This window comes from Aquimarina rhabdastrellae, assembly GCA_947387485.1.
Lineage (GTDB): Bacteria > Bacteroidota > Bacteroidia > Flavobacteriales > Flavobacteriaceae > Aquimarina.
The window spans coordinates 115,344-346,029 of the sequence record CANDNT010000001.1; the positions used below are offsets into that span (position 1 = coordinate 115,344).

Here is a 230,686-nt window from a genome sequence, read left to right on the forward strand (position 1 = left end):
GTAACTTATCTCAATTCTGGAAATTGAGTAGGATTTACTTCATTCATAATTTCATAAATTTTCTCAAAAATATCTTCGGCAGATGGTTTACTAAAATAATCTCCATCTGTTCCAAATGCAGGTCTATGTGCTTGTGCAGTTAATGTTTGTGGCTTACTGTCTAAATATTTATATACATTTTGTTCATCCATCAATTTATGCATAATATAAGCAGTCGCTCCACCAGGAACATCTTCATCTACAACTAATAAACGATTTGTTTTAGCAACACTCTTAACTGTATCATGATTAATATCAAAAGGTAATAATGATTGTGCATCAATAACTTCAACATTAATTCCTACAGTCAATAATTCTTTTGCTGCTTGCTCAACTAGTCTTAAAGTTGATCCATAAGAAACTACAGTGATATCTGTACCTTCTTTAATCGTTTCCACTACACCAATAGGAGTTCTAATTTCTTCAAGGTTAGCTGGCATTTTTTCTTTTAAGCGGTAACCATTTAAACATTCAACCACTACAGCTGGTTCATCACTATCTAGTAAAGTGTTATAAAAACCTGCTGCTTTTGTCATATTACGTGGTACTAAGAAGTGAATTCCTCTTAATAAGTGAATTAAACCTCCCATTTGAGAGCCAGAATGCCAAATTCCTTCTAGACGATGTCCTCTAGTTCTTACTATTAATGGTGCTTTTTGCCTTGCAAATGTTCTATATCTCAACGTGGCAAGATCATCACTTAATCCTTGAACACAATACAAGATATAATCTAGGTATTGAATCTCTGCAATAGGGCGTAGTCCTCTCATTGCCATCCCTATACCTTGACCAATTATAGTAGCTTCACGAATACCTGCGTCAGATATTCTAATCTCACCATACTTATCTTGTAATCCTTCTAGTCCCTGATTAACATCTCCAATTTTACCACTATCTTCACCAAAGATTAATGCTTCAGGTACTCTATCAAAAATCATATCAAAATTATCTCTAATAATGATTCTTGCATCAACCATTTCAGTATCATCATTATATTCAGGTAAAACCTCTGCTACATTGATTGCTTTTGAATCATATTCACTATGAAGGTGAGTACTATATTTAGGCTTTATTTTAGCCATATAATTTGTAACCCATTGTTGTAAAGATTTCTTTTCGGCAGAAGTTTCTTTAGTTAAGAATCTTAATGTTTTACGAGTTGCTTCTAAAATATCTTTTCTTATAGGCTCTTCTTTACTTTCTAAAGCATCAATTAATGGCGCTATAAAGTTTTTGTTAGAACTTGAATCTGCAACTGTCTTTAATAAAGTAACAGCTTCTTTTTGCTCTGCTTTAATTTCAGAAATATAAGCATTCCATGATGCAGTTTTTCCTTTTCTTACTTCCTTTTTTGCTTCTTTTTCTAACGCAATTACCTCTTCTTCTGTAGCAATATTATGATCAATAATCCATGTTCTGAATTTTTTATTACAATCAAATTCGCTTTCCCACTTTAAACGTTCTTCACTCTTATAACGTTCGTGAGATCCAGAAGTAGAATGACCTTGAGGTTGTGTTAATTCTTTTACGTGAATAATTACAGGAACATGTTCGTCTCTTGCTATAGTTTCTGCTCTCTCATAAGCATCTACTAAGGCAGGATAATCCCATCCATTAACTTTTATAATCTCATACCCAGGTGTATTTTCATCTCTTCTAAATCCTTCAAGAACCAAAGAAATATCTTCTTTTGTCGTCTGGTGTTTAGCGTGAACAGAAATACCATATTCATCATCCCAAACGCTTATCACCATAGGTACTTGAAGCACACCAGCAGCATTGATTGTTTCCCAGAAAAGACCTTCACTAGTACTAGCATTACCAATAGTACCCCATGCAACTTCATTACCTTCTATAGAAAAATTTGAAAATCCTTCCTTTACACTTTTTTCATTACGAAATACTTTTGAAGCTTGTGCCAATCCTAATAATCTTGGCATTTGCCCAGCAGTAGGAGAGATGTCAGAACTCGAATTCTTTTGATCTGTAAGCTTTTTCCATGTTCCATCTGCATGTAAACTGTGTGTAGCAAAATGTCCCCCCATTTGTCTACCTGCTGCAAAAGGTTCTTTTTCTATATCTGTATGTGCATATAATCCTGCAAAAAATTGTTCTATAGAATATTGTCCTATAGCCATCATAAAAGTTTGATCTCTATAGTAACCGGATCTAAAATCTCCGTTCTTGAAAACTCTTGCCATCGCAAGCTGTGGTAATTCTTTTCCTCCTCCAAAAATTCCAAACTTAGACTTACCTGTAAGCACTTCACGTCGACCTAATAGACTACATTCTCTACTTATAAGAGCTATTTTATAATCTTTAAGAATTTGATTTTTATAATCATCAAAAGAAATATTAGGACTTGTTATCGTTTCAGATTGCATATTTTTAAGTTTTAACGGTGAACAAATTTAATGAAAACCATGATTAAATGCAATTCAATAAATATTAAAAATTTTAGCAATATGATATTAAAAAGGCATTTTAAAAGAAAAAAAATAAATTTTATACAGAAATAACGAATTCTCTTAATAATTTATTAATTAGAAAAACCTCAAAATTGCGGTCTAATACCACCTTCTAGTAAAGAGTCCTATTAGTGTTTGTGGGTTAAGAGTAATGATAAAACGAATTTTTTCATCATAATTAGGCTGTGATATTTCCCATCCATTATTTGAAACTACAGGGAAAAATAATTCAAAATAATCAGCTACTAAACTCAATCGTACACCTGCATCATAAACAAACTTAGGATTGATTCCTTTATTTTTAACAAAACCTACGTCACCATATGCATAAATCCAATTCCATATATTAGTTTCTGCATTTAATGTAGTAATCCATCTATTAGCAAATGGGTATTCTAATTGTGATTTAAATCCTCCTTCGGCCAAAATAATTTGCTGACTCACTAAACCTGCTTCTTCACTGCGTCCTAAATAACTATAGTCAAAAAGATAATCTGTAGGTCTATCAAGTGCAAAACTGAAGAAATCCCCATCTCTTTGTGTATCATTAAACAAAAATGTCCCTGCAAAAAACCTCAAATTTACTTGTCGGTTATTTAAGAATAACTTTCTGTAATGTAATGTAGTCGAAAGTTTACTAAAATTCTGAGATAGCTGATAATCGATATTGTATGAAAATAAATTAATCAAATTAGGATTAGTGTATCGATATCTAACGTTAAACACATCATAATCTGGAGTAGATACTGGATTAATCTCATCACGCTCTCTAGAAACGCCTACAGTACGTATTGTAAGCCTAGAGTTTTCGTTATTGCGTAAATCTTTATTTCTAAAGTAAAATAAAACATATGGCGAGTATCTTCTAAAAAGTAAATCTGGAGCATAACTAAACATACTACCACTTATACCATATTTAATACTGTATAAACCATCATCTGCTACTTGCTGTGTATATGTGGTAGCTACAGATCCTAAAAGTTTTTTTGATAAAAACCCATAACTAGGTACTATACGGTAATCTAGATTCTTCTTTATTACCGATTTGTTATAAAACTTATTACCAATAGTCAATCCATCATAAACATTAAACTCAAATTCTGGTGTAAAAAATATCTGACTGTAATCAGGGTCTTCCACATCTTGTAAAAGTCTAAACTGAAAAGGTTTATTAAATAAGCTATTTATTTTTTTATGATTATTTCTACGATTTACCTCTGGGACTTTTTTATCTGCATCAAGCATTAATTTTTTAATACCATCATTAGGTATTGTATATTTTTTTGTCCCTTTGGTCGTTGGGAGCCAAGCTTTATATGCTAAACCTTTATCTTTTCTAAATCCATATAAAGAAATAGGCATGGCATTCTCTTTTTTATTTTTGATTATAACTTCTAGTGAATCGCCTTTTTTCTTTACTTTCTTTATTTTAAAATCTAGTGTTTTATTACTTCGTATAAAATCATCAAAAAACCATGAAATATCCTTTGAGGTCTTCTTTTCTAATAATTGTTCATAAGCTTCAGACTTTGTTGGTTTTAAAACCACTTGTTTATAAAAGTCCTGAATGCTTTCTGTAAGTATATTATCATCGCCTAAATAATCTTCTAGATACCTTAAACCTACACCTGCTTTATAAGGATTAGCTATATTTTTATTGAATTTGACCAAAGAATCTTGAGGCGTAGTCAATGGTTGATCTAGAAAACGTCTAGCCATATTTTTATACCCTAAATAATATTGATCATTAAATTTTAAATCTGCCGCATGAAACCACCTAATACCTATAATCTTACTTAAATTCCCTATTAACTTGGTATCATAATAATACTTATTGGTGTATTCCATCATCAAAAAAACATGAATAGCATCTCTTATCCACGCATCTTTTCTAGGATTTACAATCAATGTATTTCTTAAATAAGCATCAGTAATAGCTTTAAGTTGTTTTATTTCATATTGAAATCCATCTGGAAAAGGTCTTACTATATCAGGTAACTGATTTAATCCATATACTGGATTAATTTGATAATCCGTATCAGAACTTACTAATTTATCAAAAGGATATTTACCCAAACGTTCTTCCAAGAATTCAAATATTCTTTTATTGGCAATAGATTTCATCTTAGGCATAAGATCATTATCATCAATATTACTTACTAAGGTAAGTTCATCATTTATAGGAAAAGATAAAAACGTATTTTTCTTTTCTATAAACAACTTTGCATGATTACGCTGTTTACCAGATAATCTAACCTCGTATAACTCTTGATCATCTGCTAATTCATCTTGATTTTGCTGAAGCTCAGATGTTATTTTGTACGCTGTAGGAATAGTAAAGGAAATCTCATAATCGGTTAACGGTACATACTGATCATTTAAATTTTTATGACTGTATATTTGCCAAGAAGAATCGTATACAACAGGAGTAAGATACCAATACCTTAAATCATAATCTCCATCTCTTTTATAACCAAACCTTGTGAATTTACTACTAGGAAGTTTTACTGTGTATTGAAAAGTAAATTCTTGAATTTCATTAGATGCAATAGGAGAGGGGAGTTCTAACTTTAAAACATCTGGATGATCATCTATTCTATTCCAGTTAATGTCATTATTCTCGTTACTAATTTTATGAATTGTTGTTGCTCCTCGTTCTTCATCTTTTGCAAAATAGAATCTTCTGCTGTAATCCTCTGCAAAACGCTCACCTAGTGGTGTTCTTTTATTAGAAAATGCATTGGCCCAATCTTGAATAAAGATTTCGCTCAATGCATTTTTTGATGTATTGTGATATGTAATACGTTGTTCTACTTCAATAGTGTGTTCTGTAACATTTAATACCGCTTTTATCGAAGTTTTATGTTGAGCAACCGTTGTTAAAAGGCCCAATAAAAGGTAAATAAAGCTACAAAAAACTATTTTTTTCAATGTTGTACTACAAATTTTAATGCGTTAATATTCAAATTAGATTTTAAATAATATAATCCATTAGGTAAGTCATATACTGGAACATCTGTTATAGAAGCAGCTTCACTATCAAAACTTATAAGTTCTTGTCCTAATGTATTATAAACTTTGAACAAAATAGGAATATTTTTTGAAGTATCATTATGTACTCGTAAGAAATCGTCAACAACAGTTTTTGATAGATAAACTGCTTGTTCTTGAGCAAAAAACTCTTCGTTACTTAACGTTTCATCTGCTTCAAATTCCATAACTACAGGCAAATGATCACTCATCATATACAAAGCATCTCGTATTTCTTGACTAAATTCTCCTGTACAATTAACATCATCAATTCTTCTATTATAGCAATTTTTATTATTACCATAAGACACATAAGAATCTGGTATATACGATAAACGATTACCTCCTCTAAAGTTTTCTGACATAAAGATGAAATCAAAACGATCATCAAGTCCACCACCGCTTCCAAAGTCATCAAAATCATCATTACTTATCCTCGTACTTTGTGTATGGATATCATCAAAAGAGCTATCATTATGCCAATCTCCTAGAGCGTCTATAGGGTCAACCATTATAATAGAATTGTTATCATGAACCAAAGCTCGATATGCTTCTTCATTTGAAGTATATAAATTAAAATCCCCTGCAAAAAGTACATAGGCATCAGGATCTAAATTTACTTGGTTATCCAGAAATACATCAACCATTTCTAGACGCCTGTTTTCATTACTAGTTCCTTGGCTGGCTTTTAAATGACAAACAAAAACTTCTATTTGTATTGGGTTTTCTGTATTTAACCTTAAAGTATACCAGTTAATATCTCTTAAAGAGTTTAAGAGTCTTTGTGAATTAACTAGGGTAAACTTTTTCTTATTGTAATATAATAATTGTTGTATTTCAACAGCAGAATTGGATGCGTTACTCAAAAAAGGAGCACTAGCATACACTTCTGCTGTTGCATTTAAAGATGCATTTAAAATTTCTTCCCCACCTGCTGCCGTTTCCAATTCACAAACCATGAAAAGGTCAGGTTGATAATCATCTATAATTGTTTTTAAGTGTACCTCTCTATTTTCAGGCGGAGCTGAAGGATAGTTCAGCACGTTGTAAAACATCGTTTTTACAACTTGTTGAGCGATTGTTGTTTGCGCAATTAACAACAATCCAATTAAAATTTTCTTTTTCATTTTTTAGCAATAGTGGGGTTATTTTAAATTAGAAATTAGGACTCAAGTTATATTCTGCATAGAATTTATCAAGAATCGTAATAATTTCGTCTGGAGTATCCACAAGATGGATTAAATCCAAATCTCCAGCACTAATATTGTTAAATTTGCTTAATAAAGTTGATTTTACCCAATCCATTAAACCTCCCCAGAATTCTGTTCCTACAAGAATAATTGGGAATTTATCTATCTTTTTAGTTTGTATTAATGTAATTGCTTCAAATAACTCATCAAGTGTACCAAAACCTCCTGGCATAACTACAAATCCTTGAGAGTATTTTACAAACATTACTTTACGTACAAAGAAATAATCAAAATCTAAGTTTTTATCACTATCAATATATGGATTATCGTGTTGCTCAAATGGCAATTCGATATTTAATCCTACAGAAGTACCTCCACCTAAGTGAGCACCTTTGTTACCAGCTTCCATAATTCCAGGTCCACCACCTGTAATTACACCATATCCATGCTCAACGATTTTATGTGCAACATCAACAGCCAATTGATAATACTTATCATCAGTTTTTGTTCTAGCAGATCCAAAAATAGATACACAAGGACCAATCTTACTCATTTTTTCGAATCCGTTAACGAATTCTCCCATGATCTTGAAGATTGCCCAAGAATCATTAGTTTTTATTTCATTCCAACCTTTATGTCTTTGTTCTTTTTTCATCAGTTTTTGTTTTTCAAAAAATTATTGTAATTCCTTTTTTAAGAACCTTGCTGTGTGACTTTTTTTATGCTTAGCAACTTCTTCGGGTGTTCCTGTAGCAATTACTTCACCGCCATTTTTCCCTCCTTCATAACCTATATCGATAATGTAGTCAGCCATTTTTACTACATCTAGATTATGTTCTATGATCAATACGGTGTTTCCTTTGTCGACCAATTCATTAAGTACATTCATCAATACTCTTATGTCTTCAAAATGTAATCCCGTAGTAGGTTCATCAAGAATATAAAAAGTATTTCCTGTATCTCTCTTGGACAATTCTGTAGCAAGCTTAATGCGTTGTGCTTCTCCTCCAGATAGTGTTGTAGATTGTTGCCCTAAGGTAATATACCCTAAACCAACATCTTTAATTGTTTTAAGTTTTCGATGTATTTTCGGAATATTTTCAAAAAAGTCTGTAGCTTCATTGATTGTCATCTCTAATACATCTGATATAGATTTACCCTTATATCTAATTTCTAAGGTTTCTCTATTAAATCGTTTCCCTTGACAGGTTTCGCAATCGACATAAACATCTGGTAAAAAGTTCATTTCGATTACTCGCAGTCCGCCACCTTTACATGTTTCACATCTTCCCCCCCTAACATTAAAACTAAAACGTCCAGGTTTATACCCCCTGATCATAGCTTCAGGAGTTTTGGCAAATAAGGATCTAATCTCAGAAAATACTCCTGTATAGGTTGCTGGATTAGATCTCGGTGTACGACCTATAGGTGTTTGATTAATATCAATAACCTTATCTGCATGTTCTAGTCCCTTAATACTTTTATACGGCATTGGTTTTTTAACTCCGTTAAAATAATGCGCATTAAGAATAGGGTAGAGGGTTTCATTAATCAAGGTAGATTTACCACTACCTGATACACCGGTTACCGCTATCATTTTTCCTAAAGGAAAATCAACTGAAACATTTTTAAGATTATTTCCTGTAGCTCCCTTTAATTGGATTTTCTTTCCATTCCCTTTTCTTCTTTTCTTAGGAATTTCAATTGCTTTTTTTCCAGAAATATAATCTGCTGTAAGGGTTTCAAATTTATGTAAATCTGCAGGCGCTCCAGTACTTATGATTTCTCCTCCATACTTACCAGCTTTTGGGCCTATATCAATTACATAATCTGCTCGTTCAATCATATCCTTATCATGCTCAACTACAATAACAGAGTTTCCTATGTCTCGTAATTGCACCAAAGAATTGATTAATTTTTCATTATCACGTTGATGTAACCCTATACTTGGTTCGTCTAAGATATATAAGACTCCTACTAATTGTGAGCCTATTTGTGTGGCTAAACGAATACGTTGTGCTTCACCTCCTGATAATGATTTACTACTTCTATTTAAAGATAAATAGGTAAGTCCTACATCATGTAAAAATTGTAATCGTGTTTTTATTTCTTTTACAATTTCACTTCCTATTTTTTGTTGTTTTTCTGTAAGATGGTTTGGTAAATCCAAAAACCATGTTGTCAATTCGCTAATATCCATATTAGCCAATTCTGCTATATTTTTTTGATTAACTTTAAAATATAGCGATTCTTTACGTAATCTAGATCCTTCGCAAGTAGGGCAGATAACATCATCCATATATTCTTTTGCCCATCTACGTAAAGATGTCGAATCGTTATTATTATAGGTATTTTCAATAAATGTTAATACCCCTTCAAAGTCTATTTTGTATTCTCGTTTTACACCTAGTGTTTTACTATCTACTGTAAATTTCTCATTTCCTCCATGAAGAATGATATCCATAGCTTCTTGCGGAATCTTCTTTATAGGATCACTAAGCTTGAAATTATAGCGCGTTGCTATAATCTCTAATTGTTTAAAAATCCACGTTTTCTTTTGAGGTCCATGAGGTTCTATTCCTCCAGCTTTGATAGACTTGGTATCATCTGGAATTACTTTCTTTAAATTAATCTCATGTATACGTCCTATACCATTACATTTAGGACAAGCTCCTTTAGGTGAATTAAAAGAAAAGTTATTAGGCTCTGGATTAGGATAGGAGATACCCGAACTAGGGCACATCAAGTTTCTACTAAAAAAGCGAGCTTCTTGTGTTTCTTGTTCGATAATCATCAATACATCATCTCCATGATACATTGCTGTATTTATCGTTTCACTTAAGCGTTTATCAATATCCTCAGAAACTTTAAGTCTATCAATTACGATTTCTATATCATGTGTTTTATATCGATCTAATTTTAATCCTTTAACGATATCAATAATCTCACCATCTGCACGAACTTTTACAAATCCTTGCTTGGCTATTTGTTCAAAAAGTTCGCGATAATGTCCTTTTCTTGATCTAATGATTGGTGCTAGTACATTGATTCTCTTTCCTTCGTATTCTTTAAGAATTAACTCTTTTATTTGCGCATCACTATAGCTCACCATTTTTTCATTGGTTTCATAACTATATGCATCACTACTACGAGCAAATAAAAGACGTAAAAAGTCATATATCTCTGTAATAGTTCCTACGGTACTACGTGGACTTTTACTCGTGGTTTTTTGTTCTATAGCTATAACAGGTGATAATCCATCTATTTTATCAACATCTGGACGCTCTAATCCACCTAGAAACTGACGGGCGTAGGCAGAAAACGTTTCTATATAACGACGCTGTCCTTCGGCATAGATTGTATCAAAAGCAAGTGATGATTTTCCGGATCCAGACAATCCTGTGATAACCACCAATTGATCTCTAGGAATAGAGATATCTATATTTTTGAGATTGTGTGCCCGAGCACCCAAAACTTCTATATATTCTTCACTTTTTGTCATAGTATTCAAAAACCAAGATTGCAAATGTAACTAATTGAAACCTTTTTTTGAAAAATGAATGCAAAGTGATGTGTTAAAGACGTGTTATATTTTAATAAAATATCATTTCGCAAATTCATTTTCCCCAGTAAACAACTGATTTAATGCGTGTTTAGATAGTTCAATTCGTAAAAAAAGGTTGCCATCTAAGAGGCAACCTTTTTTAAATCAAAATTAAACAACTTCCTAGTTTTATGCCTCAGGATAGGCTTTTCCTCTTATAAAGGAATTAAAAGTAATATCCGTTTTCTGCAGCAACTTTATCAGCAATCTTTGTGCGTAAAGCAACTACATTAGGTTGGTTTGCATATTTTGTAAAACGCTTAAGTCCCATTAACATCATACGTTGCTCATCACCTTCGGCAAAAGAAACGATACCTTCTTTTCCTTTTTTAGTAATAATATCTACTGCATTGTATAAGTATAATTGAGCCATTGCGATTTGTGCTTCTTGACTTTCTTCTCCAAAACGCTTAGCATTTTTCTCTGTACGTAGGATAGTAGATTCTGCCATATAGATCTCAATTAAGATATCAGATGCAGCCATTAATAACTGTTGATGCTCTTCTAATTGAGGTCCAAATTTTTGAACTGCAGCTCCTGCTACCATTAAGAATACTTTTTTAAGTTTCTTAATCATTTCTTTTTCTTCAGAGAATAACTCAGAGTAATCTGGAGTTTCAAAAGAAGGGATACCTGTTAACTCATCAGCTACAGCCATTGCTGGCCCTAATAAATCTACATGTCCTTTCATTGCTTTTTTAACAAGCATTCCTACAGCCAACATACGGTTGATCTCGTTAGTTCCTTCATAAATACGAGAAATACGAGCATCTCTCCATGCAGATTCCATAGGTGTATCAGCAGAGAATCCCATACCTCCAAAGATTTGGATTCCTTCATCTGTACAGTTTTGAACATCTTCAGATACTGCAACTTTTAAGATAGAACACTCAATTGCGTATTCTTCTACACCTTTAAGTTCTGCTTCTTGATGACTATTTCCTTCCGCTTGACGGATAGCAATACGATCTTCTATATTTTTTGCAGCTCTATACGAAGCAGACTCATCTGCATAAGTACTTGTTGCCATTTCTGCAACTTTTGCTTTAATAGCACCAAAATTCATAATTGGTGTTTTAAACTGTATACGCTCATTTGCATATTTTACAGCTTCACCAATTACTCTACGCTGTGCATCAAGACATCCTGCTGCTAATTTAATACGACCAACATTAAGTGCGTTCATCGCTATTTTAAATCCATTTCCTCTTTCAGAAAGCATATTCTCTACAGGAACTTTAGTATCACTAAAGAATACCTGACGAGTAGAAGAGGAGTGGATTCCTAATTTGTGTTCTTCTTCTCCTAAAGTGATTCCGTTTGGATTCTCTTTATCATATTCTACTATAAATCCCGTAATGTTTTTATCGTCCTCGATACGAGCGAATACAATCATTACATTACAGAATCCAGCATTTGATATCCACATTTTTTGACCTGAGATCAAATAGTGTGTTCCATCTTCTGAAAGTACTGCTTTTGTTTTACCAGAGTTTGCATCTGATCCCGCTCCTGGTTCTGTTAAACAGTAAGAACCAAACCATTCTCCAGAAGCTAACTTAGGTACATATTTTTTCTTTTGTTCTTCTGTACCGTATAATGTGATTGGCATAGTACCAATTCCTGTATGTGCTCCAAAAGCTGTAGCTAAAGAACCTGTTGCTCCCGAGATATAATCACAAGTAAGCATTGTCGCTACAAATCCCATTCCTAATCCATTATATTCTTCTGGAACAGAAATACCTAAAAATCCAAGCTCACCAGCTTTACGCATTAATTCTTCTGTAAGTGCGTAATCTTTCTTTTCAAAACGCTCTTTAAGAGGCCATACTTCACGATCAATAAATTCTTTGATCGAATCACGCATCATGCGTTGTTCTTCGGTAAAATCTTCTGGTGTAAAAATATCTTCACATACAGTTTCTTTTACCAAAAACTGACCACCTCTTAATATATCTTTATTTTCCATTTTTTTTGTTTAGTTTTAGTGATAAGTACACGTATGCAGTGAAAACTACACACGTTGTACTACTTATCTTAATACCTGATTATTGTAAAAATTCAAAAATTCCAGCTGCTCCTTGACCTGTTCCTACACACATAGTCACCATTCCGTATTTCCCTTTCATATCACGCTTACGCATTTCGTCAAACAACTGCACAGAAAGTTTAGCTCCGGTACATCCTAGAGGGTGTCCTAAAGCAATTGCTCCACCATTTACATTGATGATATCTGGATTAAGTCCTAATTCACGTATTACAGCTAAAGATTGAGATGCAAAAGCTTCGTTTAACTCGATAAGATCGATATCATTTTGCTGTAATCCTGCTTGTTTTAATACTTTAGGAATTGCTTTTACTGGTCCAATTCCCATGATACGTGGTTCTACACCTGCAGCTGCATAATTTACTAAACGTGCGATAGGTTCAACATTTAATTCTTTGACCATATCTTCACTCATAATCATTACAAATGCAGCACCATCACTCATTTGAGAAGAGTTTCCAGCTGTTACGCTACCGCCAGCAGCAAATACTGGTTTTAATTTACCTAAAACACCAACATTTGTTCCTGCTCTTGGTCCTTCGTCTTTACTTACAGTATAAGATTTTGTGGCTTTTTTACCATTTTTGTCAAGATAAACTTGCTCTATATTAATAGGTACAATTTGATCTTTAAAACGATCTTCTGCTTGTGCCTTTAATGCTTTCATATGAGAGTTATATGCAAACTCATCTTGATCTTCACGAGAAACATTAAACTGATTTGCTACAGCTTCTGCAGTTAATCCCATTCCCCAGTAATAATCTTCTTTACCTTCGGCAGCTAATTGATAATCTGGAGTAGGTTTATATCCACCCATAGGAATATAAGACATGCTTTCTGCACCACCAGCGATGATACAATCTGCCATTCCTGCTTGAATTTTTGCAGTAGCCATTCCTATAGTCTCTAATCCAGATGCACAGTAACGGTTTACTGTTACTCCTGGTACATCTTCAACTTTTAATCCCATTAACGAGATTAAACGTGCCATGTTTAGTCCTTGTTCTGCCTCAGGCATTGCGTTACCAACAATTACATCGTCAATACGAGTTTTATCAAAATCAGGTAACTCGTTCATCATATGTTGTATAGTCTCGGCAGCAAGCTCGTCTGGTCTTTTAAATCTGAACACTCCGCGAGGTGCTTTTCCTACGGCTGTTCTATATGCTTTTACTATGTATGCTGTTTTCATTTTTCTTCTTTTTTGAACTCTAGTTTCTTAACGGTTTTCCTTTTTTCAACATGTGCTCAAGTCTTTCTAGTGTCTTACGTTCTGTTGTAAGTGATAAGAAAGCTTCGCGCTCTAAGTCTAATAGATACTGTTCTGATACTAGCGTAGGTTCAGATAAATCTCCTCCAGCCATTACATAAGCTAGTTTATTAGCAATTTTCTTGTCATGCTCAGAGATAAACTTACCAGCTTCCATAGAGTCTGTTCCTACTAAGAACATCCCTAAAGCTTGTTTACCTAATACTTTTACGTCTTTTCTTCTGATAGGTTGTGTATATCCTGATTCTGCCATTAATTTTGCATGTGCTTTTGCTGTTGCAATCTGGCGATCTCTGTTTACTACAACTATATCTTTACCGTGTTGAAGGATATTTGTATCATAAGCTTCATAAGCAGATGTTGATACTTTTGCCATACCGATCGTTAAGAAATGTTCTTGTAAACGGTTTAACTCTACATCGTTCTTTTGGAAGGTATCTGCTGCTCTAAGTGCCATCTCTTTGGAACCACCTCCACCAGGGATTACACCAACACCAAATTCTACTAATCCAATATAACTTTCGGCAGCAGCCACAACTTTATCTGCATGAAGTGTCATTTCACATCCTCCACCTAGAGTCATTCCGTGTGGTGCTACAACAGTAGGGATAGCAGAGTAGCGTAAACGCATACATGAGTCTTGGAAATATTTAATTGCCATGTTTAACTCATCATATTCTTGCTCTACTGCCATCATAAACATCATCGCAATATTAGCTCCTACAGAGAAGTTTGCTCCTTGGTTACCGATAACTAATCCTTGGAAATCCTTCTCGGCTATATCAATTGCTTTGTTTAATCCTGCTAATACATCTCCACCTATAGAATTCATCTTACTTTGGAATTCTACATTTAAGATTCCATCACCAAGATCTTCTACTACAACACCGCTATTTTTATAAACCGCAGATGATTCTCTAATATTATCTAAAATAATAAAGGCATCTTGTCCTGGTTTTTTCTGCTGTGATTTACTTTCTATATCATATACATATGTAGCTCCTTCTTTTACTGTGTAGAAAGAAGAATTACCTGCAGCAAGCATATCTGTTACCCATACAGCTGGCTCATAACCTTCGGCTTTCATGATTTCGATAGCTTTTTCTACACCTATAGCATCCCAGATTTGGAATGGTCCATGTTCCCATCCAAAACCAGCTTTCATAGCATCATCGATTTTATAAAGCTCATCTGTAATTTCAGGAATACGGTTAGATACATAAGCGAATAGAGCTGCTAAATTTTTGCGATAAAATTCTCCAGCTTTATCTTTTCCTGCTACCAATACTTTAAAACGGTCGATTACTTTATCAATCGTTTTCGTCATTTCTAATGTAGCAAAAGATGCACGCTTTTTAGAACGGTATTCTAAAGTATCTAAATCTAAAGAAAGGATTTCTTTTTTACCTTCTGGGCTAACAGTCTTCTTATAGAATCCTTGTTTTGTTTTACTTCCTAACCATTTATTATCCAACATTTTTTGGATAAAATCCGGTAATTTAAACAATTCGTGACGTTCATCATTAGGACAGTTATCATACAATCCATTAGCTACGTGCACTAAGGTATCTAAACCTACTACATCTACTGTACGGAATGTAGCTGATTTAGGACGACCAATTACTGGTCCAGTTAATTTATCAACTTCTTCTATAGTTAATCCCATATCTTTTACCATATGGAATAAACTCATAATACTGAAGATACCAATACGGTTTCCGATAAATGCAGGAGTATCTTTGGCAACAACAGATGTTTTTCCTAGATATTTTTCTCCATATTCGTTTAAGAAATCAAGTACTTCTTTAGACGTATTAGGCCCAGGAATGATTTCGAATAATTTTAAGTAACGAGCAGGATTAAAGAAGTGTGTTCCACAGAAATGCTTCTGGAAATCTTCACTTCGTCCTTCGTTCATAAATTTAATAGGTATACCTGAAGTATTAGAAGTAATTAATGTTCCAGGTTTACGGTATTTTTCTAAGTTTTCAAAAACTTGTTTTTTGATATCTAGTCTTTCGACAACTACTTCAATAATCCAATCTACATCTGCTATTTTTGCAATATCATCTTCAAGGTTTCCTGTAGTGATTCTGTTTGCAAACTTTTGATTGTAGATAGGAGAGGGCTTAGATTTTAAAGCTGCTTTAAGAGAATCGTTTACGATACGATTACGTACAACTTTATCTTCTAGAGATAATCCTTTGCTTTGTTCCTTGTCATTAAGTTCTCTAGGAACGATGTCTAATAATAAGACTTCGACTCCTATATTGGCAAAATGACAAGCAATGCCAGATCCCATTATTCCAGAGCCAATGACAGCAACCTTTTTAATGATTCTTTTCATTTAATACTAGATGTTTTTAAGGTGTTATCGATTCTTGTTTTGTGTATATTTTCTTTGAAGAAATCAAATCATTAATAATCTGAAATACTTCTAGAAAGGTATCTAATTTTTCTTGTGATACGTTTTGTTTTACTGCGTTGTCAAATTTGAAGACCACGTCTTTTGAAAACTCGCGCATTTCTATTCCAAAATCTGTAAGATGTATTAAGACTCCTCGTCCGTCTTGAGGATTCTTTTTTCTATAGATCAACCCTTTTTCTTCCATAGTTTTAAGGGTGCGAGATAGGCTAGTGGCCTCCATTCCCATTTTTGGTCCTAATGATGTAGATGGTGTTCCGCTTTCTGGATCTATATTTATTAATGTAAAACCGGTTGCCATAGTGCTTCCCATTTTACCAGCTTCTTCATTATACATTTTGGCAACCGACATCCATGTCGCTCTCAAAATGTAATCTATCGTTTTTTCTCTCATAGAAATTGAATATAGCGTAAAGGTAAGAAAATTTTATTATGCATGCATAATAAAAACACTTAAAATTGAGAGAAATTTAAAACAATGTATGAAATAAAATTGATTTCATAAAAAAACTCCTCTTATACAGAGGAGTTTTTATTTATAAGTGTTAAAATATTAAACTGTAAAAATTAACAGTTATATATTTTTGCATAAAGATCTTTGTATCTTTCTTTGATCACTCGTCTTTTTAGTTTCATGGTTGGCGTAAGTTGTCCACTATCAATACTCCATTCTTCTGGGGTAAGTTCAAATTTCTTAATACGTTCCCATTTTCCGAATTTCTGGTTGTATTCGTCTAATTCTTCTTGGTAACGATCAATAACGATTTGATTATTTACCATTTCATCAAAAGAGTTACCAATGTTAAGGTTTTTACGCTTAGCCCAATCTTGTAAGAATTCAAAGTTAGGTTGGATAAATGCTGCTGGCATTTTTTCTCCTTCACCAATCACCATAATCTGTTCGATAAAACGTGATTGTTTTAATGTATTTTCAATTACTTGTGGAGCAACGTATTTACCTCCAGAAGTTTTAAACATTTCTTTTTTACGATCGGTAATTTTTAAGAATCCTTCACTATCAACTTCTCCTATATCTCCTGTATGGAAATATCCGTCTTTAAGAACTTGTTTGGTTTTTTCTTCGTCTTTGTAATAACCAATCATTACGTTAGGTCCTTTGGCTAAAATCTCCCCATCTTCTGCAATTTTAACAATAGATTCTGGAATCAATCGTCCTACTGTACCGATTTTAAATCCGTTATCACGCATATCATTAACAGAAATTACTGGAGAGGTTTCTGTAAGTCCATACCCTTCCATAACGCTAATTCCAGCTGCGTTAAATACTCTTGCTAGACGCGCTTGTAAAGCAGCACTTCCTGATGCTATTACTTTTAATTCTCCACCTAGTGCTTCTTGCCATTTACTGAAGATTAACTTACGTGCTATTTTTAGCTTAAATTCATACCAAGCACCATTTGCTCCATAAGGTTCGTATTGTAATCCTAAATCTACAGCCCAAAAGAAAAGTTTTTTCTTTAATCCTGTTAGATCTGTTCCTTTTGCAATAATCTTGTCATAAACTTTTTCTAAAAGACGAGGTACCGCAGTCATTACATGTGGCTTTACTTCTTTTAGGTTATCACTAATAGCTTCAATAGACTCGGCAAAATAAATTGAGATCCCTCTATATTGATACAAATACATCAACATTCTTTCAAAAATGTGACATACTGGTAAAAAACTTAAGGCTTTTAATTGTTCGTCATCACCAAAAGGGAATCGAGTAGAGCTGTTAATAGCATTACTCACAACGTTTTTATGACTTAACATTACTCCTTTAGGTCTTCCTGTAGTACCAGAAGTATAGATTATAGTAGCTAAATCGTTTTCGTTAACAGCATCTTTAAGTTTTTCCACCTCATCTTGATTGCTATCATCTTTTCCTAGCTCTAATACTTCGTTCCAATTGCAGCAGCTATCAATAGCATCAAAAGAATAAACCTCTTTAAGCGATGGTACCTGATCTTTTATGCTCTGTACTTTTTCTAATACCTCTGTATCTGATACAAAACAGTACATAGATTCTGAATGGTTCAAAACATACTGATAATCTTCTTTAGAGATAGTAGGGTAGACCGGCACATTTTGTGCTCCTAACTGCAAAATACCTATATCAACAATATTCCATTCAGTACGGTTTGTAGACGATATGATCGCTACTTTATCATTAGGTTTTACTCCTAACCTTAGTAATCCTCTACTGATTTGGTTTGCTTTGTTTATATATTCTTGAGTTGATGTAGAAATCCATTTTCCGTCATATTTGGTCACAAGAGCAGCATCTAAATTATACTTCTCTAATTGATAATAAGGAAAATCAAATAATCTTTTAATGTTTATCATAAGCTACTTTGGTATGGTATGTTATGCTTGCATAGCATTGCAAATTATAAAAATATGTAGAATCTCCAACTCTAATATATAAAAAAAGACAAGATTATTTACTAACTCTCTAATTATTTAATAGTTATATTATTGATATTTTAATTATGATTTATGTTAGTTTTCATGTTTTTGATCAAAATAACTTTTTTTACCATTATTTTAACTTAATTTTCTTGAAAATGATTTTTCCTTTTAAGCATCATTACCAATTTTGACATTGTTAGTTTAAAGTTACTTTATTTTATTTCTAGAAAAGGATATTGAATTATAGCATATCGAATTAAGAATAATTATTGTTGGCTTTGTTACTAATAATTCTTTACTGATAAAGTATAGCCTTCGTCAGGCTCAGGCTACAGCTATTAGAATCATTTGACTTACGGTTGCCGAAATTCTATGGTTGCTGAATTTACCGAAGTGACACCTCAACTATCAAACTCAAAAACCAATCAACTATAACATTTTACATTTAGCGTTTTACATTTTTTATTGATTAGGTCTCGATACAATTTTATTTCGTTTCTCTTCATAAAAATCACTCGACCCGACATGAGTTGTTCTATTTAATTTTTTCTTTTTTCCATCGCCGAAAAAAGAACCAAAAAAGTCTAGGCTTACGAAACCATAGCTAAATTTATTATTCGGAAGCTAAACTTAAGACAAACTCGCTTACGCTCAAACAGTCCAAAGTTTTTTACGCTTCTCTTATTGCAAATTTCACACTATATTTTCGATAGGCCGTTAAATGAATATCGAATACTAAATTAAGAATATCGATTTTAGATTTTCATACTTAAAAACTAACCAACTTATTGACTAACTAACTAACTAACTAACTAACTAACTCATCTCTAATCACTCTTTACTTAAAAACATTTTAGATTGATTAGGTCTCGGTACAATTTTATTTCGATTTCCTTTATAAAATCACTCGGTCTAGTATGAATTATTCTTTTTTGCATCACCTAAAAAAGAACAAAAGAAAACACCTATAACTTGTTAGTCCATAGGTGTTACTATTATATCTTTTGATCAGAGTATTTCTTAATAATTCAATTGAATGTCTTTTATAGTATCATTGGTAATTGTTATTATAAATAGTTTTCCGTAATCTTTTTCGTCAATTCCCTGATATTTCGGTGTTCCTAATATTTTATTTACGAAATTAGGAGTGGAGTTACTATGTCCTACTACTAATACCGTTTTATTATGTGTATCTTTTTGAAATTGTTCTGAAAATAGTTCTCTTGGATTATATTGTTCGACTTTTAAATTAAATTGTTTTGCTGTTGGCGCAGCTGTTTGCATTGTACGTTTATAGTTTGTACTATATACCTTATCGATATTCATATCTTTTAAAACGTATGCTAATTGTGTTGCTCGTTGTTGCCCTTGAGTAGTTAGATCAGGATCTCTATCTGATGGATTTGAAAGCATTTTTTCTGCATGTCTTACAAAAATATAAGTAGTAGCTGTAGCAGTACTATTTTCTTGAGCTATAGCCGAAAAACTAAATACAGCTATACATAAAGCGAAAAGAAATTGTTTCATTTTAATTACGTTTTTTAAGTTCCAATAATATAAATTGATTAATCTGTTTTGTTTTAGGATTAAAATTATTGTCTGATACTAGGATTAAGCTATCATGACCATTCTTTAATTTTGGTCCTAAAGTTAGTCCTTCTATATTATCTACTATTTGACGTGTCAACGCTGGTCTTGCATCTTCAAAATCATAGATTAATGTTTTCTGCGCTACTTTATATGTCTTATCTTTTATAGTATCCCATGTCAACGTATTGGTTGCTTCTCTAATATCGACTTGATAAATCCTTACTGTATTTCCTTGTGTTCCATAGCCGCTCGAATAACCTCTTTCTAAACACAGAAATGTAGTAGCATCTAATTGTAATAAAGCTGTTACTCCGTTTACCCCAAATCTACCTTTGGGATCTTTCGTTAATTTATCGAGTGGATATAAAAACTGAAAGTCAGCTTTACTTTTTTCTTTATCAAAATGTGTAATTCGCACAGGTGCTCCAGGACTTTCTATGGTTGGTTCTTCACCATCATTAACCAGAGGCAATTCCATTGCTGTCCAAAAACCATTTTGTTGTTCGTCTTTGCACAAACCTTCAAAAACTCCGTTATGTCTTGGTTGGTTTTTTCCGTCTAATAAAAAGTAGGAGGGAAGGGTATACGATTTCTTAAAATTACCCTCTTCATCAACTATAAAAATCTCAGGATTTACATTTTTATGTATAGATCCTTCACTTGATACAATGATTTCTTGACCAGAAAAAACTCTCAAGGCTTCTAAATCTGGGTGTGTATTTTCTATAAAAGCAGTAGAAGGGAAGTTCACTACTTTATCAAAGTTAACTGTTTTTATTTCTTGATCTTCTATTGTTATAGCTGCTTTATAAAATCGCGGAGCTCTTGCATCATCACAAACTAAGTAGTACTCGTTATTATAATATTCTATTGCTGATAATCCTCCAATCTTTGATCCTTTAAAAAAGTTATCATTGTCAAAAACAAACTCATCTAAATATTTTATCTCGTATGAAGTTTTGTTTTTTTCTTGTGCTATTGCTGTTATGGTTAAAAAGAAACCAAGGCAATAACAAAAACACATCTTAAATATTCTAAGCATATCTTTAGTATAAATTAAAAACAGTATTAATGACGAAGCTAAAAATACATTAAACTTTCTTAATCATTAATACTGTTCCTATGTCTTTAACTAGGTTTTATAAGACTCCCATTTGCCAAGCTGCTATGGTCATGCATATTAGCGCAATCATTAAGAATCCCAAAAAAACATAGATTGTTCTCTTTTTGGTGGGAGAGTAATTGTTTTTTGAAGGTCTCATATCAAAGATTAGGTTTTAAGATGGACTGAAGATCTTTAATATATGACGACTCAAATTTTACAATGTTACACTTTTTGTGGTTTTAATTGTAAAATTCTTTCTTCAAAGCTTTTTGATGATACTGAATTGACAACATTTTCAAATAATTGCATAAAATCTTCACTGTGATTTGTTCGTTTTTGTTTTAGTAAATCAAAGTGTACAAAAGTACTCCACAATACTGCTTTAAGCTCACTTTTTGCTTCATTCCACATTTTGATTTCTACCGTTAAACTATTTTGATCATAACGTATAAGTTGTGAGTCTATAGTTACTGTTTCCATTACCAATGCTGGTTTTAAATAAGCGATTTGATTGCTTCCTACAACCCAAGCTTTTCCTTGTGTTTTTACCAATTTAAAAATATCCAATTGATAATTTTCTTCAATTTGATCTTCTCTAGCATTAATCATATAATTAATATAGTTGGCATTGTTTAAGTGATTAAAAGGATCACAATCTTGAAATCTTATTTTGGCTTTGCTCTCTAATACTTTTGCTAATGTTTTCATCTATTCTAATTAAAATACCAATCGGTATATTTTTATTCAAAAAATTTTAATTGCTCAATTCTTTTTTTATTAATGTATCTATATGATCCATTGTTCTTGTCAAATATTGTTCGTCTTGCATAGTAAATGTCATAAAAACAGCTCCTTCTATCATTGAAAAGAATAGGGATGCATAATGACTTGCATCTACTTCTTTTTTAATCTCATTGGTTGTTTTTCCTGCTTCTATAAAATTTGCTATGGCTTGTTGTAATTTATTAATTACATATTGTATACGTTGGTGCAATTGTATCATTTGATGATTTGCATCAACCCCTATATTTAAAATCGGGCAACCTCCATAAGTATCGCTATAGTTATAATAGGTACGATAAAAATCGATAAGTAAATACAGTTTTTCAAGTGGAGATTTTCCTTTTGATTGATGTTTTTCTATTGCTGTTACGATTCTCTTAATCGAATAATTAAATGCTGCTAAGGCTAGTTCTTCTTTGTTTTTAAAATTACCATAAATAGCCCCTTTGGTAAGTTTTGTTGCCTTAGTAATATCACTCATAGATGTTGCCGCATAGCCGTATTTATTAAAAATAGGCGCTACTGTAGCTACTATAAATTCGGTTGTTTGTGCTGCTTTACTAGGCATTATAATTCTTTGTACAATGCAAATATAGCCAAAATATACCGATTAGTATATTTTGGCTATATCATTTTTTTTAGAAGAATACAGCTCTTAATTGACTGCTGTATTTTTATATTTTCTCACAGGTTCTAATACTGGATAATCTTTCCATACATTATTATGATAAGTAGTAAGCGTTTCTATTGGTGCTTTAATCACTTCTTTAACGGCAGTATATTCTGTTGAATCCAACTGCTCTTGTGACAAAAAGAACACCTCATTGCTTTGTATGATATCAAACTGTACTTTGAAATTAAATTTCAATTTCTTGCTTACTTCATTTGCTATCAATTTCATAGGTCTGCTCACATACATTTCTTTTACCGTTTCTTGCTTTACATGCTGTAGTCCATAATATCCAGTACTGTCTTTTTTATAACTCACTGTTACTTTTCGTTTAGTATCTCTAAATTTTACACCTAATACTAATTTTAAATTTAGACCACGCCCATGTTTTCCTTTCGCGTAAGCATATTCTGTTTTTAATACCGCATAATCTTCTTCATTTACATATAAGAAACCACCATATTTACCATCACTTTTTCTTGGTTTAAATGCTACTTTATATACCAAACTTCCTTCGTAAAACAAAATATCTTCGAGTGTGTATCTATATAGGTTTTGTTCTGTTACAAAATTAAGATCAGAATAATTTACTTTAAATCCGTTATCCAATAAAATACTGTTTACATCTTCTTTTGTAGAGGCTACATTCACACTAGGAGGTACAGTATCCTTACTCTTTTTCATAATACTTTTTAAAGATAATGAGTCTTCTATTTTAAACCATCCTGTTTTTACTTTATAGGTAATATCTTCTTCAAAATTTCTAATGATTTTAGTCAGCATATCTTTTTGTAAACTTTCTGGAGTACTCAAATTATCGAAGCCGTTTAGGCTTATCGCTTTTTCAACTACCATTTTTAAATTCGCCTTATCTGTTTTGTAGAAATCAAGAAGCATATCTGCATAATATCCCGAGGCATTGATCGATTTTTTTAATTCTTTTTTTAAAGCATCTAATTCTTCGTTTAACTGTTTAATTGCGGTTCTTTTAAATCCAGTGTTTTTAGTTACATTGACATCTAGCTTATCAAAATGCATTTTATTGGTATTGCGATAAAACAGTTTGTATTTTTTGTCTTTAAACTTATAGTTTGTCGCTAGTCTATCATATACTCTTTTCATGATCGTATCTACATGAGGACGCGCTTGATCTAGATGTACAGTTTCTAGAGACTCTACAGATGGAATTAATTTTATTGTAGCATTTTTTTCTTGCTTAAGCACCTCTGGTTTAAAGCTTTTACTTTGGTAACCTATACAAGATATCGCTACAACCGCATTAGGATTTAGTTTATCCATATTTAACCTAAAAACACCTTCTTGGTTTGTGATACTTCCCTGATTACCATTAAATAATATCGTAGCATAGGGGATAGGGGAGTTGTTTTTTGCATCTACTAGGGTAAAGGTCTTAGATTGCGCTAGTGTAATTTGTGTAGCTATAAACAAAAATAGTATCGCCAAAAAATGATTATTTTTCATCTGAAAAGTTTTTTGATTTGTTAATTGATGTCATTTATGAAACGACTGAGAGACCTATTCGTTACAGTAAAAACTAAAAAATATTACGCTAAGTGTGATTTTTTTGATCTTATGAATACTAATACTATGTAATTCAATCATAATGCAAAGCGAAAAAGAATTTATAATTATTATAAAATCACATCAAGGTATCTTGTATAAGGTTGCTAAGATGTATACTGAAGCTCCCGAAGATCAAAAAGATTTATACCAAGAAATTGTGTATCAATTATGGAAATCTTTTGGCAGTTTTAAAAACGAATCCAAAATAGGTACCTGGATTTATAGAGTTGCTTTAAATACGGCTATATCTCAATTAAAAAAAGATCAAAAACGCAAAAGTAAGATCTCTTTTAATGAAGAGTTTATCGATAGAATTGATCAGGTAGATCATCTTGTCGAAGAACGTATACATCTGTTATATAAGCATATTAAAGCTTTAAGTCTTGTCGAAAAAGGAATTATGTTCTTATATCTTGAAGGTAAAAGTCATAGTGAGATTGCGCAAATCACTGGTTTTAGTACAAGTAATGTAGGAACACGAATCGGTAGGATTAAAAAGAAATTACAAAAACAACTAAAAAATTAGTTCAATGGAATTAGAAGAAATGCAACGTCTTTGGGGCGAAATGTCTAAAGACATTGAGCAGCAGAAAATAGTAACTGATAAAATTATTTTAGAAATGACTACACAAAAATATAAACATAAATTAAACGCAATATCCATACCTGAAACTATAGGTGCTGTAATTTGCTTTGCAGCTTTGATCTATCTTATTTTTCAATTTGACAAACTCGATAATTGGTATTCACAATTGGCCGGAATCTTAAGCTGTGTATATTTAATCGTCATGCCGATATTATCGCTGCGCAGTATTTATAAAATGAAAAAAATAAATCTTGTAGCGATGCCACATAAAGAAGCTTTAAAGCAATATGCACAAAACAAACAAGAATTTATACAGACACAAAAAATTGGATTTTACTTTGGTTTTCTTTTTATGTGTATGGTATTGATCGTATCTACAAAAATTTTAAGCAATAGAGATTTGGTTGATTTTATCACAACAAGATTAATCATAACAACAGTATTGGGATTTGTTTTCTTTTTCTTTTTTGCCAAATGGGTCTTTAAAAAGTATAAAAAAGCAACGCATTCTGCTGAGCGTATTTTAAAAGAACTCGAACAAGAAACCGTATAAGCGATTCTCAGCGCTTTAAAAAAACCTCATATTTTAATAAGTATGAGGTTTTTCTTTTTTATATAAAACTGAGTGTAGTATAGGCTCTAAAATATTCTATTTTACATAATATTAATTATAGTACAAATGTCTCGTTTTGTATTTTAAGTGGTTTCGTCATTTGATAGCTATAATTCCATATTATTTAAAATATCCCAGAAAGTTCTGTACTCACAAATAAACTGTAGAACTTGGGTCATTAAACATTCGTACTTTTAAATTGAATATTCTGTACAATGGTTCAACATTTTTCAAATATGCGATTCTCGAGGATTTGGAAATTTAGATTTATAAGGAAAACATTTGTAGCTATAATTAGACGTTATGTAAAATTGCCGCGCCCAACCGCTATATTGTTTTTAAAAAATTAAATGCTTATGGCATTTATTTTTAAACTCAATTTGCCAACGTTTGGCCACACCAAAAAAAGCAAAACCTTTTAACTTCTAATTAAATGTAGAAATTATATTGAAGTTATCGTTGTAAAAAAATCTCATTAACATTTGTACAAACCTCACGCAACAGTATAAAATTTTCCAACCGCACAAATCCTTTCTTAAAAATTTCTATACACTTGCTCTAATTCGTATTCCAATTAAACATTTTTTAGTTTTTGCATTATCTTTTGTCTTGAAACAAAAGAAACAAAAATTCAAGGCTGCATATAATTTTGGAAACAATGTACGGCTCGTTTCGCTATATTTTAGGAAACATTTTAACATACCAAGATTGTAAAGAACTTGAATTAATATTTTGAGAATCCAAAAGTATTAGTAACTAAACCCCTAAAATATGGTCGCTCTACTCACTTATTGTTTTAACCAAAATTTTATGAGGCCAAATAAAAATGTGTAGATTAATTGACTGAATTTCTATATTTCACAGGTGTCAATCCTGTCTTCTTTTTAAACAATTTGCTAAAGTATTGAGAGCTTTCAAAACCTAAATCGTAGGCAATTTCGGTAACGGTGTTTTTAGTAGAAACTAACATTGTTTTTGCTTTCTCAATCAAGAAATAATCAATGTACTCTTTAGTAGTTTTACCAGTTTCTTTTTTTAGTAAATCGCTTAAATAATTGGGTGATATATTTATTTGTTCTGCACAGTAGGAAACCGTTGGAATACCAAGCTGTAGCCTACTATTGTCGTTTACATAATCAAGTAACAAGGTTTCGAGTTGAGCGACTATACTTTTGTTTTTATGTGTTCTTGTATAGAATTGTCTATCGTAAAATCGCAAACAATAATTGAGCAACAATTCTAAATTGGTCACAATCAACGTCTGACTGTGTTGGTCTAGGTTTTGACTGTATTCGTGTTCTATTTTGGCGACAATTTCAAGAATGGTTTTTTCTTCAACTTCAGAAAGATGTAAGGCTTCGTTGGCTTCGTAATTAAAAAACGAATATTGATGAATTTTCTGTCCTAATTCGGTATTTCTAATTAAATCTGGATGAAATAATAATCCCCAAGCTTTTTCGTCTATTTCGGTTGGTGCTTCCCCTGTAGAAATCACTTGATTGGGTGCTGTAAATATTAAAGAACCTTCTTCAAAATCGTAGTTTTGACGCCCATAATGTAATTCTGCATTATGATACTTTAGTGTAATTTGATAAAAATTCCAAATCAGATTTTTGTGCGTTATGTGTGTCCAATCTACATCTTTATGTCGCACTAACGTGATTAAAGGATGTTTAGGTTTTGGAATGCCCAACAGTCTATTATTTTTACTAATAGATTTTATATTTAAAAATTCTGCCATATATCAAAGTTAAAAAAAGCGATTAGAATATTTAAAATGCTCCAATCGCTTTGCTATTAATCAGTCTCGAATTATTTCATATGCCCATCAAACCATTCCAACATCATTTCTGGATGGTCTGAAAAATATTTATAGGCATCAAAACGATACGGTGTATCTTCAATCCAAAACATTTTTTTGTCTTCTACTTTTAATGCATCATACACATCTTGTACTACTTGAACATCTGTCATAAAATCGTTACGCACTTGTACTACAAAGGTTGGCATTTTAATGGCATCTACGTATTTTGTCATATCGTGGTCGTCAATATCGAAGCCTGTTTTTTCGGTATAACGTTTTTCAAATTCAGGCATTAAAGTTTTAGCATCTGCTCCCATTAATCCAAAACCCTTATCAACCATTACACGCATATTAAAAGGTTGCAATAACATTTGCGCTTTCACATCTTCAAACAAATCTGGTCTTTTTTCCATTGCTACCATTGCACAGTTGGCTCCCATACACACATTAAACATTCCCACTTTTTTACCTGCCATTCTCTCGTCCGTTTTTGCCAATTCGAGTGAAGCCACAACTTCTTGCCATTCTTTTTGTCCGAGCCCAATAGTTCCGTCTTTATCATCTGGACTTTCTCCGTGTCCTCTATTGTCATACGTTAATACGCTATAACCAGCATCGTGTAGTGCTTTGTAACGTGGTATCGCATTTATTTCGCCGGCTGGATTTTCAAATTCTTTTATATGCCCTGGATAACCATACTTGTTTCCTGGCGAAAAATGGTTAGAAATAATCAACCTATCAGAATCTGCTGGGATAAACCATCCAGCCAATTCGACACCGTCTTCGGTTGAAAAAGTAATTTCTTCATATTCCAAACCATAATCGGCTGGTGTTTTTAAAATTGGTGCGTGAGGCGGATAAGATGTTCCAGCCATTAGTGCTTCCATTGCTTGTTCGTTTATTTTAGTTTGTGCCATATCGTTTGTATTTATTTGTTTTTCAGTTGGTGTGTTTGCTTTTTTTTCGTTTTTGCATCCTTGTAGTGCAAATACAAAGAGCATCATTATTATTGCTGTTATTATTGTTTTCATCGGTATAAGTTTTAGATGCGATAAATTATTTATATTGTTTGTTACAACTGATAACTACTCACTTTTCCTGTTTTTTCGTATTTATCGAACACCAATACTTTTTTAAAACGTGGCAAATAATCATCGACAAATCTTTTATGAATAGGATGTTGGGTGTATGTATGGTAATCAGTTTTCGATTTGAAATGACAGAGCCAAACCACATCAAATTGTTCTTCTTTGGGCAAACCTTCCTTTGGAAAACCAAACGAAACCTTATACACTTCTGGAAGTTCAGCCAGTTTTTTAAAATCTTCGAAGAATTGTTTTCGTTCAGCTTCCGAAGCATTGTCTCCTAACCAAATAAAAGCATTATGAGAAAAACCGCTTTCGTCTTTACTGCCAATTTGATGGCTAATAAGTTTTTGTTGCTCGCCTATTTTTTTAAATTCTTCTTCCATTTTTTCAAGATTGTTACAGCTAAATAATGAAATAATTGATGTAATTATAAATAGTGAATGGTTCATTTTTACTGTTTTATAATGCAAATTTAAGAGCTAAACAAAGATGTCTTGTGTCCAAATTACAGATTGTAGAAAATAACCATTCCACACACATTATGCTTCCCTCCTACGTCGTCGCATAAAAAGTGTTCCATTACATTGTAGAAGAAACTTTTAGAAAAGATTTTTTTGAGAAAATTATTGCAATATAACTTTGCTTTACCCAAGCAAAGTTACATAACGCAGAACATTATGACACAAACTGTAATTTATAATTTGCATTATATAAAATTGCTATATAAACCCGTAGTGCATTTAAGATAAATTGATTTTAATATTGTTCAAATTTCTATTGAGTACAAAATAGTTTAAATATTGAATAACAGTTAAGGCTGTAATTTTAGAGAGAATTCTGGTTTTGAATCCATCAAAAGATTTAGCATAATTACGTCTTATCATAAACTGATCACATAGTTGAGAGAATAAGGTTTCTATTCTTTTTCTGGATTTTCTAAACACATAAGCTTGTTTCTTGTACTGTTTTTGGTTGTTTCTCATTGGAGTATCCAATGTAATATTACAGCTATTGAAAAGATCAAGCTGCCATTTAGTAGATAGATACCCTTTGTCAGCAATTAATGTACAGTTTTTCATCTGAGCTTTAATATCTTTCAAATAATGAATATCATGTACTGATGCAGGGCTAATATCTAAACTCTTAAATACTCCTTTGACAGAACACACTGCATGTAATTTGTAGCCATAATATGTTGATTTTTGTGAGGCACAATAACCTTTATTAGGAGAACTATAGTTATTTTGTTTACAGATCTTTGAACGAGAACTTCTAGAGAGCTTACATATTTCTAAGGGCATACTATCAACGATATAATAATCTTCATAAGCGTTGAATTTTTCGGATAGTTGTTCCCTAATCTGATTGATAAAAGAAAATAACTTGCGTTTTCTTCGATTATAGACGCTACGCTCTATTAAGGATAAAATAGATTTAGGTAATACTCTAAAGAGTTGATATTCGCTATCAATACCCATATATTCTGCTGTAAGATTTATTGCTGTTAGTTCTTTATCTGAAAGCTTGGGTATACGTATTTGTTTCAAAAAACTGGATTGTATCCCTATTTGGTTTAATACTTCTAAAATTATCTCGTAATTTGTAGTAAAGTTGTGCATCTTTAATTGTTTTGTCGTTATTACAATTTACTGCAACTTTGCAGTTTGCACAACTTTTTATAAATGCACTACGGGTTATATAAACATTACATTTTCTAGTTTTATCGTATAAAACTATATTTCTGAAAAAGATTTAGATTTGTTTTCTTGATATCCAATTATGACATTTTATCATTATCTTCTATTTATCGCTACACTTGCAGTTTTAAGACCTTTCACTGTTTTTTTACACGAAATGGGACACGCAATCCCAACATTATTATATACTAAAGAAGGAGTTACTATTTATATTGGTTCTTATGGAGATCCAAAGAAAAGTTTGCATTTTAGATTAGGAAGATTAGAAGTTTTCTTTAAATACAACCCTTTACTTTGGGATTCTGGTTTATGTGTTCGTGAACAAATTGATATTCCAATTAATAGAGGAATTATAATTATACTAATGGGACCATTGAATTCTTTAATTATTGGTGCTTTTTGTCTTTATATAGGTTTATTCGGAAGTAATTCAGATAGTATCACATTTATTACAATGATGATTGCTATATCTTCATTACTAGATTTCTATCACAATATTGTCCCTAATCATGAACCTATTACGTTATATAGTGGTCAACAAGTTCATAATGACGGTCAACAACTAAAGTTATTGTTTAAGTATCGTAATTTACCTGAGGAATATGATAAATGTGTTGAATATTATAACAACAAGGAGTTTGAAAAATCAGGAAATCTTTTTGAGAAAATTATTAAATCAGGAATTAAACGGGACTTTGTATACAGACTGGCTATTTCATCATATTTGCAAATCAAAGAATATGATAAGGCAAATGAAATTAATAAAGAGTTTATAAAAAAGTACAAAAAAAGATTTTCTTCTATTGATTTCTTTAATAATGGATTAATAAAATCACATAAAGGAAATATTGATGGATCAATATTGGATTATACGGAATCACTAAAACTCGATGCAAATAATATTTATTCCTTAAATAATCGAGGATATGCTTATAATCTTTTAGGTAGATATGAAGAGGCCATAAAAGATTTTAATAATGCGATTGAGCTTGAAAAAAAATTTGCGTATGCTTTAAATAATAGAGGTTTATCTAAAATTAAACTTGGGGATATGGAAAAAGGTCTTGTAGATATTAAAAAATCTTTAGAATTAGATGATAAGAATTCTTATTGCTATATGAATTTAGGTATTTATTATTTTGATATTGGAGAATATAATAAGGCTTTAGAGAACTTCAATATAGCTTTTAAATTAGACAAGGATACTTATTTACTTCTAGATCATATAAAAAAAACAAAGCAAAAATTAAATATTTAGATAACTACCCATTCCACAAACATTACACTTCCCTCCTCTCGTCGGCTCGTATAATAAGTGTTCTATTACTTTTTTTTAAAAAGCATTTCGTTAGAAAACTTTTAAAGAAAATGTAGAAGTAATAAACTTTGTTTTTGGTTAAAGCAAAGTGACATAACGCAAGTACATTATAATACACATAATACTATCCAGAAAGCTCATTGGAAATACCTATTATGAGCTTTATATAAATCGATTATTCCGTACAACTGTTCAAAAATCATTTTTTACGCGATTCTCAGCGATTACTATTTTTAGTAGCATTAATATTTAATCTATCATTTAATAATACAACCTAAAATCAAGGAGTTTACACAATTTATAATGTTTTTGATGTAATTCTTCTACAACGTCCAACATATTATCATCTTCATTAAATAAATTAAAGAACGCCTTATCCAGATCTGAGCTCGCTATACCATTAAATTTATTGCCATATCCAGAAATTCCTTTTGCGCCAGTAACATCCAAAAAATATTGTGCTTCCTCTTCGTCTAAATCAAGAACTTTCGCATTTGAAAAATGTAATAGTTTACCATTTAATCTTCCTTCAAAAATCTCTGCTATTTCCTGTAAACTATAGTAGTAATCGTTTAAGCAAATACTATTTGCTTCGCCTGTCATCACCAAATAGATTATTTCATAATTTTTAAAATTATGATCACCTAACACCAATGTATTTAAGCTATCTTCTAAACCTTCGATAGAATCACATGTTTTATAAATACTGGCTATACCAAAATCCTTAGTCAGTTCTTCTAATTTTTGCTGTGTTGGTGTAACACTTTCTATTTCTATATCATGAACAGCTTCTAAACAGAATATAAAATAATCTGTATCCATAAATTGTTCTTGTGGTAATTGGCGTCTTTTTTCTAACAAACTTCAGTATTTATAAAAAACAAAAGTAAGATAGTTATCTTACTTTTTCACCAATCCTATATAAAAGACATTTTATTTAATCTTAACAGCTGTTCGTATTCGTGATGGATTTGTACTTAGTTCATTAGTAAAACTAATCACCTCTCCTTTTTTATTGTGGTTAAACTTAAAATCAAGATACCTTCCTAAAATTGAAAATTCAGTATCATTAATTGCTTGAATGCTTGCTCCTTCACCTTCTTTTGGTCTCACTAAGGTTAATACTCCATCTTTAATAATGATCTCACGTACATAACTACCATCTTTATATGTTCCACAATATGCTTTTAGTTTTTCTATGGATAAACTATTCGTCGGTCGTCTATATACAAAACTCATTCCTTGATTAATAGCTGCTGCTTCTCCACCCAAATGTCCCATATTATCTACCACTCGAAAATCTAATATCATATTCGTATAGCTATGATTCTTTATTTGTTTATACATTTTAGTAGCAGTAGGCGTATCATTAAATTCACTATTTATAAATATCACTTTGGCAGCTAGGTTCTTATTGTTTTGGTAAAATGTTTTTTCTTGAGCAAAAAGATATTCGTCATCCCACCACAACGTAGGATTATGAATGATATAATTTGCAAATAAAGAAGGTTCTGTAAAGAGTACATATTGCGTAAACATTCCTGCAAACGAAGTTCCAAATAATGTTCTATTGGTTTTGTCTGTATTATAAAGACGATCTGTTAATGGAATTATTTCATCTTTTAAAACGTTTAAGAATGTTGATGCGCCACCTGAGGTGCTTAAACGTTCTATCGCTGTAGGGGTTAAATCCCTTGTTCTATGTAATGTTGGTTTTTCTTTTGAACCACTATTAGTAATGCCTACAATGATTATTTCTGGTGCAAACCCATCATCCCAAATTCCGTTATACACATGTGTTGTCGTACCAAATATTCGGTAACCATCTAAGGCATAAAAAACAGGATATGTTTTTGTAGTGTCTTTGCCATAGCTTTCTGGTAAATTGATATGTAAAGTATATTCACTATCATTAATTTTTGATTGAAAGTGAATGGATTCACTACCTACCACAAACAAATCCTTTGGATCTTTTGAAACAGTCTGAGTACTTCCTAACTGCGAATAAAGAACTACTATAAAAAAGAATAGATAGCATACTTTGGGTTGTTTAATTGTCTTTATTATCATACTCGATTAGGTATAAAACCTATGTTATTTATTATGGTTTATACTCTCTAGAATTTCTTTTTTTAACTTAATAAAATCCACCCAATAGGTCTTTGATTCCCAATAAGTGCTTCCATTTTCTCTTAGCTTTTTTTCGCCTCTCGCGAAAAATAAATATTTCCCATCAGGAGATACCGTAGCAGTACTTTCACTTAATCTAGTGTTTATTTTAGGACCTAAACTATAAGATTTTGTCCAGGTACCATCGATATTAAAGCTAATGAATATATCTCCATTATCTGGTTCTGATTCCTTTTCAGAATCATATAATATATAACTTTCATCAGGCGCTATATAGGGATGCGCAATCCACTTCCCGTTAGCATTGATTACATTACCCATTCTTTTAACAGACGTATAATGACCGTTCTGATTAATGGCATAATAAATACCCTCATCTTGAGCTCCAGGTCCTTTACCCGAAGTGAAATATAGATTACCATTTTTCGAAGGTGTGGTACACATGATATATCTATCCAAAAATGGGGTTTTCATCAAAATAGGTTCGCTCCAACTCCCTTTTTCATCTTTTTCGATATACCATTGATGCAATCTTCTTTTGGGATTTGATGTTTTAATGGTATCATTAATAGGTCTTGTGCTTCCAAAATAAAGTCGGTTTCCTTCAGGACTAAAGCGGGAATGAAAATCCAGATATTCCTTATTTGTAGAAAAAAAAGCTGGTGCTGGTACAGACCATTCTCCATTTATCAATTTCATAGTATAGAGATTATGACTTTCATCTGATTTTCTACGGTTGAAAAATAGTTCATCCATATCAGGGCTAAAAGTGATTGAGCCTGAGACGTGATCATCAATGGATATGATGCCTGGAGCAAAAATCTTTGGAGTTAAACCTGGCGGTTTCTGTCCTAAAAAAAGAGGCTGTAATTCTGCTAACCACTGCATACCACGTACTCCTGTCATAGGAAAAGCTGTTTGATGAGTTCCCTCGATCACTAGCTTTTCAAACGATAAACTATTATCCTTTTTGTTTTTTAACAAGGTGATAAATTCTTCTGCATATTTACTTAATTTTTCCTCTTCTGAACCATATGAAATAAAAACATTAGCATTCATTTTAGTATTAGACTCAAGTGTAGAGAGTACAGGAATATCACCATCAAGTGCAGGACTACCTAAAATATAATTCTTAAAGGTATTTGGTTGCGTCATCAATGTATATGCACCAAACACACCACCGAGTGAATATCCAAAATACGTACGATTATCTGGATCAGCTCGGTAATGCTTCTCTATAAATTTAATTACATCTTTACGTATAAAATCTAAATGATTATTAGCTTGTCCAAATTGATATTTAGCTTGACGTTTGGGGTTATTTGATTTAGTAATAGAATAATCTCTAAATCTACTCATATGAAACTTTCCTTCTTTCTTAAATTCTTCTTTTATATCCTTCTGCCAGGAAATTCCAACTAAAATTGCATCTTCCATAATATACTCAGCAGCACCAGACAATAGCTCAACATGCCATAAGGCGTCTGTATAGTAAATCACTGGATATTGCTTGTCTTTATTCTTTGTATATCCTTCGGGTAATTCTACATAAAGTTCATATTGTCTATTCGTTTTAGTCTCTTTGATAGGAATTACCTCTGTATGAGGGAATTTTAAATAAGACTTTGGGAGCGTATGAGCATCATTGTTTTTAATAAATTCCTGTGCAAATACAACGTTTAGTGATATAGCATATATCAACAGTATTATTTTTGTTGTTTTCATGATATAATACAATTGTGTTATTGTTGTGATCTTGATTAATTACGCTTTCGCGAAAGCGTATATAGCTACATTATTTATATAATAATCGTTAACGGCTATCGAGAAAAGCATAGTGCATTAGTACTATTTACTCTTTTGTAATTCCTTGATTTTTTCTTTGGCGCTATTATATTGAGGATTTAACTCAAGTGCTTTATTGTAATTCAAAATGGCCAAATCAATTTTCCCAGTTCGTTCACAATACTTTGCATACCTATCGTATACTTCGAAACGATCTGGATAAAGTTTAGTATTTAGTTTGAAAGCGTTTAATGCTATTTCTATTCTATGCTGATTAAAGAAAAGTTCTCCTAAATCATCTATGTATTCTTCATCAACGGTAGGATGTGTAGGGTCTTGTTTTATTAATGCTTTGTATGCTTGAAGTGTTTTTTCAAAATCACCTTCCACAAGAAATGCTACAGGTTCTTTCTTACTAGTGTTTGTCTTGGTTAAAGTAGTGCTAACAGTAGTATCATTTCTATTGATGTATACTAAATCGATAGTTCCATCTTTTGTATTTGGTTTAAATTGTATCAATCTACTAGAATTTCTAGTCACATAAAGACTGTCTGAGATTCTAACTAATGCTTGAGCATCTGTATAGAGTATATTTTTAGCAAACAATTGATTCCCTTTTTTAAAAACAGTCACTACCCTATTCGTATTTTGATATCTACCGATAATATTATTAGCTAAAGCTGGTTCAATTACTATTTTCTTATGTATAGGGAGATAATTGTCCCAATTGTAAGTCAAAGCTACAGCGCGAATCACTTCGGCATTAAATTCAGGAAAAGTAGAATTGGTCATCACAACCACGCCATAACCTTTGTCTCTATGCGCCATTACCTCTGCATAAAAACCTGTATTCCATCCATGATGTCTTAAGTAAATATCATTGGATTTATTAAAAAGTTGAAATCCTAATCCGCATGTAAATGACCAACTAGAATTATTCACTCCATATGGTTTCCCCATTAATTCTGTCAGCTCTTTTGATAGTCCTTTAGTACTCTCACCTTTTAGCGTTTGCTGTATGTTGGCTATAAATTTTGCATAGTCTTGAGCTGTTGTCCATAATCCATAAGAAGCCATTGATGGATAGATTTTCTTTCTACCTTCTACCATAATACCATCTTGTAAATAACCTGTTGCGGCCTTGGTTAACTGCTTTGCGGTAAGCGTTTGATTAAACGTACTGTGATTCATTTCTAAAGGCTGTAACACGAGTTCATCCATGATCTCTGGAAATGTTTTCTCCTTAACATCTATCATCATTTGTTGAACAGGTACATAATTAGCATATGCAAAACGAACACTTTCATCAGGCACTTTATTTACTGTTACGGGTTCATTTTTGGCAGGAGGAACTCCGTTTAATATTTCTACAAGTGTTGGAATTTTTTCATTGACACCATAGTTTCCCGTTCCGCGAGGATATATTCCAGCAGAATGATTCAAAAGATTCTTTATCGTTACTTTCTTTTCTTTGGTAAACTCATTTTCTGGTACTTTCCAAGACTTTAAATACTTGTTCACATTTACATCTAGATCTAATTTATGTTGTTCTACTGTTCTTAATGCACCGTAAGCTGTTACAGGAATGCTTAGTGCTGATGCCTGAAAAAGTGTTTGTTTGGTTACAGGAGCCTTACTTTCTTTATCCACTATACCATAACCTTTTGTCCATACTATTTTACTATCATATATAACTGCTATACTAACCCCTGGAATTCCATAGTGCTTCATACGTTCTTCTATAGATGATGTAGCATCTCCATCTATGTATACTAAATTTGATGTAAGCCCATTTTCTACCTTTTTAATTAGATTTTCAGTAGTATTTGATTGCGCAATACACCATTGACCAATCATGATACTTATGAGTAATACGATGATATTTTTCATATTGATTTTTTATTGAATTTTTCTTTTAACTAACATTCGTATAGTTATTCTTTAAGATTAAGGTGCTGAATAATCTTAGTATCTACCCAATGCTTTTTGTTTTCTAATAGCTACTACTGTCTGCTTATTATTGTAAAGGTTTGAATCCAGCAGGTTGCCAACCATTCGCTACTAATTTTCTCACAGAAGAACCGTCTTTATTCATGATATATAACCCATTATCGTCTTTTCCGTCCTTTTTCCTTTCCGAATGAAATATAATTTGAGTACCATCAGGAGACCAACAAGGTCCTCCATCTGAACCTGGATTAGTAGTTAATCGCTTTTTATTAGCACCATCGATGTCCATCACATAAATTTCACGATTCCCTTCACTTTTGGACATATAGGCGATTAGCTTACCATCTGGCGAGATTTTAGGATCCCATTCTTCAGTTTCGTTATCAGTTAGATGAGTGATATTCTTACCATCAACATCTGCTATACTAATCTCACTTTCTTTGTCTTTATATTCTGAATGAAAAAGCAGTCTACCATCATTGGTAAAGGATGGCCCGCCACCGCATAGTGATTTAATTTGTCTTTGATTACTACCATCTGCATCCATAATCCAAATTTCATACTGCCAGACATTTTCTGAATCTTTATATTCTCTTCCAAAAACAATTTGTTTTCCATCTGGAGACCAGCTAGGCATACTATCCCATTTATTTTTAGCATTCGTTAATCGCTTCTTATTGCTACCATCACTATTCATAATATGAATAGACCATGTTTTTTTATTGTCATACTTACCATAAAAAGCAATTTGTTTTCCGTCTGGTGACCATGCAGGATATCCATGAGCTCCACTAGAAAGCCTTACTTTTGATGTTCCTTCTATGTTGGTAAGGAAAATTCCGTTTGATCCATACGCAATAGGATATGATGTAGAAGCTATATTGAGAAGATTTGGATCTGGTCTTAGTGTTTCTATAATCTTACTATCAACCCAATATCTTTTTCCTATAAAATTACGACTTCCGTCTTCGTTTACTTTCCATTCTCCCCTAGTAAAAAACAGGTACTTTCCATCGTGTGTCACATGTGGAGAGCTCTCTTGAAGTTCGGTATTTATTAGTGAACCCATATTTATTGGTGTCGACCAAGAGCCATCTTTGTGTTTAAAACTGATATAGATGTCTGATTGTCCATGACCGTCTTCTCGTTCTACATCCCACATTAAATAGGATTCATCTGGCGCGATATAGGGATGAGCTATATATTCTCCTGTATTAATCTCGGCATTCAGTTTTACAGGGTTTTCATATTTACCATTTGCGATACGTGAATATCCAAGGTTACCATGTCCGTTATCTTCCTTCTTAAAAAAAGGAAAATAATATGTTCCGTTAGATGAAACCGATATACCATGTCCCTGCTCTTTTAAGAATGCTCCTCGACTTTTGGATTCCGACCAACCAGTGCTCATTCGTTCTTTATATTCTTTTCCAAGATACATCGTATTGCCATCAGCAGAGAATTGCGGCCACCTTATATCAGTCTCAGATTCCTTGCCCCAGGTATTGTTTTCGTATCGAATGACAAAAAATGTACGCTTTTTATATTTTCCATTTTTCCTAGTGAAATAAAACTCCTTCATATCTGGTGAAAACGTTCCTCCTTCAAAGCTTCCTTCTGGAGATACTATTTTGGGGTCAAAAAGTTTAGGAGTTAAACCTGGCGGTTTTTCACCAAAATAACGATCTTCCATGCTTGGAATATCAGCAGTTTTTGTTTTTTGACTATTAGTATGGCAAGCATTAAGAAACATAGCTACTACAAGCAGCATTGTAAAATAGAATTCTTTTATCATTCCCAATTATTTTAATTGTTATCCTTCTTACAAAGGATGTTTTTTTATCCCATTTTTCTTATCAATATTATACCAACTGCTCTATGCACTAATGAACGGCTCTAAGAAGAATTATTATATGGTTATCTTGCATCTGTAAACCTATAGTAAAATGAACTTGAGATCTTTGTCAAACTTCCTTTTAGTTTGCCTTATGTTATTGGTAGTTTCTTGTACCGAAGTTCCTGTTTTTAAGGAATATCAGACCTATTCTCGAATAGGTGATCAACCAGAATGGGCTGCAAAAGATTGGAACGATAAAGATTGGGATAAAAGGAAGCCTAAAATAACCTCTGGCGAAGTCTATTGGTCTAGAACTCGTATTGATATTTTAAAAGCACCAAAATCGTTACATCCCTATGCTATTCGTCCTCATATTTATGGAGAATACGAAGTCTTTTGGGATGGAGTAATGATTGGAAAAAATGGAAATCCTGGGCAAGAAGCTGTACTTGGACCTGATGGTGAAATGCTAGCTACATTTATCATTCCTTCTCACTTGACTCAAGAAGGCGAACATATGCTGGCTATACGATCTAGTCTTTATTATTTCCCAGATCATGTGGGGATGAGAGTAGATATTGCCAATTATGATGATTTATTGACAGCTCGTCTTATCGAGACTTCTTATATGCATATTTTTGCAGGTGCTTTTCTCATCGCTTCTATTTATTTTTTCTTTTTATTTCTAGGCGACAAAAAAGAGTATACCATGTTAATTTTTAGTATTAGTTGTTTTCTCTTTTTTATCTTAAATCTAGCTGAATTTATTACCACTTATGTACCTATACATTATGCCTATCATCATATTCGATTAGAGATCAAAGGTGTTTTGATATTTGGTATATCATTTTTAATTCCGCTTTATTTTTCTAAAGAATTCCCATTTCCTAAACGAAAAATCTTCCTGAGTATTTACGCAGCAATTCTAGTGATTATTTTCTTTATTAAACATAGTTACATTGATTTTACTACTCGTAATATGGCGTTAAGCATGTGGGTATTTTCTTTTGGTATTATTTCTTTTGGTATCTATAAAAAAAGGAAAGGTGCACGTCTTGTAATGTTAACATTATTCCTATCGCTACTTATTCATTTTATCATTTCATTTGAAGTTGGTATTTTTATAGGTTTTAGCATTATTCTTCTAGGGATGTTTTATTTGCTTTCGCTTAGAATCAAAGAACAACGATTGGCTTATGAAACTTCTTTGGTTCAATCAACACGGCTACGTTTAGAATTACTTAAAAAGAATATTCAACCTCATTTTTTAATGAATACCTTAACTTCTTTAATTGATTGGATAGAAGAATCTCCTAAAAAAGGAGTACTATTCATAGAAGCCTTGGCCAAAGAGTTTGATCTTTTTAATCAGATTGAAAATAAAACCTTGATTCCTATTACTCAAGAAATAGAACTTTGTCGGAGGCATCTTGAGATTATGGAATATCGAAAAGAAATTAACTACCTATGGGAAGAAAAAGGTATTGATACTAATCAGAAAATACCTCCAGGAATTCTGCTTACTTTATTAGAAAACGGAATTACACATAATCTACCGCTAGAGGATAATATTATCAAGTTTAAGCTTATTTATACAGTAACTAATGATTATAAATCTTATATGTTTTTAACATTTGCCACTCGCATAAAACAAGAAACAAACCCTACAAAAGAAGGTACTGGATTAAAATATATCAAAGCACGACTCACAGAGAGTTACCATAAGCAATGGGATTTTAGCTCAGAGGCTGTAGATCACGGATGGAAAAACATTATAAAAATATATGCTTAACCTATGAATATTTTAATTGTTGAAGACGAATCAAGAATTGCCAAAAGGATTGAACGAATGACACGTGATATTCTAGGAGACACCTTACAATCAATACAGTATAGTAATACACTTCAAGAAGCAGTAAAGATTGTCGAAAATAACACCTTAGATCTCATTCTTTTGGACTTAAATCTTAATGGTACTAGTGGCTTTGATTTGCTTACTACGGCTGTTTCTTCATCATTTCACACGATTATTATTTCTGCTTATAAAGAGCACGCTATTACTGCTTTTGAATATGGTGTACTCGATTTTGTTCCAAAGCCTTTTAATCAAGAACGGTTAGCAAAAGCTTTTCATCGCATTCATACAAAAGATGTAGCAAAAACAAACGCTGTCAAATTTTTGGCAGTAAAAAAACGACATAAAGTGCAGCTAATTCCTATTGAAAATGTTGTCTATATAAAAGGCGCTGGAGTTTATACCGAACTTTATCTCACCGATGGTAACAAAGAATTACATGATAAATCACTTGAAAAACTCGAGCAATTATTAGCTCCTTCTTTTGAACGTATTCATAAATCTTACTTAGTAAAAATGACCGAAATTGCAAAAATCAGCGTAGCCTCTGGAAGTAAATATATGGCCGAACTTAAAAATGGAGAACGTATCCCTATCGGACGAACTAAATACAAAGATTTAAAAGCGAAGTGGGGATAAATATTTCTAATATTTAAAAAGTTTTTAGTTTTACTGTCATCATGGATAAACACAGCGAATATCATAAATTAATTGACTTTATTTCTAATTGGGTTGAATTATCAAAAACTGATATTGATCAATTACAATCAAAACTTATAATAGAACACTATACAAAAGGCGATATTATCGTAAAGCCAGAACAAAATTGTAAATTTTTAAAGTTTGTTGTTTCTGGTGTGTATAGAGTTTATCAAATAAGAAATGGTAAAGAAATCACGAGTTATTTTAATTATGAATCTCGAAATCCTATTGTTGCCTCATTTGCTAGTTTATTAAAAGAACAACCAAGTAATGAAATTGTAGAATGTATTATTCCAGGGAAATTGATTTCTATTAATTATACTTATTGGAAATCACTCTATACTATAAGTCATTCATTTAATACTTTTGGAAGATTAATGGCTGAGTTTAATTATATCCTTGCCTTAGAAAGAATAGAATCATTGCAATATCAAAGTGCAACAGATCATTATGAAATGTTCATCAAATTATATCCTGATCTTCTTAACATGATTCCTCATCATTATATTGCTTCATATTTAGGTGTCACTCCAGAATCATTAAGTAGGATTAGAAAAACTGCATTAAAAAAGTAAATCTTACCATACATCAATGCATTCTTTTTCTGTTTTCCTGAGTTTTGACTCTTAGAAAAACAATCCTTTTATATGTATACATCTTATAAAATAAATGATTTACTTGTCGTTGAAATTGAGAATTTCTTGTCCAACGAAGAATTAAATGAAATTTTAATTCCTAGAAAATTACAGTTTGAAAAAGCAATTAGCCATTATCCTAAATATTATAGAAATAATGATCGTCTTGTAGAAGATAATAAGGACTTATCGCATGAATTCTTTCAAAAACTAAAAAACATACAAATCTTAAATACAGAAGACAAAATTGTGGGTTTAAACGAACGATTTAGGTTTTGTAGGTATCAAAAAAATCAATCTTTCTCCAAACATCAAGACGGTATTTATTATCCTAATGCAAAAGAAGAATCAAAATATACTTTTCTTCTATACCTTAATGATCATAAAGACTTTAATGGCGGAACAACTGAATTTTACACTTCAAAAACTGATACATTACCCATAAAATCTATAATACCTAAAAAAGGAAAACTAGTTATTTTTGATCATCAATTATGGCATAAAGGCGCTAAAGTTACCCATGGTAATAAATATATATTGAGATCTGATATTCTGATTAAAAGCAATCCTCATAACACCCATCATCAAGGTTATATATGGAATCTATTAAAATTGAACGATGAACAATTCTTAAGCTGTGGTAGAGATAGAAAAATTAAACGATGGAATACTTCTCTATCGCTTCAACATACCATAGAAGTACATTCAAATTCTGTACTTAAAATGGTGTCACTTAATCAAAACGAATACATCTCATGTTCAAGAGATTTTACCATAAAAAAGTGGAATTTGTCAGGTGATGTACACACTACTATCCATCTTAATGAAATGATTTTAAATTTGGCTTGCACATCAAATAACCTAATCATCGCAACTGGAACTAGCGGAAAAATTTATGTTCTAAATTCAACTTTAGATATTCTTAAAATTATAAAAGTACATGACAGTTGGATTTGGGGCCTTTCATTACTATCAGATACTAAAATTCTTAGTTGTTGTGAAAAAGGCAAAGTATATTTAACTAATATACTATCAGAGGAAACCACATGTATTTATAAACATAATTATGCGCTATTTTGTTTATGTACAAAAAAGAAGAATACTATATTTCTTGGGTCTAAAGATGGTACATTAATCGAATTATGTATGATTACTCAAAAAGTCTTAAAAACAAAACTTCATACTGATATTATTCGATCCATTATTTATCATAATGAACATATTATTAGCTGTGGAGAAGACAATAAAGTGATTTCAATTCATGAAAAACATCGACAATCAAAAACCTTATTTGTTTCTAATAATTTTTTGCAAAATATTCTTGTTATAAAAAATATTTTATATGCTGCTGGATATGACGGAAGTATTTCAAAAATTAGGATAGCATAAGTTTCATATTATCTAAATTAATGAGCATTTAATAAATTATGTTAAGGGATAATTTATAAACGTCCATCTACTTTCATACGCTCTTCAACTTCTTTCATAATATCTGGTACTGATTTATCACTAATACCACTATCCATCCCTTCAGTTATAGCCGCTTTTAATGCAAAAAATTGCTCTTTTTGAGCTTGGTCTCGTCTTACTAAATCACGAAGGTATTCGCTATCGTTTGTAAATTTTCCCGCACTAATTTGAGATTTGATCCATTTGTCTTGCTTCTCAGTAAATGTGATTGTTTTTCTTATTATGGTAGGCATATCAAATTGTTTAAATAATCATACTATTGATGTAATTTACAATAATTATAATTCTTATGTAAACACATAATACAAACTAAAACTAAGTATTCTATAACAAAACCAAGAATCCTATTTAATTGAATTCTTGGTTTTTTGAACACTATTAAAAGTTATGCACTTCGATTATTTAACAGTGGGATTTTAAACTAAATAATGTAGTTAACTTATATAAAGCATATGCTGGTAATAACACACGGAATACATTTAACACTCCCCACAATTTTAATTTACCTGCAATCAATTCTTCTGGAACACTATTTTCATTAAAAACAGGAACGTTAATGGCTGTAATAATGTATACAGAAATCACATATGTAATTAAAAACGCTATAAATGCTGTCCAAATAACTCTCTTTTCCTTTGCATTATGCATAAAACCAGATTTCTTTAGCACAAGCATTATAAAACCTATCAATACAATTATTGACACTGGGAAATGAAAAACTCCCGCATCTACCACATGATGAAACTTTCTAAAGCTTTCTGCATTGACAATCGGATCTCCCACAAGCCAGTTGATCACATAAGTTATCTGCTCAAACAATTCTACAGCTCCCAAGGCTGCTAGTGAAATAAAAGTGATCATTAACCAATTAAAATCTCTTTTGGATTTTATATCTAAAACATCTAACATCAGTCTAATTTTTAATTATTATGCTGCAAAAGTATTGCAGATATACATATTTTTTAATATTAAAAATTAGGCTAAAACAATTAAAAACAAGGTTTCTGTAGTTGTTTCTATTATTTATACGTTTTTCGATATGCTGAAGGTGTTATTCCTGTATGCTTTTTAAAGAACAATCCAAAATTAGAAGTATTAGAATATCCTACTTGTTCTGCAATTTCGTCTATAGTTTTTGTGGATTGTAACAATAATGAAGTTGCTTCAAGAATTACGTATTCAATCAAAATCTGTTTGGCTGTTTTCCCTGTAGCTTTCTTTACACATTCTGATAAATAAACTGTGCTGATATTGAGTTTTTCGGCATAAAAATCCAAAGGCATTCTTTTATCATCACTCGTTTTGATACACTTTTCAAACGAAAAAGCGATTTCGTTATATCTTGATGTAAAACTATTTTTGATACTACCTTTTAGTAGTGATTTTCTACTTTCAAACAATAAAATAGTTAAATACGAACGAATAATCTCAAGATTATCTTCACTAAAACTCTGAAAATGAAGATACATTGTTTCCATTATATGAAAAAACAACTCTTTATTTTCATTTAAGAAATATACTGGCGAATAATTGCTATTAAAAAAAGGAAACTTCTGTAGTAATTCGAAATCTGAGGTACCTAAACGTAAAAACTTTGGTGTAAACATCAACATATATCCCAATCCCGCATTTTCAATACTATTGACTCCAGTTGATAACATTTGTTTTGGTGCCATAAAGGTAATGCTCTCTTCCATAGCCGAAAAAGATACATTATCTACGATAACATCTACATTATGATTTTTTGTAATCACTATTTGAAAAAAATCACATTGTCGTGACTCGGTTTTCATCGGAATGTCATCTAAATGATCTTTAAATTTTAGAATATGAAATTCCTTATGCTTTTGAAATCGAGAGATATTCATCTCTTCAAGTAAAGACGGTATACTATCAATCATCTACGCTGATTTACTTTCTTACAAAAATAGAAAAACATAGTTATTAATAATTATTTAAACTATATATAGTTAATAACTATATTTTTGATTGATCGATAAAAGATTTTTGAATAAGGATTATAACGAGAGTGCTTTTAAATTTTAGATTCAAGCCAACTTATTCTTTTTTGCTTATAAAAAAACACGTAAGAAATAGTTTTAATAACCATTTTTTACGTGTTTATAAAATATATTGCAACGAAGTTAATTACGCATGCGAATATTTATCCTTTGAATTATTCTTAAAAGCTAATACACCTTCCGTTTTATAACTAACTTTATAGATCGCTTCTTGATCACCAGATGGTTGGTACAATGTAACAGTATCCGCAGGTTTACTATCTTCATTAAGAACAAAGCTTCCTAGGCTAACTGTGTCAGAATCGCTATCTCTTTCTCTTAATTCTACTTTAATCCAATCAAGACCTGCTGTAGGTATGGTAATATCTATATCAAAATTAGAATTATCACCTGATCCATCCATTTCTAAAGGGTGATCAAAATAATATTTTTTTCCAACAGGATCTTTAGATGTAGTCACTACAAAATAAACTTCATCATTACCAGCTTCACTAGTAGTTTTTACACATTCAATGTGATAGATTACAACAAAATCACTTGTTTTTGTTTCTTGATTTTTCATCTTTTTTGTTTTATTGTTTGTTTTGTCAAGTGAAAACTGAAATAGCGCTATGTTGTTTTCTTGATGTAAAACTACTTTCTCTTTGACTTAGTGTTTTAAGAAATGGTGTGATTCGACATTTTTATGTTGTAGACACAACAAAACTTTGAAGTAAACAGATTTTAAATCATCGTGATATAATTTATTAAAATCAACAATAAAACCTACCCATTTACACGTTCCATTAGTAAAGAAGAAAAACATTGTACGCCATATTTGATTGTTGATTCGTCTACAGCAAAATTAGGAGAGTGTGGCATCGAAATAATACCTTTTTCGGGATTAGAACCGCCTAAGAAAAAGAAAACTCCAGGTACTTTCTGTTGGTAAAAAATAAAGTCTTCACTAAAATAGGGTACTTGTCCGTATAAAGGCTGTACTCTTTCTTTACCATAAAAACTGTTCATCGTTTTTGCTGCAATAGCTGTAAGTTTAGGGTCGTTAATAGGTGTTAACAATCCTCCTGTATAGGCTATAGATATAAAATCATCTTTGAACTTAGACGCTATTATTTTAGTTTTTATTTGTTCTAGAATATTATCTACATTTTTGCGATTGGTTTCTAAAAAATCTGCATTATAACTTCTATCTCCATTATCTTCGGTATAGAGTTGAGCACCTTCTAAGATAAAATAGTCTTTAAAAATTGTCTCCTTATTTGTAATCCCAATTTTAGGATCACCAATCTTATTAATTATTTCCCATGGTGAACTACTCTCTATAGTACGTATATAACTATTCATGAGCGTATTCATAAAAGCTTCTAGTTCTTTTATATTGGTATTGGGTCTGAATTTGGCTTTTAATGATTTTTTATATGCAAATAATTCATTTGCCTTATAATTGATCGTTCCTGTAACTTCTGGACCTATATGCAATCCATAGATTTCATCAGGTTTAATCATCTCAAAAAGCCCACCTTTGATCATATCCTTTGCTCCAGTATATGCTTCTTCGGCAGGTTGAAAAATAAAGTATGCTGTTCCTTTTAACTCTTCTTTTTGTTTTGATAATATCGTAGCAATACCTAAAGCTATCGTTGTATGCACATCATGTCCGCAGATATGCCTAACACCTTTATTTTCTGATTTAAAATCTACCACATCAGGTTCTTCTGTTGGTACAGCATCCATATCAGCTCTCCAAGCTATTTTACGTCCTTTTTTTCCACCTTTTAAAATCCCTACAACTCCATGTCCTCCTACTCCTGTTTTTACTTCTAATCCTAATTCTTTTAGATATTCTGCAACAATCTTGGCGGTTCGTTCTTCTTTATGAGATACTTCTGGATGACGATGTAAATCTCTTCTGATGTCAACTAATCTTTTATATATAGCATCAGTTTCTTGTACTACTTTTTTATGATGAGCTTTTGTAGTAGATTGTGCAAAGGAAACTACTGTAGTAAGAAAAAGAGATATAAGGGTGTGTCTAAATTTCATGATATACTAGTTATTTGATTATTATATCACAAAGATGTACTCCTTCTCTCTTCAATAACAGCACTTTCTGTTGAAACGTAGTTTTTAATACTTGAATTGTAATTCGAACTTTACCTATTCATCCATTCTTTAAAATCACTGGTCTTTTGACGGCTTACAATGAACTCTTGATCTCTCGGACTGGAAATCGTCAGTTTCACTCTATGATTAAAATACGGCTCTATTTTCTGTACCGCCATTTTAGAAATGATTTGTCCGCGATTGATTCTATAGAATTGACTTTCGTCTAAAGAACCATATAATTGATCCATCGTCTCGTCTATGATATAGCGCTTGTCTTGAATAACTCCAAAAGTGATACTTTCTTGAGAATAGACATACAACAATGCTGAAACTCTAATTTGTACAAAACCATTTCCTTCTTTCACTAATATTCCAGATCGTTTTTGTGGTACTTGCATACCATGCAATAACTCCTTTAATATCGTTGGTGCTACCGTATGAGTAGTATTTAATTTTTTAAACTTATGGATTGCAGTTTCTAAATCTTTTTGCTGTACTGGTTTTAGTAAATAGTCAATACTATTGACTTTAAATGCCTGAATTGCATATTGGTCAAAAGCTGTTGTAAAAATTATTGGTGCTGTTACTTCTATCTTCTGAAAAATCTCAAAGCTTAATCCATCTGCCAACTGAATGTCCATAAATACCAAATCTGGATTTGTATTACTTTCAAACCATAGCACTGCATCTTCTACCGTATCTATGATATCTAGCAGTTCAAAGTCAAACGCACTTTTCTTTAATAAGTTTTGTAATTGTCTTGCTGCTCGTGGTTCGTCTTCAATGATGAGTATTTGCATAGTTTACTTTTGATCAGATGGTTTTAATAAAGGTAAAGTCACTGTAAAATATTTACCATCATTTTTAATTGCTATAGGCGAATTGGAAATGATCGCATATCGTTTTTCAATATTCTTTAATCCTATTTTTGTCGATGGTAATTGAGTAGATTTCGATTGAATTTTATTGCTAATTACGAGTTGTCCGTCTTTAGTTTCGATAGTAATTACCAAAGGTTTAGCTCTTGATATAATATTGTGTTTTATAGCATTTTCTATCAGCAATTGTAAACTCATAGGTACAACCATAGTCAATAATTCTGCTTCTGGAATATTCCAATTGACTTTTAAATTATCTCCAAATCGCTCTTGCTGAATATGAATATATGCCTTGGTAAACTTTAATTCTTTTTCTAATGTAATAAGATTTGCATTGCCAGATTCTAGGATAAAACGATAGACATCAGAGAGTTTATCGACAAACTCTTTGGCTTCTTCTTTTGTATCTTCTTCGATTATATCCCTTAAAGTGTTTAAACTATTGAATAAAAAATGAGGCTGTGCCTGGTTCCTTAAAGTGTCCAACTGCGCTTGTATAATAACCTGTTTTGCTTGTTCTTCGGCTCTAATGGATGTTTTGAGCCTCGCATAATAATACATAGCTTCGTATATGGCCATGATCATTATCGTTAATAAGATAACTGGTAATAATACTTTTAATTGGGTGTTGTAGTTTGCATTTCTACCCGAAAGACGATATAGATACTCCAATACATGTCCTCCTATATTATCAATAATAAATATTGTAGTAACGATAGCTATAAAAAAAATAACAATACGCTTAGTATCGTCTTTAAAATCGGGGTATTTCTTACGTAGAAAGATTAGGATTCTTCTTATGATAAGCCAATCGCAAATAGTAATCACCAAAGAAGCACTCCAACTATACAATGCCATCACCAATGGATATGTGCCAAAAGAATTATTAAAGATATAATCTGTACTAAGACTTAACATTAAAATACCTATAACCGAAAACCATACATCATTAAATCCTAAATAGTGTATTCGCTTTTCTTTATTGAAGAACATAGGTTTATAGCTAAATAATTGACTCCATCGTTGGTATACCAATAACGGAATTATTTAGCTGCTGTGCAAACGTAAACTAATCACCATATCCAGAAAGCCTGTGATAGCCTTTCTGGATATTAATGTTTACTTATTATAATTTCTCTTGAATACGTACAACTTGTCTTGTAAAATAATTGGTATTAGGAGATTGCTGTTTTTGAGCCAATTCGGTAGCTTTTTGATACGCTTTAGATGCAAGCATTAACTTATTATGCGCTTCATAAGCATCGCCCAAGGCTTTAAATGCCATCGCAGATTGCGGATAGTTGGCTACATTTTCTTTAAATAATGTTATAGCTTGTTTAGTTAATCCTTCATCTAGTAATACATAAGCTAAACGTCTAATCACTGTATCTGGAACTTCATTAGATATTTGATAAGTAGTTCCTCTTTTTTTATAAAACACCTGTAGTGCATCCATTCCTCCACGTTTATTAAAATCTTCAAAACTAGTATAACGTGGTGCTTGATAATCTTTGAATACTCTGGATAAGCCTTCATAAACTGTTAAGTATGGTGTTGTCATATGAATCTGTTCAGGGATAAATCGATATTCCCATTTTAATGATTTAAATGCTTTTTGCTGTAATAGTTGAATTAGATCCTTAAATGCCTTGGTAGCACGCTTTCCTTCTTCTTTTTCATCGGTCATCGTCATATATAATGACTTATCTATCATTTTTTCAGTTATAAAGAGTTCTTCTAATTGAGTTATTACTTCAGTATTAAAGATTTGTACTACGGGACTCGCAACGATATAGTTATCAAAAACCGAAGTATCTGTAGCTAAATAATTTAAAACAAATGCTCCTGCCATCGAATGTCCAAAAATCGTTTTATGTTCTAGTGTACGATAATTCTTTGTTATAAACGGAATCACTTCTTCTGTGATATACGCTTTAAATCGATCGCGTTGCCTTGCTAAATCTCTAGTTCTTGCACCTTCATTGTTAGGGATAGCTACAACAATACTCTCTGGTATTCTATTGTTATCTGCTAATAAGTTTACTGCATTTCTGGTATGTTCAAAATGATTGTTCCCGTCTAAAACATAGATTACTGGATAATGTCGTTCTGATTTCTTATAGCTTTCTGGAAGGTGAATTAACAACTCACGTTCTTCTTTTAACACCTTAGAATATTGTGTAAACCGTTTTCCTATTTCTATTGATATAACAGCTTGAGTTGTTTTTTCTTGAGCTTGAATATTAGTCACATATAATACCATTATAAGTAGTATTATATTTAAATATATTGCCTTTTTCATATTACTATTAACTACTGTTTTATTGAACTTTAACTTCAGCTTTTTGAAGATTTTCTTTATATGATTCTAGTGCATTATGGTTTAGTTTTTGGGCTAAAGCAACAGCTTTTGTATAACACTTTACTGCATTTTTATAATCTTGGTAGACTAGATATGCTTCTCCCAAACTATCCCAAGCATTAGGTGAATTAGGATGTTTTAGGGTATTTTCTTTAAAGAAATCCAATGCATATGCTGGTGTATTGGAATGTAAAAAGTCATACCCAAATTGATTTAAAGTATTCTCACTAGGGTAATACGAACTAAAAAACACCTTCTTTAAACTATCTGCCACCCTTGTTTTACCAGCTTCTAGATGAATTTTCATCACACCACGCATCGTACTATTGGATGGATTTACTTTATATCCACTATATGTTGATAAGCGTTTAAAGTAATCTTGTAATGCATTCATCCCTCCTGCTTTTACAAAGGTTTCATACGAACTTCTATTAGGATAACCTTGTAATTTATAGACATCTTTAAGTCCGTTTGCTCTTAGGTATATTTGATGGAGTATTTCTTCGGCTTTTAAATTGCTTCTATTGGCCAGATAAATAATCGTTGTATCATCATCATACATTGCTACAAAAGCGCTATTTCCTGCCAAAGCACCACCATGTCCATACAATCGTACTTCAGTATTTTTTTCTATAATATCATCCCAATTTCTAACCCATCCATAGCAATACCCATGTTTATTGGGCGTCAGCATTTTTTTGGTCATTGCAGGAGATAATAGTTTATGTGATTTAACCGCCTCTGTCCATATCCATAAATCTCTTACGGTTGAATACATTCCACCAGCTGCATAGGCTGTAGATTGATCTCTAAAAGGTGCTTCGGTTAATTTTCCTCCATGTTTTGCAGTCCACCATTCCCAACCATAAACTTCGTTATAACGGTATCCTTTTGCTAAATTTTTAGCTACATAAGCATTACTGCCAAAACCTGTATTTTGTAATCCAAGCGGAATTACAATCTGTTCTTTTAATAGCTTAGCAAAGGTTTTCCCTGAAACTTCTTCTAAAATTGCTCCCAGTATATCATAGCCAAAACTACTGTAATGGTATCGTGTTCCAGGTTGATCGACTAAGTGCGTTTTTCCTATCAGTTGTACTAACTCTTTAGGCGTATATATTGTATTTCCAAAATCTTTTAAAGCGACTCCTATTCTTGGTAATGCATCATAATGTGGTAAACCCGAAGTATGTGCTAACAATTGATGGATGGTGATATGATTTCCCTTTTTCTCAGGTAAATATGGTAGGTATTTTGCTATGGTATCTTCTAATTTTAATTGCCCTTTTTCGACCATTTGCATAACGAGCATTGCAGTGAATTGTTTGGTCACCGATCCTATTCCAAATTGAGTATCTATGGTATTAGGTGTTTGGGTGCTGCTGTCTGCTTCTCCATAAGCGCCTTCAAAAATAATCTCTCCTTTTTTGGCAACTAATACCGTACCGCTAAACGGACTCCTGATCATTATTTTTAATCCAGGATCTTCATAGCTTTCCATTAAATCGGCTATGGTTTTGGGTGCAGGTTTAAAGATATTATATCCTACCCAAAGCACTACAATTGTAAGAAAGGCTACACTAATTTTTAAACTTTTTTTCCTCATGTTTGGTGTTTGTTCTTTTAAAAAATGAGCACCCAAATCTAGAAGGAAATCGTATTGTTTATCACTTCAAACCTATAGCATTCTTACTGCATTTATATGTCATTTAAAATGACTCAACTGAAATACAATGCATTACAAAAAAAGTGATTAAAATAAGTTAGGAATAAAAGACAAGGTGTTTTTGTCTTTTTGGTTAAGCTGAAAAGTGGTTTGTATAATGATAACTATATTGCTTAACACTGCTAAAAAGTAAAAAATAAAACTAAAATACAATCCTTCTCCTGCTTTACCTATGATGAGGTTGGCAACAAAAAGAGTGATCCCCATTCCTATAATGGTGATCAGACTCCAGAGCAATTGAAAGCTAAACATTCTACCTACTATGGTATCTTTAAACGAAAGTTTTTTATCGCTTTTGCAACATACTATAGGTAGTATCAAATTAACCAAAGGCACAAAAAACAAACTTAAAATAACCAGATTTAATCTTTTTAAAGCTGTAAAATGAATAGTATCCTCTTCTTGCGGACTTGATTCTGTGGTTAAGAGTGTAACGGGTAACGCCAAAGTCTCTGCCAAAATATGCAAGGTATATGCTCGTGGTTTTACAGCACCTTTTTCTATACGTTGTATGGTACTTAAAGACACCTTGGCTTTCTCAGCTAGCAACTCCTGAGACCATCCTAATTGTTTACGGGTAGTACTTATAGTTGTTGCTAGATTTGATTTTTGGTCTTGCATAAAGATGGTTTAGACTTGAATTGTTTATGCAAGATATTATAATTTTTATTTTTTAATTTAAATAGTTAAAGAGATATTATATTCTCTTCGCCGAACCAATCTTTTGCTTTATCAATTACTGTAGCACTTGGTGAATTATAATAAATAGTCAGTTTTTCTTTTGCTCTTGTGCAACAGACATAAAATATCTTTCGAGTCCTTTCTAATACTGAAGCATTACCAGAATCTAAAAATAGATTTTGGAAATTATACTTGTTCCAATTTCCATTATCAAGAATAACTAAAACATTTTCGAATTCAGCTCCTTTTGTTTTATGCTGAGTTGAAAAAGGTGTTTTTCCCTCTAAATATTCAAATAGGTTTTGAAATTCACTAAACTTAATATCTTTTATACGATTATATAAATAGTCGTTTTTGTCTATAAATGAATTTAATTTGTCATCAATTAAGCAAATTTCCTTTTCGTTAGCTTCGTTAATCACTTCTTCTATTGTTTTATTATCTGTATTAACAAGGCTTTCAATTTTTTCTTTTAATGCTATCTTGTTCGCTATACTTGTTACTTGAAAACGATAATCAGTTGCTCTTAAAAATTCATTATACTTTTTATTCTGATATAAGGAAATGTTAAGTTGAATTTTGAACAAGTGCTTTATAAGCTCATCTCTTTTTGAACCTTTTTTATTTTCATCATCTTCATCTTGCTTCTTATCGTCAATTAAAGCCTCCTTACTTAAATATATGTTTCTTACTTCAGAAAAGGGTTTATCCTTTAGTTCATTAAATAATGAAGCTTTTTCCGAATCTGCCAATAAGATGTCTTTCTTAAGTTCTCTTTGTCTATTCTTTAATTGAAACTTGTTGACTACCGATTCAAAAGTATCAGTTTCGTTAATTTCAATTTCAGGACGATTTTTTTCTTTATTTTCTTTTATTTTTTTTAGAATATCAGATTTCAAAGCAATCACTGGATCTGAATCATATACATCCATTAAAGCCTTGAAACCAGCTTTATCTGCAATTAAATTATGAGTTAAATTAAGTTCTTTTGTTTTTTTAGAATTACCAAAATCCCAACCTAAGTGTTTTTTAACTTTTTCAATATCATTATCATAGGAATATAAAAATTTAACCTCTCCCATTTTTAAATTTCCATCTCCATCCATATTTGGAGCATTAGAATCATCTGATGCTGTCTGAGCAAAATCATCTGTTCTTAATCGATTTGCTAAATCAATTATTAATTTAGGGTTTCTTCTGTTTTGTTCTTTTTTTACCTCTTTCACCTTTCCTTCTTCATTTCCTTTATAATTATCTAGATTCCCTATACCATCATCATATATTGATTGCATAGCATCACCAAAAAAGCCTATAATATTATTCTTCTTACTTAATTTAAAGTGATCTAAAAAGATTTCTACAACTAGCTTACTTGTATCTTGATATTCATCCACAAAAATGAATTTAAATTTATCCTTTAGTATATCACTAAGTTTAGGATAAGTTTTAAACATATGATTCGCTAGAATCAATATTTCATCATGAGATATAATACCTTCTGTTAATCTTAAATATTCTTTGTATTGTATTCCTTTTTTAAGGTTTTTAAAATAATCTGTAGGAACCTCAGTATCTGAAATTTTAATTCTTTTTACATTAGTGTCATTAGATAAATCTATAAGGCTTTTTTTAAGTTCTTTTTGGAAATGTTTTATGTTATCCCATAAGAAATCGTGAATAGTAGTAACATTTAAACTTTTATGATTAACTCTTTCTTCAATTTCTTTTACAGCAGCATTAGTATAGGTCATACAAGCTACTTTTGAAGTTGGATATTTTTCAATTACCTTTTTTATAACTTGAACTAAAGTATATGTTTTTCCACTTCCTGCTCCACCACTTAACAAAAAATTATCTCCATTCTCTATATGTTTTAATATTTCTTGTAATTCATCCACCTCTTGAGGATTTATTTTTATTCTTTCAACCATAATAAACCTTCTTTTATATAATGTGGAATTTGCCAATTATTAAAATACTTTAATCCATCTGATGAGACTTTACTATTTAATAAAATTTCTATTGCAAATGGTGGCTTCTTTTCAATCCCTTTTTCTGCAAGAGTAAACTCATTGATTTCGTTATTTCCATATTTTCCCAACCATTTATTTGTTATAGATGGAAAATTATTTTCAAGAATGAAATCTCTATTTATTTTAAAAAAAGCATCTTCAAAACTTCTAGCATGATAATTATCTTCTTCAGTTTGATAAACCAATAGTAATTTTCCTTTTCGATTTGAAACCCATTGCTTTTTTCTATTCTTTCTTAAAATTTTCCAATCAAAAGGGAGTTTTTTATAATAATCAATATTCTTATTATTGTTATGAAAAAAAATTAAAGAATTATTAGAAGTATAACTTGCATTAGAATCATTAGGAACACATTTAATACATGTAGTTACATTATTTCCGTTTTTATATTTTTTGATAGTCTTTCCATCATTTTCTAATACATCTTTATCATAGTTACTATCGATATCTGTAATAATAAGGCATTTACCTAAATCAATAAAATCAATAAATTTTTCGAATATTTGAGAATGTGCTCCAACTTCAACTATAGATATATTCTGAGATAAAAGCGGGTTTTCACTAAACTCTTGGTCTATCTTTTTCATAATAGCTGGTAAAAGGATTCTTTCTGTATCTCCTTCTATCAATATAGCCTTATCTGCAAAGAATAGTTCAGATCTATTCAACGTTAAATATTGTTTTAAAAATCTATAATTCTCTTCTTGTCCATCAGTAGTATATTCAATTTCAAGGTCTTTTAAGTTTTTTGCAATTACACTATTCTTCCCATTCTTCTTTAAATATTTAATATCATCAAAATTACTTTCAGCAACAATATGAGAAGAATGAGTCGTGATTACTGTTTGTAATTCCCTATCATCTCCATCCTCACGAACAATACCTTGATCAAGAATTGATTTTATATTTTTTATAAAAACATATTGCATTTGAGGATGTGTATGAGCTTCGGGTTCTTCTATAAAAAACAAATTAATATCCGATGGTCTTTCTAGTTTGCTTTTTTTGAATTCTTGAATCTTAATTTCGATTTCGAAAATCATACTAATTAGATTCATATATCCTAATCCATTATTATATTCAGGCAAAGTAGTATCGTTATGTTTATACATTACTGTTGTATTACCTGATAATAACTCTCTATGTTGTAAAGAAGATTCTATTTTAATTGTAGAATCGTCACTTTTTATACCTCCAAATTTCTTTACCTTTTCAACAACATTTTCAAACAAAGATTTATAAATAGTTGATAGAGTATAATCTGTTGATATTAACTCATCTTTAAACTTTTCTATTTGTTCATTTTGTTCATCTGTTTTTTCTGTTTGATTATATATTTCAGATGTCTGTGTAGATAAGGTTTTATCATTTTCTTTATTGGTAACACTTCTTTTGGCACTAATAAACTTAAAGTTGATAATTTCTTTTGTAGAAATTTTTTCTGAATCTAAATCGATATAAACATCATCATTTTCTTTATCATGAGTTTTATCGTATTCAATAGATTTTCGATTAGACTTGAAAAAATCTGCCTGATATATTTTTAAGAAATCATAAGTATTTCTTTTTCTATAATTTTCATTCTCAGATTTTTTACTAGCTTCTTTTACTAGAAATTCGGAATACTTCTCTTTAATGCTTTCAAGATTGCTGTATGTTAAATGGTATTCGTATCCAAGTATAATTTTATTGTTTTCAGGGTCTAAATCCATCATTACTCTACTAATATTAGTTAAGTTATCATTCTCATCATATTCAATGAAAAGTTTAAGTTTTATTCCTAATGGCTTATAATCTGATTCTAATGGTATATCTCCTTCTATTAGTTCTTTTAAGTCTTTTTTAAAATCTATATTAAAATCATCAAAAGAAAATCTTTTTTTATCTGATCCATTTAAAAAACTATTAATTACAGTTAATAAAGAAGTTTTCCCTACATTATTTTTTCCTATGACCAAAGACATTACTTCTTCTAAATCAATTGAAAAATTCTTTAGAAGTCTATAGTTTTCAATTTTAATTTTCTTTATTCTCATCTGTAAATATTTTCATGCATATCGAAAGCACATTCATATTAATTCAAAATAAACACACACGTCTATAATTTGTTTTTGGATATTCATGATGTAATTATTCTGATCAAGCTTGACGCTTTTCTCAAAAATAATTGACTGGTATAAAAGAATTTTACGGTTTCCCGTAAAAGCAAAAAAATAATGCGAATTAGAGTGTATAAATCACCTTATTAAACATCTCCTTTTTGTATTTCTCCTCTTACTAATTCTTCAAATTATAGCTCTTTTTTTATAAAATTTTATTTGATCCCCTTTAGCTGATTATAGCTAGGATTGTCTTATAAATTGATTCTAAAAACGTTACGTTATTTTCGGTTTTGTAGAGTTAGACTTGTAACAAAATCTAATTTTTGAGCGTCTAACGTAAAAAATGTGTGCGAAATGAATAAACTTAGTATTAAAAATTTATCAAAAACCTATCCTAACGGAGTAAAAGCTCTTGATAATATCAATATCGAAATCGAAAACGGAATGTTTGGACTTTTAGGACCTAACGGTGCTGGAAAATCATCATTAATGAGAACCTTGTCTACACTACAAGATGCTGATCAGGGTTCGGTAACCTTAAATGATATCGATGTTTTTGAGAACCCTAAAGAATTAAGAAAACACTTAGGGTATCTTCCTCAAGAATTTGGTGTATATCCTAGAATCACTGCCAAACAATTACTGGATCATATAGCCATTCTTAAAGGGATTAATAATGCCAAAGAAAGAAAAGATATCGTCAACTACTTATTAGATAAAGTAAACTTATATGATAAGAGAAACAAAAGTATCAAAGGTTTTTCTGGTGGTATGAAACAACGTGTAGGTATTGCTCAAGCGCTAATTGGGAATCCTAAATTGATTATCGTTGATGAACCTACAGCAGGTTTAGACCCAAGCGAAAGAAATCGTTTTTATAACCTATTGTCTGAAGTAGGAAAAGAAGTTATCGTGATTTTATCTACTCATATCGTTGATGATGTAAGAGAATTATGTACCAATATGGCTATTATGAATTCTGGGCAAATCGTTTATCAAGGTGCTCCGCAAAACGCTATAGACGAATTAGAAGGAAAAGTTTATCAAAAAGCAGTAACACATGACGAATTAGAAACTTATGCAAATAACTACGCTATTATATCAAATAGAATGATTGGGGGAACTCCTTTTATTCATGTTCTTAGTGAAACCAATCCCGAAAATGGTTTTGAGTTGGTTAAACCTAACTTAGAGGATGTATTCTTCTCAAAAATCAACACTACAAACAGTTTAGTCTAACCTTATTTGATATTTTATGTTTACTAATTTTTTTCTATCAGAATTAAAATATGCACTTAAGCAACCCATGGTGTATATCTTTTTTACACTGATTGCGCTATTGTCTTTCGGTGCTGTGGCAAGTGATAGTATTACCATAGGAGGCGCTATAGGGAACGTCTATAAAAACTCTCCTCATGTTATTACCATATTCACTGTTTCTTTAACTATTTTTGGGTTAGTCATTGCTACTGCGTTCTATAATAATGCTGCTTTAAGGGATTATAATAATCATTTTAACGAAATCTTATTTAGTACTCCTTTAAGTAAGTTCGGTTATTTCTTCGGAAGGTTTTTTGGCGCTTTACTACTCTCCACGATTCCTTTACTAGGTATTTATTTTGGGGTCTTTATGGGGACTATTTTAGCACCTGCATTAGGCTGGGTAAGTGCCGATCGTTTTGGTGATTTCTATCTAGAAACCATAGTCAATAATTATTTTATCTTCATTTTACCTAATATGTTTTTTGCAGGTAGTGTCATCTTTGCTATGGCTAATAAATGGAGAAGTACTACGATTTCGTTTTTAGGGGCATTGCTTATCATTGTAGGTTATATCATTTCTGGAACTTTATTATCAGATATTGATAGCGAAACTACAGCTGCTTTAATTGATACCTTTGGTATTAGAACGTATTCTTTGCATGCAAAATATTTTACACCTATTGAGAAAAACACCTTAAGTCCTACTTTTTCTGGTTTGATTTTATTAAACCGTGTAATCTGGATTGCTGTAGGTTTGGTTATTCTTCTTCTTTCTTATTTCAGTTTTTCATTTAAGGAACGAAATAAAAAGGTTAAAAAGCAAAAAGAAAAGGATCAAAAAGCTACACAGGTATTTGAATTGCCTCAATTGACTCTTTCCTATTCAAAAAAAGGAGATTGGAATCAGTTTAAAAGCTTTTTTGTAATCAACTTTATCAATATTATCAAAAGTGTAACCTTTAGGATCATCTTCTTTTTTAGTGCTATTATATTAATCTCTAATCTAACCAATAGGTTTGAGTATTACGGATTACAAACCTATCCTCTTACCTATAAAATCATTGATGCTATAAGTGGTTCTTCTACTATCTTTGCTATTATCATCGTTATCTTTTTTAGTGGTGAAATCATCTGGAGAGATCGTGATAACAAAATAAACGAAGTAATCGATGCTACGCCTCATGCTTCTCTTATTTCTATTGTAGCTAAGAGTTTATCTTTGATCAGCGTGGTTACGATATTACATATCTTCTTTGTCTTTTGCGGAATTCTATATCAGTTACTTAATGGGTTTACCGCTATTGAGATGAGTCAATATTTCTTAAGCTTTATCTATGAGAATTTAACCACCTATATCTTTTGGAGTATTTTTTCGATTACCATTCAGGTGATTCTTAATAACAAATACATTGGGTATACCATAACCATCATACTGTTACTGGTGTCGGATATGATACTTTCTGCTTTTGATATAGAAACCTATATGTTGTATATGGGTGCTATTCCTAATGTTACATATTCAGATATGAATACTTTTGGTCCAGCTACAGAAGGAGTTATTTGGTTTAGTCTATACTGGGGATTCATCGCGCTTATTTGCCTGTTTATCGCTGGTTCTTTATGGAGCAGAGGGACTACACGTTCTCTAAAAGACAGAATTTTATCGTCTAAAAAGCAATTACCTAAGTACTATCGTTTTCTTATGATGGGAGTTGTTACCTGCTGGGTAGGTATCGCTGGTTATGTGTATTACAATACACAAATACTGAATGAATATCTTACATCGGATCAAGTTGAACTACTTTCTGCCGATTATGAAAAGAAGTATAAAAAATACGAAAACAGTCCACTACCTAAAATCGCAAAGGTAAAATACGCTATTGATATTTTTCCTCACCAAAGAGATGTAAAGGTTAAGGCTGATATGACATTGGTAAACGAAACAAAGACAGCTATTGATTCTATACATTATACTATAGATTCGGATTGGAATCCAAAGATTACTATTCCTAATGCCCAATTGGTATTAGACGATACAGAATTTAATTATCGTATTTATAAATTGGCTACACCGCTTCAACCTGGAGAACAATTAGCTATTACAATCCAAACGGAATATATCACTCAAGGGTTCGAAAATCAAGTTAGCAATACGAACATTGTTAAAAACGGAACCTTTTTAAATAACTTTCAAATATTACCTTCTTTAGGATATCGTTCTAATCTTGAACTTACCGATAAGAATACACGTAAAAAATATGATTTAGCACCTAAGGATAGATTGCCTAAGTTGACTGCTAACTGTACAGATCAATGTATGCAGAATTATTTATCAAACGGTACGGCTGATTATATCGATGTAGAAACTATTATTTCTACAGCTAACGATCAAATAGCTATTGCTCCAGGTTCTAAAATCAAGGAATGGAAGGAGAACGATAGAAAGTATTATCACTACAAAGTAGATCATATTTCTCAAAACTTCTATTCGTTTATGTCTGCTGCTTATCAAGTAAAATCTCGTAAGTGGAATGGTGTTGATATCGAAGTGTATTATGATGAAAAACATCCTCAAAATATTGATATGATGCTGGATGCTACGCAGCGATCTTTGGCGTATTATAGCGAAAACTTTGGCCCTTATATGCACAAACAATGTCGCATTATAGAGTTTCCTAGATATGCAACATTTGCGCAAGCATTCCCTGGTACAATGCCATACTCTGAAGGTTTTGGTTTTATCATTAATCTTGAAGATGAAAACGAAAACAACGTTATCGATGCTGTAATCTCACATGAAATGGCGCATCAATGGTGGGCACATCAAGTAGTAGGGGCTACAATGCAAGGATCTACTATGCTTAGTGAGAGTTTTTCTGAATACTCTTCTTTAATGACTATGAAAAGTATTGCCAAAACCCCTATGAAAATGCGTGAGTTCTTAAAATATGATCACGATCGTTATCTAAGAGGTAGAAGTAATGAATTGATTGAGGAATTACCATTATATAAAGTTGAAAATCAATCTTATCTTCATTATGGTAAAGGAAGTGTTATCCTTTATGCATTACAAGATTATATAGGAGAAGATAAGGTAAATGCAGCTATGCGAGAGTTTCTTGAAGAATATAAATATAAGAAACCGCCCTACCCTACTTCTTTGGATTTTATGAAATATCTAGAACCTAAAGTTCCTGATTCGCTAAACTATTTAATCAAGGATATGTTTAAAGAAATTACTTTGTATGATAATAGATTAAAAGAGGCTTCCTATAAGAAACTAGCTAATGGTAAATATGAAATTTCTATGAAAATTGAATCCAAAAAACTATTGGCAGATGCACACGGAAATGAATCGGAAACAACAATTGATGATTGGATTGATCTTGGTGCTTTTGGAGATGATGATGAAGAGGATTTAATTTTTGAGAAAAGAGTAAAAATCGATAAATCAAAAATGGATTTCACCTTCGAAATTGATTCTTTGCCTGCTAAATTAGCTATTGATCCTCGTCATTTATTGATTGACAGAATTTATAGCGATAATATTAAACGAGCAACTGAAGCTACTACCGATCAAACGGAATAAAGCATCAGTGATTTAATATATTACTAAGTCTTGTTTTCTCTATTCAAGCTAGAGAAAACAAGACTTTTTTTACACTATAGCAACTACTTCAGTATTTTATAGCTTTGTATTAATTAACTTAACTAAGGTCTGGAGTTGTAGATCTTTGCCTGTAAAGATTTGTTCAATAGGTACTGGTAAATGAATATCTGGTATTGTTCCGTTACCATCCAAGGTTTTTCCGTTACGTTGAAATGACAGCATTGTAGAAACTTTAACCCTGATATTGGAATTTCTTAAATATAGCTTTTTGGAATTTCCGCTTGATCCATCTGTTGTTATGCCTACTATTTTTACATTGGGTAATCTTTTAAAAGCGCTGGTAAATACTGTTGCAGCACTAAAACTTTCTTCGTTAATCAATATATACACTGGTTGAGTATAGCTCTTTTTCCCGCTATGCAAAACCATATAAAACGGATGACTGAATTTTGAAGTATCAAACTGCTTTTCGGTGTTAAAATGCTCATTAAATCTAGTAATGGCTTTTCTGTCATTATCTGTTAATTCAGAAGATTTATAACTATACAAATAACGAGCACTCATAGAAGATTCATCGCCTGCTATTGTTTTATCGGTTCGCAAATACGCTACATTAGCCACCCATGGTGATTGTTCTGGTGGTATCAGATATTTGGTAAAGGTTTGTAGTATTTCTCTGCCTCCTCCTGGATTATTACGGAGATCTATGATTAAAGCTTTCGTCGTTAAAAAGGTCTTCATTGTGTTTTCTATAAAACGCTCCAATCCTTCTACTTCGTCATAATGAAACATCATCGGGATGTTTATATAGCCTATATTTCCATCTAATACCTGTGTTAATTCCTTAAACTGTTTGCTTTGTCTAAGGGATTTTATCTTTTTATAATCTGCTATTGCTAGGCTTGAGCTATATCCTTTTTTATCATAAGTGAGCGCTACTGTTTCTTTTTTATCCTCTTTTCCATTGGTAAAAACGACTTCGATTTCTTTTTGTGGTAACTTGTTATTTTTAAACAACAAAGCGCCATAGTTTTGTATCGCCATTGCTCCTCTTGCTAGTTTTGCTGCTTTGGGTGCTTTTTGATGTTTGTAATTATAGTTATCCATAAAAGTATTGATCGGAATTCCATTAATGCTTTTGAGATACGGATAGTTTTTATTGTAATAGCTATATGCATTAGCTTCTCGTTTTAAGGCTATTAATTTTCCATCAAAAACACTTATACCAAAAGGAAGTTGTAATCCATAAATTTTATGCTCATCTCTCTTAAAAGATTTATTTTTAACCGATGCATGCCTATCTCCAATTTCGGACATGATTCTGGCTAGTTTATGTGTTAATTCATCTACAGTAATCTCTTTATTTTGCTTAACTATAGTTTTAGATAAGTTTTGTAATGCTGTTTTATAATCAAAAGTTGACAATTCTATATATGATGATCTTGTAGTGATTATTTCTTTAAATTGCTGAATATCTTCCAGTGCTTGCTTTTTGCTAAGCTTTCGCGAAAGCTTATTTTTTTGTTTCTTCTTTGTTTTACGCCTATTAAATGCTAAACAGGCTTGTCGGTTTTCAAAAGTAAAGGTTCCTTTATATGTGTTAGTTATTCCGTTTTTTGACAAACTTATCTGTACTTCTTGATTGGGTATATATTGTAACTCTTTTAATATTGTAATCAAATCCTCGGAAAAACGTTTTTTCCATTTATCACCATAAGTTTGCTTACAAAACCCTATCAATTCTTTTTTGCTCAGATGTGCTAATCCTTCAAATTGATACCATTCACCTTTAAATTTTACGATAGCTTCATCATTTTTCCATTTAACAGCTGTAAAAGGTGAAGCCTTTTCTAATTGTAATTGTTGCCCAAATACTGTTCCTATACAGAGCATTAGTATGATACTTATCAGCCTTGTTTTCATTTGTATGTTTTTAGCAGATTCATAGGTTAAACCTATCGTTATTGCTCGCTACTATAAAATGAACTCGACCAAGGCTATTTCATATCCGATAAGTGTATTGTTTTAATCGACTTAACTACCTATCAATTTTATATTTTTACAGTATCACTTTATTCGTCATTATGTTGTCATTTTCAAAAAAGAGACTTGCTATTTTTAAACGCATTTTTAATGTTGTTTTAGCTTGTTTTATACTGTTACAAGTATTATTCAAAGCTTTTGATACCTTGCCTAATCATTGGCTCTTTTTTATGACTAGCGATGCTATGGAATATTTTGTATTTGCAGTAATTGTTTACCTCCTCTATTTTACTATTTTAAAACGCAAGCAATTATGGTATATCGTGAGTTTTAGCCTATGGGCTATTGTTCTTATTACGGCTTTGACTATGCTAAAGTCTTATAGAATATCAAACACCATACTCTTAGACAAAAGCTTTGATTACTTTACCGAATTTATAGGTAAGACTTTTCTGCTCTATGCTATAGTATATTTTGTGAATCGATTAGAATTCTTTTTTCGCTATAATACACTAGAACTTGAGCTTAAACAGACAAAAGAACAATTGTTGCGCAACCAATTGCATCCTCATTTTTTGTTCAATGCTTTTAATTCTTTATACAGCATGTCGTTAAAGCAACATCCTAAAACATCTGATACAATCTTAAAGCTTTCTAGCATGATGCGCTATTTAACCGATGAGTCCATCACAAGAACCGTAAAGTTATCTCAAGAACTACAATTTATTACCCAATATGTTGCTATTGAAAAAATACGTTTTGGTACACAAGCTAATATTCGTTTGCATATTGAAGGAAATCCTATAGGAAAGCAGATCGAACCACTGTTACTATTAGTGCTTGTAGAAAATGCTTTTAAACATGGTTTTTATACTAATGATACCGATGCTTTTGTGCATATTGCTGTTAAAATTACCGATACTGTTTTACATTTTACAGTTAAAAATAGTGTGCAACAAAAGCAACATTTTAATAGTACTCATAGAAAAGGAAAAGGCTTAGAAAACCTAAAGAAAAGATTACAATTGTCTTATCCTAAAGCATACACATATGAGGTATCGCTTAAAAACAATGTATATTTAACTCAACTTGAAATAAACTTAGCTTAATGTCTACCTATACTACTGTTATTATTGATGATGAACCGCTAGCCATAGATGTGTTGGTACATTATATCGCTAGGTTTCCTGAATTTGAACTCGTAAAAACGTTTACTAATGCTATCGAAGCATTTAGCTATCTAAATGAACAGCAAGTCGATTTGGTTTTTACGGATATTGCTATGCCTAAAATTTCTGGTACAGAACTGGTAAGACTTCATCAAAATACAACACAATTTGTCATGGTGAGTTCGTATACCGATTATGCTATAGAGAGTTTTGAGCTTAATGTAGTTGATTATCTTTTAAAACCGGTGTCTTTTGAACGTTTTACAGCAACTATAAACCGTTTTAAAGCTAGTACCAAACAATCTAAAGCAACGACGACTGTACCCCCTTCGTTTTTTATTAAAGAAGGAGATGAATTTATAAAGGTTTTTGTTGATGATATTGACTATATCGAAGGTATGAAAGATTATGCCAAAATTGTTTGTGGTAAAAACTATTATCTAGCACTAAAAACACTCAAAGCTATAGAAGAAAAGCTACACCCGTTTGACTTTGTTAGAATTCATAAATCATTTATCATTCCGTTAAAAAAGATATCGCAATACAACCCTAAATGTGTTTTAATCAATACTCATGAAATTCCTGTAGGGAGTAATTATAGGAGTTTAATAAAAAAATATTTAGAAGCAAATAAGTTGTGATGATTTATGATTATATGAGAGTTAGCCTTCGACAAGACTCAAGTTGCAGTAAATTGGTATTTTTATATTGGTTACATCTGCAGGCTCTGTGACCGAAATTAAGCAACCTCATCGATCAAAATACATTAGATTTTATATTGATAAACTCTTCTCTTTTTACTAACTATCCAATCTTAAAAAACTATACTAATAAAAACCACATTACTATAAAATAGCAATGTGGTAAAATCTCAATATGATCTATTTTTGGAATATATCGTAATTAATAAATTGCCTAATTTGATCCATATAATACTAATGCTCCAATAGCATCACCTCCAGATAATCTATCTCGTTGTATACTGTATGTATCACCATTGAGCTTTGTTATAGTTGGTTTACCATTCTTTGAAAAAAAGCGAGGGCCATACATCATAATTGAGTTAAAATCAAAAAGAAGAATATCGTTTCCTTCTCTACCTCTATCAGCATAAGTTCTAAAATTATGAGCTTTTCCGTCTTCAATATTTTGAAAGTTAATTTTTATATGTTGATCTCTATCAACTCTACTTTGTTCATGATACAACCCAATAGCATGACCTATCTCATGAATGGTATTTCCTGTACTGCAATTATCACCTAGTGTAATTGTTTGTCTTCCTCCTAGCATTCCTATATAAGAAGAACACCCATCACCTTCAACAAAATCAATATAATTTACAGCTCCTGGATGAGCTCTTAATATTACTTCATTGAAATTAATAGCTAATTGTCGAATTGCATCAAGTACTGGATTATTCGCAAGAGGAGGAACATCTATCAAATTAACTTCTACAAAGGCCAATACATCACTATGAATTGATCCTTGCCAATGAGTTATAGCATTTCGTACTCTAGATTTATTAGGTAAATCAGAATCTATTCGATAAAAAACAGTATCATTTGCCCATAAACGATCTGTTCGTATTGCCGATTTTTCAATAGTTTTTGAAATATCATCATCAGATAATAAAATGTCTCCTTCTATGACATTAAAACCATTAATTCTTTCATAGGTAATCTTTTGCTTATTAAAAAAACCTTCAAAAGTTTTACTTCTTTGATTAGGGAAAGCAACTTCTCCTTGAAATTCTGTTTTTCTATCTTGATCGATACCAAGATCTTCATTAATGTTTTCTTCTTTCTGGCATGAGAAAAATGCTAAACTAACAAGAAAAAAGATGAAATTCTTCTTCATATTATATTTGTTTTAATTTTTATTCAAAAGAGCTCGCTAGTACTAATGCACCAATTACATCGTTTGTTGATAATCTTTCTCGTTGTATACTGTATGTATCACCATTACGCTTTGTTATAGTTGGTTTACCATTCTTTGAAAAAAAACGAGGACCATACATCATAATTGAATTAAAATCAAATTCTACCAAATCAACCCCTTCTCTACCTCTATCGGCATAGGTTCTAAAATTATGAGCTTTTCCGTCTTCAATATTTTGATAGTTAATTTTTATATATTGATCTCGGTCAACTCTACTTTGTTCGTGATATAACCCAACCGCATGACCTATCTCATGAATGGTATTTCCTGTAGTACAATTATCACCTAATGTTATGGTTTGCCTTCCTCCCAGCATTCCTATATAAGAAGAACAACCATCACCTTCGACAAACTCTATATAATTTTCAGCACCTGGGTGAGCTTTTAATATTCTTTCATTCAAATCAATGATTACTAGCCTTGCTACATCAATTAATGGGTTATTTCTAGGAGGTGGAACATCTAGAAAGTTAACTTCAACAAAAGTTAATACAGAACTAGGAAGTGATTCTTTCCAATGATTGATGGCGTTGCGTACTCTAGATTTATCAGGTAAATCAGAATCTATTTGATAAAAAACAGTATCATTAGTCCACGAACGATCTATTCTTATAGCCGATTTTTCAATAGTTTTTGAAATATCATCATCGGATAATAAGATATCGCCTTCCATGATATTAAAACCATTAATTTTCTCATAGGTGATCTTTTGCTTATTGAAAAAACCTTCAAAAGTTTTACCTCTTTGATTAGGAAAAGCAACTTCTCCTTGAAATTCTGTTTTTCTATCTTGATCAATACCAAGATCTTCATTAATGTTTTCTTCTTTCTGGCATGAGAAAAATGCTAAACCAGCAAGAAAAAAGATAAAATTCTTCTTCATATTATACTTGTTTTAATTTTTGTAAGATTAACCAGTTATATCATGAAAAAGAAGGAACTCGATCACTAGGTGATCTTGTTTAGCTTAATAACAAAACACATACACCCCTAAAAAACAACATATTATTCCTATTGTTTTTTATATAATACAATACAGTATTAACTATACATTAACAAAACTTAATTTGTTATGTATCTAATCAACTCAACAACAAAACTCTTTTACATTTTAGATTATATTGGAACTAGACAGGACATTAGATTCTCATCTATTATTTCGATAATCCTTTTATAAATCTCAATTTCTTTTTACGTAAGTCACTATTCAAAATGCATATAACATTGCATATAATTTTTTAGCCTTTGTTAGCTAGTCAGTCATCTTTTTATTCTTTCAAATATCCTATTCCCATCACGTGCCATTTTTTTCCAAATGACGATGTGACCTTTTCAAAGTCCGATTTATTATTAGATGCATAATATACATAATCATCATTGAATCCTATTATATCATTTATACAAGTTTCATAGAAACTCATCTTAAGATTATATATATTAGCTATATCTAAATCAATAGATTTAATATCAATCTTATGAAAAAAGCCATTATTTAATTTTCTTTTGAATTCTTGTTCTGTATACTCTCCTTGTGCAGAAAACTCCAAAGAAAAACATGAAGTTATATGAATTTCATTTATTAAGAATTCTTCTACTGAATAGTTTATCTTAACCCATTCTTCTTTAAATGGTTTGAACAGTAAATTGTTCTTTTCATTTACGTTAATAGCCCATTTATCACCCGTTTGAGCATCAGTATTAATTTCTAAATATCCATAATTGTTGATATTTAAACAACATAAAACCCATCTAAATATACTAGAACTCACACCTATTTCTTTATAAAAATCGTATAAGACTTCAGGAAATTCAATTCCTAATTTCGTTTCAATTTTTTTAATATCTTCATCAAAACTAACAAAATCACTTTTTTTTATATTATGTAATTTTTTTATTTTTTTCAATTCCATCAACTTTACTTTTGGGTCAAGGTTATTCGCAATTTTAAAGGTTAACATCAAGCTTTGCTAGTATGCACTAGTTTGAACATCTTTATGGATTTTTAGTACTAAGCGAAAACAAGGAATTATTTATACTGATTGTTGTGCGTTTGTTAATTTTACTGAGTCTTCTATTTAGTTTTTTCCTAAAGCGATTTTCTTTTTTAATTTCTCTCTTCAAACTATTGATCTCATTAGTTTTAAATGTTGAATTCGTATTTTCAACACCTAAGTAAATAAGTAAATTTAACTCCTTTCCTAAAACGACCTTAAGTTTTTGCTCATAACCTTGAGAGAATTCAGAAGAAACCTTTAGATTAATTAATCCTTTTTTATCAAATTCCAGATTAAAATATCCATTCCTATCTATACTATTATCAGAAGGCCAAAACCCTTTTTCAGAGATATAAGTATTATTCATTGGTAAACTATCTAAAATACTTAATACTCTGCCCTTGATTCTAAATTTTGTTTTATCAGTATCACTAATTTCATAATTAGCCAAACAACTCATTATTCCGATTTCCTCTATACAAATACTTCCACTAATTTTTTTATGGGATTTACATCCAATTAATAGTAATAACAATATTATAGATTTCGTCTTCATTTACTCTAATAATATATAGCGTTTAATATATGTGTTGTAACAAGGTGAAATCTTACCTTATTTTTAACAAATAATACACATTAATTATTGATTTCACCTTTTGTATGCATTGCGCCCTATTAAAAACACAGTAATTAATATCCCAATTAATTCCATTTAAACTACACAACACTGGTTATGTATCGGTTTATAGGCAGCGTTATACACAGTTATTTCTTTAACGCAATAATTGTATCCTCTATATTTGAATAACTACCTATAATCTTATTTTCTTTATCAAGAATGATATATGTAGGAAAAGACCAAATTCCTAAATCTCTATCCAAATTTATTTTTCCTATGCGATAGTTTTTCCACTTAATATTATTTTTTCTTAAATAACTAACCCATTTCTCTTGATTTTTGTCTGTAGATATTCCTATCAGTTCTGCATTTAAGTCATTAAACATATTAGGCTTCGCTAAAATCGTCTTATGCTCTTTGATGCAAGGCGGACAACTGGTAAACCAAAAATCTAAAACCGTATGTTTTTTATTTGACTGCCTTTTTATTTTCGAAATCTCTCCATTTGTTTTGATTAAGGAATATTCATTCAAATCAATTTGCTTTATTTTTCTTAATATCTCAAGCCTACTACTAATCATTTTAAAGATGCTATGTTCTTTAGTTGATTTTGGTTGTTTATTCAATATTTGTTCAATAAACTTTAGTTCTTTGTCGTTGTTTTGAGATAATTTTAAATAATGATTTATTGGTACTAAAATAAACGCATCTTGATCATTTTGAGTTATCGTATTTTTTATAAAGTCCTTACCAATTGACTTATCTTTTAAAAACTTTCTGTATTCACTGAAATATCTTACCTGACGTTCGTAAACTGGCGTGTTGATCGTTTTAGAAATAGAAAGATCTTTGTTTTTTAATTCTAGAAAAACAGCAATATTTCCAGAATTGAACCAACCATCAATCCTTTTACTATTAACAAATATTGAATATTGGTCAGATGAATTGGATGGTATTTTAATAGTTGCTATTCCATTTTTTAAAACAGATGAAAATTTCTTTGATAAATTAAAACTACTTATGGAAACCTTATCAACATCGACATCTGATTTAAGATGAATACGAAATTCGGTTTGTCCAAAAATTATATTTGAAATTAATACTAATAGTATACAAAATGTTTTTCTCATTATTTTTTACTTAGTAGTCATCAAAATTTATTCTTTATTTGTTAGAACGAAGCGAGCAACGATTATATCAAATAGTCCACCAAAAGAAGTGTTTTTAATTGGATTTATTAACGGAAAATCTTTTGAATTTGATAATCCTGATACGGTTACCGATCCATCTACTCCCATAGCAATTCCTTCAAAAGTATCTGAGCCATTTCCTCCATATAAACTGGAATAAAGAAGATTTACTCCATTTTTATCTATTAGTGTAATAAAGGCATTAGAATCCCCATTTCGCTTAGATTGCGCATTGGAAGTTGTAGGAAAATCGTCAGAAGAAGTTTTTCCAATAATGTATGCATTACCATTTACATCTGTTGCAAAATTTCTTGGGCGATCACGTTTGTTTCCTCCTAAATAAGTTGAGTACACAATACTTGAATCTTTTATGTTGAACTTAGATGCAAAAATGTCCATTCCATCATTACGTTTCTTTTGAAACGAGTTTTGTGTTATAGGAAAATTCAAAGAATGTGTAAATCCCATAATATATATATTGCCCAAAGAGTCAAGATCAATACCTTTTAGCTGATCATCTCCTTCTCCGCCCCAATAAGTAGCAAAATTAATGGTCGATAGACTTTTATTTATTATAGCAAAAAAAGCATCATTTTCCCCTCTATTTTCACTTTGTATAGCATTATTTTTGATAGGAAAATCAAGAGAGCTAGTTGTACCACCTATATAGAGTTGATCGGTATTATCTAACTTGATTGAAAAACCAATATCATCACCTGATCCACCTAGATAGGTTGATGTCAATATTTTTCCATCAGAATTAAAAGTGGTAATGAATGCATCTATCCCACCAGCAGATTTAGTTTGTAAAGCTCCTTTTGTGATGGGAAAATCTTTAGATGCTGTCCAACCAACAACATAAACATTACCATCTTTATTAATATTTATATATCTGCCATCTTCATCATCACTTCCTCCAAGGAATGTTGACCATACTACTTTTCCTTCAGGGTTAATTTTAACAACAAAAACGTCCCTTTTTCCTCCAAAGATTGATTGAAATGAGTTTTCATCAACAGGGAAATCTGATGAAAAAGTTGTTCCAATAGCATAAATATTACCTTCAAGATCAGATATAAGTCCTTGAACAGCTTCCCAATTTTTCCCACCCATATGGGTTATATAACCTACATCATTCCCAGCTTTATTTAACTTTATCACGAATGCATCCATACCGTCGTTAATAGTATACGGGTATTTATTAACGTCTGGTAAATTTTCAGAACTCGAATGGCAACCTAAGTATGTATTACCTAAATGGTCCACAGTAACAACATCAGCATCTTCACTTCCACTATTTCCATAATAAGTAGAAAAAGTGATTTTTGGGTTTAGTTCTTGTCCTTGTATCTTAAATACAATAAATAATAGGAAAAATAAGGTTCGTGATTTGTATAAAAACATCTTGTTATCTACAGTTTGTTCAAGTTTTATAATTTCTTTGTATTTCATACAGCGGGTAAAATAAGAGTTCATTGATATAGGTAAGATGATTATTAAAACTCTTTTATTTTATGTATCAAAATGTTTATAACATCTAATTTATTAACAAATACAAACCGAATAAATAAGCTCAAAATGATCATTTCATAATGTAATTGTGTTTAGTCATTTTTCAGTTCCTTCTAGCATTTTTTGAAGCTCAGAATTCATTTTTTCATCAATAATATCAATTAACTTTCCTGTTTTGTAATTATATTTTTTGATCATTGTTGGTTCGTTTAACTCCTCATATTTTCCATTATTATTCTTATCAATTCCAAAACTTACAATCAAGTCTTTACTTTCATTTAAGAATTTATACGAAACAATATCCATTTCTGAATTTTCAATTTTCTTTAACTTCCTTTGATTCAATGAATAAATATAGAGTGATTTAAAGTCCAATAAATTAATAACTCCATCCTTGTATGTATCTTTTTCAGCTACTTTAAAGAGTAAAAGTATTTCATCAGAAAAATATTCCGAATCAATATTGTTAAAGTTAACTCTTTTATCGAATAGCTTGTTTGTCGAATCATTTTGCTGATTATAGATAATCAAATTATTATATGTCCCATAGTATTTTCGAGAATATCTTCTATCACTTGACTTATAGTTTTTACCAGATGGTTTTCTAATGTTTAATACTCCATTTATATCTTCTGCTTCATTCAAGTTCTTATGTGAAATAGGAATTATGTATACAGAGTTCAAAGTATCAATCAGTTGTGGCGTTTTATACGATATGACCTGTTCTCTTTTATTTTCTTTTTGCAATTCCTCAATTTTTTCATCTGAAAGAATTCCAGTTTCAGTATCATCGTAATTCTTAAATCTTAAAAATTCCGAAATTGCTACTCCTCCAATTCCTAAAATTGAAACGATAATTAAAATAATAGCAAGAGTTCCCAGAATGGCTAGGATTTTTTGATTGTAATTTTTTATTTTTTCTGTTTTCATTTAGTCTGTACTCATTGCGTATAACGTTCCCTGTATGTCTCTTTTGCACACCAAAGTCGGCATATGTGATATACAAATTGTTAACTATTTTTATTTTTTCCTAATATCAGTAATATGTCAGCTATTGGATAAGCAGAAGCGATCACTATTCCAAATATACCATACAATATTTTCCCTTGAGGTAAAAATCCAGTAATAGATACCCATAAAATGAATAAGCAAAATGGATAGATAAGAAATCTTGTCAAGACTTTTGTAAAAGTCCACTCTTTAACCTTTTCTTTTTTTGATTCAGACTTTGGTTTATTAACAAAATCAGGATTATTTAAATGTTCAATATTTTCTATAGCCTCTTTCAACTCAACAGTCAGTAATTTGGTTTCATACTTTCTAGATTTTCCTAAAACCAAAATCAATAGGGCTAAAATAAATAGGATTACGATTGTTCCTATAATAGCAGGTTTAAAATCAAATAAGAGAAATAAACTTGAAATAAAAACAATTAAAACTCCGATAGTGATTTTACTCAGTAGTTTATGATAAGGATTTTTCTCCGTTTTAATTCCCTTTAACTTGTCATTTTGGTCAAAAGTCAAATGAAAAATAGGATATACACCACGCAAAAAATGAGAGGAACGCCAGATCAAAAGTTCATTTTGTTTAATTTCTCCACTATACTTTGTTGTATTATAGAAAAATGAATCATTCCAATGATTTTTTAGATTACTTTTTTTGTTCTGGACTATTAGTTTTTCAATGTCTTTTTTTTCTGCCACAAAAATTGGTTTAAATTACAATTAATAACTAGATATCTATACTGTACATATATTCTTAATAAATCTAAAGGATTAGTTATTAATTTAAAATTAATTGTATGAATTCAAATATAAATTTCACTACACTTATATACAAGTGTATTTAATAATCCTAATATATAGATAAGTATCTAATTATTATTAAAATATGTGATAGCAAATCCTTTTAAGAAATATGTATACATAATTTAACACTTTATATGCTGAATTATCATCTTATTATATCTCTTTTAAAGAACTTTTTTTCTTTACATTTTATTCTTGGCTTATGCAACGATTATTGTTGTTGTAAATAGTTTTTATATCTGAATCCGTTATATATTCAATATACTCCAGCAATTCTAAATTGCCTAACTTTTTTATTTTATTAATTTCATTTAACCAATCAATAGATTTTTCTTTGTTATATAAATGAATATTTCTTAAAAATTCTATCGGTTTCTTTCTAGCAAGTTTTGCTATTTCTTCTTTTATATTATCGTAGTCAAATTTGGTCAATAAATTTAATATATAGAGCTTTACATTTTTGTCTTTCTCTTTTTTATAAGCTTTATATAAAGTTTTAATGGAGGTGTCATTTAGTTTATCAAATGACCTTAAATAAGCTAATGAAACATATTTCCAATAAGGTTCTTTGTCTGATAAAAATCTATTTATACAACTTTCTTCTGATTCGTTTGTGAAACCTGTTTGTTTAATACTTTTTCCTGAAATGACCTCATCTAACCAGTTTTCATACCAATCCAAAAAATTTGCTTCCCTTAAAAAATGAGGGCAATATTCTATTTCGTCATAAGTATGAACAACTCTATCTTTATTTTTTCCATTTAGGATAATTCCTAAATAACCAGAGCATCCTGAGAAGCCAATATTTAATATTCCAGAATAAGCCTTTGCTACTTCGGCATCATAATCTTCATCCGAAATATTATCATCCAGTTCATTATTGATTCTATTCCATTCTTTTTCAGTTGTATTTTCATTAAAAAAAGGTTCTTTTTCTAGATAATTTAATGATGTATCTACTATAAATTGAAATGGATGTCCTAATTTGAATATTCCATAATCTGGACCAGCTCCTGAATTACCTACAACAGAATTCTTATATTCTAATCCACCATTTCCAATTTCAGACAAGAATCTTTTGTAAGAATCAGGAAGGATGATATTGTATTTTTCTTCAAAATCATTTAATTCTTTTATATTCAAAGGTGAACTCAAAATGTATTTATGTGAAGAAGCTCCGAATACTTCAAAAAAAGAGTCCGTATTCTTAGCTAATCTCAACTTTACTTTGATTCGCTCTATTTGGTTAAGTTTGTTCATTTTAAATTACTTCCAATGATCTGTTTAAGTTTTGTTTCTTGTGTTATGTACTATAACAGTACTACCATATTCATTAATTATTGGACTTCTGCTACATTGATCTATGAGTTCGAATTATAAATAATAGATATCAATTACCTATTTTAGATTTAACTCAAATATTATATAACTAACCAACTCCACAACTAAAACACTTGATAATTTTATATTTAGCATTTTAGATTAACTCATCTCCGAACATATCTGCTCATTAGATATATTGAATATATCATTTTTTTACTAAATGAGAAATAGCCTTCGATAAGACTCAGGCTACAATAAATCAATAGATTCTTAACGGTCACTGAGTTTATTGAAGAGACTAATTCAAGTGCTCTCTAAACGCTGTTGGGGATAAACTGGTATATTTTTTAAATACTTTACTAAAATATTGTGGACTGCTATAACCAAATGAATACGCGATTTCGCTAACACTTTTATTTGAGGATAGTAACTGATGTTTAGACTCTTCAATCAGTTTTAAGTGAATGTGTTCTTGGGTGTTCTTTCCTGTTTCTTTCTTTAATAAATCACTTAAATAATTAGGTGAAAGATTTATATTTTCTGCACATTCTTTTACTGACGGAATACCTTTTAACGTCAATTCATCTGAACTAAAATATGCATTCAAATAGTTTTCTAACTTTACTAAAATACCTTGATTCGATTTGGTTCTTGTGATGAATTGCCTGTCATAAAATCTCAATAAATAATTGAGTAACAATTCAATATTAGATACAATCAATTGATTGGTATGCTTATCTATATTTTGATCGAGTTCAAAGTCAATTTTTTGTACAATTTCGTTTATTATCGCTTTTTCTTTATCCGACAGATGTAAGGCTTCATTAGATTCATACGTAAAATACGTATATTGTTTTATCTGTGTTCCTAAATTTGTACCGTGAATTAAATCAGGATGAAAGAATAATCCCCAACCAGTAGTTGGTTCATCTTTATCAATATTGGGTTCAATCTCATATACTTGATTAGCTGCAATACAAACTACTGTACCCTCTTCAAAATCATAATTTTGCCTACCGTACTTTAAGTTTTTGCAAGTATTCCCTTTTAAATAAACAGAATAGAAATCAGAAACTATCTTAAAACTCTCTTTTGATTCTTCTATATTATCTCTTCCAAAATCGATAAAGGTAACTAAAGGATGTCTTGGTTTTTCTCCTTTTACCGCATTAGCAAATTGTGTAATCGTCTTAACTCTAATAATATCACTCATCACTTCTATTTATTTCTATAGCACAACAACCATGAGTAATTGCACCTAATAGCATCATCATACTAAACATATAAGATACTCTTTTTTCTTTTTATATTCTTTTTAGTATTAATCAATAACTTGAAAAAAAATCCTTACCAAATTGTCGTTTTGGTAAGGACTCTCTTTTAATTATTTTGTCCAAAATTGCTTAACAACAATTGATCAAAAGCTTTATCACCAATCATTTGTCGTGTATTCACCAATGGTTTTGCCAAAAAACCTCTGATATAACGTGTTTCTGGCTCAGGATTTTCTACAATTTCATTAATCACTTCCGATATTTCTTCTGGTTCAGACATCGCGGCAATACCTCCTTCCATTAATTTATACATATGTCCGTAATTAGTATTTTGAGTATATTTTGCACCTTTTGTGGCATTTACATTGTAGAAATTGGTATTGATAATTCCAGGTTCAACAATCACCACATCAATCCCAAATTTTTTCACATCCACACGTAAACAATCACTCCAACCTTCTAAGGCGTGTTTTGTACTGTGATACCAAGAACCAAGTCCAAAATACATTTTACCTCCCATAGAACTAATATTGATGATCTTACCCGACTGTTGTTTGCGCATATGTGGTAAAACTGCTTTAGTAACACGTCCAACACCGATTAGGTTTACATTAACCATTGCTATAGCATCTTCCATTGTCATTTCTTCTACCGTTGCAAACACACCATATCCTGCATTGTTGATTAACACATCTATTTTTCCGTGTTTTTTAATAATCTGATCAACCGCTGCTTCCACTTCATCATCTTTGGTTACATCCATTTTTAGCACATGTCCGCCAATTTTATCTAAGTATTTATTTTTTTCATATTGAATATCACCTCCATAGACAATATGCCCTTCCTTAATTAATCGTTCGGCATGTGTTTTACCCATTCCGTCTGCTGTTCCTGTAATTAAAACTACTTTAGGCTCAACAGTTAATGGATTTTTATCAAACTGATAAATTCTGATTTTTAATTTTTGTGTTGTAAAATCTGATTCTCCATAACCTATAAAATACTTATCGTTTAAATATTTATACTTTTCTGAGTTGCTCGTTAGTTTTAACGTTTCGAAATAATTCCCTTTGGTTTGTGAATTCGGGATTAATAACCCATCTACTTTTACATCGATTTTTTCACCTGTTTTGGTTGTAATAGTTCCGTGAACATCAATTTTTGTGTTTCTATTTGGTAAAGCCGTGATATAATCGATACCATTAATCTTACCTTTTATAGTTCCTTTTGATGTTTCACCCGCAAATGGTACATCCATACGAATACCTTCTTTTGGAATTGTTACTTGTCCGCCGAAAACCTTTGCTGGATCAATACCAAAACTTTCCATTCCTAATATACCTCCATTAACTTCGTAAACCAAAGTCGCTCTTGGATCTTTGTCTAAGTTTTTTACATCGATAGGAAAGTTTACATAATCTACGTGATTAGTTATCACATAAGGAGCTGTTTTGGTAATTAACGGATCGTTTTTAAAACCATAATGTTGAATGGTAATCTCGTTCTTTGCTCTATCATAAATCCCTTTTGATAAGATATAGGTATCATTCAAATATTTGTACTTTGAATGATTGGTTACCAATTTGGTAATCTCATACAATGGTGCTTGATTGTCTTCTGCTGGTGGAACTTCTCCTGTTGAATGTACCGAAATAGTTGCGCCATCGTTTGTTTTTATTACTCCACGTGCATTGATTTCTACTAAACCGTATTGTAAAGTTCTTGAATAGTCCGTTCCTGAATATTCACCTTCAATACTTCCTGTTACAATTCCTTTATAATCTCCATTCATTCTAATTCCTGTTGGCGGAATCAATCCTTTTTTTGTAAAGATTTCTTGTGGATTAACACCAAAAGTTTCACCACCTGTAATTTGTACTTTGGTTTCGAATAAGAGTTCAGCATCTCTGTTTTTTTCTAAACTCAAAAACAAAGCATCTTGAGCATTTGTCACGATGGAAAGAAATCCAATCATCAATATTAAACTTATCTTTTTCATTTTTCTTTTCTTTTTATAATCCAAAATTTTGTTTCATTCCTTTTACAAATGCTTCATCTCCTATTTCTTGTCGGTTATCCAAATATTGATGTGCATCTGCTCCTGCTCTATATCTAAGTGTATCGCTATCGTCTGTTGCTGCTTGATAAATAATATCGGCCACTAATTCTGGCTCAGAATTGTTTTCTCCCATTTGTCCGAATGCTTGCATTACTGCTCCTACAATTGGTTGGTATTCTGATATTGATGCTGCAGTTTGAAAATCTAAAGAGCGACTTCCAAAATCTGTATTAATTACACCTGGCTCTACAATTTTTACTTTAATCCCAATGGAATTTAACTCAAACGATAAGGCTTCAGAAATACCTTCTACAGCAAACTTAGTTCCATGATACAGAGAACCTAATGGGAAAGTCATTTTTCCTCCAATAGATGAAATATTAATAATGGTTCCTGATTTATTAGCACGCATATGTGGCAATACTGCACGTGTAACATCTAATAATCCTATTACATTAGTATTAAACTGACGTACAATATTTTCTCTAGGAAAGGCTTCTAAAGGTCCATAAGCGCCATAACCTGCGTTGTTTAATAACACATCTATTTGACCAAATTTTTCTATAGCTAAATTTATAGTCTTATTGATAGATTCTATATCTAAAACATCTAATCGTGTTATTAATACTCTGTCTAATTGTGTTAATTCGGTTTCGTTTTCTGGTTTTCGCATTGTAGCGATTACATTCCAGCCTTTTTCTTGAAATAACTTAGCCGTTATTTTTCCTATACCACTACTTGCACCTGTGATTAATATAGTCTTTTGCATTTCTTATTTTTTAAGTTTAATGCAAATTTAAAGGCGCTAATACTGAGCTATATGGTGTATATTTCGGATTGTTGGGTAGTTTTTACTGATTATTCCTTTTTGATTACATTTTCTTCTATATCCATTCTATCATTTCTCCAAAATTGGTAAAACAACTTCTGAGATTATAGTGTTTAAATAAAACGATCCCTCTTATTATTTTTATAAGAGGGATCGTTTTTTAAGTTAATCTTTATTAAGCTTTAAGATCATTTAACTGATTATTAAATGGTTGTTTATACAAGCGTCTATTTGTTGCTGCTTTAATTGCATTTGCCAAGGCTGCACTTGCTGGTGGTAAACCAGGTTCTCCAAGACCAGTTGGTGATAACTCATTTTCTACAAAATGGGTTTCTACTATTGGTGTTTCTTTCATTCTGATTAGTCTATAGGAATGAAAATTGACATCATTAGGTTCTCCATTTTTAAATGAAAAATCCCCGTACATAGCATGTCCAATTCCATCTATAACTCCTCCTTCTATTTGATTTTTTGCACCTGTAGGATTTACAACAATTCCGCAATCTACGGCTACAGTAACTTTCTCTATAGCAGGCTTTCCATTTTTTAATGTAATATCCACCACTTCAGCTACATGTGTGTTATGACTATAGTAGGCTGCAAATCCCTGATATACTCCTGATTTAGTATTCTTCCAATTACTTTTTTCTATTACTAAGTTTATGGTATCAGTCATTCTTTTAGCAGAATATTGTATACGCTCATCTTCTCCATCTTTTACATTCTTCAATAAATCTAATCGCAGTTGAGCAGGATCTATTTCTAGATATTCTGCTATTTCATCAAGAAAGCTTTGCTCAGCAAAAGCCAAAAAGTTGGTGTATGGTGCTCTCCACGCTCCAGTAGTAATAGCACTTTTATAATTTCCGGTTTCAACTTTGTAATTTGAAATGGCTCCAGCTGGGAAAAAATTAGGGATTAATCCATACATATTTGAATTAATAGCTGCTTCTTTTAAATGATACGCAGTTATCTTACCCTCTTTAATAGCTGCTTTTATTCTATATTTAATTGCAGGTCTATATATACCTGCACTCATATCATCTTCTCTTGAAAAGACTAGTTTTATAGGCTTTTTTGCTTTATCTGAAATTTCAGCAGCTTCTAAGGCAAAATCACCATATAATCTTCTACCAAAACCACCTCCCATTCTGGTCATTTCAAGATGAATTTCTTCTTTTTTTCTATTAATGAGATTTGCAATACGATTCGCTGTTCCTGCAGGAGTTTGAATAGGTCCTACCAAGTGTACTTTTTCTTCGGTTACATTGGCATAAAAATTCATTGGTTCCATACAATTATGAGGTAAAAATGGAGAATCGTATGTTCGCTCAATAACCGTATCAGCTTCAGCGAAAGCTTGATCTACATTTCCATCTTCTCTACGGATATCCAATGTTTTTTTATCTAATATTTCATTTAATTTCTCTTCATGAAACGCTGTACTTTCTAACTCCGTATCGCTAGTCCATTTTGCTTCTAATGCTTTTTTTCCTTTCATAGCTGCCCAAGTATTTGAGGCTAATACAGCTATTTTATCACCAAATTTTATAACGTCTGAAACACCTGTAATATTTTTAGCTTTAGTCGCATCATAATTCTCTAATTTTTGTCCAAAAGCTGGAGGACGAAGAACCGAAGCAATTAACATATTATCAGCTGTATAATCTAATCCATATAATGGTTTTCCTGTTATGATCTTATCAATATCTACATTAATAGCATCTTTACCAATAATCGAATAGTCTTTAGGCTCTTTTAAAATTACATTTTCTGGAACTTTTAATGACGCAGCTTCATTTACAACATCACCATACCCTAAAGTATCTCCGTTAGCATTCTTAATGATTCCTTTTGAAGCAGTACATGTAGCAGGATCTACATTCCACTTTATTGCCGCAGCATTAATGAGCATTTGCTTAGCAGTAGCCCCAGTTTGTCTAAGTGCATCCCAACCAAATCGTATAGACTGACTCCCACCTGCAACTTGTCTTGTAAAGTTTTTAGTATCTAAAGCCCCCTGTGCTACAGTAACGTGTTCCCAAGGAACATCTAATTCTTCAGCAATAATCATAGGCATAGAGGTTTTAACTCCTTGTCCTATTTCTGGATTAGGCGAAAAAATAGTTACATATCCGTTATCTGCTATTTTAATAAACGCATTAAAATCATTAAAATTAAGTTTAGAAACATCTACTGGAGGTGTAGCGGCTTCTTTACATGAATTAAATAAGTTAAACCCAATTAGAAGACCTCCACTAGCTAAGGTTGAAGTACGAATAAAATCACGTCTATTGAATGCTATTTTTTTATTTTCCATAATTCTGTTTCTTAAGACATTTTTTTAGCCGCTAAGGCAACTGCTTTTTCAATTCTATTATAACTAGCGCACCTACATATATTACCATGCATTGCTTCTCTAATTTCTTCTGCGTTTGGATTAGGGTTTTGCTTTAAAAATGAAGAAGCTGTCATCATTTGTCCAGCTTGACAATATCCGCATTGTGGTACATCTATTGTTTTCCATGCTTCTTGAACAGGATGTGTACCATCATTAGAAAGTCCTTCTATAGTAGTGATTTCAAAATCTTCGCAATTTGAAACAGGAAGTACACAGCTTCTAGAAGCTATTCCGTCTAAATGAACAGTACATGCACCACATTGAGCAATACCACAACCAAATTTTGTACCTACCAATTTAAGCTCATCTCTTAATACCCAAAGTAATGGCGTATCTTCTTCAGCATTTACCGTAACACTTTTTCCGTTAACTTTTAATACATAACTATTCATATTTTCTGGTGTTTAACGTAATTTATTAAAAATATAAACTTTTTTAAGCAACCTAAATAAGCTTTTATACATTAACATATTGTTAATAGGCTATTTAGAGTTATTTTAACTTATATCTCTTTGTTTCTTTTTAAATGCTAAATATTCCTCATAGGTATCAATATCAATTAAATCTACAGGAAATTTAGCTTTATATACTTGTTCTTTTTTTGCTTTTAATAATTCTTTAGCGCCTTTATCTCCTTTTAATTTTTCCAGTTCATTAAAAAATTCTTTAGGAAAAATAGCCGGTACGCCCACTCCTTTTGCATAATTTGATGCTACTATACACGAAGGATTTTTATAAAACAACGCTATTAAATTGTTTATAAAAGAAGTATCAACAAGTGGTTGATCACCTAGCATTATTAACACTGCATCAAAATTTTGCGTTTTAACATGATTAATTCCCTTTACTATACTAGAGCTTAAACCTGTTTTATATTCTGGATTTAAAATTATTTCTACATCATACTCTTGTAATGATGGTATTATTTTTTCTGAATTACTTCCTAATACACAATAGGTTTTTTGAGTTTTGGCTAGTAATGCATTTTTAACAACAACTCCTAAAAGCGTAGTATTACCTATTGGCAATAATTGTTTGGTAGTCCCCATACGTGATGAGTTTCCAGCTGCTAGAATGATGGTAGCTATATTCATCTATACATGAATTTTACCTTTACCTATTTTTAAATGTGTAGGGGTTGTTTCCCTAAACACCGATAAAATTTCTGAAAGAATTGATAAGGCTATTTCTTCTGGGGTTATGGCCCCAATATTTAAGCCTGCTGGACTATAAATACGTTCTAAAAACGTTTCAGACAAGTCTGGCGCATAATGTATAAGTTCATTTTGTAATTGTTCGCGACGCTTAGCAGAACCAATAATTCCTACATAGTTTACTTCTAAAGGTTCTAATTTTAGTAAATATTTTAGGTCTTGAACATAATTATGTGTCATTAACACAACAGCAGTCTCATTATCTATATTTAAATTGATGGTTTCTGGTGTTTCTGGCCTTACGCTTTTTGCTCCAGGGAAATCTGTACTTTCTTTTGGATCTTTTATTGATGTAATAACATCAACTTCCCAACCTAAAGTATTCGCCAAGGTGCACAACTTAACAGCATCGTGTTCTCCACCAATAATTAATAATTTGTATGTAGGCTGTAATACTTGTGTAAACTCTTCTGCATCTTTAACCTCATCAAGGTCAAAATCATTAGAAAACGAAATATTTAAATTGTTTTTAAAACGAATAATCGATCCAAAATTACCTATACATTCATCTTCTTTTTTATAATAGGATTGTATTTCAAATGATTTACGTTGTTCATTACATCTCGTAAACTCTTGAAACATTTCATCAGAAACCTTAAATGGTTCTATTAAAATATACAATATACCTTCGCATCCTAACCTATATCGTCCATCATACGTAATGATTTTAGCTTTGTTATCTTTAAAAACAGATTGTGCTCTACGACTCACTTCTTTTTCAACACAACCACCACTTACTGCTCCAACCATAGTTGCATCTTCGCAAATAAGCATTCTTACACCTGGTTTTCTATAAGATGAACCCTCAAGAAATACAACTGTAGCTAGTACATTATTTAATCCTCTTTTTTGATTTATTAGCGCTTCTTGTATTATGTTTTTAAATTCATGAGTCATCCTTCTCCTTTGTTTTTTTCTAAAATTAGCTACATTCAGTATAATCTATTGTTAATTTCATCATAATAAAATTGAAGACTAGATTACGTTTAATACAAATTTAGAAGTGCTTATTCTTATGGATACGATATAAATCTCAGGTTATTGTATACTTTTTACTGATTATTGTTGAGAAACATTCATTATTGATAATACTATGGTTTGAAGTACTCAAAATGATTTTCTAGTAGTAGTTAAAACAGGTGCCATTTAGTATCATTGTCACATCAAGGAATCAGTGCATATTCCCTCTGATAATTTATTTATATCTCTTATTCACATTTCTATATCCTCTTTTAAGAACATTTGAGAAGAGTTAGTTTTTTTTGATACAAGTTTTAAATGTGTAAAATGATTATTTTAATGCTATTTATTCTTTAATGTTATCAATCCTTTTTTCTCAATTCGTTCATTGTTCTTTCTTAAAAAATACTTGAATAAGCTATTCTTTGCTAAGAATCCAAATCTCTTTTTAAATTGCAAATCTGAATAGTTATCTGGAACAAAATCTTTTTCCTTTTCTATAAAATATGATTTTGCTAGTTCTTTATTCTCTAATGAAAAAGAAGATAGTTCGTTTGGTAAAGCTAATTTTACTTGATAACGAACATCAGTATCTGGATTTTTAAAAAATTCTTCAAGTAATAGTTTTCTTCTCTCTATCAAAAGTTTATTTGTGATTTTTTTGCATTCAGAAATCTGAGATTCGGTCATTTCAAAATACTTTCCATTATCCCAATCATAATCTCCATAATAATATCCATTCCATTTGGATAAATACCCTTTGGTCTCCCATGTATCATTTCCTTTGTTTACCTTAACTAATGGTGAACGTGCCCAATAAAATGCCTTACAAACTCCAATTTTTATTTGATTATTTCCTTTAATAAACCGCTGATTTAACAATTTAAAGACTCTTTCAAAACCAAATACTCGTAAACAAGGGTTTATATATTCTTGATTGAAACTTGGGTCTGTTTCTTTAATAGCTGCATCAATAAAATGCTCGAAAAGTTGTTCTGGAATATTCTTTTGTAACGAAAATAGATTAGCAACAAACCACTTCTTATCATCTTGCATTAAGTATCCTGAGAGAATTTCTATTTCTTTTTTGCTCCATATTTTGTCAAGTTCTCTTATTTCATAAACAATTTCAGGAAACATATACATACCGTGAGAGCGAATTTCCTCTTTATCCCATTGTTCATTCCAAGTTTTATAAATTTCCTGTATTGTCATTCTTTAATATGGTTACATCAGTTTGGCTAAACTACATCTTAATGTAGTTTAGTTGTTATTAGATACAGTTTTTCTTGGCTCATATATCTCCTCATAAATAAACGTGTAAAGTAGATTTTTCAAATTGTAGGTAACGTTTAGTTTGAATCAAGTTTATACTTTTTTAGATGTATGTTTACTCGTTTTTTTTTAATGGTAGTATAGCAATTATTTCTCCTTTGGAATTAACGAATGAATTTCCAATTATTTTCACTTCTTCATCCAAAGGCATTTTAGATAATTTAGCAATAAAATCTTTCATGAATTGCTTTACATCATCATTAGACTTAGTTATTCTATCTTCCTGCATTTTCAATCTTAATTGATAAAGCCCTAGAAAGTGCTGTACATCAAACTTTTTCATTATTTACATTATTTAAAATGTCTAGTGCAAAATATATTGTTTTTTTAGGTTATTATCCATTTAATAAACTCTTGTCCAAAATCTGTTAATTTATATTGGATTTTTCCTTGGTAAGCTAAGGTAATGTTTTGTGTATGAATCGTTATGGTTAAGTCACTATGATCTATAAACCTTAATCCTTTTGTACAAGCATTAGATAAAAATAGTATTATTTCGTAAATATTATATATGCTAGGCAAGAAGATTTATCAAAAAAAGCTATTCACCATTTTTAATTGAGTGACCGTATATCCAAAACAAATTTCTATCGTCGAATAAGTGAATTTATCCTCTTAGATTTTTTATGTGATAATAATATAAAGCTTTATAGAAATAATGGTCATATCTATCTTATGATGTTTTTCTAAGTTCTGTTTAGTAAGCTAATCTTAGGATATTTATCCATAGATAGTAAAGTAAGTTTTTCATTTATTTAGTTTTCAACTTGAAGTCACTAGTTGGCAATAAGAGACTTTGTCATTTTTAGGCACTCACCTATCAATCCATCTATTAAATATTATTTTGTTCTATTTTAATACTTTACTCGCTATGTTTTTATTATGTGTTATCGACTAATCTTTCTTCAATCAATGTACTATCATAATAATTTGCCTCCATTTGATTTCCAGTGTCTTTACTTATTGCTTTTACAACCATATCATAATTTTCTTTTATTGAAATTGTTACTGTTACACTTGCTTGTCCTGCTGGTTTTTGAGGTAAATCGTTAATTAAAAATTTACCTAACCTTATATTTTTGTTAGCCTGTTCATATTCACCCTTAAAAGTTTCAATAGACATTTGTGTTTGATTGTCACTTGTTGTTGAATAACTAAGTGATAATTCACACGGGATTTTAGTTCCTTTAGGTATAATGCATGAAAACCTATTATTAATACCATTTAATCTACTTTTTATTCCTATTGATTTTTTTGTTAATTTAATTTTCGTTTGAACTGTTATTTTTGGAGGAGTATTAATATTTATAGCCTTTTTAATTGTAGGTTGTTCAACTATTGGTATTGATTTAAATAAATTATACTCTTTTAAGAAAATTTTATTCTGAGGAATAATTGTCTTAGCTTTTTCTAAATATTCAATTTTTGCAACTTCTTTTCCATGATATAACAAATCTAAACCAAGATAGTTTTTTACTGAGAAGAGATTTTTAATTTCAAAATCTTCATAAGCAATTTTATTAGCTTCATTAACTAAGTCTAAATCTTTAATTAATGAATCAAATTCCTTAGAATAGGTATCTATTATTTCTTGATTTTCTTCAAATTTAACAAGGTTTTCAACATTTTTATTTTCTGCATAATATGTCCAATTGTATGAACCTGTGAAAAGTATTTTACTATCAATCACACAGAATTTATGGTGCATAGGGTTTTCTTGTCTACCATAATAAAGCTTTCCACCTTTATCTATGAACTCTTGAAAGTTTAGTCCAAAATCTCCATTGTTTATGTAGTCATCAATTATAACTAGTTCAATTCGAATCCCATTAGATAATTTTTTTAGTAATAAATCAAATAAGTCATTATTTGTAAACCATGCAACAGCAATTTTAAGTTGATTCTCTGTCGTTTCAAGAGTTCTAATTAATTCTTTTCTAATATTTCTAAAATATGCTGTTTCCATGATCAACTTCGTTTTTTAAACTTGCGGTTAACAATAGTGTAAAAGATATGTATCCTTTATATCTTATTTCCCCTGCTATTAAATCTAGCTAATCTCCTTATATAAAGCTATTTAAATTCTAAAAACCCGACAAACAACCGTAACTCATTTTTAAACTTGTAAGAGTTTACTGTATTTGTTATTGGGATTGTTGCAGGTCTCGATACAATTTTATTTCGTTACTCTACATAAAACCACTCGACCTACGTGAGTTGTTATTTTTAACTTATTCCATAGCTGTAGCTTCTTTTATACTTCTAGTCTCGATACAATTTTATTTCGTTCCACTACATAAAATCATTCGACCTAGGTGAGTTGTTATTTTTAACTTTTGTATTTTAAACTAATTACTCTTCACTAACTACTACTCTTTATTCAACACCTAATTCACTTATAATAAAACAAGTACATTATTCTTTTTAAAATTGTGAATATCTATCTCGTTTTTAACTTTTTTACCAAAAGCGAAACCCTATATTTGGCACCCCTAAAACAAGATAGTTATGAGCGCAATATGGTATGAATGTAAGGTTAAATACAGAAAACTTGATGAGACTACTGGTATACAGAAGGTAAAGACTGAACCTTTTTTGGTTGATGCTACTTCGTATACTGAAGCCGAAAGTAGAATTACCGAGGAAATGTCGGCTTATTTAAGTGATAGTGAAGAAATCAAGATCACTAATATTAAAGTTGCTAATTATGCCGAGATACATCCTTTTGAAAATTCTGATAGATGGTTTAAGTCTAAGATATCTTTAATTGCTTTTGATGAAGAAAGCGGTAAAGAACGTAAAACCAATCAGTATTTATTGATTCAAGCCAATGATGTAAAAGAAGCTTATGACAATACTGTTTATGTGATGAAAAATACAATGGGAGAATATACAATTCCGGCTGTAGCAGAATCTCCTATCATGGATGTATTCCCTTATTTTTCTGATGATGAGGATGGCGCTGATCGTTTAAAGGATTTTAATGCTATAAAAGATTCGATTCCTGTAGATGTTAGTATGGACGAAGACATGGAAATGGCAGATGTTCTTGCTATTGATACGATAACTGCCGAAGAAGAATAATTCTTTTTTAATATACGATACTATAGGCTATTGAGTTTTCTTAATAGCCTTTTTTATATCTTCTCCAAAATCGCTTTTCTATATGATTTACCTATAGGTAGTTTGATTTCATTTTGCAGGATAAGTTGATTACCATCTATCAATTTTAAACGATCAAAATTAATAACATAAGATTTATGGATGCGTAAAAAATTATGTGGTAGTTTTTCCAGAAAATCCGTTAGGGTTTGAGGCGTGAGTATCATTTCCTCGGTAAAAATCTTTATATAATTACCGTATGCTTCTATATGATTGATTTCTCCAAAATTGATTCTGATGATTTTTTTATCACTTTTGACAAAAATAGACGAGGCTTCTTCTTCTCTATCTAATGTTGATATCTCCTTAGGAGCATCAGTTTTTTGTTCTACTCGTAAAACAGCTTGTAAAAAACGTTCTAACGAAAATGGTTTTAATAAATAATCGGTAACGGCTAACTCAAAACCTTCGATAGCATATTCTGGATAGGCCGTTGTAATAATTACATTGGGCTTTTGCTGTAATGTTTTTAATAAACTTAATCCTGATAGCATAGGCATATTAATATCTAAGAACAAGATGTCTACTTGCTTTTCCTTTAATACTTCCATCACTTCAAAGGCATTCTTGCAAGAGGCAATCAATTCTAGATTAGGAATTGATGCGATATAATTCTCCAATATTTGCCTAGCGATAGGTTCATCGTCTGCAATGATACATTGTAGGTTATTCATTATAATTCAAGTATTAATTCTACACCAAAGGTTTCTTTATTATTATTAAACGTTAACGAATGTTTTTCTGGATAAATTAGCTGCAATCGTTTTTTTACGTTTTTTAATCCTATTCCGCTAGCGTCTTTTGCTACAGTTTCATCTTTTGCTGCAAGCGTACCAACTGTATTAATACACTCAAAGATAAGTTTGTTTTCTTTCTCTTCTACAGTAACCACTACACTACTCTTTTGATTTGGTACCGTTCCCAGATGTTTAAAGGCATTTTCTACAAATACTATAAACAACATAGGTGCTATTTTTTTTCCTCCTAAATCCACGTTATTTTTAAACTGAATGTCCGTTGATTCTTCGAGTCTGATTTTTTCTAATGCAATATAATTTTCTAGGTATGTGATTTCTTTTTCTAAGGGTACCAAAGCTTCTTTGGTTTCGTATAAACTATATCGTAGTAAATCAGAAAGCTTCAGCATTAAACTAGGTAGGTTGTTGGATTTTATAACCGATAATCCGTATAAGTTATTTAATGTATTGAATAAAAAATGTGGATTTAATTGTCCTTTTAATAGTTTTAGCTCAGCTTCTTTTTCTTGTTGTCTACGTACAAAACTATCCCTAGCCAACTTAATTGCTGAAGCAAATGTAAGCGCCAAAATCATGATTCCGAAAAAGTTTACCAATTGTGCTAACTTAAAATCTTGATCTCCTATAATCGTTATCAAGAATACGGATATAATTGAAAATACTAGCGTATTCAAAATAAATAAACAAAAAAACAGTAGCGTTTTCTTTCTTAAAAAAGGAAGTATTAATAAGTTATTAATGTATACCGATGGGGCAAATAACGCTATTGCAAAAAGAGCAATTATTATTCTATTGTTATCTGTCTGAATTGTTGTTAACAATATCAAAAACAGAAAAAACCATATAAATAGGTTTTGTATTATCTTATTATCTATCCAGCGATCTAGTGTTGACATGATACTTTTTAAAATCTATTCAAAAATAGCATAAAGCCTTTCATTTATCATTTATTAATGACAAAAGGTAGATTTTTGATGCTGTAGGTATCTTTTTTACTGATATCAGTAGTTTTTTAGGCTTATCATTTTATTATCTCCTTTTGTCATTCTTTTTTTTAGGTGTTCTATAATTAAAAGAGTTTTGAATCATCAAACAGCTAAAAATGAATATACAATGACTTTAGAGATTCAAAATATTTCAAAAAAATACCGCGGAAATTCTTATGCTTTAAAAGACTTTTCTATCACTATAGAAAAAGGAATACTAGGGCTATTAGGACCAAATGGTGCGGGAAAATCAACTTTATTAAAAATGATTGCTACCATTCATAAACCAACTAATGGTATCATCTGTTTAAATAAAAATAATATCCTAAAAGATGCCAATTATATGCGTAAGCAATTAGGGTTCTTACCTCAAGATTTTGGAGTGTATCCAAATTTGAATGCGTATGAGTTTTTAAACTATATGGCTGCTATGAAAGGTATTGGCGGTAGTAATTTAAAACCGAGAATTACGCAATTATTAGAAGGTCTGAATCTAATCCATGCGGCGCACAAACCCTTAGGAAGCTATTCTGGCGGAATGAAACAACGCATAGGTATTGCTCAAGTACTGCTTAACAGTCCTAAGATTGTCATTTTTGATGAACCTACTGTTGGATTAGATCCAGAAGAGCGTGTACGTTTTAGGAATCTTATATCAGACTTAGCAAATGATTGTATCGTGATTCTTTCTTCTCATATCGTTTCTGATATTGATACTATTGCTGATCAAGTAGCCATTATGAAAAACGGAAGTTTAATTTCTTATGGTGATCAAGAACAAATTATACATATAATTAAGGATAAAGTCTTTGAAACTACTATTGAAAAAGATGCTTTATTGGAATTTAAACACCAACATATCGTTGTGAGTACTTCTCAAAAAAACGGAAAGTTATCTGTACGCTATATCACTGATCACCCACAAGAAAGTGCTATCAAAAAAGAAGCTAATCTTGAAGACGCTTACCTATACCTAACCAATACCCATTAATATGAAACCATTTATTGCTATATTAAAATATGATTATTTACAGCGTACTAGAAGTTATGCCTTTTTAATCACACTTTGTCTCAGTCTCGCGATTGCTTATACATTTGTACCAGAACCCAATGCAAGTTATTCTACGATTAGAATTGCTGATTATGTAGGTTATTACAACTCAGCCTGGTTTGGGTATGTCACTGCTATTATGACTAGCATTTTTTTATCCTTAATTGGGTTTTATCTAGTAAATAGTAGCATTGCTACCGATGTAAATTCTAAAATAGGACAGGTTTTTGCCGCTACCCCTATTTCTAATTTTAAGTATCTTTTTTCTAAGGTTCTTAGCAACTTCTTGGTTTTATTAAGTATTGTGTGTGTTGTTATTTTTATGAGTGTCATACTTTTTTTCTTATACAATGATGGATATACTTTTGAACCACTCACTTTTATAAAACCATATTTTATCATTACGCTTCCAGCTTTATTCTTTGTTTCGGTTTTGGCTGTAATTTTTGAAGTCATTTTCAAGAAATATACTGTTATTCAAAATGTAGGGTTCTTTATACTCTTTTCTATGATGATGGTATTTAGTGCTAAAACAGAAACTGATTTTGCCTTAGATCTTTTTGGTAGCAAAATTGTAATTGAACAACTTCAAGAAACGGTTAAGACTATAACTAATACCAGTGATAACATTGATTTAACTATAGGTTATGTCTTAGGTAATGTAAAAAAAGCTAATAAATTTCTTTTTGAAGGTATAGCGTTTCCTACAGTATTTATATTAAGTCGTTTGCTATGGGTATTGTTAGGTATTTCTTTAATTATCATAATTGCTCCACTATTTCATCGTTTTAATGTAAATGATCGTACGCCCGCTAAAAAAGCAGCTACAAACGAAGAAAAACAATTTATATCTAATACTATACAACTAATGAACATGTCTATAGTTAGTACAAATTATAGTATTTTTCCTTTAATCAAAACGGATTTTTTACTCTTATTACGAAAAGGTAAAAAGTGGCTATGGCTCATCAATCTTATCGGAATGATTTTATCATTAGCACTACCATTAACGATTGCACATCAAATGGTATTACCGGTTTTATGGTTCTTGCAGGTACATAGATTATCTGACTTAACTAGTAAAGAAATCACTAATCATATACATTATTTTTCGTTTTCGTCTTATAAACCTCTTAGCAGATTATTAGTATCACAACTCTTGTCGGCTATTGCTTTAATGTTATTATTGGCTTTACCTTTGATCATTAGACTTGGGATTACAACTAATTTTGAAGGCGTAATTTCTATTATTCTAGGTTCCGTTTTTATCGTTAGTCTTACTGCCTTTTTAGGAATTCTCACCAACAGAAAAAAACTATTTGAAATCTTATTCTTTATGATTACTTATGCTAATCTCAATCGTATTCCGTTTGCTGATTATTTTGGAGGCCTTACACATTCAGATTTTTATTTGATCCAGCTAGGGCTGATTAGTATTTTTTTGATAAGTCTAAGCGTTTTAAGACGAAAGCATCAATTGTCTCAATAGTTTTTTTAAACAATATAAAGTTTTCAAGAAATATCTTTGAAAACTTTATATTTGAGGAATTTCATTTTTAAGATTAAACTCAGTTATTTTTTTTCTCATTGATTGATTATCATTAAAATGTCGTGAAATCTCCATTGTTTTATTTATAAAATCATTCTCATCTTTATAAAAATATATTTTTATCGATTTACAATTATTATGCTCAAAAATTTCATTAAGCATTACTCTATCAGATAATCCGCAAGAATGCCCATAAATACAAACTTGGAAATCATTACTATCAAGAAACCTAATCAATTTACGATAGCTTGAATTTTTAAAGTAATGAAATGATTTTATGTATTTAAAGAATCTATTATCATTCATTTCTTCCATTTCCTTATAAACTTTATCCATTTCATCTCCAAAACCGAAAATAATAGGATTATCTAAATCATTAAGTTTTCCATGAATATGATTAATTTCTTTTTTAATTCCTTTTTTTGAAAATGTCATTATTTTTTCAAGAGTATTAGTGTAGTTGAAATTTAAAAAATATCGAATATCTGTTTGAATCTCTTTTACTTCTTTTTCCGGAAAATAAATTTCTTTGCTATTAATATCCTCTTCAAAATTTGCTAGGTGTTTCAAGGCACTTTTTTCTGATAAAACTTCATTATCTATTTCTAAAAGGTATTTTTCTAATTCGTATATCAAAAACTCTAATTCTATATTAAGAATATCTATATCAAGTCTTATTTTCTTATTAAGAATTGCTTTTATTAAATTAAAGTACATACCTTCAATATCAACCCAATTATTAATCGCACTTACTAAAATCTCATTAATTAATCCGCTTCTATAAAAAGATTCTATAATTATTTCATATGTCTTCATGAAATACAGTATTTCTTCTATACTTTTTATAGCTTCTACTTTATCATTATAATTAACATTAGTAAACTTACTCCTTACAACTATTCTAAATAATTTATTTTCAATAAGGCCATCAACTCTTCTACCGTTAAAGTTTGTTATTCCAGATTTTAAAGCTTCTAATAATTCACGTTTTATCAACCATAATAAAAAATCATTATAGGAAGTTTTTAATCCAAAAGACATATCAAATCCATTACCAATAAGTATTAGTTTATTCATATTAAAAACTTTTGAAGATTTTTCTTGAGATAACATAATGTCGTCATATTTGATAATAAATTTATACATAAAAAATATAATTCTTAATACAATTTATCCAACCAATGAATTATATTGAGTAACAGTTGGTAATTTTCTGATGCTTCATCAGCATTCATACCTACTTTTATACGACTTGGGCCAGCTAATTGTCCTGTAAACATTGCTGCTTCTCCAAAAATGACTAACCTTCCTTTTCCATATTTTGTATATGCACCTTGTGATAACTCTCTTGCTGGTATTTTTTTAGTTCGATCATCAAATACCCACATTTGTTTTGGCAAAAATGCTGTATGCTTAGTATTAAAACTTAATATAGATACAGCTTTTTTGGGGATTTTAAATCCTTGTCCTGTAAACGTTCTAATACTAGAAACTTCTTCTAACTTGTTTCTCCCAGACGTAATTACATTATCATTGAGCATTTTATTTTTTGATGTAAAATCAATGATTCCATTATCTTCTCCTTCAAACACAAAACTATCGTAAAACTCAAAGTCAAATTCTTTGGCAAGCATTGCTGCTGCTCCAGCAAATGGCATATGGTCTGCAATTAAAAAAAGAGAACCTCCTTTTTTAACCCATTGTGCTACTACTGCTACTTCTTCTGTTGTAAAGGCACTTTTTGTAGGAATCATGAATGGTGGTCGAGCATTTTGATGTAATGCATTTGAGATAACTAATATAGCTACTTCTTCTAAGTTAGCTTTGGTAAATTTTCCTTCATAATCAACTACATTATATCCATCTTTTTCTAATACTCTTGAGAAAGGTAAAAATCTATTTGTTCTTGTATGGAAATTACGGTGTCCGTTATCTATATGTATAGTTGTTCCTTGTCTTTGTTTATATGTTATGCTTTTAATAATTGGATTGTATAACGTATCCGGAACTTGTTGTGCATTTATACTATGTATTGAGAAAATACACATCATTAAATATATAAAAACAATACTATTAGTTTTCTTCTTCTGAGTTTTATATAACTTCATCTATAAATTTTATTAAATTAGAACATCATCTCTTTATTGCTTAAAGCTAAAACGCTTTATTTTACTGCTTTTGGTAGGATCTTGAGCATCATATATAAATTTCATTTTTGTGTATCCTCTAAACTCTACTGGCTCATCTTCTATTCCGTAATGTCCTATTTCTATTACATTTCCATAAGTATCAAATGTGTATTTATCATAAGCTTTTCCTCTAGACAACATTGGTTTTTTATCTAATCCTACGGTCGTATATCGTATACAATTACCATTCTCATCATAGCTTATACTACCTCCTGCACATGCTAAAAATGATCCTACAGTTGCTTCTTTTTTAGCATTATAAAATTGAAACCCTGTAAGATTTAAATCTTTATCATAAGTAGCTTTATCGATGGCAATACCATTTTTATCATTAAAATCATTAATGAGCGTACCATCCTTATCGATGTGGTTCATTGATTGTAGTATTCCTTTATCAGAGTATTTATATAGAGTAGTCATAAAATGATAGTATGGTCGCATAGGAACATAATTACCACGTGTATCTTTTCTCTTCTCTATAACATCTGTTTGATTAACAGCTTGCCATATATATTCATGAATATTCCAGGTATTGTCTATAGGATCATTATTTTCATCATAGAATTTAGCTCCTATTTTTCTACCATTAACATCGTATGTATATACTTCTTTATATACATTCATCATATTAGTACATCTATTCCCTTTTTTATCATAAAACACTCTTGTTTCTGTGTTCTTCTCATAAGAAATCACCGTTTTTGAATGTATATTTCTAAAACCATCCATCATCCCTGCTCTACGCCTACTTATTTGCTTACCACCATATAAATATGCTACCATAACCAATCTATTATCCTGATTATAGGTGAGTTTATAATGATTTTCTTTTACTGCTCTTTCTTGGGTAATTGGTATTCTTCCTTTTATCTCGGCATACGGACTTTCTCTAAAAACTAGATGTTTATAATATTTAGAATTTTGCTTTTGTGCTATAAGTTGTATGCTTATACAAAACAACATGAGTGTGATAATTCGTTTCATAAAAATAAGATTGATTACAAAACAAATATAACTAAAAGATTAGTTTAAACTAATCTTTTAGTTATAAAAATACCCTGTAGACATAATTCATTTAAAAGCTATTATCATATTCTTTATATAGTTTATCTAAAAACCGTTTTTTATTTTAGATTAAATCCAACTCAAATCATTCTTCATTTATAAAAACACGACAATTATTCATGATTCTTCTATTTAAAACTCAAAATCAAGCACACTATAATAGTATGCTCGATCTTTCACTTTAAGGGTATTGCAGTTCTACTATAAATTTTTATGAAAAAAGTCACTTGTTTTGTTTACTGCTAATGCTACTTCTTCTTCTTGATCATAAAAAGCAAATTGATGCATCGGTGAAGCTAATGCTGTTTCTACCCATACCAATTCTTTATTTTTTGATGGTACTGCTTCAAAATACTTCTTTGTATAATCAGGTAGTACACATCCATTAGAATGTACCATAAACAATGGTTTTTCTAACTTTTGAGCAGATGGAAATGGGTCTAAAGTTAACCAATCTTCCCAGGTTGCCACTGCAAATTGATCGGCACTCCACTGCGGAATTGCACCTCTTTCTGGATTTAAATAATAATCAAACTCCCCGAACATAGCTGCAGTTTCATCTGTAGTTGAAATCGCTTTGATATAGCTAAACTCTCCTGTTTCCGCATATTTCTTTTTAGCTTCTTGGGCAGCAGCTATACGCTTACTTACACCTTCTTCTCCGCCATAGAACAATTTTACTGCTTCTGCATCATGTAACCAAGAAGCTGTTGTTGCTACGGCTTTAATATTATCATCTTCAGATGCAGCCATTAACGTGTACATTGATCCTGCACATACTCCAAAAGCTCCTATATTATTTGAATCTACTTCTGGTACTGTTTTTAAATATGCTACCGCATTTTTAATGTCTTGAATTTTCATTTCTGGGTTTTCCCAAGCTCTAGGTAAACCTTCACTTTCTCCATAATTTCTAAAATCAAATACTAATGTTATAAAACCTTTTTCTGCAAAACGCTCTGCATATAATCCTGCCATCTGCTCTTTTACAGTTGTCCAACTTCCAGAACAAACAATTGCTGGATACTTTTTATTAGGATCATAATTAGATGGTAAAAAAATATTACCTACAATAGTTAATCCTTCACTTTTAAAATTTACTTTTTTCATTTCAACTGCTTTTATTTTGTTTAATAATCCAAATCCTCTAGCTGCAACTATGGGATTAAAGATTTCTACATAGTTTGTAATCTTTCCATCGGCATCAAAATCAAATGTGGAGTAATACGTATTACTATAGACTCCTGCATTATTTTTTAATTTGATATTTCCGGTATATTTCACATATACTTTACTAGGGTCTTCCATCGCATAAATCTCTTCGATAGGGAAAGTCATTCCGTCAAAGTTTGGAAAAACTGGAGTCCAATATGCTTTAATGGCCTCTTTACCTTGTGCTCCTTCAGGAAAAATCCCCGAATGATATGGATTTATATGCTTTGCATCTTTTGCAAATAAACTTACCAAAGCATCCACATTTTCGTTTTCTAAGGCTTTAAAAAAAGCTTTTACTGTCTCTTTATTTTTAGTTGCTATTTCTCTATTCATTTCGTTATTTTTTTGTGATCCCGTACAAGAGACCAAGATGAGTATCACTGCTAATGAGAATATCTTTTTCATATCTGTTTATTTAAATAATTCTGACCAATCTATGTATATGTTATATTCTGCTATACGTCCTTTTCTCATTTTAAAGACATCGCAAAATGGTACTGTAAGCTTTGTATTATCTATCCTAGTATAGGTTACTGTTCCTCTGTGAATCAACGAAGTTGCACTCTCGATAATATCATTTATTTCATGCTTTGTTGATTTAATTCTAGTAAAGAAATCTTCTAATACGTCTTTTATTTGTTCTTTACCTTGAACTATAGCATTGTTTGCAGCTTGAAACCTACAATCCTCTGTTAAGAATTCAATAACCTTATCACTATCTTTTGCATCAAGGTGTGTAGCTAGACTATCTATATGTTTAAATATTCTGCGGGATTCGTGCGGAGCTACCATAACATCTTATTGTTTTGCGTTTTCAATAGCTTTTTGTACTAATGTTGTATTTCCGTCTTGATACTTAAAATTGAACTTCATAGCTGTTACTTGCCATTTATGCTCTTCTTTTTTAAGATCTATATCATAACTTCCTACAACAGTCCATATATTACCTCCTTTATCTTCTAGATAATGTGTTGCTGTTCCATAGCAATATACATGAGCTTTGTCTTGATCTTGCTTAGTAATAAAATTGCCTAATTGGTGATGTGTGTACTTGAATCCCGGTAAAACTGTTTTCCAAGCATCTGTAATCTGTGAAGGTTCAAGCACTGTTGCTGGATTACCGTTCATGGACGAATAATCTAAGGTTACTTTTGAAGCAAATAAATCTTCTACTTCATCCCAATTGCTATTATCTGAGCTGATAAATAGTTTACTAACTGTTTCTTGAATAACTGTTACCTCTTTCATAAAATTCGATTTTTTTTCCTGCGCATAGCATCCTAAAATGCTGCAAATGAATACTAATACTATACCTTTTTTCATAACCTCTTATTTTGATGTTACAAAGGTCTAGCATAAGTTTCTCGAAAAGTTTATGAAATCAAATCAAGAAGTATAAAAATCAAAGATTATTGATTTTTTCTAAAGGAATTTGGCGTTATTCCTGTGTTTTTCTTAAAAAAACTACTGAAGTTATTAGGAGAGTCAAAATGTAAAGCATAAGCTATTTCTTTGATACTTAAATCTGTTTGTAATAATCTAGATTTAGCAAGACGTAATATATGCTTATGGATATGTGCTTTTGCTGTAGTACCTGTAATTTGTTTTACAATAGCATTGAGATAATTAGGATGTACCGATAATTCTAAAGCATAATAACTAGGTGAATGTGCTTTTTTACTATTTATTTTAACATCATAAAAATTGGTTTCTATCAGTGTTTGAAATCTTGATAATAAACTTACATCTGCCTTTCTAAAAGCTGCTGTAGCTTCTTCTTTTTCTGTTTGTGCATTAAAAAATCGCTTAACAAAATTAAGTAAAACTAATACCTGTGCTTCTATAATCTCAAAAGAATCTTCTTTGAGGTCATATTGTTCTTCATATATAGCTTCATAAATAGATAGTAGCTTGGATACTTCTTTTGGTTTTACTTCAAAAGGCATTGATCTATCTATTTTTAAATACGGGAATTCGGTAAGTATTTCTTGAAGGTGTTTGGATTTGGTAATAAATTCTTTACTAAACATCAAATAATAACCTTTCCAATCAGGAACTATATCCCATGAAATAAGTTGAAAAGGAGAATTAAAAAACACTGTTGCCCCTTCTGGAAAATTGGTGTGATGACCAGAAATCGCTTTTCCTGATCCTTCAATCTTAATCGCTATTGCATAAAATTCATGTTTAAACGGAGGCATTTTTGAAATAACCGTTGACATGTTTTCTTCAAATGTACGTATATCAAAGTATGGTTGTTTAGGAGGTGCTATCCTTATTGCCTGACAATAATCTTTGATCATTTTGAAGTGTTGCATAAGACAAAGCTATGCTTTTTTGATTGTATCATCAAAAACTTATCTTCGCGCCATGTGGATGTATTTAGGTTTATTGGCTGCTTTATTTTTAGGATTACATAATTTATGTAAAAAGCATGCCGTACGTGGTAATGAAGTTTTTCCTGTATTGTTAGGAACTATAGGTAGTGGTTTTTTATTGTTAGTGCCTTTATTTATAGGCTCTGCTTTTTTTCCTGAATCACTACATTCTATCAATCTATATATTACAGAAATTCCTTGGCAACTACATGGGTTTATTTTTATCAAATCCCTGATTATGGCTTCTTCTTGGGTGTTGGCTTATCAAGCTTTAAAACACTTACCTATTACTATAGTAACTCCGATTCGTTCGGCTGGACCGTTTTTTACTTTTATAGGAGCTATCTTAATTTATCAAGAACAACCCACTTTATTACAATGGATTGGATTCTTCTTGATTATTTTTTCGGTGCTACTCTATTCAAGGATCGGGAAAAAAGAAGGGATACATTTTAAACGTAACAAATGGATCTTTGCCATTATAGGTGCTACTTTTCTTGGCGCTTCAAGTGGATTATATGATAAGTTTTTAATTCAACGACTAGATTTAACTCCACAAACATTACAATTTTGGTTTTGTTTTTATACCACTTTAGTTTTAGGGATTATTGTTGCTATCATTTGGTTACCTAATCCCGAGAAACGAAAAGCATTTACATTTAGATGGAGTATTCCTGCTGTGGGAGTATTATTACAAACTGCGGATTACTTCTATTTTAAAGCCTTACAAGATCCTGAAGCTTTGATCATGTTATTATCTGCAATCAAGAGAAGTCAGATTCTCATTGCTGTAGTTATAGGAGGGCTTATTTTTAAAGAACAAAACAAACGGCAAAAACTTATTCCTCTAACCGGAATTATGATTGGTGTAGGTTTAATTTTGTATACTTAAAAGGCAGTATCATTTCTAATCAAAGAAATAAAAACATATGGCTATAACTGATAAAAAAAGATTAACTATAGGCGTTTTGGCTCATGTAGATGCCGGTAAAACAACCTTGACAGAAGGAATGTTACATACTGCTGGTGCTACACGACAACGTGGTAGTGTTGATAAAGGTTCTGCTATTACTGATGGCTTAGCTATGGAAAAAGAACGCGGAATTTCTATTAAAACAGCTACAGTTGATTTTGAATGGAATGATGCACTTATCACCTTAGTTGATACTCCTGGGCATATCGATTTTGTTGCAGAGGTTGATCGTGCACTTTCTGTTTTAGATATGGTTATCCTAGTCGTTTCTGCTGTAGAAGGTGTACAAGCTAATACACTCAATTTGTGGGAGTCTTTACAAGATCGTAAAATTCCTGTTTTGGTTTTTATGAATAAAATTGATCGATCAGGTGCAGATATCGAACAAGTTTTTAATGATTTAGAACTGGATCTAAAGGCTAATTTCTTTCCTTTAAATCATGCTGATATAAGTAATCCTGATCAACCTACTTTAATTCCTTTTACAGATTTTACACCTCACCTAGCTCATCCTATTATTCAAAAAGGTCTAGAAAACTTAGCTGAATGTGATGAGGTTTTTCTTGAAGCTTTTTTAGATGATACATTACCCGAACTTGCTATTATCAAAGAAAAAGCTTGTGCTCAAATACAGCAACAATATTTAATTCCTTTACTTTTTGGTAGTGGAAAATTAAATTTAGGAATTACAACTTTACTGGATACGATTACTGCATTGTTTACTCCAAAAACACTAGATAGCACTACTCCATCTGCCAAAGTTTTTAAAGTTGCTTATGATGCTCGTTATGGTAGACTAGCTTATATTAAATCGTATGGAAGTCTTTTAAAGAATAAAGATAGTATTTGGTCACAACAGCTTCAAAAAGATATTAAAATCAATCAAATACTTAAACGTAAACTTGGTAGTTATGAAGCTATTGGTGAATTACATCATGGTGAAATAGGTGTAATTACTACTTCTGATGTTATTCTGGCAGGTGATGTTTTAGGTCAGACTACTTTTGAAAGTAAATATCCTAATATTGCACAACCTGTCTTAAGTGTTCAGGCTGTAGCAGATAATGACAAAGATTATCAAAAACTAGGAGAAGCTTTAGAACTACTTCATATAGAAGATCCTCAATTGGACTTTAAATGGTATAAAGACGATCACGAGTTTCATTTGCGAATTTTAGGACCAATACAAACCGAAGTATTAAAGGATAGTTTATTACAGCGTTTTAATATAGCAGCTCACTTTTTAACTCCAAAAGTAATCTATAAAGAAACTCCTAAACAAGCGGCAGAAGGTTTTGTACGTTATTGGATGCCTAAACCTTGTTGGGCGATTATGACTTTTTTGATCGAACCTGGAGAGAAAGGTAGTGGTATACAATTTGAATCCAAAGTAAGAACTTCTGATATCTCTATTAAATATCAAAATGAAGTAAAACGCGCTATTCCGTGGTCATTACGTCAAGGTATTAAAGGTTGGGAAGTTACTGATATCAAAATCACCTTAATTGAAGGATCAGAACATACCGTACATTCTAATCCTGGGGATTTTCTATTGGCCACTCCTATGGGTATTTTACGAGGACTCTCTAATGCAGATACTGATTTACTGGAACCTATGTATGCATTTGAAATTAAAGCTCATCAAGATACTTTGGGCGCTATTTCTAGCGACTTAACACAAATGAATGCCCAACCTGAAGCTCCTGATTTTAATGGTAATATTTTTACGCTTAAAGGTAGAGTTCCTGTTGCTCAAGCAATGGATTATGGAATTAAATTTTCTGCTACAACTTCTGGAAAAGGTCGTTTAAAATTAATTTTGGACGGTTATGAAAAAACCACAACTAGTGACGAAAAAATACGAGATTATAAAGGTGTTTCACCGCTAGATGAGTCACAATGGATTTTGCATAATCGTGGTGCTTTTAAAGCAGATGATCGTAGAAATTGGTAAAATCTTTCTTATTATGTTATGTAATTATTTCTAAATAAGGATTCTATTCTCCTTAAATATTATAATACTTTTTATGATATTTGTATTTATACAAGTATCTTATGAATAAACTACCTTTTAATGCCTCTTGGCTGCTATTATTAATACCTATAGGGTTTCTTGTCTTTGTTATAGGTCCCGAAATTCAACAAACTTATGATGTTTATCATCAGAAAGAAATTACTCATCAAGCAAACGTTCAAAAGTTAAATAGCTTAAAAAAGAGACTAACCTCACTTACTACAAGCGAACGAAATAAGTATGTAAACTTACAAAGTACCGTTAATATTACTAAATTAAAATTAGCCAAAGAGCGCTATAATTATTATAAATTTGGTGGTATGTTCATTATTTTGATTTTAATGTTTATAGGCATGTTTGGTTCTAGTTATTGGGTTAAACGAAAGAAAAAGTCTTCAAACAATAAAGAAATCATTTTTAATTATGCTGATCCGCGTACAGACCCAATTGGTCAAAACATCTCTTGGGAAGCAACAGAAGGTTCTGGTAGCAATTTTATGAGTGAATACTTAAAGAAAACAAGAGTAGGTTATAAAATTTCTTCTAGTAATTATGTAAAAGTATGTGCATGGGCTTTCTTTTTAGTAGGATTAAATCAAGTTGTTTGGTCTTATGTAGAATATTATCAGCTAAATAGTAACTCGTTAGGTTTTATGAAAGCTGGAAAAATGTTCTTTACCTCTGGAGGAGTTTTTATCATAGTAGGAGCATTTTTATTAGTATTATTCACTGGAATGAAAGCTTTTATACATGTTAGAAAACGAAAAATTATTGTAGGAGGTCAAGCATTAAACTTTAATCAACTATATGCGCTACAAGTTTTAGAAAAGTTTATTTCAGGTAGCTCTTCCTCTGGTGGTTATTTTTGCTATGAATTAAACTTAGTCACTAATCAAGGAGATCGTTATAACTTACTAAGTCATGGAGATAAAATGTTTTTATTAAGTGATATGGCAAAACTTAGCAAAATTTTAAACTTACCTGTATGGAATAATGGTGTAGTATAATCGTATTAAACCATTTATAATTTTAAAAACCTGTTAGAGAAAATCTCTAACAGGTTTTTTAGCAATAATTTTTCTTTTCTATCAATTACGAATTCTTTTCCCAAGCATACTTAGCAAATGGTGCATCTACAGGCGTCTCTGCCACATGATTTGTATAATTACTAATCACCTTTTGTGATAAGCCTAATATAATTTCAAGCAAATTACGTTTAGTAAATCCTGCTTCATAAAACACTTTTGCTTCATCATCAGTAATATATCCTCTATTTCTAGTCAATTGAAGTGTTGTTTCGTGTAAAACTTGTAATCTTTGACTTGGCAATGGATTTTGGTTTCTCAAAGCATCAGTAATTTCAGGATTAACTTTCATCATATGCGCTATATAGGTATGTGCGGGCACGCAATAATGACAACCATGTTCTACATTGATAGTTTGCCAAACTACAGTTAATTCTTCTTCGTTAAAAGAAGTATCCATAAACAATTGATGCATTACTTGATATGCTTTAAGAACTTCTGGTGCTTCAGCTAAAACTCCATGTAATCCTGGAATCATTCCAAAAGCCTTAACCGAATTTTCTAACAAGGGTTTACTCGCTTCGGGTGCTGTTTCAATAGTATGAATATCAAAACTTGTCTTAGTTTCTGTGGTGTTACTCATTTTCTTTTTCTTTATGATTAAATTATTTATTTTCTAAGCAAACGCTTAGTTATTGATTAAAAAATATATTACAGATTATCAAAAATAGTTTCGATATAATTAGTCAACATTTCTCTATCAAATATTTTACTTACTAATGATAAACCTACCATTGATACTACTAAATGATCTGCTTGTTTAGCTAATACAGTAGTATCTTTAGTTTTATCTTTACTTAATTTTACTAGAAATGATTTTTTAAGTTTATCAATAAAACTATATATTTCACTTAATATAACCTCATCACCATTCATTCCTAACTCATTAACTGTATTGGCTAGTAAACAGCCTTTGGGCATATTATTGTCTGTAGAAAACTTCAAAAAATCATAAAAGTAGTTCTTAATCCCCTCTACTCCATTATCAGAATTATCTAATATTGTAGTAATTTCTTTTATCTTTTTTTTATAAAGCTTAATACTTTCTACAAATACTCCTTGTTTACTCCCAAAGCTTGAATAAATAGAAAACTGATTGATTCCCATTTCTTTTTCAAGCATACGAGTCGATGTATTTTCATAGCCATTACGCCAGAATAAATGCATTGCTTTTTCTAGTACTTCTTGTTCGTTATATGCTTTTTTTCTGGCCATTTTAAAAGTCTCTTACAAAACTAATCAATTGCTTAGATATAAAATAAACTTTAAGTTTTTTTTATCATTATAGGTTTAACACAACATTTTTAATTGTGCTTTTATTCTTTTTTCTTCTCTTTTTGTTTGGGAGTTTCTTTAGTGTATATATCACCTAAATACACCAATTTTGTATTCTTATCTTGAATAATTCCATTTTTTTCTACATCTGGAATTGTATCTAATCTACCATTGCCGTTTTTTACAAATAAAGGAATCGTATTAGGTGCTTTATCGATTGTCGCTAATAATTGCTCATAATTATCTTTAATATCAATCTCATGTATCACAGGACTCTTTCTTGCTACTTCATCTAGGGATACAAAGTCATTGGTTTTAGAAAAAATCTCTTCGCTACTTTCTATATTATTATGTGCAATTTCTCCTTTGGTAATTACCCTAAAAGCACCATTCTCTCCAAATTGCCTTCTAAATTTTTCTATCGCATATTTATTGATTTCTGAATTTCCTGTAAGCGCCATCAAATACCCTATGTTACTAAATTCTATATCATCTTCTAGTTCTTCAGAATAGATATCCATATTAAAGGCTTCTAATCCTAATGCTTTTGCCTTATCAATATTCTCTTTATTGGTATCTATCAATACTACTTGCCTATCATTTTTAAAGAGATACATCGCTATAGTTCTTGAAAATTTTGAAGCTCCTATAATTAAAATTCCGTTAGATTTTTTCAAAAACACTCTTGTTAATTTCGCAACAAAACGCGCTGTAGTAGCGTTCAACAGTACAGTTCCTAAAACGATCATAAAAACCAAAGGCGTAATATACTCTGCTCCCGCTACATTGTGCTTGGCAAGTTTTAATCCAAATAATGAAGCTATACCCGCAGCTACAATTCCGCGTGGTCCTACCCAACTTACAAATAATTTTTCTCTAAACTTTAATGGTGAGTTCATCGTACTTAACAGCACTCCTAGAGGTCTTACTATTAAAATTACTATTGCAAATAATAAAGCTGTATTCCAATTATAAATAAGTAAAAGATCTTTCATATTTATATTGGCAGACAACAGAATAAATAAGATCGAGATCAATAATACACTCAAGGATTCTTTAAAATATAAGAGTTCTTTTAGATGTGGAGAATTAGAATTCCCTAACACCATTCCCATTACTACTACAGATAATAACCCTGATTCGTGTGCAAAAGCATCTGATAATACAAAAACTCCTAAAACAGCCGCAAGTGCTACTACATTTAACAAGTAATGTGGAATCAGTTTTTTTCGCATAGCGAAACCTAATCCATGTGCAAAAGAAAACCCAAAAGTAGTACCAAATAATATTATTTTACCAAATTCTATAAAAGCAGTTTTGGTATACTCTCCACCGCCTCCAGCACTTATAAATTCAAAAACTAATACGGCTACCAAAGCTCCTATAGGATCAATCAATATTCCTTCCCATTTTAAGATCGCAGAAATATCTTTTTTTAACGGAATATTACGCAAAATTGGAGCTATTACTGTTGGTCCTGTAACGATAATCAGTCCTGAAAAAAGGAAAGAGATATTCCAGTTTAACTCAAAGATATATCGTACCGCTATTGCAGCTCCAAAAAAAGTAATTGCAGAACCTAGTGTAATAAGTTTAGTAATCACAGGCCCTACATTTTTTATCTCACTCATTTTAAGCGTTAATCCTCCTTCAAAAAGAATAATACTTATGGCTAAGGAAACAAAATAAAACAAGCTTTCTCCAGGAAAAAGTCCATTTTGACCATTCCATATAGGTTCTATCCATTTATTTCCATCATCACTTAAAAATTCAGCTGCTATAGGCCCCACTAATAGTCCTATCAAAATTAAAGGTAAAATGGCTGGAATTTTAAATTTCCAAGCTACCCATTGCGCTAAAATTCCTAAAATAATAATTCCTGCTAGTTCTAACATATATTTCCTTTTGTAGTAAAAATAACAATTATAGTTAAATATCCTTTATACCAAAAATTACTACGGATAAGTTATCATATTTCTTTGGTAAAAAACAAGAATATATTTAAATAAATCATTCTATCATATATTTGTAATATGAACACAAATGTTATGCCTTACCATCTTTTAAAACAAAATATAGCCAAGCATATTAATTTTTCTGATAAAGAATTTGAATTATATGCTAAGCACTTTTATTTGAATTCTTTTAAAAAGAAAGAATATATTTTAAAACAAGGTAATATTTGTTCTTTTGAAGGTTTTGTAACCAAAGGTTGTTTTAGAGTCTATACTCTTGATGTTGATGGTAATGAACATGTATTGTATTTTGCTGTTAAAGATTGGTGGATTACCGATATTGATAGTTTTACCAATCAAATCCCTTCGTATTTATCTATTCAAGCATTAGAGGATAGCGAAGTGCTTTTAATTAATAAAGAAGATAAAGAACGTTTATACAAAGAATTACCTAATGTCGAAAAACTATTTAGGGTAATGACTCAAAAAACACATGTATCGATGCAGCGACGTATGATACAGAACCATAGTTTAACAGCAGATCAACGGTATCAATATTTTTTATCAAAATATCCAGAAATAGCTCAAAAACTTACAAATCTTCAATTAGCTTCTTATTTGGGTATTTCTCACGAGTTTTTGAGTAAAATCAGAAGAAAGATCATGCAAAAGAAATAATTCTTTATTTTATTGAACTAGTTCAATTTTTTTTTACACTCGATAAGGGACTTTTGTATTAGAAATGTGTGGGACTTAATTAAAACTGATTAAGATAGCGGTTTTTTTATGATATTATTATTACCCCAATAATCTCTTCCTACCTTTTTTATTTTTCTATACAAATCCCCATAAAGTACCATACTCTATGGGGTTTAATATATTATTTTGCTTGCTGATATTGATATGGATTATTATTTTTCCTCCAAGTAAGTGTTGTACTATCTCTTAGCGTCATTTTCATATCTGGGCTTGAGGTATAATATGGATTGCCTTTGTCATATCCTATAGACGAAAATTTAATTTTACCGCTTTTCATAATATCAATTTTTGAATAGCCAAAGAATGTAGCTGTTCCAGGACTTCCTGCATTTCCTGCAATAATTTGATAGGTACCCTTATCATCTGGTTGCATACGTTGGTAATCATGTAAATGAGCTGATAACATAGCTGATACCTTATTCTTTTGTAAAGCCGGCCATAAAACTGGCCCTTCTGGTAATCCTATATGTCCCGTTTCTGGTTTACCACTCACATAATATGGTTTGTGGCTTAATACAAAAATGTGATCTATTTTAGGATTTTTTCTATATGTCTCTAATTGCTTAATAATCCAATCTGTAGGTATCTGCCCTTCTATTCCATATGGATATTCTTTTGTAGGAGCATTATAGGTATCTGTATTCATTACCACAAAACCTATGTTTTTTCGCTGAAAAGCAAATGTCATTTGATTGACAATACTATCTTTTCCTGTTATATGTAATCTATCTTTAGGCATAAAAGAATGCATATATTTCATCCATAATGCTGTTGCGCCTTTTAATGGCCATTCATCGTGATTAGGAACATTGTAATCATGGTAATATAACATTTCATGATTTCCTGGTACAGCAATCATTTCTATTCCCGATTGATCAATTGAACTGAATTTAGGGTCTTTATATAACTTCACCCAATCTCTTAATTGATTATTTAGGTTATCCAAAGTTGATTCTGCCAAAACCATATCTCCTAAAAAAATGAAGGCATCTGGTTTACGTTCCAAAATTGTAACATCATTCCATATTTTCTTTAATGCCACAAGATTCGCTGTAGAACCATTTGTTGCTGTAGTATCAAACTGCTGGTGTCTGTCTACTCTATTACATCCCATAAAAACAAAACTATAAGCTACACTATCTTTCTTTGTTTTAATTTGTGTTGTTATTACTGTCTTTGTTTCTTTTTCCTTTTTGTCTTTAGAATTACAACTAGTTATTACAATAGCTATACCTAGTACAACTATAAGTTTGAAGATTTTCATGATTTTATGATGATTAGTTTGTTATATAAATGTACACAAAATTGTTTGTAAATAGAATGCTAATTCGTTTACCCTTTTAATCACTATACATTGAAAAATAAATGTATTTTTGAGTACTACATCATTCTTTTATGAAACGTCTAAAGTACCTATTGAATCCTTATCCTTTTTATTATCAAAATAAGCTACAATTAGTCACTATCTTATTATCAATATCCCTAATCAGTTGGTTTTTTAATTATTTTTTTGAGCCTTTTGAGGTTAATTCTGCCGAACATAAAATGGATTTTTTATGGATATGCTTTTTACATGCATTTTTACCGTTTTTTATCAGTCTTGCTTTCTTTTTATTACTCTCAAAGTATGTAAAAAAAGATTATACCTGGACTTTATTAAAAGAATTGATCAGCATTTCTTTTTTATTACTTTTAATTAGTTTAGGTAGTTTTTTAATACGTGATATTATTTATGATAATCCCAATAATTGGTCCTTCAGATATTTATTTGAAGAATTTAGAAATACATTCCTTATAGGCTTTTTAATTATTCTTTTAATCTTACCTATAAATTTTGAACGTTTATTGAATAAATATAAATCAAAAGCTAAACAAATTACATTTCGCAATCTTCAAAAAACGCCATCAAATACTATTACTATTAATAATCAAACTGGGGATCAACTATTTTCTTTTAATGTTACTGATTTTGTATATGCTAAAGTTGAGAGCAACTATACCGAAATTTATATCTCTACAGCAACAAGCCTGCAAAAAAAGTTGGTTCGTATTTCATTAAAACAATTAGCATCGCTATTGGATTCTTATTCTTATATATTCCAATCGCATCGTTCATTTGTTGTTAATACCAATTATATTAAAGCTGTTTCTGGTAATGCACAAGGTTATAGTTTAGAAATGACCATTACTGATTTATATATTCCTGTTTCTCGTACTCGTATACAAGCATTTGATAATTTGTATGCTATTTAAAATCAATTGCTTTGTTTTTCGTCACATTCGTTTGTTATTCATAACATTCTACATTTTGATATAATTCACTGCTATATGTTTGCACAATAAAAAATTATTTATTTATGCAAACGTCATTAAAAAACAACCGAAGATATGATATAGATTTTTGGAGAGTTGCCACCATCTTAGCAGTATATCTCCATCATATTTGTATGCCTTTTAATGGTGATACCTTTCATATTATGAATAGCACTTCGAGTGCTTTATTAAATCATCTCATGGTCTTTTTTGAACAACTACGATTACCTTTATTATTCTTAATTTCAGGTGTAGGAACTGTATATGCATTTGGGAAACGAAATTGGTGGCAATTTATCATCGAACGTACTAAAAGACTTTATATTCCACTTTTATTTGGTGTGCTCTTTATTGTACCTCTTCAGGTATATTATGAAAATATCACATCATATACATCATTTTGGAGTGCTTATCCTAAGATTGTTCTTCAATTTAAAGTGAATCATCTATGGTTTATCGAACATTTATTTATTATTTCGATTATATTAATTCCGTTAATATTACTACTAAAGTCAAAATGGTTTTCAATTTATATTCAAAAACTTCATCGTTTTTTTGATTCTCCTCTAGGTATTTTTTCTTTAGTCATCCCTTTGTCTATTATTTACCTAATTAGTAAATCCTATTATCCTGAAGATTCAAAAAGTATTAGTAATCTTTCGGTTACATTGTTCTTTCTATATTTTTATATTGTTGGAATAGTTTTTACGCTATGTAATGTTTTTTGGGATATCATAAAAAAATACCGTCATTTTAATGGATATATAAGTATGGTAGTATTTATCATTTTCTATACTTATTATTTTATCCCTAGGGAATGGATTTCTCCATACTTATCTATCGAAACTAGATGGCAAATCTGGTATTTATGTTGTTGTCTTGTTAGTTGGAGTTTTATTATAACCTTATTAGGATATGGTCAAGTTTGGTTCAATCAAAGTTCAGCTATTTTAAACAAGGCTAATGAAGCTATTTACCCTTTTTATATCTTACATCAAACAATCATTATCGCTGTAGGTTTTTATATTATACAAACATCTTTTTCTATTTTTATAAAAATACTACTCATGATATTAATATCATTTCCTATTTGTATCATACTGTACAGATACTTAATCTATCCTTTTTCATGGATTCGTTTTTTATTTGGAATGAAAAAAAAAGTAGAAGATAAAAACCTTCTACTTTAATTTCTTATACAATTATTGTACCTACATATATTTAATTAAAATTAATGTATCTCATTTTTAAATAAAGCTAATTGTTTATCAAAAGATTGTTTTAAATCCTCCTCCTGAATTCCGCTTTCATCTGAAAAATTTGTAAAAAACTGAGGTAAAGAAAAACTAGCAGCTATTTTTGCTCCTAAATGAGGAAAAGACATTTTTGCTGTTTCTAAGACAGTTTGTCCTCCTCTAGCTCCAGGCGAAGTTGCCATTAAAAACATAGGTTTACCTTTCCAAACTTCTTTTTCAATTCTTGATAACCAATCAAATGTATTTTTAAACCCAACACTATATGATCCATTATGTTCTGCTAGTGATACTACAAAACCATCTGCTTCTTTAAAAATTTGATTAAGTTGTAATGCTAGTTCAGGAACACCTTCTTCGTTCTCTCTATCAATACTATACAATGGTAATTCATATTCTTTTAAATCAATCGATAGAACCTCTACATCAACTAGTTGCTGCGCTGTGTAGAGTGCTAACTTTTTATTAATAGATTCTTTACTGTTACTTCCTCCTAATGCTATAATTTTTTTCATTTTATATAATCTCCTTTTAGTTTTAGTATTAATGTTTTAAGTTGTATTGCTTCTTCTTCGGTTAAATTACCTTGTATTGGTTCATGTAATGCTTCAACAGCTTTATCTAACTCTTCTAGTAATAAAAGTCCTTTGTTCGAAATTACTATATCCATTTTTCTACGATCAATGCTACTTGGTTTTCTTTCAACTAACTCCTTAGATAAAAGTTTATCTACTATTCGTGTTATATTACTTGATCGCTGAATCATACGCTCTAGAATCTGATTCACAGTAAGAGGTTTACCTTTTGCTCCTCTTAAAATTCTAAGTACATTAAATTGTGGTTCGTATATCCCAAATGGTTTTAATTGTTTTGAAACTGCATCGGTTAATGAATGTCCGGTTCTAATGATTTCTATTACTGCTTCAAAATATGCTTTATCCTTCATAACACTTACTTACATTATTTGTACCTACAAATATATTAATTTATCTCTATACTTATATTAAACCTTTCTTAATTTTTTAAGTCTTATCTTTAAGATAACCAAGCTATTGACTTATGAAAAAAAATATTCTTTATCTTTTTGCTATATTCAACTGTTTAATCTCTTGTGGAAGCGATGATACTACTGAAAATCCCTCAACAAATGATATTCCTATAGAATCTTCAAAACCAAATATTGTTTTAATCATAGCCGATGATATGGGACTTGATCCTACTCCTAGATATAGTATCGGTAACACTAAAGCATATATGCCTAACCTACAACAAATGATGGATACTGGTATTCTATTTAATAATCTTTGGTCAAATCCAACCTGTACTCCTACTAGAGCTAGTATTATAACTGGTAAATATGGCTTTAGAACTAATGTGCTCAAAGTTGGTGACGAATTACCGCTTACAGAAACAACACTTCAAAAATATCTAGATAACCATTCTTCTGGCTATCAACATGCTGTGATAGGTAAATGGCATTTGTCCAGTAATGAGCAACATCCTAATATTATGGGGATTAATCATTATGCTGGTATCACAAGTGGTGGTGTACAATCTTATAATCAATGGGTTTTAAATACAAATGGTATTACTTCTAATGCTACGACATACACCACTACTGCATTTACAAATTTGGCAATTGATTGGGTAGCAAATCAAAATCAACCTTGGTTCTTATGGTTAGCCTATAATGCGCCTCATACTCCATTTCATCTTCCGCCTAGCGAACTCCATCACCAAGGTAATTTACCTGATGATCAAGCTAGTATTGATGCAAATCCACTTCCTTATTATTTAGCTATGCTCGAAGCTATGGATACAGAGATAGGACGCTTTATAAATTCACTCGATCAAAATGATAAAGAAAATACGGTTTTTATTTTTATTGGTGATAATGGTACTCCTAATCAAGTAGTTCAAGAATATCCAAGTCGTAGAGCCAAAGGATCTTTATATCAAGGTGGTATTAATGTACCTATGATTATATCTGGTAAAGGAGTTAATCGTTTCAATACCACAGAAAATGCTTTAATCAATACTACAGATCTTTTTGCTACTATAGCTGATATTGCTGGCACTTTAACCTCTTCTATCCATGATAGTCATAGTCTAACTTCTCTTTTTTCAAATAGCGGAATTACGATTAGAGATTATGCTTATGCCGAAAATGAATCTGATTTAGGTGAAAAAAGTTATACTATCCGTAATACTACACATAAATACATGCTTTTTGAAGATGGTTCTGAAGCTCTATACAAATTGTCTGAAAATGCTTTGGAAAATCCAAACTTGCTAAATTCTAATCAACTACCGCTATCAACCGAAGATGAAGCTGCAAAAAATGAATTACAAGCTAAACTTAATGAATTAACTCAATAATCCAATACCATTTTTTAATATGTCTAAAAACTTTCTATTTAACATAATGTAGCGCCTGAGAATCGCTTATTTAAAAATATACTTGGATATTTATCGAATATCGGCTTTTAAAATAAACACTTAACTTTCAGTTATTTATGTTTTTAGTAAATTATAAGCTCTGTATTTACCATGATGCGAAATAGAAATTACATTATTACTTAATTTATCGTCTATATAAATATGAGGTATGTTATTACTATCTTTCTTAATGGATAATCTACTTTTTGGAATGTTAAGTTTCTTTTCCAAAAAAATTAATGTATTTGAATTATCTAACTTTTGAATAGCAATTTCTTGATTAGAATTGTAGGTGTAGGTATGTATATAATCTTTAGTAATGGTAGATCGTGTGTGGTAAGTCTGTTTATTACTTACTATTTTTCCTGAAACTATATTACACTCAAATGATTTAGGATTAAATTTTGGTACTAGTTGATATATACGCTGCTCTGCTTTATATGCACTTTCTTTCATACTCCATAATTGCCAAACTGATAGAAATGGTTTTTCTGAATTTAAAACATAAGATTGTTCATGTTTAGTACATATTTTTTGAAGCCATCCTTTTCGTTTCCAATCACTTTGTGCTGACGCTAAATTTAAATCTATGATATCATTACCTATCATTTTTCGGCGATTTTCTGTTTAATCACCTCTATAGAAGCTTTTACATTGAGCATTTTCTCCATTGCATCATTATCAATTTCGATCTCAAATGCATCTTCTATATCTAAAACTATGTCAACCAAATTTGCAGAATTGATATCTAAATCTTTGATAAAATCTGTTTCGTCGTTTAAATTATTCCATTGCTCTTCATTTTCTACATAAGGTTTAATTATTGTTTTTAATTGCTCTATCATTGTTTCATTTTTCATTTCTATATTTTTTAAATAAGATGCAGGCATTTACATCTCCAAAACCAAAGCTCGCTTTGGCTATTATATCAGGTTGAACAGTTATTGTTTGAGTTGGTATTTTATCATGAGTAATCATCTTTGTTATTTCTGGATGAAGATCTTCACAGTTTAAATTTCCAAAAATATACCCCTTTTGTAATTGTAGTACAGTTGCTACACTTTCTATACTTCCAGAAGCACTCAGACAATGCCCTGTCATGCTTTTTAAAGAATTAATATACGGAAAATCTTTTCCTTTTCTATTCAGTGCTTTACACCAATTCTCAATTTCAGTAGCATCTTTGCTCGTTGCTGTTAGATGACCGTTAATAGCATCTATTTCTTTGGCATTAATATCTGCATTTGCTATAGCATTCTCTATACATCGTACAACGGCTTTTCTATTAGGAGCTGTCATACTCCCACCATTACGTTGTCCTCCACTATTCACATGACCTCCTATTATTTCGGCATAAATTTTTGCGCCTCTTTGTATAGCATGTTCATACTCTTCTACCACCAATGCTCCTGCTCCACTTCCTGGAACAAAACCTTTTGCACTGGCACTCATAGGCCTTGATGCTTCTTTGGGATTATCATTATATTTACTAGGTAATATTCGCATAGCATCAAACCCTCCCCATACATAAGGACTACCATCACTAGTACTTCCTGCCAAAATCGCTTTTGCATTCCCTATTTTTATTCGCTCATAAGCCATCATAATAGCTTCGGTTCCTGTACTACATGCAGATGAATTTGTAGTAACGATATTACCACAGCCTAATTTCCCTCCTAAAAAAGCACTTATACCACTAGCCATAGTTTGCGGAACTGTAGTGCTTCCTAAACGTCTAACTTTTCCTTCGTCAACTTTGTATATTGCTTCTCTAAATTTATCAACTCCTAAAATTCCTGTTCCAAAAATGACTCCATAATCCCAATTAACTTCTTCTGAATTTTCTGTATCAAAACCTGCATCTCTCCATGCATCTAAACCTGCAATAACTCCATATTCTAAGCCTGAAGCATTTAAATCTTTTAACTCTATTTGCTTAAAGTAATTATTTAAATAATCATTATTATAATCAGGTAAACCAGCTATTTGACATGAAAATTTTAATTGTTCTAATTCTTCAATAAATGAAATTCCGCTTTTACCATTTTGAATAGCTTGATCAAACTCTTCTAGAGTTATTCCATTGGGAGCAACTACACCTAATCCTGTAATAACAACTCTACGAGTTTTCATATCCTATATTATTTGATTAACATTCCAGCTAAAATTCCTTTGGCTACTATTTCATCTTTTTCATTATACATTTTTACTTCACATTTCAATTTATGAAATCTGTAATACATCTTTTTTGCTTTTACTTTCACTTGTTCTTTGGGATAAACAGGTTTAATAAACTCAATGTCCGTACTCGTCATTACTATTCTTAATGCCGTAGTATCTTCTGCCATAAGATAGATTCCAAAACAAACAAGACCTATCTGAGCCATACATTCGGTAAGAATCACACCTGGCGTTATTGGATTGTTCTTAAAATGACTTTTATAAAAATATTCTGTTTCTTTAAATCGATAGTTTCCTTCTATCTTATCTAGACTTAGATGTGTAAGCTCATCTACAAAACAAAAATCATCACCATATGGCAATTGTGCAATAATTTCTTCACTAGTCATATCTCTTTTTACCATTGTAACAAAATACGTTGAGCAGAAAATCCTGGACCAAAACTAAGCATCAACCCTAATGTACCTTCTTCTTGAGTTTCTTTCATAAACTCTTCTAATACATATAATACTGTCGCGCTACTCATGTTTCCATATTCTCTAAGAATCATCTTAGTGTGATCTATATTTTTACCTAGTGAGCCAAATAGTGATTCTACAGTTTGTACAATTTTTTTCCCTCCAGGATGAAAAATCAGATGTTGTACATTTTCTATTTTTTTTCCGTATTTATCCAAAAAGGGATGTATAATTTCTGGAAAATGTAAAGCTATAGTTTCAGGTACGCTAGGATCCAAGATCATTTGCAATCCTGTATTTGTTAATTTAAATCCCATCATCTGTGTAGCACCATAAAAATGATACATTGCATCACCTAAAATCTTAGGTCCTTTTGCATCTTCTTCAGAGGACATTAATACACAAGCCGCTCCATCTCCAAAAATAGCTGCACTTACAATATTAGTCATACTATAATCATCTAGTTGAAAAGTTGCTGTAGGTGCTTCTACAGCTATTACTGCTGCTCTTTTACCTGGATTAGCTGCTAAAAAATTATGCGCATATATCATTCCTGACACTCCTGCTGCACATCCCATTTCTGTAACAGGTAATCGTATAATATCTTGTTTTAATTCTAATTCGTTAATGAGGTAGGCATCTAAAGAAGGAATCATGATTCCTGTACAACTTACCGTAATGATATAATCAATAGAGTTAGCTTTCCAATTCGCTTTGTCTAATGCTTTTTCAAGCGAAGCTTTTCCTAACTTTTTAATTTCTCTTATATAAATATCGTTTTTTTCTTCAAAAGATGTTGCTGTAAACACTTCTTCTATACTCATTATTCCGTAACGTTTTTCTACAGCAGCATTCTGAAAAATCTTTAAAACCTTTCGCCTAAATCTATCTTCTTGTCCATCTAACCACATTGAAACAAAAGGAAGTATCTCTTCTGTTGCTCTCATATATGGCGGTAATTCTTTCGATACAGCTGTAATCTTTACACTCAAAATAAGTTTATTTTTGTTACTTCTTTATAAGCCATTGATATCTAAAGGCCCATTTCCATTTAATATCATGTTTATATTCTTTAAAAGCTATTGACCATGCTTTTAATTCTTTTCTTTTAAACCCTTTCAATATCGAAATCAATCCATCATTTTTTGCCATAGGATTTCTCAAAAAGAAAAAGCATACAACTATAAATAAATAGTATGCTAATGCACTACGATGTAAATCATTAATGACTATACCAATAGCGCTTTGTTGAATTCCATTAGTTAAGATTTTTTTTATTTCGGTATTCGTAAAATGATGCAATGTCAATGTGCATAACAAAATATCATAAGTTCTATTAATATACGGTTCTTCAAAAATATTTTCACAATAGAAGGTAATATTCGTATAATTCTTTGATAATAAATTTGCCTGATCTATAGTAAATTGATTTGCGTCTACACCTATTAATTCAAAATCATAACCTTGTTGAATTGCATAATCAGCCAACATTCTCAACATATCTCCATTACCACAACCTATATCAATTATCTTATATTTCTTATCTTTTGATTTATGCTTTAATAAATCAATTACCCCATTTATAGTTATTTTATTACCACCCAACCACTTATTAATCTTAGCAATGTCTCTTAATGTTTTTTCTAAAACAACTCCCTCAAGATGAAAATCATCCATCCATTCTTCTTCATTACTACGATATTTAGTATTTATGATCATACTAATGGTCTACCATGTGTTTTACTAATTACTAAAGGGGTTAACCAAGGAAAAACTTTTGCTATACCATAAGTAATGTTCTGCAAAATAGGGTTTAATAATATTCCCTGAAGCACTCTTCCTGTCTTTAATCTTAGTCCGAATTGTTTTTTCCATGCTTTGGCATACATTAGTTCTAATTCGTCTCTACTTTTTTCCATTCCGTGATAATACTTAGAAATCAGTTTAGAAACAATTTGCCCACTTTGTATAGCCATTGCCATTCCATTACCACATAAAGGATGTATTAATCCAGCAGCATCACCACACATAAAGATATGATTTACAACTGGTTTTTTATATTCAAAATTGATCTGACTTATTGTAATTGGTTTTTCAAAAGTCATTGTTGCATTTTCAAAAAACTGTTTTAGGTTAGGATTTTTATACATTACCTCTTCTTGAAACTTTTCTATATTTTTAAAACGCTTAAAGCTATCGTAGTTAACCATATAACATACGTTTACTTTTTCATCTTCAACTTTAGAAATTCCACAATACCCGCCTTTAAAATTATGCAATGCTACGGTATCTTCTTGTATTCTAGCTTTATAATGTGCTTTTACAGCTAACCATGGTGATTTTTTATTGCTAAATCCTCTTTTTAATGTACGATCAAGTCCAGAACGTTTTCCATAAGCTCCTATAACGAAATCGCTTGTAAACGTACCATGTGTTCCTGTGGTTATCCCAAATGTATCTTCTTCATAAAATACATCAGTTACTTGATCTATAATTAATTTAACGCCTAAACGTTTGGCTTCTTCCCATAAGAAATTATCTAATGAATGCCTACTGACTCCAAATCCTCCTAACGGTAATTCACTCTTAACTAAATTTCCAGAAGAAGTACTTATTTGAAAATTAGTAATATTAATAGGTTTTAGATCACAAATATTAAGATTTAACTGTTTTAGATAAGGTAATACTTCGTTTGAAATATATTCACCACAAACCTTATGTTTAGGATACTCTTCTTTTTCTATTAAAGTGACCTCTATACCTTGCTGAATTAAATCTATAGCACTAGTAAGGCCTGCAAGACCACCTCCAATAATTACTATGTAGGAATGTTTTTTCATATTAATAACGCCCCTTCAGCTTTATACTTGTGCCTATATAAAACTAAAATCTCGATTATGGTCGAGATTTTAATAGATACTTTACATCGAATGTATATTATTTTTCATCTTTTCTAGGTACACGCATAAGTAATACTACTCCTACAATAAAGAATACTACTAGGAATAATACCGCATTACGCATACTTCCTGTAACAAGATCAACAGTTGCATAGATTCCCATACCAATAATAATTCCAATTTTTTCTGCAACATCATAAAAGCTAAAATATGACGTGGTATCTTCTGTCTTAGGTAATAACTTTGCATATGTCGATCTAGACAAGGCTTGAATTCCACCCATTACTAATCCAACTACTCCAGCAGTTGCATAAAACTGAATAGGTTCTGTTATAAAATATGCATATACACATAGCACTATCCATATTATATTAATTCCTATTAACGTAACGATATTTCCATATTTGTTAGAACATCTTGATGTTAAAATTGCTCCTCCTACGGCTACAAGTTGAATTATTAATATACTCACAATTAGTCCCATAGTTTTTTCTCCAGAGCCACCCCAATTTACTTCTTGTTCTCCAAAATAAGTCGCCACTAACATTACCGTTTGTACTGCCATGCTGTAAACAAAAAAAGCTACAAGGTATTTTTTTAGCCTTTCATTTTCTCCCATTGCAGTCCATACACCCTTCAATTCTCTAAAACCTTTAAAGAATACGTCTTTTGTCAATTTATGCCCTGTATTTCCTTTAGGTAAATAATAGTAAGCATATTGACTAAATACGATCCACCATACTCCCACCATAAGAAAAGAGATTTTCATTGCTTGAATTTGAGGAGCTCCTTCTTCTGCCCCCATTACCATAGCTAAATTCACTATCAATAGAATCACACTTCCTATATATCCTAATGAATATCCTTTGGCACTTACTTTGTCTTGTTGTTCTGGATATGCTATATCTGGTAAATAGGAATTATAAAACACTATACTTCCCCAAAAACCAACCAAAGCAAAAATATAGCAAAGTAAACTAAAATAGATTGTTTCTTTACTAAACCAATACAATCCTATGCAAGACAAGGCTCCTAGATAATTAAAAAATTTCATAAAGAATTTCTTATTACCTAAATAATCTGCAATACCTGAAAGGATAGGCGAACTAAGTGCTACAATAATAAATCCTATTGCTGTAGTATAATTAATTAAAGGTGTACTACGAATGAATTTTCCGAAAATAGCTATTTCTTCACCTTTATCGAATAATGCTCCATAAAAAATGGGAAATACCGCAGAAACAATAGTTAAACTATATACTGAGTTTGCCCAATCATAAGATGCCCATGCATTTAATAATTTTTTATGGCCTTTAGGTAGTCTTTGCATAATATTAAAAAATTAGAAGCGCTACTTTGTATCAAGCAGCGCTTCTAATTTAACTATTATCTTTAATACTAAAAGGATTTTACAATTATTTAAAACTTGTAACTCCAAATTTTTTAGCTTCAGCTTTTGCTTCTGGAGCCCAAGCTGTCAAATTATTGATACGTGTATCATTTGATGGGTGCGTACTCATGAATTCTGGTGGTGCTTGTCCTCCACTATTAGCTTTCATACGTTTCCATAATTCTGCTGCTTCATCTGGGTTATATCCAGCAATAGCCATTAATTGTAATCCTATACGATCAGCTTCAGTTTCATGACTTCTACTGAATGGCAACATTACTCCAAATTGACTTCCTAAACCAAAAGCAGTACCTATAATTTGCTGTGTTTGCTCATTTTTTCCACTAACAGCAATTGCTGTAACCGCACCAGTTACTTGCTGAATTTGTCCTGCACTCATACGCTGCTGTCCATGATTTGCCAATGCATGTGCTACTTCATGCCCCATAATAGCTGCCACTCCTCTCTCTCCATTGGCAATAGGTAAGATTCCAGTATAAAATACAATTTTACCACCTGGCATACACCATGCATTCACAGTTTTATCATCTACAAGATTGTATTCCCATTTATAATCTTTTAAATATCCCTGATATCCATTAGCATTTAACCAGCGTTCTGCTGCTTTGGCTATTTTTTGCCCAACTTTTGTAATCATTTGAGCATCTTTTGTTCCCTTTATTACTTTATTTTCTCCTAAAAACTGATCATATTGTTGAAAAGCTGAAGGAAATATCTGCGTATTAGGTACTAATGCCAAGGTCTTTTTACCTGTAAAAGGATTTGTTGCACATGACAAAAAAAGTCCGACAACTCCTAACATTACCACTATTTTTTTTGTTTTCATAAAAGATGATTGTTTAATATCTGTTACACTTATACTTTTTTGTTTCTATCGCTACAATGCTTCTTATAAAAATACAAAATATGCATTATATTTTAATCATTCTTTATTTAGATTCTATAATGAATCCTCGATTAACTTCTTATTTATGCGATAAAAAACATTATCAGCTGATTATGCTAAATAAAAAAACCTCTTGAATTCTTTTATCAAGAGGTTTTAATTTTTATGTTTAGAGAGTAATTATCCTAATACTTCTGCTACTTTTTTACCAATCTCAGCTGGAGAATCAACTACGTGAATTCCACACTCGCGCATAATAGCTTTTTTAGCCGCAGCAGTATCTTCACTACCACCTACTATTGCACCTGCATGTCCCATTGTACGTCCTGCTGGAGCAGTTTCTCCTGCTATGAAACCTACAACTGGTTTAGTTGTTCCACTTTCTTTAATCCACTTAGCTGCATCTGCTTCTAATTGACCACCGATTTCACCAATCATCACAACACATTCAGTTTCTGGATCATTGATTAATAATTCAACAGCTTCTTTTGTAGTAGTTCCGATAATTGGATCTCCACCAATACCAATAGCCGTAGTAATACCTAATCCTTGTTTTACAACTTGATCTGCTGCTTCATAAGTTAATGTACCAGATTTTGAAACGATACCTACTTTACCTTGCTTAAATACAAAACCAGGCATAATCCCTACTTTTGCTTCACCTGGAGTAATAACTCCTGGGCAGTTAGGACCGATAAGACGACAATCTTTATCTTTAATAAAATCTGAAGCCTTAATCATATCTGCTACAGGAATTCCTTCAGTAATAGTAATAATTACTTTAATTCCTGCATCAGCTGCTTCCATAATAGCGTCTGCTGCAAATGCTGGTGGTACAAAAATAATTGTAGTATCAGCTCCTACTTTTTCTACAGCTTCTTTAACTGTATTAAAAACAGGTTTATCAAGGTGTGTTTGTCCACCTTTACCTGGAGTAACTCCTCCTACGATGTTTGTTCCGTACTCAATCATTTGTCCAGCGTGGAAAGTTCCTTCACTTCCAGTGAAACCTTGAACAATTATTTTTGAATCTTTATTTACTAAAACACTCATTGCGTTATGATTTATTTTTTGGATGTTTCAAAAGTAAGCTTTTGAACATTATAGTTAAAATGAATTTCCAATTATTTTAAAAGAAAAGATTTTAGAGTTTCTAAAGTGTTATCTGCCTGCTGACTGATTTGATATCCTTTGTATAACTTTTGATCTTTTAATTCCCATATAGTAACAAAATGTGCTAACACATCTTCTTGTTCTGGTTGTTCTATAGGTCTAGCAAAATAGGTATATCTTACAGTTACGGTATCATTCTCTTCTAACAAATGACTAATTTCTGCTCTTAATGATATAAAAGATGTAGACATTTCTTCAAAAAGGGATACTAATCCTTTATAATCTCTTTGATTAAATCCAAAACTGCTATTCCAATCTAAAGTAACCTCTGGATGTAAATACGTCGTAAATACCGATTCCTCTTTAAGTAGATCTTTTTCGTAAAATGATTTTACTATTTCTTTAGCACTCATTATATTATGGATTTTTGTTTTTGATTTGCTCGATTAAATCCGGTACCTGACGTATTGCTGCAATTTCTTTATACTTTTTTCTGAAGCTATCTGCTGGTGTACCAAAATAACTTTGTTCACCTTTTAATGATTTACTTACTCCAGATTGTGCAGAAATCACTGCTTTTTTACCTATAGTAATACCACTAGTTATCCCAACTTGTCCCCAAATAGTCACTTCGTCTTCAATAACTACACATCCAGCTATTCCTACTTGAGATGCTATTAAGCATTTTTTACCTATTACCGTATCGTGCCCTACATGTACCTGATTATCAAGTTTGCTTCCTTTTTTAATTGTAGTATCTCCAGTAACTCCCTTATCGATTGTACATAATGCACCTAAATGTACATCATCTTCTATTACTACTCTACCTCCAGATTTAAGTTGATCAAAACCTTCTGGACGATTTTTATAATAAAAAGCATCTGCACCTAATATTGTTCCAGAATGAATAGTAACTCTATCACCTATCACAGCTCCGTCATAAATAGTTACATTGGCATGAATTAAACAATCATCACCAATTTTAACATTGTTACCTACAAAAGCTCCTGGTTGTATAATAGTATTTTCTCCTATTTGTGCTGTACTAGCAACTTCTTTATCTGCTTTTTCAAAAGGCTTGAAGAACGTTGTTAACGTATTGAAATCTCTAAAAGGGTCGTCTGATATCAATAAAGCTTTTCCTTCTGGACAATCAACTTTCTTATTAATCAAAATAATAGTTGCTGCACTTTCTAATGCTTTATCGTAGTATTTAGGATGATCTACAAAAACAATATCTCCAGGTGTAACCACATGAATCTCGTTCATTCCTTCTACAGGAAAATCTGCATCTCCTACAAACTCAGCCGAAATAATTGTTGCTATTTGCTGAAGTGTATACGTATGGGGAAATTTCATAAGTTAAAATAAAATCTTGTGCTAAAAATATAAAATATTATGACATTCTTGCACTAACCTATGGTATAATTATGATAAAAAAATAACCCCTCGAGTGAGGGGTTACTTAAACTATTCTTTGATACGTTCTTTATATGTACCTTTTTCTGTTTCAATTTTGATTTTGTCACCTTCATTTATAAATAAAGGCACCATTATTTGAGCTCCTGTTTCTACTGTTGCTGGTTTAGTAGCATTAGTAGCTGTATTTCCTTTTACTCCTGGTTCTGTAGCTGTTACTTCAAGAATCACACTTGGTGGCATCTCTACAGATAATGGCATTTGATCTTCTGAGTTGATTATTACAGTTACTACCGCTCCTTCTTTTAATAATCCTGGATTATCCAAAGTCGATTTCTCTAAAGTAATCTGGTTATAATCATCTGTATTCATAAAATGAAAAGTATCACCTTCTGCATACAAATATTGAAATTTGTGTGTTTCTACACGAACATCTTCGATTTTGTGTCCAGCAGAAAAAGTATTATCAATTACTTTTCCTGTAGTAACACTTTTTAATTTAGTTCTTACAAACGCTGGTCCTTTTCCTGGTTTTACGTGTAAAAATTCAATTATTTTATATATATCACTATTGTATTTAATACACAATCCGTTTTTAATATCACTAGTACTAGCCATTTTATTTCTTTATATAGTTAGTTTATATTATTAATTTGAGAAATATCCTTTCATGATACCTCTTTGTGAATTTTTAATGAATTCAAGAACTTCGTCACGTTCTGGAGTAGCTTCCATCTCTGCTTCAATAATAGCTACTGCCTGCGTATTATTATAGTTCTTTTGGTATAAAATTCTATAAATATTCTGAATCTCTCTAATTTTTTCAGTTGAAAAACCTCTACGTCTCAATCCAATAGAGTTAATTCCTACATACGATAATGGTTCACGTGCAGCTTTAACAAAAGGTGGTACGTCTTTACGTACTAAAGATCCTCCTGTCACAAAAGCATGATTACCTATAGTACAAAACTGCTGAACAGCTGCCATACCTGCTAAAACCACATGATCTCCTACAGTAATATGTCCTGCCAGTGTACTATTATTAGAGAAAATACAATTATCACCAACAATACAATCGTGAGCAATATGGCAATATGCCATAATCCAGCAATTATTACCAATTCTTGTTTTCATCTTATCAGTAGTTCCTCTATTGATTGTAACACACTCTCTAATGGTTGTATTATCACCAATTTCGGTTACTGTATCTTCATCATTAAACTTCTTATCTTGTGGCACGGCCGAAATTACTGCTCCTGGAAAAATACTACAGTTTTTTCCAATTCTAGCCCCTTCCATAATAGTAACATTAGAACCTATCCAAGTTCCCTCTCCTATTACTACATTATTGTGTATTGTAGTAAATGGTTCTATTACTACATTTTTGGCAATTTTTGCCCCTGGATGAACGTATGCTAATGGTTGATTCATCTGTTTTATTTAGATTTTACAATTTGTGCCATAAGTTCTGCTTCTGTTGCTAGTTTCCCGTTAGCATAAGCAAAAGCTTGCATATGACAAATCCCTCTACGTATTGGTGTTAATAATTCTAATTTAAAGATTAAAGTATCTCCTGGTAATACTTGCTGTTTGAACTTAACTTTATCTATTTTCATAAAATAAGTCAAATAGTTTTCTGGATCTGGAACTGTACTTAATGCTAGAATCCCTCCAGTTTGTGCCATAGCTTCAATTTGTAATACTCCAGGCATTACAGGTGCTCCAGGGAAATGTCCTACGAAGAAAGGTTCGTTCATAGTTACATTTTTCATCCCTACAACATGTTTATCCGACATTTCTAAAATTTTATCTACCAATAAAAATGGTGGTCTATGTGGTAACATATCCATTATTTTATTGACATCCATTAATGGCTTTTTAGATAAGTCAAATTGAGGTACTTTATTTCTTCTTTCTATCTTGATGATCTTAGATAATTTCTTTGCAAATTGTGTATTTACAAAGTGTCCTGGTTTATTAGCTATAATCTTACCTCTAATACGAGTTCCAATCAATGCTAAATCACCTATTACATCTAATAATTTATGTCTTGCTGCTTCATTAGGATAATGCAAGGTTAAATTATCTAAGATTCCGTTAGGTTTAACTGTTATGGAGTCCTTACCAAATGCATCTTTAAGTCGCTCCATAGTTTCTGGGCTCAACTCTTTATCTACATATACAATAGCATTATTAAGATCACCTCCCTTAATTAATCCATGCTCTAAAAGCATTTCTAATTCGTGAAGGAAACTAAATGTTCTTGCGTTTGCAATTTCTTCTTTAAACTCTGAAATACGCTTTAATGATGCATTTTGAGTACCTAAAACTTTAGTACCAAAATCCACCATAGTAGTCACTTGATATTCATCTGAAGGCATCACAAGAATTTCACTTCCTGTTTCTTCATCTGTATAAGAAATTACATCTTTAACGATGTATTCTTCAATTTCTGCTTCTTGTTCTACTATACCTGCTTCTTCTAAAGCCTCGATAAAGTATTTACTAGATCCATCCATAATAGGTGGCTCTGAAGCATCAAGTTCTATTAATAAGTTATCGATTTCTAATCCTACACAAGCAGCTAAAACGTGCTCTGAGGTTTGAATGCTAACACCATTTTTTTCTAGGTTAGTTCCTCTTTGCGTATTAACCACATAGTTAGCATCTGCTTCGATGATTGGACTTCCTTCTAGATCTACTCTACAAAAGGCATATCCATGATTTTCCGGAGCGGGTTTAAAGGTTAAAATAACTTCTTTTCCCGTATGAAGTCCTACTCCTTTTAGAGTGACTTCATTTTTGATTGTCTTTTGTTTTTTTACAACGGTGTTACTCATTGTTATTTATCTTTTTCTCTAGTTTGTATACTTTATCAACGATCTTAGGTAGGTTTTTGAAATGCACATAAGATTTATTATAATCTGAATATCCTAGTGCTGGAGAACCTTGAATGGTCTCTTTGTCTTTAATATTTCTACCTATCCCTGATTGCGCTTGTATTCTTACTTGATTACCAATAGTAAGATGACCAGCTATTCCTACTTGTCCTCCTATAAGACAATGTTTACCTATTTTTGTAGATCCTGCTACTCCTGTTTGAGCTGCTATAGCGGTATGTTCACCTATTTCTACATTATGAGCGATCTGAATTTGGTTATCCAATTTAACTCCTCTTCTTATAATAGTAGATCCTAAAGTTGCTCTATCAATAGTTGTTCCAGCTCCTACATCAACATTATCTTCAATAATCACATTTCCTGTTTGAGGAACTTTTGTATATTCTCCTTTTTCATTTGGCGTAAAACCAAAACCATCTGCTCCTACAATAGCTCCACTATGGATAACGCAATCATTTCCGATTATCGTTTCTGAATATATTTTAGCTCCAGCAAAAACTACAACATTATCTCCTAATGTTACATTATCACCAATGTATACGTTAGGGAATATTTTTGCATTCTTACCTATTTTTACATTATCTCCTAAATAAGAGAATGCTCCTAAATAGATATCTCCTTCATATTGGGCACTTGATGAAATAAAACTAGGTTGTTCAATTCCTGTTTTATTCATTTTGACCATATTATAATATTCCAGAAGTTGAGAAAATGCTTTGTATGCATTTTCAACACGTATTAATGTTGTTGATATTTCGCTTTCTGGTTCAAAATTTTTATCTACAATCGTTATTGACGCTTGTGTCTTATATATATATGGTGTGTACTTAGGATTAGATAAGAAGGTTAACGAACCTTTCGTTCCTTCTTCTATCTTTGCTAGTTTAGATACTTCTACAGTTTCGTCTCCATCGACAATCCCGTTAAGAATACCTGCTATCTGTATGGCTGTAAATATCATTCTCGCAAAAGTATAAAAAATGTGTTAATATATTTACTTTGGATAACACATAAAATATTTTGTTACTGGTTTTGATAATGCTTTCAAATTAAATTGATCTGTAGCTTTTACTACATCTACAATTTTCTTTGACTTATACAATATGTTAATATTCTGTTTATTTTGATGATATGCCTGATTTGCTATGGATCCGCTAAAAATAAAATAGCTAGCTTCTTCCATTGATATTTCATTTAAATCAGCATAGTTTTTAGTCAACTTGTCAAGTTTTTCTTCAGAAAATGCTTTTTTCTTTATTTTAATTTTTAATAAATCTCTATTTATGATCATTCTAGATAATGTACGCAATACAAAATCATCGCAAGACGTCCATTCTTTCATTGCTGTAATAATGTCGTAATCATCAAGCGTAGCAAATGTATCTAGAATTTTTGGAGTAAAGTTTTCTGCAGTTATTTTATTTTCTAAAAAGAATACCAAATTTTTACTTCCTGCTAATTTCTTACCTCCTTCTACTAATTCTTTGGCTCTTTTTAAAACTCTAATCAAAAGTTGTTCTGCAACTAAACCTGTTTTATGTAAATACACTTGCCAATACATTAAACGTCTTGCTAGAAGAAATTTTTCTACAGAATATATTCCTTTTTCTTCTACCACAAGTTCATCATTAACAACGCTTAACATAGTAATCAATCGCTCACTATTGATATTACCTTCTGCTACTCCTGTATAAAAACTATCTCGTTTTAAATAATCAAGTCTATCCATATCTAACTGACTTGATATTAATTGATGCAAAAAGTTTCTGTGATATTCTCCTTTAAAGATTTTGATTGCTAAATCTAATTTGTCTTCAAATTCTTTATTGATTTCTTCCATAAACATCAGTGAGATTGCCTCGTGACTTATCCCATGTACTATACTGTGTTCCATAGCGTGAGAAAATGGTCCATGTCCTATATCATGTAATAAAATAGCTATCAATAAAGCCTCTTCTTCTTTGTCTGATATCTCAATATCTTTAAATCTGAGTACTCTTATAGCGTTTTGCATTAAATGCATACATCCTAAGGCATGATGAAATCTCGTATGGTGAGCTCCTGGATAAACTAAATATGATAATCCCATCTGGGTTATCCTTCTCAAACGTTGAAAATACCTATGCTCAATTAAGTCAAAGATAAGTTCGTTTGGGATTGTAATAAATCCATAAATAGGATCGTTTAATATTTTTAGTTTGTTTCTTTTTTTCAAACTACTTTTACTTTTATTGTAACAAATATAAGATTTGATAAGTTCTTAATGTACTTATCCTAGTCAAAAAACTACGATTTTGAATCAAACTTAAAGAATATTTCCTTAAGTTGTTAAATATAAAGACTTATTGCATGAATTCTATTAAAATACTATGGGTTGACGATGAAATAGATTTATTGAAACCGCATATTCTATTTTTAGAGAAAAGAAATTATACTATAGCTACTTGCCAAAGTGGTACAGAAGCTCTTGAAATTATAGATGAAGAAAATTTTGATATTGTTTTCTTAGATGAAAATATGCCTGGACTTACGGGTTTAGAAACGCTTAATGAGATTAAAGAAAAAAGAGCTAGTCTTCCTGTTGTCATGATCACAAAAAGTGAAGAAGAGTACATTATGGAAGAAGCTATTGGTAGTAAAATAGCTGATTATTTAATTAAACCTGTAAATCCTAATCAGATATTATTGAGTTTAAAGAAAAACTTAGATCACTCTAGATTAGTTTCAGAAAAAACAACTTCGAGTTACCAACAAGAATTTAGAAAAATAGCTATGGATATGGCTATGGTGAATTCTCATGAAGAATGGGCAGAGCTTTATCAAAAATTGATTTATTGGGAGTTAGAACTCGAAGACATTGAAGATACTGGTATGTTTGAGATTCTAGAATCTCAAAAAGTTGAAGCTAATTCTCAATTCTTTAAGTTTATTGATAAAAATTATGTAGACTGGTTTCAAAATCCAGATGATGCTCCTATAATGTCACATAATCTTTTTAAAAGTAAAGTAGCTCCAGAATTAAGTAAGGATCAACCTACTTTATTAATTGTAATTGATAATTTACGTTATGATCAATGGAAAGCTTTTGAGCCTATTATAAATAATTATTATAAAAAGGAAAGCGAAACTCCTTTTTATAGCATTTTACCTAGTGCAACACAATATGCTAGAAATGCTATCTTTTCTGGTTTAATGCCTTCAGAAATGGAACGCAGACATCCAGAATATTGGCTTAATGATACAGATGAAGGTGGTAAAAATATGCATGAAAATGATTTTTTAACTGCTCAACTTGAACGTTTAGGGCTTAATATCAAACATGAATATTATAAAATTACGAATGAAAAATCTGGAAAAACATTAGCTGATAATTTTAAAGGTTGTAAAGACAATGATTTAACTGTTGTAGTTTATAATTTTGTTGATATGCTTTCGCATAGTAAAACCGAAATGGAAGTCATTAAGGAATTAGCCTCTAATGACAAATCATATCGCTCTTTAACAGCTAGCTGGTTTAAAAATTCACCACTTTTAGAAATCATTCAACAAGCGCAACATTTAGGGTTTAAACTTTTATTAACGACTGATCATGGTACTATTAATGTAAAAAATCCATCTAAAGTTATTGGTGACAAAAACACTAGTTTGAACTTACGCTATAAAACAGGAAAGAGTCTTACTTATGAAAAGAAAGAAGTTTTGGCTGTAAAAAATCCTAAAACCATTAGTTTACCTTCTATCAATGTGAGTAGTTCATTCATTTTTGCAAAAGGTGATTACTTTTTTGCTTATCCTAATAATTATAATCATTATGTGAGTTATTATAGAAATACTTACCAACATGGTGGGATTTCTCTTGAAGAAATGATTATTCCTTTTGTAACTTTGTCACCAAGATAATTTTGATTTTGATTAGTATTTATGAAAATTCAATATACTTTGCCAGAACTTAGTTCTGTTGCACAAAAAATTATAAACAACACCTCTAGTAAGGTGTTGTTATTTTATGGAGAAATGGGAGTAGGAAAAACCACCTTGATAAAAGAAATTTGCAGTCAATTAGGTGTAACTGATCCTATTTCTAGTCCTACATACTCTATAGTTAATGAGTACCAAGGAAAAGATCATTTGATTTATCACTTTGATTTTTATCGTATCGAAGATGAAGAAGAAGCTTATGCAATTGGTTTTGAAGAATATGCATATGGAGACCAGTGGGTTTTTATTGAATGGCCTGAACGAATAGCAAACTTAATACCTAATCACAGTCAAAAGATAGAAATTGTTCTCGATGATGATCAATCCAGAATTTTAACTGTAACTAGCATTAGCGAGTAAGTTGCGTATCTTTTTTGGAATATCTATTATTTTATTTGTATTTTGAAGATTGAATATCTGTTACACAATGAACCATCCATTATCTCCATTTAGTAAAGCTGAATTACTTCCTCAAGAGGAAATGATTGAAATATCTAAGAAAAAGGGCGAACTATTTATCGGAATCCCTAAAGAAACTCATTATCAAGAAAAAAGAGTTTGCTTAACTCCCGATGCTGTTGCTGCATTGACCGCTCATGGTCATCGTGTTATGATTGAATCAAATGCTGGAATTGGGGCTAGCTTTACAGATAGTGATTACAGTGAAGCTGGAGCTGAAGTAACTTCGGATACAAGTAAGGTTTTTGGTTGTCCTATACTCTTAAAAGTTGAACCACCATCTGTTGAAGAACTTGATATGATAAATCCGCAGACGGTTTTGATCTCGGCACTTCAATTAAAAACACAAACCAAAAAATATTTTGAAACTCTAGCCTCAAAACGTATAACTGCTTTAGCTTTTGAGTTTATACGAGATGATGATGGTACTTATCCAGCTGTGCGAAATTTAAGTGAAATCGCCGGTACATCTGCAATATTAATAGCATCAGAATTAATGAGTAATGCTACACAAGGCCCTGGTTTAATGATGGGAAATATTAGTGGCGTTCCTCCTGTAGAAGTTGTTATTATAGGTGCTGGTACTGTAGGTGAGTTTGCTGCTAGAGCAGCTTTAGGATTAGGTGCTAATGTCAAGGTTTTTGATAATTCTATAACAAAGCTACGCTGTATTCAAACTAATGTAGGTAGATCTTTATATACTTCGACTATACAACCTAAAAATTTATTAAAAGCACTACGCCGTTGTGATGTTGTTATTGGTGCTGTACGAGGTAAAGATCGTTCTCCTATTCTTGTTTCAGAAACGATGGTTGAAGCCATGAAAACTGGCGCTGTTATTATTGATGTAAGTATAGATATGGGAGGTTGCTTTGAAACTAGTGAAGTTACTACTCATGATCATCCTGTTTTTGTGAAACACGGTGTTATTCATTATGGGGTTCCTAATATTCCTTCAAGATATGCTAGAACTTCCTCTATGTCAATAAGCAATATCTTTACTCCTTATTTATTACATATTGGGGAAGAAGGTGGTATAGAAAATTCTTTACGTTTTGATCGTGGTTTAAAAAATGGAGTGTATTTTTACCACGGAATTTTAACTAATAAAGCTGTAGCAGATTGGTATGATTTATCGTATAGAGATATCAATTTGCTGATATTATAATTTTTATGAGTTTATTAAAACGTTTAATGTATTATGCCGGTGGGTTTGTAATCGGTTTAATTATACTATTTTTCTTTTTAGGAGGTAAAAAAACCTCTTGTGCATATGGGCCTAATGCTCGAGTTTTAAAAAATATTCGTTTAAAAGAGCGAGTTTTTTCTGATGCTGCCAAGCAAACAATGCAACTAAAGACTATTGATACTGCAGAAATTTCTTTTGTTTTAACTGAAGGGTCTGTTGACTTTTCTAAAAGTAATACAAAATTAGATTCCTGTAAAAGTTATGTTATAGAGAGTACTCTTAGAGAAAAACAAATCTTATTACATGTTGAAAACTGCAATAATCAAGCAAAAATCAACACTATAGAATACTAAATAAAAAAGGCTTTGAATTAAAAATCAAAGCCTTTTTTATATTCTTATTTTTTATCTTTCAATCTATTTTTAACGCTTCTTAGAATTTCTTCAAAGTTATTTTTATGAATTTCATATTGTTCATCGGATAAAATATCTTTTACTTCTTTATTTTGCTTTGCAATCAATTCGTTAAGTTTTGTTTCAATTTCTGAAACTTCAAGTTCCATATCTTTATCATCCAATCTTTTCATCTTAACAGTATAATATAAAATTACACTATAATATTCATCCAATTTATCTTGTGATAAATTCATTTTCTCTGTTTGTTCATAAAACCATAGTTGCATACGATCTTTTTCTACAGAATCGAATATCTCTACTTTATTCTTTGCTCTTTCTTCTTGTGCTTGTTGGGCATTAATAGTAAAACTCCATACACAAATCAAAATCATACTCAATACTAATTTCATCTTACTCATTTTTTATTTCGTTTTTAATACTATGTCTTATATACTTTTCAACTACTACTGCTGTAATAATCACAATATAAAATTGCCCCATAAGTCCTGTTAAAATTGCTGCCTTTTGTGCAGTAGGAGTAATAGGTATAACTTCTCCATAACCAATCGTCAACAAAGTTATATAACTGTAATACAACAATGTATCTGTTTTCTCTGGTATAGATACTGACTCTAATAATATTCCACCAAAAGATCCTGGTGTAGCTATTTCTATAGTTAAAAATATAAAAAAAGCAACTAATCCTAAAGCAATATAACCACTCATTAATCCAAAAATTACATTTTTATTTACCTTCTGAGTGTTCCATACTTGTCTAATAATTTCAATAGTCACTATAACATAGAATAAAAAATAGGTACCAAATTGAAGAAATCTTATTGTATTTATATCTTTAGGTCTACTTACTACTTCTGTCCCATATACACTCAGAACAACTGTTAAAAGCAATGCAAAAAAAATGGCTAGCTTCTTCTTTTTAGAAATTAATAATATTCCTGTTATAACATTTATCAATAAAATTATTGGCATAACAACTTTCTCAAACAGTACTAATGGAAATATTAATGACCCAAATAAAACTCCTAATAAACTAAAAAAGAAAAATTCAAATCTATACTTATATAATTTTCTAATCATACTGCTTTTAGCCATTGCGTTTACCATATCAAAACATCTTTAATTTATTACGATACACTTAAATTGTATATAAACTTCAAATATAAATTATATAACTTTATTTATTTTCAATAAAAAAGGTTCAGATATTTCTGAACCTTTTTATAATTTATTGAAATTTATTTATTACTTCTTTATAAACTTTCGAGTAGCAATACCTGTTTCGCTATTAATTCTTAAGAAATAAAATCCTGAATTAAAACTAGAAATATCAACCTTCTTAAGTTCATCAAGCTTTTGATTTCTTTCAAAATGGACTAGTTTACCATTAATATCAAATATTCTAAGTTCTACATCAAAACCTTGATCCCATTTAACATTAATCTCATTTGTACTTGGATTAGGGTAAATATCTAACGAATTATATAATGCATGTTCTTCTACAGCCAAAGTTGTATCATAAACAGGCGAACTCCATAAACCACGTCCATATGTACCCGCATAAATTTTATTTTCAACTGTATTAATCTCTAATTCATTAACTATTACATTAGGTATTCCGTTACTAAAAGACTCCCATGTACTCAATCTATCGTCTATATAATATATACCATAGTTCATACCTAAATACAATCCATTATTTCCGTTATCTTCCCATGTCAAACACAATGCAGAGAAATTTGGTAATCCTGTATTAGAAGCATTCCATGTAGTCCCTCCATCATTAGATATCATTACTTTGTCTGATGCAGCTAAAGTAACTGCTACTTTATCTGGATTAGATGGGTGAATAGCTATATCATTAATTCTACCTTGAAAGATTTTTATCAATCCCCATGTTGTTGCCCCACCATCACTCGTTTTATATAAATACTGGTCATGAGATGCAAACATTACATTATTATCAGATTTGGCAATTTTAAGATCAGCTAAATTAGTACCAAAACTTTGCGAAACTGCAACCCAATTATATCCACCATTATCAGATTTATATACTTTATCATATCCTGTATAAACAACATCTGTTGTTATTGGATCTTGTTCAAATGGTGTAATCCAGTTTCCTTGTCTACCTTCAGGTGATGGCAACCCGCTATAACTATTTCCTCCGTTAAAAGTTTTATATAAACCACCGAATTGTACTGTTCCATACATTACTTTAGTATCATCCTTATCAACAAAAGATTCCATTCCATCTGCACCTAACCAATCTTTCCATCCTTGGTTTTCAATATAAAAAGAAGTACCATTATCTTGAGCTCCTCCTGTAACAACAACATCATCTGTTTGAGATATTCCAATTTTATAAAATTGTCGAATTCCTAAACCATTAGTTAAATCAGTATAATAATCTGTACTCATCACCGAAGGATTATTAGCTACAAAAATCCCTCCATCTGAACCAACAAATAATTTATCATGCGCAAAAATTAATAAATCAACATCCGCATGACAGTAACCTATACCCAAAGCTTGAGTAGTTGATGGCATCCATTGAGACGATATAGTAAATGTATTTCCACCGTCAGTAGATCTCCATGTATTAATACCAGCTATATGTATTTCATCTCCATTAGTACTTGATATAGCGATATCCATATCTCTTGGTGCTTGACCTCTACTATCTCCTCCATTTGTGTCATATCCAAAATAATTTTTTGTATGTCCCATGGCAGTAAAACTACTTCCAGAATCTTCTGATTTATAAATTTCATTGAATCTACCGCCTGAAGATGTTGCTTCTAAAACAAATACTTTATCTGGAATTGCTTCTGATACTCCCATCATTTTTGGTCCATTACTAAAACCAGAAATTCTAGAAAAAGTATTTCCACCATCTGTAGATTTATACACATTATTTCCTGAAGCATACACTGTATTTAAATCTCCTGGCTTGAATTCTACATCAAAACCATTTGAATCACTACCAATTCTACTCCAGTTTACTCCTCCATTTACTGACTTATACAAACCTCCATATTGAGCACTTAAAAACATAATATTCGTGTCTGTAGGATGTATTAAAATTTTATTGATATCACCATTAACATTAGAAGAATGTACATCCCATGTACTTCCTGCATCTGTAGATTTATAAATTACTCCATTACTAGATCCCCAATAATATGTCGAGGAATTAGTTGGATCCATAGCCAAAGCATAAACACGCATGTTATTATGATTATCTGTAAGTGGAGTCCAATTAGCCCCTCTATCGGTTGTTTTCCAAACACCTCCTGTTTGACTACCTACAACAATATGATTTTCATCATTAGGATCTATAGCTATAGAAGTTATTCTACCAACTCCAGGGTTCCATCCAGATGTTGCTTCATATTGTTTTGGACCATGTTCTATCCAACTAGAATTAGTGTTGTTACTATTCTTAGCATTTAACTCACTATTATAACGCTCTAATTCTTCAAAATAAAATAAATTAGATTTTAACTCTCCATTTTCATCTTGAAACCTTAACGCATTATATTCCCATCTTTTAAATTGTTTGTAGCCTGTTCCTTTGCCACGACCAATTTGATCAAAATAGTTTTCTGCTGATTGTTGAATTTGTTCTACTGTATATCCGCCCTGGGATATCATTTTTTGATACTCTTGTGCCTGAAGGGGAGCTATAGCCAATAAAGCTATAATGGCACTACGATAGATGCTTTTTTTCATCTTGATTAGTTGATTATTAATTAGATTTTGTGATTGAATCAAAGTTAACAAAACAAATGAATGTAACTTGTAAATAGTAAACGTTTTATATAAAAAAAACCCTACTTAAGTAAGGTTTTAACATTTCATGTAGTAAAACTATGATTTATTTAACAGCATTGTTAACTATTTCAAAAATCTTCTCAAATTGACCTTCTAGAGTTAAATTTGAATTATCTATAACTATTGCATCTTCAGCTTTTTTTAATGGAGAATCTTTTCTAGTACTATCAATATGGTCTCTATCTACAACATTTTTAAGTACTTCTTCATAGGTTACTTTATCTCCTCTATCAACCAATTCTTTATATCTACGTTCTGCTCTATCTTTGGCTGTAGCTGTCATAAAAAGTTTTAGTTCTGCTTTAGGAAAAACTACAGTACCTATATCCCTTCCGTCCATTACTATTCCTTTTTCTTCTCCCATTTCTTGTTGCTGTTCAACTAATTTTGTTCTCACTTCACTAATTGCAGCTACTTGACTTACAAAAGAAGAAACTTCTAAACTCCTAATTTCTCTCTCAACATTTTTTCCATTTAAAACCACTTCATTTCTTCCAGAATCTTTATTAATTTCAAATCTTATTTGAATTTCTGATAGCACTTGAATAAGAGTATGACTATCAAAATGCTCTTTATCTATCAAATCTTTTTGCATAGCATATAATGTAACAGAACGATACATAGCTCCGGTATCCACATATACATACCCTAATTCTTTAGCCAATCTTCTTGCAACTGTACTTTTTCCAGTAGAAGAATGTCCATCAATGGCTATAATTATTTTATTTCCCACTAAAATGTTTTATTCTTAATTTATAAATTTACGTTAAGTCCGAAGAAACTTGACGATGCTGCTGCATTATATCTCGCATATGTATAACTAAATCTAAATTTCCCTAATTTAATTGCTATACCTCCGCTTAATCCTGCAAACGAACGTTGATCGACTATTCGCAATTCTTCAGATCTTCTAAAATTATATCCTAATCGCACAGTAAACCCTCCTTCTGGAAATGCCTCTACTCCTATAACTGTATGACGTAATACATTGTTAAAAAAACTAGGATCATCTTGCTCTACATTACCTTCTAAATCTGTAATATTTCTAGCTGAATTACTAAATGCCAAATCCCAAGTTTGCAAGTTTTCAAATGTTAAATTCCATCTAATAGGAACTTCTTTTAATGTCTGAGATATCCCTGCATCTATTTCTAACGGTAATTCTTCTCTCGTATCCTGATATAATGTAAATTGAGTACCCACATTACGTATTGCTAATCCTATATCCAATTTTTTATCGGCATCATGATAAAGCAATCCTAAATCTAGCGCTCCTCCTAAAGAAGTATACTCTTCTAATTTTGATGAAATTACTTTTACATTTGCTCCAACATAAAACTTAGAGTTAGGTATATTTTTTGCAAATCCTACAGAAACAGCTACTTCTCCACCACTAAAATCTCCTATAGCATTACCAAACTCGTCAAATCCGTCAAATGTACCATAATTGATATACGTAACTCCAGCTTGAAGTACATGCTCTTTATTTTCTCCTAAAGCATATGCATATGCTACAGATCCATAGTTTACATCTGCTATATAATTTACGTAGTTAACACCTAAAGTTCTATCCATACTTATATTAATAGAAGCAGGATTGTACAATGCTGTAGTAGGATCTTGATCATATCCCGTAACATTTTTACCTCCTAAGGCTGCTTGTCGTGTAGAAGAAACTAAATTAAGAAATTGATAGGTATACTTTCCTCCAATTTGAGCATGAAGATGAAAGTTAACTACCCCCAGTACAAGTAAAAGTATGTATTTGCGCATCATAGAAAGCAAAAATAAATGAATCTATTTTGATAAACCTTAATTCTTACAATTTATTTTATGTAAATATACAATCATTTTAAAACTAATAATGCCGACCTTAAAAAGTCGGCATTATTAGTTTTATAAATAAATTATCTTTTTATGCTTCAAGTTTTTTAGCATTCTTAACCTTAGTTTTAGTAATTGCTATGTCTAAAACTTCGCTCATTTCACTTACATAATGAAATGTTAACCCTTTAAGATACTCTTCTTTTATTTCATCTATGTCTCTCTTATTATCTTTACATAATAAGATTTCTTTGATCTTAGCTCTTTTAGCCGCAAGAATCTTCTCTTTTATCCCTCCTACAGGAAGTACTTTTCCTCTTAAAGTGATCTCTCCTGTCATTGCTAAGCTCTTTTTCACTTTTCTTTGCGTAAACAATGATACTAACGAAGTTAACATCGTTACTCCTGCACTAGGTCCATCTTTAGGAGTTGCACCTTCTGGTACGTGAATATGAACATTATATTTATCAAAAATCTCTGGATTTATACCTAAGTCTTCTGCATTTGCTTTGATATATTCCATAGCAATAGTTGCAGATTCTTTCATTACTTTACCTAAGTTTCCAGTAATAGTCATATTACCTTTACCTTTAGATAAAATAGATTCTATAAATAAAATATCTCCTCCTACACTAGTCCAAGCTAATCCAGTAACTACTCCTGCTACATCATTATTTTCATACTTATCTCGCTCTAATCTAGGAGCGCCTAAAATCTCAACAATGTCTTCATTAGTAACTTTTACATTGTACTCTTCTTCCATTGCTATGCTCTTTGCAGCATAACGAATTACTTTTGCTACTTGTTTTTCTAGACCACGTACACCTGATTCTCTTGTATACCCCTCTATGATCTTTTCTAATTGCGCTTTACCTATTTTTAAATGGTCAGCATTTAAGCCATGCTCTTTTAATTGTTTAGGCAACAGGTGTTGTTTAGCTATCTCCACCTTCTCTTCTATAGTATAACCTGTCACATTGATCACTTCCATACGATCACGTAATGCAGGCTGTATTGTATTCATACTATTAGACGTAGCAATAAACATCACTTTAGAGAGGTCATATCCCATCTCTAAGAAATTATCATAAAATTCAGAATTTTGTTCTGGATCTAAAACTTCTAATAAAGCTGAAGAAGGATCTCCTTGATGACCACTTGATAATTTATCTATTTCATCAAGTACAAATACAGGGTTACTTGTTCCTGCCTTCTTTAAACTTTGTATAATTCTACCTGGCATTGCCCCTATATAGGTTTTTCTATGCCCTCTAATTTCGGCTTCATCTCTTAATCCACCTAAAGAAATACGTACATATTCTCTACCTAAAGCCTCAGCTATTGATTTTCCTAATGATGTTTTTCCTACCCCAGGAGGTCCATAAAGACATAGTATAGGAGACTTCATATCATTACGTAACTTCAATACTGCCAAATACTCTATAATACGTTTCTTTACCTCATCTAGTCCATAATGATCTCTATCTAAAATTTCTTTCGCTCTTTTTAGATCAAATTGATCTTCACTAAATTCATTCCAAGGTAATTCTAAAAATAAATCCAAATAGTTACGCTGAATTGAGTATTCTGCTACTTGAGGATTCATTCTACGCATTTTTGAAATTTCCTTATCAAAATGCTTTTTTATCTTATCATCCCACTTCTTCTCTTTCCCTTTAACAACCATTTCTTCGATCTCATCTTCATGAGAAACTCCTCCCAACTCTTCTTGAATTGTCTTCATCTGTTGATGTAAGAAATATTCACGTTGTTGTTGGTTCATATCACTCTGCACTTTATTTTGAATGTCATTACGCAATTCCAATTTCTGGAATTCAACATTCATAAACTTTAGTGTTTCCAAAGCTCTATCAGTAAGGTTATTTATTTCTAATAATCGTTGTTTTTCTTCAACAGGAATATTCATGTTTGAAGAAACGAAGTTGATTAAAAATGAATGACTTTCAATATTCTTTATTGCAAAAGTAGCTTCAGTAGGAATGTTTGGACTTTCCTTTATAATTTCAAGTGCTAGATCTTTAATAGATTCTATTATTGCACCGAATTCTTCACTATCTTTTTCTGGTCTAATTTCTGGAACTTCACTAACAACTGCTTTAATATATGGTTCCTCTGCTTCAACCTTAGAAATTTCAAAACGTTTTTTACCTTGTAGAATAACAGTTGTATTTCCATCAGGCATTTTAAGTACTCTTAAAATACGTGCAACTACACCTACTTGATTAATATCTGTAGCTGTTGGATTTTCAATACTTTCGTCTTTTTGCGCTACAACACCAATCACTTTGCTACCATTATTGGCATCATTAATCAATGCTATAGATTTATCTCTTCCAGCAGTAATAGGAATAACTACACCAGGAAACAGTACCGTATTTCTAAGTGGTAAAATTGGTAAGTTCTCTGGTAAATCTTCTTTGTTTATTTCTTCCTCATCTTCTGGAGTCATCAATGGTATCAATTCTGCTTCTTCATCAATACCTTGAAGTGACAAACTGTCAAGGGTTACAAATTTTGATTTTGTCATAAAGTTATTTATATGGTCATTATGTCATTGAGACATAATTTTATTCTGTTATCAAAAAAAATATATTATACTCAATCTAAGTAAAAACCTAGTAAATTCAATAGGTTTTGATAGATATTCATTACTATCGTTCAATAGTTATGCCATAAAAATCAAAAAAAAATTATCACATACTGTAACAATCCCACTTCTGTTATATCTTTAAAATAAAGCTAACCATTAATTTTTGAAACAGATCACATTACATACTGAAGAATTAATCGATGCATGCCGCAAAGGAAATCAAGCTGCGCAACTTGAAATCTATAAACGGTATTACAAGGCCATGTATAATACATCGTTAAGAATTGTAAAGAATACAGCAGAAGCCGAAGATATTATGCAAGAAGCTTTTTTAATTGCTTTTACAAAATTAGAATCGCTTAAGGATAATAAAACTTTTGGAGCTTGGTTAAAACGTATTGTTATTAACTCTAGTTTAACTGCTATACGAAAAAACAATTCTCATCAAGAAATAGCTATAGACTCTATAGCGTATAGTTTAACTAATAATGAAGATATTATTAATAATGACATAAAAGACAAACAAGTATCAAAAATACTAAAAATGATATATGAACTTAAAGATAACTATAGCACTGTTTTATCGCTTTCGTTAATCGAAGGTTATGACTATGAAGAAATCTCTGACATTATGAATATATCGTATTCAAATTGTAGAACTATGATTTCTCGTGCTAAAGAAAGCTTAAGAAAAAAATTACAACTCGTATGAAAAATGAAGATATAGATAACTTATTTGATGTACCCAAAGAATCATTTGACATTTTTGAACCTCAAGAAGATCACGAACTAAGGTTTTTACAAAAGTTATCAAAACATAATTCGGTTGAAGAAGAAACACCTGTAGTATCACTAACTCGTAAAAAAAACAAATGGACAACGCTATTATATATAGCTGCAACAATAGCTATACTAATCGCTGTAATTCCGTCGGGATTATTCAATACTAATTTTGAAGAAGCAGAATTAGCCAGTGTTTCTCCTCAATTACAAGAAACACAAGATTTCTTTACAGTAGCTATTAATCAGCAATTAGAACAGATTAATACTATTAACTCTGAAGAAACTAAAAAAGTAGTTGAAGATGCTTTAGTTCAACTTCAAAAACTAGAAGTTAATTATGCTTCATTAAAAAAAGATTTAATCACTAGTGGTTATGACAAACGTGTTATCAGTGCTATGATAGATAATTTTCAACAACGCACATTACTTTTGGAACACACTCTTGATGCTATGAATAACATAAAAAAATTAAAACTTGATCAAAATGAAAACAATATATTATAAATTATTACTTCTATTATTTATCGCTCCTGCTATACTTACTGCAAATACAGATAAGCTAAAAGGTAAATACACTAAACAGAAATCAATAAATAAAGAATTTACTGTAAATAGTGATGCTTTATTAAAGATCAATAACGATTATGGCAATCTAGATATCAAATCATGGGATCAAAATCGCATTGTTATGGAGATATCGATTAAAGTAAATGGTAATGATGAAGAAAAAGTTATTGATAAACTAAATAACATTGATGTTCGATTTTCTGCATCATCAACAGAGGTAAGTGCTAAAACCATTTTTAATAGAGAAAATCAATCCTGGTGGGATAAGTTAAGAGGTAACAACAACAACATCCACATGGAAATCAATTATGTTGTAAAAATGCCTATAACTAATCATATCGATTTAAATAACGATTATGGAAGTATTACACTAGATAAAATTAAGGGAAATGCAACTATTAACTGCGATTATGGTCAACTCATTTTAGGTGAAATACTGGGGAATCAAAACAACATTAACTTTGATTATACTAAAAACAGTAGTATTGAATATATCACTCAAGGAAATATAACTGCTGATTATTCTGAGTTTTTTATTCGTAAAGCTAATTCTATAAAACTTAATGCTGATTATACAAAATCAAAATTTGATCATATAGAAAATCTAGATTATACTTGTGATTATGGAAGTCTTAAAATCGACCGTGTATCAGCAATTAAAGGACATGGTGATTATTTAAACACAACAATCCAATCTTTGGAAAAAAGTATGGGCATTAATGCTAATTACGGTTCTTTCACAACTTATAATCTTGAGCCTACAATTTCAAATGTAAACTTAAAAACAGATTATGTTCGTATATCACTAGGTTATGATGATGCAGCTTCTTTTGATTTTGATATCAATTCTTCTTATGGAGGAATCACTCTAGGAAATGATCTAGAAATCATCAAAAAAGTAAAAGATAATATAGATAAATATTATCAAGGTTATAAAGGAACTAAATCATCTGGAAATACTATAAAAATTAGAGCCAGTTTTGGTTCGATCAAATTAAAAGAAAACTAAAATCAATTACAAAAACAATATATCATGAAAAATATTTTATCAATAGCACTAGTTTCATTAATGTGTTTAACAGCTCAAGCACAATGGGGTTCTTCTAAAAAAATTAATGGAAACGGAAACGTTACAACAGAAAAACGTTCTACATCAAACTATGATCAAATTTCTTTACGAGGTAATATGGATGTTACTCTTGTAGCTGGTAACGAAGGGGATATTACTATTACTGCAGAAAGTAACTTTATGGAATATCTTATCACCAAAGTAGAAAATGATAAATTAATTCTAAAAGTAAAAAAAGGATATAATCTTAGAACTTCTAGAGGAAAAAAGATTCAAATTACTGTACCATTTAAAGATTTAAATGCTGTAGGAGTTTCTGGATCTGGTGATATCGTAGGTAAAGATGTTATTAAAGCAGATAATTTTAAAACAGCCGTAAGTGGTTCTGGCGATATTGAATTACATATAGAAGCAAATCATGTAAAATCTGCCGTAAGCGGTTCTGGTGATATTCAATTAAAAGGAAAGGCTAATTCTATTAAATGTAGTGTATCTGGATCTGGTGATATTGAAGCTATCGGTTTAAAAACTAAAAAAGCTACTGCTTCAATTGCAGGATCTGGTGATATCGAAGTAACTGCTACAGAAGAAATCAAAGCTACAGTAGCAGGATCTGGAGGAATCAAATATGCTGGTAACCCTCAAAAAGTTGATAAATCTAAAGCAGGATCTGGAAGTATTAGAGCTTATTAAAAATATATCCAATTCATTAAAAAAGTCCGTAATGAAATGATCATTACGGACTTTTTTATTTTATTCTTTAAATACTTTATTAATATGCTACAAGCTCTAATAAAGTATCTTCAAACCTTTGTTTTGGTAAATATTGTTGTTCCAAATTTGTATCAAAAGGAATTGGTGTTTCTAAACTTGCTACACGTTTTACAGGTGCATCAAGGTATTCAAAACAATTTTCCATAATCATTGCAGAAATATCTGAAGCTATTCCTCCAAACATTGAATCTTCTTGTAATATGATTACTTTTCCTGTTTTTTTAACCGCATCAAAAATAGCTGTTTCGTCTAGTGGTTGTAGCGTTCTTAAATCCAATACCGTTGCCGATATCTCTACATGTTTCTCTAACGTTTTTAGTGCCCAATGTATTCCTGCACCATAACTAATAACTGTTACATCTTTACCTTCTTTTAACACAGCTGCTTTTCCTATAGGTAATGTATAATATGAATTAGGCACCTCTTGTCGTATACTTCTATATAAAGCTTTGTGTTCAAAAAATAATACTGGATTAGGATCTTCAATCGCTGCACATAGTAATCCTTTGGCATCATACGGAAATGCTGGATAAATCACTTTAAGTCCTGGCGTTTTTGTAAACCAAGCTTCATTTGTTTGACTATGGAAAGGGCCTGCTCCTACTCCTGCACCACATGGCATTCTAACTACCACATCTGCCTTTTGTTGCCAACGATAATGCGATTTAGCTAATAAATTTACTATGGGATTAAATCCAGAAGATACAAAGTCTGCAAATTGCATCTCTACAACTGCTTTTTTACTATTAATAGCCAATCCCATAGCTGTAGATACAATAATAGATTCGCAAATAGGCGTATTACGAACACGTTCTTTTCCAAAAAGTTCTACAAAACCATCTGTTATTTTAAATACTCCTCCGTACTCAGCTATATCTTGTCCCATAACCACAATACTCTCATCTCGTTCCATAGCTTGTTTTAATCCAAGAGAAATCGCATCAATTAGACGCATTTCTTCTTTAGGTTCAACTGGATTAATGATTTCTTGTACATTAGGTGCATATACATCTGCTAATTCGGTTACTAGGTCAACTTCTACTTTAGGTTCTTGATTAGCTTTCGCCCAATGTGCATCAATTTCACTTTTAACTTCGGTAATCAAATCAGATTCTTCATCAAAAGAAAGAATACGTTCTTCAAATAAAAAACGTCTAAAATTTTCTATTGGATCTTTTTCTTTCCACGCTTCTATTAAGTCTTGAGGTACATATTTAACACCACTAGCTTCTTCATGCCCTCTAACTCTAAATGTTTTAAACTCTATTAAAATAGGTCTTGGGTTCTTACGAATATCTTCTGCCAATGCACTTACTTTATTATATACATCAAGTACATTATTTCCATCAATAATATGAGATTCTATTCCGTAACCTTCTCCTCTATCAGCTATATGTTCACAATTATATTGTTCATTTGTAGGTGTTGATAATCCATAACCATTATTTTCTACACAAAACAAAACTGGTAAATTCCAAACAGATGCTACATTTAATGCCTCATGAAAATCTCCTTCACTTGTTCCACCTTCTCCTGTAAAAACTGCTGTTGCCTTACCATTTTGCTTTAAAATATTAGCAAGAGCAATTCCGTTTGCCACACCCAATTGTGGACCTAAATGAGATATCATTCCCACAATATTATATTCTTGTGTACCAAAATGGAAAGAACGATCTCTACCTTTTGTAAAACCATTTGCTTTACCTTGCCATTGACTAAACAATCTATATAAAGGAATACCTCTAGTAGTGAATACGCCTAAATTGCGATGCATAGGCAATATATATTCTTCTGCACTAAGTGCCATAGTTACTCCTACAGCAATTGCTTCTTGCCCCATACCACTAAACCATTTAGAAATTTTACCTTGCCGTAACAGCACCAGCATTTTTTCTTCTATTAACCTAGACGTTAACATCGCCCTGTAAAGCGCTTTAAGTTCTACGTCAGAATTTATGTCTTTATTGAATATTATAGGTGTTGTGCTATCAATGAGATTTTGCATAAGAATCATTTATTTCTAGTAAATGTAATTATTTTTAGTCAAAAACCACATCTACAAAGGAGTTTACAAAAAAAGTTAGGCTAAATTTTAAAATTGTTAATTACTAATGTTAATTACTTTGTTGATAACAATATTATTTATTTAAATTTGCTATCAATATAAAGCTTATACAATGAACAATATACCAAGCGTTAATTTGGCAGATTTTTTATCTGAAGATCCAGCGAGAAAGCAAAAATTTGTCAACGAGATAGGAAGAGCATATGAAGAAATAGGATTTGTTTCTTTAAAGAATCATTTCTTGGATGATGAATTAATGGATAACTTATATAGTGAAGTTAAACAATTCTTTGATTTACCTGTTGATGTTAAACAACAATATGAAATTGATGGTCTAGGTGGACAACGTGGATATATCTCTTTTGGTAAAGAGCACGCAAAAGGAAAAAAAGAAGGAGATTTAAAAGAGTTCTGGCATTTTGGACAAGAGCCTGCAGAAGATGCTAATCTTATAGAAGAATATCCTCCTAATGTTACTGTTAATGAACTAGCAAACTTTAATGCTACTGGAATGAGAGCATATAGAATGCTTGAAAAAACAGGAATCTATGTTTTAAGAGCATTAGCAATTTACATAGGATTAGACGAGTATTATTTTGACTATTGGGCTAGTAACGGTAATAGTATTTTACGTCCTATCCACTACCCACCTATCACAGAGGAGCCAAAAGGAGCTGTACGTGCAGGTGCTCATGGAGATATTAACCTTATCACTTTATTAATGGGAGCTTCTACTGGAGGTTTACAAGTACAACGCAAAGATGGTGAGTGGATTGATGCTAAACCAGAAGAAGGTGATTTAGTTATCAATGTTGGTGATATGCTTGAACGTCATACCAATAACAAATTAAGATCTACAATTCACCGTGTTGTAAATCCACCAAAAGAAAGCTGGAGTGAACCTAGATATTCTATTCCATTCTTTATGCACCCTCGTAGTGAAATGAAATTAAACTGCCTAGAAGAGTGTATTACAGATGAAAATCCTAAACAGTATGATGATATTACTGCTGGACAATTCTTGCACCAACGTCTTGTAGAAATTGGTTTAATTAAAGAATAATTAGTTCTTTTGTTCTGAATGTTAATAGACCCTAAATGGATTTACAAGATCAACTAAAGAATTTATTCCCTGATCATGAGTTTTCTCAAGAAGAGGAAATACAAGAAGAACAAGGATTATGGATGCAGGACGATCCTCTTATTTGTAAATATGAAAAACGCAAAGGTAAACCTATTACTATTATAGAAGGTTATACTGGAGCCGATTCAGATTTTAAACAACTAGCCAAAGAGCTTAAACAAAAATTAAGTGTTGGTGGTAGTTTTAAAAATGATAGCATTATCATTCAAGGAGATTATCGTAATCAGATTATGGACATTCTAAAAGAGAAAGGATTTAAGGTAAAACGCGTAGGTGGTTAATCTTAAATTCAACACAATACAAAAAGGCATTTGAGTGATTCAAATGCCTTTTTTCTTACCTCTATCATTTTATTTTTTTAATATTTTTTTACTCTTAATTTCAAAAAAATCAGTTTTTGTCCTTAATTATGAGTAATCATTATACAAATGTTAGTAAACTCTTACATAATACACTTTGTGAATAGTATAGATATCGTATTTTTGCTTCCTCGCTTATTTTTAAAGTAAAGGAAATAGGAATTATGTAAAAGCGAGTATCATACCCCTATTATTTATTAATTGATTAAAGAAACTCATATGCCGATAGCTGCTTCAGAATTGATATTAAATGCAGATGGTAGTATATATCATCTACAATTAAAACCAGAACATCTTGCTGATACTGTAATTACAGTAGGTGATCCTGATCGTGTATCTCAAATTACTAAGCATTTTGACGAAATAGAATTTAGTATACATAAAAGAGAATTTCATACACAAACAGGTACTTATAAAGGAAAACGTATTACTGTAATTTCTACTGGGATAGGTACAGATAACATTGATATCGTATTTAATGAACTTGATGCTTTAGTAAATATTGATTTAGAAAAAAGAGAAGTTAAAAAAGAGCATACTGCTTTAAATATTATACGAATTGGTACTTCTGGATCTATCCAAGCTAGTATTCCTATCAATAGTTTTGTCGTAAGTGATCTAGCTGCTGGTTTTGATAGTTTAATGCATTTCTATCAAAGTTTACATGTGCAAGAAGATGCAATTATAGATGCCTTAGTTGATCATCTTGATTGGGATACTAATAAATCTAGACCATATGTAGTAAAAGCAGATGAGCATTTGAGTAATCATATGCAAAGTGATAAAACTTTTAAAGGTTTTACTGTAACTAATGTAGGTTTTTATGGACCACAAGGACGTGTATTAAGATTACCTGTTCAAGATGCTAACCTTAATGATAAAATGGCTTCATTTAATTTTGATGGTCAAGCTATTACAAATTTAGAAATGGAAACTGCTGGAATTTACGGAATGGCTAAGTTACTTGGTCACAGGGCTGTTTCTATGAATGCTATCTTAGCGAATAGAGCTAAAGGAGAATTTAGTAATGATCCTGCTAAGCTTGTAGAAGATCTAATTACTTATTCTTTAGAAAAGATTGTTAGCCTATAAATAGGTATAAAATAAAAACTCTAGAGTGTCGAGAATCAAATCACTCTAGAGTTTCTTAAAAAACCAAAACATCAAATTAATCACGTGTCTCCAATCTAATCATGAAGTATATTCAAACAAAATTTTCTTTTCTATCTTAAAATATTATCATTAAAGTACCTAATAAACCAATAGTTACCAGTGCGATATCAATAATAGATACTTTTGTATCTTCTTTTTTTAATTGAGCAACCTTAACTTCTACTCTTTCTCTTTTAAATGGTAATCTATTTTTCATAATTATTATGGCTTTAATTGTTTAGTAAAATTATATCATTCACTTCTTTAGTTTAGTTTTTGCTTGATCAAAAAAGAATCAATAAACGACTAACTACACAAATGGTCGATTAAAAACACATTAACTTACGCTTTAAACGTAATTAATTAATTCAATAACAATAGAATAGCACATTTATGTGAATTAGCACTTGTACTATTAAACAATATCTAATCAATACGTTTTATTTACATTATTAGGAATAAACTATTATCATTAAAAAATTGAACTCTAAAAATGATCGATTTATGGGCAAAAAAAGCTTATTCATTGATTGGTAAATTTTAATTGTTCTATAATCTTTAATTTAGTCTATTCAAACTATAGATTTTTTTAACTTGTTATCATTCTTAAAAAATAAAAACTTATATATTCATCTTTTAGGTTGGTTAGTTTTTATTGCACTTATAGGACTATTGTTTTTTTTACAAAATGGTCATATCCCTACAACTATATTATTAAAAATAGGGTTTGGTGTTTCTTTATTTTACATCAATTATTATCTATTGATTCCCTCTTTATTATTCAAAAGAAAGTTCATTTTATATTTTGTTAGTATACTCTCCATAATTGCCTTAACTACATTATTTTATACTTATACAAAAACATACTTTTTTCATACTTTTCATTATGAGTCTTCTCATCATGTTCACTATAAGCATCATACCTCTTCAAAATTTATGTTATCTACATTTATTTATATGATTCTTATACTCATAGGTATAGCTGTAAAAGTTTTAAATTATTGGAATAAAGACGAAAAAAGAAAACTCAAAATTTCTTCGAATAGAACACAATCAGAACTTCAAAATTTAAAAAATCAAATCAACCCTCATTTTCTTTTTAATTCATTAAATAGTATATATGCACTTACTCTAAAAAAATCTGATAAATCACCAGATGCTGTAATGATGCTATCAGATCTAATGCGTTATATGTTATATGAAACAGATATTGAATATGTTTCACTTGAAAAAGAAATAGCTTATATCAAAAATTATATAGCATTACAAAAACTACAAATTGCTAATAGTGATACTATACAATTAACTATAAATGGGAACCCCCATAATCAAAGAATAAGTCCTCTAATACTTATTTCATTTATTGAAAATGCTTTTAAATTTGGAACAGATTTTTCTGGAAAAACAAAAATTGACATAGACATCACCATAAAACAAGAAGAGTTGCACTTTTCTTGCAAAAATATAATAGGTAATACTTCAGAAGCTTCTAATAAAGAATATGGAGGAATTGGTATAAAAAATACTAAAGAACGATTAAAATTATCATATCCAGATAAGCATTGGTTAACTATTGATAAAGATAATCACACTTATTTTGTTACATTACTATTAAAACTAACTTGATATCATATCATGAATTGTGCTATTATAGATGATATACCTCTCGCTATCGAAATTATCGAATCATATCTTGAAAAAGTTGATGGAGCAACTATTGTTTCAAAATGTACTAACCCTATTGATGCGCTTAAAATACTAAACAATAATACTATTGATTTAGTATTTCTAGATATACAGATGCCAAATCTTACAGGAATTGATTTGGTTAAAACATTAGACAACCCTCCTTTATTTATCATTACTACTGCATATCCACAATATGCACTTGAAGGATTTGAGCTTAATGCGGTAGACTATTTAGTAAAACCTATCCCCTTTAACCGTTTTTTAAAAGCTTTTAATAGAGCCCAAGAATTATATAATTTAAAGCAAAAAGGAGATTGTTCTTCCATAGAAACAAACATACATAGTAAGTATATTTTTGTAAAGTCAGAATATGAAAATATAAAAATCAAAATAGCGAATATTACTTATATAGAAGGTTTAGGTGAATATATTAAAATTCATTCTTCTGATACAGAAAAGCCTATTTTAACTTTAATGAATTTCAAAAGTATTTTACAAAAATTATCTAATAACTTTTTTTTGAGAGTACATCGCTCCTATATTGTTAATGTCGAACATATTGACTTTTTACAAAAGAATAAAATTGTAATAGCAAATAAGCAAATCCCTATAGGAGATACGTATAAGAAAGAATTAATAAAAAACTTAGGAATATAAAATATTGATAGGTATTAATCTCAAGTTTATTGATACATTTTCACCATCTATTTAATAGATTTCTATAAACTACAGTTTGCTATTATCTTTATTTAAAATTTATATCAAAAAGAATGAGAATTTTAATTTTAGTCTTAAGCTTTTTCTTCGTTTTACAATTAGAAGCTCAACATGGACAACATGATAGAAAAAATCTAACACAGCGAAAACAAACTCCACAAAGAGAAGTAACTATCACTGGGATTGTACTTGAAAATATATCATCTCAACCATTAGAATACGCTACAGTAGCTTTTACTAATAAAGCGCAACAAAAAATTGTTACTGGTGGAATCACAAATGAAAAAGGAGCTTTTGCTATTAATGTACCCGCTGGTATTTATGATGTTTCTGTAGAATTTATAGGTTTCAAAACTATCACATTACCCAACAGAGTGTTACAAGAAGACACAGATCTTAACATCATAAAATTAGAAGAAGATTCTGAAGCTTTGGGAGAAGTTCAAATTATAGCAGAGAAAACTACGGTGGAGATTAAACTTGATAAAAAAATATATAATGTAGGTAAAGATTTAACAGTAAGCGGTGGTTCTGTTAGTGATGTTCTAGATAATGTTCCTTCGGTTTCTGTTGATGTTGAAGGAAATGTCGCCCTTAGAGGAAATGAAAATGTTCGTATTCTTATCAACGGAAAACCTTCTGGATTAGTAGGTTTAAATTCAACAGATGCGTTGAGACAACTTCCTGCTGAATCTATAGAAAGAGTTGAAGTTATTACCTCTCCATCTGCACGTTATGATGCAGAAGGTACTGCTGGTATCTTAAATATTATTTTAAGAAGAAGTAAGATTCAAGGGTTAAATGGTGCAATTACTGCTAATTTAGGTGAGCCTACTGCAGCTGGTCTATCAGGAAATGTAAACTACAGAACAGGAGATGTCAATATTTTTACTACACTAGCTTATCGATATAATGAAGCTCCTGGAAATGCTTATAACTTTAATCGCTATTTCAATATTGATGATACTGTTGATTTACCTGATACTTTTCTAGAAGAAACTAGAATTTTTGATAGAGAACGTAAAAATTTCACTATTAACCCTGGTATAGAATGGTACATTAACAATTCAACTTCTATAACCTTATCTACAGTATATAGAAATAGTGATGCCGATCGTAATACTAATAACACTATCGTTCAACTTGATGAATTAATGAATGTAACTTCAGAAAGTATACGATTTACTCCTCTTGCAGAAGAAGATATTACTTCTCAATATGCTTTAAATTTTAATAAAAACTTCAATGATTCAGGTCATACGCTTTCTATCGATTTACAATACGAAGATAATACTGAAATAGAAGATTCTAATATCACTGTTAATGGTGAAACTAGCGAAATCACATTACAGGATCAAACTAATGAAGAAATTTTATTACAAGCAGATTATGTGCTTCCTATAGGTGAAAATAGTCGTTTTGAAGCTGGATATAGGGGTGTTTTTTCTGACCAGGTTACTGATTTTATGGTTTCTATTTTTAACACGACTACACAACAATTTGAACTAGATACTAATGTTTCTAACGTATTAAACTTCACTCAAAATGTAAATGCTGGATATACTCAATTTGGTAGTAAATTTGACAAGTTTTCTTTTCTATTAGGACTACGTTTAGAAAATACCGAAATTATTATCGATCAACCTACTAGTGGTGATTATGACCGTACAAATTATTTAGGTTTATTTCCTACCGTTAATTTAAACTACGAAATAAGCAGTAACGAAAATATTACTCTAGGTTATGCTAGACGATTACAACGTCCAAGACATTGGTTTTTGAATCCTTTTCCATCTAGATCGAGTCTAACTAGTGTTTTTCAAGGTAATCCAGCATTAGCCCCGAGCTATTCTGGTACTTATGATTTAGGATACCTAAAGAAATTCGGAAAATTCACATTAAATAGTTCTATTTATTATCAACATACTACAGATGTTTTTAATATTATCAATTTTGATACTGGTGACACCGTACTTATCGATGGACAAGAAGTAGCTGTTATACAAAGAACACCTGTTAATCTAGCTGTCAATGATCGTTATGGTTTTGAGTTTACTTTAAATTATTCTCCTTCAAGAAAATGGCGAATCAACACAAATTTCAACTTTTTTAAATCAGTAATTGATGGAGATTTTAATGGTGTATCTTATGATGCAGATAATACCACTTGGTCTGCTCGTTTAAACAATAAATATACACTACCATGGGCTATAGATTGGCAAACTACATTACGCTATAATGGACCGAGTGAAAATGCTCAAATAAAAAACGAAGGTGTTTTTTCTACTAATATGGCCTTTAGTAAAGATTTATTTAAAGAAAAGGCTTCGATTGCTTTTAACATCAGTGATTTATTTAACAGTCGTAAACGAAAATCAGTAACCACTACTGATACATTTATTGGTAATAATGAATTTCAATGGAGAGAACGCAGTTTTAATTTCTCTTTCACTTATAGATTTAATCAAAAGAAAAAACAATCACGAAGAAGGGATTATCAAGGTGACGATGGCGGTGGTGATTTCTAATATCATACTATAACCTCCATTTTTTAAGAGTAAAGAGAAACTTATTAGAATAATACTAATAAGTTTCTCTTTATTTATATACAGTTCTTATCTATTTTATAAATACTCCTATATTTGTTATAAAGCAACTAGTTAATTTTATTACCAACTAAAAAAGTATCATTTGAAAACTATAAGAATAGGCGGCGTTCCAGAACATTTTAATCTCCCTTGGCATCTTACTATAGAAGAAGGTGCATATGAAGCTCAAAATATTGATTTACAATGGACAGATTTTCCAGGTGGTACAGGTGCGATGTGTGAAGCTTTACGCAACAATACTATCGATATAGCGATTATACTTACAGAAGGAATTATAAAAGATATTATTGCTGGTAATCCTTCAAAAATTGTACAAACGTATATTCAATCTCCATTAATATGGGGAATTCATGTTGCTCATAATTCGTCTTATCAAACCCTATCAGATATTCAACATACAAAAGCTGCTATAAGTCGTTATGGATCTGGGTCACATCTAATGGCCTATGTAAATGCCAAAAATCAAAGGTGGAATACAGATCAACTTCAATTCGAAGTCATCAAAAATCTTGACGGTGCAGTAACGGGACTTACAGAAGGAGCAGCAGATTATTTTATGTGGGAACACTTTACCACAAAACCATTAGTAGATAATCAAACGTTTAGAAGACTTGGCGACTGCCCTACTCCATGGCCATGTTTTGTTGTAGCTGTAAGAGAAGATGTTCTAGCTCAAGACGCAGCTATTATCCAACAAATTCTTGACATCGTTAATACGACTAGTGTAGATTTTAAACACATTCCTAGTATAGATCATACACTTGCTCATCGCTATGATCAACAATTAGAAGATATACAAGAATGGTTATCACTTACGCAATGGAGTCAACAACAAATCGATCACACTACTTTACAAAGCATACAAGATCAATTATATGAACTTGATATTATTAAAGAAAAAGTAGCTCTATCCCAACTTTTACATAGTTTTTAAATAATTAGATCCTTGTTGAAATACATACTAATACTCTTCTTAGGATTAAGTACTATTCTAGGTAATGCACAGCGATCATCAAAAAGACAAGCAAAAAGTTTTGCTTTAGCTTATGTCAAAACTTATTTTGAAAAAGATTGCACTTCTAATTATACCTATCTAGATGATGAACTTATTGATTTACGTAACGGAAAGTTTTTAAAAACAAGAACACTACAAAAAGAAATCTGTAAGGATATAAAAAAGGCAGTTCGCATTGATACTAATTTTGAAACGTATTTAAAATCATACCAGATTCGTATTTTAAACCCAAAACAATACTTAAGAACAATAACAAAGCTCCCAAAAGGAATAACTTTTACAAAACACGATTATTTCTTTTGGGGTTCAATACCTAAAAAGCATCTTAAACAATCTTTTATCTGGGAAGAAGCATTTTTCTTTATGGTTAGAAAAACATCTAACGGTTGGAAAGTAAAAGCTTTTTTATAAAATACTTCTTTACCATTTAATAGGCGCTGCTCCTATTTCTTTAAGATAAGTATTTGTTTTACTAAAATGCTGATTACCGAACCAATACCCTCTATTAGCACTTAATGGAGATGGATGCCCACTTGTTAATACTAGATGTTTTTGAGTATCTATTTTTGCTCCTTTTTTCTTTGCATAACCTCCCCATAATAAGAAAACAACATTCTGTTTTTGTTCAGAAATTACTTTGATTACTTGATCTGTAAATTGTTCCCAACCTTGCTTTTGATGTGATCCTGCTTGATGTGCTCTTACAGTAAGTGTAGCATTCAATAATAATACGCCTTGTTTTGCCCAACGCTCAAGATTTCCGCTTGACGGGAATTCTTGTTGTAAATCCGTTTCTATTTCTTTAAATATATTTATTAACGATGGTGGCATTGCTATTCCGTCATTAACAGAAAAACACAATCCATTAGCTTGACCTACTCCATGATAAGGATCTTGTCCTATTATAACCACTTTTACATCATCAAAACTACAATGATCAAATGCTGCAAACACCTGTGAACCTTTAGGATAGCATTGATGTGTAGTATATTCTGATTTCACAAAATCTGTTAATATTTTAAAATACGGTTTTTCAAACTCGGTATTTAATTGTGCTTTCCAACTAGGATCTATTTGTACATTCATCAATTATAAGCTAAAAAATTCAACAAGTTGTTTATTTTTGTTTCGCAATATATTATATGCTATTCATCAAAACCCAAAAATAGGGTAAAAATTACTTATGATTAGAATTTCTGAAAAAACACTTATCGATCTTGAATTCGGAACTGTATTAGAACAAATAGAAGCCTTATGTGTTACTGATTATGGTAAACAAAAAGCGCTAAAAATTGTTCCTGAACCAACCAAAGAACGAGTTTTATTTGCTTTAAAACAGGTAAATGAATATAAATCCTCGCGTCTTCAAGATAGTTCTATTCCAGCACATGGATATGATGCTATTGATAAAGAAATACAGCTTTTGGGAATAGAAAATAGTTTTTTGGAAGCTATTAATCTTAAAAAGATATCTAGTATTAGTAGAACAACTAATCATCTATTAGCATTTTTTCATAAGTTTCAGGAATTATATCCTGTGCTACATGAAACCTCAACTGTAGTTCCTTTTACTAGAGAAATTCTTACGTTAATCGATGCTGTAATTGATCGTTTTGGCGAAGTAAAAGATAATGCTTCACCTACTTTACAAAATTTACGTAGAGCTATTAATCGTGTTCAAGGACAACTTAATGGTAGTTTTGGTAAAGATCTTTCAAGATATCTAAGTTTTGGTTATCTCGACGAAATTAAAGAAAGTGTTGTTGAAAATCGCCGCGTATTAGCTGTAAAAGCTATGCATCGCCGTAAGGTAAAAGGTGCTATCATGGGGAGTTCAAAAACAGGAAGTATCATTTATATTGAACCAGAAGCAACCTTACAATACAGTAGAGAATTAGCTACCCTGGAGTTTGAAGAACGCGAAGAAGTTATTCGCATTTTAAAAGAACTCACAGATCGATTACGCCCTTTTGTTAATCTTTTACAACAGTATCAAGAGTATCTTAGTGATATGGATGTTATTGCTGCAAAAACACAGCATGGTGAGCAGCTTAATGGTATTATGCCCACAATCACAGAGAAACGTGAGTTAAATTTAAAAGATGCATATCACCCACTATTGTATTTATCTAATACAGCTAAAGGCGAAAAGACATATCCACAAAGCATTACTTTAAATCAAGAGAATCGCATCATTGTGATTTCTGGACCTAATGCAGGTGGAAAAAGTATTACTTTAAAAACTATTGGTCTTTTACAGGTCATGTTACAAAGTGGTATGTTGATTCCGGTACATGAATATAGTCGCGTTTGTCTTTTTGATCGTGTGCTGTCTGATATTGGTGATAATCAATCTATAGAAAATCATTTAAGCACATATAGTTACCGATTAAAAAACATGAATCAATTTTTGAAAAAATGTAATGATCGTACATTATTCTTAATTGATGAATTTGGTACGGGTAGTGATCCAGAGTTAGGTGGTGCTTTAGCTGAAGCTTTCTTAGAAGTGTTTTATGAGCGTGAATCTTTTGGGATTATTACAACTCACTATGCAAATCTTAAAATGCTTGCCAATGAACTGCCTAATATCTCAAATGCCAATATGATGTTTGATAGTCGTACGCTTGAACCATTATTTAAATTACATCTAGGAGAAGCTGGTAGTTCTTTTACTTTTGAAGTTGCTCAAAAAAATGGGATTCCGTATGGGCTAATTAATAAAGCTAAAAAGAAAGTTGCTCGAGGTAAAATACGATTTGATAAGAGTATTGCTGATCTACAAAAAGAGCGTTCAAAATTACAAAAGACCACTACTGCTTTAAAGTCTAAGGAACAGAGAGCTGAAAGTGAAAAAGAGCGCTTAGAAAAAATTAATGAACGTATCCAACATAAACTCGAAAATTATCAAGAGCTATACGATAGTAATCAACGTTTAATTTACCTGGGTAATAAGGTAAATGATATGAGTGAACGCTATTTTAATAACAAGAAGAAGAAAGAACTTATAGGTGATTTCTTAAAAATGGTTGAAATAGAAAACTCAAAAAGGAAGAAACAAACAGCTAAGCAACGTAAAATAGAAAAAGCTAAAGAAGAACGTATCAAAAAAGAAGTAGAGAAAAAGGTTGAAGTTATACGAGAAAAGAAGAAAGAAGAGAAAAAGAAGGAAGAAATTATCGAAAAGCAAAAACCTAAAGTAGTACTTAAAATAGGTGATCGTGTACGTATGCTTGATGGTAAATCTATTGGTACTATAGATACCATAGAAAAAGGCAAAGCTACTGTTAACTACGGAATTTTTACCACTAATGTTAGTGTAGATCAATTAGAGTTGGTTCAACGTAAAAAATAATTTTACAGCTTTAATGCTAATTTTGATAGTACTCCATCCCTATTGGTTTTGAGTTGTTCTCGTATAAAAAACGTATATTTATATGGGAAACAACTAAAAAACAACAACATATGGATACAAACAAACCAAGTATGGGATATTGGCTATTATCCACAGTAGCATTATTATGGAATCTTATGGGGGTACTTGCTTACTTATCTCAAGCCTTTATGACTGAGGATATGAAAGCTGCTTTAACTCCTGAACAAATTGCCTTGATAGAAAGTACTCCTTCATGGTTAATGGGAATTTATGCCGTAGCGACTTTTGGAGGATTATTAGGTGCTATTTGTTTATTATTGCGAAAAAAATGGGCTATACCAGCTTTTTTAATTTCGTTAATAGCTGTTGTAATACAAATGGGATACTCTTTTGCCATGACTGATGCTAGTGAGATCTATGGAATGTTTCAAGGAGTCATCATGCCAATACTTGTTATTGTAATAGCATTTTTCTTATATGGATGGAGCAAAAAGAAAGATGCTCAAGGTATATTAACTTAACCAATAAATTAACTACATAACCAACCTGACTCCCCTAGGTATTTTCTATAAAATATTTGGGGGAGTCTATTTTTGGTTATACAATTTTATTATCTAGAATAGTTATATTCATCGATCAACTCAAAAAAATCATTTTTTAAATTTTCATCAGTATTCCTTAAGTTGAATAAAACACCTCTCCAATCCAAATTATTATACATTATGTTGTATTTAAAACTTCCAATACCAGTATTCTGCTCTATCCTAAAGCCTAGCCCAGCATTATTCGGGTTATAATCTTTATAATTTATAGTATTGTGATGCATAATTACATTTGAGTTATTATGTATTTTGTTTGAGTATGAATTGTGAAGTTTATTATTATTGATAGTTAGATCTGTAATACTATTCAAGTCTAACCCTCTGTTACAGCCATTCTCACTAGATTTAAATACATTATTAATGATATTAAAATTCTCTAAAATCAGAGGTGTGTTGTCATAATTATAAACCCAGCTACCTTCATTATTAAAATAATTATCCTTTATTATCCAATTAGAAAATCCACTTTCTCCTGTGTTACCGCCAACTTTGGCAAAGAATACACCTGTACTATAATTATTTCTATAGGTACTTCGTCCATTTAACGCTATAGTTTTAATAGTATTACCTATAATACGAACTCGATCAACAATATTTCCAGAATTTATAACTCGTGAATATATACCATTTTCAATATCTTCAATAATGTTATTTTGAATCAATAAATTATGCATTTTAAAATCAAATCTCACTCCTATTGAGCCTCTTTTATCATCTAATGCACTTATCTTATTATTTAAAATTGTAACATCTTTGGCAGTAAAAAGCTTAACTCCTGTACTAGTTACAATTGTATTTTGTCCATTATCTATTCTACCATGTAGTTTTATTGTATTATTTATTATAGATAAACCTTCTATTTCATCATTATCATTTTCTGAATAAACTCCATGTCTAACTCTTTCTAGATAATTATCCTTAATCGTGATATTAGATATATCAAAATCATGATTAACCTCATTTCCTATATCAATTCCAGATCCACCATATATTTTACAATTTTGAATAATCGAGTTTTTAACTGTAAAATTTATAGTACTACCAAATGGTATCCTGTTTATATCATTAGGATCATCATTGTCTATCTCATCAATAATAGAATTTTGAAGTGTTACATTTGTACAGTACCAAAAATGTATTGGAGTCCATATATAGTCATTATACGAATGAAATCTATCTACTATAATGTCTTCTGAATCGTTAAATCTAATTCCTTCTATTCTTGAATCATAAAAACGTAAATTCTCTACATAAATATTTTTACTTTTCTCTATAGTCATAGCTTCATATTCTCCTTCTAAATCATTATAGTTACTTGAGAAATTATAAATATCAACGTCTTTAATTTTTAGATCTGTAACATTATCAAATCGTATTAAATTAGCTATATAATCTGAAGTAGTATCTTTTAAGCCATAAGAATGTAATCGTCCTGTGCTATTACTCCAATTACCATTAAACTTAATTCCTGTAATTGTTATGTTTTCATTGGTAGCATCTTTATTTTTTAGGATTGTAGTAGGATAAAAAGTTGATCTTAAATCATATGTTCCTTGAGCATTTATTACTTCTAAATCTTCTATATTTCTATGAGATAATAGAATAGTTTCACAATTACCTATCAATTTTATATTACTTGGTAATTCTATTGTATAGTGTATATCATATACTCCAGCCATAAAATAAATATTACCTATAGGAGACCCTATTGTACTTGCTATAGCATTATTTATTGCAATAGAATCATCCATATTGTCATTAACTGTAGCACCAAACCACTCTAGCGAAACCATTTGGCTATTTATTCTTATATTATGTATAGGTGATGTTCCTATATCAAAAATTTGATAATTCCCTGCTTTTATTTCGCTATTTATTGTTAATTGAACTCCGTTATTTACAATGAGTTTACTCCCCTTATAAAAATTAAGTACAATTCCCTCAGGAACAATAAAATCACCTGTGATACTCACATCTCCCTTAATTGTTATTGTCCCTTCATTTCCTAAATGAGTAATCGCATCTCCCAGAACATTATTATTCAAGTTAGATTGTTTACTTATATCTCCTTGAATACCTCCATTAATTATGTATTCTGATGTAGTTTGTCCATTTGTAATAATCGAAATGAACATCATAAAAATTAATAACTTTTTCTTCATTTTAAATTTATTTTAATTGTTGAATGTGTTATTTATTCACCTATAATAAAGAAGTTTTTTTCTATAGATGAATCATACATGCCAAAAGTATGCATTTATAAATATACCTGTATATCTTTTTCAACTAAATCAATTGAACATCCTATAAAATAAAAGTAAACCAACCTTCGTTGTCTAAAATCATTTTGATATTTTTAAACATGAAAAAATTATTGAAAATTCTAGGTTTTTTTATTGGTGGATTTTTTGCTATCATCTTATTAACCTTTATCACGCTATATCTTTCTTTAAATACCAAATTACCTCAAGGTATATCCGGTAATGAAGCAGATGCATTTGCTACCCGTATGCTTGAAGCGTTAGATTATGATAAATACAAGAACACGCGTTACTTATCTTGGTCATTTGCTAGTCATCACTATGTATGGGATCGTAACATTGAAATTGTAACGGTATCTTGGGACGATTATAAAGTTGTTCTTAATCTTAAAAACAGTATAGCTAGTGAGGTTTCAAAAAATAATAAGTCTATAGATATTAATAAAAAAATGGTCATCCAAAAAGCACTGGATTATTTTAATAATGACTCATTTTGGTTAATTGCTCCATATAAAATCTTTGACACTGGTGTTCAACGTTCTTTAGTTACTTTAGAAAATAGTGAAGAAGCATTACTAGTACAGTATACAAAAGGAGGTTCTACTCCTGGTGATGCTTATTTATGGAAAGTTGACAAAAATTATCGCCCTAAAAGTTATAAAATGTGGGTCTCAATTCTCCCTATCAAAGGATTAGAAGCTACATGGAGTAAATGGACAACTACTCAATCAGGCGCTGTATTAAGTCAAGAACATAAAATATTAGGTTTTGGTTTACCTATCTCTAATATTAAAGCATGGAATTAATCCTAGGTTATTTCCATTTCTTTAAGAAAAACTAACTATTTAAAATATATAAGGCATAATAAACTGAAACATTAGAATAAGTAGGACAACAGCTATTATATTAAGGAAAATTCCCACTTTTGCCATTTCTGATACTTTTACATATCCACTAGCAAATACAATAGCATTAGGTGGTGTTGCCATAGGTAGCATAAAAGCACAACTCGAAGCGATTGTCACAGGTATTAATAGATGTAATATAGGTATGTTCAATCCTATAGCTATTCCTGCTACAACAGGAACAAAAATAGAGACTAATGCTACATTACTCATCAATTCTGTCATAAATAACATGATGGTAATTAATATTGCTGCTATTATAAAAATGCTTAGAGCTTGATTATTTGCAATAGTATTAGCTATTACTTCAATTAATCCTACATGAGATAATCCTTTGGCCAAAGCCAAACCTCCTCCAAAAAGTATTAATATACCCCAAGGTAATTTCTGAGTATCTTCCCAATCTAGTGGAAAATCTCTTTTCTTAAAACTCATAGGAACTGCAAACAAAGCTAATGCTCCTAGTACACTAATTCCTGTATCTGATAATTGTATCATTGGAAATATTGCTTTGAGCGTTGTTCTACTCATCCAAAGCGCTATAGTTATCCCGAAAATCCACAATACTCGCTTTTCGGTTGATTTCAATTTACCCAATTTGACCAATTCCGTAGTAATCACATCTTGTGATTCCATAAAATCATCAAGGTTATTAGGATAAATCCACTTAACAATTACCCAATATACTATAGCTAACATTACAACTGCAAAAGGCACTCCTAATATCATCCAGTTTAAGAAAGAAATCTCGATTTGATATTCATTTTCAAGAAACCCTATTAAAACAGAATTTGGTGGCGTACCTATTATTGTTGCCACACCTCCTATATTAGCTGAAAAAGCAATACCTAACATAATACTTAATGCAAAATTACGATCTCCTTTTGTAAATCCATCTTCATCATTTATCAATAATTTTATTACGGATAATGCTATAGGTAACATCACTACTGTACTTGCTGTATTACTAATCCACATACTCATAAAGGCTGTAGCAATCATAAATCCTAAAATCACCCGATTAGGACTTGTTCCTGTATATTTTATAATCGTGAGTGCTATACGTTTATGTAATGATACTTTTTCTAGTGCTAATGCCATTACAAAACCTCCAAAGAATAAAAATATAATAGGACTTCCGTAGTATTGTGTTACATCTTTTATCGGTAGTATATTAAATAACGGAAACAAAATAATTGGTAATAATGCTGTTACTGATATTGAAACCGCTTCTGTAATCCACCAAATAATCATCCATAAAGCTACTGCTATTACATCATCTGCTTGTGGGGAAATAAGTGTAAAAGGAAGAAATGTTACTAAACTAAAAATTACTGGCCCTAACAGTAATCCTATTTTCTTTGATGGAAATTGTGCTTTCAATCGTATACAAGTATTGATTAAGAAGTCAAGATACTAGAAGTGTTATCAATATGCAAATCGATATTCTATCATTCTACTATCTAATTTTATCCAATATTTCTTTATAACTGTGATAACAACTGTACAATTGACTTTCTATAATTTCTACTAATGGATAAACTCTTTTTATCTATTGTGATGTGTTCATTAGTAAAAGAATCTATCTTATTTATCGCTACAATAAAAGAACGATGTATTCTCAAGAACTCTTTTTTAGGTAATCTAGCTTCTATATTTGTTATTGTTTCTCTAGTAATAATTGTTTTTTGTGTAGTGTGTATCTTTAGATAATCTTGTAAGCTTTCTATATACAATACTTCTTCAAAACTTACTTTAACCATTTTTCGTTCAGATCTAACAAAAATAAAATCATTACGATCTAGTTCTTCTGCTTTATCATATGAGGGTATTTTATAATTGCATTCTCCAACAAATTTTTGTACTGCTTGTATTAATCGCTCTAGCGAAATAGGTTTAAGTATATAATCTACTGCTTGTAAATCAAATCCATCTACAGCATACTCTCTATATGCTGTTGTAAAAATCACCTTTGTTTCTTTGGGAATCATTTTTGCAAAAGACAATCCACTAACTTCTGGCATATTGATATCTAGAAAAATTAAATCTGGCTGCCTATCATTGAGTACAGCTATGGCTTCTATCGCATTCTTACAGATACCTATAATTTCGATATTATCAATTTTACCTAAATGTATTTCTAAAATTTCTCTTGCTGTAGGTTCATCATCTACAATGATACAGGTATAAATCTTCTTCATTATGCATTAATATTTGGTAATTCCAATTTGATAGCATACCATCCATTATCACATACTATCTGTAACTCATAATTATCTTTAAACAATAGATCTAATCGTTTTCTTATATTGTCTAAGCCTAATCCATTTGAATCTCTTTTTTCATCAAGAGTTTCTTTTATTGTATTCTTAATACCAAACATTAACCCTTCATCAGTTACATTTAATGTCATTTTTATTGTTAAAAAACCATTTACAATGCTTCCGTGTTTAAATGCATTTTCAACAAATGGTATAAATAACATAGGTGGAATCTTATAATTAAAAGGAATTTGTCCTTTTTTAAAACTCACATTTAGTGTATCCTTAAATCTTATCTTTTCTAACTCTAAGTATTCCTCTATATGGAGTAATTCTTTTTCTAAACTCACACTAGGCTTTTGCACTTGATAGAGTATGTAATCTAATAGGTTTGATAGTTTAAGGATAATCTCTGGTGTATAATCAGATTTTTTAAGTGCAAACCCATAAATCGTGTTTAAGGTATTAAACAAAAAATGTGGATGGATCTGTTTTTTTAAATAGGATAATTCTTGATTTTTTAGTTCTAATTGTGTTTCTAGTATTTTATTTTCAAGCTCTTTATTACGTGTTAAAGCTTGAAAATTATGTTGTATCAAATTCACAAAACTTACCAATCCTACAATGAGATAAATTAAGATAAGTACAAAAGCAAAATTTCTACTCATTACGGGTACATTAGCAATATTCAATCTCGATAAAAAAATAAAGCTTCCGTAAATAGTTAATATAATAAAATAGGTAGAAAATACTAAGGTATACAAACTGTATAGTACAAAGTGCCAATATCTTTTGTTTAATAAATACTTTGGGATCAAGTAATAGATAAAAAAATAAGCCGTGATCATGGTAGCAGGCAAGAGAAAACTTGAAAACCAAAAAACATATGCTGTATTAGTTGCATTGTAACTAAAAAAGTAGACATAAAAAAACCATACTCCTATCCAGAATACGATATGTATAGGTATAAATCTTGCTTTTTTAAATTGTATGATGTCCATATTATGCAAGATTTAAATTTATAAAAAGTAATCCTATTATTTTGCGATTAATAACCAATTTTGCCCTTGTTTTTACATTTTAACCTCATTGAATGCAATTCTAAGCTTTAATTTGGTATTTTATCCCTTTAAATTGCGCTCTCATCTCATATTAATTTTTTAGAGCGTTCATTATAATAGTTTTGAGATATTAATCATTAAAACTAAAATACTATGACAGATTTAATTAACAGATTAATCGAAGGTGGGCCTTTTTTTATGTTTCCTATTCTTGCCTTATTTATTACCATAATAGTAATAACGGCACGTGGTTTATTTCAACCTAATTACAATGCCAAAGCTAAAAAGTTTATCCATTCTATAGCTTTATTTACTGTAGTTTGGGGTATTATGGGACAAGTTATAGGTCTAATAGAAGGATTTGATACTATTCATTTTCAAAATGACGCTTCTATTCAAATGTTAGCAGGTGGTATTAAAATAACTTTTTTACCTACGCTATTTGGTTTATTAACCTTCTTAATTTCTAGAATTAGTATTTTTATTTTGGATTTAAAAAGTATTGATAAACAAACTCAAACTAACTAAAGTAATTAGTTTTTAAAAAAGCTACCAAAGTATTATTTGATAGCTTTTTTAATTTTTGCTTAATCAATTTTATTTTAATTAGCTTCTATCCTATTATTGTCATTTCGTTAAGTTGAAAATCTTCTACAGCACCATCAGTAGCTTTTAAATATGCTACTAGATGATCGTTATTCATATGTTTTTGCCATAACTCTTTTGAAGCCCAGTTTTCATAAAACAAAAACAGGTTTTCGTTTTCATTATCTTGATGTAAATCATAATTGATACATCCTTCTTCTGTTCTTGTTATAGCTATGAGCTTCAATAATTCTGTTTTAACTAATTCTCTTTTCTCTTCTTTTGCTAAAACTCTTGCAACGATTGTTAATTGTTGATTTGCCATGTTCTTGAATAATTATATGATTAAATTGATGTTATTACTTGAGCTATTGGGTTTCTTGATTTAGGTGTTTTATTTATTTGATTAAAATCTTCTCCATCTCTATACCCTATAGCTACGGCTACAAGTTCACTATAATCTTTTTGCCCTAATATTTCATCGTATTTTTCTGGTTCAATTCCTTCCATCGGTGTAGAGTCAATTTTCATTTCTGCACAAGCACTTAAAAATACACCCAAGGCTAAATATACTTGCTTATCAAACCAAGCTTTAATCTCTGATTCTGGTTTGGGTTTTAAAAACTGTTTATAATACCCTACTGCTCCTTCTGGAAGTGTTGCTGTTATTTGCTTTTCAAATAATTCAATATTGTTTATACGACTAAATACCACTACAGTATCACATTGCTCAACTTTTTTATCGTTAAAAAACGAAGCTTTTGCTAATTGCTGTTTTGTTTTCTCATCAGAAATTAACGTGAACTTCCATGGTTGACTATTAATTGATGAAGGACTTAGTCTTAATATTTCTTTTAATTCTTCTATTTTATTAGGTGCTATTTTTTTGAATGGTCATACATCTTGGTTGTATAACGCCATTGCATTGCTTCTTTAAAATTCATATTTTTGTAATAATTATTAAACTATATTTTTTATAGTAACAAAACTATATATAGTTGTATTGTTATGCAATAACGGTCAAAAAGGATAGTTTAATTTTTTTATTCAAAAACAGATCAGATGTATACTATTAAAGGAAAAAAATATCCATGCTGTACCAGCGTTACCATGGGTATTATAGGTGGTAAATGGAAAACAGTTATTTTATATTATTTAATTGCAGGTCCTTTGCGATATAATGAATTAAGAAAAAATATGAAGACTGTTACTGAACGTACTTTAAGTTTACAGTTACAAAAATTAGAAGAAGATGGTGTTATCTTACGCACTGTTTATACTTCAAAACCTCCTTTAAAAGTTGAGTACTCTCTAACAGATTTTGGAAAAACTCTAATTCCGTTATTACAAGCTATTGCGGATTGGGGAGATTATGTAGTAGCAAATCATAATGATCAAGCCTCTTAATTATAAAAAACTCCATTAATATTCTTAATCATTCTTTCGCTTTAACTTGTATACACGCTCATAAAAATGTGTTTTATCGTCATAAAACTCTTCTATAAACTGCATTTCCTTTTCCAGAATACGTACTGACCCCTTATTTTCTTTATGCACATAAGCTGTTAGTTCATTAAGTTTTAGTTCGTCAAAACAATATCTTATAAGGCTAGTTGCAATTTCTCTTCCATATCCTTTTTTCCAATACAATTCTCGGAGTCTATATGCTATTTCAAATTCGGATTTATCATTTTTATATACGCCACAAATACCGATAAACTCATGATCGTCTTTTCTGGTTACAGCCCATATATTAAAAAACTTGGTTTCATCTTTATCATACGATATAAAACGAGCCAACTCTTTTTCGCTTTCTAACCTATTCATATGCTTCTTTATATACTGCATCACCTTAGGATTACGTTGCATATCATAGAAGCTATCTATATCAGTACTCTGTAGCTTTCTTATATCTAATCTTTCTGTTGCAAATAACATATTTTTAGCTATATTATATTATAAAAAAAGGTATTGTTATCAGTTACAATACCTCTTCTATACTTAATTTTAATTCGATGCTATTATTTTTTTGAGAATGTACAAAATGTAAAATTTTGAATAGTATCAAATGGAGTTTTATGATCTATATTGAATCCTTTTTGCTTTTCAAACATCTCATCAAATGTCTTGGTCATACTTTCTATAGAGTATTGTTTTATTGGGATTCCACTACATTTTAAAGGACCTGATGTAGAAAAAGTACCTAAGATCAATCTTCCTTCTTTACATAACGCCTTATCAACATTTGTTATATATCGTTTTATATCTTCATCATTAGTCAGAAAATGAAAAGCAGCTCTATCATGCCAAACATCATAAGTCTCACTAGTTTCAAAAGTTGTTGCATCTGCAACAATCCATGTTACTTGTTCTGCCTGATATCCCAATCGTTTCTTTGCTCTTTCTATAGCAGCTTCAGAAATATCAAGAACTGTCATGTGTTCATAACCTAGTGCCAATAAATGGTCTACAAGAAAACTATCACCTCCACCTATATCAATAATCTTAGCATTTTTTGCTATAGAAAGTTCTGTTATTAGCTCTAGAGAAGTTGTTGGTTTAGGTTGATACCAACTTACATTTTCTAATTGTTTGTTTTGATAAATATTTTCCCAGTGATTTTTTCGATCAAACATACCTTCTGTCATCTGCTTTTTCCTTTTGATTATGATTTACTTCGACTTCCTACAAAGTTTTGAGTCTTATTTTTAAACAATACATTAAATGTTGTCAAACTCCCATACATTCTTGTAATATACTGTTGTAAGTCAATCTTTTCTTGCTCTTCAAGGTTAGAACTATTTATCTTTTGTTCCATCACTCTTATTCGATCTCTGACCATAACTATTTTATGAAAGAATGTATCTATATCCATTTCTTTTGAAGTAAGGTTTGTATCTCCTGGTTGAAGAATTAATTTACCATTTTTCCATTTGTCAGCAATAGGTACAATCTCAGAGATATCGCTATAGGTTTTTAATAATCTTCTCAATGTATTTTCAACTTCAAAAAAGCTAATTGTATCTACCTCATCTTCTACACTTTCAATTATTTCAAATTCTGAATCAACCTCTATTGTTTCTAATCCATGTTCTATAAAAGTAACCCAATACATTTTTGAAGTTACATTTGTTATTACTCCTGCTCCGTACTCTGAGTGTTTTATTCTAGATCCAATTCCTAATATCATAATCGTATTTTTTAATGATTGTCATCTCATCTCAAAAATATCAAAATTAACATGGATTTATATCATCTTATTCTTCAAAATTTTGATTTGATAATAACTTACAAAAAGCATTATTGGATTGTGTTATTACTATCCTCCTACCTATTCGTTTGATTTTCTCTTCGTTAGACAATTCTTTTATAAGTTTACCCACTATGGGTAGCGATAAATTGAGATCACTAGCTAGTTCTTTTATTGATATATCGATACTATTGTTTTTTGTGATATACATTTTAAACTTCAAATATTTATACAATATCTCTTTATTGTCTTTTATATATACTGCTTCTTTTGTTTTTTTTATTAGCTGCTTATGATGATAATTATAGCTATCCTGTTTAAGATTTATTAAATACGTGTTTTCTATAGCTTTATGTTCATATTCTTCTATAGGAATCCATAATATTTCGCTATTTTCTAGTGCTATATATCTATATTCATATGCTGTTGTTTTAAAATACAATGTGTTTATTAATAGTTTGATTCCTTCTGGGTAAAGATGGTATAATACAACATCGGTATCTTTTTTTTCATTATAAAAACAAATTTTAAGTATCCCTCTTTTTAATATACCAATAAGATTTTGATTATTTTCACGTATCAAAATTTCTTCGCCTCTTTCATAACTCGAAAAAGCTTTATCTTTGAAAAGTCTTAACATTTCTGAATCAATATTTGATACTTTCATAAGCAATACTATTTATTTTTGAACATTAAATAACACCATACTTTGCATCCTTTTGATAGCTCTTATAGTATTATTTTACCAAAACTACTGTTATACCGTAGAAATATTTAAGTTATTTACTATTTTAACTTGATGAAACTCTATTTTCTAAAACTTAACAAATTCATAACTATTTCAATTTTATCAATTTAGGATAATAATCGTATTAATAAAGTATTAATGTGTACAATTTTATTCTATACTAGTCAAATCTATATTTAATTTGTATCAGATAGTTTTTACTAGATATACTAAAAGATAATTGTTTATAGAATTAAACTGAATAACTATTCTTTATCTCAATATTATCCTAAAAGGAATTATTACCATTACTCTATAAGGATGTTTTTGATATTGCGGATTAGACTTTATACTAGTTTTGTTCTAAGGTACTAATCTCACCTATCAAAAGTTATATTATTCCTTTGCTAGGCGTACATTGCTAATGGTAAAAAGCATCAACCTTATTAAGATTTATTTTTTAGTATTATTCTAGTTTATAGCACTAAAACCTTAATTCAAACTCAACTAAACTTAGCTCAATCCCGATCGTTTATATAATGATCGGGATTACTTTAAGGTTATCATATTAGTTTTCTTTTCTAATTTCCCATCTTTTTCAAGTTCGTTTAAAGCCTTATGTATCATAGATTTTGATAACCCTAAACTTAACATCAGTTCTTTTACCGGAATTTTTATTTCTTTTGTTTCTTTTTTTTCTGCTATTCTTTTTAATGTATTATAAATACGTTCTGTAGTAGGCATTGCTATATAGTTAGTCAACCATTCTAAGTTAAGTGCATATACTTTTTCAAAATTCTTATGTACTAAACCATGAATAAACATATTGTCTTGCATCAATACCATAAACTCTTCTTTTAATACACATAATATTTGTGATTCTTCTAAAGCTTTACATTCATATTTATAAGTATCTTTTGTCAAAATACTATGCCCATTAATAATCTGAATCTCTTTATCGTTCAACTCAAATAAAACAGTTTCTTTATGTTTATTATTTAGTATAAAAGCTATTGTTCCTTCTATCAAAAGGAATATTTTTTTATTTGATTCTACTTCATCAAAAATTTTATCTCCTTCTTGATAGGTTTTATAATATCCTATCCCTTCAAAATGAGTTAAAAATTCTTTTTCTATACTTGACTTATTCATTTATTGTAATTAAACATATATAGCGGCATTATGTTTTAAACAATACCACTATATATAGTTTGATTTTATCTTTGCTTACTATTATTGGTTATCTACCAATTTTATAATGTGTAATGCATCATCCAAAGGTCCAAATGCTGTATTATATGATCCATAAATCATTATCTCATTAGCAGCATTTATTTGAATCTTAGGAAACGATAAAAAGCTAAAATCATTATTAAATCTTTGTAAGTTTAACTCTTCTTTCCAATCTTTTCCATCTTCAGTAGAATATAACTTTTGGATTTTTCTTCCATTTTCGTCTTCAACTACAAAAATGATCATTAATCTATCTTTAAAGATAAAAGGCTGCGCATGTCGCATATGTAAATAATCTCGATCTGCTACCCAAGGTGTATCTTTTGTCAATACACTCCAATCCTTACCATTAGTGGATTCAAGTACCCAATCAAAACCAGTAAAAGTGGATGCTCTACTTCCACCTAACATTAGAAACTTACCTTTAAAATTGATTAATCCTTGTTGATAAATTCCTTGTCTAGCTTGTTGATTACCTAACGTATCATCACTAATTTCTCCTACTTTAACCCAATCACGACCATTTGTAGATTCCCATATATCTTGATTAATATGCCAATTAACTGGTGTATGTCCTCCAATCAAATACATTTTATTATTATATACCTGAACATCAGGTTCTAATCGTTCTGACCATGGCCCTTGATCTAATACTTTTTCCCAAGTAATACCATCTGCACTTTTCCATACATCATTATACCATGTAATATTAGTTTCTCCAGTCTGCCCTCCTATAATCCATAACTCATTATTAAATTCAAAGAGGTTAAAACTATGACGTGGTCCCCAAGGAGCCTGATCTGTAATCTTAGTCCATGCTATACCGTCACGACTCTTCCAGATATCACCATAATAGGTTTTACCTCGCTGTAATTTTGCTTCGTGACCTCCCATGAACCAATATTCATTGTTAAAAAAGATCATTCCTTGCTTAACTCTAGCTGGTAAATTCGAATCTATCGCATCTTCTTGATTTAAGTTTAATGCTGTAATTTGTACAATTTCTTCTTCATTATCTTCCACTACAATTTCAACAGTTGCGTCATCATCATTAGCACAACTAATAACAAACAAACACGCAATTAAATACATTATTAAATTTTTCATATTCTTTTTTTATTAAAAACTTGTTTAAAGGGCATATCGTTTATCTCAAGAATCTTATACAATTCTCAAGACAGTAGTTTTTTATCTCAACATTTTGTTCAGATTATCAAAGTATAGTGTGGATCCATGTACTATACTCTTCTATAATAACTATTTACTATTGTTTTGTTTTCCCTTATATAAACTATATAGTTATAGTCATTTTTTGCTATAGTTAAACGCTAGACTATTCTAATTCCCCCCCTACTATACTCTCAATTTATCTCAATAATCTAAAACTCATTTAAATAATCAAGCTCTTATAATCAATATATTGACTCTTAATAAAAAAGACCGCAACATCACGTTACTGTTTTGTAAATCAAAACTATAAAACCAGAAACAACAAAAAGATCTATAATTATTTAAGATAGCTATTAACACTATTTCTTTTATAAATCATTTTTTCGGAGATTTATCAATAAGATAAGTTTTATATATCATACATTTTACACTCTTATACAATAATAAAAGAGTAGATTTTTTTCTATCACTTATACTATATATTTAACCGTGATTTTTTAGCAAATCATCATGTAACTTTAACATTTTTAGTCTTTTTTCTTCTTTTTAATTCCTCATATTTGCCATCGCTAAATTCAAACTCTTAATACTTAAGTCATGGTAAAACAATTACTAAGCGTATTTTTATTACTACCCGCTTTAATTTTTTCTCAAATTCCATCCTATTATTCTTCTGTAGATTTTAGTCAAAATGGTGAAATGATTAAAGAACAACTTTCAACACTAATTAGCAATACACATACTTTTGAGCTACCTTATACTGCTAGCTCTACAGATGTATGGGATGTGCTTAAAACGGCTGATTTAGATCCAAATGATGCTTCTCAAGTACTTTTAATATATGGATTTGATGATACTGATGCTATAACTCGTAACGATAGAGTTCGTAGTAAAGATGACTCATGTCACTCATCATCTTGTACTGGATTATGGAATAGAGAACATGTTTTTCCTAAATCTGCCGCAAATCCTGCATTGGATACAGATGATCCTGGCTCTGGTACAGATGCTCATAATTTAAGAGCTTGTGACGGACAAATGAACTCTTCTCGTAGTAATCGTATTTTTGAAAATGGTTCTGGAAACTCTACTATTACAAGCTCAGGTAATTTTTATCCTGGAGACGAATGGAAAGGAGATGTAGCTCGTATCATTATGTATATGTACTTAAGATATCCTTCTCAATGTCAAGCTGCAGATGTAGGTGTTGGTGCTACAACTCACCAAGATATGCCTGATGTCTTCTTACAATGGAATGTAGAAGATCCTGTTTCTAATTTTGAAATAGCTCGTAACGAAGCTATCGCTAATGTGCAAGGTAACAGAAATCCATTTATCGATAATCCTTATCTAGCAACAATGATATGGAATGGTCCAGATGCTCAAGATCTCTGGAATACTTTAAGTGTAAATGATTTTGAACAGTACAACATTACATTCTCTTCAAATATAACTCGCGATTATATTTATATAAATAACCCACAAAATGTAAGTTATAAATATACTATTCATAATATGAATGGGCAATTTATTACATCGAATACATCTGATGTTATTGATTTATCTGATAAAAGTCTTGGGGTTTATTTTGTAAACTTAAATGTTAACGGAAAAATATTACGTAAGAAAATAGTTCGAAACTAGATTTTTTTATCATATCAATATAAAAAGCTTCGTTTTCTTATTAAAACGAAGCTTTTTTGCTTTACATAATCAATTATTAATAAGCATATTAATGTTTAAATAAAATTATGGCACGCTGTTTGATTTTATCTAAGCGAGTAAATGATCGATCCAAAATTAAAGAACATCACTCACCTTTAAAATCAAAGATTATGAAGAAACTTATATTACTATTTTCAGCGTTATTTTTAGTTAGTTCTGCTATGAAAGCAGACGAAACTAAAGCTACTACAGCAGCATACAATTATGGTAAATCATTTATCTTTAATGAAAACGGAATTGAATTCTCTGTTTATTCAGATGGGCAATTTGATTTTTACTATAATCATCCTTCATTTGGCTTTAACGTAAATGCTCCAGGTATAAATATTAGTTTTAATTCTGGTTACAATTATGATACTTTCGTTCAATATGATGATTATGGAGCTGTAATACAAATAGAAGATACGCCAATCTTTTATGATCATTACGGAAGAATTGTACAAGCAGGTGATGTTTATATTAATTACAATCGTTATGGTCGTATCGCTCAAGTAGGTGGTTTATATGTAAATTATAACAACTTTGGTGTATTTTTAAATTGTACTGGATATATTAACAATTATAATAGACGTTATATTTACAGGCCTTATCACCGTTATTTTGTAGCTCCTGTAAGTAACAGATGTGTGGTATATAATAGACCTTATAGAAGGTATTATACTCCATATAGATATTCTTATAGAACTTATAGAAATTATTGTTATTATGATGGATATTATAAGAGACCTTATAGAAGTAGAACTTATTACAGACCAAATCAACGTGTTACTTCTTATCATAGAGGTACTAGATCAAACCGTGTAGTAAGCACTTCTTATAGATCTAGAGATCATAGATCAACTATTCATAGAACAAATGATCGTAATAGAAGTAGATATACTACTACTCGCTCTAGAAATGCAAATACTCAAAATGTAAATAGAGGTTATACAAATACACGTTCAAGATCTGTATATAATCAAAATAATAGCAGAAATAACAATACACGTTATTCTAATAGTAACAGCACTAGGTCAAGAAATTACGCTCAAAAAAGAACGACTAATTATGATAGAAAAACACAAAGACGTAGTAGAAATACTACATCTAATGTAACATCTAGAAAAGATAATCGTTATAATAACAGAAGCACTGTTAAAAACAATAGAACTAGAGTTAGCAAACAAAAAAAAGCTGCACCTAGTAGAACAAGAAGCAATAATACACGAGCTACTTCAAGAAATTATTCTGAAAAAAGAACAAGAAGTAGATCTTAAAATATAAATTATTTTTTTGGTTGGTTAGTTTGGAAAACCCTTAAGTTGAATGCTATGCACCTTGAGGGTTTTCTTTTATACTATTTTATTGAGAATAGGTATTCTTTTTAAAAGATCATTGATTTCTCTAGACAAGTTCCCATAATAAACAATACTACCATATACGATTCCTATCACTAAACTTTTTAATGTAATGTTAATTATAGGATGAAACGTAAAATTCCAGAAATAAAAAGCTAATGTACATCCTGTAATAAGAATAAAAACAATACTAGTTTTATTAGTAAATGGTAACATTCTAAATTTCATTCCTATAAAAAGAACTTTCATAGTATTATAACAACATATTGCTATAAATGTCGCTAATGCTGCACCCAGAATCCCAAATTGAGGTATACATAATAAATTAAGTACATATGCAAGTATGACTAAGCCTACTCCCATAAATAGAATCACATTATAATATTTTGAATTGTATAAAATTGCATTTGCATTACCTATCAAATTATCATAAAGCTTAGCTGATGCTATTAATAGAATCACTCCCATATACAATTCATAACCTTTAGGGATTAAACGATATAGCTCCTCTACATTACAAACAATAAGAATAAATATAAATCCACTTACTATAAACAAATTAAGAGAACTACTCTTGTATAACTTATAAAGCTCATCGTGCTTTTTTTCGTTCATCAATTTTGCCGTTATAGGATAGGTTATTTGATGCATTGCTCTAGATGGAACTGCGATAACACTAGCAATAAAGATTCCGATATTATACACCATAATTTCGCCTATAGGTAAATACTTTTTGATCATTGCTTTATCAAGATCTATTAACATTACTGCAACAGATCCTGCTATAAGAATCAAAGAAGAATATTTTAATACTTCGACATAATTATTAGGTAATCCTATTTTAAGCTTCATGCTATTAAAAGAAAACACATACCCCATCAATACTACTGTTCTTAAAACGTAAATTGATACTACTGCATAAACAAAACTATGTACATCTATATTTTTAAAATACAAGAGCATTAATAATATAGCAATGATCAATCTATGAAAAACTTCTTTCATCAAATTACCAAATGTACTTTTCATATGTACTTTGGCCATCGAAAAAAACAATTCAAAATATGTCATTGCAAAAGCGATAACATAAATCAAACCTCCATATTGTCGAAGTAATTCTTGATCCGACTTTTCTCCACTATCAAAATATTGAAGAATAATTTCATACCCAAAATATCCAATTGTACCCAAAATCAATGCAATACTGATTGGGAATAACAGCATCATACTAATAAATTTATTTTGATCTGTCTTATCAGAATAAGCAGAATAAAATTTAATCATTGTATTATGCATCCCAAAAGCCATTAATGGCCATATCATATTAGCCACTGCTAGTAATAGCGCTATTAGTCCGTTGTATTCTTTACTTAAAAAATTAGGATACAATACCAATGTATTAAGAGCACCTATACCAAAACCGATATAGGTTGTTATCATATTAACCATAGATTGTTTAATCACTTTTCCCATGGTTTAATATCTTTTAAGCAAACTAGCTAATTTTTTGGTGAGTGCTTTACGACTATATTGTGTAATATTTCTAGAATGAGTTCCTAATTTACCTTCTTTATATAATTTAAAGTAACTTAAAATAGTCCTTTTTATCTCTTCGTATTCATTATAACGATGACTTATTCCACTTTTGGTTTCTTCTATAATTTTAAATATATCAGCTTTGTCTGGACCTATGGCAAAAATAGGTCTTCCAGAAGCCATATATTCAAATAATTTACCTGGTATTATACATCTAGTAGCTTCACTATCAATTTCTATAAGTAATAAGACTTGTGAATCATGTTGTATTTGTATAGCCTCATCATGAGGTACATATCCTTTTAACTCTAAATATGATGCTAACCCTGCTTCCTTAATTGACTGTATTACTTCTTCACTTACAGTTCCTACCAATTGTAATTTAAATGCTGCTGCAAATGCCTGGTTTTCATTTATAATGGCTGCAAATGCTTTCCACAACATTTTAGGGTTTCTTTCTGATAATAAGGAACCTATATGAGAAAAGGTAAATTGATCATCTAAGTTTCCTTTGATCACTTTTTCATCATCATAACCATTTGTAATTACATGAATAGGCCTATCTGTAATTGTTTCAAATTCTTTTTTTGTTGTAAAACTCGTTACAATAATATCATCTGCTACAGATAAAACTTCTTTTTCTAGGGTTTTATGTTTTAAGGCTGCGCGTTTACTTAATTTTAATTTATCATGATAACCTATTGTAGTCCATGGGTCTCTAAAATCTGCATACCAATGTATGTCTAATCCTTTCTTTAACCCTAGGCCTATCAAATGTATACTATGAGGAGGGCCTGTTGTTATTACTGTATCTATCCCTTCATTCAACAAATAGTGCTCTAAAAATTTAATCGATGGTTTTACCCATAAAACACGAGCATCTGGAACAAAAAAATTCCCTCTTATATAAAGTAATATTCGCTGAATTAATGATTGTTTCTTTTGATCTGCTATAATTCCCGAACTAATACTCTTGGTATTTTTTTTGGAGAATATACTAGCAAATCGATAAGGTTCATTGATTTTATTCTTAATTACAGTAATTCCATCTGGAATTTCTTTTTCAAATGCCTTATCTATCATAGGATATGTAGGATTTTCTGGCACATAGACAACAGGCTCAATATCAAAATCTCTAAAATATTTTACAAATTTTAACCAGCGCTGTACTCCAGGACCACCAGCTGGCGGCCAATAATATGCTATGATAAGAACTTTTTTCACCCTACTCCTCTATTTTTAATCTTCTTCTCTTTTCTTAAACGTTAAAAATAATGCTCCTAATATCAAGCCTGCTACAATTATCGAACTAGCTAGCGAAAGACGACTACCAGTTTTTACTACTTGAGGATCAAACTTAAATTCAATTTTATGTGTTCCTGATGGTACCATTAATCCTCTTAAGATATAATCCGTTTGCACATATGGTACTGGATTACCATCTATATAAGCCTGCCATCCATCTGCATAATAAACTTCAGAAAAAACAGCAAAACCATCATTAGTATTATTTGAAGTATATACAAGCTGATTAGGTTTATGTGTATCTAATGTAATAGTTGCTAAACTATCTTTTACAAAATTATCTTTATTAATTTCTTTCTTAAATTTAGCATTAACAATAGCTACATCTTTTGTTTTAATATCTTTTAATCCTATAATCTCATCATTGGTATTATCTACCCATTTAATCTTTTCTACAAACCAAGCATTACCATTTGCATACGGGTTTTTCTGAGCATATACTCCTTCTTTGTCTTCTGTTATAATATACTTTGCATTAAGCATATTAAGTATTTCAACCTTATTTTGGCTAATATAAAATTCATATAAATCTTGAATCCTACCCAATTTAGCTGCATGATATCCTCCTATAGCATTATGATGATAAGATGCTCTACCAGAATTAAACGGATCTACAGTAAGGTCAAATACTCTATAATGTCCTTTATCTTTTAATATCTCTGTATCTGCTAGATTAGCAGGAAATGTGTTATTGTATTGACGTGCTGTGATAAAATTATCATCATTTACATATTTGCGATCTATACTTACCAAATCAAACACTATCAATATTCCTAGAATTACAAATAATATTGTTTGTTTTAATTTATCTTTTAAAAATAACCAACAGCTTCCTGCTACCAATAATACCAAAATCAATGCTCTTAAAGTATCGGCTGTAAACATAGCAATTCGATCTTCTCTCAATGCTCTCATAAGTTTCATACCAAAACCTTCTATCAATCTAGCATCATTAGGTCCAGAGAAACTAAACAGTACTGTTTTAAACAATAAAAAGATTAATGCCAATCCACCTACAATGGCTGTACTATATTTTAATGCTTTAAATTTTTCTTCTTTAGTTACCTCGTTACTTAAGAATTTTTGCATACCTACAATTCCCAAGATAGGTAAACACAATTCGATTATCACTTGTATTGAAGAAACTGCTCTAAACTTATCGTATAACGGAACATAGTTGATAAAGAATCGTGTCAAAAACTCAAAATTACGTCCCCATGACAACAATAATGTTAAGATAACACCACCTACTATCCAATATTTTAAACGTCCTTTTATTAAAAATAATGCCAATACAAACATAAAAATCACAACGGCACCTATATAAGCAGGTGCTCCTATAAATGTTTGGTCACCCCAATAAGTTGGTGCACTAGCTATATAATATGAGGCTTCTTTTGGAGATGCTCCTGCAACCAATAATTCTTTATAAAAACTAGAATCTTTATCTAGAGTTTCAGAACTTGATCCTCCCATAAACCTAGGAATAAACAAATTAAATGTTTCTAAGATTCCATAACTATATTCTGTAATATAGTTATAATCTAATCCCTTAGATTCTTTAGGTGTACCATTAGCATTAATTGTCAATTCACTCTTACCTCTTGTACTAAACTGTGAATACTCTTTTGTAGCTAATATATTAGTAGCATTAAGCCCTACAGCAAATAGAACTCCTATAATCATCACTGCTATCGCTTTAAAAAATGAAGGCAATTCTTTCTTTTTAAAAGCTTCTATTGCATATACTATACCTAATACAACCACCAACAATAATAAGTAGTACGTCATCTGGAAGTGATTTGCTACGAGCTCTAAGGCCATTGCAAGGGTAAATAAAATACCACCCCATAAATACTTATTTCTAAAGGTTAATATAATTCCGCTCAAAACCAGAGGCATATACCCTATTGCATGCGCTTTTGCATTGTGACCAACACCCAAAATAATAATGTAATAGGTTGAAAAACCAAAAGCCAAACTTCCTAGAAAAGCTAATCTATAATCAACTTTTAATACCAATAACAAGACATAAAAACCTATAAAATAAAGAAATAAATAATCGGCTGGTCTAGGTAAAAAACGAATAAGCCTATCCAACTTCTTGATATAATTATGTGGATATTGTGCTCCTAATTGATACGTAGGCATCCCTCCAAAAGCATTATCTGCCCAATAAGGATCTTCTCCTACAGTAGCTCTATAATCTGTTTGTTGCTTTGCCATCCCTATATATTGGATAATATCTGATTGTGCTATTTTCTCTCCTTTAAGTACAGGTGAGAAATATGCTACAGAAGCAATTATAAATCCTAAAATAACTAGAAGGTGTGGTAAAATTTTCTTTATAGATGGTATCATGAATAGTATATTACAAGGTATAATTTAGTCTATTTCTTCAAAGTCGATATATTCTCCTACCGTTTTCTTTGACGAAGATGTAGTATGTGATTGTTTATCCAAACTCACTTCACCTTCTTTTGATTTGGGTTGCTGTTGCTGATTAAATTGATCAAATTGTTGTCCAAAACGTTCTCCTGCCTTCTTTACAATATACTTGAACAATAGAGGACCAAAAAATCGCGTTATGATCTTTAGTCCATAATAGATCAATAAAATGATAAGTATAATTTTTACTACTCCAGTAAACGATGCGTATTGCATATTTTTTTTTCCAAAAATAAGGAACTCCAATCATAATTAAAGAACCTAATCTTAAAAAATAATAAATTCAGCTATCTTTGAATCCAAATCCAAATACCTATGAACATTAAATATATATTTTGTTGCCTTTATATATTTTTTATAAGTATATCTATACATGCACAATACACCGAAAAGATCAATACAAATCGACCTGGAACGTCTATTGGTGCATTCTCTGTAGGAAATAATGTTTTACAATTTGAAGCAGGATTATTGTATGATAAACAAAAACATAATCTACTCAATACTAAAACTAGTGGATTTGAACTTGAATACGCTGCTCGTTATGGTGCTTTTATAGAACAACTTGAAGTAAGTTTAACGGGTAGTTTTAGAACCGAAACTGTAAAATTTCCACGTGGTGGCGGAGAAGAAAAAATTAGACAAACAAATTTTAGGGTAAACACTTTGGGTGCAAAATACCTGATCTACGATCCTTATAAAAATCCTAAAAAAGATTCTGTTAATTTAAATAGCTGGAAAGCACAACATAAATTTAAATGGAAAACCTTAATTCCGGCCGTATCTGTTTATGCTGGAGCTAACTTTATTACTTCAGATAATCCTTTTACATTTGAAACGGATGCTTCAATTAGTCCAAAGATTGTCATTTCTGCTCAAAACAATTGGTCAGTATATAGTGGTAATTGGGTTTTGGTTACCAATTTAATCATTGATAAAATTACTACAGATGCGCCTACTTATGGATGGATTATAACAGGAACTCACACTTTTAATGAAAAATGGGCTGCTTTTGCCGAATACCATGGCCAAAAAAGCGATTTTTATAGTGATGATGTTTTTAGAGTTGGTGGTGCATACCTTTTTAATGATAATATTCAATTAGATGCTAATATTGCTACTAACTTTAAAGATACTCCGTCTAGATTTAACTTTAGTATAGGAGGAGCTTACCGATTTGACTGGCATAAAAAAGATGAAATCATTGAACAAGAAGGGTTAGAATCTGGTATTAAGAAAGATGAAGAGCTTGAGGGGAATGAAGAAAATGAGGGTGAAGAGGATGAAGAAAACAAGGATACTGATGAAAATACTGAAGATGATGAACTAGAAGAAGGTGAAGAAAAAGAACAAAAAAGAGCTAAAAATGACTTTATCAATCAGTTTGAAAATGATAGCATACGATCAAATATTGATCAAGAATTAGATGCTAAACGTACTGAGTTACGTCTTGAAAGAGAACGTAAAGAACAAGAAAAAGTTGATAAAAAAGAAGAGAAAAAACGTCGTAAAGAAGAGAAAAAACGACTAAAACAAGAGGCTAAAGACGCTAAGAAAGCAGAAAAAGAAGCTCGTAAAGAAGAAAAACGTAAACAAAAGCTTATTGATGAAATCGATGCCGAGCTAGATGCTATAGAAGAAAAAGAAGGCAAAAAAGAAGAAAAAACTGATCAAGAGATTGAAGCCGAACTGGATAAATTAGAAAAAGATTCTAATGCAGAACTAGAAAGTATTGACAAAGAGCTTGAAGCTTTAGAAAATGAGTTTTTATCTGAAAAAGAGCGAGAAAAAAGTACCGTTGATAAAGCCGAAGAAAAACGTAAGAAAGAAGCCGAAAAGGCTCGTAAAAAAGCTGAAAAACGTAAGCGAAAAGAAGAAAAAGCTAGAAGAAAGGCCGAAGAAAAAAGACGCAAAGCGGAAGAGAAACGACGTAAAAAAGAAGAAAAACTAAAACAAAAAGAGCAAGAAGAACAAGGAGATGACAATTAATAACAAAAAAGGATTTGATTAAGTTCAAATCCTTTTTAATAATTTGATAAAACCGTTTTATATTTGTCACAGCTTTAGTTTAATAAATATATGATCAACATAAAAGAAATTACTTCTAAAGGGGATTTAACAAAGTTTGTTAAGTTTCCTTTTCATTTATATAAAGATTCACCTTACTACGTACCTCCTATTATAAAAGAGGAACTAGAAAGTATGGATCCTAAAAAGAATCCTGTTTTTAAAAATGCTCAAGCCGCATTCTTTCTTGCGTATAGAAATAATGAAATCGTAGGTAGAATTGCAGCTATCATTAATTGGATTGAAGTTAATGATCAGCAAAAACCTAAAGTTAGGTTTGGCTGGTTTGATGTTATTGATGATATAGAAGTAACCAAAGCTTTATTAGATAGAGTTGCTCAATACGGTAAAGATCATGGATTATCTTTTATGGAAGGTCCTGTTGGTTTTTCTAATATGGATAAAGCTGGTTTGCTTATCAAAGGTTTTGAAGAGCTAAATACTATGATCACATGGTATAATCACTCATATTACCAAAAGCATATGGAAGCTCTAGGAATGCAAGATGCAGCGACCTGGGTAGAATATCGTATCAAAACTCCTGATACAATAAAAGATAAAGTACTTAAGTTCTCTAAAATCATTCAGGATCGTTATGAGCTAAAACTACTTAAATTCAAGAAAAATAGCGAGATTTTACCCTATGTAGACGATATGTTTGACTTATTAAATAAAACCTATAGCGTTTTACAAACTTTCGTTCCTATTCAGCAATATCAAATTGAGATGTACAAAAATAAATACATCCAATATATCAATCCCGATTATATTACTTGTGTCGCTGATAAATCTGGTAAGTTAATTGCTTTTGCTATAGTAATGCCATCTTTTTCTAAGGCGCTCAAAAAGATGAACGGAAAAATGTTCCCTCTTGGCTTTTTACACCTTTTAAAAGCACAACGTAAAAACGATACTGCTGCTTTTTATCTTATTGGTGTTGATCCTCAATATCAAAATAAAGGAATTACAGCTTTGATTTTTAAAGAGATGAATGAAACATTTTTAAGAAACGGAATTAAAACTGTAGAAACCAATCCAGAATTAGAAGAAAACAAAGCTATTCAAGCTTTATGGAATGGTTATGAGCATGAAATGCATAAAATGAGAAGGACTTACAAAAAAGATATTTAATCAATGCTTCTATTTAAACTCATAAAAAAAGCACTTAATTTAAATTAAGTGCTTTTCATTTTTTATACTAAAAGAACTAGTCTTTTTGTTCTTTATTAAAATATACCAAGTAGTAATACATTTGTTTTTCTTCGTCCCATCCTTTTTCTACAAACTTTTCTGCAGATTCTGGATTAATAAAATCCATTTTAATTTGAATGTTAGTATCCAAATTAATGGTATTCTTCATTTTCTTTCTTGCAGCAGATACCGCAGAGTTTGCTATAGGGAAAGAAGTTAAATCTTCTATTTGATATTTAGGTGCTTTTTCAACTTTGTAATGCTTAAATTCTGGTATCAACTCAGGATTATCAATTACTTCGTTTAAGAAATTGCTTTCCTCAAATTCGTCATTCTTTGCAAAATAATTAACCGAACGATTCATAAACATTACCTCTTCTTTTTTATCTTCTGCTGGTAATACTACGTCTTTTGCAAAATCTTCGCAAAACTTCATGTATTTCTTTGTTTGGAAATTAGCATCAACAAATGCAGAAACACCTAAAAAATGTTCTAACCAATATTTTGTATCATATCGGTTTGAATCTATAGATAATACTTTATACCCTTCTTCTTTTTTGAAATTAAAAATTAAACAACCTTTATCTAGTTTATTAAGGTTAACTCCTTGTTGTAAAACTAATTCAAGGTTAGATCCGTTTTCTTCAAATTGAAGATAATCGTATTTTAATTCCGATTTAAATATTCCTATTGCCGAAACCTTTTCATTATCAATAGAAACATTTTCTAAATACGTCACATATAACTCACCACTTTTTATATGAGGGTGTTGAGATTGCTCATACAATAAAGCTCCAATTCGCTTTGATTGCTCATGTATTGTAGACGGATTATCAAATACATCAGATGCAATTTTGTACAACGGATTAAACTCTATATCTGCTTCATGAGTAAACTGGTAATAGTTTTCTTCTTTATCTCTAAATGGTTTAAAGAAATATTCTTTTAACAAAGCTATTAATTCATCATTAAGCGTATATGGCGCATTTGATAAAAAAATATTCTCGTTCCTACTCTTATTTCCTATTTTATGTACAGATAAGGATTCAAATTGTGTACTATATAAATTTATCATCTATTTCTTTCCTCTTAAATCTTTTATATTCTTAACTTTTTTTAGTTCCAGTTTTCGTTAAAGTCCATTTCGTCATAACTATCGATATCAAAATCGTCATAACCTTCTTCTCCTTCTAGATCGCCAAACTCATCTGCTTTAAATTCTTTCTCTGGTGCATTATCTGGTATTTGTCCGTGAACAAACATCACATTAGGATATTCTCTTCCATCTTCATAACTAGCAACTTCTGCCAATTCTACCAAGAAAGTCCACATAGATAAAAAGTCGTAAATGTAAATCAGTTTTGGCGAACTTTCATTTACTACATCAGACAAGGTTGTTTCATTCATTAATCGTACAGGCTGACTACCGTCGCTCATATCAAATAATGATATTTCTTCTCCTTGGTTCCACTCTTCGTCACTTACATAAAATGAAGCCATTTCTGTGCCGTCAAAACCAAAAGACTGTGTAATTACATTATGAAACTCTTCTAAAGTTACATCTTGTTCAATTTCAATATCTCTAAACACATCTTCTTCTGTGTCTAAGATAATCCTAAAACGGTAAATCATTGTTCATACTATTTTGAATACGCAAAGATACAAATTTGAGCTGCAAAAGCACTTTTATTTTGTAAAGCGGTGTAAAGAAAATGTTATCGCTCCTAATAATATAAATGCCATCACTTGATGCACAACCCCTAAGCTAATAGGCACTCTTAAAATTAATGTAAATACACCCAAAATAAACTGAGCAATCACTAATAGCATTAATATATCTAGGGATTTTTTCTGTAGTGTTGTAGTCGCCTCTTTTTTACCTCTATACCATATAATTGCTATTAAGACAACTACTATATAAGCTATGTATCTGTGTAAAAATTGAACTCCACTTTTTCCTTCAAAAAAGTTCTTAATCCATGGTGTTTGCTCTATATAAACAGTTTCATGTATAAGTTTTCCATCGGTCATTAAGGGCCAATAGTTATGAATAAAACCTGCATCTAGACCTGCAACAAATGCTCCATAAGTAATTTGAATTAGCAATACCAATACAGTCCATCTAATCAAATTTCTATAGGATTTATTTACAGCTTTTCTAGTAGGATATATTAAGTCTAATGCTACCCAAAAAGTATATGCACATGTGATAAATGCAGTAACTAAGTGCATTGCTAATCTGTAATGACTTACGTCTGGCCTATCTACAAGACCACTTTTTACCATAAACCATCCTAGAAAACCTTGAAAACCTCCCATAAACATAAGAATCAAGGCTTTTTTTATAGTTGGTTTAGTAAGCTGCTTTTTTATAAGAAAATATACAAACGGAATAAAAAATACGAGTCCTATAAATCTACCAATTACTCTATGCAGCCATTCCCAAAAATAGATATCTTTAAAATCTTGTAATGTAAATTGATTATTGATTTTTTGATATTCTGGATATTGCTTATATAATTCAAAGGCTTCATTCCATTCTGTCTCATTTAATGGTGGAATAGTTCCTGATATTAATTTATAGTTAGAAATAGAAAGTCCAGAATGTGTTAATCTAGTTATACCTCCTACAACAACCATTATAAAAATTAATAAACACCCAGTTAATAGCCAATACACTACACTTTTATTATCCTTTTTCATTTTTTTTGTAAATATTACTAGCTTACATCAAGAATAAAGTATTGAATAGCGTTGCTATTCTCAAAACTTAGTGGGTATATAAAAATTAGACCAGGGTTTTATTCTTTTTATAAGCAATTTTTTCTTTTTCTTTTTTTCATCAATAAGCATCAGGTTATGAAATACTCAACCCTAATGCTTTTCCTTTTTCTAACATAAAATCATAAGCTGCTTGATATTCATTAGGAATTTCACCTTCTAATATAGCTTCTTTGATAGCTTCTTTGATGATCCCTATTTCTCGTGAAGGTTTTATGTTAAATGTTTTCATAATCTCCTCTCCAGTAACTGGTGGTTGAAAATTACGAACACGGTCACGCTCTTCTACCTCTACCATCTTTTGTCTAACAATCTTAAAATTGTTGTGGTATTTTTTAAAGCGTTTTGGATTTTTTGTAGTAATATCTGCCTCACACAATGTCATTAATTGTTCTATATATTCTCCTGCATCAAAGATTAATCTTCTTACAGCAGAATCTGTCACATCTGAAGCAATTACTATTGGTCTAGAACTCATCAATACCATTTTTTGTACAAATTTCATTTTGTCATTTAATGGCATTTTTAAGCGTTTAAATAGTTTAAAGACCATTTTTGCTCCCACAAATTCGTGACCATGAAAAGTCCAACCATTTCTTTTATGAAAACGCTTTGTTGGTGCTTTACCTATATCATGTAATAAAGCAGCCCATCTCAACCATACATCATCAGTATTTTCACTAATATTATCCACCACTTCTAATGTATGATAAAAATTATCTTTATGTGTTTGCCCTTCTACCTCATCGATACCTTTTAATGCCATAAGCTCTGGCAAGATATGAGGTAACAATCCTGTTTTTTCTAATAATAGAAATCCTATAGAAGGTTTATCACTTAATAATATTTTATTCAGCTCATCAACTATGCGCTCCTTAGTAATGATTTTGATTCTATCTTTATTTCGTGCTATAGCCTCAAGAGAAGCTTTTTCTATTTCAAAATTCAATTGCGTAGCAAATCTAATTGCCCTCATCATACGCAAAGGATCATCAGAATAGGTAATATCAGGATCTAAAGGAGTTCTTATGATTCCTTTTTTTAAATCTTCTAGACCACCAAAAGGATCTAAAATAGTCCCGTATTTTTCTGGAGATAAATTTAATGCTAAAGCATTAATTGTAAAATCCCTTCTATTTTGATCGTCTTGAAGTGTTCCGTTTTCTACAATAGGATTACGACTATCTTTTTTATAAGACTCTTTACGTGCTCCTACAAATTCTATTTCAATATCTGTTGCACGCAACATTGCAGTTCCATAAGTTTTAAAAACTTGAACTTTTGGGGTATTAGGTAATAATTTTGAAACTTGATTAGCTAATGCTATACCACTACCTACAGCTACTATATCAATATCTTTTACCTTTCCTCTTTGTAATAAATAATCTCTTACAAAACCTCCTATTACATAACTCTCAACTCCTAATTGATTAGCCGCTTGGGATATAGTATCAAAAATAGGTAATGTTAATGCTTCTTTGTAGTTCTTTAGTTCCGACATGTATCGCTTTACTTCCTGATAATTTTCACTGTACTATCCATTCCTATTTTTATGATAGTAGATGGTTTAGTACTTTTATTTTCTTGAGGCAAATTTACAACATAGTCTACGCCTTCCAAAATCTCCTTACTGATTTCTTTAAAACTCTTTGGTGATGGTGCTCCACTTATATTTGCAGATGTTGATACCAAAGGTTTTCTAAATCTAAAAATTAGCTGATTACAAAAGCCTTCCCATACCACTCTAATCCCTAAAGTATTGTCTTTACCAATAAGATTTTCTGCTACCTTAACAGGTTTATCATAAATAATTGTCGTAGGGTTATCTGCACAATCAAGAACATCATAAGCCACTTCTGGAACTTTTTCTACATATTGCTCTAGCATACGATCACTATTCACTAAGCAAAGCATTGCTTTTTCTTCTGCTCTCTTCTTTAATTCATATATCTTCTGTACAGCTTCAGGATTAGTAGCATCACATCCTATTCCCCATACGGTATCTGTAGGATATAATATTATGCCTCCATTATTTAATACTTCTATTGTTTTTGTAATTTCTTTCTGCATTCCTTCATTAATTTAAGACAACTACCTTATTATGTTCTTCCACATATTTAGGCATTTCTGCATTCAAACATTTACCTTCTATTAAAGTAGTATATAATTTTTCGTATGCTTTTGCCATAACCTCTGCACAAAAATTCTTTTTGGCATATTCATGGCAAAACTCTGGATTATATTCAAAATTAACTAAAGCTGCAGTTAATTCTTCTGCTGTATTTGCTGAGGCACCTATCGAAGGTATTATCAATTCTTCAAGCGAACCATTTTTTGATCCAAAAACAGCACATCCAGCATACAAACTTTCTATAATGGCTAGACCGAAAGGTTCATGCCAATTCACAGGAAAAATCAAAGCTTTTGAAGCATTCATTACTTCCATTTTTCGCTTATTATCAACCATTCCTTCAAACACAACTTTTGAATTCAGTAAATACTTCAATCCTCTCTTAACATTTCTAAAATTCCATTTATCACCTCCCAATATACGTACCTCTTCTTTTGCTTTAACTGCAATTTTTATTGCTCCAAAAGCATTCTTTACTTTCCATCCAGCTTTACCTAAAAAATGAGTATACTTCCGTTCTACATCAAACGAAGGGGTATCATAATCATCCCAATCTAACCCATTATACACATAAACATCAGAACTATAACGTTTTGCTTGGTTTTTTGTCAAAAAAACCATATTCATATCCAATATTTCATCTGGACGTGGATTGCCATGCATTGTTATTAAATATGGTTTTGAGACTTGGTATTTGACTTGATGGTTAAGATGTACTACATCAATATCATCTGGAATCTGTTCATTGATATCTCTATTCTCATCAAAAACTAAAACTCTAGCAAAGTCACATTTTGATCCTTCTGCTACTAAATAGGTTACCGTGTGTCCTAATTCAACTAGTTTCTTACCTAAACCCCATATTACACGTTCTGTACCTCCATATTTTTTAATCGGAATTTTTGCATAACTGTCAGCTATTAAAATGTTCATTGTGTTAGTTAGTCTATATTTTAATTATAATTTTCCCTAAATATATTACTATTTTTTTAACAGTTTTTAATAAACAAAATTAGTATATATTTGCCTATAAACAATTACTATTTTAATGAAAGTACTTCATGTTTCAGGTGCCTACAGTTGGGGAGGAAACGAACAACAACTTGTAGATGCGATATTTGGACTTCAAAAACTGAACGTAACAAATATTATTTTATGCTTTAAAGGATCTCCTATGGATCTATATGCTAAAGAAAATAATATCATTGCTCGTACCATAAAAAAACAAAAATCTTTTGCTTTTCCTTTATTAAAGTTTTTAAAGAAAATTGTTGTTGAAGATCAAATTGATGTCATTCATTTACACACTAGTAATTCAGTTACCACCTATGTTGTGGCTGATATGTTACTGAATCTTAAAGTACCTACTGTTTTTTCTAAAAAAGGAATTAGTGGTACAAAAAGTGGTTTAAGTGCTTTTAAGTATAACTATAAAAACATTAAAAAAGTAATTTGTGTTTCTAGTGCTGTTAAAGAAGCTTTCAAAGGAACTTTAAAACCAGAAAACCATCATAAAATGGAAGTCGTTTATGATGGTATTAAGATAGAGCGTGCAACTCAAAAAGCTGATCTTAACCTTAGAGAACAATATAACATTCCTCATGACACTCCTATTATAGGTAATATAGCTAATCATGCTCGTGCTAAAGATTTAGTTACTTTCGTGAAAACTATAGATCATCTGGTAAATACTTTAAACTTTAAAAATGTGCATTTTGTTCAAATTGGTAAACCTTCAAAATACACAGAAACCTTTATGCCTCTTGTAAAAGAGTATAATCTCGAAAAATATATCTCGTTTACAGGTTTTACTACAAATGCTATGGATTTATTATCTCAATTAGATGTATATTTTATGTCGTCTAGTAGAGAGGGATTACCTATTACTATTTATGAAGCTTTCTATAAAAAAATACCTGTAATCTCTACAAAAGCTGGAGGAATTCCAGAGGCAATCACTCACGATGTTAATGGTTTACTAGCAGATACTGGAGATTACGTAACACTTGCAAAGCATATTGAATCGCTACTAAGTGATACATCCAAAATAGAAACTTTTAAAGAAAAGTCTTATAACTTAGTACTGTCTAAGTTTACTACAAAGCAGTTAGCACAATCAACATTAGAAATTTATCAAGAAGTTACAAAAAATGCCTAGTATAGCCCTTCTCATAAGTACGTATAACTGGCCAGAAGCTTTAGCTTTGATCTTAAAAAGTGCATTACAACAAACAAAAATGCCTAATGAAATTGTTATTGCCGATGACGGATCAAAAAACGAAACTAAAGTTCTTATTGATTCTTTTCGTGATCAATTTAAGATTCCTATAAAGCATGTATGGCATGAGGATAAGGGTTTTAGAAAATCACTAATACTCAACAAAGCTATTGCCGAAATGAGTAGTGATTATATCGTTCAAATTGATGGTGATTGTATTATGCACCCTAGCTTTATAGCAGATCATGCTGCATTAGCAGAGCCTAATGTATATCTATATGGTTCTAGAGTAAATATTCAAAAACCATTTTTATCACAATTATTCACTTCTCAACAAATCAAATTTTCTCCTTTTTCAAAAGGTATTAAAAAACGTACAAGAGCTATTCATGCTCCTTTTTTGAGTTCTTTTTATAAAAAAAATAATACGTTCTCAAGAAAATTACGTGGTTGTAATGTTTCTTATTGGAGAAAAGATGCTATAACCATAAATGGATACAATGAAGATATGGAAGGATGGGGACGCGAAGATAGTGAGTTTATTCTCCGCCTAATTAATATTGGTATTCTAGGACGTAGATTACGTTATCGCGGAATTGTATATCATATCTGGCACCAGGAAAAATCAAAAGACCAATTGCCAGAAAATGATGCTATTGAGCAACATACTATTAAAAACAATATCAAACGTTGTGAAAATGGTATTGACAAATATTTAAATCCTTCTTCTATCTCTTGATTTTACTATGCAAACAAATTTTATCATACACCCATCAAAACAAGAACTTAAAATTGAGGTATCTAATGCTATCAAAAATTTTGATACACATACTCAAGTTTTAGGACAAGGAGATCGCAATGTCATTAAAATTGTTGCAATTGAAGACAAAGAGTATACGATAAAATCTTTTAAAGTTCCTAATCTTATAAATCAGATCGCTTATCGTTTTTTTAGAAAATCAAAAGCCGAACGTTCTTATTTATATGCAAATAAATTAATAGCATCTGGAATTAAAACTCCATTTCCTATAGCTTATCAAAATAACACTACTCCTCTATTTTTTAAAAACAGTTATTATGTAAGTGAATTGATAACATGTGATTTAACATATAGAGAATTAGTTACAGAACCAGATTATCCAGAACACGAAAAGATATTAAGAGCTTTTACTCGTTTTACTTATGATCTACATGAGAAAGGAATTTTATTTCTAGATCATTCTCCAGGCAATACCTTGATTGTTAAAAATGGAACTGATTATGATTTCTATTTGGTAGATTTAAACCGAATGAAATTTGGTTCTTTAGATTTAGAAACTCGTATTCAAAATTTTTCTAGGCTAACTCCCAAAAAAGAGATGGTTGCTATTATGGCTAACGAATATGCTAAGTTAACTCAAGAAGGTGAATCTCTTATTTTTAATAAAATGTGGGCTAATACAGCTGCTTTTCAAGAAAAATTCCACAAAAAAAGAGCTTTAAAACGTAAGATATTCTTTTGGAAAAAGAAATATAGAGACTAGGAATTGCCTATACAATTCCTAGTTATTTTTTATTTAAAGTTATTTAAAACTCTAGGATCTATTCCTCCGTGCGATGCATGATGCACTGTAACTCCATTTTTAATTACTATAAATTGAGGAGATTCATGGAACACTTGAAACTTTGCCGAGATTTCATTAGAAATATCTCTGTGATTTAACAGATCTAAATAATACAAATCAACATCTTCTGCTGTAACGTCAAAATTACTTTCAAACTGACGTATCACCATTCTGCTAATCCCGCAACGTGTAGAATGTTTAAAAATCGCCTGTGTTTTACTCTTTGAAGCTTTAGCGATATCATCTAATTGCTTTACAGAATTTAATGCTTGCCATGGCAACGCTTGCTTTTCTTCTTTAGCCTCTTTCTCAGACCCAAATATTTTATCAAATATTCCCATTGTATATTTCTTTCTATATATCTTAAACTATAAACATTTTAAAATGTTATAAAACACTAAAATATTCTTTTTTATATTTAATTACTAATCAAAGTTTTCTATCTACCTCTTTTATAAGCATATCATTTATACTAGCATAACGCTTTTGCATTAATCCTTGAGCATTAAACTCCCAATTCTCATTACCATAAGCTCTATACCATTGCCCAGAATCATCTCTCCATTCATATTCAAAACGTACAGCTATACGATTATCCTGATGTGACCAATATTCTTTCTTTAATTTATATTCTAATTCTTTTTTCCATTTACGGTCTAAAAAAGCTACCACTTCCTCTCTTCCATTAATAAACTCCGTTCGATTACGCCATTCTGTATCTATTGTGTACGCTTTTGATACTTTCTCAGGATTCTTACTATTCCAAGCATCTTCTGCAGCTTGAATTTTTTGTATTGCAGATTCTTTTGTAAAAGGCGGAAAAGGTGGTTTTTGTTCCATACGATTTCATTGTTATTAATACAACTCAAAATGAAGTCGTGATTCTTACAGAAAACTTTCGTTAAAGTATTGTTAAGCTTATAAATGTCAAAAAGTCATTCGTTTTCCATGAAAAACAGTCATTTTGACTTGTTTATGTACATGGAATGAAACTTGACTATAACTAATCAAATTCAAAACAATATGAACTTTAATAATTTCACTATAAAATCCCAAGAGACCCTACAACGTGCACAAGTAATCGCACAATCATTAGGGCATCAACAAATAGAAAATGAACATATTTTTAAGGCCATTTCTGAAGTTGATCAAAATGTAACTCCGTTTTTATTACAGAAACTAGGACTTAACATTAAGTTACTAGAACAAATACTCGATAGTACCTTAGAAAGTTTTCCTAAAGTTAGTGGCGGAAATTTAATGCTTTCTCAAGATGCTAACAAAACCTTGAATGAAGCTACTATTCTCGCTAAGAAAATGAACGATGAATATGTTTCTATCGAACATTTGCTTCTAGCTATTTTTAAATCTAAAAGTAAAATCGCTAGAATTTTAAAAGATCAAGGTGTTACCGAAAAAGGGTTAACTGCTGCTATAACAGAATTGCGCAAAGGAGAACGTATAACCTCTCAAAGCGCAGAAGACACTTATAATTCCTTAAATAAATATGCAAAAAACTTAAATCAACTTGCTGCAGATGCTAAACTCGACCCTGTAATAGGTAGAGATGAAGAAATCAGACGTATATTACAAATATTATCTCGTCGTACTAAAAACAATCCCATCTTAGTTGGGGAACCTGGTACAGGTAAAACTGCTATTGCAGAAGGATTGGCACATAGAATTATAGCTGGCGATGTTCCAGAAAATCTAAAAGACAAGCAAATATTCGCTCTTGATATGGGAGCTTTAATCGCTGGTGCAAAATATAAAGGTGAATTTGAAGAACGTCTTAAATCTGTTATAAAAGAAGTAACGACTAGCGAAGGGGATATTGTGTTATTCATAGACGAAATCCATACGCTAGTTGGCGCTGGTGGTGGCGAAGGTGCAATGGATGCTGCAAACATACTTAAACCTGCTTTGGCTAGAGGTGAACTAAGAGCTATTGGTGCCACTACTCTTGATGAATATCAAAAATATTTTGAAAAAGATAAAGCGCTGGAGCGTAGATTCCAGAAAGTAATGGTCAATGAACCTGATGTAGAAAGTGCTATTTCTATTTTAAGAGGAATCAAAGAAAAATATGAAACGCACCATAAGGTACGCATTAAAGACGAAGCTATAATTGCTTCGGTAGAATTATCTCAACGCTATATCACAAGTCGATTTTTACCCGACAAAGCTATTGATTTAATGGACGAAGCTGCTGCTAAATTACGTATGGAAATTAATTCAAAACCAGAAGAGTTGGATGTTTTGGATCGAAAAATCATGCAATTAGAGATCGAAATTGAAGCTATAAAGAGAGAAAATGATGAGGAAAAGCTTAAATTTCTACATGCAGAAGTAGCTAATTTAAAAGAAGATCGTAACGAAATCAATGCTAAGTGGAAAAGCGAAAAAGAAATCGTTGATCGCATTCAAAATTTAAAATTAGATATAGAAAACTTTAAAGCTGAAGCTGATCGTGCCGAGCGTGATGGAGATTATGGAAAAGTTGCCGAATTAAGATATGGAAAAATAAAAGAGGCTCAAGAGCATTTAGAACAATTTCAAGTACAACTACAAGAACAACAAGAAAATGCGCTTATTAAAGAAGAAGTTACTAGTGATGATATAGCCGAAGTAATTGCAAAATGGACAGGTATTCCTGTGACAAAAATGCTACAAAGCGAACGAGAAAAGCTTTTGGCGCTTGAAACTGAATTGCATAAACGTGTTGTAGGCCAAGAAGAAGCTATACAAGCCGTAAGTGATGCTGTGCGTCGCAGTAGAGCTGGTCTACAAGATCAAAAAAAACCTATAGGTTCTTTCTTATTCTTAGGTACTACAGGTGTTGGTAAAACCGAATTAGCAAAGGCCTTAGCCGAATATTTATTTGATGATGAAAATGCTATGACTCGTATTGATATGAGTGAATATCAAGAACGTCATTCTGTAAGTCGATTAGTTGGTGCACCTCCAGGATATGTAGGATATGATGAGGGTGGTCAACTTACTGAAGCTGTAAGAAGAAAACCTTATTCTGTTGTCTTACTTGACGAAATTGAAAAAGCACATCCAGACACTTTTAATATTTTATTGCAAGTATTAGACGAAGGTAGATTGACAGACAATAAAGGTCGTATAGCAGATTTTAAAAACACAATCATCATTATGACCAGTAATATGGGAAGTCATATCATTCAAGAACGCTTTGAAGCTATAAAAGATATTGATTCCGCTATTGAAAGTGCAAAAGTTGATGTTTTAGGGTTATTAAAACAAACCGTTCGTCCTGAGTTTATTAACCGTATAGATGATATTGTTTTATTTACTCCTCTATCAGAGCTTCATATCAAAAAGATTGTATCATTACAATTACAAAGCGTTTCAAAAATGCTAGCACAACAAAATATAACACTAGACGCTACAGACGAAGCCATTCGTTATCTAGCTCACAAAGGATTTCAACCAGAATTTGGTGCAAGACCCGTAAAACGTGTTATTCAAAAAGAAGTATTAAATGAACTGTCTAAACAAATACTTGCAGGAAAAGTTAGTACTGATAGTATTATTCTTTTGGACAATTTTGACGATAAATTAGTTTTTAGAAATCAAAACGAATTGGCTATTTAAGCCATTTACCCCTCAACTATTTAAAGGTCTACTTATAATATATAAGTAGACCTTTATTTATATTAATTCATTAAAAAGATATTATTTATTTAAAAAAATCAATCATTGCACGATTTTTGATATATTTATCCTTAGAACAATTATTTTAGATTATTCATATGAACAGATTGATTTTTATAGTGTGCTTTATATGTTCAATGAGTATTTATGCTCAAGATTTTGAGAATATTCTAAAAGTAGAACCTTATACTTTTGAAGATTTTAATCAAGAATATAATTACTTATTATTAGAAACAGTAACTCACCAACCTTCTTTATCCAATATACGTGAAACTGTACCTACAGCTGTACAGCAAATTCAATTGCAAGAATTAGATCTTCATGGAGATTTACGCAAAGAAGCTTTTAGAGACAAAACACCTCTAGTTATGGTGCAATCAAAAAAGAAAAATTTAAAGGAGTATACTGTCAGGTTTACTCAAAAGAAAAAACCTAAAGGTTTTTCGGTTAACGTAACAAGTGGTAATAATAGTGCTTTATATGGTAATCGTCGCTCTGGAAAAGTCACTAATCAAGTATATCAAGAATCTAGAGGCGGTTTTATTAATCCATTTACCGGTACCTATTATCAATAAATAAAAATTCCCCCTAAACAAATAGCTTAGAAGGAACTTAATATTATTTTTATAGATTGTTTTAAACTAATTGAATACCATCTTTTTCAATAGTGATTTTTCGAGATTTATATAAACTTCCTATAGCTTTTTTAAAACTCTTTTTACTCATCTGAAATACTTCTTCAATATCTTTTGGATCAGACTTATCATTTAATGCAATAAATCCTCCATTAGCTTCAAGTTCTCTTAATACATTCTCTGCATTAGGTTCTATAGAACGAAAACCGTGTCGCTGTAGTGTAAGATCAATTTTTCCATCTGGTCTAACTTTCTTTACATATCCGGTTAACCTATCTCCTACTGTAAGTTTCTGAAAAATTTCATCTCTGTAGATTAATCCTAAATACTTTTCGTTAACAATAGCATTCCACCCATGTGGTGATGGATGAGATAAAATTAAATCAACTTTATCATAAGAAGACAATAATACCAATGAATTATCTAGGAATGAATTTGTTTTACTAGACGCGACTAATCTGTTTGTATCATCATCTAGATACACATATACAAGATACCAATTTCCTACTCTCATCTTGGTAGCTTGCTCTTTAAAAGGAACGAATAGATCTTTCTCTAATCCCCAATTTAAAAAAGCTCCTATCTCAGAAACATTTGTACACTTTAAAAATGCAAAAGAGTTGACTCTTGCCAATGGATCAATTGTTGTACTTACTATACGTTCTTTACTATCTAAATACACAAATACATTGAGCTCCTCTCCTATTTCAAATACTTCTGGTACGTATTTATTAGGTAACAAAACCTCATCTCCCTCTTCATTTCCTAAAAAAAGACCTGGTTCTGTATCTCTTAAAATTTTTAATGTATTATATGTTCCTAATTTCAGCATTCTATATAATTTTTGGCAAAGATACCTGTTTAAGCTGTTTTCTTAGAATTTACGTTATCTTTTTTTTCTTTAAAAAAATTATGATAATTCTTAGACACAAAAAAGGTACTTGCTTTAACAAGTACCTTTTTTTATATTTTTAAAAACTAACTTTTAGTTATAGATAGCTTCTTTACCAAAATGCTTAGTCAATAAATAATATACAACTGCTCTGTATTTGTTACGGTTAGATTTACCGTATTTTTCAATTACAGTATCAATTGCTTGATCTAGTTTATCACTATCTTCTAATCCTAATTTTTTGATTAAGAAGTTATTTTTTACTGTTTCTAATTCTTTTGGATCACTACCAGATACTGTAGCTGCATCTTTATTATATATAGCAGGTCCACATCCTATAGTTACTTTTGTAAGTAAGTCATTATCTACAGCTTCACCAATTTTCTTTAAATCCTCTGCGTATTTTGTGATTAGTTCGTCTCTTTTACTCATAAGTATTTGATGTTTTTAGTTAATATCCTTGTTATACTCAAATATAAGGTTTTAATCCCTTTCTTTTTTCATTTTAAAAAAAATAAAAAGACGCTTTTTAGATTAAATGCTTAAAATAATCGATTAAAACCCTATCATTTGTTTCTCTAGGGGTAAAAACTTCTAATATTTGTGGCTGGTCAACATCATTAAAAAAGCTTGTCAATGCATTTTTTAATGTTTGCTGATCATTTGCTTTATGATATTTAAAACCATACATCTTACATAAATGCTCTGCTGTAAGATCATGAGTAGTTTCAAAAAAGCGACTAAAATTGGTTGTATTTTCTTTTCCCGGTAGAATTCTAAAAATTCCACCACCACTATTATTGATTATTATTATTTTAAAATTCTGAGGAATATATCCATTCCATAATGCATTTGTATCATAGAAAAAACTTAAATCTCCAGTTATTAAAACAGTAGGTTTTCTAGAAACCAAAGCAGCTCCTATTGCTGTTGACGTACTACCATCAATTCCGCTAGTTCCTCTATTACAAAAAACAGCTTGTGAATCTTTTAAGCTAAATAACTGTGTATATCGTATTGTTGAACTATTACTCAATTGTAAATCATAGTCTTCTGGTATTTTTTCTAATAGCTCAGAAAAGACTAACATATCAGAATATATTACACTATCGATATATTCTTCATGCTTTTTTCTTCTATGATCTCTAATAGTTAGCCAATACGACTGATAATCACTATCAATAATCTTTTTTGTATCTGGTAAAAAGGTTTTAAAGAAATCATTGGGATGCATTTTTATATGCTCTGTAAGACAAAAATACGTATCAAATGCTTTCTTCTCATCTATATGCCAATGTGCTTTGGGCTGATATGTTCTTAAAAAAGCTTTTATCTTTTTTGAAACTATAAATCCCCCAATAGTCACCAAAATATCTGGTTGCAATGCTTTAAACCCGTCATCGTCTAGAGCTGCTATTAATTGATCTATACAATTAATTATCCTAGGGTGATATATATTAGATGTTGTCTCTGTAAATATTAATACACTTGGATCTTCTAATAAATTTGATATCCAAGTATTATCAATCATTTTAGGAGAATTAACACCTATCATTACAAGCTTGCGAGATGCACTGTTCCACAGCTGATGCATCTCATTCTTTAAATCTTCTGGATATGTGTATAATATTTTTTCTGGCGGTATATTTCTAGGAGTTACCAAAGCCTCTTCTACTTTATCATACAATGGTTCATAAAAAGGTGCATTGATATGCACTGGACCTTTGTATTCTATTGCTGTATTAAGCGCTTTATTAATCTCTCTCTCATTATGTTTTTGAGCTTCTCTTTGTTTTTGAAGTACTTTTTCTTCTTGACTAGTGATTTGTTGCAATACAATTTCTGAATGTAAGTTTGCTGAATACAATATATGATTGTCAAATACATTCTTTTGTCTTATCGTTTGCCCATCTCCTATATCTATACGTTCTATAGGTCTATCTGCACTTATAGCTACCAGTGGTATATCACTATAATATGCTTCTGCTATGGCTGGGTAATAGTTAAGTAAAGCACTTCCTGATGTACAAACCAAAGCTACAGGTTCTTTAAGTTGTTGTGCCATCCCTAGAGCAAAAAAGGCTGCACATCTTTCATCAACTATACTATAACACTCCATATTAGGGTTCTCTGTAAATCCTATAGTAAGCGGAGCGTTACGTGATCCTGGTGAAATTACAATTTTTGAGATTCCCTTGGCTTCACATAAAGCTACTATTGTTTGCGATAATGGAATTTTTGAATAAATATGTTTCCTCATTGAAGCTACGAATTTACAACATCCCAGTGTTTTTTAAAAACGAGCTTAGGCGAAAACCTTTTGTATGGTATTATTATTCTAAAATACTTTTCATTGTTGCAGTTTTTCTAACTGTTTCCTCCCATTCGGCTAATGGATCAGAATCTTTTGTTATTCCACCTCCTACATAAATATGAAGTTTAGATGTATTGTATTGCATACACCTTAAGTTCACAAATAGTTCTGAAGTATTTTTAGTGTTTTTATCTATATTGATTTCGCCCAAAAAACCAGTATAAAAAGCTCTATCGTATCCTTCTTCATTCAAAATAAAGGCTTTTGCTTTTGCTTTAGGATATCCACAAACAGCTGGTGTAGGATGCAGTGCATTAATAATAGCTTTAAACTCTTTATTTTTATTTTTAAAACTTCCTTTAATGTCTGTTTTGATATGAAGTAAAGTTCCTGCTTTATGCGTTTTAGGATGACTTATCTCAAGTTTTTCTACAAACTCTTTTAATCCTTCAACTATAGCTTCTGTAACAACTTCTTGTTCTATTTTTTCTTTGGCTCCCCATAAAACTTCATCAAGTGAAATTCCTTTATCAAGCTGAGTTCCTGCCAATGCCATAGTCTTAAAATTTTCTTCTTCGACTTTAATCAATGTTTCTGGCGTAGCTCCTAACCAAACTCCTGTATTAGGATGGTACCAACAATACACAAAAGCTGTTTTATATCTTTCTTCAAGTTTTTGAAAAAGGTGTATTATCTTTTCTTGATTAGAAATAGTTTCTCTTCTTGAAAGTACAATTTTATCAACGGTACTTTTCTTTATATAATTGATACCATTAGATACTAAGTTTACATGGTTATTTCTAGCTTTTTCATCTATAGCCAAAAGATAATCATCTTGATTTACTTTATGTTTTAAAGTAGCCTTTAAGGATTGTATTTCGAAATAATCTGAAATTGCTTCAGGAATATAAAAAGTGTCTTTTTTATCATCAAAAGGAGCAAAAACAAAACCTGATTCATCAAATTCTCTAACAGTATATGTTTTGTTGTCGTTTTGAACTCTACACTGAATTATTGTAGCTTCTGGTTTTCTGTAAATTACAAAAGGTAGGTTCTTTGCTAACTGTTCCTCTATTTTTATTTGAAGATTTACACTTTCCATTTATTTCTTTTTTGGCAGTGCAATAGTAGTTAATTTAACTATAGATATTAAATTTTCTTCTTCGTCTCTGATTTTAATATCCCATAATTGAGTTGTTCTTCCTTTATGTACTATTTCTGCTTTTGCATAAACATACCCTTCTCGAATACTTTTAACATGATTTGCAGAAATTTCTATACCTCTTATATAAAAATCCTGTGCATTGAGAAATAAAAAAGATGCTGCACTTCCTACACTTTCTGCCAAAGCCACCATAGCACCACCATGTAAAACACCATCTGGTTGATGCACTCTAGAATTTACAGGCATTTTTGCTACTAGATAATCATCTCCTGCTTGACAAAACTCAATTTCTAACGTTTCCATTAATGTGTTTTTACACATTTTTGCACATTGTGCCAATACTTCTTGTTCTGATAATCCCATGCTATTTTTGATTTTATACAATGGTATATTAAAAAAAGAAACTATCCAAAAATTTGGATAGTTCTGCTATAAATTCTTTGATATATTGAATACGATCAAAATTTATATAATTAATAACCAATTTAATTTATATCGTATATATCATGCCATTATTTTAATATTCAAACAGGATCAATAGACGTAATTAAATAATGTTTGCTGCCAAAAGTCAACATATAAACATAGAGTAATAACCATACAATCCCTATAAAAGCGCCTAAATTGATTAGAATTTGAATATGAGTTTGTACTAATAATAAAGCTAATAGTAATGTTACTCCTATAAAAATAAATTTCTCTTGATTGATGATTGGTTTGATATTAAACTCTAGTAATTGTTTTTTGCCTATATAAAATTCTGTTATTTCTGTTTTTAACCAATATACTTCTGCGTAGATTTCATGAATTCCTTCATCTAAATCAATTTCTAATACTCCACCAAAACTTACTGGATATTCTTTTCCATCTAAATATATTGTATAGTCTTCGGAAAAACTTATAAAAGTATCCTTGCGTTTGATTAGTAATTTGGGCATTTGAGAACATTGTTTTTAGGTTTTAAGTGATACAAAATTAGCAAATTACCTCTACGCTTGTTTACGGTTAAACCTCATATTATTAATTGATTAGCAACATATTTTTTACTTTTATTCTATAATCCCTACATCTAACAAGTTGTTATACAAGTATTAAGTACAACTAAAATCATTTTTATTTGTCTATTTAAAATAATAATTATGTACAACTTTTATTTCTATTCTAAATTTTGCTCTTTTTTACTTTTAAACAAAATTCTACATAACTTCATTTTATAGATTCATAAAATCAAAATATATTGCGATTCCATTTTAAGCTCATTATACAATGATTAAACAAGTCCAGTTTACTAGTCAAAATACTTATGATACTCTAAATAATCTTACAGAAAAGACAAAAACTGTATGGCTTGTTTTTCACGGTATAGGATATTTAAGTCGTTATTTTATACGTTTATTTGAAGAATTGAATCCTGAAGAAAATTATATCATTGCTCCTCAAGCGCCTTCAAAATATTATAAAGATGATCGCTATAGAAGAGTTGGCGCTTCATGGTTGACCAAAGAAAATACTTTAATTGATACACAAAATGTATTGAACTATATTGATGCTATTGTAACTACAGAGCAGTTACCTAATCATGTGCGTTTTGTAGTTTTAGGATATTCTCAAGGTGTTAGTATAGCTAGTAGATGGATTTCTAGTAGACAGGTTATTTGTGATGATTTAGTGCTTATTTCTGGTGGTTTTCCAAAAGAATTAACTGCTTCTGACTTTACTTTTTTGGATCAAAAAACTAAGGTTACTCATATTTTGGGAGAAAATGATCCTTTATTTACAAAAGAAGCTATAGCAAATGAAAAAGAACGATTAGTTACCATATTACCACAAATACAATTTAAAACCCATTCTGGTGGACACGAATTAGCTTTTAGCAGTATTAAAAATATTTAATTTAACAACTTCTAACTGGCATTTCTATAGTTACTGTAGTTCCATTACCTATGCTACTTTCTATGGCTAATGTACCGTTTTGACTTTCTATCAAAGCTTTACAAATACTCAATCCTAATCCTGTTCCTTGTTCATTTTCTGTACCAATAGTAGATGTTTTATTTTCATATTCCAGAAGATCACTAAGTATATTTTTGTCAATCCCTATTCCTTGATCTATAACTTTTATACTTACCTCTTCTAATTCTGTTATTGCTTTAACTATAATCTGGGTTCCTCTATTAGAAAATTTAATGGCATTAGATACTAAGTTTCGTAAAACTGTTTGCATCATCTCTTCATCCATACAAAGTTCTAAATGTTCTGGAATATCTGCGATTAGTTCAATCTCTTTGGTCAAGCTACTCTGTTTCATAAAATTAAACACTTCATTAACAACCGTTGACACTTTATGTTTTTCTAATTCTGATGTTTTTGGGTTTGATTGAACTTTTGCCCAATCCATTAAACGATCTAATAATTCTACTCCATTTGTAGCAGATTCTTTAATCATCTCTCTCAACTCTTTCTTCTCCTCTATATTATCTGTAGCATTGATCAAATCTACCAACATAGATAGTTGTGCAAATGGTGTTTTTAAATCATGTGCAATAATTCTGAATAATTGATTCTTTGATTCATTGAGTTTTCTTAATTCATTATTTTGATGACTAATTTTATAATTGGCTGTTCTTAGATCTTTTGTCAACCTTATAAATGTAGTATGTAATACATAAGCCATTCCTCCTGTACCCGTTACCATTATTGCATAAAAAACAAATTTTTCTACTGGATATGACGCATCTACTAAGAAAAAACAAACGACTATAAAGCTTAAATTAGTAATTATAATAATAAGTTTATGTATAGGATGAACTAATACTCCTATAGCAAAGATTAATACCATAAGAATAATCTCTACTTTAAGAAAAAAGGGTTCAAATTGAAAGTCTACTTGATCTACTCTAAACGGTAATGATATCATTAAACTGAAAACAATAGAATATACTGTAATCATAAAAACCTTTGAGGCTTTAATTACTTTTCTATGAAATAAAGTGAGAACAATCAATATCAAACTCATATTGATCAAATCTTTATAGAAAAAAATACTTTGTGGATGTATTCTATATTCTATAAAAGCGTCAATAATAAGTGATGGTATAAAAATTAATAGTATAGGACTTATTAATTTATGAAACCTAATTGATTTTATGTTTTGAGTAGATGTCAACAGCAATGGTCTTACTTTTTAAATTTAACATAATGCAATCTGATTTTAAGATTTAAAGAGTAATGACATTAAATACAATGTTTTATTCTTGGGGCAAAACATTGTTCTTTAATTTCTAGTTCAAATTACAAAAGTTTTTAAGTATTACGGTTTAACCATGTTTATATGTACTGTTTTTATGTATAAATGGTTATTATATATACTTTTTCAACACAAAACAAATACTATTTTGACTGTTTTTTTATTGTAAATAACGTTTTTTAATCACCTCAAAATGATGTTTTTGATGCCCTATCATTATATAACCTGCTGCTCTGGCACTCATATTACTTCCGCTTGCTATCCCTTTTCTGACTAGCATTTCTTGAGAAAAACTTTTAAACATTAAGACTGTTTGCTTCCTGACTGCTTTGTACATTTCTAGTAACTCTTCTTTACTAAAATCTGCTGCATTAGAAGACTGCACATAATCATCTTGCTCAAAACCGGGTAATTCTTTTTGCTCTCCTCTAGAAAAACACAATGCTCGGTATCCAAAAATTCTTTCTGTATCCATGAGATGTAAAATCACCTCTGCTATGGTCCATTTTCCTTCTTTATAGGTAGACGCTAATTGTTCTTCTGTAATACTTTCTAAAAAAGCAATACCTTCTTCTCCATTATTTATTAACCCCTTTACCAATTCTGGAGTTCCTGATAAATCAATATAGTATTGATAATACGTATTATATTCTTCTTTATTTAACATAGTACTTTATAAATTAGGGCAGAATATACAAATTCTACTTCTCGTCATCATTTTATTAACAGTAATTTATTATTCAAATACTTTACTATTTACCATAAAAAAACCCTTTAAGAATATTCTTAAAGGGCTTGATTTTATCTAGAGTAAATTCTATTATAACTCTTGAAAGATAGAATGCATTAATCGTTTTTTATCATTAATACTTTCTTCTAAAGAAATCATTGTTTCTGTACGATAAACACCTTCTATATCATCTAATCTAAAGATGATATCTTTTGCATGATTAGTATCTTTTGCTCTTACTTTACAAAAGATATTGAATTTTCCTGTAGTAATGTGTGCAACAGTTACATACGGAATTTCATTAATACGTTCTAAAACAAATTTAGTTTGAGACGTATTTTGTAGATAAATACCTACATAAGCGATAAATGAATATCCTAATTTCTTATAATCTAGATTCAATGATGATCCTTCGATTATTCCCGCTTCTTCCATTTTTTTTACACGTACGTGAACTGTTCCAGCTGATATCAATAATTTCTTTGCAATATCAGTGAAAGGAGTACGTGTATTTTTAATTAGCATGTCTAAAATTTGGTGGTCGATTTCGTCTAATTTAAACTTCGCCATAGGTGCCTTTCGTTGTTTTTTTGATTATTTCCTTTGCAAAAATAACAGAAAAATATCGTTGAAACGTATTTTTTTTTAATTTTCTAACCTTTCTAATGAGAATAATTCATTATCTAGACGAAATTTTAACAACTCATCACCGCAAACTACCTCTACTATATCGTTATAGTGGCTAATTGCCCTATTTTTGCTATCAATTTCTCGATGTCCAAAAAAATTATCCAATTTTTGAATTTTAACAATTTTAGGGATAAAATGAACTACTTTTCCTACTAATTTCTCGGTATATTGTACAGCAATATCTACTATTTTGTTATTAATTGACACATTTCTTATAATAATATCGTAGAAAAGTTTATCATTTTCTGGAATGTCAAAATAATCTTTATAAAACTCTCCCTTGATCTCATTTTCATCAGAGATATAATGTACTGCAGTAATTAATGCTGTAAAAATATGTTTACGAGTAATCTCTCTATTATAATCTTCTGGAAAATGCCCTGCTTCAAATAATATTGTAGGGATTTTTAAGCTTTCTAAGGTGTCTCCTGTACAATTAATATTAAAACCATCATCGTATCGCCCTATATGATCTTTAATTTCTGTTTGCAATACGTCATTCATCTTTACAATAATCTCCATCGCGATCATTCTACTTGCCGTAATATTACGTTCTTTATCTCCAGCAGGAGATAAAAATGATACTATAGCGCTCTTATTCGCTTTTCCTGCGCTAAAAATCGTTCGTTGACCATGTAAATTAAAGGCAAAATCAGGTTTTATAGTATGTACTAGCTGTTTAAATAGTTTACTTTCTATCTGAGAACAGGCTTGAGCATCTCTATTTAAGTCTATATCATTATAATTAGATCTAGTATAAGCAACAGCTCCATCTGGATTAAGAATAGGTATCATATATAGCGTACATTCTCTTAGAATCTGTTTTATTGTATTATTGTCTTCTTTTAGATAATTAATAAAGTCAAATAAGGCCTTAGTTGTCGTACTCTCATTACCGTGCATTTGAGACCAAAACAGTAATTTCTTTTTCCCGCTTCCTATTTTAATTAGATGTATCGGTCTATTATTTTCAGAAAAACCAAGTTCTTCAATAGTAAAATTACTCGTCAATTTAGTTAGTAAAGGAGTAATATGATCTAAGGTTATATATCTCCCCGAAAGGTCTTTTTCAAGATAGTTTGAATAGTCAATTTTCATAGTCAATTATTAGGTTTACAAAAGTAAACATTAAATACTTTACAATTGTAAACATTGTTTCTATCCTCTTCTGTATCGTTTTGTAAACATTATTCTCGTTTAGTATTTAAGATTATATATTATTGTAAACAAAAGAGTGTTAAAAAGTTACAATTATCACGTTAAATAATTTAAATCATTGTTTTTCAGTTAATTACATGTAGTTATATAAAGTAACAGTTTATAGTAGCGATTCAATAATAAAATTGTTTTACAATTGTAAACACGATATCTCTATTCTTTTTATTACATTTGTATACAACGTTCAACATCATACCTGTATACAATGTTAAACAATGAATTATTTGGAAAAAGATTACAATTGTTAATGGATTATTACGCATTAAGTGCTTCTGCTTTTGCTGATAAATTATCTATAGGTCGCTCTTCTATATCTCATATTCTTTCAGGAAGAAATAAACCTAGTCTAGAGTTTGTTTTAAAAATAGTAGACGTATTTGATGAAGTTGATTTAGATTGGTTACTTTATGGAAAAGGTGCTTTTCCTAAAAAAGAAATACAAAACATACCTTCTACTTCTATTGAACAAAATTCATTTTTAGCTAGACATAAAAGTGCAAAAAACCATCTCTCTTCTTCTTCTAGTTCTTCAGATTTATTTTCTGAAGTAGATCCGCCAGAAAAACAAGAAATCATTGAGAATGTTCATGAGGATAAAATTTTAATTGAAAAAAATACCATTTCAACTTCATCTTCTAAAAAAATCAAACGTATAGTTATTCTCTATCAAGATGGTACTTTTGATAGCTACGAACAATCTTTGTGATTTTTAACTTTAATTCTCATAAATCGCGTATTTATTTTTTTTCTGTATTATATATCAAATACGAGATTTATAATCGTTATATATTTTTTACTTTTTCGTAGCTTTTATTTTCAAATTAAGCTTAATTTCGTTTTGTGTAATTATTATATTTTTTATCAATGCAAAAGCTAATTCTACTGCTTGTTTGTATTACTCTATTTAGTTCATGTTACCAACAAGAACGCAATTGTAAAGATTTTCATACAGGTACATTCGAATTTGAAACTTTATTAAATGGTGAATTAGAAAAGACCGTTTTTATTAGAACAGATTCTATAGAGATTGATCATTATAAAGGTAAATCTGACACCTCTAGTATACGCTGGATTAATGATTGTGAATATATCGTACAAAAGCTTAATCCTAAAAACATGGCAGAAGAAAAAGCTGTACATATGAAAATCTTGACTACTAATAAAGATTCTTATACCTTTGAGTACTCGCTTGTAGGGGCGAACAAAAAACAACGTGGAACCGCAAAAAAAACCAACTAATGTTTGAAATTTTTTCTTCGCCAGACGCATGGATGGCATTACTAACTTTAACCTTTTTAGAAATTGTTTTAGGAATAGACAATATCATTTTTATTTCCATTGCTTCTAGCAAACTTCCAGAAGAACAACAAAAGAAAGCTACAAACATTGGTCTTGCACTGGCTATGATCATGAGGATAGTTTTATTATTTGGTATTTCTTTACTGGTCGCTATGGAAGCTCCTTTCTGGCATTTTAATTTGTCTTGGATTAAAGGTGGTGTAAGCGGTCAAGCTATTATTTTATTTGCAGGTGGAATTTTCTTACTTTATAAAAGTGTTCATGAAATACATCAAAAAGTAGACGAAAAAGGAGAAGAAGAAAAAGAATTGGAATCAAAAAGCTCTTCTTCTTTAACCAATGCCATTATTCAAATCTCTATAATCAATGTTGTTTTCTCATTTGATTCTATATTGACTGCTGTAGGGATGACAAATGGTTTGAGTGCAAACCCTAATGATGCTTTAATTATTATGATTATCGCTGTAGTTTTATCTGTTATCATCATGATGTCCTTTGCTACTCCAGTAGGTCGTTTTGTAAACAAACATCCTTCTGTACAAATTTTAGGTTTGTCATTTTTAATTTTGATAGGTTTTATGCTTATTGCAGAAGCTTCTCACCTATCTCACCTTGTAGTCTTTGGTAATGAAGTAGGGACAATTCCTAAAGGATATCTTTATTTCACTATTGCTTTTTCTCTCTTTATTGAATTTCTTAATTTTAAATTACGTAAGAAAAAAACTATTTAGTAACGTTTTTTCTTAAATCTAGATATATAAAAAGGATATGAATTTTAATTCATATCCTTTTGTTTTATAATTCCTTTAATAGCTTCTCTATAATAGCTGTTTTGTATTTAGGGAATTTTCTTTTTAATTCTTTAAAAGTTTCTTTTGCTTTAGCTATTTCTTCTTCTTTCAAATAAATTAATCCTTTAAACCATAATGCTTTATTCTCATAAAGAGTCTTTTTATCTAATAATTCATCAAGTACCTTAACTCCTTTATCTGTTTTGTTTATTTCGGTATAGCTCATTGCCAAGTACAAATAAACTTCGTAATTATTTGTTACTTCTTTTTCTAAAAAACCTTCAATTTTAGCTATACAATTTTCATATTCTTTGGCAATAAATAATGTTCCTATTTCATTCCATTGATTTTGAGTGTCTCTTTTAATTATTGAAGGTAAATCTTTATTATTATAATATTTTGCATACAAACTTGTTGGTTCTTTCGTTAAATAGTTTACGCTTCCGGCTATTGCTAATATAAGCACTAGTATAGCAGCTACGACTCTCCATAGTTTAAATTTTGGCGATCGAGCTTTTTCTTTATAAAGATTTCGTACTTCTAATAATGATTCTTCTATAGTCTTACCTTCCTCACTATTAAAAAATGCTTTTAATTTTTTATTCTCTTCACTACCCTTATTGCCTACTTTATCTACATAAATCCCTTTTAAATGTAATATTATCTCCCTTTGTAAATTTACTTCTCTTTGGAGTTCATCATCTGCTGCTATTTCTTGTTCAAATGCTCTTTTTTCTTTATCTGTCATTTGATTGCCTAAATACTCTTCAATTTTTAATCTCAATACATCATCCATCATACTATAGTTTTTTATACCTATTATCAGCTTTAATCAATTCTGTTAATTTTTTCTTACACTTAAAAACTCTTTGAAAGGCTACATTTTCTGAGCTATATGAAAACTTTTTTACAATCTCTTCATACGGAACTTTATCAAAATAATCTTTTAATAATTGCTTACAGTTCTCTGAAAGTAAATTGATTTTTTCTTCAAAAAGATCCCATCGTTTTTGATTTTCTATAGCTTCTAATCGTTCCTCATCTTTATCTTTAAGTTCAAAAACCCCATCATTTCTTACCTGCTTTTGCCTTTTATTTAGTTCTTTTAACCATAAGTTCTTGCAAGCCATAAAAATATAAGGCTCTAAAGATGTCCTAATTTCAATCTGTTGTGTTTTTGCTCTAGCAATAATTTGATATAATGCATCATGAAAAACTTCTTCTGCATCTGTTTGTTCGCCGTTATTCTTTTTAACATAATTGATGATTTTTGGTAATAATCTTTCGTAAAGCAATAAAATAAACTCTTTATCCCCTGTAATAAGTTTATTAAGCTCTATAGAAATGCTTTTTTGTTTCATTTTTATAACTTGTAATAGGTAAGATTACTAAAAAAACAGAACTATTAGTAATAAAATATAAATTAAATTACTGTTATAATGAATTTAAAATTTCTATTCATCGTTTTGACTTTTGTTACTTTTCTTGTAGGATGTTCTTCTGATATTGAACCTACAGAAGAGCTTCTAGTATCAACTCAATCGTCACATTTAAAAATTGATGCCGAAAATTTAGATAAATTTGATTCTGATTGGAAAAGATATAATGTGCTTTATCATAGATCTCTATTTCCTAAAGAAATAGAAATTGTTAGGCAAGGTATTTTTGATCAAATTCCTTATTTAGTATTAAGTCCTTTACAACGTAAAGATCCTTATTACGAAATATGGTTAACCCCAATTTGTGGTGGTATAGATGGTTGTCCAGATACAGACTCAGATGTTGAAACAACTGTAGAAGATGATCCCTTAGTAGAATTACTAGATTAATTATCTAAGTATTAACATAGATTTGTGCAGCGATTGATTTGCTTTTTTGACAAAGTTTGTATAAAATAGCATATGTATAATTCTGTGCTGCACATTCTATTTTTTTTATGCTATTCATTTTTATCAATACCTTTTATCTATGCACAAGAACAAGATAGCATTCAGAAAATCTTAAAAAGTAATCTATCAGATGAAAAGAAAATTACTACTATAGATTCTTTATTTAACGAATCTCTTTACTCTCCTGTTACTCACAGAAACTATGCTTACTGGTTATTAAAAAAAGGAGTTTTTGATAAATCTGAGGTTAACTATTTACTAGCGCTTGATTTAGCAAAAAAACACATTCCTACTGATAATTCATTTATCCAAAGAACGCATACTCATTTAGGATATTTTTATTCTAAAAAAAAAGATTATAAAAAGAGTATCACACATTATCAAAAGGTAATTCAAATAGATAGTATTCATAAAAATGCCTTAATTGCATATGAAAAATTAGCCCTTAATTATCATCATCTCCAAGATTATTACAAGGCTATTGATTATTATAACTTCTTTCTTTCAAAAACTACATCTCTTAAAAAAAAGCTACATAATCACCTTAATTTAGCGTCAACTTATCTGAAATTAAAAACTAAAAAAGCTTATGTTAAAGGTATTATTCATGCTAAAAAAGCTGATTCTTTATCTGATTATATCGATATAAAAAAATCCACCATTTACAAAATAAAAATGTGTCTTGGGGCTTTACATAATCAAAATGAAACTTTAGATATTCTTACAGCAAGCACCTATTTTTCTGACGCTTTACAAATAGCTTTAGAGCAAAAAGACTTAAAGAAACAACGAGAAGTTTATTATAGTTTAGGTAACCTCTATAATACTTCTTCAAAGGACATTTCTATCAATTACCTACAAAAAGCATTACATATCACCGATGATCAAGATCAATTTTATAAATACAAAATTTATATCAATCTAGGATTTACATATACTATACATAAGCAATATGAGATAGGTATTACATATACAAAACAAAGTATTGCTTATTTATTAAATCAAACTTTTATACAAAATCCAGAAAAAAACAAACATCTAATATACAATTCACCAAACAAGGAAAATATACTCATTGCGCTAACTCAACTTGCCGAGATATATCTTAAATATTATGAAATAAATCCTCAAAAAGAGTTTCTAAACAATAGTCTAAAATATTTTAATCTAGCAGATTATTGCATTGATTTATTAAAAATGAATAGTCAACATTTTAAATCAAGATTATTTTGGAGAAAACTAAGCACTGACGTCTATGGAAAAGCTATAAGAGCGTGTTATTTGGCATCTAATACAGCTCTTGCATTTCATTTTATGGAAAAGAATAAAAGCTTATTACTCATCGAGGATATTCTCAAACAACGTTATAGTAAAAATACATCTAGGCAAAATCATAACCTCATTGATAGTGCACAATCAATCCAAAATTCTTTAGAAACATTATACTCAAATCGTTTACATAATATGCATCCTAAAGATTCTATATCAAGGATAGATCAAAGCATTCAACAATATGAAGAAGAACTCTCTTCTATTAAAGAAAAACTAAACGTTATACCTCTTCGTCCTCATATAGCTTCTTTATCAAATGTCCAAAAAGACTTAAATGATGATCAAGTCATTGTAGAATACCATATTTCTATTGATGATGGTTATGGTATCTATTCTAATCAAAATAATGGTTATATTTTATTCATTTCTAAAGCGAATACAGCCTTAATAGAGCTAAATAATATACTAGATGTTCAAAAAGATGTTTTAAGGCTTATAACACTACAAAAAAAGGCTTTTACTACTCGGCAAGACGTTCTTAATTATACACAGTTAGCGCATAAATTATATACTATTTTACTACCTAAAAATAGCATCAATAGTGAACATAAAGAACTTATCGTTATACCTGATTCTTTTCTCTCTTTTCTTTCGTTTGATGCTCTCACAACATCTACTGATAAATTATCCTATTTAATTCAACAGAATGAAATTCGCTATTTACAATCTGTTTCTTTTGCCTTAAATACGAAATCTGACATTCAAAATAACACCCAATTATTGAGCATTGCTCCGATTAATTTCTCTCACTCTGGTTTATCTAATTTACAATTTACAGCCGAAGAAATTGCTCAAATAAAAACATCTTACTCTGGAGAGGCTTTAGTAAAATCTCAAGCTACCAAAAATAATTTTATTGATAAGTTACCATATTATGATATTATACATTTAGCCACTCATGCCGATATCTCAAATGATTCTCCGTGGATTGCATTTGAAGACAAAAAAATATATCTAGAAGAGCTTTATGCTCTTAAAAATAATGCTTCATTGGTTGTATTAAGTGCCTGTAATACTTCTCTCGGAACGGCAGAAATAGGAGAAGGTGTAATGAATTTATCTAGAGGTTTCTTTCATTCTGGAACCCAAAGTGTTATTGCTTCTTTATGGAATATTGACGATCTTTCTACGGCTACTATTTTTAATGACTTCTATAAAAACTTGAAAAGTGGAGATACAAAAGCACAAGCATTACGTAAAGCCAAATTAAACTATCTTGACAGCCACAACGATGTTATAGAATTATCTCCTCACTATTGGGCCGCATTTGTATTATTTGGTCATAATGACACTATTGTTTCTCATTCTAATACTCTCAAAATCATTCCATTTTTATTAATCTTATTATTTACTGTTTTTGCTTTTCTATTTATTTCAAAAAAAAATTAAAAAATAGGGTAAGAAAACATTTTTAAAAGAACATAAAGTAGTTAAAGGTTACAAATCAACATGAAGTAACCACAAATATTAAATCTAAAACTATTTATTATGTTAAAGAGTATTTTAAATCTTAAGGAGGTCAACATCATTACAAAAAAAGAACAAACTAGCATTTCTGGAGGAATGATACCTGTAAGTATATGTTGTGATTTTGAATTATCATGTTGTACTCCAAATATATATTATAATGGTCGAAATTGTGAATTTTTATATTCAACAAACGAATGTATTTAAAATACAAAAGAGTCTATTAGCATAAGATGCACTAGTCTGATTTGATTCTTAAATTGAATTGTGTAATTTTTTTACACATGTTTTTATTCTAAAGAAAAGAGTCGTTATTCCTTACCTTTAACGACTCTTTTTGACAATGTTTATTTAATCAAAGTGTATTTTAAATCTTCATTACAATAAAATCTTTTTTAAAACATTGATTTTCAAATATACTAAATCTTTTATTTAATCTATCCTCTTGATCAATTCGCAAAACTATTAAAAAACAAAAAAGAGTAGCTGCATATAATACCTCTACCCTTTTTAAATATTGTTGAAAGTTATTTTAGAATGTTTATTGATCTCCTAAAATAATTGGTAATCCATCTTTTCCAGATCCAACTACAATAACTTTGCTATTATTTGATTTTGCAAGTTCCATAGTTGCTTGAATTCCTTTTTCTTTTAAAATTTTATCAGTTAAAGATGCACTTAAAATTGTATTTGCTTGTGCTTTTCCTTCACTTTCAATCTTTTGACGTTCTGCTTCTTTTTTAGCTTTTTCAAGTCTAAATTCATATTCTAAAGCTTCTTGCTCTTGCTTTAATTTACGCTCAATAGCATCTTTAATTGTAGCTGGTAAGGTTACATCTCTTACTAATATCTCGTTTAATTGTATGTGTTGATTATCAACAATCTTCTTTGTCTCTTCAAAAATTTCTTGCTGAATAGCGTCTCTTTTACTCGAATATAATTGTTCTGGAGTATAACGTCCTACTACACTTCTTGCAGCAGATCTAATCGTAGGTAACAATACTCTATTTACATAATTCTCACCTTTTTGCTGATGTAATAATCCTAAGTTACTGTATTTAGGCTGAAACCATGCTGATGCGTCTAATTTAATTTCTAATCCGTTTGAAGACAGTACTTGCATTTTTTCAAACACTTCTTGTTGTCTTACTTCGTATACAATTACTTTATTCCATGGAGCTACAAGATGAAATCCTTCTCCCAAAGGTGCTTCGTCTGTCACAACTCCACCTCCAAAGGTTTTATATAATACTCCTGCTTCCCCAGATCCTATCGTAATCGTCGATTTAGAAATAAATATAATTCCTAATACAATAACAATTAAAATAGGTAATCCTATTTTAGGTAACTTTTCCATAATAGTTAGTTTTTATTTTTATATCAATCCGTTATATTTCCTCATAAACCACTCTATTGCAAGTAATAATAATAGTATTCCTAATAAATACCTCCAATCAATTAAAGGAGTGATCTCTTCTTTTCTTTTTTGTATTATCTGAAAACGATCATCATTTATTAAATCTTCTATGATATTATCTATTTGGTCTATGTAGAAAACCTTTCCTGTAGTATTAGTAGCAAGTGTTATTAGTTTTGTTACATCTGCATTTAAAAACTGTTGCTCTACATCATAATTAAGTATTGCAAATTTACCACTTTTTGAAATCCTTTCTCCCGCTACTGTTATGGTATAATCATATTCCCCTGGGTTTAGTATACTTAAATCAGATTCGTAATAATTATTTTTAAGTACTAATGGTGCTTCATAAAACTCATTTGTATCTTTATTTTTTACCCTAATATTTAAACTTGCTCTATTATCGAACTCATAATTTTTGGTAAAAAAAGCAGCTTGTAGTTTTATTTCTCCATTATTGTAGTAAAATGATTCTGCAGTAATGTCCAGTCTATTTCGTCTCTTATTTGAAGCTAAATATTGTACTAATTTACCTGTAAACTCGTCAAAAGCTTTAAAATCTTTATTATTTAAATATTCTTGTGCTCTCCATTTCCATATACCTTCTCCAAAAAGAGCTCCAGTACGTATACCCTGATCTTCAATTGTAGTTAATAATGGTGCATTTATTGAAATACCATTGATAGTTTGTGTAAGCAATATATCATGTGTATTGTTTATCTTTAAATTACCAAAAGTTGCAGTTAAAGGAGGGTATGTACTAAATCCCAAATCTTCTATAAGATATGAGTTATAATTAGCATTAAACTGTGGTACATATTCTTCGGTTTGCCTAGATAGTGATCTAGTGAAGTGTGTCTGTACGCTATTTAAAAACCTCCAATCTGTTTGTGTACCGGTGATTGTTAAATAATTCTTTTTTTGTGATTTTATTAAATCAAAAATCGATCTAAAACTTGAATTTGGTTGATACAATAACACCAGTTGATAATCTTCTAATGAAGTAATTTCTGAAGCCTTTTTAATGCTAACTTTTCTACGTTCATTACTTTCTATACTTTTCTTCAATGCTCCTATATCTGGATGTAAAATATCAGTAATAAGTACAATTTCGGTTTTTTGATCAATCACCTCAATTGCAAAGTTCTTAGCATTATTTACAGTATTTTTTTCATCTGTTATAGGTGTTATATTTACATTGTATGTATGTACTCCTGCTGTAATAGCTGGTAATGTAGTATATACTACTTTGGATGTTTCTCCTTCTTTAAAAGTTAAAGAAGTGCTATATACTTTATCTTTACCTTTTTTGATTGTGAATTGCGTAGTAATTTCTCTATCACCATTATAAACAACAATAGTTTCGACAGGAAATTCATTTTTTAAGTAGGCATATTTATTAACATTTAATTGTTGTATTTTTACATCAACAACTTTTGCTGTATCTCCTACTATAATTGGGTATATAGGTTGTTTAATCTTTGTTCCTATATACTGATAATCATTGCCGTAAGTTTGATTCCCATCGGTAACAACAATTACAGGAGCTATTCTATTTTTATAAATTTGGTCAATCGTCTCTATAGCTTCAGTAATATTAGTTTGCTTTCCTTTAAAATTAAGTTCCAAACTATCTGCTATACTATTTGAAAATGAATATGATTGAATATCAAAACGTTCTTCGAGTTCTTTATTTGCTTCGATAGTGTTAACAAACTCATGAACAGCATCCTTCTTTTCTAAGAAATCAATAGACGATGTATTATCTATAGCTAGTGCTAATATAGGTTTTACTGCATAATAACTATGTTGCTTAAACTTAGGGTTTATAAGTAAAAGTAATAAAATAAATATGCTTAAAAAACGTAAAAAAGCAAAGAAAATAAGCTTTTTAGATACTTTCTTTGCTTTATAAATATATTGATATATAGCAATCACCAATGCAATGATTCCTGCTAAAATTGACCATAATAGTGTTGCTATAGACATGCTTTATTTTAGTGAATTAGGTCAACATTCCACCATCAACATTAAGCACTTGACCTGTTACATAAGCACTTAAATCACTTCCTAAGAATACACAAGCATTTGCAATATCTTCTGGTTGCCCACCTCTTTTTAATGGAATTGCATTTCTCCATCCATCAACAACGCTTTCGTCTAGTTTTGCTGTCATTTCTGTTTCAATGAAACCAGGAGCAATCACGTTACTTCTTATGTTACGTGATCCTAATTCAAGAGCTACAGATTTAGAAAAACCAATAATTCCAGCCTTAGAAGCAGCATAATTAGCTTGACCAGCATTACCTTTAACACCAACAACAGAACTCATATTAATGATACTTCCTTTACGTTGCTTAAGCATTGTACGTTGTACAGCTTTGGTCATGTTAAATACACTCTTAAGGTTAACTTCTATAACCTTATCAAAATCTTCTTCACCCATACGCATCAATAAATTATCTTTAGTGATACCAGCATTGTTGATTAAGATATCTATTTGTCCGAATTCTGCTAATACATCTTTTACCAAATCTTGAGCTTGCTCAAAATTAGCAGCATTACTTTGATATCCTTTAGCTTTTACTCCTGTAGCATTTAGCTCTTCTTCTAATGCTTGAGCTGCTTCTACTGAAGAACTATATGTAAATGCAACGTTTGCTCCGTGTTGTGCGAAAACTTGTGCTATACCTTTACCAATACCTCTACTGGCACCAGTAATTATGGCTGTTTTACCTTCTAAGAGTTTCATTCGCTCTATGTTTTTAATTTTGATTTGTAAGCCAAATATAACAAATACTTACTTGGTTAAACAATAAACCCCATGATTTCTCATGGGGCTTATTTTAATATATTGAAAACCTATAACTTATCCTTATAGCTTTACATTCTCGTCATTCTTCTCATAGTTAAATAAGTAATCGATATCCATTTCTTTAACTTCACCTAATTTCTGTAAAGCTTTCATATCAACATCTTTTTTATTTCCTATAACAAGTACATTATAATTTTCTCCTCTAATATTTGCGTTAAAGAATTCTTTTAAATCATTTAACGTCATGTTTTTGATCGTGTTATAGATTTCTTGACGGTTATCATTATCTATACCTCTTTTCTTTAAACGCTCATATGTCCAGAAAATATTAGATTTAGTAATACGTTCTGCTGCGATTTTCTTCAACGTAGCTTCTTTTGCTGCATTAAATTGCTCTTCAGCTTCTGGCATATTAGACATTAAATCCATCATTGCATCTACAGCTTCTGGCATTTTATTAGCCTGTGTTCCTATATATGCATATACATAATTTGACTTATCTTTTTCTGATGCAGTACTATAACTAGAAAAAGCAGAATATGCTAATGATTTTGACTCACGAATTTCTTGGAATACTATCGAAGATAATCCACTACCAAAATACGTATTAAACAAACGAGAAGCTGCCATTTTTGATGGATCAAACTCAGATCCTTTAGCTAAAAATAACATTTCACTCTGTACCATATCATAATCTACAAAGTATACATTACCTCCAGTTTCTTTTTCTACATAAGTAGTTTTCTCTGGATAATCATTTAATGTTTCTGCAACTTTGTAGTTTTTATCTATTGCTGCTACTGCTGCGTCAACATCTTTACCATAATAGAAAATACGTTGTTTAAAATTACGTATCTCTTTAATTTTTGCTACTAATTCTTCTGGGCTAATATCTTTTAATTCTTTAATAGAGTAAATATTACGTAAACGAGAATTTTCTCCATACATTCCGTAATTCATTAATCCATTCCATAAGATATTTCCTTTTTGAGTTTTGCTATCTGCTCTACCCTTAGCAATTTTATCTACATACTTATTATAAGTCTCTTGATCTGCTTTAGCATTTGCTAATAAATGCTCTAATAAAGCTAAACCTTTATCAAGATTTTCTTTTAATCCAGAAATTCCAACATAAGTTCTATCAGCTCCTGTATTTACTGAATAATTAATACCTAACTTATAGAATTCTTTCTTTAAATCTTCTGGAGAATATTTATCAGTCCCTAAATAATCCAAATATCCTGCAGCCAAAGCAACTTTACGATCATGATCTGATCCCATATCAAAAATAATATTCAAATTGAATAGATCATTATTTTCATTTAAGATATATGAAACAGGTAATTTCTGTGCTGTTTCTGTAGTTTTAATAGCTGTTTTATAATCAACATACTTTGGTTGAAGTGCTGGAGATTCTGTTTTAGTAAAGGCTTCGATAAATTTAGATTTTTTATCTCTATTAAGTTCTACTGGTGTAATTCCAGGGTTTTCTACCTTAGTAATGCTTTTATCTTCACCTTTAATCTTATGCACTTCTACATAATTATTTGAATAATGTTTATTAGCAAAGTCAATTACTTGTTGCTTCGTTACATTCTTCATTTTATCAAGTATCTTTAATCTATCATTCCAATCTTGGAAATGTACAAAAGCATCTAAATAAGAATAAGCTACATCTGAAGCTCTTTCAAACTCTCTAATTCTATTAAGTTTCATGTCATTTACAACTGCATCTATCAACCAGTCTTCAAACTCTCCTTTTTTAATCTTCTCTACTTGAGCTAATAAAAGTTCTCTTACCTCATCTAGTGATTGATCTGCTTTAGGCATTCCATACATTAAATGGAATCCATAATCATTATCAAAATTTGTAAATGATCCAGCTGCCTGTACTAATTGTTTTTGGTTTAGATTTAAATCGATTAATCCTGCACTAGAATTTGCTAAGATATAATCGATAAGAGTTACCATCACTTCTTCTTCAGACCCAATCCCATCTGTTCTAAATGCCACATAGATAGACTCTGCTGTAGGACCATAAACTTCTTTTTTGATAGGTTGTGTAATTGGTGCCTCTTTTGGTCTAGTAGGATGTGCTACTTCTTTAGATTTATATCCACCAAAAGCTTCATTTACCTTTTTGATTGTATTATCAAAATCTAAGTCTCCTACTAAGATTACAGCCATATTATTAGGCACATAATATTTATCAAAATACTCATGAATCGCTACTAAAGAAGGATTTTTTAAGTGTTCTGCTTTACCTATAGTACTTTGTGTACCATATGGGTGTGTAGGGAATAACCCTTCAAGAACAGCAAAATATTGTTTACGACCATCGTTATCTTGCCCTCTATTAAACTCTTCAAATACAGCTTCTATCTCTGTATGGAATAATCGTAACACTAATTGACTAAAACGTTCACTTTCTAACGTTAACCATTTATCTAGTTCGTTTGAAGGAATTTTATTTACATATACTGTTTGTTCGTTAGAAGTAAAAGCATTTGTACCTTCTGCTCCTAATGAACTAACCATCTTGTCGTACTCGTTTGAAATAGAAATCTTTGATGCTTCTTGAGAAACTTCATCAATTTTCTTGTAGATTTCTTTTTTCTTTTCTGGATCACTTTCAGCTTTATGCTTCTCGTATAAATCAGAAATTTCCTTTAATAACACTTGTTCTTTTGCAAAGTCTTGAGTACCTATCTCATCTGTACCTTTAAAAACCATGTGTTCAAGGTAGTGCGCTAATCCTGTATTATCTGCTGGGTCATAAGTAGAACCTGCTCTTACTGCTACAAGAGTCTGAATCTTTGGTTCTTCTTCATTTTTACCCAAATATACCTTAAGACCGTTGTCTAAAGTATATAATCTTAACCCTGTAGGATCATTTTTAACAGTTTCATACTTAAATCCTGATGCATCTGTATGTTGTTCTACAATTAATGCATTTTCATCAGAATTAGTTTGTTCTGTTTTTGTGTCTTTACAATTTACCAAGGCAGCACCTATAGTAAACAAAAACACAGAATTACGTAATTTCATGAATGGTTTTAGTTTTGTTAAACTTTCTATTTACTTAATTTATAAGACTGTAATGTTAATATTACTGTTACAATCATACAGTTTTTTTTAATAAATTTAGTTATTCAAATAAATTTTAACGTAAATAATAACATTTTATCGATTATTCGTATTTTATTATCCTATTCATATTCTTGATCTCAAATACAACATCATAAATTTGAAAAAAGCAAAATATTATATTAATTAAACAACAATTCTTATGTTACAAGCAAAGTATAAAGACGTATTAGACCTAGGTAAAGAACTTGAAATCAAGAATGGAGATGTTCAAGAAGAAAACGGTGTATTAAAAGTAAGTGGTACTGCAAAAACTCAATATGAAAAAAATATTCTTTGGGATAAAATAAAAGAAATTGGAGGAGAATCACCTGCTGATATCCAAGCCGATATTAAAGTTGAAGATGCTTCTGTTTTTCATAGACATACTGTAAAAAGTGGTGAATCTTTAAGTAAAATAGCTAAACATTATTATGGAGATGCTATGAAGTATAAAGAGATTTTTTCTGCCAATACTGATATTCTAAAAAACCCTGATTTAATTCATCCTGATCAAGTTTTAGTAATTCCTAATTTATAAAAAATAGTAAGAAAAAGACTACTTTAATAATTATTAAAAAGTCTATTATTCTTATTTTATCGAAATAAAATAGCACTTTAAAGTGTTAAAATTGATTTTTAGAGTCAAAATCTTAAGAAATAAACTCAATTTCTTTGATTTTGACTCTTTTTTTGTTGTGGTTTTTCCTTAATATCCATAAGGTTAAATTATCAAATCGATATAAAATAGGCTTACAAATACGTTTAAAACGTAAAATATTCAACAAAAATGCCTTTTATGTTAAAATAATGCAATTATTGTTAATATATTCTTAATTTTCTAGTGCCAAAAACCCAAATCTATTTTATCATGAAAAAGCAACTACTTTTTGTGTTGTTTCTAGCCATTATATGCTCTAGTTTTTCGCAAGAGCGGTACTGGAAAAAAACAAATACTTATTCTAAAAATTCAGTAATTAATAGTAAAAAAGATTTACCTAACAAGAATTTATTTAGTTTAGAAACTCAACTGTTAAAAGATGTATTATCTGATGTTCCAAAACGTTTTGATACAAATAATCAAAGAAAAACGATCATTAAATTTCCTAATGCCAGTGGTTCTCTAGAACAATTTCATGTATATGAAGCTTCTGTATTACACCCTGATCTAGCATATAAATATCCTGAAATAAAATCTTACATTGGTCAAGGTATTACTGATCCATCTGCTAGAATTCGTTTTAGTATATCTCATAAAGGCTTGCATGGTATGAAATTATCTGGATCTACAGAAAGTGTTTTCATAGAGCCCTATACACAAGATCTAGCTACATATACAATATATACACGTAGTGAAAAACCCAAAGTGGAAGAACGCTTACAATGTATCGTTAGTGATCATACTTCTTCTACGTCACGAAACAACACACAAAAAAATGCTGATGATGGTCTTTTAAGAACCTACAGAATTGCCATTTCTACTACTGGTGAATATACACAATATCATGGCGGAACAAAAGCAGATGCTTTGGCTGCAATAAATACAACAATGACTAGAGTTAATGGAGTGTTTGAAAATGACTTTAATGTAACTATGGTCGTTATTGCTAATAATGAAGATATCATTTATACAGATGGAAGCTCAGATCCTTATACGGGTAGTTTTAATACACAATTACAGAATACTTTAACTGCTGTTATTGGAGAAGCTGCTTATGATATCGGTCACCTCTTTGTTAAAGGAGGAAATAACGGTAATGCAGGTTGTATAGGTTGTGTTTGTGTAGACGGAAGAAAAGGTAAAGGGTTTACTTCTAGAGGTATTCCAGAAGGCGATGCTTTTGATATTGATTATGTTGCTCATGAAATAGGACATCAATTTGGTGCTAATCACACATTTTCATTTAGAAACGAAGGAACAGATGCTCATTTTGAGCCTGGTAGTGGTTCTACTATAATGGGTTATGCTGGTATTACAGGAAATACAGATGTTCAAGATAATAGTGATCCTTATTTTCATTCTCATTCTATAGAACAAGTCACTAATTATGTCAAAAGCACTTCTTGTCAAACAAATACCAATACAAACAATACAACACCTGAGATTACAGCAGGCAATGACTATACTATTCCTAAAGGAACACCATTTGTACTTACTGGTCATGCTATTGATGATGATGGTGATACATTAACTTATTGCTGGGAACAACGTGACGAAAATAATGCTATGTCAACGTATCCTAGTACTACCGCAACAACAGGTGTGTCTTTTAGATCTTTTGCTCCTACTTTATCAAATAAAAGGTATTTTCCAAGGTTAGAAACAATTAAATCAGGGGCTACTTCTTGGCAATGGGAAGCTGTTCCTGCAGTAGCAAGAGATCTAAACTTTAGATTAACTGTAAGAGATAATAAATTAGGTGGTGGTGCTTCTACAAGTGACGATATTAAACTTACTGTAATAGATAATGCTGGTCCTTTTATTTTAAATTCTCCTAATAGTAATGTGTCTTGGCAAGTAAATTCAACCCAGACTATTACTTGGAATGTAGCAAATACAAACGTTGCTCCCATTCTAGCCACTACCGTTGATTTATTCCTTTCTACTGATGGAGGTAATACTTATGGTATTTTACTAGCCTCAAATGTAACTAATGATGGTTCTCATGATATCTTAGTACCTAATCAAATTGGAGATCAAAATCGAGTTATGATCAAAGCTTCTAATAACGTTTTCTTTGATATTTCAAACACTGATTTCGAAATTACACCTGGAGATAGTTCTGATACAGAAGCTCCTACTATACCTACCAATGTAAGTGTTTCTAATATAACACAAACTTCGGCTACTATATATTGGGATGCTGCTACCGATAATATCGAAGTTGTAGGATATGATCTTTATCAAAATAATGATTTTATTAGTACTTCTACAATTACAGAATTTGATCTAATAAATCTAAATCCAGATACTACTTATAGTATAGCTTTAAAAGCAAAAGATGCTGCAGGTAATATGTCAGATTTTAGTAATTCGGTTACCTTTATTACATTGCCTAGTGATACCAATGATCAATGTATTAATGGTATAAATTCTTATCCCTACTCACAAGGTTTTGAAGACAACTTAGGTAATTGGACACAAAGCAATACAGATGATGTTGATTGGAGTTTTAATTCTGGAACTACCCCATCTAATGGTACCGGACCTAATAGCGCTATAGAAGGTAATTTTTATTTATATTTAGAATCTTCAAGTCCTAATTATCCTTCAAAAGAAGCTATAATAACTTCTCCTTGTTTTGATTTAAGTAACGAAAATAATGCTACATTCGAATTTAATTACCACATGTTTGGAGCTAATAATATGGGAGATTTATCTCTTGATATAAGTGATGACAATGCTACTACATGGACAACTATTTGGTCTGTATCAGGAAATCAAGGAAATACCTGGATTACTCAATCCATTGATTTATCTGTTTATACAGGCTCTAACATTCAATTGCGTTTTAAAGGAACTACAGGAAGTACATGGAAAGGAGATATTGCTATTGATAAACTTTCGTTAATAACTACAGTAAGTAATCCAGATTGTACAGAGGTTACATTATCTATCAATCTAGACGATTATCCAGAAGAAACCAGTTGGCAAATTATAAATGAATCTAATGAGATTATGGCGTCTGGAGATAATTATAACTCATCCACAGGAGAACTTCTAGTTACAGTATGTCTTCCTGAAGGAACTTATACTTTTACTATTAATGACAGTTATGGAGATGGGATCTGTTGTCAATATGGTAATGGTTCTTATAGTCTAACAACGGGATCTACTCCGTTAGCCAATGGTGGTCAATTTGGAACTTCAGAGAGTACAACCTTCACCCTTAGAGAATCTTCAAGAGATGCTATAGTTCAACAAGTAGTAAGTACTACTCCTATTGAGATTAGTATTTATCCTAATCCCATTCAACAAAATATTCCGTTAAACGTTTCTTCTCATATTAAAGAACTTACTTATACTATTACTGATCTTACTGGAAAAATCATTCAAAAAGGAAATTTAAATGGTACAACTATAGATTTACAACAAGTAAATTCTGGTGTCTATATGATACATTTTGATACTGGTCAAAAGGTGATTTCTAAGAAAATCATAAAAAAATAACAAAAAAATCATTTTTGTTACATTCATAAAAAAGCAGCTATATAGTTGCTTTTTTTTATGAATATATAAAAACAACCTCACTCAGAATCTTAAAAAAACAATACATAAAAGCTAAAAAAATACGTTTTAACCTTTTTTTGTTTACTAATAAACATTACACATATACCAGTAAATTAACACTTTAGTTAATGTTTTATTAAATTCGGCGGCTCAAACTCAATTAATAATTCATTTTTATGAAAAAACAATTATCCACTATTGTTTGTTTAACAATGATGGGGTTAGGTTTTTCTCAGAGTAGTTATTGGACTAAATCTAATACTGAGCAAAAAAACGCTATACTACCTCATAGTATGGAATTACCCCAGTCAAACACATTTAATTTAAATCTTGAAGCATTTAGAAATGCTTTAGAAAAAGCACCTCAAAGAGGCGATTTAAGCAAAACATCTTCTACTACTGTAGAATTTCCTAAAGCTGATGGTTCTATGGAGACTTTCGTCATTCAAGAACTTGCTACTTTACATCCAGATTTAGCAGCTAGGTACCCTGAAATTAAATCTTATATCGGAAAAAGTGTTCAAGATCCTTCAGCTACAATTCGTTTTAGTATTTCTCCTGAAAAAGGAGTGCAAACAATGCGATTATCTGGTAAGGACAAAGCCTTATTTATCGAACCTTTAACAGAAGATCGTCAATCCTATACACTTTATAGCAGAGATCATCGTTCTGCTTCTTCTGAAACTTTTCGTTGTTTAGTAGAAGATCAAAATCCAAGTATATTAAATTCTTCTTCACAAAAAAACGCAAACGACGGAACTTTAAGAAGGTACCGTATTGCCATTTCTACAACAGGAGAATACACACAACATCACGGAGGTACCAAAGCATCGGCTTTGGCTGCTATTAATGCTACTATGACTCGTGTTAATGGGGTATTTGAAAATGATTTTGCGGTAACTATGCAAGTTATTTCTAATAATGATCGTGTTATTTATACTAATCCTAGCACTGATCCATATTCTGGAGAATATCAAGATAAATTACAATCCACCTTAACTAGTCGAATAGGAGAATCAAATTATGACGTAGGTCATATCTTTGTAAAAGGAGCAGATAACGGAAGTGCTGGTTGTATTGGTTGTGTATGTGTAGATAATAGTAAAGGTAGAGGTTTTACCTCTTCTCAAACTCCAGAAGGTGATCGCTTTGATATTGATTATGTAGCTCACGAGATTGGACACCAATTTGGAGCTAACCACACTTTCTCTATTCGCAATGAAAGAGCTAATGCTCATTTTGAGCCAGGGAGTGGTACAACTATAATGGGATACGCAGGTATTACTAATAATGATGTACAACAAGTTAGTGATCCTTATTTTCATGCGTTCTCTATTGAGCAAGTTACCGATTATGTAAAGGGTACCTCTTGTCAAACTGATGTAGCTACTAACAATGCTACTCCTACAGCCAATGCTGGTAGTAATTACACTATCCCAAAAGGAACTCCTTTTGTATTAAAAGGTACTGGTACTGATGCTAACAATGATTCTTTGACATATTGCTGGGAACAAATGGATGAAAACGATGCTGGACATATCGAACCTGGACCTAATAATACTACAGGCGTTGCTTTTAGATCTTTCTCTCCTTCTTCGTCTTCAGAACGTTATTTCCCTAGGTTAGAAACTATTAAAGCTGGTGCTACTTCTTGGCGTTGGGAAGTTATTCCTCAAGTTGCTAGAACATTAAACTTTAGATTAACGGTAAGAGACAATAGAGCTAGTGGTCCTGCTAATAATAGTGATGATATGCGTGTAACTGTAAGATCTGCTGCTGGTCCTTTTGTTGTAAATTCTCCTAACACTAATGTCGCATGGAATGTTGGTTCATCAAAAACAGTAACTTGGAATGTTGCTGGTACAACGGCTAATGGAATTAATGCTAGTGAGGTAGATATTTATTTATCTACAGATAGTGGTGATACCTATCCTATCTTACTTGCAGATGATGTACCTAATGATGGATCTCATGAGATTACTGTTCCTGATAACGTTGGTACTCAAAACCGTATTATGGTTAAAGCTGCCAATAATATCTTCTTTGATATTTCTAATGCTAACTTTAGAATTACTGAAGCTACTACAGGAAATGATACTGAAGCTCCATCTGCTCCTACAAATCTATCAGCTTCTTCAATCACCGATACTAGTTTATCTTTATCTTGGAATGCTGCTACAGATAATGTAGAAGTAACAGAATATGATGTTTACCGTGGTACTACTTTAATTAGTACTGTTGCAAATACTAGTCTTGATGTTACAGGTTTAACTGCTAATACAGCATATACTTTTAGCGTAAAAGCAAAAGATGCGGCAGGTAATGTTTCTTCTTCAAGTAATATTGTTAATGTTAGAACAGCTAGTCCAGATCCATGTGATAGTGGAGCAACTTTAACTGCTAATACAGGATCTTTTACAGATGGTAGCGGTTCTAGTAATTATGCAAATAATAGAGACTGTAGCTGGTTAATTCAGCCTGAAAATGGTGGAACTGTAACTTTAACTTTTGACAGCTTTAATACAGAAGCTAATTATGATTACGTATTAGTATATGATGGTGATAGTGCCGCTGCCACACGTATTGGTAGATTTTCTGGATCATCTCTTCCAAGCGCAGTAACTTCAACTGGGAATGCATTATTTGTAAGATTTACTTCTGATGGATCTGTAACAAGAGCTGGATGGGCTGCTAGTTATACTTCAAATACAGCTACTACTCCTCAATGTTCTGATGTAACTATTACAATTAACCTGGATGACTATCCAAGAGAAACGAGTTGGGATATTAAAGATGCTTCAAATACCGTTGTAGCTTCTGGTGGTACTTATGGTGATAGAGCTAATGGTTCTACTGTAACTGTAACTGAATGTTTAGCTGTTGGTGATTACACATTTACAATTTATGATAGTGCTAGTGATGGCCTTTGTTGTAGCTATGGAAACGGATCATACTCTGTTACTTCAGGAACTACTACTCATAATGGAGCAAGCTTTGGAGCTTCAGAATCTTTTGATTTAGCAATTACTGCTTCAAATGCCAGAACAGGATCTCAAGCAAACAATGTTGTATTCAGTAATGTAAAAACTACTGAACCATTCTTTATTAGCATTTATCCCAACCCAACTCCTAATGGAAGTTTATTAAATGTTGCTGTTTCTAAGAAAAATACAACTTATAAAGTTTTAGATATGTTAGGTAAACCTGTTTTAACAGGATCTTTATCTAATCAATCGATTGATATTTCTGAATTAAAAACAGGTATTTACATATTACAATTAGATATTGATGGAAAACCATATATCGAACGTATTGTAAAACAGTAAAAAATCATAAAAAATAACAAAAAATTCATTTTTGTTACATTCATAAAAAAGCAGCTATATAGCTGCTTTTTTTGTGAATATCTCAAAAAAATACGCTTTAACAGTAAAATAAATCAATGTTTACTAGTTAGCATATTACGGTATAACCATAATTCAACATACAAAAAACATTGCATTAATATCAAAAAATTAACATATCATTAATATTTTATTAAATTCGTCGCCTCAAACTCAATTAATAATTCATATTTATGAAAAAAATTACCCTAGCACTTTCGTGCTTATTAGCTGTAGGTACTTCTTTCGCCCAGCAACAACCCCTAATTCGTACGTGTACTGTTGACGAACGTCTAGAAGAAAGAAAATTATTTGATCCAGGTGTAGAAGAACGTATGGCAAGAATCGAGGCCTTTACTCAAGAAAAACTTGCTAAAATGAGTGAAGAAGGAGCCAAAAGCGTTTCTGGAGAAATTATTACGCTCCCTGTAGTAGTTCACGTATTATATACTAACACTACGAATAATATTAGTATGGCTCAAATTGAGTCTCAAATAGATGTTTTAAATCAAGATTTTAGACGTACTAATCCTGACAGAAACAATACTCCATCTCAATTTTCTAGTATA

Annotated in this window: 200 protein-coding genes (1 of these 200 running past the window's edge); 62 read left to right on the forward strand and 138 right to left on the reverse strand. The window is 30.7% G+C overall.

The window, feature by feature from the left end; genetic code table 11:
- Positions 1-5: 5 nt before the first annotated feature.
- From ACYEKI_RS00560 to ACYEKI_RS00630, 15 genes are all read right to left on the reverse strand, one after another.
- Complete coding sequence (locus ACYEKI_RS00560) at positions 6-2,423, reverse strand: alpha-ketoacid dehydrogenase subunit alpha/beta (RefSeq protein WP_459209194.1); 2,418 nt, start codon at positions 2,421-2,423, stop codon at positions 6-8.
- A 183-nt stretch (positions 2,424-2,606) separates the two neighbouring features.
- Entirely contained in the window at positions 2,607-5,399 is a 2,793-nt protein-coding gene (locus ACYEKI_RS00565) for a gluzincin family metallopeptidase (protein WP_459209195.1), read from the reverse strand.
- Positions 5,400-5,434: 35 nt separating this feature from the next.
- Positions 5,435-6,664, reverse strand: coding sequence for a hypothetical protein (locus ACYEKI_RS00570; RefSeq protein WP_459209196.1), 1,230 nt, complete (start codon positions 6,662-6,664; stop codon positions 5,435-5,437).
- 28 nt (positions 6,665-6,692) lie between these two features.
- Positions 6,693-7,382 (reverse strand): LOG family protein, encoded by a 690-nt coding sequence (locus tag ACYEKI_RS00575; protein WP_459209197.1) that lies wholly within the window; start codon positions 7,380-7,382, stop codon positions 6,693-6,695.
- A gap of 21 nt (positions 7,383-7,403) precedes the next feature.
- Positions 7,404-10,229: an excinuclease ABC subunit UvrA gene (gene uvrA / locus ACYEKI_RS00580; protein WP_459209198.1), complete on the reverse strand. Its 2,826-nt coding sequence runs from the start codon at positions 10,227-10,229 to the stop codon at positions 7,404-7,406.
- Between the two features lie 268 nt (positions 10,230-10,497).
- A complete protein-coding gene (locus ACYEKI_RS00585; RefSeq protein ID WP_459209199.1) occupies positions 10,498-12,300 on the reverse strand; it encodes an acyl-CoA dehydrogenase family protein in 1,803 nt (600 codons plus the stop codon).
- A gap of 79 nt (positions 12,301-12,379) precedes the next feature.
- Entirely contained in the window at positions 12,380-13,570 is a 1,191-nt protein-coding gene (locus tag ACYEKI_RS00590) for an acetyl-CoA C-acyltransferase (protein ID WP_459209200.1), read from the reverse strand.
- Positions 13,571-13,589: 19 nt separating this feature from the next.
- Complete coding sequence (locus ACYEKI_RS00595) at positions 13,590-15,995, reverse strand: 3-hydroxyacyl-CoA dehydrogenase NAD-binding domain-containing protein (RefSeq protein ID WP_459209201.1); 2,406 nt, start codon at positions 15,993-15,995, stop codon at positions 13,590-13,592.
- 16 nt (positions 15,996-16,011) lie between these two features.
- Positions 16,012-16,467, reverse strand: coding sequence for a MarR family winged helix-turn-helix transcriptional regulator (locus ACYEKI_RS00600; protein ID WP_459209202.1), 456 nt, complete (start codon positions 16,465-16,467; stop codon positions 16,012-16,014).
- 173 nt (positions 16,468-16,640) lie between these two features.
- Positions 16,641-18,419, reverse strand: coding sequence for an AMP-dependent synthetase/ligase (locus ACYEKI_RS00605; protein WP_459209203.1), 1,779 nt, complete (start codon positions 18,417-18,419; stop codon positions 16,641-16,643).
- A 1,086-nt stretch (positions 18,420-19,505) separates the two neighbouring features.
- Positions 19,506-20,012: a SixA phosphatase family protein gene (locus tag ACYEKI_RS00610; protein ID WP_459209204.1), complete on the reverse strand. Its 507-nt coding sequence runs from the start codon at positions 20,010-20,012 to the stop codon at positions 19,506-19,508.
- A 1-nt stretch (position 20,013) separates the two neighbouring features.
- On the reverse strand, positions 20,014-21,117 hold the full coding sequence (locus tag ACYEKI_RS00615) for an esterase-like activity of phytase family protein (protein WP_459209205.1): 1,104 nt from the start codon (positions 21,115-21,117) through the stop codon (positions 20,014-20,016).
- 285 nt (positions 21,118-21,402) lie between these two features.
- Positions 21,403-21,888, reverse strand: coding sequence for an acyl-CoA thioesterase (locus tag ACYEKI_RS00620; protein ID WP_459209206.1), 486 nt, complete (start codon positions 21,886-21,888; stop codon positions 21,403-21,405).
- Between the two features lie 46 nt (positions 21,889-21,934).
- Positions 21,935-22,531, reverse strand: coding sequence for a TetR/AcrR family transcriptional regulator (locus tag ACYEKI_RS00625; protein WP_459209207.1), 597 nt, complete (start codon positions 22,529-22,531; stop codon positions 21,935-21,937).
- An 87-nt stretch (positions 22,532-22,618) separates the two neighbouring features.
- On the reverse strand, positions 22,619-24,115 hold the full coding sequence (locus ACYEKI_RS00630) for a carboxypeptidase-like regulatory domain-containing protein (protein WP_459209208.1): 1,497 nt from the start codon (positions 24,113-24,115) through the stop codon (positions 22,619-22,621).
- A gap of 142 nt (positions 24,116-24,257) precedes the next feature.
- Here ACYEKI_RS00630 and ACYEKI_RS00635 point away from each other — a divergent pair, with 142 nt between their 5' ends.
- The gene (locus ACYEKI_RS00635) at positions 24,258-24,743 is read left to right on the forward strand and encodes an RNA polymerase sigma factor (RefSeq protein WP_459209209.1); all 486 of its coding nucleotides are present in this window, start codon (positions 24,258-24,260) and stop codon (positions 24,741-24,743) included.
- A gap of 4 nt (positions 24,744-24,747) precedes the next feature.
- Complete coding sequence (locus ACYEKI_RS00640) at positions 24,748-25,356, forward strand: hypothetical protein (RefSeq protein WP_459209210.1); 609 nt, start codon at positions 24,748-24,750, stop codon at positions 25,354-25,356.
- Positions 25,357-26,251: 895 nt separating this feature from the next.
- On the opposite strand, the gene ACYEKI_RS00645 is transcribed toward ACYEKI_RS00640, so the two are convergent.
- The 4 genes from ACYEKI_RS00645 to ACYEKI_RS00660 form a co-directional block, all read right to left on the reverse strand.
- Entirely contained in the window at positions 26,252-27,109 is an 858-nt protein-coding gene (locus ACYEKI_RS00645; protein WP_459209211.1) for a helix-turn-helix domain-containing protein, read from the reverse strand.
- Between the two features lie 119 nt (positions 27,110-27,228).
- Entirely contained in the window at positions 27,229-28,224 is a 996-nt protein-coding gene (locus tag ACYEKI_RS00650) for an alpha/beta hydrolase family protein (protein WP_459209212.1), read from the reverse strand.
- Positions 28,225-28,292: 68 nt separating this feature from the next.
- Complete coding sequence (locus tag ACYEKI_RS00655; protein ID WP_459209213.1) at positions 28,293-28,691, reverse strand: Dabb family protein; 399 nt, start codon at positions 28,689-28,691, stop codon at positions 28,293-28,295.
- Between the two features lie 357 nt (positions 28,692-29,048).
- Entirely contained in the window at positions 29,049-29,927 is an 879-nt protein-coding gene (locus ACYEKI_RS00660; RefSeq protein WP_459209214.1) for an IS982 family transposase, read from the reverse strand.
- A gap of 160 nt (positions 29,928-30,087) precedes the next feature.
- On the opposite strand from ACYEKI_RS00660, the gene ACYEKI_RS00665 reads away from it, so the two are divergent.
- On the forward strand, positions 30,088-31,263 hold the full coding sequence (locus ACYEKI_RS00665; RefSeq protein WP_459209215.1) for a tetratricopeptide repeat protein: 1,176 nt from the start codon (positions 30,088-30,090) through the stop codon (positions 31,261-31,263).
- A 321-nt stretch (positions 31,264-31,584) separates the two neighbouring features.
- Here ACYEKI_RS00665 and ACYEKI_RS00670 read toward each other — a convergent pair whose 3' ends face one another.
- From ACYEKI_RS00670 to ACYEKI_RS00690, 5 genes are all read right to left on the reverse strand, one after another.
- Positions 31,585-32,184, reverse strand: a complete 600-nt coding sequence (locus tag ACYEKI_RS00670) for a DUF6642 family protein (protein WP_459209216.1) — start codon at positions 32,182-32,184, stop codon at positions 31,585-31,587.
- Between the two features lie 72 nt (positions 32,185-32,256).
- Complete coding sequence (locus tag ACYEKI_RS00675) at positions 32,257-33,393, reverse strand: alpha/beta hydrolase (protein WP_459209217.1); 1,137 nt, start codon at positions 33,391-33,393, stop codon at positions 32,257-32,259.
- A 24-nt stretch (positions 33,394-33,417) separates the two neighbouring features.
- Complete coding sequence (locus ACYEKI_RS00680; RefSeq protein WP_459209218.1) at positions 33,418-35,178, reverse strand: alpha/beta hydrolase-fold protein; 1,761 nt, start codon at positions 35,176-35,178, stop codon at positions 33,418-33,420.
- Positions 35,179-35,301: 123 nt separating this feature from the next.
- Complete coding sequence (locus ACYEKI_RS00685) at positions 35,302-37,128, reverse strand: serine hydrolase (RefSeq protein WP_459209219.1); 1,827 nt, start codon at positions 37,126-37,128, stop codon at positions 35,302-35,304.
- A 127-nt stretch (positions 37,129-37,255) separates the two neighbouring features.
- Entirely contained in the window at positions 37,256-38,983 is a 1,728-nt protein-coding gene (locus ACYEKI_RS00690; RefSeq protein ID WP_459209220.1) for a TolB family protein, read from the reverse strand.
- A gap of 151 nt (positions 38,984-39,134) precedes the next feature.
- Between ACYEKI_RS00690 and ACYEKI_RS00695 the strand changes: the two genes are divergently transcribed.
- The 4 genes from ACYEKI_RS00695 (at position 39,135) to ACYEKI_RS00710 (ending at position 43,606) form a co-directional block, all read left to right on the forward strand.
- Positions 39,135-40,817, forward strand: a complete 1,683-nt coding sequence (locus ACYEKI_RS00695; RefSeq protein WP_459209221.1) for a histidine kinase — start codon at positions 39,135-39,137, stop codon at positions 40,815-40,817.
- Positions 40,818-40,820: 3 nt separating this feature from the next.
- Entirely contained in the window at positions 40,821-41,519 is a 699-nt protein-coding gene (locus tag ACYEKI_RS00700; RefSeq protein WP_459209222.1) for a LytR/AlgR family response regulator transcription factor, read from the forward strand.
- Between the two features lie 41 nt (positions 41,520-41,560).
- Entirely contained in the window at positions 41,561-42,157 is a 597-nt protein-coding gene (locus ACYEKI_RS00705) for a Crp/Fnr family transcriptional regulator (RefSeq protein WP_459209223.1), read from the forward strand.
- A 72-nt stretch (positions 42,158-42,229) separates the two neighbouring features.
- Entirely contained in the window at positions 42,230-43,606 is a 1,377-nt protein-coding gene (locus tag ACYEKI_RS00710; protein ID WP_459209224.1) for a 2OG-Fe(II) oxygenase, read from the forward strand.
- Between the two features lie 53 nt (positions 43,607-43,659).
- Here ACYEKI_RS00710 and ACYEKI_RS00715 read toward each other — a convergent pair whose 3' ends face one another.
- From ACYEKI_RS00715 to ACYEKI_RS00770, 12 genes are all read right to left on the reverse strand, one after another.
- Complete coding sequence (locus tag ACYEKI_RS00715) at positions 43,660-43,920, reverse strand: type II toxin-antitoxin system ParD family antitoxin (protein ID WP_459209225.1); 261 nt, start codon at positions 43,918-43,920, stop codon at positions 43,660-43,662.
- Between the two features lie 169 nt (positions 43,921-44,089).
- Positions 44,090-44,596 carry a hypothetical protein gene (locus ACYEKI_RS00720; protein WP_459209226.1) on the reverse strand — a complete coding sequence of 169 codons (507 nt, stop codon included), beginning with the start codon at positions 44,594-44,596 and terminating at the stop codon, positions 44,090-44,092.
- Positions 44,597-44,706: 110 nt separating this feature from the next.
- On the reverse strand, positions 44,707-45,588 hold the full coding sequence (locus ACYEKI_RS00725; protein ID WP_459209227.1) for a helix-turn-helix domain-containing protein: 882 nt from the start codon (positions 45,586-45,588) through the stop codon (positions 44,707-44,709).
- 247 nt (positions 45,589-45,835) lie between these two features.
- Positions 45,836-46,270: a hypothetical protein gene (locus ACYEKI_RS00730; RefSeq protein WP_459209228.1), complete on the reverse strand. Its 435-nt coding sequence runs from the start codon at positions 46,268-46,270 to the stop codon at positions 45,836-45,838.
- A 203-nt stretch (positions 46,271-46,473) separates the two neighbouring features.
- Entirely contained in the window at positions 46,474-47,751 is a 1,278-nt protein-coding gene (locus ACYEKI_RS00735) for a M20 metallopeptidase family protein (RefSeq protein WP_459209229.1), read from the reverse strand.
- 110 nt (positions 47,752-47,861) lie between these two features.
- Complete coding sequence (locus tag ACYEKI_RS00740) at positions 47,862-48,614, reverse strand: LytR/AlgR family response regulator transcription factor (protein WP_459209230.1); 753 nt, start codon at positions 48,612-48,614, stop codon at positions 47,862-47,864.
- A gap of 3 nt (positions 48,615-48,617) precedes the next feature.
- On the reverse strand, positions 48,618-49,727 hold the full coding sequence (locus ACYEKI_RS00745; RefSeq protein ID WP_459209231.1) for a sensor histidine kinase: 1,110 nt from the start codon (positions 49,725-49,727) through the stop codon (positions 48,618-48,620).
- 91 nt (positions 49,728-49,818) lie between these two features.
- Complete coding sequence (locus tag ACYEKI_RS00750) at positions 49,819-50,994, reverse strand: alpha/beta hydrolase-fold protein (protein WP_459209232.1); 1,176 nt, start codon at positions 50,992-50,994, stop codon at positions 49,819-49,821.
- A gap of 19 nt (positions 50,995-51,013) precedes the next feature.
- The gene (locus ACYEKI_RS00755; protein ID WP_459209233.1) at positions 51,014-52,660 is read right to left on the reverse strand and encodes a serine hydrolase domain-containing protein; all 1,647 of its coding nucleotides are present in this window, start codon (positions 52,658-52,660) and stop codon (positions 51,014-51,016) included.
- Between the two features lie 147 nt (positions 52,661-52,807).
- Entirely contained in the window at positions 52,808-53,401 is a 594-nt protein-coding gene (locus ACYEKI_RS00760) for a helix-turn-helix domain-containing protein (RefSeq protein WP_459209234.1), read from the reverse strand.
- A gap of 65 nt (positions 53,402-53,466) precedes the next feature.
- Positions 53,467-55,392 carry a UvrD-helicase domain-containing protein gene (locus ACYEKI_RS00765; RefSeq protein WP_459209235.1) on the reverse strand — a complete coding sequence of 642 codons (1,926 nt, stop codon included), beginning with the start codon at positions 55,390-55,392 and terminating at the stop codon, positions 53,467-53,469.
- A complete protein-coding gene (locus ACYEKI_RS00770) occupies positions 55,377-57,530 on the reverse strand; it encodes an ATP-dependent nuclease (RefSeq protein ID WP_459209236.1) in 2,154 nt (717 codons plus the stop codon). Before ACYEKI_RS00770 ends, ACYEKI_RS00765 begins: the two co-directional genes overlap by 16 nt.
- A 420-nt stretch (positions 57,531-57,950) precedes the next feature.
- Between ACYEKI_RS00770 and ACYEKI_RS00775 the strand changes: the two genes are divergently transcribed.
- Together ACYEKI_RS00775 and ACYEKI_RS00780 are read left to right on the forward strand one after the other, a co-directional pair.
- Positions 57,951-58,835 carry an ABC transporter ATP-binding protein gene (locus ACYEKI_RS00775; protein WP_459209237.1) on the forward strand — a complete coding sequence of 295 codons (885 nt, stop codon included), beginning with the start codon at positions 57,951-57,953 and terminating at the stop codon, positions 58,833-58,835.
- A 16-nt stretch (positions 58,836-58,851) separates the two neighbouring features.
- Positions 58,852-62,448: a M1 family aminopeptidase gene (locus ACYEKI_RS00780; RefSeq protein WP_459209238.1), complete on the forward strand. Its 3,597-nt coding sequence runs from the start codon at positions 58,852-58,854 to the stop codon at positions 62,446-62,448.
- Positions 62,449-62,544: 96 nt separating this feature from the next.
- On the opposite strand, the gene ACYEKI_RS00785 is transcribed toward ACYEKI_RS00780, so the two are convergent.
- Positions 62,545-64,392: a S41 family peptidase gene (locus tag ACYEKI_RS00785; RefSeq protein WP_459209239.1), complete on the reverse strand. Its 1,848-nt coding sequence runs from the start codon at positions 64,390-64,392 to the stop codon at positions 62,545-62,547.
- 161 nt (positions 64,393-64,553) lie between these two features.
- Here ACYEKI_RS00785 and ACYEKI_RS00790 point away from each other — a divergent pair, with 161 nt between their 5' ends.
- Both ACYEKI_RS00790 and ACYEKI_RS00795 read left to right on the forward strand, forming a co-directional pair.
- Entirely contained in the window at positions 64,554-65,561 is a 1,008-nt protein-coding gene (locus tag ACYEKI_RS00790) for a sensor histidine kinase (RefSeq protein ID WP_459209240.1), read from the forward strand.
- A complete protein-coding gene (locus ACYEKI_RS00795; protein ID WP_459209241.1) occupies positions 65,561-66,262 on the forward strand; it encodes a LytR/AlgR family response regulator transcription factor in 702 nt (233 codons plus the stop codon). The genes ACYEKI_RS00790 and ACYEKI_RS00795 overlap by 1 nt, the downstream gene beginning before the upstream one ends.
- Before the next feature lie 274 nt (positions 66,263-66,536).
- Here ACYEKI_RS00795 and ACYEKI_RS00800 read toward each other — a convergent pair whose 3' ends face one another.
- The 20 genes from ACYEKI_RS00800 to ACYEKI_RS00895 form a co-directional block, all read right to left on the reverse strand.
- Complete coding sequence (locus ACYEKI_RS00800; protein WP_459209242.1) at positions 66,537-67,478, reverse strand: M12 family metallopeptidase; 942 nt, start codon at positions 67,476-67,478, stop codon at positions 66,537-66,539.
- A 19-nt stretch (positions 67,479-67,497) separates the two neighbouring features.
- Positions 67,498-68,442 (reverse strand): M12 family metallopeptidase, encoded by a 945-nt coding sequence (locus tag ACYEKI_RS00805; RefSeq protein WP_459209243.1) that lies wholly within the window; start codon positions 68,440-68,442, stop codon positions 67,498-67,500.
- A gap of 385 nt (positions 68,443-68,827) precedes the next feature.
- Complete coding sequence (locus tag ACYEKI_RS00810) at positions 68,828-69,469, reverse strand: SMI1/KNR4 family protein (protein WP_459209244.1); 642 nt, start codon at positions 69,467-69,469, stop codon at positions 68,828-68,830.
- 82 nt (positions 69,470-69,551) lie between these two features.
- Positions 69,552-70,109: a hypothetical protein gene (locus ACYEKI_RS00815; RefSeq protein WP_459209245.1), complete on the reverse strand. Its 558-nt coding sequence runs from the start codon at positions 70,107-70,109 to the stop codon at positions 69,552-69,554.
- A gap of 209 nt (positions 70,110-70,318) precedes the next feature.
- Positions 70,319-71,302, reverse strand: a complete 984-nt coding sequence (locus ACYEKI_RS00820) for a TlpA family protein disulfide reductase (RefSeq protein WP_459209246.1) — start codon at positions 71,300-71,302, stop codon at positions 70,319-70,321.
- A gap of 27 nt (positions 71,303-71,329) precedes the next feature.
- A complete protein-coding gene (locus tag ACYEKI_RS00825) occupies positions 71,330-72,814 on the reverse strand; it encodes an SBBP repeat-containing protein (RefSeq protein ID WP_459209247.1) in 1,485 nt (494 codons plus the stop codon).
- 156 nt (positions 72,815-72,970) lie between these two features.
- Positions 72,971-73,804 (reverse strand): hypothetical protein, encoded by an 834-nt coding sequence (locus tag ACYEKI_RS00830; RefSeq protein ID WP_459209248.1) that lies wholly within the window; start codon positions 73,802-73,804, stop codon positions 72,971-72,973.
- Between the two features lie 80 nt (positions 73,805-73,884).
- Positions 73,885-74,580: a hypothetical protein gene (locus tag ACYEKI_RS00835; protein ID WP_459209249.1), complete on the reverse strand. Its 696-nt coding sequence runs from the start codon at positions 74,578-74,580 to the stop codon at positions 73,885-73,887.
- Between the two features lie 294 nt (positions 74,581-74,874).
- Positions 74,875-75,945 (reverse strand): SMI1/KNR4 family protein, encoded by a 1,071-nt coding sequence (locus ACYEKI_RS00840; RefSeq protein WP_459209250.1) that lies wholly within the window; start codon positions 75,943-75,945, stop codon positions 74,875-74,877.
- Positions 75,946-76,306: 361 nt separating this feature from the next.
- The gene (locus ACYEKI_RS00845) at positions 76,307-77,221 is read right to left on the reverse strand and encodes a helix-turn-helix domain-containing protein (RefSeq protein ID WP_459209251.1); all 915 of its coding nucleotides are present in this window, start codon (positions 77,219-77,221) and stop codon (positions 76,307-76,309) included.
- Between the two features lie 167 nt (positions 77,222-77,388).
- A complete protein-coding gene (locus ACYEKI_RS00850) occupies positions 77,389-79,281 on the reverse strand; it encodes an oxidoreductase (RefSeq protein WP_459209252.1) in 1,893 nt (630 codons plus the stop codon).
- Positions 79,282-79,294: 13 nt separating this feature from the next.
- Positions 79,295-80,110, reverse strand: coding sequence for an SDR family oxidoreductase (locus ACYEKI_RS00855; protein ID WP_459209253.1), 816 nt, complete (start codon positions 80,108-80,110; stop codon positions 79,295-79,297).
- A 235-nt stretch (positions 80,111-80,345) separates the two neighbouring features.
- Positions 80,346-82,490 carry a xanthine dehydrogenase family protein molybdopterin-binding subunit gene (locus ACYEKI_RS00860; RefSeq protein WP_459209254.1) on the reverse strand — a complete coding sequence of 715 codons (2,145 nt, stop codon included), beginning with the start codon at positions 82,488-82,490 and terminating at the stop codon, positions 80,346-80,348.
- An 11-nt stretch (positions 82,491-82,501) separates the two neighbouring features.
- Positions 82,502-82,963: a (2Fe-2S)-binding protein gene (locus ACYEKI_RS00865; RefSeq protein WP_459209255.1), complete on the reverse strand. Its 462-nt coding sequence runs from the start codon at positions 82,961-82,963 to the stop codon at positions 82,502-82,504.
- A 105-nt stretch (positions 82,964-83,068) separates the two neighbouring features.
- Entirely contained in the window at positions 83,069-83,665 is a 597-nt protein-coding gene (locus ACYEKI_RS00870) for a nucleotidyltransferase family protein (RefSeq protein ID WP_459209256.1), read from the reverse strand.
- On the reverse strand, positions 83,666-84,682 hold the full coding sequence (locus tag ACYEKI_RS00875) for an XdhC family protein (RefSeq protein WP_459209257.1): 1,017 nt from the start codon (positions 84,680-84,682) through the stop codon (positions 83,666-83,668). It abuts the gene before it with no gap.
- A 405-nt stretch (positions 84,683-85,087) separates the two neighbouring features.
- Positions 85,088-85,960, reverse strand: a complete 873-nt coding sequence (locus ACYEKI_RS00880; protein WP_459209258.1) for a hypothetical protein — start codon at positions 85,958-85,960, stop codon at positions 85,088-85,090.
- Between the two features lie 175 nt (positions 85,961-86,135).
- Positions 86,136-86,363 (reverse strand): hypothetical protein, encoded by a 228-nt coding sequence (locus tag ACYEKI_RS00885; protein WP_459209259.1) that lies wholly within the window; start codon positions 86,361-86,363, stop codon positions 86,136-86,138.
- A gap of 44 nt (positions 86,364-86,407) precedes the next feature.
- Positions 86,408-86,602 carry a hypothetical protein gene (locus tag ACYEKI_RS00890; protein WP_459209260.1) on the reverse strand — a complete coding sequence of 65 codons (195 nt, stop codon included), beginning with the start codon at positions 86,600-86,602 and terminating at the stop codon, positions 86,408-86,410.
- Between the two features lie 358 nt (positions 86,603-86,960).
- Complete coding sequence (locus tag ACYEKI_RS00895) at positions 86,961-88,046, reverse strand: phospholipase D-like domain-containing protein (protein ID WP_459209261.1); 1,086 nt, start codon at positions 88,044-88,046, stop codon at positions 86,961-86,963.
- Between the two features lie 542 nt (positions 88,047-88,588).
- On the opposite strand from ACYEKI_RS00895, the gene ACYEKI_RS00900 reads away from it, so the two are divergent.
- Positions 88,589-89,164 (forward strand): DUF4494 domain-containing protein, encoded by a 576-nt coding sequence (locus ACYEKI_RS00900; protein WP_459209262.1) that lies wholly within the window; start codon positions 88,589-88,591, stop codon positions 89,162-89,164.
- A gap of 53 nt (positions 89,165-89,217) precedes the next feature.
- Here the strand turns inward: ACYEKI_RS00900 and ACYEKI_RS00905 are convergent, their stop codons facing one another.
- Positions 89,218-89,916, reverse strand: a complete 699-nt coding sequence (locus ACYEKI_RS00905) for a LytR/AlgR family response regulator transcription factor (RefSeq protein ID WP_459209263.1) — start codon at positions 89,914-89,916, stop codon at positions 89,218-89,220.
- A complete protein-coding gene (locus ACYEKI_RS00910; protein ID WP_459209264.1) occupies positions 89,916-90,896 on the reverse strand; it encodes a sensor histidine kinase in 981 nt (326 codons plus the stop codon). The genes ACYEKI_RS00905 and ACYEKI_RS00910 overlap by 1 nt, the downstream gene beginning before the upstream one ends.
- Before the next feature lie 217 nt (positions 90,897-91,113).
- On the opposite strand from ACYEKI_RS00910, the gene ACYEKI_RS00915 reads away from it, so the two are divergent.
- Both ACYEKI_RS00915 and ACYEKI_RS00920 read left to right on the forward strand, forming a co-directional pair.
- Positions 91,114-91,977, forward strand: a complete 864-nt coding sequence (locus ACYEKI_RS00915; RefSeq protein WP_459209265.1) for an ABC transporter ATP-binding protein — start codon at positions 91,114-91,116, stop codon at positions 91,975-91,977.
- Between the two features lies 1 nt (position 91,978).
- On the forward strand, positions 91,979-93,526 hold the full coding sequence (locus ACYEKI_RS00920) for an ABC transporter permease (RefSeq protein ID WP_459209266.1): 1,548 nt from the start codon (positions 91,979-91,981) through the stop codon (positions 93,524-93,526).
- A 45-nt stretch (positions 93,527-93,571) separates the two neighbouring features.
- Here ACYEKI_RS00920 and ACYEKI_RS00925 read toward each other — a convergent pair whose 3' ends face one another.
- From ACYEKI_RS00925 to ACYEKI_RS00955, 7 genes are all read right to left on the reverse strand, one after another.
- Positions 93,572-94,663, reverse strand: coding sequence for an AbiH family protein (locus ACYEKI_RS00925; RefSeq protein ID WP_459209267.1), 1,092 nt, complete (start codon positions 94,661-94,663; stop codon positions 93,572-93,574).
- Positions 94,664-94,746: 83 nt separating this feature from the next.
- Positions 94,747-95,694, reverse strand: coding sequence for a hypothetical protein (locus ACYEKI_RS00930; RefSeq protein ID WP_459209268.1), 948 nt, complete (start codon positions 95,692-95,694; stop codon positions 94,747-94,749).
- A 33-nt stretch (positions 95,695-95,727) separates the two neighbouring features.
- Complete coding sequence (locus ACYEKI_RS00935; RefSeq protein ID WP_459209269.1) at positions 95,728-96,759, reverse strand: hypothetical protein; 1,032 nt, start codon at positions 96,757-96,759, stop codon at positions 95,728-95,730.
- 282 nt (positions 96,760-97,041) lie between these two features.
- Positions 97,042-98,460, reverse strand: a complete 1,419-nt coding sequence (locus ACYEKI_RS00940; protein ID WP_459209270.1) for a nuclear transport factor 2 family protein — start codon at positions 98,458-98,460, stop codon at positions 97,042-97,044.
- Between the two features lie 6 nt (positions 98,461-98,466).
- Positions 98,467-98,847 (reverse strand): nuclear transport factor 2 family protein, encoded by a 381-nt coding sequence (locus ACYEKI_RS00945; protein WP_459209271.1) that lies wholly within the window; start codon positions 98,845-98,847, stop codon positions 98,467-98,469.
- A gap of 6 nt (positions 98,848-98,853) precedes the next feature.
- The gene (locus tag ACYEKI_RS00950) at positions 98,854-99,378 is read right to left on the reverse strand and encodes a nuclear transport factor 2 family protein (RefSeq protein WP_459209272.1); all 525 of its coding nucleotides are present in this window, start codon (positions 99,376-99,378) and stop codon (positions 98,854-98,856) included.
- Positions 99,379-99,464: 86 nt separating this feature from the next.
- Positions 99,465-100,373: a helix-turn-helix domain-containing protein gene (locus ACYEKI_RS00955; RefSeq protein WP_459209273.1), complete on the reverse strand. Its 909-nt coding sequence runs from the start codon at positions 100,371-100,373 to the stop codon at positions 99,465-99,467.
- Between the two features lie 52 nt (positions 100,374-100,425).
- On the opposite strand from ACYEKI_RS00955, the gene ACYEKI_RS00960 reads away from it, so the two are divergent.
- From ACYEKI_RS00960 to ACYEKI_RS00970, 3 genes are all read left to right on the forward strand, one after another.
- Positions 100,426-101,325: an EamA family transporter gene (locus ACYEKI_RS00960; protein ID WP_459209980.1), complete on the forward strand. Its 900-nt coding sequence runs from the start codon at positions 100,426-100,428 to the stop codon at positions 101,323-101,325.
- Positions 101,326-101,362: 37 nt separating this feature from the next.
- The gene (locus ACYEKI_RS00965) at positions 101,363-103,360 is read left to right on the forward strand and encodes a GTP-binding protein (RefSeq protein ID WP_459209274.1); all 1,998 of its coding nucleotides are present in this window, start codon (positions 101,363-101,365) and stop codon (positions 103,358-103,360) included.
- 101 nt (positions 103,361-103,461) lie between these two features.
- On the forward strand, positions 103,462-104,427 hold the full coding sequence (locus tag ACYEKI_RS00970; protein ID WP_459209275.1) for a hypothetical protein: 966 nt from the start codon (positions 103,462-103,464) through the stop codon (positions 104,425-104,427).
- An 85-nt stretch (positions 104,428-104,512) separates the two neighbouring features.
- Here the strand turns inward: ACYEKI_RS00970 and ACYEKI_RS00975 are convergent, their stop codons facing one another.
- From ACYEKI_RS00975 to ACYEKI_RS00985, 3 genes are all read right to left on the reverse strand, one after another.
- Entirely contained in the window at positions 104,513-105,088 is a 576-nt protein-coding gene (locus tag ACYEKI_RS00975) for a carboxymuconolactone decarboxylase family protein (protein WP_459209276.1), read from the reverse strand.
- A gap of 68 nt (positions 105,089-105,156) precedes the next feature.
- On the reverse strand, positions 105,157-105,720 hold the full coding sequence (locus ACYEKI_RS00980) for a TetR/AcrR family transcriptional regulator (protein ID WP_459209277.1): 564 nt from the start codon (positions 105,718-105,720) through the stop codon (positions 105,157-105,159).
- Between the two features lie 101 nt (positions 105,721-105,821).
- Positions 105,822-107,675, reverse strand: a complete 1,854-nt coding sequence (locus ACYEKI_RS00985; protein ID WP_459209278.1) for a cation:proton antiporter — start codon at positions 107,673-107,675, stop codon at positions 105,822-105,824.
- Positions 107,676-107,813: 138 nt separating this feature from the next.
- On the opposite strand from ACYEKI_RS00985, the gene ACYEKI_RS00990 reads away from it, so the two are divergent.
- Positions 107,814-108,413, forward strand: a complete 600-nt coding sequence (locus ACYEKI_RS00990; RefSeq protein ID WP_459209279.1) for a Crp/Fnr family transcriptional regulator — start codon at positions 107,814-107,816, stop codon at positions 108,411-108,413.
- 202 nt (positions 108,414-108,615) lie between these two features.
- Here ACYEKI_RS00990 and ACYEKI_RS00995 read toward each other — a convergent pair whose 3' ends face one another.
- The gene (locus tag ACYEKI_RS00995) at positions 108,616-109,758 is read right to left on the reverse strand and encodes a metallophosphoesterase family protein (RefSeq protein WP_459209280.1); all 1,143 of its coding nucleotides are present in this window, start codon (positions 109,756-109,758) and stop codon (positions 108,616-108,618) included.
- A 131-nt stretch (positions 109,759-109,889) separates the two neighbouring features.
- On the opposite strand from ACYEKI_RS00995, the gene ACYEKI_RS01000 reads away from it, so the two are divergent.
- On the forward strand, positions 109,890-110,747 hold the full coding sequence (locus ACYEKI_RS01000) for a LytR/AlgR family response regulator transcription factor (protein ID WP_459209281.1): 858 nt from the start codon (positions 109,890-109,892) through the stop codon (positions 110,745-110,747).
- Positions 110,748-110,851: 104 nt separating this feature from the next.
- Positions 110,852-111,997: an acyltransferase family protein gene (locus ACYEKI_RS01005; protein ID WP_459209282.1), complete on the forward strand. Its 1,146-nt coding sequence runs from the start codon at positions 110,852-110,854 to the stop codon at positions 111,995-111,997.
- Positions 111,998-112,038: 41 nt separating this feature from the next.
- Here the strand turns inward: ACYEKI_RS01005 and ACYEKI_RS01010 are convergent, their stop codons facing one another.
- Both ACYEKI_RS01010 and ACYEKI_RS01015 read right to left on the reverse strand, forming a co-directional pair.
- A complete protein-coding gene (locus ACYEKI_RS01010; protein ID WP_459209283.1) occupies positions 112,039-112,575 on the reverse strand; it encodes an NADPH-dependent FMN reductase in 537 nt (178 codons plus the stop codon).
- Positions 112,572-113,006 carry a MarR family winged helix-turn-helix transcriptional regulator gene (locus ACYEKI_RS01015; protein WP_459209284.1) on the reverse strand — a complete coding sequence of 145 codons (435 nt, stop codon included), beginning with the start codon at positions 113,004-113,006 and terminating at the stop codon, positions 112,572-112,574. Before ACYEKI_RS01015 ends, ACYEKI_RS01010 begins: the two co-directional genes overlap by 4 nt.
- 113 nt (positions 113,007-113,119) lie before the next feature.
- Here ACYEKI_RS01015 and ACYEKI_RS01020 point away from each other — a divergent pair, with 113 nt between their 5' ends.
- Positions 113,120-114,439 (forward strand): sulfatase-like hydrolase/transferase, encoded by a 1,320-nt coding sequence (locus tag ACYEKI_RS01020; RefSeq protein WP_459209285.1) that lies wholly within the window; start codon positions 113,120-113,122, stop codon positions 114,437-114,439.
- A gap of 135 nt (positions 114,440-114,574) precedes the next feature.
- Here ACYEKI_RS01020 and ACYEKI_RS01025 read toward each other — a convergent pair whose 3' ends face one another.
- The 17 genes from ACYEKI_RS01025 to ACYEKI_RS01105 all read right to left on the reverse strand — a co-directional run bounded on the left by ACYEKI_RS01025 (position 114,575) and on the right by ACYEKI_RS01105 (position 129,982).
- A complete protein-coding gene (locus ACYEKI_RS01025) occupies positions 114,575-115,108 on the reverse strand; it encodes a 4'-phosphopantetheinyl transferase family protein (RefSeq protein ID WP_459209286.1) in 534 nt (177 codons plus the stop codon).
- Positions 115,105-115,359: an acyl carrier protein gene (locus ACYEKI_RS01030; RefSeq protein ID WP_459209287.1), complete on the reverse strand. Its 255-nt coding sequence runs from the start codon at positions 115,357-115,359 to the stop codon at positions 115,105-115,107. Before ACYEKI_RS01030 ends, ACYEKI_RS01025 begins: the two co-directional genes overlap by 4 nt.
- Positions 115,349-116,632, reverse strand: coding sequence for a beta-ketoacyl-[acyl-carrier-protein] synthase family protein (locus tag ACYEKI_RS01035; protein WP_459209288.1), 1,284 nt, complete (start codon positions 116,630-116,632; stop codon positions 115,349-115,351). Before ACYEKI_RS01035 ends, ACYEKI_RS01030 begins: the two co-directional genes overlap by 11 nt.
- 8 nt (positions 116,633-116,640) lie before the next feature.
- The gene (locus ACYEKI_RS01040) at positions 116,641-117,084 is read right to left on the reverse strand and encodes a 3-hydroxyacyl-ACP dehydratase FabZ family protein (RefSeq protein WP_459209289.1); all 444 of its coding nucleotides are present in this window, start codon (positions 117,082-117,084) and stop codon (positions 116,641-116,643) included.
- Positions 117,078-118,130 carry a type III polyketide synthase gene (locus tag ACYEKI_RS01045; protein ID WP_459209290.1) on the reverse strand — a complete coding sequence of 351 codons (1,053 nt, stop codon included), beginning with the start codon at positions 118,128-118,130 and terminating at the stop codon, positions 117,078-117,080. Before ACYEKI_RS01045 ends, ACYEKI_RS01040 begins: the two co-directional genes overlap by 7 nt.
- Before the next feature lie 16 nt (positions 118,131-118,146).
- Entirely contained in the window at positions 118,147-118,857 is a 711-nt protein-coding gene (locus ACYEKI_RS01050; RefSeq protein ID WP_459209291.1) for a methyltransferase domain-containing protein, read from the reverse strand.
- Positions 118,854-119,978 carry an NAD(P)/FAD-dependent oxidoreductase gene (locus ACYEKI_RS01055; RefSeq protein ID WP_459209292.1) on the reverse strand — a complete coding sequence of 375 codons (1,125 nt, stop codon included), beginning with the start codon at positions 119,976-119,978 and terminating at the stop codon, positions 118,854-118,856. The genes ACYEKI_RS01050 and ACYEKI_RS01055 overlap by 4 nt, the downstream gene beginning before the upstream one ends.
- Before the next feature lie 97 nt (positions 119,979-120,075).
- Positions 120,076-121,368 carry an MFS transporter gene (locus ACYEKI_RS01060; RefSeq protein WP_459209293.1) on the reverse strand — a complete coding sequence of 431 codons (1,293 nt, stop codon included), beginning with the start codon at positions 121,366-121,368 and terminating at the stop codon, positions 120,076-120,078.
- Between the two features lie 85 nt (positions 121,369-121,453).
- Entirely contained in the window at positions 121,454-122,275 is an 822-nt protein-coding gene (locus tag ACYEKI_RS01065; protein WP_459209294.1) for a M48 family metallopeptidase, read from the reverse strand.
- Between the two features lie 240 nt (positions 122,276-122,515).
- Positions 122,516-123,388, reverse strand: coding sequence for a succinate--CoA ligase subunit alpha (sucD, locus tag ACYEKI_RS01070; RefSeq protein ID WP_459209295.1), 873 nt, complete (start codon positions 123,386-123,388; stop codon positions 122,516-122,518).
- A 71-nt stretch (positions 123,389-123,459) separates the two neighbouring features.
- On the reverse strand, positions 123,460-123,861 hold the full coding sequence (locus ACYEKI_RS01075; protein ID WP_459209296.1) for a nuclear transport factor 2 family protein: 402 nt from the start codon (positions 123,859-123,861) through the stop codon (positions 123,460-123,462).
- Positions 123,862-123,865: 4 nt separating this feature from the next.
- Positions 123,866-124,807, reverse strand: a complete 942-nt coding sequence (locus tag ACYEKI_RS01080; protein ID WP_459209297.1) for a UDP-3-O-(3-hydroxymyristoyl)glucosamine N-acyltransferase — start codon at positions 124,805-124,807, stop codon at positions 123,866-123,868.
- Between the two features lie 111 nt (positions 124,808-124,918).
- On the reverse strand, positions 124,919-125,485 hold the full coding sequence (gene efp, locus ACYEKI_RS01085) for an elongation factor P (RefSeq protein ID WP_459209298.1): 567 nt from the start codon (positions 125,483-125,485) through the stop codon (positions 124,919-124,921).
- A 30-nt stretch (positions 125,486-125,515) separates the two neighbouring features.
- The gene (lpxA, locus tag ACYEKI_RS01090; protein ID WP_459209299.1) at positions 125,516-126,298 is read right to left on the reverse strand and encodes an acyl-ACP--UDP-N-acetylglucosamine O-acyltransferase; all 783 of its coding nucleotides are present in this window, start codon (positions 126,296-126,298) and stop codon (positions 125,516-125,518) included.
- 5 nt (positions 126,299-126,303) lie between these two features.
- Positions 126,304-127,707 carry a bifunctional UDP-3-O-[3-hydroxymyristoyl] N-acetylglucosamine deacetylase/3-hydroxyacyl-ACP dehydratase gene (locus tag ACYEKI_RS01095; RefSeq protein ID WP_459209300.1) on the reverse strand — a complete coding sequence of 468 codons (1,404 nt, stop codon included), beginning with the start codon at positions 127,705-127,707 and terminating at the stop codon, positions 126,304-126,306.
- Positions 127,700-128,728 carry a UDP-3-O-(3-hydroxymyristoyl)glucosamine N-acyltransferase gene (gene lpxD, locus ACYEKI_RS01100; protein WP_459209301.1) on the reverse strand — a complete coding sequence of 343 codons (1,029 nt, stop codon included), beginning with the start codon at positions 128,726-128,728 and terminating at the stop codon, positions 127,700-127,702. Before lpxD ends, ACYEKI_RS01095 begins: the two co-directional genes overlap by 8 nt.
- A gap of 33 nt (positions 128,729-128,761) precedes the next feature.
- The gene (locus tag ACYEKI_RS01105; protein WP_459209302.1) at positions 128,762-129,982 is read right to left on the reverse strand and encodes an HD domain-containing protein; all 1,221 of its coding nucleotides are present in this window, start codon (positions 129,980-129,982) and stop codon (positions 128,762-128,764) included.
- A gap of 134 nt (positions 129,983-130,116) precedes the next feature.
- On the opposite strand from ACYEKI_RS01105, the gene porX reads away from it, so the two are divergent.
- From porX to ACYEKI_RS01125, 4 genes are all read left to right on the forward strand, one after another.
- Entirely contained in the window at positions 130,117-131,667 is a 1,551-nt protein-coding gene (gene porX / locus ACYEKI_RS01110; protein ID WP_459209303.1) for a T9SS response regulator signal transducer PorX, read from the forward strand.
- 21 nt (positions 131,668-131,688) lie between these two features.
- Entirely contained in the window at positions 131,689-132,105 is a 417-nt protein-coding gene (tsaE, locus tag ACYEKI_RS01115; protein WP_459209304.1) for a tRNA (adenosine(37)-N6)-threonylcarbamoyltransferase complex ATPase subunit type 1 TsaE, read from the forward strand.
- 67 nt (positions 132,106-132,172) lie between these two features.
- On the forward strand, positions 132,173-133,372 hold the full coding sequence (locus ACYEKI_RS01120) for an alanine dehydrogenase (RefSeq protein ID WP_459209305.1): 1,200 nt from the start codon (positions 132,173-132,175) through the stop codon (positions 133,370-133,372).
- A gap of 5 nt (positions 133,373-133,377) precedes the next feature.
- Positions 133,378-133,746 (forward strand): hypothetical protein, encoded by a 369-nt coding sequence (locus tag ACYEKI_RS01125; RefSeq protein WP_459209306.1) that lies wholly within the window; start codon positions 133,378-133,380, stop codon positions 133,744-133,746.
- A 44-nt stretch (positions 133,747-133,790) separates the two neighbouring features.
- Here the strand turns inward: ACYEKI_RS01125 and ACYEKI_RS01130 are convergent, their stop codons facing one another.
- The 6 genes from ACYEKI_RS01130 to lon form a co-directional block, all read right to left on the reverse strand.
- Positions 133,791-134,198: a hypothetical protein gene (locus tag ACYEKI_RS01130; protein WP_459209307.1), complete on the reverse strand. Its 408-nt coding sequence runs from the start codon at positions 134,196-134,198 to the stop codon at positions 133,791-133,793.
- 1 nt (position 134,199) lies between these two features.
- On the reverse strand, positions 134,200-134,886 hold the full coding sequence (locus tag ACYEKI_RS01135; protein ID WP_459209308.1) for an ion channel: 687 nt from the start codon (positions 134,884-134,886) through the stop codon (positions 134,200-134,202).
- A 165-nt stretch (positions 134,887-135,051) separates the two neighbouring features.
- Positions 135,052-137,541: a T9SS type A sorting domain-containing protein gene (locus ACYEKI_RS01140; protein ID WP_459209309.1), complete on the reverse strand. Its 2,490-nt coding sequence runs from the start codon at positions 137,539-137,541 to the stop codon at positions 135,052-135,054.
- 145 nt (positions 137,542-137,686) lie between these two features.
- The gene (gene cmk / locus ACYEKI_RS01145) at positions 137,687-138,376 is read right to left on the reverse strand and encodes a (d)CMP kinase (RefSeq protein WP_459209310.1); all 690 of its coding nucleotides are present in this window, start codon (positions 138,374-138,376) and stop codon (positions 137,687-137,689) included.
- A 20-nt stretch (positions 138,377-138,396) separates the two neighbouring features.
- Positions 138,397-139,419, reverse strand: coding sequence for a type IX secretion system protein PorQ (gene porQ / locus ACYEKI_RS01150; RefSeq protein WP_459209311.1), 1,023 nt, complete (start codon positions 139,417-139,419; stop codon positions 138,397-138,399).
- A 139-nt stretch (positions 139,420-139,558) separates the two neighbouring features.
- Complete coding sequence (gene lon, locus ACYEKI_RS01155; RefSeq protein WP_459209312.1) at positions 139,559-142,015, reverse strand: endopeptidase La; 2,457 nt, start codon at positions 142,013-142,015, stop codon at positions 139,559-139,561.
- Between the two features lie 226 nt (positions 142,016-142,241).
- Here lon and ACYEKI_RS01160 point away from each other — a divergent pair, with 226 nt between their 5' ends.
- From ACYEKI_RS01160 to ACYEKI_RS01175, 4 genes are read left to right on the forward strand one after another with little or no spacing between them, the layout of a single operon-like run.
- Positions 142,242-142,790, forward strand: a complete 549-nt coding sequence (locus ACYEKI_RS01160) for an RNA polymerase sigma factor (protein WP_459209313.1) — start codon at positions 142,242-142,244, stop codon at positions 142,788-142,790.
- Entirely contained in the window at positions 142,787-143,365 is a 579-nt protein-coding gene (locus tag ACYEKI_RS01165; protein ID WP_459209314.1) for a hypothetical protein, read from the forward strand. The genes ACYEKI_RS01160 and ACYEKI_RS01165 overlap by 4 nt, the downstream gene beginning before the upstream one ends.
- Complete coding sequence (locus tag ACYEKI_RS01170) at positions 143,346-144,437, forward strand: DUF4097 family beta strand repeat-containing protein (protein WP_459209315.1); 1,092 nt, start codon at positions 143,346-143,348, stop codon at positions 144,435-144,437. Before ACYEKI_RS01165 ends, ACYEKI_RS01170 begins: the two co-directional genes overlap by 20 nt.
- 24 nt (positions 144,438-144,461) lie before the next feature.
- Positions 144,462-145,190 carry a head GIN domain-containing protein gene (locus ACYEKI_RS01175; RefSeq protein ID WP_459209316.1) on the forward strand — a complete coding sequence of 243 codons (729 nt, stop codon included), beginning with the start codon at positions 144,462-144,464 and terminating at the stop codon, positions 145,188-145,190.
- A 79-nt stretch (positions 145,191-145,269) separates the two neighbouring features.
- Here the strand turns inward: ACYEKI_RS01175 and ACYEKI_RS01180 are convergent, their stop codons facing one another.
- The gene (locus ACYEKI_RS01180; RefSeq protein ID WP_459209317.1) at positions 145,270-147,276 is read right to left on the reverse strand and encodes an alpha-ketoacid dehydrogenase subunit alpha/beta; all 2,007 of its coding nucleotides are present in this window, start codon (positions 147,274-147,276) and stop codon (positions 145,270-145,272) included.
- Positions 147,277-147,448: 172 nt separating this feature from the next.
- Here ACYEKI_RS01180 and ACYEKI_RS01185 point away from each other — a divergent pair, with 172 nt between their 5' ends.
- The 3 genes from ACYEKI_RS01185 to ACYEKI_RS01195 all read left to right on the forward strand — a co-directional run bounded on the left by ACYEKI_RS01185 (position 147,449) and on the right by ACYEKI_RS01195 (position 149,931).
- A complete protein-coding gene (locus ACYEKI_RS01185) occupies positions 147,449-148,399 on the forward strand; it encodes an isopenicillin N synthase family dioxygenase (protein WP_459209318.1) in 951 nt (316 codons plus the stop codon).
- Positions 148,400-148,434: 35 nt separating this feature from the next.
- Entirely contained in the window at positions 148,435-148,761 is a 327-nt protein-coding gene (locus ACYEKI_RS01190) for a translation initiation factor (protein WP_459209319.1), read from the forward strand.
- Between the two features lie 297 nt (positions 148,762-149,058).
- Positions 149,059-149,931 carry a nucleoside phosphorylase gene (locus ACYEKI_RS01195; RefSeq protein ID WP_459209320.1) on the forward strand — a complete coding sequence of 291 codons (873 nt, stop codon included), beginning with the start codon at positions 149,059-149,061 and terminating at the stop codon, positions 149,929-149,931.
- 136 nt (positions 149,932-150,067) lie between these two features.
- Here ACYEKI_RS01195 and ACYEKI_RS01200 read toward each other — a convergent pair whose 3' ends face one another.
- Positions 150,068-150,208 carry a hypothetical protein gene (locus ACYEKI_RS01200; protein ID WP_459209321.1) on the reverse strand — a complete coding sequence of 47 codons (141 nt, stop codon included), beginning with the start codon at positions 150,206-150,208 and terminating at the stop codon, positions 150,068-150,070.
- A gap of 740 nt (positions 150,209-150,948) precedes the next feature.
- On the opposite strand from ACYEKI_RS01200, the gene ACYEKI_RS01205 reads away from it, so the two are divergent.
- From ACYEKI_RS01205 to ACYEKI_RS01225, 5 genes are all read left to right on the forward strand, one after another.
- Positions 150,949-151,617 (forward strand): sensor histidine kinase, encoded by a 669-nt coding sequence (locus ACYEKI_RS01205; protein WP_459209322.1) that lies wholly within the window; start codon positions 150,949-150,951, stop codon positions 151,615-151,617.
- Between the two features lie 9 nt (positions 151,618-151,626).
- Entirely contained in the window at positions 151,627-152,337 is a 711-nt protein-coding gene (locus tag ACYEKI_RS01210) for a LytR/AlgR family response regulator transcription factor (protein ID WP_459209323.1), read from the forward strand.
- A 113-nt stretch (positions 152,338-152,450) separates the two neighbouring features.
- Positions 152,451-154,925, forward strand: coding sequence for a TonB-dependent receptor (locus ACYEKI_RS01215; RefSeq protein WP_459209324.1), 2,475 nt, complete (start codon positions 152,451-152,453; stop codon positions 154,923-154,925).
- Positions 154,926-155,088: 163 nt separating this feature from the next.
- Positions 155,089-155,940: a substrate-binding domain-containing protein gene (locus ACYEKI_RS01220; protein ID WP_459209325.1), complete on the forward strand. Its 852-nt coding sequence runs from the start codon at positions 155,089-155,091 to the stop codon at positions 155,938-155,940.
- 15 nt (positions 155,941-155,955) lie between these two features.
- A complete protein-coding gene (locus ACYEKI_RS01225; RefSeq protein ID WP_459209326.1) occupies positions 155,956-156,432 on the forward strand; it encodes a hypothetical protein in 477 nt (158 codons plus the stop codon).
- Between the two features lie 9 nt (positions 156,433-156,441).
- Here ACYEKI_RS01225 and ACYEKI_RS01230 read toward each other — a convergent pair whose 3' ends face one another.
- Positions 156,442-157,107: a uracil-DNA glycosylase gene (locus ACYEKI_RS01230; RefSeq protein WP_459209327.1), complete on the reverse strand. Its 666-nt coding sequence runs from the start codon at positions 157,105-157,107 to the stop codon at positions 156,442-156,444.
- 97 nt (positions 157,108-157,204) lie between these two features.
- Between ACYEKI_RS01230 and ACYEKI_RS01235 the strand changes: the two genes are divergently transcribed.
- Together ACYEKI_RS01235 and ACYEKI_RS01240 are read left to right on the forward strand one after the other, a co-directional pair.
- Positions 157,205-159,376, forward strand: coding sequence for an endonuclease MutS2 (locus ACYEKI_RS01235; protein WP_459209328.1), 2,172 nt, complete (start codon positions 157,205-157,207; stop codon positions 159,374-159,376).
- 110 nt (positions 159,377-159,486) lie between these two features.
- Entirely contained in the window at positions 159,487-159,918 is a 432-nt protein-coding gene (locus ACYEKI_RS01240) for a hypothetical protein (RefSeq protein ID WP_459209329.1), read from the forward strand.
- A gap of 89 nt (positions 159,919-160,007) precedes the next feature.
- On the opposite strand, the gene ACYEKI_RS01245 is transcribed toward ACYEKI_RS01240, so the two are convergent.
- Positions 160,008-162,161 carry a glycoside hydrolase family protein gene (locus ACYEKI_RS01245; protein ID WP_459209330.1) on the reverse strand — a complete coding sequence of 718 codons (2,154 nt, stop codon included), beginning with the start codon at positions 162,159-162,161 and terminating at the stop codon, positions 160,008-160,010.
- Between the two features lie 200 nt (positions 162,162-162,361).
- Here ACYEKI_RS01245 and ACYEKI_RS01250 point away from each other — a divergent pair, with 200 nt between their 5' ends.
- Positions 162,362-163,066: a hypothetical protein gene (locus ACYEKI_RS01250; protein WP_459209331.1), complete on the forward strand. Its 705-nt coding sequence runs from the start codon at positions 162,362-162,364 to the stop codon at positions 163,064-163,066.
- 39 nt (positions 163,067-163,105) lie between these two features.
- Here ACYEKI_RS01250 and ACYEKI_RS01255 read toward each other — a convergent pair whose 3' ends face one another.
- The 3 genes from ACYEKI_RS01255 to ACYEKI_RS01265 form a co-directional block, all read right to left on the reverse strand.
- On the reverse strand, positions 163,106-164,548 hold the full coding sequence (locus tag ACYEKI_RS01255) for an SLC13 family permease (protein WP_459209332.1): 1,443 nt from the start codon (positions 164,546-164,548) through the stop codon (positions 163,106-163,108).
- A 101-nt stretch (positions 164,549-164,649) separates the two neighbouring features.
- The gene (locus ACYEKI_RS01260; protein WP_459209333.1) at positions 164,650-165,366 is read right to left on the reverse strand and encodes a LytR/AlgR family response regulator transcription factor; all 717 of its coding nucleotides are present in this window, start codon (positions 165,364-165,366) and stop codon (positions 164,650-164,652) included.
- A complete protein-coding gene (locus ACYEKI_RS01265) occupies positions 165,366-166,427 on the reverse strand; it encodes a sensor histidine kinase (RefSeq protein WP_459209334.1) in 1,062 nt (353 codons plus the stop codon). The genes ACYEKI_RS01260 and ACYEKI_RS01265 overlap by 1 nt, the downstream gene beginning before the upstream one ends.
- A 213-nt stretch (positions 166,428-166,640) precedes the next feature.
- Between ACYEKI_RS01265 and ACYEKI_RS01270 the strand changes: the two genes are divergently transcribed.
- Positions 166,641-167,015, forward strand: a complete 375-nt coding sequence (locus tag ACYEKI_RS01270; protein WP_459209335.1) for a MotA/TolQ/ExbB proton channel family protein — start codon at positions 166,641-166,643, stop codon at positions 167,013-167,015.
- Positions 167,016-167,100: 85 nt separating this feature from the next.
- On the opposite strand, the gene ACYEKI_RS01275 is transcribed toward ACYEKI_RS01270, so the two are convergent.
- Positions 167,101-167,397, reverse strand: a complete 297-nt coding sequence (locus ACYEKI_RS01275) for a putative quinol monooxygenase (protein WP_459209336.1) — start codon at positions 167,395-167,397, stop codon at positions 167,101-167,103.
- A 20-nt stretch (positions 167,398-167,417) separates the two neighbouring features.
- Positions 167,418-167,954: a nitroreductase family protein gene (locus ACYEKI_RS01280; RefSeq protein ID WP_459209981.1), complete on the reverse strand. Its 537-nt coding sequence runs from the start codon at positions 167,952-167,954 to the stop codon at positions 167,418-167,420.
- Between the two features lie 180 nt (positions 167,955-168,134).
- Here ACYEKI_RS01280 and ACYEKI_RS01285 point away from each other — a divergent pair, with 180 nt between their 5' ends.
- On the forward strand, positions 168,135-168,479 hold the full coding sequence (locus ACYEKI_RS01285) for a winged helix-turn-helix transcriptional regulator (RefSeq protein WP_459209337.1): 345 nt from the start codon (positions 168,135-168,137) through the stop codon (positions 168,477-168,479).
- A 24-nt stretch (positions 168,480-168,503) separates the two neighbouring features.
- Here the strand turns inward: ACYEKI_RS01285 and ACYEKI_RS01290 are convergent, their stop codons facing one another.
- The 6 genes from ACYEKI_RS01290 to ACYEKI_RS01315 all read right to left on the reverse strand — a co-directional run bounded on the left by ACYEKI_RS01290 (position 168,504) and on the right by ACYEKI_RS01315 (position 173,389).
- Positions 168,504-169,010, reverse strand: coding sequence for a GNAT family N-acetyltransferase (locus tag ACYEKI_RS01290; RefSeq protein WP_459209338.1), 507 nt, complete (start codon positions 169,008-169,010; stop codon positions 168,504-168,506).
- 83 nt (positions 169,011-169,093) lie between these two features.
- Positions 169,094-169,720 carry a class I SAM-dependent methyltransferase gene (locus tag ACYEKI_RS01295; protein WP_459209339.1) on the reverse strand — a complete coding sequence of 209 codons (627 nt, stop codon included), beginning with the start codon at positions 169,718-169,720 and terminating at the stop codon, positions 169,094-169,096.
- Positions 169,721-169,737: 17 nt separating this feature from the next.
- Complete coding sequence (locus ACYEKI_RS01300; protein ID WP_459209340.1) at positions 169,738-170,262, reverse strand: hypothetical protein; 525 nt, start codon at positions 170,260-170,262, stop codon at positions 169,738-169,740.
- A gap of 67 nt (positions 170,263-170,329) precedes the next feature.
- Positions 170,330-170,989, reverse strand: a complete 660-nt coding sequence (locus tag ACYEKI_RS01305; protein ID WP_459209341.1) for a cyclic nucleotide-binding domain-containing protein — start codon at positions 170,987-170,989, stop codon at positions 170,330-170,332.
- 609 nt (positions 170,990-171,598) lie between these two features.
- Positions 171,599-172,201 carry a Crp/Fnr family transcriptional regulator gene (locus ACYEKI_RS01310; RefSeq protein WP_459209342.1) on the reverse strand — a complete coding sequence of 201 codons (603 nt, stop codon included), beginning with the start codon at positions 172,199-172,201 and terminating at the stop codon, positions 171,599-171,601.
- 81 nt (positions 172,202-172,282) lie between these two features.
- Positions 172,283-173,389 (reverse strand): Kelch repeat-containing protein, encoded by a 1,107-nt coding sequence (locus ACYEKI_RS01315; protein ID WP_459209343.1) that lies wholly within the window; start codon positions 173,387-173,389, stop codon positions 172,283-172,285.
- 660 nt (positions 173,390-174,049) lie between these two features.
- Between ACYEKI_RS01315 and ACYEKI_RS01320 the strand changes: the two genes are divergently transcribed.
- Together ACYEKI_RS01320 and ACYEKI_RS01325 are read left to right on the forward strand one after the other, a co-directional pair.
- Positions 174,050-175,096: an endonuclease gene (locus tag ACYEKI_RS01320; RefSeq protein ID WP_459209344.1), complete on the forward strand. Its 1,047-nt coding sequence runs from the start codon at positions 174,050-174,052 to the stop codon at positions 175,094-175,096.
- A 191-nt stretch (positions 175,097-175,287) separates the two neighbouring features.
- A complete protein-coding gene (locus ACYEKI_RS01325) occupies positions 175,288-176,433 on the forward strand; it encodes a hypothetical protein (protein WP_459209345.1) in 1,146 nt (381 codons plus the stop codon).
- Positions 176,434-176,508: 75 nt separating this feature from the next.
- On the opposite strand, the gene ACYEKI_RS01330 is transcribed toward ACYEKI_RS01325, so the two are convergent.
- Genes ACYEKI_RS01330 through ACYEKI_RS01345 form a run of 4 tightly spaced genes read right to left on the reverse strand, consistent with a single transcriptional unit; the run spans position 176,509 to position 182,019 of the window.
- The gene (locus tag ACYEKI_RS01330) at positions 176,509-177,987 is read right to left on the reverse strand and encodes a lipopolysaccharide biosynthesis protein (RefSeq protein WP_459209346.1); all 1,479 of its coding nucleotides are present in this window, start codon (positions 177,985-177,987) and stop codon (positions 176,509-176,511) included.
- Positions 177,988-177,990: 3 nt separating this feature from the next.
- The gene (locus ACYEKI_RS01335) at positions 177,991-179,274 is read right to left on the reverse strand and encodes a glycosyltransferase family 4 protein (protein WP_459209347.1); all 1,284 of its coding nucleotides are present in this window, start codon (positions 179,272-179,274) and stop codon (positions 177,991-177,993) included.
- Between the two features lie 15 nt (positions 179,275-179,289).
- On the reverse strand, positions 179,290-181,716 hold the full coding sequence (locus ACYEKI_RS01340) for a YfhO family protein (protein ID WP_459209348.1): 2,427 nt from the start codon (positions 181,714-181,716) through the stop codon (positions 179,290-179,292).
- Positions 181,717-181,740: 24 nt separating this feature from the next.
- The gene (locus ACYEKI_RS01345) at positions 181,741-182,019 is read right to left on the reverse strand and encodes a DUF4834 family protein (RefSeq protein ID WP_459209349.1); all 279 of its coding nucleotides are present in this window, start codon (positions 182,017-182,019) and stop codon (positions 181,741-181,743) included.
- Between the two features lie 99 nt (positions 182,020-182,118).
- On the opposite strand from ACYEKI_RS01345, the gene ACYEKI_RS01350 reads away from it, so the two are divergent.
- Positions 182,119-183,792, forward strand: a complete 1,674-nt coding sequence (locus ACYEKI_RS01350; protein ID WP_459209350.1) for a transporter — start codon at positions 182,119-182,121, stop codon at positions 183,790-183,792.
- Between the two features lie 90 nt (positions 183,793-183,882).
- Positions 183,883-185,001 (forward strand): GNAT family N-acetyltransferase, encoded by a 1,119-nt coding sequence (locus ACYEKI_RS01355; protein WP_459209351.1) that lies wholly within the window; start codon positions 183,883-183,885, stop codon positions 184,999-185,001.
- A gap of 76 nt (positions 185,002-185,077) precedes the next feature.
- Here the strand turns inward: ACYEKI_RS01355 and ACYEKI_RS01360 are convergent, their stop codons facing one another.
- From ACYEKI_RS01360 to ACYEKI_RS01385, 6 genes are all read right to left on the reverse strand, one after another.
- On the reverse strand, positions 185,078-186,136 hold the full coding sequence (locus ACYEKI_RS01360; protein ID WP_459209352.1) for a nucleoid-associated protein: 1,059 nt from the start codon (positions 186,134-186,136) through the stop codon (positions 185,078-185,080).
- Between the two features lie 41 nt (positions 186,137-186,177).
- Positions 186,178-186,693 carry an IS1096 element passenger TnpR family protein gene (locus ACYEKI_RS01365; protein WP_459209353.1) on the reverse strand — a complete coding sequence of 172 codons (516 nt, stop codon included), beginning with the start codon at positions 186,691-186,693 and terminating at the stop codon, positions 186,178-186,180.
- 54 nt (positions 186,694-186,747) lie between these two features.
- Complete coding sequence (locus ACYEKI_RS01370) at positions 186,748-187,764, reverse strand: COX15/CtaA family protein (protein ID WP_459209354.1); 1,017 nt, start codon at positions 187,762-187,764, stop codon at positions 186,748-186,750.
- A gap of 154 nt (positions 187,765-187,918) precedes the next feature.
- Positions 187,919-189,343 (reverse strand): CCA tRNA nucleotidyltransferase, encoded by a 1,425-nt coding sequence (locus tag ACYEKI_RS01375; protein ID WP_459209355.1) that lies wholly within the window; start codon positions 189,341-189,343, stop codon positions 187,919-187,921.
- 8 nt (positions 189,344-189,351) lie between these two features.
- Positions 189,352-189,912 (reverse strand): L-threonylcarbamoyladenylate synthase, encoded by a 561-nt coding sequence (locus ACYEKI_RS01380; protein ID WP_459209356.1) that lies wholly within the window; start codon positions 189,910-189,912, stop codon positions 189,352-189,354.
- A gap of 7 nt (positions 189,913-189,919) precedes the next feature.
- The gene (locus ACYEKI_RS01385; protein ID WP_459209357.1) at positions 189,920-190,906 is read right to left on the reverse strand and encodes a glycosyltransferase; all 987 of its coding nucleotides are present in this window, start codon (positions 190,904-190,906) and stop codon (positions 189,920-189,922) included.
- A gap of 115 nt (positions 190,907-191,021) precedes the next feature.
- On the opposite strand from ACYEKI_RS01385, the gene ACYEKI_RS01390 reads away from it, so the two are divergent.
- The 3 genes from ACYEKI_RS01390 to ACYEKI_RS01400 are packed head-to-tail and all read left to right on the forward strand — an operon-like array spanning position 191,022 to position 193,714.
- Complete coding sequence (locus ACYEKI_RS01390) at positions 191,022-192,131, forward strand: glycosyltransferase family 4 protein (protein ID WP_459209358.1); 1,110 nt, start codon at positions 191,022-191,024, stop codon at positions 192,129-192,131.
- Positions 192,124-192,930 (forward strand): glycosyltransferase family 2 protein, encoded by an 807-nt coding sequence (locus ACYEKI_RS01395; protein ID WP_459209359.1) that lies wholly within the window; start codon positions 192,124-192,126, stop codon positions 192,928-192,930. Before ACYEKI_RS01390 ends, ACYEKI_RS01395 begins: the two co-directional genes overlap by 8 nt.
- Before the next feature lie 7 nt (positions 192,931-192,937).
- On the forward strand, positions 192,938-193,714 hold the full coding sequence (locus ACYEKI_RS01400) for a Kdo domain containing protein (protein WP_459209360.1): 777 nt from the start codon (positions 192,938-192,940) through the stop codon (positions 193,712-193,714).
- A 29-nt stretch (positions 193,715-193,743) separates the two neighbouring features.
- Here ACYEKI_RS01400 and ytxJ read toward each other — a convergent pair whose 3' ends face one another.
- Positions 193,744-194,136 (reverse strand): bacillithiol system redox-active protein YtxJ, encoded by a 393-nt coding sequence (ytxJ, locus tag ACYEKI_RS01405; RefSeq protein ID WP_459209361.1) that lies wholly within the window; start codon positions 194,134-194,136, stop codon positions 193,744-193,746.
- Between the two features lie 88 nt (positions 194,137-194,224).
- A complete protein-coding gene (locus tag ACYEKI_RS01410; protein ID WP_459209362.1) occupies positions 194,225-194,635 on the reverse strand; it encodes a DUF1348 family protein in 411 nt (136 codons plus the stop codon).
- Positions 194,636-194,818: 183 nt separating this feature from the next.
- On the opposite strand from ACYEKI_RS01410, the gene clpB reads away from it, so the two are divergent.
- Together clpB and ACYEKI_RS01420 are read left to right on the forward strand one after the other, a co-directional pair.
- Positions 194,819-197,416 carry an ATP-dependent chaperone ClpB gene (gene clpB, locus ACYEKI_RS01415; protein ID WP_459209363.1) on the forward strand — a complete coding sequence of 866 codons (2,598 nt, stop codon included), beginning with the start codon at positions 194,819-194,821 and terminating at the stop codon, positions 197,414-197,416.
- Positions 197,417-197,613: 197 nt separating this feature from the next.
- A complete protein-coding gene (locus ACYEKI_RS01420; RefSeq protein WP_459209364.1) occupies positions 197,614-198,051 on the forward strand; it encodes a hypothetical protein in 438 nt (145 codons plus the stop codon).
- 61 nt (positions 198,052-198,112) lie between these two features.
- Here ACYEKI_RS01420 and ACYEKI_RS01425 read toward each other — a convergent pair whose 3' ends face one another.
- The 6 genes from ACYEKI_RS01425 to ACYEKI_RS01450 form a co-directional block, all read right to left on the reverse strand.
- Positions 198,113-198,943, reverse strand: a complete 831-nt coding sequence (locus ACYEKI_RS01425; RefSeq protein WP_459209365.1) for a CvfB family protein — start codon at positions 198,941-198,943, stop codon at positions 198,113-198,115.
- 153 nt (positions 198,944-199,096) lie between these two features.
- A complete protein-coding gene (locus ACYEKI_RS01430; protein ID WP_459209366.1) occupies positions 199,097-199,435 on the reverse strand; it encodes a DUF2853 family protein in 339 nt (112 codons plus the stop codon).
- 97 nt (positions 199,436-199,532) lie between these two features.
- Positions 199,533-201,263 (reverse strand): 2-succinyl-5-enolpyruvyl-6-hydroxy-3-cyclohexene-1-carboxylic-acid synthase, encoded by a 1,731-nt coding sequence (gene menD, locus ACYEKI_RS01435; protein WP_459209367.1) that lies wholly within the window; start codon positions 201,261-201,263, stop codon positions 199,533-199,535.
- Between the two features lie 73 nt (positions 201,264-201,336).
- Positions 201,337-202,419, reverse strand: a complete 1,083-nt coding sequence (locus tag ACYEKI_RS01440; protein ID WP_459209368.1) for an isochorismate synthase — start codon at positions 202,417-202,419, stop codon at positions 201,337-201,339.
- The gene (locus ACYEKI_RS01445) at positions 202,420-202,845 is read right to left on the reverse strand and encodes a PaaI family thioesterase (RefSeq protein WP_459209369.1); all 426 of its coding nucleotides are present in this window, start codon (positions 202,843-202,845) and stop codon (positions 202,420-202,422) included.
- 161 nt (positions 202,846-203,006) lie between these two features.
- Positions 203,007-203,420 carry a hypothetical protein gene (locus ACYEKI_RS01450; RefSeq protein WP_459209370.1) on the reverse strand — a complete coding sequence of 138 codons (414 nt, stop codon included), beginning with the start codon at positions 203,418-203,420 and terminating at the stop codon, positions 203,007-203,009.
- A gap of 328 nt (positions 203,421-203,748) precedes the next feature.
- On the opposite strand from ACYEKI_RS01450, the gene ACYEKI_RS01455 reads away from it, so the two are divergent.
- Complete coding sequence (locus ACYEKI_RS01455; RefSeq protein WP_459209371.1) at positions 203,749-204,375, forward strand: alpha/beta hydrolase; 627 nt, start codon at positions 203,749-203,751, stop codon at positions 204,373-204,375.
- Position 204,376: 1 nt separating this feature from the next.
- On the opposite strand, the gene ACYEKI_RS01460 is transcribed toward ACYEKI_RS01455, so the two are convergent.
- The 4 genes from ACYEKI_RS01460 to ACYEKI_RS01475 form a co-directional block, all read right to left on the reverse strand.
- Complete coding sequence (locus ACYEKI_RS01460; protein WP_459209372.1) at positions 204,377-205,498, reverse strand: sensor histidine kinase; 1,122 nt, start codon at positions 205,496-205,498, stop codon at positions 204,377-204,379.
- 391 nt (positions 205,499-205,889) lie between these two features.
- The gene (locus ACYEKI_RS01465) at positions 205,890-206,396 is read right to left on the reverse strand and encodes a DinB family protein (protein WP_459209373.1); all 507 of its coding nucleotides are present in this window, start codon (positions 206,394-206,396) and stop codon (positions 205,890-205,892) included.
- A 153-nt stretch (positions 206,397-206,549) separates the two neighbouring features.
- On the reverse strand, positions 206,550-207,029 hold the full coding sequence (locus ACYEKI_RS01470) for an Lrp/AsnC family transcriptional regulator (protein WP_459209374.1): 480 nt from the start codon (positions 207,027-207,029) through the stop codon (positions 206,550-206,552).
- Positions 207,030-207,104: 75 nt separating this feature from the next.
- Positions 207,105-208,247 (reverse strand): M14 family zinc carboxypeptidase, encoded by a 1,143-nt coding sequence (locus ACYEKI_RS01475; protein WP_459209375.1) that lies wholly within the window; start codon positions 208,245-208,247, stop codon positions 207,105-207,107.
- Positions 208,248-208,572: 325 nt separating this feature from the next.
- Between ACYEKI_RS01475 and ACYEKI_RS01480 the strand changes: the two genes are divergently transcribed.
- The 3 genes from ACYEKI_RS01480 to ACYEKI_RS01490 all read left to right on the forward strand — a co-directional run bounded on the left by ACYEKI_RS01480 (position 208,573) and on the right by ACYEKI_RS01490 (position 210,397).
- The gene (locus tag ACYEKI_RS01480) at positions 208,573-209,073 is read left to right on the forward strand and encodes a helix-turn-helix domain-containing protein (protein WP_459209376.1); all 501 of its coding nucleotides are present in this window, start codon (positions 208,573-208,575) and stop codon (positions 209,071-209,073) included.
- Between the two features lie 158 nt (positions 209,074-209,231).
- Entirely contained in the window at positions 209,232-209,606 is a 375-nt protein-coding gene (locus tag ACYEKI_RS01485) for a DNA topoisomerase IV (RefSeq protein ID WP_459209377.1), read from the forward strand.
- Complete coding sequence (locus ACYEKI_RS01490; protein WP_459209378.1) at positions 209,606-210,397, forward strand: TerC family protein; 792 nt, start codon at positions 209,606-209,608, stop codon at positions 210,395-210,397. Before ACYEKI_RS01485 ends, ACYEKI_RS01490 begins: the two co-directional genes overlap by 1 nt.
- Before the next feature lie 64 nt (positions 210,398-210,461).
- Here ACYEKI_RS01490 and ACYEKI_RS01495 read toward each other — a convergent pair whose 3' ends face one another.
- Together ACYEKI_RS01495 and ACYEKI_RS01500 are read right to left on the reverse strand one after the other, a co-directional pair.
- Entirely contained in the window at positions 210,462-211,256 is a 795-nt protein-coding gene (locus tag ACYEKI_RS01495) for a tetratricopeptide repeat protein (protein ID WP_459209379.1), read from the reverse strand.
- 1 nt (position 211,257) lies between these two features.
- Positions 211,258-211,818, reverse strand: coding sequence for an RNA polymerase sigma factor (locus ACYEKI_RS01500; protein ID WP_459209380.1), 561 nt, complete (start codon positions 211,816-211,818; stop codon positions 211,258-211,260).
- Positions 211,819-211,896: 78 nt separating this feature from the next.
- On the opposite strand from ACYEKI_RS01500, the gene ACYEKI_RS01505 reads away from it, so the two are divergent.
- The 3 genes from ACYEKI_RS01505 to ACYEKI_RS01515 all read left to right on the forward strand — a co-directional run bounded on the left by ACYEKI_RS01505 (position 211,897) and on the right by ACYEKI_RS01515 (position 215,352).
- The gene (locus ACYEKI_RS01505) at positions 211,897-212,286 is read left to right on the forward strand and encodes a hypothetical protein (protein WP_459209381.1); all 390 of its coding nucleotides are present in this window, start codon (positions 211,897-211,899) and stop codon (positions 212,284-212,286) included.
- Between the two features lie 84 nt (positions 212,287-212,370).
- Positions 212,371-215,067, forward strand: coding sequence for a CHAT domain-containing protein (locus tag ACYEKI_RS01510; RefSeq protein ID WP_459209382.1), 2,697 nt, complete (start codon positions 212,371-212,373; stop codon positions 215,065-215,067).
- A gap of 99 nt (positions 215,068-215,166) precedes the next feature.
- On the forward strand, positions 215,167-215,352 hold the full coding sequence (locus tag ACYEKI_RS01515) for a hypothetical protein (RefSeq protein ID WP_459209383.1): 186 nt from the start codon (positions 215,167-215,169) through the stop codon (positions 215,350-215,352).
- Positions 215,353-215,686: 334 nt separating this feature from the next.
- On the opposite strand, the gene ACYEKI_RS01520 is transcribed toward ACYEKI_RS01515, so the two are convergent.
- The 4 genes from ACYEKI_RS01520 to ACYEKI_RS01535 all read right to left on the reverse strand — a co-directional run bounded on the left by ACYEKI_RS01520 (position 215,687) and on the right by ACYEKI_RS01535 (position 222,425).
- Positions 215,687-216,502, reverse strand: a complete 816-nt coding sequence (locus ACYEKI_RS01520; RefSeq protein WP_459209384.1) for a prohibitin family protein — start codon at positions 216,500-216,502, stop codon at positions 215,687-215,689.
- Positions 216,503-216,520: 18 nt separating this feature from the next.
- Positions 216,521-218,551, reverse strand: coding sequence for a VWA domain-containing protein (locus tag ACYEKI_RS01525; protein ID WP_459209385.1), 2,031 nt, complete (start codon positions 218,549-218,551; stop codon positions 216,521-216,523).
- A gap of 16 nt (positions 218,552-218,567) precedes the next feature.
- Complete coding sequence (fabG, locus tag ACYEKI_RS01530) at positions 218,568-219,314, reverse strand: 3-oxoacyl-[acyl-carrier-protein] reductase (protein WP_459209386.1); 747 nt, start codon at positions 219,312-219,314, stop codon at positions 218,568-218,570.
- 123 nt (positions 219,315-219,437) lie between these two features.
- Entirely contained in the window at positions 219,438-222,425 is a 2,988-nt protein-coding gene (locus ACYEKI_RS01535) for a M16 family metallopeptidase (protein ID WP_459209387.1), read from the reverse strand.
- Positions 222,426-222,666: 241 nt separating this feature from the next.
- On the opposite strand from ACYEKI_RS01535, the gene ACYEKI_RS01540 reads away from it, so the two are divergent.
- The 4 genes from ACYEKI_RS01540 to ACYEKI_RS01555 all read left to right on the forward strand — a co-directional run.
- Positions 222,667-223,044: a LysM peptidoglycan-binding domain-containing protein gene (locus ACYEKI_RS01540; RefSeq protein ID WP_459209388.1), complete on the forward strand. Its 378-nt coding sequence runs from the start codon at positions 222,667-222,669 to the stop codon at positions 223,042-223,044.
- Between the two features lie 330 nt (positions 223,045-223,374).
- Positions 223,375-226,674 carry a reprolysin-like metallopeptidase gene (locus ACYEKI_RS01545; RefSeq protein WP_459209389.1) on the forward strand — a complete coding sequence of 1,100 codons (3,300 nt, stop codon included), beginning with the start codon at positions 223,375-223,377 and terminating at the stop codon, positions 226,672-226,674.
- A gap of 236 nt (positions 226,675-226,910) precedes the next feature.
- Complete coding sequence (locus tag ACYEKI_RS01550) at positions 226,911-230,060, forward strand: reprolysin-like metallopeptidase (protein WP_459209390.1); 3,150 nt, start codon at positions 226,911-226,913, stop codon at positions 230,058-230,060.
- Between the two features lie 251 nt (positions 230,061-230,311).
- Positions 230,312-230,686 carry the 5' end (the start) of a CUB domain-containing protein gene (locus ACYEKI_RS01555; protein WP_459209391.1) on the forward strand. It continues 2,067 nt past the right edge of the window, so the window shows 375 of its 2,442 coding nt (coding positions 1-375); its start codon is at positions 230,312-230,314; its stop codon lies off the right edge, out of view.

Bases quoted from the DNA above. Each gene is read 5' to 3' on its own strand.
- ACYEKI_RS00560 (WP_459209194.1), bottom strand. From the start codon at position 2,423: ATGCAATCTGAAACGATAACAAGTCCTAATATTTCTTTTGATGATTAT.
- ACYEKI_RS00570 (WP_459209196.1), bottom strand. From the start codon at position 6,664: ATGAAAAAGAAAATTTTAATTGGATTGTTGTTAATTGCGCAAACAACA.
- ACYEKI_RS00575 (WP_459209197.1), bottom strand. From the start codon at position 7,382: ATGAAAAAAGAACAAAGACATAAAGGTTGGAATGAAATAAAAACTAAT.
- uvrA (WP_459209198.1), bottom strand. From the start codon at position 10,229: ATGACAAAAAGTGAAGAATATATAGAAGTTTTGGGTGCTCGGGCACAC.
- ACYEKI_RS00585 (WP_459209199.1), bottom strand. From the start codon at position 12,300: ATGGAAAATAAAGATATATTAAGAGGTGGTCAGTTTTTGGTAAAAGAA.
- ACYEKI_RS00590 (WP_459209200.1), bottom strand. From the start codon at position 13,570: ATGAAAACAGCATACATAGTAAAAGCATATAGAACAGCCGTAGGAAAA.
- ACYEKI_RS00595 (WP_459209201.1), bottom strand. From the start codon at position 15,995: ATGAAAAGAATCATTAAAAAGGTTGCTGTCATTGGCTCTGGAATAATG.
- ACYEKI_RS00600 (WP_459209202.1), bottom strand. From the start codon at position 16,467: ATGAGAGAAAAAACGATAGATTACATTTTGAGAGCGACATGGATGTCG.
- ACYEKI_RS00605 (WP_459209203.1), bottom strand. From the start codon at position 18,419: ATGATAAACATTAAAAGATTATTTGATTTTCCTTATTATCAATTAGAG.
- ACYEKI_RS00610 (WP_459209204.1), bottom strand. From the start codon at position 20,012: ATGAAACAATTTCTTTTCGCTTTATGTATAGCTGTATTTAGTTTTTCG.
- ACYEKI_RS00615 (WP_459209205.1), bottom strand. From the start codon at position 21,117: ATGCTTAGAATATTTAAGATGTGTTTTTGTTATTGCCTTGGTTTCTTT.
- ACYEKI_RS00620 (WP_459209206.1), bottom strand. From the start codon at position 21,888: ATGAAAACATTAGCAAAAGTATTAGAGAGCAAAGCCAAAATAAGATTT.
- ACYEKI_RS00625 (WP_459209207.1), bottom strand. From the start codon at position 22,531: ATGCCTAGTAAAGCAGCACAAACAACCGAATTTATAGTAGCTACAGTA.
- ACYEKI_RS00630 (WP_459209208.1), bottom strand. From the start codon at position 24,115: ATGAAAAATAATCATTTTTTGGCGATACTATTTTTGTTTATAGCTACA.
- ACYEKI_RS00635 (WP_459209209.1), top strand. From the start codon at position 24,258: ATGCAAAGCGAAAAAGAATTTATAATTATTATAAAATCACATCAAGGT.
- ACYEKI_RS00640 (WP_459209210.1), top strand. From the start codon at position 24,748: ATGGAATTAGAAGAAATGCAACGTCTTTGGGGCGAAATGTCTAAAGAC.
- ACYEKI_RS00650 (WP_459209212.1), bottom strand. From the start codon at position 28,224: ATGATGCTCTTTGTATTTGCACTACAAGGATGCAAAAACGAAAAAAAA.
- ACYEKI_RS00655 (WP_459209213.1), bottom strand. From the start codon at position 28,691: ATGGAAGAAGAATTTAAAAAAATAGGCGAGCAACAAAAACTTATTAGC.
- ACYEKI_RS00660 (WP_459209214.1), bottom strand. From the start codon at position 29,927: ATGCACAACTTTACTACAAATTACGAGATAATTTTAGAAGTATTAAAC.
- ACYEKI_RS00665 (WP_459209215.1), top strand. From the start codon at position 30,088: ATGACATTTTATCATTATCTTCTATTTATCGCTACACTTGCAGTTTTA.
- ACYEKI_RS00675 (WP_459209217.1), bottom strand. From the start codon at position 33,393: ATGATAATAAAGACAATTAAACAACCCAAAGTATGCTATCTATTCTTT.
- ACYEKI_RS00680 (WP_459209218.1), bottom strand. From the start codon at position 35,178: ATGAAAACAACAAAAATAATACTGTTGATATATGCTATATCACTAAAC.
- ACYEKI_RS00685 (WP_459209219.1), bottom strand. From the start codon at position 37,128: ATGAAAAATATCATCGTATTACTCATAAGTATCATGATTGGTCAATGG.
- ACYEKI_RS00690 (WP_459209220.1), bottom strand. From the start codon at position 38,983: ATGATAAAAGAATTCTATTTTACAATGCTGCTTGTAGTAGCTATGTTT.
- ACYEKI_RS00695 (WP_459209221.1), top strand. From the start codon at position 39,135: ATGAACTTGAGATCTTTGTCAAACTTCCTTTTAGTTTGCCTTATGTTA.
- ACYEKI_RS00700 (WP_459209222.1), top strand. From the start codon at position 40,821: ATGAATATTTTAATTGTTGAAGACGAATCAAGAATTGCCAAAAGGATT.
- ACYEKI_RS00705 (WP_459209223.1), top strand. From the start codon at position 41,561: ATGGATAAACACAGCGAATATCATAAATTAATTGACTTTATTTCTAAT.
- ACYEKI_RS00710 (WP_459209224.1), top strand. From the start codon at position 42,230: ATGTATACATCTTATAAAATAAATGATTTACTTGTCGTTGAAATTGAG.
- ACYEKI_RS00715 (WP_459209225.1), bottom strand. From the start codon at position 43,920: ATGCCTACCATAATAAGAAAAACAATCACATTTACTGAGAAGCAAGAC.
- ACYEKI_RS00720 (WP_459209226.1), bottom strand. From the start codon at position 44,596: ATGTTAGATGTTTTAGATATAAAATCCAAAAGAGATTTTAATTGGTTA.
- ACYEKI_RS00725 (WP_459209227.1), bottom strand. From the start codon at position 45,588: ATGATTGATAGTATACCGTCTTTACTTGAAGAGATGAATATCTCTCGA.
- ACYEKI_RS00730 (WP_459209228.1), bottom strand. From the start codon at position 46,270: ATGAAAAATCAAGAAACAAAAACAAGTGATTTTGTTGTAATCTATCAC.
- ACYEKI_RS00735 (WP_459209229.1), bottom strand. From the start codon at position 47,751: ATGAAATTTAGACACACCCTTATATCTCTTTTTCTTACTACAGTAGTT.
- ACYEKI_RS00740 (WP_459209230.1), bottom strand. From the start codon at position 48,614: ATGCAAATACTCATCATTGAAGACGAACCACGAGCAGCAAGACAATTA.
- ACYEKI_RS00750 (WP_459209232.1), bottom strand. From the start codon at position 50,994: ATGAAAAAGGCAATATATTTAAATATAATACTACTTATAATGGTATTA.
- ACYEKI_RS00755 (WP_459209233.1), bottom strand. From the start codon at position 52,660: ATGAGGAAAAAAAGTTTAAAAATTAGTGTAGCCTTTCTTACAATTGTA.
- ACYEKI_RS00760 (WP_459209234.1), bottom strand. From the start codon at position 53,401: ATGCAAGACCAAAAATCAAATCTAGCAACAACTATAAGTACTACCCGT.
- ACYEKI_RS00765 (WP_459209235.1), bottom strand. From the start codon at position 55,392: ATGGTTGAAAGAATAAAAATAAATCCTCAAGAGGTGGATGAATTACAA.
- ACYEKI_RS00770 (WP_459209236.1), bottom strand. From the start codon at position 57,530: ATGAGAATAAAGAAAATTAAAATTGAAAACTATAGACTTCTAAAGAAT.
- ACYEKI_RS00775 (WP_459209237.1), top strand. From the start codon at position 57,951: ATGAATAAACTTAGTATTAAAAATTTATCAAAAACCTATCCTAACGGA.
- ACYEKI_RS00780 (WP_459209238.1), top strand. From the start codon at position 58,852: ATGTTTACTAATTTTTTTCTATCAGAATTAAAATATGCACTTAAGCAA.
- ACYEKI_RS00785 (WP_459209239.1), bottom strand. From the start codon at position 64,392: ATGAAAACAAGGCTGATAAGTATCATACTAATGCTCTGTATAGGAACA.
- ACYEKI_RS00790 (WP_459209240.1), top strand. From the start codon at position 64,554: ATGTTGTCATTTTCAAAAAAGAGACTTGCTATTTTTAAACGCATTTTT.
- ACYEKI_RS00795 (WP_459209241.1), top strand. From the start codon at position 65,561: ATGTCTACCTATACTACTGTTATTATTGATGATGAACCGCTAGCCATA.
- ACYEKI_RS00800 (WP_459209242.1), bottom strand. From the start codon at position 67,478: ATGAAGAAGAATTTCATCTTTTTTCTTGTTAGTTTAGCATTTTTCTCA.
- ACYEKI_RS00805 (WP_459209243.1), bottom strand. From the start codon at position 68,442: ATGAAGAAGAATTTTATCTTTTTTCTTGCTGGTTTAGCATTTTTCTCA.
- ACYEKI_RS00810 (WP_459209244.1), bottom strand. From the start codon at position 69,469: ATGGAATTGAAAAAAATAAAAAAATTACATAATATAAAAAAAAGTGAT.
- ACYEKI_RS00815 (WP_459209245.1), bottom strand. From the start codon at position 70,109: ATGAAGACGAAATCTATAATATTGTTATTACTATTAATTGGATGTAAA.
- ACYEKI_RS00820 (WP_459209246.1), bottom strand. From the start codon at position 71,302: ATGAGAAAAACATTTTGTATACTATTAGTATTAATTTCAAATATAATT.
- ACYEKI_RS00825 (WP_459209247.1), bottom strand. From the start codon at position 72,814: ATGAAATACAAAGAAATTATAAAACTTGAACAAACTGTAGATAACAAG.
- ACYEKI_RS00830 (WP_459209248.1), bottom strand. From the start codon at position 73,804: ATGAAAACAGAAAAAATAAAAAATTACAATCAAAAAATCCTAGCCATT.
- ACYEKI_RS00840 (WP_459209250.1), bottom strand. From the start codon at position 75,945: ATGAACAAACTTAACCAAATAGAGCGAATCAAAGTAAAGTTGAGATTA.
- ACYEKI_RS00845 (WP_459209251.1), bottom strand. From the start codon at position 77,221: ATGAGTGATATTATTAGAGTTAAGACGATTACACAATTTGCTAATGCG.
- ACYEKI_RS00850 (WP_459209252.1), bottom strand. From the start codon at position 79,281: ATGAAAAAGATAAGTTTAATATTGATGATTGGATTTCTTTCCATCGTG.
- ACYEKI_RS00855 (WP_459209253.1), bottom strand. From the start codon at position 80,110: ATGCAAAAGACTATATTAATCACAGGTGCAAGTAGTGGTATAGGAAAA.
- ACYEKI_RS00860 (WP_459209254.1), bottom strand. From the start codon at position 82,490: ATGGAAAATAAAAAAATAGCATTCAATAGACGTGATTTTATTCGTACT.
- ACYEKI_RS00865 (WP_459209255.1), bottom strand. From the start codon at position 82,963: ATGAATAGTTATGTATTAAAAGTTAACGGAAAAAGTGTTACGGTAAAT.
- ACYEKI_RS00870 (WP_459209256.1), bottom strand. From the start codon at position 83,665: ATGAATATAGCTACCATCATTCTAGCAGCTGGAAACTCATCACGTATG.
- ACYEKI_RS00875 (WP_459209257.1), bottom strand. From the start codon at position 84,682: ATGACTCATGAATTTAAAAACATAATACAAGAAGCGCTAATAAATCAA.
- ACYEKI_RS00880 (WP_459209258.1), bottom strand. From the start codon at position 85,960: ATGACAATACAGGAAATTTATAAAACTTGGAATGAACAATGGGATAAA.
- ACYEKI_RS00885 (WP_459209259.1), bottom strand. From the start codon at position 86,363: ATGAAAAAGTTTGATGTACAGCACTTTCTAGGGCTTTATCAATTAAGA.
- ACYEKI_RS00895 (WP_459209261.1), bottom strand. From the start codon at position 88,046: ATGGAAACAGCATATTTTAGAAATATTAGAAAAGAATTAATTAGAACT.
- ACYEKI_RS00900 (WP_459209262.1), top strand. From the start codon at position 88,589: ATGAGCGCAATATGGTATGAATGTAAGGTTAAATACAGAAAACTTGAT.
- ACYEKI_RS00905 (WP_459209263.1), bottom strand. From the start codon at position 89,916: ATGAATAACCTACAATGTATCATTGCAGACGATGAACCTATCGCTAGG.
- ACYEKI_RS00910 (WP_459209264.1), bottom strand. From the start codon at position 90,896: ATGTCAACACTAGATCGCTGGATAGATAATAAGATAATACAAAACCTA.
- ACYEKI_RS00915 (WP_459209265.1), top strand. From the start codon at position 91,114: ATGACTTTAGAGATTCAAAATATTTCAAAAAAATACCGCGGAAATTCT.
- ACYEKI_RS00920 (WP_459209266.1), top strand. From the start codon at position 91,979: ATGAAACCATTTATTGCTATATTAAAATATGATTATTTACAGCGTACT.
- ACYEKI_RS00925 (WP_459209267.1), bottom strand. From the start codon at position 94,663: ATGAATAAACTAATACTTATTGGTAATGGATTTGATATGTCTTTTGGA.
- ACYEKI_RS00930 (WP_459209268.1), bottom strand. From the start codon at position 95,694: ATGAAGTTATATAAAACTCAGAAGAAGAAAACTAATAGTATTGTTTTT.
- ACYEKI_RS00935 (WP_459209269.1), bottom strand. From the start codon at position 96,759: ATGAAACGAATTATCACACTCATGTTGTTTTGTATAAGCATACAACTT.
- ACYEKI_RS00940 (WP_459209270.1), bottom strand. From the start codon at position 98,460: ATGAAAAAGATATTCTCATTAGCAGTGATACTCATCTTGGTCTCTTGT.
- ACYEKI_RS00945 (WP_459209271.1), bottom strand. From the start codon at position 98,847: ATGGTAGCTCCGCACGAATCCCGCAGAATATTTAAACATATAGATAGT.
- ACYEKI_RS00950 (WP_459209272.1), bottom strand. From the start codon at position 99,378: ATGAAAAAAGGTATAGTATTAGTATTCATTTGCAGCATTTTAGGATGC.
- ACYEKI_RS00955 (WP_459209273.1), bottom strand. From the start codon at position 100,373: ATGCAACACTTCAAAATGATCAAAGATTATTGTCAGGCAATAAGGATA.
- ACYEKI_RS00960 (WP_459209980.1), top strand. From the start codon at position 100,426: ATGTGGATGTATTTAGGTTTATTGGCTGCTTTATTTTTAGGATTACAT.
- ACYEKI_RS00965 (WP_459209274.1), top strand. From the start codon at position 101,363: ATGGCTATAACTGATAAAAAAAGATTAACTATAGGCGTTTTGGCTCAT.
- ACYEKI_RS00970 (WP_459209275.1), top strand. From the start codon at position 103,462: ATGAATAAACTACCTTTTAATGCCTCTTGGCTGCTATTATTAATACCT.
- ACYEKI_RS00975 (WP_459209276.1), bottom strand. From the start codon at position 105,088: ATGAGTAACACCACAGAAACTAAGACAAGTTTTGATATTCATACTATT.
- ACYEKI_RS00980 (WP_459209277.1), bottom strand. From the start codon at position 105,720: ATGGCCAGAAAAAAAGCATATAACGAACAAGAAGTACTAGAAAAAGCA.
- ACYEKI_RS00985 (WP_459209278.1), bottom strand. From the start codon at position 107,675: ATGTTAGAACTAGCAGGAATTATTATTTTAGGAATTTTAGCGCAATGG.
- ACYEKI_RS00990 (WP_459209279.1), top strand. From the start codon at position 107,814: ATGAACACAAATGTTATGCCTTACCATCTTTTAAAACAAAATATAGCC.
- ACYEKI_RS00995 (WP_459209280.1), bottom strand. From the start codon at position 109,758: ATGAAAATCTTCAAACTTATAGTTGTACTAGGTATAGCTATTGTAATA.
- ACYEKI_RS01000 (WP_459209281.1), top strand. From the start codon at position 109,890: ATGAAACGTCTAAAGTACCTATTGAATCCTTATCCTTTTTATTATCAA.
- ACYEKI_RS01005 (WP_459209282.1), top strand. From the start codon at position 110,852: ATGCAAACGTCATTAAAAAACAACCGAAGATATGATATAGATTTTTGG.
- ACYEKI_RS01010 (WP_459209283.1), bottom strand. From the start codon at position 112,575: ATGAAAAAAATTATAGCATTAGGAGGAAGTAACAGTAAAGAATCTATT.
- ACYEKI_RS01015 (WP_459209284.1), bottom strand. From the start codon at position 113,006: ATGAAGGATAAAGCATATTTTGAAGCAGTAATAGAAATCATTAGAACC.
- ACYEKI_RS01020 (WP_459209285.1), top strand. From the start codon at position 113,120: ATGAAAAAAAATATTCTTTATCTTTTTGCTATATTCAACTGTTTAATC.
- ACYEKI_RS01025 (WP_459209286.1), bottom strand. From the start codon at position 115,108: ATGATAGGTAATGATATCATAGATTTAAATTTAGCGTCAGCACAAAGT.
- ACYEKI_RS01030 (WP_459209287.1), bottom strand. From the start codon at position 115,359: ATGAAAAATGAAACAATGATAGAGCAATTAAAAACAATAATTAAACCT.
- ACYEKI_RS01035 (WP_459209288.1), bottom strand. From the start codon at position 116,632: ATGAAAACTCGTAGAGTTGTTATTACAGGATTAGGTGTAGTTGCTCCC.
- ACYEKI_RS01040 (WP_459209289.1), bottom strand. From the start codon at position 117,084: ATGGTAAAAAGAGATATGACTAGTGAAGAAATTATTGCACAATTGCCA.
- ACYEKI_RS01050 (WP_459209291.1), bottom strand. From the start codon at position 118,857: ATGATCATAAATACTAAATATCGTAGTAATGAAGAAGAATGGATGGAT.
- ACYEKI_RS01055 (WP_459209292.1), bottom strand. From the start codon at position 119,978: ATGAAAAAACATTCCTACATAGTAATTATTGGAGGTGGTCTTGCAGGC.
- ACYEKI_RS01060 (WP_459209293.1), bottom strand. From the start codon at position 121,368: ATGCAAAGACTACCTAAAGGCCATAAAAAATTATTAAATGCATGGGCA.
- ACYEKI_RS01065 (WP_459209294.1), bottom strand. From the start codon at position 122,275: ATGAAAACAAAAAAAATAGTGGTAATGTTAGGAGTTGTCGGACTTTTT.
- sucD (WP_459209295.1), bottom strand. From the start codon at position 123,388: ATGAGTGTTTTAGTAAATAAAGATTCAAAAATAATTGTTCAAGGTTTC.
- ACYEKI_RS01075 (WP_459209296.1), bottom strand. From the start codon at position 123,861: ATGAGTGCTAAAGAAATAGTAAAATCATTTTACGAAAAAGATCTACTT.
- ACYEKI_RS01080 (WP_459209297.1), bottom strand. From the start codon at position 124,807: ATGAAATTTCCCCATACGTATACACTTCAGCAAATAGCAACAATTATT.
- efp (WP_459209298.1), bottom strand. From the start codon at position 125,485: ATGGCTAGTACTAGTGATATTAAAAACGGATTGTGTATTAAATACAAT.
- lpxA (WP_459209299.1), bottom strand. From the start codon at position 126,298: ATGAATCAACCATTAGCATACGTTCATCCAGGGGCAAAAATTGCCAAA.
- ACYEKI_RS01095 (WP_459209300.1), bottom strand. From the start codon at position 127,707: ATGAGTAACACCGTTGTAAAAAAACAAAAGACAATCAAAAATGAAGTC.
- lpxD (WP_459209301.1), bottom strand. From the start codon at position 128,728: ATGATATTTACAGCCATACAGATAGCAGGTATTCTTAACGGGATTGTC.
- porX (WP_459209303.1), top strand. From the start codon at position 130,117: ATGAATTCTATTAAAATACTATGGGTTGACGATGAAATAGATTTATTG.
- tsaE (WP_459209304.1), top strand. From the start codon at position 131,689: ATGAAAATTCAATATACTTTGCCAGAACTTAGTTCTGTTGCACAAAAA.
- ACYEKI_RS01120 (WP_459209305.1), top strand. From the start codon at position 132,173: ATGAACCATCCATTATCTCCATTTAGTAAAGCTGAATTACTTCCTCAA.
- ACYEKI_RS01125 (WP_459209306.1), top strand. From the start codon at position 133,378: ATGAGTTTATTAAAACGTTTAATGTATTATGCCGGTGGGTTTGTAATC.
- ACYEKI_RS01130 (WP_459209307.1), bottom strand. From the start codon at position 134,198: ATGAAATTAGTATTGAGTATGATTTTGATTTGTGTATGGAGTTTTACT.
- ACYEKI_RS01135 (WP_459209308.1), bottom strand. From the start codon at position 134,886: ATGATTAGAAAATTATATAAGTATAGATTTGAATTTTTCTTTTTTAGT.
- ACYEKI_RS01140 (WP_459209309.1), bottom strand. From the start codon at position 137,541: ATGAAAAAAAGCATCTATCGTAGTGCCATTATAGCTTTATTGGCTATA.
- porQ (WP_459209311.1), bottom strand. From the start codon at position 139,419: ATGATGCGCAAATACATACTTTTACTTGTACTGGGGGTAGTTAACTTT.
- lon (WP_459209312.1), bottom strand. From the start codon at position 142,015: ATGACAAAATCAAAATTTGTAACCCTTGACAGTTTGTCACTTCAAGGT.
- ACYEKI_RS01165 (WP_459209314.1), top strand. From the start codon at position 142,787: ATGAAAAATGAAGATATAGATAACTTATTTGATGTACCCAAAGAATCA.
- ACYEKI_RS01170 (WP_459209315.1), top strand. From the start codon at position 143,346: ATGAAAACAATATATTATAAATTATTACTTCTATTATTTATCGCTCCT.
- ACYEKI_RS01175 (WP_459209316.1), top strand. From the start codon at position 144,462: ATGAAAAATATTTTATCAATAGCACTAGTTTCATTAATGTGTTTAACA.
- ACYEKI_RS01180 (WP_459209317.1), bottom strand. From the start codon at position 147,276: ATGCAAAATCTCATTGATAGCACAACACCTATAATATTCAATAAAGAC.
- ACYEKI_RS01185 (WP_459209318.1), top strand. From the start codon at position 147,449: ATGAACAATATACCAAGCGTTAATTTGGCAGATTTTTTATCTGAAGAT.
- ACYEKI_RS01190 (WP_459209319.1), top strand. From the start codon at position 148,435: ATGGATTTACAAGATCAACTAAAGAATTTATTCCCTGATCATGAGTTT.
- ACYEKI_RS01195 (WP_459209320.1), top strand. From the start codon at position 149,059: ATGCCGATAGCTGCTTCAGAATTGATATTAAATGCAGATGGTAGTATA.
- ACYEKI_RS01200 (WP_459209321.1), bottom strand. From the start codon at position 150,208: ATGAAAAATAGATTACCATTTAAAAGAGAAAGAGTAGAAGTTAAGGTT.
- ACYEKI_RS01205 (WP_459209322.1), top strand. From the start codon at position 150,949: ATGATTCTTATACTCATAGGTATAGCTGTAAAAGTTTTAAATTATTGG.
- ACYEKI_RS01210 (WP_459209323.1), top strand. From the start codon at position 151,627: ATGAATTGTGCTATTATAGATGATATACCTCTCGCTATCGAAATTATC.
- ACYEKI_RS01215 (WP_459209324.1), top strand. From the start codon at position 152,451: ATGAGAATTTTAATTTTAGTCTTAAGCTTTTTCTTCGTTTTACAATTA.
- ACYEKI_RS01230 (WP_459209327.1), bottom strand. From the start codon at position 157,107: ATGAATGTACAAATAGATCCTAGTTGGAAAGCACAATTAAATACCGAG.
- ACYEKI_RS01235 (WP_459209328.1), top strand. From the start codon at position 157,205: ATGATTAGAATTTCTGAAAAAACACTTATCGATCTTGAATTCGGAACT.
- ACYEKI_RS01240 (WP_459209329.1), top strand. From the start codon at position 159,487: ATGGATACAAACAAACCAAGTATGGGATATTGGCTATTATCCACAGTA.
- ACYEKI_RS01245 (WP_459209330.1), bottom strand. From the start codon at position 162,161: ATGAAGAAAAAGTTATTAATTTTTATGATGTTCATTTCGATTATTACA.
- ACYEKI_RS01250 (WP_459209331.1), top strand. From the start codon at position 162,362: ATGAAAAAATTATTGAAAATTCTAGGTTTTTTTATTGGTGGATTTTTT.
- ACYEKI_RS01260 (WP_459209333.1), bottom strand. From the start codon at position 165,366: ATGAAGAAGATTTATACCTGTATCATTGTAGATGATGAACCTACAGCA.
- ACYEKI_RS01265 (WP_459209334.1), bottom strand. From the start codon at position 166,427: ATGGACATCATACAATTTAAAAAAGCAAGATTTATACCTATACATATC.
- ACYEKI_RS01270 (WP_459209335.1), top strand. From the start codon at position 166,641: ATGACAGATTTAATTAACAGATTAATCGAAGGTGGGCCTTTTTTTATG.
- ACYEKI_RS01275 (WP_459209336.1), bottom strand. From the start codon at position 167,397: ATGGCAAATCAACAATTAACAATCGTTGCAAGAGTTTTAGCAAAAGAA.
- ACYEKI_RS01285 (WP_459209337.1), top strand. From the start codon at position 168,135: ATGTATACTATTAAAGGAAAAAAATATCCATGCTGTACCAGCGTTACC.
- ACYEKI_RS01290 (WP_459209338.1), bottom strand. From the start codon at position 169,010: ATGTTATTTGCAACAGAAAGATTAGATATAAGAAAGCTACAGAGTACT.
- ACYEKI_RS01295 (WP_459209339.1), bottom strand. From the start codon at position 169,720: ATGACAGAAGGTATGTTTGATCGAAAAAATCACTGGGAAAATATTTAT.
- ACYEKI_RS01300 (WP_459209340.1), bottom strand. From the start codon at position 170,262: ATGATATTAGGAATTGGATCTAGAATAAAACACTCAGAGTACGGAGCA.
- ACYEKI_RS01305 (WP_459209341.1), bottom strand. From the start codon at position 170,989: ATGAAAGTATCAAATATTGATTCAGAAATGTTAAGACTTTTCAAAGAT.
- ACYEKI_RS01310 (WP_459209342.1), bottom strand. From the start codon at position 172,201: ATGAATAAGTCAAGTATAGAAAAAGAATTTTTAACTCATTTTGAAGGG.
- ACYEKI_RS01315 (WP_459209343.1), bottom strand. From the start codon at position 173,389: ATGAAAAATTTAATAATGTATTTAATTGCGTGTTTGTTTGTTATTAGT.
- ACYEKI_RS01320 (WP_459209344.1), top strand. From the start codon at position 174,050: ATGGTAAAACAATTACTAAGCGTATTTTTATTACTACCCGCTTTAATT.
- ACYEKI_RS01325 (WP_459209345.1), top strand. From the start codon at position 175,288: ATGAAGAAACTTATATTACTATTTTCAGCGTTATTTTTAGTTAGTTCT.
- ACYEKI_RS01330 (WP_459209346.1), bottom strand. From the start codon at position 177,987: ATGGGAAAAGTGATTAAACAATCTATGGTTAATATGATAACAACCTAT.
- ACYEKI_RS01340 (WP_459209348.1), bottom strand. From the start codon at position 181,716: ATGATACCATCTATAAAGAAAATTTTACCACACCTTCTAGTTATTTTA.
- ACYEKI_RS01345 (WP_459209349.1), bottom strand. From the start codon at position 182,019: ATGCAATACGCATCGTTTACTGGAGTAGTAAAAATTATACTTATCATT.
- ACYEKI_RS01350 (WP_459209350.1), top strand. From the start codon at position 182,119: ATGAACATTAAATATATATTTTGTTGCCTTTATATATTTTTTATAAGT.
- ACYEKI_RS01355 (WP_459209351.1), top strand. From the start codon at position 183,883: ATGATCAACATAAAAGAAATTACTTCTAAAGGGGATTTAACAAAGTTT.
- ACYEKI_RS01360 (WP_459209352.1), bottom strand. From the start codon at position 186,136: ATGATAAATTTATATAGTACACAATTTGAATCCTTATCTGTACATAAA.
- ACYEKI_RS01365 (WP_459209353.1), bottom strand. From the start codon at position 186,693: ATGATTTACCGTTTTAGGATTATCTTAGACACAGAAGAAGATGTGTTT.
- ACYEKI_RS01370 (WP_459209354.1), bottom strand. From the start codon at position 187,764: ATGAAAAAGGATAATAAAAGTGTAGTGTATTGGCTATTAACTGGGTGT.
- ACYEKI_RS01375 (WP_459209355.1), bottom strand. From the start codon at position 189,343: ATGTCGGAACTAAAGAACTACAAAGAAGCATTAACATTACCTATTTTT.
- ACYEKI_RS01380 (WP_459209356.1), bottom strand. From the start codon at position 189,912: ATGCAGAAAGAAATTACAAAAACAATAGAAGTATTAAATAATGGAGGC.
- ACYEKI_RS01385 (WP_459209357.1), bottom strand. From the start codon at position 190,906: ATGAACATTTTAATAGCTGACAGTTATGCAAAAATTCCGATTAAAAAA.
- ACYEKI_RS01390 (WP_459209358.1), top strand. From the start codon at position 191,022: ATGAAAGTACTTCATGTTTCAGGTGCCTACAGTTGGGGAGGAAACGAA.
- ACYEKI_RS01395 (WP_459209359.1), top strand. From the start codon at position 192,124: ATGCCTAGTATAGCCCTTCTCATAAGTACGTATAACTGGCCAGAAGCT.
- ACYEKI_RS01400 (WP_459209360.1), top strand. From the start codon at position 192,938: ATGCAAACAAATTTTATCATACACCCATCAAAACAAGAACTTAAAATT.
- ytxJ (WP_459209361.1), bottom strand. From the start codon at position 194,136: ATGGGAATATTTGATAAAATATTTGGGTCTGAGAAAGAGGCTAAAGAA.
- ACYEKI_RS01410 (WP_459209362.1), bottom strand. From the start codon at position 194,635: ATGGAACAAAAACCACCTTTTCCGCCTTTTACAAAAGAATCTGCAATA.
- clpB (WP_459209363.1), top strand. From the start codon at position 194,819: ATGAACTTTAATAATTTCACTATAAAATCCCAAGAGACCCTACAACGT.
- ACYEKI_RS01420 (WP_459209364.1), top strand. From the start codon at position 197,614: ATGAGTATTTATGCTCAAGATTTTGAGAATATTCTAAAAGTAGAACCT.
- ACYEKI_RS01425 (WP_459209365.1), bottom strand. From the start codon at position 198,943: ATGCTGAAATTAGGAACATATAATACATTAAAAATTTTAAGAGATACA.
- ACYEKI_RS01430 (WP_459209366.1), bottom strand. From the start codon at position 199,435: ATGAGTAAAAGAGACGAACTAATCACAAAATACGCAGAGGATTTAAAG.
- menD (WP_459209367.1), bottom strand. From the start codon at position 201,263: ATGAGGAAACATATTTATTCAAAAATTCCATTATCGCAAACAATAGTA.
- ACYEKI_RS01440 (WP_459209368.1), bottom strand. From the start codon at position 202,419: ATGGAAAGTGTAAATCTTCAAATAAAAATAGAGGAACAGTTAGCAAAG.
- ACYEKI_RS01445 (WP_459209369.1), bottom strand. From the start codon at position 202,845: ATGGGATTATCAGAACAAGAAGTATTGGCACAATGTGCAAAAATGTGT.
- ACYEKI_RS01450 (WP_459209370.1), bottom strand. From the start codon at position 203,420: ATGCCCAAATTACTAATCAAACGCAAGGATACTTTTATAAGTTTTTCC.
- ACYEKI_RS01455 (WP_459209371.1), top strand. From the start codon at position 203,749: ATGATTAAACAAGTCCAGTTTACTAGTCAAAATACTTATGATACTCTA.
- ACYEKI_RS01460 (WP_459209372.1), bottom strand. From the start codon at position 205,498: ATGAGTTTGATATTGATTGTTCTCACTTTATTTCATAGAAAAGTAATT.
- ACYEKI_RS01465 (WP_459209373.1), bottom strand. From the start codon at position 206,396: ATGTTAAATAAAGAAGAATATAATACGTATTATCAATACTATATTGAT.
- ACYEKI_RS01470 (WP_459209374.1), bottom strand. From the start codon at position 207,029: ATGGCGAAGTTTAAATTAGACGAAATCGACCACCAAATTTTAGACATG.
- ACYEKI_RS01475 (WP_459209375.1), bottom strand. From the start codon at position 208,247: ATGAAAATTGACTATTCAAACTATCTTGAAAAAGACCTTTCGGGGAGA.
- ACYEKI_RS01480 (WP_459209376.1), top strand. From the start codon at position 208,573: ATGTTAAACAATGAATTATTTGGAAAAAGATTACAATTGTTAATGGAT.
- ACYEKI_RS01485 (WP_459209377.1), top strand. From the start codon at position 209,232: ATGCAAAAGCTAATTCTACTGCTTGTTTGTATTACTCTATTTAGTTCA.
- ACYEKI_RS01490 (WP_459209378.1), top strand. From the start codon at position 209,606: ATGTTTGAAATTTTTTCTTCGCCAGACGCATGGATGGCATTACTAACT.
- ACYEKI_RS01495 (WP_459209379.1), bottom strand. From the start codon at position 211,256: ATGATGGATGATGTATTGAGATTAAAAATTGAAGAGTATTTAGGCAAT.
- ACYEKI_RS01500 (WP_459209380.1), bottom strand. From the start codon at position 211,818: ATGAAACAAAAAAGCATTTCTATAGAGCTTAATAAACTTATTACAGGG.
- ACYEKI_RS01505 (WP_459209381.1), top strand. From the start codon at position 211,897: ATGAATTTAAAATTTCTATTCATCGTTTTGACTTTTGTTACTTTTCTT.
- ACYEKI_RS01515 (WP_459209383.1), top strand. From the start codon at position 215,167: ATGTTAAAGAGTATTTTAAATCTTAAGGAGGTCAACATCATTACAAAA.
- ACYEKI_RS01520 (WP_459209384.1), bottom strand. From the start codon at position 216,502: ATGGAAAAGTTACCTAAAATAGGATTACCTATTTTAATTGTTATTGTA.
- ACYEKI_RS01525 (WP_459209385.1), bottom strand. From the start codon at position 218,551: ATGTCTATAGCAACACTATTATGGTCAATTTTAGCAGGAATCATTGCA.
- fabG (WP_459209386.1), bottom strand. From the start codon at position 219,314: ATGAAACTCTTAGAAGGTAAAACAGCCATAATTACTGGTGCCAGTAGA.
- ACYEKI_RS01535 (WP_459209387.1), bottom strand. From the start codon at position 222,425: ATGAAATTACGTAATTCTGTGTTTTTGTTTACTATAGGTGCTGCCTTG.
- ACYEKI_RS01540 (WP_459209388.1), top strand. From the start codon at position 222,667: ATGTTACAAGCAAAGTATAAAGACGTATTAGACCTAGGTAAAGAACTT.
- ACYEKI_RS01545 (WP_459209389.1), top strand. From the start codon at position 223,375: ATGAAAAAGCAACTACTTTTTGTGTTGTTTCTAGCCATTATATGCTCT.
- ACYEKI_RS01550 (WP_459209390.1), top strand. From the start codon at position 226,911: ATGAAAAAACAATTATCCACTATTGTTTGTTTAACAATGATGGGGTTA.